The organism is Streptomyces violens (assembly GCF_000717745.1).
Taxonomy (GTDB): domain Bacteria; phylum Actinomycetota; class Actinomycetes; order Streptomycetales; family Streptomycetaceae; genus Streptomyces; species Streptomyces violens.
Window position 1 is genome coordinate 342,867 of sequence record NZ_JOBH01000010.1, and the last position, 228,527, is coordinate 571,393.

The 228,527-nt window shown below is 71.0% G+C and carries 203 protein-coding genes, 6 tRNA genes, 1 other RNA gene, 2 pseudogenes and 2 riboswitches (2 of these 214 cut by a window edge); of the genes and pseudogenes, 130 read left to right on the forward strand and 82 right to left on the reverse strand.

Annotated features, from left to right (window positions below):
- On the reverse strand, window positions 1-1,670 hold the 5' portion of the coding sequence (locus IF04_RS0120735) for an ATP-binding protein (RefSeq protein ID WP_063829500.1). It extends 472 nt beyond the left edge of the window; only the first 1,670 of its 2,142 coding nucleotides appear in the window; its start codon is at window positions 1,668-1,670; its stop codon lies off the left edge, out of view.
- 332 nt (window positions 1,671-2,002) lie between these two features.
- Here IF04_RS0120735 and IF04_RS0120740 point away from each other — a divergent pair, with 332 nt between their 5' ends.
- The 6 genes and pseudogenes from IF04_RS0120740 (at window position 2,003) to IF04_RS0120765 (ending at window position 8,809) form a co-directional block, all read left to right on the forward strand.
- Window positions 2,003-2,308 carry a hypothetical protein gene (locus IF04_RS0120740; RefSeq protein ID WP_030259736.1) on the forward strand — a complete coding sequence of 102 codons (306 nt, stop codon included), beginning with the start codon at window positions 2,003-2,005 and terminating at the stop codon, window positions 2,306-2,308.
- 243 nt (window positions 2,309-2,551) lie between these two features.
- A pseudogene (locus IF04_RS35900) lies at window positions 2,552-3,457 on the forward strand (bifunctional MaoC family dehydratase N-terminal/OB-fold nucleic acid binding domain-containing protein); the annotation flags it as partial.
- A 470-nt stretch (window positions 3,458-3,927) separates the two neighbouring features.
- Window positions 3,928-5,097 carry a lipid-transfer protein gene (locus tag IF04_RS0120750; protein WP_030259740.1) on the forward strand — a complete coding sequence of 390 codons (1,170 nt, stop codon included), beginning with the start codon at window positions 3,928-3,930 and terminating at the stop codon, window positions 5,095-5,097.
- Window positions 5,098-5,237: 140 nt separating this feature from the next.
- Window positions 5,238-6,203 carry a DUF1906 domain-containing protein gene (locus tag IF04_RS0120755; RefSeq protein ID WP_051831398.1) on the forward strand — a complete coding sequence of 322 codons (966 nt, stop codon included), beginning with the start codon at window positions 5,238-5,240 and terminating at the stop codon, window positions 6,201-6,203.
- Window positions 6,204-6,385: 182 nt separating this feature from the next.
- Window positions 6,386-6,985 carry a SigE family RNA polymerase sigma factor gene (locus IF04_RS0120760; protein WP_030259743.1) on the forward strand — a complete coding sequence of 200 codons (600 nt, stop codon included), beginning with the start codon at window positions 6,386-6,388 and terminating at the stop codon, window positions 6,983-6,985.
- 171 nt (window positions 6,986-7,156) lie between these two features.
- Window positions 7,157-8,809, forward strand: coding sequence for a long-chain fatty acid--CoA ligase (locus IF04_RS0120765; protein WP_030259746.1), 1,653 nt, complete (start codon window positions 7,157-7,159; stop codon window positions 8,807-8,809).
- A gap of 76 nt (window positions 8,810-8,885) precedes the next feature.
- Here the strand turns inward: IF04_RS0120765 and IF04_RS0120770 are convergent, their stop codons facing one another.
- Window positions 8,886-10,145 (reverse strand): MFS transporter, encoded by a 1,260-nt coding sequence (locus IF04_RS0120770; protein ID WP_051831399.1) that lies wholly within the window; start codon window positions 10,143-10,145, stop codon window positions 8,886-8,888.
- 100 nt (window positions 10,146-10,245) lie between these two features.
- Between IF04_RS0120770 and IF04_RS0120775 the strand changes: the two genes are divergently transcribed.
- Window positions 10,246-10,830, forward strand: a complete 585-nt coding sequence (locus tag IF04_RS0120775) for a TetR/AcrR family transcriptional regulator (RefSeq protein WP_030259752.1) — start codon at window positions 10,246-10,248, stop codon at window positions 10,828-10,830.
- 52 nt (window positions 10,831-10,882) lie between these two features.
- Here the strand turns inward: IF04_RS0120775 and IF04_RS0120780 are convergent, their stop codons facing one another.
- Window positions 10,883-15,106 (reverse strand): hybrid sensor histidine kinase/response regulator, encoded by a 4,224-nt coding sequence (locus IF04_RS0120780; RefSeq protein ID WP_030259756.1) that lies wholly within the window; start codon window positions 15,104-15,106, stop codon window positions 10,883-10,885.
- A gap of 358 nt (window positions 15,107-15,464) precedes the next feature.
- The gene (locus IF04_RS0120785; RefSeq protein WP_245654449.1) at window positions 15,465-15,977 is read right to left on the reverse strand and encodes an SSI family serine proteinase inhibitor; all 513 of its coding nucleotides are present in this window, start codon (window positions 15,975-15,977) and stop codon (window positions 15,465-15,467) included.
- Window positions 15,978-16,202: 225 nt separating this feature from the next.
- On the opposite strand from IF04_RS0120785, the gene IF04_RS0120790 reads away from it, so the two are divergent.
- The 3 genes from IF04_RS0120790 to IF04_RS0120800 all read left to right on the forward strand — a co-directional run bounded on the left by IF04_RS0120790 (window position 16,203) and on the right by IF04_RS0120800 (window position 16,752).
- Window positions 16,203-16,293 (forward strand) — tRNA-Ser (locus IF04_RS0120790).
- 150 nt (window positions 16,294-16,443) lie between these two features.
- Window positions 16,444-16,516, forward strand: a tRNA-Arg gene (locus tag IF04_RS0120795).
- Window positions 16,517-16,679: 163 nt separating this feature from the next.
- Window positions 16,680-16,752: transfer RNA gene (locus IF04_RS0120800), tRNA-Arg, on the forward strand.
- A 59-nt stretch (window positions 16,753-16,811) separates the two neighbouring features.
- On the opposite strand, the gene IF04_RS0120805 is transcribed toward IF04_RS0120800, so the two are convergent.
- Window positions 16,812-17,582 carry an NAD(P)H-dependent oxidoreductase gene (locus tag IF04_RS0120805; RefSeq protein ID WP_030259763.1) on the reverse strand — a complete coding sequence of 257 codons (771 nt, stop codon included), beginning with the start codon at window positions 17,580-17,582 and terminating at the stop codon, window positions 16,812-16,814.
- A gap of 71 nt (window positions 17,583-17,653) precedes the next feature.
- Here IF04_RS0120805 and IF04_RS0120810 point away from each other — a divergent pair, with 71 nt between their 5' ends.
- From IF04_RS0120810 to IF04_RS0120845, 8 genes are all read left to right on the forward strand, one after another.
- Window positions 17,654-18,706, forward strand: coding sequence for a GlxA family transcriptional regulator (locus IF04_RS0120810; protein ID WP_051831401.1), 1,053 nt, complete (start codon window positions 17,654-17,656; stop codon window positions 18,704-18,706).
- 42 nt (window positions 18,707-18,748) lie between these two features.
- Window positions 18,749-19,660 carry a DUF2797 domain-containing protein gene (locus IF04_RS0120815; RefSeq protein WP_030259768.1) on the forward strand — a complete coding sequence of 304 codons (912 nt, stop codon included), beginning with the start codon at window positions 18,749-18,751 and terminating at the stop codon, window positions 19,658-19,660.
- A gap of 219 nt (window positions 19,661-19,879) precedes the next feature.
- Complete coding sequence (locus IF04_RS0120820) at window positions 19,880-20,632, forward strand: response regulator transcription factor (RefSeq protein ID WP_030259772.1); 753 nt, start codon at window positions 19,880-19,882, stop codon at window positions 20,630-20,632.
- A gap of 15 nt (window positions 20,633-20,647) precedes the next feature.
- Window positions 20,648-22,180, forward strand: a complete 1,533-nt coding sequence (locus tag IF04_RS0120825; protein ID WP_051831402.1) for a sensor histidine kinase — start codon at window positions 20,648-20,650, stop codon at window positions 22,178-22,180.
- Window positions 22,181-22,206: 26 nt separating this feature from the next.
- Window positions 22,207-23,493 (forward strand): bifunctional glycosyltransferase family 2/GtrA family protein, encoded by a 1,287-nt coding sequence (locus IF04_RS39865; protein ID WP_051831403.1) that lies wholly within the window; start codon window positions 22,207-22,209, stop codon window positions 23,491-23,493.
- Window positions 23,490-25,541 carry an ArnT family glycosyltransferase gene (locus IF04_RS39870; protein ID WP_425428431.1) on the forward strand — a complete coding sequence of 684 codons (2,052 nt, stop codon included), beginning with the start codon at window positions 23,490-23,492 and terminating at the stop codon, window positions 25,539-25,541. The genes IF04_RS39865 and IF04_RS39870 overlap by 4 nt, the downstream gene beginning before the upstream one ends.
- 92 nt (window positions 25,542-25,633) lie before the next feature.
- Complete coding sequence (locus tag IF04_RS0120840; RefSeq protein WP_030259786.1) at window positions 25,634-27,163, forward strand: MFS transporter; 1,530 nt, start codon at window positions 25,634-25,636, stop codon at window positions 27,161-27,163.
- Window positions 27,164-27,216: 53 nt separating this feature from the next.
- Complete coding sequence (locus IF04_RS0120845; RefSeq protein ID WP_030259789.1) at window positions 27,217-27,990, forward strand: TetR/AcrR family transcriptional regulator; 774 nt, start codon at window positions 27,217-27,219, stop codon at window positions 27,988-27,990.
- A 9-nt stretch (window positions 27,991-27,999) separates the two neighbouring features.
- Here IF04_RS0120845 and IF04_RS0120850 read toward each other — a convergent pair whose 3' ends face one another.
- From IF04_RS0120850 to IF04_RS0120860, 3 genes are all read right to left on the reverse strand, one after another.
- Window positions 28,000-28,836, reverse strand: a complete 837-nt coding sequence (locus tag IF04_RS0120850; RefSeq protein WP_030259794.1) for a YceI family protein — start codon at window positions 28,834-28,836, stop codon at window positions 28,000-28,002.
- Window positions 28,837-29,029: 193 nt separating this feature from the next.
- Window positions 29,030-31,579: an MFS transporter gene (locus IF04_RS0120855; protein ID WP_483855320.1), complete on the reverse strand. Its 2,550-nt coding sequence runs from the start codon at window positions 31,577-31,579 to the stop codon at window positions 29,030-29,032.
- Window positions 31,580-31,668: 89 nt separating this feature from the next.
- Window positions 31,669-32,187, reverse strand: coding sequence for a MarR family winged helix-turn-helix transcriptional regulator (locus IF04_RS0120860; RefSeq protein ID WP_030259799.1), 519 nt, complete (start codon window positions 32,185-32,187; stop codon window positions 31,669-31,671).
- 327 nt (window positions 32,188-32,514) lie between these two features.
- On the opposite strand from IF04_RS0120860, the gene IF04_RS0120865 reads away from it, so the two are divergent.
- Window positions 32,515-32,727: a hypothetical protein gene (locus IF04_RS0120865; RefSeq protein ID WP_030259802.1), complete on the forward strand. Its 213-nt coding sequence runs from the start codon at window positions 32,515-32,517 to the stop codon at window positions 32,725-32,727.
- A 158-nt stretch (window positions 32,728-32,885) separates the two neighbouring features.
- Here IF04_RS0120865 and IF04_RS37630 read toward each other — a convergent pair whose 3' ends face one another.
- From IF04_RS37630 to IF04_RS0120935, 14 genes are all read right to left on the reverse strand, one after another.
- Window positions 32,886-33,098 carry a DUF397 domain-containing protein gene (locus IF04_RS37630; protein ID WP_078600549.1) on the reverse strand — a complete coding sequence of 71 codons (213 nt, stop codon included), beginning with the start codon at window positions 33,096-33,098 and terminating at the stop codon, window positions 32,886-32,888.
- 193 nt (window positions 33,099-33,291) lie between these two features.
- Window positions 33,292-33,582: a hypothetical protein gene (locus IF04_RS38790; protein ID WP_030259805.1), complete on the reverse strand. Its 291-nt coding sequence runs from the start codon at window positions 33,580-33,582 to the stop codon at window positions 33,292-33,294.
- A 79-nt stretch (window positions 33,583-33,661) separates the two neighbouring features.
- On the reverse strand, window positions 33,662-38,341 hold the full coding sequence (locus IF04_RS0120880; RefSeq protein WP_051831404.1) for a putative T7SS-secreted protein: 4,680 nt from the start codon (window positions 38,339-38,341) through the stop codon (window positions 33,662-33,664).
- Window positions 38,341-39,039, reverse strand: a complete 699-nt coding sequence (locus IF04_RS0120885; protein ID WP_051831405.1) for a hypothetical protein — start codon at window positions 39,037-39,039, stop codon at window positions 38,341-38,343. Before IF04_RS0120885 ends, IF04_RS0120880 begins: the two co-directional genes overlap by 1 nt.
- A complete protein-coding gene (locus IF04_RS39875; RefSeq protein WP_245654450.1) occupies window positions 39,036-39,350 on the reverse strand; it encodes an SseB family protein in 315 nt (104 codons plus the stop codon). Before IF04_RS39875 ends, IF04_RS0120885 begins: the two co-directional genes overlap by 4 nt.
- 312 nt (window positions 39,351-39,662) lie before the next feature.
- Window positions 39,663-40,391, reverse strand: coding sequence for a hypothetical protein (locus IF04_RS0120895; RefSeq protein ID WP_030259816.1), 729 nt, complete (start codon window positions 40,389-40,391; stop codon window positions 39,663-39,665).
- A gap of 121 nt (window positions 40,392-40,512) precedes the next feature.
- Window positions 40,513-41,337, reverse strand: a complete 825-nt coding sequence (locus tag IF04_RS0120900; protein ID WP_030259820.1) for an RNA polymerase sigma factor SigF — start codon at window positions 41,335-41,337, stop codon at window positions 40,513-40,515.
- 212 nt (window positions 41,338-41,549) lie between these two features.
- Entirely contained in the window at window positions 41,550-42,353 is an 804-nt protein-coding gene (locus IF04_RS0120905) for an RNA polymerase sigma factor SigF (protein WP_030259822.1), read from the reverse strand.
- 322 nt (window positions 42,354-42,675) lie between these two features.
- Window positions 42,676-42,969 carry a Dabb family protein gene (locus IF04_RS0120910; protein WP_030259825.1) on the reverse strand — a complete coding sequence of 98 codons (294 nt, stop codon included), beginning with the start codon at window positions 42,967-42,969 and terminating at the stop codon, window positions 42,676-42,678.
- A gap of 123 nt (window positions 42,970-43,092) precedes the next feature.
- Window positions 43,093-43,257, reverse strand: a complete 165-nt coding sequence (locus IF04_RS39125) for a hypothetical protein (protein ID WP_169746143.1) — start codon at window positions 43,255-43,257, stop codon at window positions 43,093-43,095.
- 382 nt (window positions 43,258-43,639) lie between these two features.
- Window positions 43,640-43,726, reverse strand: a tRNA-Ser gene (locus tag IF04_RS0120920).
- A 124-nt stretch (window positions 43,727-43,850) separates the two neighbouring features.
- A complete protein-coding gene (locus IF04_RS0120925; RefSeq protein ID WP_078600551.1) occupies window positions 43,851-44,435 on the reverse strand; it encodes a nucleoside deaminase in 585 nt (194 codons plus the stop codon).
- A gap of 81 nt (window positions 44,436-44,516) precedes the next feature.
- Entirely contained in the window at window positions 44,517-45,050 is a 534-nt protein-coding gene (locus tag IF04_RS0120930) for a tRNA adenosine deaminase-associated protein (RefSeq protein ID WP_030259833.1), read from the reverse strand.
- Between the two features lie 286 nt (window positions 45,051-45,336).
- A complete protein-coding gene (locus tag IF04_RS0120935) occupies window positions 45,337-45,717 on the reverse strand; it encodes a hypothetical protein (protein ID WP_157847685.1) in 381 nt (126 codons plus the stop codon).
- A 219-nt stretch (window positions 45,718-45,936) separates the two neighbouring features.
- Between IF04_RS0120935 and upp the strand changes: the two genes are divergently transcribed.
- Complete coding sequence (gene upp, locus IF04_RS0120940) at window positions 45,937-46,572, forward strand: uracil phosphoribosyltransferase (protein ID WP_030259840.1); 636 nt, start codon at window positions 45,937-45,939, stop codon at window positions 46,570-46,572.
- Window positions 46,573-46,682: 110 nt separating this feature from the next.
- Here upp and IF04_RS0120945 read toward each other — a convergent pair whose 3' ends face one another.
- From IF04_RS0120945 to IF04_RS0120965, 4 genes are all read right to left on the reverse strand, one after another.
- Window positions 46,683-47,303 (reverse strand): LytR C-terminal domain-containing protein, encoded by a 621-nt coding sequence (locus IF04_RS0120945; RefSeq protein WP_030259843.1) that lies wholly within the window; start codon window positions 47,301-47,303, stop codon window positions 46,683-46,685.
- A 169-nt stretch (window positions 47,304-47,472) separates the two neighbouring features.
- The gene (locus tag IF04_RS0120955) at window positions 47,473-47,769 is read right to left on the reverse strand and encodes a type II toxin-antitoxin system VapB family antitoxin (RefSeq protein ID WP_004943146.1); all 297 of its coding nucleotides are present in this window, start codon (window positions 47,767-47,769) and stop codon (window positions 47,473-47,475) included.
- 193 nt (window positions 47,770-47,962) lie between these two features.
- Entirely contained in the window at window positions 47,963-48,493 is a 531-nt protein-coding gene (locus IF04_RS0120960; protein ID WP_030259846.1) for a DUF4232 domain-containing protein, read from the reverse strand.
- A gap of 273 nt (window positions 48,494-48,766) precedes the next feature.
- Complete coding sequence (locus IF04_RS0120965; protein WP_030259849.1) at window positions 48,767-49,816, reverse strand: NAD(P)-dependent alcohol dehydrogenase; 1,050 nt, start codon at window positions 49,814-49,816, stop codon at window positions 48,767-48,769.
- A gap of 153 nt (window positions 49,817-49,969) precedes the next feature.
- Here IF04_RS0120965 and IF04_RS0120970 point away from each other — a divergent pair, with 153 nt between their 5' ends.
- Together IF04_RS0120970 and nicT are read left to right on the forward strand one after the other, a co-directional pair.
- Window positions 49,970-50,881: a helix-turn-helix domain-containing protein gene (locus tag IF04_RS0120970; protein WP_037960051.1), complete on the forward strand. Its 912-nt coding sequence runs from the start codon at window positions 49,970-49,972 to the stop codon at window positions 50,879-50,881.
- Window positions 50,882-51,010: 129 nt separating this feature from the next.
- Window positions 51,011-51,229: riboswitch (cobalamin riboswitch) on the forward strand.
- Window positions 51,230-51,261: 32 nt separating this feature from the next.
- Entirely contained in the window at window positions 51,262-52,377 is a 1,116-nt protein-coding gene (gene nicT / locus IF04_RS0120975) for a Nickel transporter NicT (RefSeq protein ID WP_030259855.1), read from the forward strand.
- Between the two features lie 70 nt (window positions 52,378-52,447).
- Here nicT and IF04_RS0120980 read toward each other — a convergent pair whose 3' ends face one another.
- On the reverse strand, window positions 52,448-53,035 hold the full coding sequence (locus IF04_RS0120980) for an HhH-GPD-type base excision DNA repair protein (protein WP_030259859.1): 588 nt from the start codon (window positions 53,033-53,035) through the stop codon (window positions 52,448-52,450).
- Window positions 53,036-53,105: 70 nt separating this feature from the next.
- Here IF04_RS0120980 and IF04_RS0120985 point away from each other — a divergent pair, with 70 nt between their 5' ends.
- Together IF04_RS0120985 and IF04_RS0120990 are read left to right on the forward strand one after the other, a co-directional pair.
- Complete coding sequence (locus IF04_RS0120985) at window positions 53,106-53,921, forward strand: PTS sugar transporter subunit IIAB (RefSeq protein WP_030259862.1); 816 nt, start codon at window positions 53,106-53,108, stop codon at window positions 53,919-53,921.
- Between the two features lie 18 nt (window positions 53,922-53,939).
- Window positions 53,940-55,517 carry a PTS ascorbate transporter subunit IIC gene (locus IF04_RS0120990; RefSeq protein WP_030259865.1) on the forward strand — a complete coding sequence of 526 codons (1,578 nt, stop codon included), beginning with the start codon at window positions 53,940-53,942 and terminating at the stop codon, window positions 55,515-55,517.
- A 1-nt stretch (window position 55,518) separates the two neighbouring features.
- Here IF04_RS0120990 and IF04_RS35905 read toward each other — a convergent pair whose 3' ends face one another.
- The 4 genes from IF04_RS35905 to IF04_RS0121010 form a co-directional block, all read right to left on the reverse strand.
- A complete protein-coding gene (locus IF04_RS35905) occupies window positions 55,519-56,526 on the reverse strand; it encodes a PP2C family protein-serine/threonine phosphatase (protein WP_051831408.1) in 1,008 nt (335 codons plus the stop codon).
- A gap of 219 nt (window positions 56,527-56,745) precedes the next feature.
- A complete protein-coding gene (locus tag IF04_RS35910) occupies window positions 56,746-57,783 on the reverse strand; it encodes an ATP-binding protein (RefSeq protein WP_030259873.1) in 1,038 nt (345 codons plus the stop codon).
- Between the two features lie 156 nt (window positions 57,784-57,939).
- Window positions 57,940-58,512, reverse strand: a complete 573-nt coding sequence (locus tag IF04_RS0121005; protein WP_037960054.1) for a GNAT family N-acetyltransferase — start codon at window positions 58,510-58,512, stop codon at window positions 57,940-57,942.
- 20 nt (window positions 58,513-58,532) lie between these two features.
- On the reverse strand, window positions 58,533-60,026 hold the full coding sequence (locus IF04_RS0121010; RefSeq protein WP_245654451.1) for an alpha/beta fold hydrolase: 1,494 nt from the start codon (window positions 60,024-60,026) through the stop codon (window positions 58,533-58,535).
- Window positions 60,027-60,183: 157 nt separating this feature from the next.
- Here IF04_RS0121010 and IF04_RS0121015 point away from each other — a divergent pair, with 157 nt between their 5' ends.
- The 10 genes from IF04_RS0121015 (at window position 60,184) to IF04_RS0121060 (ending at window position 71,793) form a co-directional block, all read left to right on the forward strand.
- A complete protein-coding gene (locus tag IF04_RS0121015) occupies window positions 60,184-61,440 on the forward strand; it encodes an ATP-grasp domain-containing protein (RefSeq protein WP_030259882.1) in 1,257 nt (418 codons plus the stop codon).
- On the forward strand, window positions 61,437-62,303 hold the full coding sequence (locus IF04_RS0121020; RefSeq protein ID WP_030259886.1) for a Rossmann-like domain-containing protein: 867 nt from the start codon (window positions 61,437-61,439) through the stop codon (window positions 62,301-62,303). Before IF04_RS0121015 ends, IF04_RS0121020 begins: the two co-directional genes overlap by 4 nt.
- The gene (locus IF04_RS0121025) at window positions 62,300-63,409 is read left to right on the forward strand and encodes a PLP-dependent cysteine synthase family protein (RefSeq protein WP_051831409.1); all 1,110 of its coding nucleotides are present in this window, start codon (window positions 62,300-62,302) and stop codon (window positions 63,407-63,409) included. Before IF04_RS0121020 ends, IF04_RS0121025 begins: the two co-directional genes overlap by 4 nt.
- The gene (locus tag IF04_RS0121030) at window positions 63,406-64,506 is read left to right on the forward strand and encodes a dipeptide epimerase (RefSeq protein WP_030259893.1); all 1,101 of its coding nucleotides are present in this window, start codon (window positions 63,406-63,408) and stop codon (window positions 64,504-64,506) included. Before IF04_RS0121025 ends, IF04_RS0121030 begins: the two co-directional genes overlap by 4 nt.
- Window positions 64,503-65,771, forward strand: coding sequence for an MFS transporter (locus tag IF04_RS0121035; RefSeq protein ID WP_037960058.1), 1,269 nt, complete (start codon window positions 64,503-64,505; stop codon window positions 65,769-65,771). The genes IF04_RS0121030 and IF04_RS0121035 overlap by 4 nt, the downstream gene beginning before the upstream one ends.
- A 20-nt stretch (window positions 65,772-65,791) precedes the next feature.
- Window positions 65,792-66,580 (forward strand): class I SAM-dependent DNA methyltransferase, encoded by a 789-nt coding sequence (locus IF04_RS0121040; RefSeq protein WP_030259898.1) that lies wholly within the window; start codon window positions 65,792-65,794, stop codon window positions 66,578-66,580.
- A gap of 77 nt (window positions 66,581-66,657) precedes the next feature.
- Window positions 66,658-68,247 (forward strand): ABC transporter substrate-binding protein, encoded by a 1,590-nt coding sequence (locus IF04_RS0121045; protein WP_030259900.1) that lies wholly within the window; start codon window positions 66,658-66,660, stop codon window positions 68,245-68,247.
- Window positions 68,248-68,276: 29 nt separating this feature from the next.
- A complete protein-coding gene (locus IF04_RS0121050; RefSeq protein WP_030259903.1) occupies window positions 68,277-69,251 on the forward strand; it encodes an ABC transporter permease in 975 nt (324 codons plus the stop codon).
- 32 nt (window positions 69,252-69,283) lie between these two features.
- Window positions 69,284-70,147 (forward strand): ABC transporter permease subunit, encoded by an 864-nt coding sequence (locus IF04_RS0121055; RefSeq protein ID WP_030259906.1) that lies wholly within the window; start codon window positions 69,284-69,286, stop codon window positions 70,145-70,147.
- A complete protein-coding gene (locus tag IF04_RS0121060) occupies window positions 70,144-71,793 on the forward strand; it encodes an ABC transporter ATP-binding protein (protein ID WP_063829501.1) in 1,650 nt (549 codons plus the stop codon). The genes IF04_RS0121055 and IF04_RS0121060 overlap by 4 nt, the downstream gene beginning before the upstream one ends.
- Here IF04_RS0121060 and IF04_RS0121065 read toward each other — a convergent pair.
- The 3 genes from IF04_RS0121065 to IF04_RS0121075 form a co-directional block, all read right to left on the reverse strand.
- Window positions 71,714-72,598, reverse strand: a complete 885-nt coding sequence (locus tag IF04_RS0121065) for a DUF72 domain-containing protein (RefSeq protein WP_030259914.1) — start codon at window positions 72,596-72,598, stop codon at window positions 71,714-71,716. The genes IF04_RS0121060 and IF04_RS0121065 overlap by 80 nt on opposite strands.
- 215 nt (window positions 72,599-72,813) lie before the next feature.
- Entirely contained in the window at window positions 72,814-72,993 is a 180-nt protein-coding gene (locus IF04_RS38795) for a hypothetical protein (RefSeq protein WP_157847686.1), read from the reverse strand.
- 286 nt (window positions 72,994-73,279) lie between these two features.
- On the reverse strand, window positions 73,280-73,618 hold the full coding sequence (locus IF04_RS0121075) for a MerR family transcriptional regulator (protein ID WP_030259921.1): 339 nt from the start codon (window positions 73,616-73,618) through the stop codon (window positions 73,280-73,282).
- Window positions 73,619-73,846: 228 nt separating this feature from the next.
- Here IF04_RS0121075 and IF04_RS0121080 point away from each other — a divergent pair, with 228 nt between their 5' ends.
- Window positions 73,847-74,221, forward strand: coding sequence for a hypothetical protein (locus IF04_RS0121080; protein WP_030259925.1), 375 nt, complete (start codon window positions 73,847-73,849; stop codon window positions 74,219-74,221).
- A 155-nt stretch (window positions 74,222-74,376) separates the two neighbouring features.
- On the opposite strand, the gene IF04_RS0121085 is transcribed toward IF04_RS0121080, so the two are convergent.
- The 4 genes from IF04_RS0121085 to IF04_RS0121100 all read right to left on the reverse strand — a co-directional run bounded on the left by IF04_RS0121085 (window position 74,377) and on the right by IF04_RS0121100 (window position 77,369).
- On the reverse strand, window positions 74,377-74,688 hold the full coding sequence (locus IF04_RS0121085) for an SCO5918 family protein (RefSeq protein ID WP_030259928.1): 312 nt from the start codon (window positions 74,686-74,688) through the stop codon (window positions 74,377-74,379).
- A 68-nt stretch (window positions 74,689-74,756) separates the two neighbouring features.
- On the reverse strand, window positions 74,757-76,301 hold the full coding sequence (locus IF04_RS0121090; RefSeq protein ID WP_030259932.1) for a DEAD/DEAH box helicase: 1,545 nt from the start codon (window positions 76,299-76,301) through the stop codon (window positions 74,757-74,759).
- A 269-nt stretch (window positions 76,302-76,570) separates the two neighbouring features.
- Window positions 76,571-76,774, reverse strand: a complete 204-nt coding sequence (locus IF04_RS0121095; protein WP_030259935.1) for a cold-shock protein — start codon at window positions 76,772-76,774, stop codon at window positions 76,571-76,573.
- A 507-nt stretch (window positions 76,775-77,281) separates the two neighbouring features.
- Window positions 77,282-77,369: transfer RNA gene (locus tag IF04_RS0121100), tRNA-Ser, on the reverse strand.
- 130 nt (window positions 77,370-77,499) lie between these two features.
- Between IF04_RS0121100 and ffs the strand changes: the two genes are divergently transcribed.
- From ffs to IF04_RS0121145, 10 genes are all read left to right on the forward strand, one after another.
- Window positions 77,500-77,598, forward strand: an RNA gene (gene ffs, locus IF04_RS36975) — signal recognition particle sRNA small type.
- 113 nt (window positions 77,599-77,711) lie between these two features.
- Entirely contained in the window at window positions 77,712-80,414 is a 2,703-nt protein-coding gene (locus IF04_RS0121105; protein ID WP_030259939.1) for a DNA polymerase III subunit gamma and tau, read from the forward strand.
- Window positions 80,415-80,619: 205 nt separating this feature from the next.
- Complete coding sequence (locus tag IF04_RS0121110; RefSeq protein WP_078600555.1) at window positions 80,620-80,979, forward strand: YbaB/EbfC family nucleoid-associated protein; 360 nt, start codon at window positions 80,620-80,622, stop codon at window positions 80,977-80,979.
- 76 nt (window positions 80,980-81,055) lie between these two features.
- Complete coding sequence (recR, locus tag IF04_RS0121115; RefSeq protein ID WP_030259945.1) at window positions 81,056-81,655, forward strand: recombination mediator RecR; 600 nt, start codon at window positions 81,056-81,058, stop codon at window positions 81,653-81,655.
- Window positions 81,648-82,307 carry a DUF5063 domain-containing protein gene (locus tag IF04_RS0121120; protein ID WP_030259947.1) on the forward strand — a complete coding sequence of 220 codons (660 nt, stop codon included), beginning with the start codon at window positions 81,648-81,650 and terminating at the stop codon, window positions 82,305-82,307. The genes recR and IF04_RS0121120 overlap by 8 nt, the downstream gene beginning before the upstream one ends.
- A gap of 425 nt (window positions 82,308-82,732) precedes the next feature.
- Window positions 82,733-84,004 carry an aspartate kinase gene (locus tag IF04_RS0121125; protein ID WP_030259949.1) on the forward strand — a complete coding sequence of 424 codons (1,272 nt, stop codon included), beginning with the start codon at window positions 82,733-82,735 and terminating at the stop codon, window positions 84,002-84,004.
- A 17-nt stretch (window positions 84,005-84,021) separates the two neighbouring features.
- The gene (locus tag IF04_RS0121130) at window positions 84,022-85,122 is read left to right on the forward strand and encodes an aspartate-semialdehyde dehydrogenase (RefSeq protein WP_030259951.1); all 1,101 of its coding nucleotides are present in this window, start codon (window positions 84,022-84,024) and stop codon (window positions 85,120-85,122) included.
- A 561-nt stretch (window positions 85,123-85,683) separates the two neighbouring features.
- Window positions 85,684-86,256 (forward strand): SigE family RNA polymerase sigma factor, encoded by a 573-nt coding sequence (locus IF04_RS0121135; protein ID WP_030259954.1) that lies wholly within the window; start codon window positions 85,684-85,686, stop codon window positions 86,254-86,256.
- Window positions 86,253-87,629 (forward strand): DUF4232 domain-containing protein, encoded by a 1,377-nt coding sequence (locus IF04_RS39880; RefSeq protein ID WP_030259957.1) that lies wholly within the window; start codon window positions 86,253-86,255, stop codon window positions 87,627-87,629. Before IF04_RS0121135 ends, IF04_RS39880 begins: the two co-directional genes overlap by 4 nt.
- Window positions 87,630-87,765: 136 nt before the next feature.
- Complete coding sequence (locus IF04_RS0121145) at window positions 87,766-88,677, forward strand: SURF1 family protein (protein WP_051831410.1); 912 nt, start codon at window positions 87,766-87,768, stop codon at window positions 88,675-88,677.
- Window positions 88,678-88,962: 285 nt separating this feature from the next.
- Here the strand turns inward: IF04_RS0121145 and IF04_RS0121150 are convergent, their stop codons facing one another.
- A complete protein-coding gene (locus tag IF04_RS0121150; RefSeq protein ID WP_078600563.1) occupies window positions 88,963-90,765 on the reverse strand; it encodes a S9 family peptidase in 1,803 nt (600 codons plus the stop codon).
- A 238-nt stretch (window positions 90,766-91,003) separates the two neighbouring features.
- Between IF04_RS0121150 and cbiE the strand changes: the two genes are divergently transcribed.
- The gene (gene cbiE, locus IF04_RS0121155; RefSeq protein WP_078600565.1) at window positions 91,004-92,338 is read left to right on the forward strand and encodes a precorrin-6y C5,15-methyltransferase (decarboxylating) subunit CbiE; all 1,335 of its coding nucleotides are present in this window, start codon (window positions 91,004-91,006) and stop codon (window positions 92,336-92,338) included.
- Entirely contained in the window at window positions 92,335-93,084 is a 750-nt protein-coding gene (gene cobM / locus IF04_RS0121160; RefSeq protein ID WP_030259966.1) for a precorrin-4 C(11)-methyltransferase, read from the forward strand. Before cbiE ends, cobM begins: the two co-directional genes overlap by 4 nt.
- A 33-nt stretch (window positions 93,085-93,117) precedes the next feature.
- On the opposite strand, the gene IF04_RS0121165 is transcribed toward cobM, so the two are convergent.
- Window positions 93,118-94,272 carry a cobalt-precorrin-5B (C(1))-methyltransferase gene (locus tag IF04_RS0121165; protein WP_030259969.1) on the reverse strand — a complete coding sequence of 385 codons (1,155 nt, stop codon included), beginning with the start codon at window positions 94,270-94,272 and terminating at the stop codon, window positions 93,118-93,120.
- A gap of 11 nt (window positions 94,273-94,283) precedes the next feature.
- Between IF04_RS0121165 and IF04_RS0121170 the strand changes: the two genes are divergently transcribed.
- A complete protein-coding gene (locus IF04_RS0121170; RefSeq protein ID WP_030259972.1) occupies window positions 94,284-95,066 on the forward strand; it encodes a cobalt-precorrin-6A reductase in 783 nt (260 codons plus the stop codon).
- A gap of 76 nt (window positions 95,067-95,142) precedes the next feature.
- Here IF04_RS0121170 and IF04_RS0121175 read toward each other — a convergent pair whose 3' ends face one another.
- The 3 genes from IF04_RS0121175 to cobG are packed head-to-tail and all read right to left on the reverse strand — an operon-like array spanning window position 95,143 to window position 98,749.
- Window positions 95,143-96,669 (reverse strand): precorrin-2 C(20)-methyltransferase, encoded by a 1,527-nt coding sequence (locus IF04_RS0121175; protein ID WP_030259975.1) that lies wholly within the window; start codon window positions 96,667-96,669, stop codon window positions 95,143-95,145.
- Entirely contained in the window at window positions 96,666-97,313 is a 648-nt protein-coding gene (locus IF04_RS0121180) for a precorrin-8X methylmutase (protein WP_030259977.1), read from the reverse strand. Before IF04_RS0121180 ends, IF04_RS0121175 begins: the two co-directional genes overlap by 4 nt.
- A complete protein-coding gene (gene cobG / locus IF04_RS35920) occupies window positions 97,310-98,749 on the reverse strand; it encodes a precorrin-3B synthase (protein WP_063829502.1) in 1,440 nt (479 codons plus the stop codon). The genes IF04_RS0121180 and cobG overlap by 4 nt, the downstream gene beginning before the upstream one ends.
- Window positions 98,750-98,852: 103 nt before the next feature.
- A riboswitch (cobalamin riboswitch) is annotated at window positions 98,853-98,928 on the forward strand.
- Between the two features lie 89 nt (window positions 98,929-99,017).
- On the opposite strand from cobG, the gene cobN reads away from it, so the two are divergent.
- On the forward strand, window positions 99,018-102,668 hold the full coding sequence (cobN, locus tag IF04_RS0121195) for a cobaltochelatase subunit CobN (RefSeq protein WP_051831411.1): 3,651 nt from the start codon (window positions 99,018-99,020) through the stop codon (window positions 102,666-102,668).
- A 25-nt stretch (window positions 102,669-102,693) separates the two neighbouring features.
- Here the strand turns inward: cobN and IF04_RS0121200 are convergent, their stop codons facing one another.
- Window positions 102,694-103,998, reverse strand: coding sequence for an MFS transporter (locus IF04_RS0121200; RefSeq protein ID WP_051831412.1), 1,305 nt, complete (start codon window positions 103,996-103,998; stop codon window positions 102,694-102,696).
- 102 nt (window positions 103,999-104,100) lie between these two features.
- Between IF04_RS0121200 and IF04_RS0121205 the strand changes: the two genes are divergently transcribed.
- On the forward strand, window positions 104,101-105,021 hold the full coding sequence (locus IF04_RS0121205; RefSeq protein ID WP_030259986.1) for a LysR family transcriptional regulator: 921 nt from the start codon (window positions 104,101-104,103) through the stop codon (window positions 105,019-105,021).
- 18 nt (window positions 105,022-105,039) lie between these two features.
- Here IF04_RS0121205 and IF04_RS0121210 read toward each other — a convergent pair whose 3' ends face one another.
- On the reverse strand, window positions 105,040-106,056 hold the full coding sequence (locus IF04_RS0121210) for an HNH endonuclease (protein WP_051831413.1): 1,017 nt from the start codon (window positions 106,054-106,056) through the stop codon (window positions 105,040-105,042).
- A gap of 1,143 nt (window positions 106,057-107,199) precedes the next feature.
- Between IF04_RS0121210 and IF04_RS0121215 the strand changes: the two genes are divergently transcribed.
- The 3 genes from IF04_RS0121215 to IF04_RS37635 all read left to right on the forward strand — a co-directional run bounded on the left by IF04_RS0121215 (window position 107,200) and on the right by IF04_RS37635 (window position 110,121).
- Window positions 107,200-107,967 carry a hypothetical protein gene (locus tag IF04_RS0121215; protein WP_030259994.1) on the forward strand — a complete coding sequence of 256 codons (768 nt, stop codon included), beginning with the start codon at window positions 107,200-107,202 and terminating at the stop codon, window positions 107,965-107,967.
- A 448-nt stretch (window positions 107,968-108,415) separates the two neighbouring features.
- Window positions 108,416-109,012: a hypothetical protein gene (locus IF04_RS0121220; protein ID WP_157847687.1), complete on the forward strand. Its 597-nt coding sequence runs from the start codon at window positions 108,416-108,418 to the stop codon at window positions 109,010-109,012.
- 5 nt (window positions 109,013-109,017) lie between these two features.
- Window positions 109,018-110,121, forward strand: a complete 1,104-nt coding sequence (locus tag IF04_RS37635) for an ImmA/IrrE family metallo-endopeptidase (RefSeq protein ID WP_037960062.1) — start codon at window positions 109,018-109,020, stop codon at window positions 110,119-110,121.
- 302 nt (window positions 110,122-110,423) lie between these two features.
- On the opposite strand, the gene IF04_RS38800 is transcribed toward IF04_RS37635, so the two are convergent.
- Together IF04_RS38800 and IF04_RS0121225 are read right to left on the reverse strand one after the other, a co-directional pair.
- On the reverse strand, window positions 110,424-111,764 hold the full coding sequence (locus IF04_RS38800; RefSeq protein ID WP_157847688.1) for a YopA family protein: 1,341 nt from the start codon (window positions 111,762-111,764) through the stop codon (window positions 110,424-110,426).
- 510 nt (window positions 111,765-112,274) lie between these two features.
- Window positions 112,275-112,865, reverse strand: coding sequence for a hypothetical protein (locus IF04_RS0121225; protein WP_051831414.1), 591 nt, complete (start codon window positions 112,863-112,865; stop codon window positions 112,275-112,277).
- Between the two features lie 720 nt (window positions 112,866-113,585).
- On the opposite strand from IF04_RS0121225, the gene IF04_RS0121230 reads away from it, so the two are divergent.
- A complete protein-coding gene (locus IF04_RS0121230) occupies window positions 113,586-114,080 on the forward strand; it encodes a hypothetical protein (protein ID WP_030260006.1) in 495 nt (164 codons plus the stop codon).
- 214 nt (window positions 114,081-114,294) lie between these two features.
- On the forward strand, window positions 114,295-114,627 hold the full coding sequence (locus IF04_RS0121235; protein WP_030260009.1) for a DUF6233 domain-containing protein: 333 nt from the start codon (window positions 114,295-114,297) through the stop codon (window positions 114,625-114,627).
- A gap of 28 nt (window positions 114,628-114,655) precedes the next feature.
- Here IF04_RS0121235 and IF04_RS0121240 read toward each other — a convergent pair whose 3' ends face one another.
- The gene (locus IF04_RS0121240; RefSeq protein ID WP_030260012.1) at window positions 114,656-115,105 is read right to left on the reverse strand and encodes a DoxX family membrane protein; all 450 of its coding nucleotides are present in this window, start codon (window positions 115,103-115,105) and stop codon (window positions 114,656-114,658) included.
- Window positions 115,106-115,539: 434 nt separating this feature from the next.
- The gene (locus IF04_RS35930) at window positions 115,540-115,899 is read right to left on the reverse strand and encodes a hypothetical protein (protein WP_030260015.1); all 360 of its coding nucleotides are present in this window, start codon (window positions 115,897-115,899) and stop codon (window positions 115,540-115,542) included.
- Between the two features lie 705 nt (window positions 115,900-116,604).
- Here IF04_RS35930 and IF04_RS0121250 point away from each other — a divergent pair.
- Window positions 116,605-117,783 carry an amidohydrolase family protein gene (locus tag IF04_RS0121250; RefSeq protein ID WP_051831449.1) on the forward strand — a complete coding sequence of 393 codons (1,179 nt, stop codon included), beginning with the start codon at window positions 116,605-116,607 and terminating at the stop codon, window positions 117,781-117,783.
- A gap of 302 nt (window positions 117,784-118,085) precedes the next feature.
- Window positions 118,086-118,766 (forward strand): PepSY domain-containing protein, encoded by a 681-nt coding sequence (locus IF04_RS0121255; RefSeq protein ID WP_030260022.1) that lies wholly within the window; start codon window positions 118,086-118,088, stop codon window positions 118,764-118,766.
- Between the two features lie 198 nt (window positions 118,767-118,964).
- Here IF04_RS0121255 and IF04_RS0121260 read toward each other — a convergent pair whose 3' ends face one another.
- On the reverse strand, window positions 118,965-119,717 hold the full coding sequence (locus tag IF04_RS0121260; RefSeq protein WP_030260026.1) for a GntR family transcriptional regulator: 753 nt from the start codon (window positions 119,715-119,717) through the stop codon (window positions 118,965-118,967).
- A gap of 571 nt (window positions 119,718-120,288) precedes the next feature.
- Between IF04_RS0121260 and IF04_RS0121265 the strand changes: the two genes are divergently transcribed.
- The 6 genes from IF04_RS0121265 (at window position 120,289) to IF04_RS0121285 (ending at window position 124,977) form a co-directional block, all read left to right on the forward strand.
- Window positions 120,289-121,047: a GntR family transcriptional regulator gene (locus tag IF04_RS0121265; protein WP_030260029.1), complete on the forward strand. Its 759-nt coding sequence runs from the start codon at window positions 120,289-120,291 to the stop codon at window positions 121,045-121,047.
- A gap of 39 nt (window positions 121,048-121,086) precedes the next feature.
- Window positions 121,087-122,010 (forward strand): FkbM family methyltransferase, encoded by a 924-nt coding sequence (locus IF04_RS0121270; protein ID WP_245654452.1) that lies wholly within the window; start codon window positions 121,087-121,089, stop codon window positions 122,008-122,010.
- Between the two features lie 141 nt (window positions 122,011-122,151).
- Window positions 122,152-122,604, forward strand: a complete 453-nt coding sequence (locus tag IF04_RS38805; protein ID WP_157847689.1) for a hypothetical protein — start codon at window positions 122,152-122,154, stop codon at window positions 122,602-122,604.
- A 111-nt stretch (window positions 122,605-122,715) separates the two neighbouring features.
- A complete protein-coding gene (locus IF04_RS38810) occupies window positions 122,716-123,108 on the forward strand; it encodes a hypothetical protein (protein ID WP_157847690.1) in 393 nt (130 codons plus the stop codon).
- Window positions 123,109-124,024: 916 nt separating this feature from the next.
- Entirely contained in the window at window positions 124,025-124,564 is a 540-nt protein-coding gene (locus IF04_RS38815) for a hypothetical protein (protein WP_157847691.1), read from the forward strand.
- A 65-nt stretch (window positions 124,565-124,629) separates the two neighbouring features.
- Window positions 124,630-124,977 (forward strand): hypothetical protein, encoded by a 348-nt coding sequence (locus IF04_RS0121285; RefSeq protein ID WP_030260039.1) that lies wholly within the window; start codon window positions 124,630-124,632, stop codon window positions 124,975-124,977.
- Window positions 124,978-125,534: 557 nt separating this feature from the next.
- Here the strand turns inward: IF04_RS0121285 and IF04_RS0121290 are convergent.
- Both IF04_RS0121290 and IF04_RS0121295 read right to left on the reverse strand, forming a co-directional pair.
- Window positions 125,535-126,293 (reverse strand): glycosyltransferase family 2 protein, encoded by a 759-nt coding sequence (locus IF04_RS0121290; RefSeq protein ID WP_030260043.1) that lies wholly within the window; start codon window positions 126,291-126,293, stop codon window positions 125,535-125,537.
- Between the two features lie 2 nt (window positions 126,294-126,295).
- Entirely contained in the window at window positions 126,296-127,084 is a 789-nt protein-coding gene (locus tag IF04_RS0121295; RefSeq protein ID WP_030260047.1) for a GntR family transcriptional regulator, read from the reverse strand.
- A gap of 515 nt (window positions 127,085-127,599) precedes the next feature.
- Here IF04_RS0121295 and IF04_RS35935 point away from each other — a divergent pair.
- The 10 genes from IF04_RS35935 to IF04_RS0121345 all read left to right on the forward strand — a co-directional run bounded on the left by IF04_RS35935 (window position 127,600) and on the right by IF04_RS0121345 (window position 136,791).
- The gene (locus IF04_RS35935) at window positions 127,600-127,902 is read left to right on the forward strand and encodes a hypothetical protein (protein WP_051831415.1); all 303 of its coding nucleotides are present in this window, start codon (window positions 127,600-127,602) and stop codon (window positions 127,900-127,902) included.
- Entirely contained in the window at window positions 127,902-128,159 is a 258-nt protein-coding gene (locus IF04_RS38370; protein WP_030260053.1) for a hypothetical protein, read from the forward strand. The genes IF04_RS35935 and IF04_RS38370 overlap by 1 nt, the downstream gene beginning before the upstream one ends.
- The gene (locus IF04_RS35940) at window positions 128,140-129,450 is read left to right on the forward strand and encodes a hypothetical protein (protein WP_037960065.1); all 1,311 of its coding nucleotides are present in this window, start codon (window positions 128,140-128,142) and stop codon (window positions 129,448-129,450) included. The genes IF04_RS38370 and IF04_RS35940 overlap by 20 nt, the downstream gene beginning before the upstream one ends.
- Window positions 129,451-129,593: 143 nt before the next feature.
- On the forward strand, window positions 129,594-131,762 hold the full coding sequence (locus IF04_RS0121315) for a cell division protein FtsK (protein WP_030260056.1): 2,169 nt from the start codon (window positions 129,594-129,596) through the stop codon (window positions 131,760-131,762).
- Window positions 131,763-131,902: 140 nt separating this feature from the next.
- Window positions 131,903-132,154 (forward strand): hypothetical protein, encoded by a 252-nt coding sequence (locus tag IF04_RS0121320; RefSeq protein WP_030260059.1) that lies wholly within the window; start codon window positions 131,903-131,905, stop codon window positions 132,152-132,154.
- Window positions 132,155-132,186: 32 nt separating this feature from the next.
- Window positions 132,187-132,375, forward strand: coding sequence for a hypothetical protein (locus tag IF04_RS0121325; RefSeq protein ID WP_030260061.1), 189 nt, complete (start codon window positions 132,187-132,189; stop codon window positions 132,373-132,375).
- 9 nt (window positions 132,376-132,384) lie between these two features.
- A complete protein-coding gene (locus IF04_RS0121330; protein ID WP_051831416.1) occupies window positions 132,385-132,768 on the forward strand; it encodes a hypothetical protein in 384 nt (127 codons plus the stop codon).
- A 102-nt stretch (window positions 132,769-132,870) separates the two neighbouring features.
- Window positions 132,871-134,670: a DnaB-like helicase N-terminal domain-containing protein gene (locus IF04_RS0121335; RefSeq protein ID WP_051831417.1), complete on the forward strand. Its 1,800-nt coding sequence runs from the start codon at window positions 132,871-132,873 to the stop codon at window positions 134,668-134,670.
- Window positions 134,671-134,887: 217 nt separating this feature from the next.
- Entirely contained in the window at window positions 134,888-135,208 is a 321-nt protein-coding gene (locus IF04_RS0121340) for a helix-turn-helix domain-containing protein (RefSeq protein WP_030260070.1), read from the forward strand.
- A gap of 68 nt (window positions 135,209-135,276) precedes the next feature.
- Window positions 135,277-136,791 carry a LacI family DNA-binding transcriptional regulator gene (locus tag IF04_RS0121345; protein ID WP_030260073.1) on the forward strand — a complete coding sequence of 505 codons (1,515 nt, stop codon included), beginning with the start codon at window positions 135,277-135,279 and terminating at the stop codon, window positions 136,789-136,791.
- A gap of 67 nt (window positions 136,792-136,858) precedes the next feature.
- Here the strand turns inward: IF04_RS0121345 and IF04_RS0121350 are convergent, their stop codons facing one another.
- Both IF04_RS0121350 and IF04_RS0121355 read right to left on the reverse strand, forming a co-directional pair.
- A complete protein-coding gene (locus IF04_RS0121350) occupies window positions 136,859-137,692 on the reverse strand; it encodes a Pr6Pr family membrane protein (RefSeq protein WP_063829504.1) in 834 nt (277 codons plus the stop codon).
- Between the two features lie 130 nt (window positions 137,693-137,822).
- Window positions 137,823-138,749, reverse strand: a complete 927-nt coding sequence (locus IF04_RS0121355; protein ID WP_030260081.1) for a metallophosphoesterase — start codon at window positions 138,747-138,749, stop codon at window positions 137,823-137,825.
- Window positions 138,750-138,892: 143 nt separating this feature from the next.
- On the opposite strand from IF04_RS0121355, the gene IF04_RS0121360 reads away from it, so the two are divergent.
- A complete protein-coding gene (locus IF04_RS0121360; protein WP_030260085.1) occupies window positions 138,893-139,357 on the forward strand; it encodes a GatB/YqeY domain-containing protein in 465 nt (154 codons plus the stop codon).
- 86 nt (window positions 139,358-139,443) lie between these two features.
- On the opposite strand, the gene IF04_RS0121365 is transcribed toward IF04_RS0121360, so the two are convergent.
- Window positions 139,444-141,666, reverse strand: a complete 2,223-nt coding sequence (locus tag IF04_RS0121365) for a transglycosylase domain-containing protein (protein ID WP_030260088.1) — start codon at window positions 141,664-141,666, stop codon at window positions 139,444-139,446.
- A gap of 392 nt (window positions 141,667-142,058) precedes the next feature.
- On the opposite strand from IF04_RS0121365, the gene IF04_RS0121370 reads away from it, so the two are divergent.
- The gene (locus IF04_RS0121370) at window positions 142,059-142,400 is read left to right on the forward strand and encodes a WhiB family transcriptional regulator (protein WP_030260093.1); all 342 of its coding nucleotides are present in this window, start codon (window positions 142,059-142,061) and stop codon (window positions 142,398-142,400) included.
- A 364-nt stretch (window positions 142,401-142,764) separates the two neighbouring features.
- On the opposite strand, the gene bagB is transcribed toward IF04_RS0121370, so the two are convergent.
- Together bagB and bagA are read right to left on the reverse strand one after the other, a co-directional pair.
- Window positions 142,765-144,150 (reverse strand): ATPase BagB, encoded by a 1,386-nt coding sequence (gene bagB, locus IF04_RS0121375; protein WP_030260097.1) that lies wholly within the window; start codon window positions 144,148-144,150, stop codon window positions 142,765-142,767.
- Complete coding sequence (bagA, locus tag IF04_RS0121380; RefSeq protein WP_030260100.1) at window positions 144,147-145,124, reverse strand: ATPase BagA; 978 nt, start codon at window positions 145,122-145,124, stop codon at window positions 144,147-144,149. Before bagA ends, bagB begins: the two co-directional genes overlap by 4 nt.
- Window positions 145,125-145,285: 161 nt before the next feature.
- Between bagA and sp36 the strand changes: the two genes are divergently transcribed.
- From sp36 to IF04_RS0121400, 4 genes are all read left to right on the forward strand, one after another.
- Window positions 145,286-145,447, forward strand: a complete 162-nt coding sequence (gene sp36 / locus IF04_RS38375) for a Sp36 family protein (RefSeq protein ID WP_003975360.1) — start codon at window positions 145,286-145,288, stop codon at window positions 145,445-145,447.
- Window positions 145,444-145,908: a RidA family protein gene (locus tag IF04_RS0121390; protein ID WP_030260103.1), complete on the forward strand. Its 465-nt coding sequence runs from the start codon at window positions 145,444-145,446 to the stop codon at window positions 145,906-145,908. The genes sp36 and IF04_RS0121390 overlap by 4 nt, the downstream gene beginning before the upstream one ends.
- A 346-nt stretch (window positions 145,909-146,254) precedes the next feature.
- On the forward strand, window positions 146,255-147,172 hold the full coding sequence (locus IF04_RS0121395) for an NUDIX hydrolase (protein ID WP_030260108.1): 918 nt from the start codon (window positions 146,255-146,257) through the stop codon (window positions 147,170-147,172).
- The gene (locus IF04_RS0121400; RefSeq protein ID WP_030260112.1) at window positions 147,169-147,999 is read left to right on the forward strand and encodes an MBL fold metallo-hydrolase; all 831 of its coding nucleotides are present in this window, start codon (window positions 147,169-147,171) and stop codon (window positions 147,997-147,999) included. The genes IF04_RS0121395 and IF04_RS0121400 overlap by 4 nt, the downstream gene beginning before the upstream one ends.
- Window positions 148,000-148,075: 76 nt before the next feature.
- Here the strand turns inward: IF04_RS0121400 and IF04_RS0121405 are convergent, their stop codons facing one another.
- On the reverse strand, window positions 148,076-148,750 hold the full coding sequence (locus IF04_RS0121405; protein WP_030260115.1) for a Crp/Fnr family transcriptional regulator: 675 nt from the start codon (window positions 148,748-148,750) through the stop codon (window positions 148,076-148,078).
- A 356-nt stretch (window positions 148,751-149,106) separates the two neighbouring features.
- Here IF04_RS0121405 and nth point away from each other — a divergent pair, with 356 nt between their 5' ends.
- The 3 genes from nth (at window position 149,107) to IF04_RS0121420 (ending at window position 152,287) form a co-directional block, all read left to right on the forward strand.
- Window positions 149,107-150,198: an endonuclease III gene (nth, locus tag IF04_RS0121410; RefSeq protein WP_078600567.1), complete on the forward strand. Its 1,092-nt coding sequence runs from the start codon at window positions 149,107-149,109 to the stop codon at window positions 150,196-150,198.
- Between the two features lie 126 nt (window positions 150,199-150,324).
- On the forward strand, window positions 150,325-151,074 hold the full coding sequence (locus tag IF04_RS0121415) for an NUDIX hydrolase (RefSeq protein ID WP_051831418.1): 750 nt from the start codon (window positions 150,325-150,327) through the stop codon (window positions 151,072-151,074).
- A gap of 13 nt (window positions 151,075-151,087) precedes the next feature.
- Window positions 151,088-152,287 (forward strand): MarP family serine protease, encoded by a 1,200-nt coding sequence (locus IF04_RS0121420; RefSeq protein ID WP_030260120.1) that lies wholly within the window; start codon window positions 151,088-151,090, stop codon window positions 152,285-152,287.
- A gap of 153 nt (window positions 152,288-152,440) precedes the next feature.
- Here the strand turns inward: IF04_RS0121420 and IF04_RS0121425 are convergent, their stop codons facing one another.
- The 7 genes from IF04_RS0121425 to IF04_RS0121455 all read right to left on the reverse strand — a co-directional run bounded on the left by IF04_RS0121425 (window position 152,441) and on the right by IF04_RS0121455 (window position 161,789).
- A complete protein-coding gene (locus tag IF04_RS0121425; protein ID WP_030260123.1) occupies window positions 152,441-152,638 on the reverse strand; it encodes a hypothetical protein in 198 nt (65 codons plus the stop codon).
- Between the two features lie 160 nt (window positions 152,639-152,798).
- Window positions 152,799-153,752 (reverse strand): alpha/beta fold hydrolase, encoded by a 954-nt coding sequence (locus IF04_RS0121430; protein WP_030260125.1) that lies wholly within the window; start codon window positions 153,750-153,752, stop codon window positions 152,799-152,801.
- Complete coding sequence (locus IF04_RS0121435; protein WP_030260129.1) at window positions 153,749-154,231, reverse strand: phage holin family protein; 483 nt, start codon at window positions 154,229-154,231, stop codon at window positions 153,749-153,751. The genes IF04_RS0121430 and IF04_RS0121435 overlap by 4 nt, the downstream gene beginning before the upstream one ends.
- A gap of 42 nt (window positions 154,232-154,273) precedes the next feature.
- The gene (gene nhaA, locus IF04_RS0121440; RefSeq protein WP_051831419.1) at window positions 154,274-155,704 is read right to left on the reverse strand and encodes a Na+/H+ antiporter NhaA; all 1,431 of its coding nucleotides are present in this window, start codon (window positions 155,702-155,704) and stop codon (window positions 154,274-154,276) included.
- Window positions 155,705-155,965: 261 nt separating this feature from the next.
- A complete protein-coding gene (acs, locus tag IF04_RS0121445; RefSeq protein ID WP_030260135.1) occupies window positions 155,966-157,927 on the reverse strand; it encodes an acetate--CoA ligase in 1,962 nt (653 codons plus the stop codon).
- Between the two features lie 199 nt (window positions 157,928-158,126).
- Window positions 158,127-160,469, reverse strand: a complete 2,343-nt coding sequence (locus tag IF04_RS0121450; protein WP_245654454.1) for a SulP family inorganic anion transporter — start codon at window positions 160,467-160,469, stop codon at window positions 158,127-158,129.
- Window positions 160,470-160,796: 327 nt separating this feature from the next.
- Window positions 160,797-161,789, reverse strand: coding sequence for an ATP-binding protein (locus IF04_RS0121455; protein ID WP_030260141.1), 993 nt, complete (start codon window positions 161,787-161,789; stop codon window positions 160,797-160,799).
- A gap of 101 nt (window positions 161,790-161,890) precedes the next feature.
- Here IF04_RS0121455 and IF04_RS0121460 point away from each other — a divergent pair, with 101 nt between their 5' ends.
- Window positions 161,891-162,712, forward strand: coding sequence for a Fic family protein (locus tag IF04_RS0121460; protein WP_030260145.1), 822 nt, complete (start codon window positions 161,891-161,893; stop codon window positions 162,710-162,712).
- Window positions 162,713-163,120: 408 nt separating this feature from the next.
- Here the strand turns inward: IF04_RS0121460 and IF04_RS0121465 are convergent, their stop codons facing one another.
- Window positions 163,121-164,002 (reverse strand): HAD-IB family hydrolase, encoded by an 882-nt coding sequence (locus tag IF04_RS0121465; protein WP_051831420.1) that lies wholly within the window; start codon window positions 164,000-164,002, stop codon window positions 163,121-163,123.
- A 500-nt stretch (window positions 164,003-164,502) separates the two neighbouring features.
- Between IF04_RS0121465 and ssd the strand changes: the two genes are divergently transcribed.
- From ssd to IF04_RS40275, 7 genes and pseudogenes are all read left to right on the forward strand, one after another.
- Entirely contained in the window at window positions 164,503-165,600 is a 1,098-nt protein-coding gene (gene ssd, locus IF04_RS0121470; protein ID WP_078600616.1) for a septum site-determining protein Ssd, read from the forward strand.
- A gap of 194 nt (window positions 165,601-165,794) precedes the next feature.
- Window positions 165,795-167,006: a TadA family conjugal transfer-associated ATPase gene (locus IF04_RS0121475; RefSeq protein WP_051831450.1), complete on the forward strand. Its 1,212-nt coding sequence runs from the start codon at window positions 165,795-165,797 to the stop codon at window positions 167,004-167,006.
- A complete protein-coding gene (locus IF04_RS0121480; protein ID WP_030260156.1) occupies window positions 167,003-167,947 on the forward strand; it encodes a type II secretion system F family protein in 945 nt (314 codons plus the stop codon). The genes IF04_RS0121475 and IF04_RS0121480 overlap by 4 nt, the downstream gene beginning before the upstream one ends.
- A 245-nt stretch (window positions 167,948-168,192) precedes the next feature.
- The gene (locus IF04_RS35945; RefSeq protein WP_342668214.1) at window positions 168,193-168,777 is read left to right on the forward strand and encodes a type II secretion system F family protein; all 585 of its coding nucleotides are present in this window, start codon (window positions 168,193-168,195) and stop codon (window positions 168,775-168,777) included.
- 357 nt (window positions 168,778-169,134) lie between these two features.
- Window positions 169,135-169,371 (forward strand): DUF4244 domain-containing protein, encoded by a 237-nt coding sequence (locus tag IF04_RS39885; RefSeq protein ID WP_425428435.1) that lies wholly within the window; start codon window positions 169,135-169,137, stop codon window positions 169,369-169,371.
- 82 nt (window positions 169,372-169,453) lie between these two features.
- Entirely contained in the window at window positions 169,454-169,780 is a 327-nt protein-coding gene (locus IF04_RS35955) for a TadE family type IV pilus minor pilin (RefSeq protein WP_037960241.1), read from the forward strand.
- Window positions 169,755-170,147, forward strand: a pseudogene (locus tag IF04_RS40275) (Rv3654c family TadE-like protein); the annotation flags it as partial. The gene IF04_RS35955 and the pseudogene IF04_RS40275, both read left to right, overlap by 26 nt.
- 56 nt (window positions 170,148-170,203) lie before the next feature.
- Here IF04_RS40275 and IF04_RS0121500 read toward each other — a convergent pair.
- Window positions 170,204-172,693 (reverse strand): DEAD/DEAH box helicase, encoded by a 2,490-nt coding sequence (locus IF04_RS0121500; RefSeq protein WP_030260171.1) that lies wholly within the window; start codon window positions 172,691-172,693, stop codon window positions 170,204-170,206.
- Window positions 172,694-172,748: 55 nt separating this feature from the next.
- On the opposite strand from IF04_RS0121500, the gene bldG reads away from it, so the two are divergent.
- From bldG to IF04_RS0121530, 6 genes are all read left to right on the forward strand, one after another.
- Window positions 172,749-173,090 carry an anti-sigma factor antagonist BldG gene (gene bldG, locus IF04_RS0121505; RefSeq protein WP_030260174.1) on the forward strand — a complete coding sequence of 114 codons (342 nt, stop codon included), beginning with the start codon at window positions 172,749-172,751 and terminating at the stop codon, window positions 173,088-173,090.
- 110 nt (window positions 173,091-173,200) lie between these two features.
- Complete coding sequence (locus IF04_RS0121510) at window positions 173,201-173,653, forward strand: ATP-binding protein (protein ID WP_030260176.1); 453 nt, start codon at window positions 173,201-173,203, stop codon at window positions 173,651-173,653.
- 740 nt (window positions 173,654-174,393) lie between these two features.
- Window positions 174,394-176,790, forward strand: coding sequence for a sodium-translocating pyrophosphatase (locus IF04_RS0121515; RefSeq protein ID WP_030260179.1), 2,397 nt, complete (start codon window positions 174,394-174,396; stop codon window positions 176,788-176,790).
- 214 nt (window positions 176,791-177,004) lie between these two features.
- On the forward strand, window positions 177,005-177,577 hold the full coding sequence (locus IF04_RS0121520) for a hypothetical protein (protein ID WP_030260182.1): 573 nt from the start codon (window positions 177,005-177,007) through the stop codon (window positions 177,575-177,577).
- Window positions 177,578-177,721: 144 nt separating this feature from the next.
- Window positions 177,722-179,314, forward strand: a complete 1,593-nt coding sequence (locus IF04_RS0121525) for a DUF7059 domain-containing protein (protein ID WP_037960071.1) — start codon at window positions 177,722-177,724, stop codon at window positions 179,312-179,314.
- A gap of 155 nt (window positions 179,315-179,469) precedes the next feature.
- Window positions 179,470-179,667 carry a hypothetical protein gene (locus IF04_RS0121530; protein WP_030260188.1) on the forward strand — a complete coding sequence of 66 codons (198 nt, stop codon included), beginning with the start codon at window positions 179,470-179,472 and terminating at the stop codon, window positions 179,665-179,667.
- Between the two features lie 55 nt (window positions 179,668-179,722).
- Here IF04_RS0121530 and IF04_RS0121535 read toward each other — a convergent pair whose 3' ends face one another.
- On the reverse strand, window positions 179,723-180,217 hold the full coding sequence (locus tag IF04_RS0121535; protein ID WP_030260194.1) for a DUF2752 domain-containing protein: 495 nt from the start codon (window positions 180,215-180,217) through the stop codon (window positions 179,723-179,725).
- Between the two features lie 492 nt (window positions 180,218-180,709).
- Here IF04_RS0121535 and topA point away from each other — a divergent pair, with 492 nt between their 5' ends.
- The 6 genes from topA (at window position 180,710) to IF04_RS0121565 (ending at window position 191,323) form a co-directional block, all read left to right on the forward strand.
- Complete coding sequence (topA, locus tag IF04_RS0121540; protein WP_030260198.1) at window positions 180,710-183,538, forward strand: type I DNA topoisomerase; 2,829 nt, start codon at window positions 180,710-180,712, stop codon at window positions 183,536-183,538.
- A gap of 70 nt (window positions 183,539-183,608) precedes the next feature.
- Window positions 183,609-186,983: a dTMP kinase gene (gene tmk, locus IF04_RS0121545; protein ID WP_030260201.1), complete on the forward strand. Its 3,375-nt coding sequence runs from the start codon at window positions 183,609-183,611 to the stop codon at window positions 186,981-186,983.
- Between the two features lie 237 nt (window positions 186,984-187,220).
- Entirely contained in the window at window positions 187,221-188,453 is a 1,233-nt protein-coding gene (locus IF04_RS0121550; protein ID WP_030260204.1) for a DNA polymerase III subunit delta', read from the forward strand.
- 228 nt (window positions 188,454-188,681) lie between these two features.
- A complete protein-coding gene (locus IF04_RS0121555; protein WP_030260208.1) occupies window positions 188,682-190,274 on the forward strand; it encodes an alpha/beta hydrolase in 1,593 nt (530 codons plus the stop codon).
- An 81-nt stretch (window positions 190,275-190,355) separates the two neighbouring features.
- A tRNA-Thr gene (locus tag IF04_RS0121560) sits at window positions 190,356-190,429 on the forward strand.
- Window positions 190,430-191,098: 669 nt separating this feature from the next.
- Window positions 191,099-191,323 carry a hypothetical protein gene (locus IF04_RS0121565; protein ID WP_030260210.1) on the forward strand — a complete coding sequence of 75 codons (225 nt, stop codon included), beginning with the start codon at window positions 191,099-191,101 and terminating at the stop codon, window positions 191,321-191,323.
- A gap of 119 nt (window positions 191,324-191,442) precedes the next feature.
- Here IF04_RS0121565 and IF04_RS0121570 read toward each other — a convergent pair whose 3' ends face one another.
- Window positions 191,443-191,682 (reverse strand): chaplin, encoded by a 240-nt coding sequence (locus tag IF04_RS0121570; RefSeq protein WP_030260214.1) that lies wholly within the window; start codon window positions 191,680-191,682, stop codon window positions 191,443-191,445.
- Between the two features lie 369 nt (window positions 191,683-192,051).
- On the opposite strand from IF04_RS0121570, the gene IF04_RS0121575 reads away from it, so the two are divergent.
- From IF04_RS0121575 to IF04_RS0121600, 6 genes are all read left to right on the forward strand, one after another.
- Entirely contained in the window at window positions 192,052-192,297 is a 246-nt protein-coding gene (locus tag IF04_RS0121575; protein ID WP_030260216.1) for a chaplin, read from the forward strand.
- 182 nt (window positions 192,298-192,479) lie between these two features.
- Window positions 192,480-192,890 carry a rodlin gene (locus IF04_RS0121580; protein ID WP_030260220.1) on the forward strand — a complete coding sequence of 137 codons (411 nt, stop codon included), beginning with the start codon at window positions 192,480-192,482 and terminating at the stop codon, window positions 192,888-192,890.
- A 347-nt stretch (window positions 192,891-193,237) separates the two neighbouring features.
- The gene (locus tag IF04_RS0121585) at window positions 193,238-193,471 is read left to right on the forward strand and encodes a chaplin (protein WP_030260223.1); all 234 of its coding nucleotides are present in this window, start codon (window positions 193,238-193,240) and stop codon (window positions 193,469-193,471) included.
- A gap of 135 nt (window positions 193,472-193,606) precedes the next feature.
- The gene (locus IF04_RS0121590; RefSeq protein ID WP_030260226.1) at window positions 193,607-194,350 is read left to right on the forward strand and encodes a chaplin; all 744 of its coding nucleotides are present in this window, start codon (window positions 193,607-193,609) and stop codon (window positions 194,348-194,350) included.
- A 252-nt stretch (window positions 194,351-194,602) separates the two neighbouring features.
- Window positions 194,603-194,890 (forward strand): hypothetical protein, encoded by a 288-nt coding sequence (locus IF04_RS0121595; RefSeq protein ID WP_030260232.1) that lies wholly within the window; start codon window positions 194,603-194,605, stop codon window positions 194,888-194,890.
- A 416-nt stretch (window positions 194,891-195,306) separates the two neighbouring features.
- Entirely contained in the window at window positions 195,307-195,717 is a 411-nt protein-coding gene (locus IF04_RS0121600) for a rodlin (protein WP_030260235.1), read from the forward strand.
- A 182-nt stretch (window positions 195,718-195,899) separates the two neighbouring features.
- Here IF04_RS0121600 and IF04_RS0121605 read toward each other — a convergent pair whose 3' ends face one another.
- Together IF04_RS0121605 and IF04_RS0121610 are read right to left on the reverse strand one after the other, a co-directional pair.
- The gene (locus tag IF04_RS0121605; RefSeq protein ID WP_030260238.1) at window positions 195,900-196,154 is read right to left on the reverse strand and encodes a hypothetical protein; all 255 of its coding nucleotides are present in this window, start codon (window positions 196,152-196,154) and stop codon (window positions 195,900-195,902) included.
- Window positions 196,155-196,250: 96 nt separating this feature from the next.
- Window positions 196,251-196,991 (reverse strand): hypothetical protein, encoded by a 741-nt coding sequence (locus IF04_RS0121610; RefSeq protein ID WP_030260241.1) that lies wholly within the window; start codon window positions 196,989-196,991, stop codon window positions 196,251-196,253.
- A gap of 630 nt (window positions 196,992-197,621) precedes the next feature.
- On the opposite strand from IF04_RS0121610, the gene IF04_RS38825 reads away from it, so the two are divergent.
- Window positions 197,622-197,900: a hypothetical protein gene (locus tag IF04_RS38825; RefSeq protein ID WP_157847692.1), complete on the forward strand. Its 279-nt coding sequence runs from the start codon at window positions 197,622-197,624 to the stop codon at window positions 197,898-197,900.
- A 29-nt stretch (window positions 197,901-197,929) separates the two neighbouring features.
- Here IF04_RS38825 and IF04_RS0121620 read toward each other — a convergent pair whose 3' ends face one another.
- The gene (locus IF04_RS0121620; protein WP_051831424.1) at window positions 197,930-198,202 is read right to left on the reverse strand and encodes a hypothetical protein; all 273 of its coding nucleotides are present in this window, start codon (window positions 198,200-198,202) and stop codon (window positions 197,930-197,932) included.
- 262 nt (window positions 198,203-198,464) lie between these two features.
- Here IF04_RS0121620 and IF04_RS0121625 point away from each other — a divergent pair, with 262 nt between their 5' ends.
- The 3 genes from IF04_RS0121625 (at window position 198,465) to IF04_RS0121635 (ending at window position 203,929) form a co-directional block, all read left to right on the forward strand.
- Complete coding sequence (locus tag IF04_RS0121625) at window positions 198,465-201,446, forward strand: AfsR/SARP family transcriptional regulator (RefSeq protein WP_030260252.1); 2,982 nt, start codon at window positions 198,465-198,467, stop codon at window positions 201,444-201,446.
- A 242-nt stretch (window positions 201,447-201,688) separates the two neighbouring features.
- Window positions 201,689-202,582: a glycerophosphodiester phosphodiesterase gene (locus tag IF04_RS0121630; protein ID WP_030260254.1), complete on the forward strand. Its 894-nt coding sequence runs from the start codon at window positions 201,689-201,691 to the stop codon at window positions 202,580-202,582.
- Between the two features lie 180 nt (window positions 202,583-202,762).
- Entirely contained in the window at window positions 202,763-203,929 is a 1,167-nt protein-coding gene (locus IF04_RS0121635; RefSeq protein ID WP_030260256.1) for an acyltransferase family protein, read from the forward strand.
- A gap of 92 nt (window positions 203,930-204,021) precedes the next feature.
- Here IF04_RS0121635 and IF04_RS0121640 read toward each other — a convergent pair whose 3' ends face one another.
- From IF04_RS0121640 to IF04_RS0121655, 4 genes are all read right to left on the reverse strand, one after another.
- Entirely contained in the window at window positions 204,022-204,423 is a 402-nt protein-coding gene (locus IF04_RS0121640; RefSeq protein WP_030260260.1) for a RidA family protein, read from the reverse strand.
- Between the two features lie 15 nt (window positions 204,424-204,438).
- Entirely contained in the window at window positions 204,439-205,359 is a 921-nt protein-coding gene (locus tag IF04_RS0121645) for a DeoR/GlpR family DNA-binding transcription regulator (protein ID WP_425428433.1), read from the reverse strand.
- A gap of 126 nt (window positions 205,360-205,485) precedes the next feature.
- Complete coding sequence (locus IF04_RS0121650) at window positions 205,486-207,162, reverse strand: bifunctional 3'-5' exonuclease/DNA polymerase (protein WP_030260268.1); 1,677 nt, start codon at window positions 207,160-207,162, stop codon at window positions 205,486-205,488.
- Window positions 207,163-207,238: 76 nt separating this feature from the next.
- Window positions 207,239-208,381, reverse strand: a complete 1,143-nt coding sequence (locus tag IF04_RS0121655) for a winged helix DNA-binding domain-containing protein (protein WP_030260271.1) — start codon at window positions 208,379-208,381, stop codon at window positions 207,239-207,241.
- A gap of 160 nt (window positions 208,382-208,541) precedes the next feature.
- Between IF04_RS0121655 and IF04_RS0121660 the strand changes: the two genes are divergently transcribed.
- Window positions 208,542-209,312 carry an alpha/beta fold hydrolase gene (locus tag IF04_RS0121660; protein WP_030260274.1) on the forward strand — a complete coding sequence of 257 codons (771 nt, stop codon included), beginning with the start codon at window positions 208,542-208,544 and terminating at the stop codon, window positions 209,310-209,312.
- Between the two features lie 23 nt (window positions 209,313-209,335).
- Here the strand turns inward: IF04_RS0121660 and tatA are convergent, their stop codons facing one another.
- The 3 genes from tatA to rpmB all read right to left on the reverse strand — a co-directional run bounded on the left by tatA (window position 209,336) and on the right by rpmB (window position 210,261).
- Window positions 209,336-209,545 (reverse strand): Sec-independent protein translocase subunit TatA, encoded by a 210-nt coding sequence (gene tatA, locus IF04_RS0121665; RefSeq protein ID WP_030260278.1) that lies wholly within the window; start codon window positions 209,543-209,545, stop codon window positions 209,336-209,338.
- 172 nt (window positions 209,546-209,717) lie between these two features.
- The gene (gene rpsN, locus IF04_RS0121670; protein WP_030260281.1) at window positions 209,718-210,023 is read right to left on the reverse strand and encodes a 30S ribosomal protein S14; all 306 of its coding nucleotides are present in this window, start codon (window positions 210,021-210,023) and stop codon (window positions 209,718-209,720) included.
- Between the two features lies 1 nt (window position 210,024).
- The gene (rpmB, locus tag IF04_RS0121675; protein ID WP_030260283.1) at window positions 210,025-210,261 is read right to left on the reverse strand and encodes a 50S ribosomal protein L28; all 237 of its coding nucleotides are present in this window, start codon (window positions 210,259-210,261) and stop codon (window positions 210,025-210,027) included.
- Window positions 210,262-210,321: 60 nt separating this feature from the next.
- On the opposite strand from rpmB, the gene rpmG reads away from it, so the two are divergent.
- The 5 genes from rpmG to IF04_RS0121700 all read left to right on the forward strand — a co-directional run bounded on the left by rpmG (window position 210,322) and on the right by IF04_RS0121700 (window position 212,690).
- Window positions 210,322-210,486 (forward strand): 50S ribosomal protein L33, encoded by a 165-nt coding sequence (gene rpmG / locus IF04_RS0121680; protein WP_030260286.1) that lies wholly within the window; start codon window positions 210,322-210,324, stop codon window positions 210,484-210,486.
- Window positions 210,487-210,494: 8 nt separating this feature from the next.
- Entirely contained in the window at window positions 210,495-210,785 is a 291-nt protein-coding gene (locus IF04_RS0121685) for a type B 50S ribosomal protein L31 (protein ID WP_030260289.1), read from the forward strand.
- Window positions 210,785-211,939: a GTP-binding protein gene (locus IF04_RS0121690; RefSeq protein ID WP_030260292.1), complete on the forward strand. Its 1,155-nt coding sequence runs from the start codon at window positions 210,785-210,787 to the stop codon at window positions 211,937-211,939. Before IF04_RS0121685 ends, IF04_RS0121690 begins: the two co-directional genes overlap by 1 nt.
- Window positions 211,940-212,031: 92 nt before the next feature.
- On the forward strand, window positions 212,032-212,268 hold the full coding sequence (rpsR, locus tag IF04_RS0121695; RefSeq protein ID WP_030260293.1) for a 30S ribosomal protein S18: 237 nt from the start codon (window positions 212,032-212,034) through the stop codon (window positions 212,266-212,268).
- Between the two features lie 182 nt (window positions 212,269-212,450).
- The gene (locus IF04_RS0121700) at window positions 212,451-212,690 is read left to right on the forward strand and encodes a DUF397 domain-containing protein (RefSeq protein WP_030260294.1); all 240 of its coding nucleotides are present in this window, start codon (window positions 212,451-212,453) and stop codon (window positions 212,688-212,690) included.
- 73 nt (window positions 212,691-212,763) lie between these two features.
- Here the strand turns inward: IF04_RS0121700 and IF04_RS0121705 are convergent, their stop codons facing one another.
- Window positions 212,764-213,312, reverse strand: coding sequence for an ATP-binding protein (locus tag IF04_RS0121705; protein WP_051831425.1), 549 nt, complete (start codon window positions 213,310-213,312; stop codon window positions 212,764-212,766).
- Between the two features lie 324 nt (window positions 213,313-213,636).
- Between IF04_RS0121705 and IF04_RS0121710 the strand changes: the two genes are divergently transcribed.
- From IF04_RS0121710 to IF04_RS0121725, 4 genes are all read left to right on the forward strand, one after another.
- The gene (locus IF04_RS0121710; RefSeq protein WP_030260299.1) at window positions 213,637-214,500 is read left to right on the forward strand and encodes a helix-turn-helix domain-containing protein; all 864 of its coding nucleotides are present in this window, start codon (window positions 213,637-213,639) and stop codon (window positions 214,498-214,500) included.
- A gap of 64 nt (window positions 214,501-214,564) precedes the next feature.
- Entirely contained in the window at window positions 214,565-216,022 is a 1,458-nt protein-coding gene (locus tag IF04_RS0121715) for an aldehyde dehydrogenase family protein (protein WP_030260301.1), read from the forward strand.
- A 139-nt stretch (window positions 216,023-216,161) separates the two neighbouring features.
- Complete coding sequence (locus IF04_RS0121720) at window positions 216,162-216,743, forward strand: DinB family protein (protein ID WP_051831426.1); 582 nt, start codon at window positions 216,162-216,164, stop codon at window positions 216,741-216,743.
- Between the two features lie 47 nt (window positions 216,744-216,790).
- Window positions 216,791-217,423 carry a PadR family transcriptional regulator gene (locus tag IF04_RS0121725; RefSeq protein ID WP_030260307.1) on the forward strand — a complete coding sequence of 211 codons (633 nt, stop codon included), beginning with the start codon at window positions 216,791-216,793 and terminating at the stop codon, window positions 217,421-217,423.
- Between the two features lie 10 nt (window positions 217,424-217,433).
- Here IF04_RS0121725 and leuE read toward each other — a convergent pair whose 3' ends face one another.
- On the reverse strand, window positions 217,434-218,096 hold the full coding sequence (leuE, locus tag IF04_RS0121730) for a leucine efflux protein LeuE (protein WP_030260310.1): 663 nt from the start codon (window positions 218,094-218,096) through the stop codon (window positions 217,434-217,436).
- 136 nt (window positions 218,097-218,232) lie between these two features.
- Between leuE and IF04_RS0121735 the strand changes: the two genes are divergently transcribed.
- The 3 genes from IF04_RS0121735 (at window position 218,233) to IF04_RS0121745 (ending at window position 222,317) form a co-directional block, all read left to right on the forward strand.
- Window positions 218,233-218,991 carry a MerR family transcriptional regulator gene (locus tag IF04_RS0121735; RefSeq protein ID WP_030260314.1) on the forward strand — a complete coding sequence of 253 codons (759 nt, stop codon included), beginning with the start codon at window positions 218,233-218,235 and terminating at the stop codon, window positions 218,989-218,991.
- A gap of 142 nt (window positions 218,992-219,133) precedes the next feature.
- Window positions 219,134-220,405: a DedA family protein gene (locus IF04_RS39890; RefSeq protein WP_078600574.1), complete on the forward strand. Its 1,272-nt coding sequence runs from the start codon at window positions 219,134-219,136 to the stop codon at window positions 220,403-220,405.
- Window positions 220,406-220,625: 220 nt separating this feature from the next.
- The gene (locus tag IF04_RS0121745) at window positions 220,626-222,317 is read left to right on the forward strand and encodes a threonine/serine exporter family protein (RefSeq protein WP_030260321.1); all 1,692 of its coding nucleotides are present in this window, start codon (window positions 220,626-220,628) and stop codon (window positions 222,315-222,317) included.
- 117 nt (window positions 222,318-222,434) lie between these two features.
- Here IF04_RS0121745 and IF04_RS0121750 read toward each other — a convergent pair whose 3' ends face one another.
- Complete coding sequence (locus IF04_RS0121750) at window positions 222,435-222,929, reverse strand: inorganic diphosphatase (protein ID WP_030260327.1); 495 nt, start codon at window positions 222,927-222,929, stop codon at window positions 222,435-222,437.
- 87 nt (window positions 222,930-223,016) lie between these two features.
- On the opposite strand from IF04_RS0121750, the gene dacB reads away from it, so the two are divergent.
- The 5 genes from dacB to ftsH form a co-directional block, all read left to right on the forward strand.
- Complete coding sequence (gene dacB, locus IF04_RS0121755; protein WP_030260329.1) at window positions 223,017-224,615, forward strand: D-alanyl-D-alanine carboxypeptidase/D-alanyl-D-alanine endopeptidase; 1,599 nt, start codon at window positions 223,017-223,019, stop codon at window positions 224,613-224,615.
- Between the two features lie 76 nt (window positions 224,616-224,691).
- Entirely contained in the window at window positions 224,692-225,840 is a 1,149-nt protein-coding gene (locus IF04_RS0121760; RefSeq protein WP_030260332.1) for a zinc-dependent metalloprotease, read from the forward strand.
- Window positions 225,841-226,097: 257 nt separating this feature from the next.
- A complete protein-coding gene (gene tilS / locus IF04_RS0121765) occupies window positions 226,098-227,111 on the forward strand; it encodes a tRNA lysidine(34) synthetase TilS (RefSeq protein ID WP_030260336.1) in 1,014 nt (337 codons plus the stop codon).
- Window positions 227,112-227,216: 105 nt separating this feature from the next.
- Window positions 227,217-227,756, forward strand: coding sequence for a hypoxanthine phosphoribosyltransferase (hpt, locus tag IF04_RS0121770; protein WP_030260340.1), 540 nt, complete (start codon window positions 227,217-227,219; stop codon window positions 227,754-227,756).
- A 270-nt stretch (window positions 227,757-228,026) separates the two neighbouring features.
- Window positions 228,027-228,527, forward strand: the 5' end (the start) of a protein-coding gene (gene ftsH / locus IF04_RS0121775) for an ATP-dependent zinc metalloprotease FtsH (protein ID WP_030260343.1). 1,515 nt of this gene lie beyond the right edge of the window; the window shows 501 of its 2,016 coding nt (coding positions 1-501); the start codon lies at window positions 228,027-228,029; its stop codon lies beyond the right edge, outside the window.

The window sequence follows — 228,527 nt, forward strand, 5'->3', positions numbered from 1 at the left end:
GCCTGGTCGAACTGGCCCAGCTGAAGGTGGGCGAACCACATGCTGCAGCGGATCAGGAACCTGGCGGCCAGAGATCCCCCACCGCAGTCGGGCGATCGGTTCGCCTCTTCAAGAAGGGCGATCGCATGGGCCGGCCTGCCGGTCATTGTCGGGTGCGTCCCTTTGAGGTAGAGCGCGGCCGCGGCCGCCGCCGGGTCGCCGAGTTGTTCGGCCATGGACGTGCAGATGCCGTGCAGTGCAGCGACGGCTTCGAAGTCGCCCTGGCCGAGGGCCACCAGCCCGCGGGCCAACAGGGCCCAGAAGCGTGCCGGGCCGGTTCCTGAATCCGGCTTCTTGCCGAGAGCCCGGTCCAGGTAGTGGTTCCCTTCGCGGAGGAAGCCGCAGCCAAACCAGAAGAACCACAGATTGCCCGACATCTCCAGCGCAGTGCGCGGGTCCGGGCGGTCCAGGCAGCGCTCGAGGGCACCGCGCAGGTTGGCGTGTTCGGCAGTCAGACGCTCGGACCAGGCCACCTGGTCGGGACCGAACCACTCCCGCTCGCCGGCGCGGGCCAGGTATCGGTAGTAGTCCCGGTGCCGCTCTTGAAGCCTGGTCTGTTCACCAAGCCTTGCGAGCCACTCCTGGCCGTACTCACGGACGGTGTCCAGCATCGAGTAGCGGGGGCCACGGGTGGTGCCCGCCTGCTGGAGAATCGACTTGTTCACCAGCGCGGACAGCACCCCGGCCACACCCCCGGCGCGCAGTGGCTTGCCGGCGCAGACCCATTCCGCCGCCTCCTGCTCGAAGCCACCGACGAACACCGACAGGCGGGCCCAGGCCAGCCGCTCCGGCGAAGTGCACAGCTCGTGGCTCCAGCCGATCGTGGTCCGCAACGTCCGGTGCCGCGGTGACTTCGGACGCGACAGCGAGGCCGAGTCGTCGGCGAGCACCTCGAAGCGGGATTGCAACCGCCCCAGCAGCTCCGGCACGGGCAGGTCGGTCAGCCGGGCCGCGGCCAGTTCCAAGGCGAGCGGGATGCCGTCCAGCCGGCGGCAGATCTCCTCCACGTCCGCCCGGTTGCGCTCGGTCAGCGCGAAGCCCGGCACAGCGGCAGCGGCCCGCCGGACGAACAGGGCCACCGCCTCGCACGGCTCCTCCGGCCCGCCGACCGCCGCGTCGGTGGGAAGCGGGGGCAGGGGCAGCGGGGGCACCCGCAGCAGCCGCTCGCCGCGGATGGTCAGACGCTGCCGGCTGGTGGCCAGGATGCGCACGCCGGGCGCAGCGGCCAGCAATACCTCCACCGCCTGCGCACACGGCGGGAGGAGTTGTTCACACCCGTCGAAGAGCAGCAGCAGGCGCCGGTCCGCCAGCCACTCGCACAGCACCTCGTGCAGGGGGCGGGTGGTCTGATCGGCCAGCGGCAGCGCCTCGGCCACCACGCCGTACACCAGCTCCGGCTGTTGCAGGTCACCCAGTTCGACCAGCCAGATCCCGTCCGGGTAGTCCGCTCCCGCCGTCTCGCACGCCTGCCGGGCCAGGCGGGTCTTGCCCACTCCGCCGACACCCGTCAGCGTCGTCAGCCGAGAACCGGCCAATAGGCGCTTCAGGACCGCCAGTTCGGTCCGTCGCCCCACGAACTCCGTGGGCTCGGGCGGCACGTTACCCCTCGGTCCTCCCACGATTGCGCCCATGGAAGGCCTCCTCGGCACGTCACCTGGTCTCAGGAACGGCCAGTCTGACCGACACCGCCGCGGCCAGGGGTCTGTGACGGAAGTCGCCGCAACGAGACCAGTAAACGATCGTGCAGGACCGCTCATTGACCGGCTTCGAGATTCGGCTTCTGGGTCACGTGCGGACGTTTGGCGAGCGGGGCTCACGCTTGCGGGGGAATCGGGGGTGGTTGTCGGTTCGGGGGGTGCGGCTTGGGCAGTTCTGGTGGCGCGACGTCGTCACGCAAAAGGCCCGGGGGGGTCGGCCAACCACCCAGGGGTTACCCGTACAAGTGGTTCCGCAGGAGGAAGTCATGGCAAGCATCCGTACCGCTCGCACCATCGCCGCCGTTGCCGCGCTGCCGTTCGCAGCAGCCCTGTTCGCCGGGGTCGCGCATGCGGACAACGGCTCGTTCGCGTCGGCCGGGTCGGGGGCGGTGTCGGCGAGCCAGGAAGGCACCGGCGTCGGTAACGACAACAACGGCAATTCCACCACGACCCAGCAGGTCGCGAACGGGGACGGAGCGTCCAACCAGAACAACACCGCGAGCGTGAACGGCTCGGGGTTCACCCACGTCGACCAGTCGAACGCGACGGTGAACTTCACGAACCTCTGGTGACCTCTCCGGTGACCTGAGGAAGACGGGCGGCCGGCGCTGGGGAGAGCCGGCCGCCCGTACCTTTGTATTTTCCTTCGCGCCTTTCTCTTCGCGCTTTCCTCTGTGCCTTGACAGTGAGCGGTTTCTGACGGACAGTCAGGGACCGCTCGTTCGTGTGTTGGTGGGTGCAGAGGGGGCGCGGCGGTGGGCGGTGCGGATTGCAGCCTCGATGAGCGGCTGAAGGCGTACGCGGGGCGGGCCGCCATGGCCGGCGGGGTCGGCAAGGACCCGGTCAACGCGGCGATGATCCGGCACTGGTGCGAGGCGGTCGGCGACACCAACCCCGCGTACACCGGCGAGGCCCCGATCGCACCGCCCACCATGCTCCAGGCGTGGACCATGGGCGGGCTCTCCGGGCACATGGGCAGGTCGGCGGCGTACGACGAGCTGTTCGTGCTGTTGGACGGTGCCGGGTACACGGCGGTGGTCGCGACCGACTGCGAACAGGAGTACCTGCGGGCGCTGCGCCCGGGGGACGAGGTCCGCTTCGACGCGGTGATCGAGTCGGTGTCGGCGCGGAAGACGACGAAGTTGGGGGTCGGGTACTTCGTCACGACGAAGATGGATGTGTGGGTGGGAGGGGGCGGACGGGACGGCGAGGGGGACGTCGTCGGGACGCATCGGTTTCGGATATTCAAGTACGCGCCGGATGGGGGAAGGTCCGCGGGGAAGGCGGGTGGGGCGCGCAAGGAGGCCGCGCGCCGGCCGCGGCCTGTGGTCAATCGGGACAATGCCGGGTTCTGGGCAGGGGTCGCTGAGAAGCGGCTGTTGATCCAGCGGTGCGGTGACTGCGGGCGGCTGCGTTTTCCCTGGCTGCCGGGGTGCAACGGTTGCGGGAGTGAGAAGTGGGACACTGTTGAGGCGAGGGGCGACGGTGTCGTCTTTTCGTACGTGGTGATGCATCATCCGCCGTTTCCCGCCTTCGATCCGCCGTACGCGGTGGCGGTGATCGAGCTGGCCGAGGGGGTGCGGATGGTCAGCGATGTGGTCGGTGTGGGCCATGACGAGGTGCGGATCGGGATGCCCGTACGGCTGGAGTTCCAGCGGGTGGATGGGGAGGAGGGAGAGGAGGAAGAGGAATTGGTGCTGCCGGTGTTTCGCGCCGCTGAACCTGCCAGGGACGCCGAACCCGCCGAAACCGCCAGTGAACCCGCCGAACCCACCAGTGAAGCCACCGGCCCCGCCAGGCGCGAAGTACCCCCTCTGGTCGTACCGATCACCCGCACCCTGATAGTCGCCGGAGCGCTCGCCTCCCGGGACTACCAGGACGTGCATCACGATGCCGAGGCGGCCAGGGAGAAGGGGGCGCCGGACATCTTCATGAACATCCTCACCACTAATGGGTTGGTGGGGCGGTACATCACCGATCACTTCGGGCCCGGGTGCGTACTCCGCAAGGTGGCCATCCGGCTGGGAGCGCCCAACTACCCGGGGGACACGATGGTGTTGCGCGGCACCGTCACCGAGGCCGCGGAGAGTACCGGGGACGGTACCGCGGTGGTGCGGGTGGTCGGGGAGAACGGTCTGGGGCGCCATGTGACCGGTACGGTCACCGTCGCGGTGGTCGGCGGGGGCGCCGTATGAGCGTGCGGAGCGGGGACGGGCTCGGCGGGCGGGCGGCCATCGCGGGGATCGGGGCGACGGAGTTCTCCAAGGACTCCGGGCGGAGCGAGCTGAAGCTGGCGGTCGAGGCGGTGAGAGCGGCGCTGGCGGATGCCGGGCTGGCGCCGGGGGACGTGGACGGCATGGTCACGTTCACCATGGACACCAGCCCGGAGATCACCGTCGCCCAGGCGGCGGGCATCGGCGAGCTGTCGTTCTTCTCGCGTGTGCATTACGGCGGCGGGGCGGCGTGCGCGACCGTGCAGCAGGCGGCGATGGCGGTGGCGACCGGGGTGGCGGAGGTGGTGGTCTGCTACCGCGCGTTCAATGAACGTTCGGGCCGCCGCTTCGGTTCCGGCGTACAGCGGCGCGAGCCGTCCGCCGAGGGCGCGGCGCTCGGCTGGAACCTCCCGTTCGGGCTGCTGACGCCCGCCTCCTGGGTGGCCATGGCCGCGCAGCGGTACCTGCATGTGTACGGGCTGACGCCGGAGGCGTTCGGGCACGTGGCGGTCGCCGGACGGCGGTACGCGGCCCGTAACCCCGCCGCGTACTTCTACGGGAAGCCGATCACCTTGGAGGAGCACGCCGCCTCCCGCTGGATCGTCGAGCCGCTGCGGCTGCTGGACTGCTGCCAGGAGACGGACGGCGGGCAGGCGATCGTGGTGACGTCGGCCGAGCGGGCGCGTGACCTGCGGCGCCCGCCCGCCCTGATCACCGCGGCGGCGCAGGGCGCGGGCCGCGCGCAGGAGCAGATGACGAGCTACTACCGGGACGGCCTGACCGGGCTGCCCGAGACGGGCGTGGTGGCGGGGCAGTTGTGGCGGAGCAGCGGGCTGACGCCGGGGGAGATCGACGTCGGCATTTTGTACGACCACTTCACTCCCTTCGTGCTGATGCAGCTGGAGGAGTTCGGGTTCTGCGGGGCCGGTGAGGCGGCGGACTTTATAGCGGCGGACGGGCTGCCGCTCAATACGCACGGCGGGCAGCTGGGCGAGGCGTATCTGCACGGCATGAACGGGATCGCGGAGGGCGTGCGGCAGATCCGCGGCACGTCCGTGAACCAGGTGCCGGGCGCCTCCCGGGTGCTGGTCACGGCGGGCACGGGGGTGCCCACCTCGGGGCTGGTACTGGGCACGGACGAGGGCTGAGCACGGCGGTCCGCAGGCCCGCCCCACGACAGCCCCTACGACAGCCCGCACGACCGCCCCCACCCGGCATACGACTGAATGGGCGGTGCCGTTGGCGTGTCCGTTCCCGGGTGGCGGAGTGCGCCCCGTTCACTCGGCGTATGAGATGGACAAAATCCGCAAAAAGTATCGCCTTGCTGGCGCTGCTGCCGACCGTCGGGCTGGTCCTCGCCCTCCTGGCAGCGCTGACCCCGTCCTGGTTCTCCTCCTCCCCGAAGGCAAGTGACGCGCGGCCGGCGGAGGCGCCGGGCGCCGGCAAGGCGGGCCGGGCGGCCGAGGCCGCGGCCGCCGACCCCGCCGCTTCCCCCGGCCCCGCGGCCCGGGCCCCCGCCAAGGCCCCGCCCACCGGCCCGTACCTCTACAAGGGCTTCGGGCTCGACACGTGCGAGGCCCCGGCGGTCAGCTCGCTCCGGGCCTGGAACAGCACCCGGTACCGGGCCATCGGCGTCTACTTCGCGGGGCGCGGCCGCGCCTGTCCCAAGCAGCACAATCTGAGCCCGCAGTGGTTCCAGGGAGCGAAGTGGGCCGGCTGGCGGGTGCTGCCCATCTACCTCGGCTCCCAGGCGCCGTGCGTGAAGAACAAGCACAAGCGGAAGTACGCCATCGGCGCCGACCCCTACGGCCAGGGCGTGACCGAGGCCAGGGTGGCGGTGAACCGGGCCCGCGCGTACGGGATCATGCCGCGCAGCCCGATCTACCTGGACATCGAGGCGTACAGCCTGACGAACCGCCCCTGCGCGGACCGCACGCTGCGCTTCATCCGCTCCTGGAACCGCGAGGTGAAGCGCTTCGGTTACCTGCCGGGCTTCTACAGCAGCGCGAACTCCGGCGTGCGGCACATGGCGCAGGCGCGCGCGCAGGGGATCACCGACCTCCCGGAGATCATGTGGTTCGCGCGCTGGAAGACGCCGCCGTCCGCGTACGGTGAGCGGTGGCTGCCGGCGCTGGCCTGGCACCCGAACCGCCGGATCCACCAGTACGTCGGCCACGTCGTGGAGACCCACGGCGGCCGCGCGCTGAGCATCGACCGCAACTATGTGGACGCCCCGGTAGCGGTGATCAAGTGACCGGCCACCCCCGTCGGGACGGTCCCGGCCAGGAGAGCGCCGGCGGGCGGACCCTGACGGGGGTGGGTCCGCGCTCCGCCCTGAGGAGGTGGGGGGAGCCCCACCCGTACAACCTGAGGCGGATGCGGCTTCGGCACCTCGGGCCGATCCCCGCCGAGCACGGCGCTCCTAGCGTGGAGGGCATGACCACGCCAGTGTGCAAGGGCGCCTCGACCGCCGCGGTGGCACCGTCGTCGACGCCGCTCCCGTCGCCCTCGGCGCTCCCCTCCGTCGCCTCGTTCCCGTCCTTCCCGTCGTTCGCGGCGTACGTACGGGACCGGGGCCCGGCGCTGCTGCGCGCGGCCCGCTCGCTCACCGCCAACCCCAACGACGCGGAGGACCTCCTCCAGACCGCGCTGACCAAGACCTTCGTGGCCTGGGAGCGGATCGAGGACCACCGGGCCCTGGACGGTTACGTACGGCGGGCGCTGGTGAACACCCGTACCTCGCAGTGGCGCAAGCGGAAGATCGAGGAGTACGCCTGCGACGAGCTGCCCGAGCCCGGCCCCATAACGGCGGCTCCCGATCCCGCGGAGCGGCAGGTACTGCGGGACGCGATGTGGCGCGCCGTGCTCAGGCTGCCCGACCGGCAGCGGGCCATGGTCGTGCTGCGCTACTACGAGGACCTGAGCGAGGCGCAGACCGCCGAGGTGATGGACGTGTCGGTGGGCACGGTCAAGAGCGCCGTCTCCCGGGCGCTGGCCAAGCTGCGCGAGGACCCCGACCTGGCGCGGGCTTCCTGAACCGGCCGCAGCGGCCGTGGGCGCTCCCGTACGTCGATTCCGCACGTCAACCGGACAGTGGCGTGACGGGTCACACGCCTGTTTTTCCCGAGCGGTAGTGACATACCGCGAGGTACGGCAGCAGAATCAGCGGAAATCTACTCGCCCGTAACAGGTCTTCGGGAGGCCCCGGTGCTGAGCACGATGCAGGACGTACCGCTGACAGTGACCCGCATCCTTGCCCACGGGTCCACCGTGCACGGCAAGGCCGAGGTGATCACCTGGACCGGGGAGGGCGAGCCGCACCGCCAGACCTTTCGGGAGACCGGCCTGCGCGCCGCGCAGCTTGCCCACGCCCTCCACGACGACCTGGGCGTACGCGACGACGAACGCGTCGCGACCCTCATGTGGAACAACTCCGTCCACCTTGAGGCGTACCTCGCGATCCCCTCCATGGGCGCGGTCCTCCACACCCTCAACCTCCGGCTGCCCGCCGAGCAGCTCGTCTGGATCGTCAACCACGCCGCCGACCGCGTCGTCCTCGTCAACGGCTCGCTGCTGCCGCTGCTCGCCCCGCTGCTCCCGCAGCTCCCCACGCTGGAGCACATCGTCGTCGCGGGCCCCGGCGACCGCTCCGTCCTCGCGGGCACCGCCGCGCAGATCCACGACTACGAGGAGCTGCTGGCCGGGCGCCCCGAGACGTACTCCTGGCCCGAGACCGACGAGAGGCAGGCCGCCGCGCTCTGCTACACCTCCGGCACCACCGGCGAGCCGAAGGGCGTGGTCTACAGCCACCGCTCGCTCTACCTGCACTCGTTGCAGGTCAACAACGCCGAGGCATTCGCCCTGAGCAGCCGCGACACCGCGCTCCCGGTCGTCCCCATGTTCCACGTGAACGCCTGGGGCCTGCCGCACGCCGCCTTCATGGCGGGCTCCTCGCTGCTGATGCCGGACCGCTTCCTCCAGCCGGCCCCGCTCGCCGAGATGATCGAGAACGTACGGCCCACCATCGGCGCCGCGGTGCCCACCATCTGGCAGGGCCTGCTCGCCGAACTGGACGCCACCAAGCGCGACGTCGCCTGCCTGGGCACGGTGATCATCGGCGGCTCGGCCTGCCCGCCCGCCCTCATGAAGGCGTTCGAGGACCGGCACGGCATCCGCGTCGTGCACGCCTGGGGCATGACCGAGACCTCGCCGCTGGGAAGCGTCGCGCACCCGCCGGCCGGCGTGACCGGCGACGAGGAATGGCGCTACCGCTGTACGCAGGGCCGCTTCCCGGCCTCCGTGGAGGCGCGGCTGGCCGGGCCCGGCGGCGAGTACCTGCCCTGGGACGGCGAGTCGGCCGGCGAGCTGGAGGTACGCGGGCCGTGGATCGCGGGCGCGTACTACGGCGGCGCGGACGGCGAGGCGTTCCGCCCCGAGGACAAGTTCAGCCCGGACGGCTGGCTGCGCACGGGCGACGTCGGCACGATCACGCCCGACGGCTACCTCACCCTCACCGACCGCGCAAAGGACGTCATCAAGTCCGGCGGCGAGTGGATCTCCTCGGTCGAGCTGGAGAACCACCTGATGGCCCACCCGGACGTCGCCGAGGCCGCCGTGGTCGCGGTCCCGGACGAGAAGTGGGGCGAACGCCCACTGGCCACGGTCGTCCTGAAGGAAGGCGCCACGACCGGCTACGAGGCCCTGAAGGAGTTCCTCGCCACCCGCATCGCCCGCTGGCAGCTCCCCGAACGCTGGGCGGTCATCCCGGCCGTCCCGAAGACGAGCGTGGGGAAGTTCGACAAGAAGGTGCTGCGCAAGCAATACGCGGACGGCGGGCTGGACGTGACGCGGCTCGGCTGACGCTTCGGCTGACCGCTCGGCCGACCGGGGGAGCGGTACGTCCGGGGAGCACGCTGCCCGGACGTACCGTGTCGCCTCAGCGGCGGCCGGGCCTGTGGTGGGGGAGGAAGCGGCCCGCGGTGAGCCAGAGGAGGGCGAGGGTGCAGACGCCGGGCCAGTGCCAGTGGGTGAAGACCGGGCCGGTGAGGGCGGAGGCCAGGGCGCCGGCGAAGAAGGCCGTGACCATGTAGGCGGTGTTGGCCGCGGCGGGGGAGCCGGTGGAGGTCAGGGCGCGGGTCTGGTTGGCGACCTGGCCGCAGACCAGGCCGGCGTGCAGCAGGACGGCTGCCACGCACAGGGCCCAGAGTTGATGACCGCCGAGCCAGAAGAGCGGTACGGAGACCAGCGAGAGCGTGTAGGCGGCGGCCACCACCCGGTTCGTACCGAAGCGGTCGATCAGGCCGCCGGCCAGCGGCGCCACCATCGCGGAGACCAGCCCGAAGAGGCCGAAGAGCCCGGCGGTCGCGGTGGAGAAGTGGTACGGCGCGCCGGTCAGCAGCAGGACCACCGCCGTCCACAGCGCGCTCCACACGCCGAACAGCCCGCCCTGGCGCAGGCACGCGCGCCGCAGGTCGGCGGAGGCGGTCAGGGTCCCCGGGACCTGGGCGATGCCCTTGCCGATGCGGGTCAGCAGCGCGCCGGAGACCTCGCGGCGCTCGGGCGGCAGCAGCGCGGCGGTCACGCAGCCGATCAGTACGGTGAGCGCGGCCGAGCCGAGGAGGACGGCGCGCCAGCCGTACGCCTGGCCGGCCAGCCCGCCCAGTACGCGGGCCGCGACGATGCCGGTGAACAGGCCCGCGACCACGGCCGCGACGTGCAGGCCGCGGCGCGCGGCGGGCGCCCGCTCGGCGACCAGCGGCACGAGGAGCTGCGGGATGACGGTCGTGGCGCCGGCGACCAGGAGCGCGGCGCCCAGGGCGGGCAGGCCGGGGGCGAGCCCCGCGACGGTCATCGCGGCGGCGGTGACGACGGAGAGCACGGCGATCAGGCGGCGCCGGTTGGCGGTGTCACCCAGCGGTACGAAGGACAACAGGCCGATGGCGTACCCGAGTTGGGAGACAGCGGTGATCCAGCTGACGCCGGCGGCGGGCAGTCCGAAGCTGCGGGCGATGAGGCCGAGGAGCGGTGCGGCGAGGTAGATGTTGGCGACCGTCGCGGCGGTGCAGAGGGAGATGACGGCGAGGAGGAGGCCGGGTGGGGGGCCGGTGCGGCTCTGCGGCGCGGGGGCCAGGGCTTCCTCGCCGGCCGATTCGCGGGCGGGGGCGGTGGACGGCTTGGCCGACGGCGTGGTGGGCATGGTGGCGGTGGCTTCCTCCCCGGTAGCAACCAACTGGTTGGTTATAAGTCTCGGCGCGTGCGTCGGTCGTGTCAACCAAACGGTTGGTTACGCTGATTCCATGACAGGGACCAGGGACCCCGCGGCCACCAAGGCACGCATCTTCGAAGCGGCGGCCGCGGAGTTCGCCGCGTACGGCATCGCGGGTGCCCGCATCGACCGGATCGCCCGCGAGGCCAAGGCCAACAAGCAGCTCATCTATGCCTACTTCGGCAACAAGAGCGAGCTGTTCGCGCAGGTCCTCGAGAAGCGGCTGGTCGACCACGCCCGCGACATGCCGATCGACGCCGACGACCCGGACGCCTGGGTCGACCGGCTCCTGGAGTACCACGACACCCACCCGCAGCTGCTGCGGCTGCTGTTGTGGGAGGGACTGGAGTACGGCACGGGTCCCCTGCCGCGCGAGGACGAGCGCAGCTCGCACTACGACCGCAAGGCCGAGGCGTTCGCCGACGCGCAGCGCCGCGGCGCCATCGACACCACCCTGCCGCCGCGCGACCTGGCGTTCATTCTGCTCGGCGTGGCGGCCTGGTACGCGGCCATGCCGCAGATGCGGAAGATCCTGGTCGGTGACACGGACGAGGCGCGGGCCCGGCTGCGCGAGTCGATCGGCACGGCGGTGCGCCGGATCATCACCAAGCCGTAGAGCGCGCCCCCGTAGGGCGTGCCCCGTCTCGGGCACGCCCCGCAGGACGCGCCTAGTTGGTGCCGATCTTGGTGAGCAGGTCGACGATGCGGCCCTGGACGTCCGCGCTGGTGGACCGCTCGGCGAGGAACAGTACGGTCTCGCCGGACACCAGCCGCGGCAGCTGCGCCGGGTCCATGTCGGCCGAGGTGTAGACGACCAGCGGGGTGCGGGTGAGCAGCCCGTTCGCGCGCAGCCAGTCCACGATCCCGGCCCGCCGGCGGCGCACCTGCATCAGGTCCATCACCACGAGGTTGGGCCGGATCTGGGTGGCGAGGCTGACCGCGTCCGCGTCCGTCGCGGCCCGCGCGACCTGCATGCCGCGCCGCTCCAGCGACGTGGTGAGCGCGCCCGCGACGGCGTCGTTCTCCTCGATCAGCAGGACGCGCGACGGGTGCTGCTCGCTGTCGCGCGGCGCGAGCGCCTTGAGCAGTACGGCCGGGTCGGCGCCGTACGCCGCCTCCCGGGTCGCCTGGGCCAGGCCGGCCGTCACCAGGACGGGCACCTCGGCGGCGCCCGCCGCCTGGCGCAGCGACTGCAGCGCCTTGCGGGTGATCGGCCCGGTCAGCGGGTCGACGAAGAGCGCGGCCGGGTACGCCGCGATCTGCGCGTCCACCTCCTCGCGGGAGTTGACGATCACCGGGCGGTAGCCGCGCTCGCTGAGCGCCTGCTCGGTCGAGGCGTCCGGCGCCGGCCACACCAGCAGCCGGCGCGGGTTGTCCAGCGGCTCGGGCGGCAGCTCGTCGTCCATGGGCGGCGGCTGCCGGTCCACGACCTCTATGGCGCCGTTCGGGCCGTCCAGCGGCTCGGGGCCCTCCTGGCCCTCGCCCGGCGCGGAGATCGCGAACGCGCGGCCCTCCGTGGACTCCATCAGCGACGGCTGCGGCTGCGGCTGCCCGCCCTGCGGGGCGCGGGCGGCGGGCACCATCTCGGAGCCGGTGCCGCGCGCGTCGTCCTGCGGGGGCGCGGCGAGCTTCCGGCGCCGCCCGGAACCGGCGCTGCCGGCGCCCCCGAGGGTGCCGTTGGCGCCGCCGGCGCCAACGGTCGACTGGCTGTCCTGGGTCTGGCCCTCCTGGGCGGGCTGGCCGTGGCGGCCCGGCCGGCCCGGTCGGCCGTTGGCCGGCTGGTGCTGGTCGGCGATCTGCTGGGCGAAGGGGACACCCTGCCCCAGCGTGCGCACGCTGAACGCCCGGCCGTCCGACTGCCCCGCTTCCTCCTCCGGTACGGGCAGGGGCCGGCCCGCGGCGCCCTGCTGACCGGGTGCGGACTGGCGCGGTACGGAGGGGCTGCGCCGGCCGTTCTCCTGAGGCGAGGCCGGGGGCTGGGGCTGAGCCTGGGACTGCGCCTGAGGCTGGGGCTGTGGCTGTGCCTGGCGTCCGTCCTCGGGCTGCTGTGCGGCCTGCGTTGCTTGTGCGGCCTGGGTGGCCTGCGCGGCCTGTGCCTCCTGGCCGTGCGGCCCGGCGGCCTCGGCCGGGCTGGGCCGGCCGCGGCGGCGGCCCGTCGGCGCGGGGGCCGCGGTGTCGTCCTCGGGGTGCGTGACCTGGCCTCCGGCGCCCACCACGAACGTACCGGTGGACTCCGAGTCGGCCATCGAAGCGGCGGCCCGCTCCTCGGCGGCGGCGCGGCGCGCGCGACGCCGGCCGGTCGGCGTGTCCCACTCACCGCCGGCGGCCGGACCGGCCTGCCCGGTTCCGGCACCGGCACCGGCGCCGTGCAGCGCGGGCAGCGCGCCACCGGACGCGTTGGCCCCGTCGGGCGCTCCCGCAGCGGTACCCGATGCCTCCTCGGGAGCCCGGCGGGCACGGCGGCGGCCAGTACCCGTGGGTACCGGCTCACCCTGGCCGACGGGACCCTGCGGGCCTGTGGCCTGGGCGGGGAGCTGCGGCGCGGGTGCCTGGGCGGCGGCCGCCCGCGGGTCGGGAGCCTGCGCCCCGGCGGCAGGCAGCGCGGGCCGCGACTGCTGAGCGCCGGGCTGCGGCTGCCGCGCACCGGGCTGCGGCTGGGCCGAGGCCTGGGACTGAGCGGCCGGGGCCTGTGCGGCGGCCTGGGCCGGATGCTGGTCGGCTGCGGCGGGCGGCAGCGCGAACGGCGTACGCGGGCTCTGCTGCCCGGCGGGCGCCGATGCGGGCGCACCACCGGAGCGCGCGGGGCTGAGCCCAGCGGGCCCCTGCCCGCCCTGACCGCTCTGCCCGCCCTGACCGGCCTGATCGCCCTGACCGGACGCCTGATCACCGCGGCGGCCCTGACCAGGCTGCTGCCCCGGACCCGGACGGCCCGGACCCGCGGCCGGGGTCAGCGCGCTGGCGGCGGACCGTGACGGCTGCTCAGGGCCGCCCTGCGGCGCCTGCTGCGGCGCGTTCGTACCCTGGTTCGCTCCTTGGTTCGCCCCCTGCCCCGCAGGTACATGGGCCGGAAGCTGGTTCGGAATGGAGCGTCCGGCCGTGTCGGAGAGCGCACGGCGGGCCCGTCGGCCGCTCGGCTGCGGTCCCTGCTGGGCGTCCGCGGTCCCCTGAGCGGGCGCGGCCGGCAGCGCGGGCAGCCCGCCGCCCGCGGACTCCTGCTCCGGCTTGCCCCGCCGCCGGCCGCCTGTGCCACGGCCGTCCGTACCGCCTTCGCCGGGTGCCCCGGAACGGGAACCGGCATCGGTACCAGCACCGGAACCGGCGTCGGCACCAGCGCCGGTACCGGACGCCGGCATCTCCACCGTCCCGTCCGTACCGCCCACCTGCTGTCCGGCCGGTGCCGCCGAGCCGTCCGCCTTGACCGGTACCTCCAGGACGTACGCGCTGCCGCCCGCGCCGCCCGGTACCTCATGGGTCTGGAGCACGCCGCCGTGCAGCCGGACGATGCCGCGCACGATCGGGCCGTGCACCGGGTCGCCGCCGCTGTACGGGCCGCGTACCTCGATGCGGACGACCGCGCCGCGCTTGGCGGCCGCGACCACGATCGTGGAGTCACCGGCGGGCGCGGCGCCCGCGGGCGTGTTGCCCGTCGAGTCGACGCCCGCGACATCGGCGATCAGGTGCGAGAGCGCCTGTGCCAGCCGCGCCGCGTCCACCTCGGCCTTCAGGGGCGGCGCGTGCACCGCGAACTGCGCGCGGCCCGGGCCGATCAGCTCGACCGCGCCCTCCACGCCCGCGGCGACCACCGCGTCCAGCGAGACCTCGGTCCGCTGCAGCTTGTCCGTGCCCGCGTCGAGCTGCTGGTAGCTGAGGACGTTGTCCACCAGCGTCGTCATACGGCTGTACCCGGCCGTGAGGTGGTGCAGTACCTGGTTGGCCTCCGGCCAGAGCTGGCCCGCGGGGTCGGACGCCAGGGTGCCCAGCTCGGTGCGGAGCTGCTCCAGCGGGCCGCGCAGCGACTGGTCCAGTACGGCGAGCAGCTGGGCCTGCCGTGCCACCAGCGCGTCCATCGGGCGCCGGTCGGTGAAGGTCATGACGGCGCCGACGAGCTGGTCGCCGTCCCGTACCGGAGCGGTCGTGAGGTCGACGGAGACCGCGCGGCCGTCCTTGGCCCACAGGACCTGGGCGCGCACCCGGTGTTTGCGGCCGGACTTGAGCGTGTCGGCGAGCGGGGTGTCCGCCCAGGGGAGGGGGGTGCCGTCGGCGCGCGAGTGGTGGATGAGCGGGTGCAGTTCCTTGCCGCCCAGCTCGCTCGCGCGGTAGCCGAGGATCTGCGCGGCGGACGGGTTGACGAGGACGACCTTGCCGTCCGCGTCCACGCCCACGACGCCCTCGGCGGCGGCGCGCAGGATCATCTCGGTCTGGCGCTGCTGGCGGGCCAGTTCGCTCTCGATGTCGAGCTGGCCGGAGAGGTCGCGGACGACGAGCATCAGCAACTCGTCGCCGGTGTACGAGGAGCGGTGGTCCGCGTACGCGGCCTCGAAGGCCGACTCGTACGGGGTGCGGCCGTCCTCAAGATTGGCGCTGGTCACCTCGACCAGCATCTCCGTACCGTCCGTGCGCCGCGCGACCATCCGCGTCGGCTTCTGCCGCCCGCCCTCGTGCGTGGCGTCGGGGCGCCGCATGGACCCGGGGATGCGCTTGGAGTCGAACGTCGGGAGCAGGTCCAGCAGGCCGCGGCCCACCAGAGCAGTGCCCGGTGCCTCGAACGTCTCCAGAGCGATGGTGTTGGCGTTGACGACCGTGCCGTTGCAGTTGACCAGCAACAATGCGTCGGGCAAGGCGTCGAGTATGGCTGCGAGGCGAGCAGCGCCTCGGGATGGCCTGCTGCTCACGACGACGCTTCCTCCCTGATGACCGCATCTTGCCGACACCCACCGTGGTGTGTGACTGAAACCCACCGTGACGTGTCACTGGAAGGGAGTCTACGGGCACCGGGCGGGGACGCGGAGGCGGATGACGAGGAGGTAATGCCACGGCCTTGTGCGACTCGGCGCACGCCCGACATGTGCCCCGCGTCCTGATCTGGGGCCCTACTTGGGCACGAAACCCGGCCGGTTTCCGCGCGCGTCCGACCGGTTTTCACGGGAAGCGGAACCTCATCTTCCGTCCGGCCCGCCCTGCGTCCTTGTCTCCCGGCACCGCCCTGACGTCGACTTTTGAGTCGACTTGGGCTCCGTCGGCGGGCTCTCGTCAGGAAGCGGTGGAGGGCAGCAGCGGTACGAGCTTGTCCCAGCGGCCGATCTCACAGCCGTTGTCGCGCTTGAAGGTGGCATCCACCGGGCGCCCGGCCCAGCGGCCCGTGACGTGCGCGGTGGCCGGCCCGCCGTGCTGCATCGTGCACACCGCGTCGGGCGCCACCGGAGCGAAGGGGTCCTTGCCCCAGCGCGTCGCCTTGTCCAGCGCCCGGCACGCGTCCTGCGCCTTGGGGTGGTCGCCGCCGGTGGGGTGGCACTTCAGTTCGTGCGTTCCGTCCATCGCGGTACTGCCCGAGTCCCTGACGGTCACCGTCAGGCGGTCCCCGCCGTGCGACAGCGGTACCGGCATCAGCCGGTGCTGCTCCGACGGGGTGACGGCACCGGCCGTCGGCGCGCCGATGGCGGGCGTGATGGCACAGGTGGCGGCGGTCAGGACGAGGGCGGCAATGCGGCGCAGCGCCATCGGGCTCTCCAGGGTGTGGGAACGGGGACGGGAGGGGGTGGGCACCCCTGTCCCTGTTAACGCTCCACCGCGCCGTACGTTGCGCAACCGCGCGATCGCGCACCGCGACCAGGTGCCGCACCGCGCGCCGCGACGCCGGTCCGTACCGGCGGGAAGTGCTTTGCCCAGCCGCCCGTGCGCCTAGTACCGTGGACCTCGATTGGTGACAGCACGCTGAGCTGTGCCATCATCTGCACACACCACATCGCGTTCGCGCGGGTGGCGTTGCGTGGAGGCGTCGCCTAGTCCGGTCTATGGCGCCGCACTGCTAATGCGGTTTGGGTCTTAAAGCCCATCGAGGGTTCAAATCCCTCCGCCTCCGCACTGTGGGTGAAGCCCCGGCCAACTGGTCGGGGCTTCGCTGTTTTTGCAGGTCAGGCATGGTCCGGCTAATGGATTTCGCGCTACGGCCCGGCTCATGTAATGTTGTTCCCGCAACGCCGACCGGCCGAAAAGACGGCCGGGAAGTCAAGCGCTCGTAGCTTAACGGATAGAGCATCTGACTACGGATCAGAAGGTTGCAGGTTCGAATCCTGCCGAGCGCACAGTGCGCGAAACCCCCTCCGGGTGACCCGGAGGGGGTTTTGTCGTGTGGCGTCGTGCGCGGGCGGCGGTGGGTGCGGGGGAAGCCGGATTTCGTGCTGCGCCGCAGGTCATGTACCGTTGTCCCGCAGTGCCGACCGGGTCGAAAGACCGCCGGGAAGCCGAGCGCTCGTAGCTTAACGGATAGAGCATCTGACTACGGATCAGAAGGTTGCAGGTTCGAATCCTGCCGAGCGCACAGTGCACGAAGCCCCCTCCGGGTGACCCGGAGGGGGCTTCGTCGTTCCCGGCGCGCGGTCAGCCGTCCTCGTGGATGCGCAGGTCCTCCCGGCCCGGGGCGAGGTGAGGGTGGAGCGTCAGGTTCGCGTCGTAGTCGCCGCCGTTCTGGGAGCGGTACGGGATCGGGGGCGTGGTGGCGAGGGTGCTCAGGCGCTCGCGCAGCCGGGCGGCGGCCTCGGCGTACCGCTCGGGCGAGAAGCGGTTGGCCCCGGCGACGAGGAGCGGGGGCAGGACGGACATGCCCGCGTACCAGAGCGTGCCGTGCTGGAGGGGGAAGAGGACGGCGTCCAGGCCGCCGTTGATGCCGCGCGGGCCCATCTCGTGCTCGCGGGCGCCGACGGTGAGCACGACCATCGCGCGCTTTCCGGCCAGCCTGCCCTCCCCGTAGCGCAGGGTGCGCCCGGTGGCCTCGTCGAAGACGCCGTATCCGAAGCCCTTCACGAAGACGCGGTCGAACCAGCCCTTGAGGATCGCGGGCATTCCGTACCACCACAGCGGGAACTGGATGATCACCGTGTCCGCCCAGTCGAGCTTCTCGTGCTCGGCCGCGATGTCGGGGGCGAGGCGCCCGCTCTCGTACGCCTCGCGCGAGTGGTTGGCGACGTCCAGGCGGTCGGCCGGGTCGTGGCCGTAGTCGTCGGCGTCCACGACCGGGTTCCACTTCATCGCGTACAGGTCGGAGACCCGGACCTCGTGGCCTTCGGTGCGCAGGGCGGCGATGCCGTCGTCCTTCAGTGCGCCGTTCAGGGAGCGCTGCTCGGGGTGGGCGAAAAGCCAGAGAATCTTCATGTCCTCGATCGTCGGTGGCGCGGTGACCCGAAACGAGTGGCCTGATGGCCATGGTGTGAAAGAATCGGGCCATGGGTGCTTTCACGGAGAGCGGGCGGCACCGGGTCGCGGTCCTGGTGCGGCACGGTCTGCTGCCGATGGAGCTGGGCATCGTCCACCGGATCTTCGGGCAGGCCAGGTCGGCCGCGGGGGAGCGGCTGTACGAGGTGGTGACCTGCGCCGTCGAGCCCGGTGAGGTGCGGACGGACGTCGACTTCACGATCAATGTGGCGCACGGGCCCGAGGCGCTGGCCGAGGCGGACACGGTCGTCGTGCCGGCCTCGCACGAGGACTACGACCCGGAGGACGGGCGGCTGTCCGCGCCGCTCGCCGCGGCGCTGGACCGGATCAGGCCGGGGACCCGGGTCGCGTCGATCTGTACGGGCGCCTTCGTGCTGGCCGTCGCGGGCCTGCTGGACGGCCGGCGGGCCACCACGCACTGGCGGTCCACGGAGGACTTCCGGCGGCTGTTCCCCGCGGTGCGGGTGGACCCCGATGTGCTCTACACCGAGGACGGCAACGTCCTGACCTCGGCCGGAGTCGCCTCCGGCATCGACCTCTGCCTGCACATGGTGCGCAGCGACCACGGCGCCGCGGTGGCCAACGAGGTCGCGCGGAGCACGGTCGTCCCGCCGCACCGCGAGGGCGGCCAGGCGCAGTTCATCCGGCGCCCGGTGCCCGAGCGTCAGTTCGCCACGACCGCCAGGGCCCGGGCCTGGGCCCTGGAGCAGCTGCACCGGCCGCTGAGTCTGCGCGAACTGGCCGCGCGCGAGTCGATGAGCGTACGGACCTTCACCCGGCGGTTCCGGGAGGAGGCCGGGGTCTCGCCGCTGCAGTGGCTCACGCAGCAGCGCATCGAGCGGGCGCGGCAGCTGCTGGAGGAGACGGACCTGTCGGTGGACCGGGTGGCGGCGGACGCCGGTTTCGGCACGGCGGCCTCGTTGCGGCAGCATCTGCAGGTGGCGCTGGGGGTGTCGCCGAGCCAGTACCGGAGCACGTTCCGGGGGCCGGAGACGGGGCCGCAGGCGGGGCTCGAAGCGGAGTACGGAGCGGGGACGAAGGCGGGGGCGACGGCCGCGGTGTGAGGGCGGCCGGGTGAGACCGGCGGGGCGAAGGGCGGCGGGTGCGTGGGGACGAGCTGGCGGTGCACGGGGCCGCGCTGGTCGGGCGAGGCGTTCGGGCTGGGCTGGTGCCGCCCGGAGCGGGCCGAGGAGCGACGCAGCGAGCTGCCCGCCGGGAAGCCGCTGGCGTTCGCCGTCGAGGGTGAGCGGCGCTGTCTGGGCGTGCGGCGGGCCGGGCGGTGGATCCTCTGTCCGCACGCCGCGGTGCTGGACGGGGCGGGCGCGCGCGACCAGTGCGCGGACTGCGCGCGGCTGGACCGTTCGCGGTCGGTGGCGGCGGACACCATGGCGGATGATCCGCGTCCGTACGGCGTCTACCTCGCGTACTTCGGGCCCGGCCTGCTGAAGGTGGGGATCACCGCGGCCGAGCGGGGCGCGGCGCGCCTTCTGGAGCAGGGCGCGGTCGGGTACTCCTGGCTGGGGCGCGGGCCGCTGATGGCCGCGCGGCGCGCCGAGGCGCTGCTGGGGAGCGCGCTGGCGGTACGGGACCGGTTCGGCAAGGCGGAGAAGCGGGCGGCGCGGCGGGCGCTGCCGCCGGCCGCCGAGCGGGCCGCCGCGGTGGCCGCGCTGCACCGCGAGGCGCAGTCGCTGCCGGGCTGGCCGGAGGCGCTCCGGGCGGCGCCGTACGCGTACGTCGATCATTCCGAGGTGTTCGGGCTCGGCCGCATTCCGGCGGAGCCGGGGGCCCTGGCGGGGATCGCGGCGCTGCGGGCGGGGGACGAGATCGCCGGGGCCGTGCTGGCGGCGGCCGGATCGGACCTGTACCTGGAACAGGCCGGTAGGGGGCCCGTGCTCGTCCTGGACACCCGGCTGCTGGCCGGATGGGTGCTGCGCGCCGCGGCCGGGCGGGTGACCACGGCGGCGGTGGTGCCGGAGGAGCGCCAGGAGGACACGGGGCGGCAGGAGGGGCTGTTCTGAGCACGGCGGACCGGACGAGCGGGCCGTAACGTACGGACGGCCACCGCCCCCGCGCTCAGGGCCGATTGTCAGTGGTGCCTGCCATGCTTTTACCAGTGAGACCGGCTGGACCGCGCGGGGGGCGGCCCAGCCGGTCATGCACTCCGCTGCCTGCGTTTCTCAGCTGATTCACAGAAACCCGAAAGGGGGTTCTCAGAGGCCGCGGCCAGGCTGGTCGGCATGACTGCCACTGCCGGCTCGCCGCCCTCCGTGAAGAAGCACCCGGAACTGCTGCGCCCCGACGGGAGCCCGGTGCGCGTGCTCGTCGTCGACGACGAGGCGTCGCTCACCGACCTGCTGTCGATGGCGCTGCGGTACGAAGGCTGGGACATCCGCTCCGCCGGGGACGGCGCGAGCGCGCTGCGGGCCGCGCGCGAGTGGCGGCCGGACGCGGTGCTCCTGGACGTCATGCTGCCCGACCTGGACGGCCTGACCGTACTGGGCCGGCTCCGCCGCGACCTGCCCGATGTGCCGGTCCTCTTCCTCACGGCCAAGGACGCCGTGGAGGACCGTATCGCCGGGCTGACCGCGGGCGGCGACGACTACGTCACCAAGCCGTTCAGCCTGGAGGAGGTGGTTGCCCGGCTGCGCGGGCTGCTGCGCCGGGCCGGTGCCGCCGCCGTACGGCCCTCGTCCGTGCTCGCGGTGGGCGACCTCCTGCTGGACGAGGACAGTCACGAGGTGTCGCGCGGTGGGGTGGACATCCACCTCACGGCCACGGAGTTCGAGCTGCTGCGGTACTTGATGCGCAATCCGCGCCGGGTGCTCAGCAAGACCCAGATCCTGGACCGGGTCTGGTCCTACGACTTCGGCGGCCAGGCCAACGTCGTGGAGCTGTACATCTCCTATCTGCGGCGGAAGATCGACGCGGGCCGCAGCCCGATGATCCACACCCGGCGCGGCGCGGGGTACCTGATCAAGCCCGGTGAGTAGACGGGGAAAGCAGTCATGTCCCGTACTCCCGGCGGTCGTTCGGGGCGCCGCCGCCCGTGGTCGCTGCGCACCCGGCTGGTGGTGGCCGCCGTCGCGCTGATCGCCGTCGTCGGCACCGTCATCGGTACGGTCACCGCCATCGCGCTGCACGACTACCTCCAGAATCAGCTCGACCACCAGCTCGGCGATTCCGTGCGGCGCACGCAGGGCGGCCCGGTCGCGCACGATCCGCTGAAGCGGCAGAGCCTGGACTTCATCGCCATGCCGGGCCAGCCGATCGGCACCGTCGGCGCCCGGGTCGCGCCCGACGGCGATCTCGCGCGGGGCGCGAAGAGCAACGACTCGGGCAGCCACGAGCCCGCCGACCACCTCGATGCCCTGAACGACGGGCAGCTCCGGGCGCTGGCGGCGGTCCCCCGGGACGGCGAGCCGCACACCGCCACGCTGCCCGGGCTCGGTGACTACCGGGTCGAGTCCACGGGCGACGGCTCGGTCGTCGTGGGCTTCCCGCTGGACCAGGTGCAGGAGACGGTCGGCACGCTCATCGTGGTCGAGGTCTGTGTGACGGCCGCCGGGCTGATCGCGGCGGGCATCGCGGGCGCCTCCATGGTCGGCCTCGCGCTGCGGCCGCTGCGCCGGGTCGCGGCCACCGCCACCCGGGTCTCCGAACTCCCGCTGCACCAGGGCGAGGTGGCGCTGCACGAGCGGGTACCGGCGGCCGAGGCGGATCCGCGTACGGAGGTCGGCCAGGTGGGCGCGGCTCTCAACCGCATGCTGGGCCACGTCGGTTCAGCCCTGACGGCACGTCAGGAGAGCGAGACGCGGGTGCGGCAGTTCGTCGCCGACGCCAGCCACGAGCTGCGTACGCCGCTCGCCTCGATCCGCGGCTACGCCGAGCTGACCCGGCGCGGCCGCGAGGACCCAGGGCCCGACACCCGGCACGCGCTGGGCCGCATCGAGTCCGAGGCGACCCGGATGACCGGGCTGGTGGAGGACCTGCTGCTGCTCGCCCGGCTGGACGCGGGACGCCCGCTCTCGTATGCGAGCACCGATCTCTCACCGCTGGTCGTGGACGCGGTCAGCGACGCGCGCGCGGCCGGCCCCGGCCATCACTGGCGGCTCGAACTCCCCGAAGCCCCCGCGCTCGTACGGGCCGACGCGGCACGCCTGCACCAGGTACTGGTCAACCTCCTCGGCAACGCGCGGACGCACACGCCGGAGGGCACGACGGTCACCGCGCGGGTGGCCCGGCACGGCCCGGCCGTGCTGCTGGAGGTTGCGGACGACGGCCCGGGCATCCCGGCGGCGACGCTGCCGCACGTCTTCGAGCGGTTCGCGCGCGGCGACGCCTCGCGGTCACGGGCCGCCGGGAGCACAGGGCTGGGCCTGGCGATCGTCCGCGCGGTGGTGGCCGCGCACGGCGGCGAGGTGGGCGTGGACAGCGTCCCGGGACGGACGGTCTTCACGGTGCGGCTGCCCGCGGAGGGGGATGGCCCGGGCGCCGCTGAGTACTCACAGGCAGGCCACAGCCTCACCACACGGTCGTGACAGCGGGGCCGACGAACGTCGGTCCCATGACGACGACACAGCCGGCCCCGGGATCCACCGTCCCGCTGGGCTCCCTGCCGCCGCGCGAACACCTCCGCCCCGACCGCACCACGACCGTCCTGGACGTCGTGATCCCGGTCTACAACGAGGAGCGCGACCTCGAACCGTGCGTACGGCGGCTCCACGACCACCTGGCCCGCACCTTCCCGTACGGCTTCCGGATCACCATCGCCGACAACGCGAGCACAGACCTGACCCCCGAGGTCTCGGCCCGGCTCGACGACGAGATTCCCGAGGTCACCGCGGTACGGCTGGAGCAGAAGGGCCGCGGCCGGGCGCTGCGCACCGTCTGGACGATGTCCGGCGCGCCCGTCCTCGCGTACATGGACGTGGATCTCTCCACCGACCTGAACGCGCTGCTGCCGCTGGTCGCGCCGCTGATATCCGGCCACTCCGACCTCGCCATCGGCTCCCGCCTCGCCCGCAGTTCGCGCGTCGTGCGCGGCCCCAAGCGGGAGTTCATCTCGCGCGGCTACAACCTGATCCTGCGCGGTTCGCTGGCCGCCCGGTTCAGCGACGCGCAGTGCGGGTTCAAGGCGATCCGCGGCGACGTGGCCGAGCGGCTGCTGCCGATGGTCGAGGACACCGGCTGGTTCTTCGACACCGAGATGCTGGTCCTCGCCGAGCGGGCCGGGCTGCGCATCCACGAAGTACCGGTGGACTGGGTGGACGACCCGGACAGCACCGTGCACATCGTGAAGACCGCGACCGACGACCTCAAGGGCGTGTGGCGGGTGGGGCGCGCGCTGGCCACCGGCGCGCTGCCGCTGGACCGGCTGGCCCGGCCCTTCGGCGACGACCCGCGGGACCGGCAGCTCACCGGCGTACCGGGCGGACTGGCCCGTCAGTTGGTCGGCTTCTGCGTGGTCGGCGCGCTCAGCACGGTCGCGTACCTCCTGCTGTACTCGCTCTTCCGGCTCGGCCTCGGGCCGCAGCTCGCCAACGCGCTGGCGCTGCTGGTCTCCGCGTTCGGCAACACCGCGGCCAACCGGCGGCTCACCTTCGGCGTACGGGGCCGCGACCGCGCGGTCCGCCACCAGGCCCAGGGCCTGGTCGTCTTCGCCATCGGACTGGCCCTGACCAGCGGCTCGCTGGCGGCCCTGAACGCGGCGGCCGGCGACCCCTCGCACGGTACGGAGCTGGCGGTACTGGTCGCCGCGAACCTCGCCGCGACCGTGCTGCGCTTCCTCCTCTTCCGCGCCTGGGTCTTCCCGGAGCGGCTGCACCACCACGAGTCCGGGAGTACGCAGTGACCACCTTTCTTACGAACCGGCACCGCCTCGCCCTGACCGGGCTGCTCGCCGTCACCGCCGTGCTCTACCTCTGGGACCTGGGCGCCTCCGGGTACGCGAACCAGTTCTACTCGGCGGCCGTGCAGGCCGGCAGCGAGAGCTGGAAGGCGTTCTTCTTCGGCTCCTCGGACGCCGCGAACTCCATCACCGTCGACAAGCCGCCGGCCGCGCTCTGGCCGATGGCCCTGTCGGTACGGCTCTTCGGGCTCGGCGCCTGGCAGATCCTGGTACCCGAGGCGCTGATGGGCGTGGCGACGGTCGGCGTGCTGTATGCCACCGTGCGCCGGCGCTTCGGCGCGGGCGCCGGACTCCTCGCGGGCGGCGCGCTGGCGATCACTCCGGTTGCCGCGCTGATGTTCCGCTTCAACAACCCCGACGCGCTGCTCTGCCTGCTGATGGTCTGCGCGATCGCCTGCGTGCTGCGCGCCCTTGAGGACGCGCGGACGAAGTGGCTGGTGCTGGCCGGACTCTGCTTCGGTCTCGCCTTCCTCACCAAGACGCTGCAGGCGTGGCTGATCCTGCCGCCGCTGGCCGTGGTCTACGCGGTCTGCGCGCCCACGACCGTTCGGAAGCGGATCGGGCAACTGCTGCTCGCCGGGCTCGCGCTCCTCGTCTCCGGCGGCTGGTGGGTGGCGCTCGTCGAGCTGTGGCCCGCGGCCTCGCGTCCGTACATCGGCGGCTCGCAGAACAACAGCTTCCTGGAGCTGACCTTCGGCTACAACGGCCTCGGCCGGATCAACGGCAATGAGACCGGCAGCGTCGGCGGTGGCGGCGGTGGCCGGGGCGGCGGCGGTGGCGGCTGGGGCGAGACCGGCATCGACCGGCTGTTCTCCTCCGACATGGGCGGCCAGATCTCCTGGCTGCTGCCCGCGGCCTTCGTACTGCTGATCGCGGGGCTGTGCGTACTGTGGCGGGCCCGGCGTGCGACCGACGCGCTCGGCGCGCAGCAGCGGGACGCGTTCTGGGTCTGGGGCGGCGCGCTGCTGATGACCTTCGCGACCTTCAGCTTCATGTCCGGGATCTTCCACCAGTACTACAACATCGCCCTGGCGCCCTACATCGCGGCGCTGGTGGGCATGGGCGCCGCACTGCTGTGGCAGCGGCGGCGGCACCTCGCGGCGACGGCGGTGCTCGCCGGCACGGTCGCGGGCACGGCGGTCTGGTCGTACGTCCTGCTGGACCGGTCTCCGACGTGGCTGCCGTGGCTGCGCTGGGCGGTACTGATCGGCGGGCTGTTCGCGGCGGTCGCGCTGGCGGCCTTCGGGCGGGGCACCTCCGGCGCCGGACGCCGGCTGGCCGTCGGCGCCGCCGGGCTGGGCCTCGCGACCGCGCTGGCCGGTCCCCTCGCGTACACGCTGAACACGGTGACGACCCCGCACACGGGCTCGATCATCACGGCGGGGCCGTCGGTCTCGGGCGGCATGGGTGGTCCGGGCGGTATGGGTCGCCCGGGGGGTATGGCCCGTCCGGACGGCAAGCTCGGCGGCGGCAACGGCGGCCCGCCGGGAATGCCGCCCGGCCAGGGAGGGGGAACGCCGGGCAAGACGGGCACGCCGCCCCGCACGGGCACCGGCAAGGCGGGCATGCCGCCCGGCCTGCGTACCGGCGAGCGCGGCGCCATGCGCGGAGCCGGCGGCATGGGCGGCCTGCTCAACGGCTCGCAGGTCAGCACGGCCGTGAAGCAGAAGCTGCTGGCGGACGCCGACGAGTACACCTGGGTCGCCGCCTCCATCGGCTCGCAGAACGCCGCCAGTTACCAGCTCGCGACCGGCAAGCCGGTCATGGCCGTCGGCGGCTTCAACGGCAGCGACCCGTCCCCGACGCTCGCGCAGTTCAAGGAGTACGTGCAGGACGGGAAGATCCACTACTTCCTCGGCGGCGGCATGGGCGGCGGCCCGGGCGGCGGCCAGGGCAGCTCCTCGAAGATCACCTCCTGGGTGGCCGAGAACTACAAGAAGGTCACCGTCGGCAGCACCACGCTCTACGACCTGACCAGCCCCAGGAACTAATCCCGGAGCCGGGCCCAAAAACTAAATGTACGGCGTATAAGGGCTCCCTGTACGGTGTAAGCGTCCCGCTCGCATCCGTACAGGGAGCCTCCATGTCGTCCCCCGTGGCCTCCGCTGCCGCACCCGCCGAGAGCCCGCCGCGCCATCCCACGCGCTGGATCATCCTCGGCGTGATCTGCCTCGCGCAGCTCACCGTCCTCCTGGACAACACCGTCCTCAATGTCGCCGTCCCCTCCCTCAACAAGGAGCTGGGCGCGACCACCGCCGACATCCAGTGGATGATCAACGCCTATTCGCTGGTCCAGTCCGGCCTGCTGCTCACGGCCGGCAACGCCGCCGACCGCTACGGCCGCAAGAAGATGCTGGCCACCGGCCTGGTGTTGTTCGGCGTCGGCTCGGTGTGCGCCGGCTACGCGCAGTCCGCGGGCCAGCTCATCGCCGCCCGGGCCGGCATGGGCATCGGCGGCGCGCTGCTGATGACCACCACCCTCGCCGTCGTCGTCCAGATCTTCGACAACGAGGAGCGCCCCAAGGCGATCGGCATATGGGGAGCGGTCAACTCCCTCGGCTTCGCCGCCGGGCCGCTGATCGGCGGCACCCTGCTCAACCACTTCTGGTGGGGCTCGATCTTCCTGATCAACATTCCGGTCGCGGTGCTCGGCCTGATCGCCGTGCTGAAGCTGGTACCGGAGTCCAAGAACCCCTCCGGCGACCGTCCCGACCTGCCCGGCGCTCTACTGTCCATGATCGGCATGGTCTCCGTGGTCTTCGCGATCATCTCGGGCCCCGACCACGGCTGGTTCTCCGCCCGCGTGCTCGGCTCCGCCCTCGTCGGCCTCCTCGCCCTCGCCGTCTTCGCCCGCTGGGAGCTGCACACCCCGCATCCGATGCTGGACATGCACTTCTTCCGCGACCGGAAGTTCGTCGGCGCCGTCGCGGGCGGCATCCTCGTCGCGTTCGGCATGGGCGGCTCGATGTTCCTGCTCACCCAGCATCTCCAAATGGTGCTCGGTTACGAGCCGCTGGAGGCGGGGCTGCGCATCGCGCCGCTCGCCCTGACCGCCGTGGTGCTGAACTTCTCCGGCCTCGCGGGCCGCTGGATGGTCAAGCTCGGCACGCCGCGGACCATAGCCGTCGGCATGACCCTGCTCGCGGGCGGCCTCGCGGCCATCTCGCTCTCGGGCGCGGGCTCCTACAGCGGCATGCTCACCGGACTGATCGTCATGGGCATCGGCGTCGCGCTGTCGATGCCGGCCATGGCCAACGCCATCATGTCCTCGATACCGCCCGCCAAGGCCGGCGTCGGCGCCGGCGTCAACGGCACGCTCATGGAGTGCGGCCAGGGTCTGGGCGTCGCCGTACTCGGCGCGGTGCTCAACTCCCGCTTCGCCGCGCTGCTCCCGGCGGTCGCGGCCGGTGCCGGTTCGCTGCCCGCCGCGCTGGCGGCAGCCCGTACGGACGCGGACCGCGCCGCCGTACGGGACGCCTTCGCGACCGGCATCCAGACCAGCCAACTGGTCGGCGCCGCGGCGGTGTTCGCGGGTGGTGTGCTCGCCGGCATCCTGCTCGGCCGTGCCGAACGCGCCGAACGGGCGGGGCACTCCCGTGCCGAAGCGGAATAGCATCGAGGCGGCAGACCGCGTACGACCAGTTCAGCGATGAGGGAGGGCCGGCCATGGAAGCGACGGGCAGCCGCGCCGGGAAACCGCGGAAGAGTGTCTGGCTGACCGAACGTCCTCCACTGAAGCGGAAGGCGGACCAGCCGGCCGGTCTGGATCTGGACAAGATCGTCGAAACCACGGTCCGGCTGCTGGACGCGGAGGGGCTCGCGAAGTTCTCGATGCGCCGGCTGGCCGCCGCGCTCGGCGTCACGGCGATGTCCGTGTACTGGTACGTCGACACCAAGGACGACCTGCTGGAGCTGGCCATCGACGCGGTGGCCGGCGAGATCGAGCTGCCGGACGAGAGCGACCCGGAGGCGGACTGGCGCGACCATCTGCGGCACCTGGCCGCCGAGTACCGCAAGGTACTGGTCACCCACCGCTGGGCGCCTCGGCTGCTGGGGGAGTACCTCAACGTGGGCCCGCACGCGATCGCGTTCTCCAACGCGACGCTGCGCGTCATGCAGGCCAGCGGGCTCTCCCCGGAGGAGATCTCCGGGGCGCTCGGCGCGGTCTTCCAGTTCGTCTACGGCTTCAGCACGATCGAGGGACTGCACGAGGAGCGCTGCCGGGAGACCGGCAAGACGCTGGACGAGTACTTCCAGGAGGTGGTCGGGGCGGTCCAGGGCCGCCCGGAGTTCGCCGAGACGATGGAGATGTCGGCGAAGGCGCTGGAGATCCAGCAGGGCGTCGGCGTCCGCGAGATGCGCGAGCGCGACTTCGCGTACGCGCTGGACGTGCAGATCGCGGGCATCGAGGCGCTCCGCGACCGGGGCCGCGGAGCGTAGGGGGGATGCTCAGCCGGCCATCGGCAGCGAGTCCCCCTGGACCGCCTGGATGTCCAGCTCCACCTTCAGGGTGGTGCCGATGGCGGCGATACCGGCCGCCACGACCTGGTTGTAGTTCATCTTGAAGTCCTCGCGGTGCAGCTCGGCGGTGGCGCTGAACGCCGCCCGCGTACCGCCCCACGGGTCCGGGCCCGTGCCCAGGTACGACAGGTTCAGGTCCACCGGCCGCTCGACGCCGTGCAGCGCGAGGTCGCCGTGGACGATCCAGCGGTCCGGACCGGCCGCTTCCAGACCCGTGGAGCGGTAGGTCAGCTCCGGGTAGGTCTCCACGTCCAGGAAGTCGGAGTTGCGCAGGTGGCCGTCGCGCATCCCGTTGCCGGTGTCGATCGACGCGGCCTTGATGACCGCCTCGACGCGCGACTTCTCCACGTCCTCCGAGATGTCGATCCGGCCGGAGAACTCCGTGAACCGGCCGCGCACGCTGGAGATCCCCAGGTGCTGCGCGGCGGCGGCCACCGACGAGTGCATCGGGTCGATGGTCCAGGGGCCGGGCGGCGGCAGCTCCGCGCCGCCCTGCCGGGCCAGCGTCACATTGCCGACGTCCATCCGGCCACTCGCCGTCACGATCGAGGTCGAGGCGACCGGCGCGTAGCCCACGGCCGTCACGATCACCGTGTACGGGCCGGGCTGCAGCGGGGCCGCGTCGCGCACGACGCCGTCCTCGTCGGCCGTGGCCCGCAGGACCTGCGTGCCCGTCATGTCCGTGACGGTCAGCACCGCGTGCTTGACCGCCCAGCCGTCGCGTGTCCGGACCTGTGCCCGAACGCCCGCGCCAGTCGAACTCATACCCACTCCCGATTCGTGCTTGGTACATATGGGCCCCGGCCGGCGGCGTGCAGGCCGTCCCCTGCCTGTGCGCCCGCCGCCGCCGGGGCCCTTGGTCCGGCCCGGGGCGCGTCTCCGCTCAACGCGCGCCCCGGACCGGGGCTGTGCTCTCAGGGCTTTCCGCCCTGGCCCCCGTTCGATCACCCGACCAGGGTCAGTCGCCCGGGTGGGCGAGCTCGACGTCGTAACCGTCGACCCCCGCCGCGTCGACCGACAGCGCGTTGGCCACCGGCGGGTACCCGCTGGCGATCACCGTGTAGTCGCCGGTGTCCAGGTCGGTGAAGGCGTACGCGCCGTCCGCACCGGTCGTGGAGGTCGCGACGACGTTGCCCGCCGCGTCGACCAGCGTGACGCGCGCGTCCGGCAGGGGACGGCGGTCCGCACCGGCCCGGACGATGCCCTGGACGCGGGCGCCGGACTGCAGTGCGATCTCGATGCGGGTGGTGCCCTGGCCGCTGACCTCGACCGGCTGTGCGGTCGGCCGGTAGTCGGTGGCGTTCACCGCGACGGTGTACGTACCGGCGGCCAGCTCGTCGAAGGCGAAGTTGCCCTCGACGCCGGTCTTGCCGGTCGCCAGCACCTCACCGCGGACGTCCGTGACCACGACCATCGCGCTGTCCACCGGCGCGCCGGTGACCACGCTGCGGACCTGGCCGCGCAGGCCGCTGGTGCCGCTGAGCAGGATGTCGTAGCCGATCGGCTGGTCGCCGACGACGACCGTGGACGCCTGCGGCTGGTGGCCGTCGGCGGCCGCGATCAGGACGTACGAGCCGGCGCCGGGGGCGTTCAGTACGTACGAGCCGTTGGCCTGGGCCACCGAGCGGCCCAGCTGGCGGCCGCTGAGGGAGATCAGCGTGACCGCGGAGCGCGGGACCGGGCTGCCGTCACCGTTCCGGACGAAGCCGGTGATGGCCGGGCCCTCCGGGGTGCCGGGGTCGCCGGCGGAGGCGTACGCCGCCAGCGGCTGGGCCTGAGTGGCCTTGGCCGGCTGGGCCTGCGCCCAGGACGGCGTCCGGTCGTCGGCCACGGAGGGGGCGCCGACCAGGGCCGGTTCCCGCTCCTCGGACGAGGCGGCCGAAGCGGCGGCGGCCGAGGCGGTGGCCGGGGCGGCCGCGGCGTCGGCCGGAACCGCCGTCGCGTCCGTGGTGGCACCGGACGCCGTGGCGTCCGAGCCGTCGTCGGAGGACTGAGCCAGTCCACCCTTGGTCTTCAAGGCGACCTCCTTGATGAAAAGCGTCAGAAGGAAGGCGAGCAGCGCGCACGGGGCGGCGATCAGGAAGATGTCCGCGACAGCGTGCCCGTAGGCGCTCTCCATGACCGTCCGGAGGGGCGCCGGGAGGGCGTCCAGGTCCGGGATGCCACCGCCGCCGGCCCCACTGGACTGAGCGGCCTTGGCGGCAGCCGGTCCGAGGTCGGTCAGGCCGTCCTTGACGTAGTGCGTGACTCGGGTTGCCAGCACCGCGCCGAGCGCCGAGACACCCACCGCACCACCGAGGGAGCGGAAGAAGGTGACGACGGACGAGGCGGAGCCGAGGTCCTGGGGGGCGACCTGGTTCTGCGTGCACAGCACCAGGTTCTGCATCATCATGCCGATGCCGAGACCCATCAGGGCCATGAAGATCGCGATGTGCCAGTACTCGGTGTCGTACCGGATCGTGCCCAGCAGGCCGAGGCCCGCGGTCAGCAGCACGCCACCGGAGACCAGCCACGCCTTCCACTTGCCGGTCTTGGTGATGATCTGGCCCGACACGGTCGAGGAGATGAACAGCCCCGCGATCATCGGGATGGTCATCACGCCGGACATCGTCGGCGACTTGCCGCGCGCCAGCTGGAAGTACTGGCTGAAGAAGACGGTGCCGGAGAACATCGCGATACCGACGAACAGCGACGCCGCGGAGGCCAGCGAGATCGTCTTGTTGCGGAACAGCCGCAGCGGGATGATCGGCTCGGCCGCCTTGGTCTCGACCAGGATGAAGATCAGCGCGAGCACGACGGCGCCGCCGACCATGGCACCGGTCTGCCAGGACATCCAGTCGTACTTGTCACCGGCCAGGGTGACCCACACCAGCAGCAGGCAGACCGCCGCGCTGATGAAGAAGGCACCCAGCCAGTCGACCTTGACGCCCTCGCGCTTGATGACGGGGAGCTTCAGGGTCTTCTGCAGCACGATCAGCGCGATCACCGCGAAGGGCACGCCGACGTAGAAGCACCAGCGCCACCCGAGCCACGAGGTGTCGGTGATGACGCCACCGAGCAGCGGCCCACCAACGGTCGCAACGGCGAACACGGCGCCCAGGTAACCGCTGTACCGTCCCCGCTCACGCGGCGAGATCATCGCGGCCATAACAATCTGTGCGAGGGCGGAGAGACCGCCCACGCCTATGCCCTGCACGACACGGCAGGCGATCAGCATCCCGCTGTTCTGCGACAGACCGGCAACGACCGAGCCCGCGACATAGATGACCAGCGAGAGCTGCACCAGCAGCTTCTTGCTGAACAGGTCGGAGAGCTTGCCCCACAGCGGGGTGGTCGCCGTCATCGCCAGCAGCGAGGCCGTCACCACCCACGTGTAGGCGCTCTGCCCACCGTTCAGGTCATGAATGATCTCCGGCAGCGCGTTCGACACAATCGTCGAAGAAAGAATGGCGACGAACATACCGAGCAGCAGCCCGGACAGCGCCTCCATGATCTGGCGGTGCGTCATGGGCGCTCCGGCGGAGGCGTCTCCGCCGCCTCCGTGCTTGGCGTGGCCGCCCCGCACACCGGCTGGTGTGGTTGTAGCCATGTAATTCCTTATCGTCCTGCTGATGTACGGGTGTTTGGGCTCCGCGTGCCGTCCGTATGTGTGACGTCGGTACGCGTGGGTTCCTGGTGCGCCCGGGTGCGGCAGTCGCCGAAGCTCTCGTGCAACTTCGCGAGCAGCTCGTTCAGCCGGCCGACGTCGTCGTCGGACCAGTCGTCGAGGTACCGGGCGAGGGAGTCTGTGTAACGGACGGACAGCTCGGCGAGCAGTTCGCGTCCGCGGGTTGTCAGTCGCAGCAGCCTGGACCGCTTGTCCAGAGGGTCGGGCTCCCGCTCGATCCAGCCGCGCTCCGCGATGTGGGCGACGTGCCGGCTGGTCACCGACATGTCGATCATCAGCAGCTCGGCCAGCTTGCTCATCCGCATCTCGCCGTACCGGTCGAGGATGGTGAGCACGCCTACCGAGGCGGGCGGGCAGTCGTGGGGGAGGATGCGCCCGAGCTCGCGTTTCACGGCACCGATGGCGCTGAGTTGCCTGGCCAGCTCCTGGTACTGACCCTGCGCGGCCAATGGGCACCTCCACACATCTTTTGTTGCTTGAGGCAACCATAGAAGCACTTGGTTGCCGAAGGCAAACGAATCCGGGGTTCACGGGGTAAAGGAAACCAAAAAGATGTATCGCACACGAGTCAAGGGCTGGACTATGGCTCACAAAGCCGCAGGTCAGCGGGCATGCGACGGTGACTGTCGGGGCATACGAGCCTCGTCGTGGCGCCCCGCCGTCGCTTTGCGGCTCTCTGGCCGACTCCGCCCCCATGTCGACAGGGTCGCCGAGGGGCCGCCTACCGGCCGACCAGGACTGTCCCCCTACCCGCCGGTTCGCTAATGTCTCGGCCTATGGCGAACAACCCGCAGACGCCCGACGGCAACCACGACCCGGCCGGCAGCACGCAGATGTTCCGCGCCTTCGTCGACGAAGGCGCCCCCCAGACCCCCCGCACCGCCGCGGCCACCCCCCAGTCCTCCTCGGGCCCCCGCGCGGGCGTCATCATCGGCGTAGTCGTCGCCATCGCGATCGTCGCGGCGGCGGCTTGGCTGGCCCTGGCCTGAGCCCCCCTTTTCGGGCTCGCACGCGCGACGCGCGCGAGCCCGGCACGTCCCCCGTCCCCTTCTCCGCTCCGTACGATTACGGGGCTTCTCCCTGGCCGGGCGCCCGCCATCGGCGCCGGCCCGGGAGAAGTCTTCGCGCATGTGTGGCCCGCGTCCCCTCAGTCGAACTCGCCGTCCCGCATCCCGGCACAGAACGCGGTCCACTCCTGCGGCGTGAACCGAAGATCACCGCGCTCCGGATGACGCGAGTCCCGCAGCGCCACCGCTTTGCGGCCTGTACGCAGTCTCCGGCGGCCAGACTCCTGCTGCACTTCCGCCACCACACGTCCGTCACGTCCAGGGGCGTACAGCCCATCCTTCGCGGTACTCATCGGTGCCCCCTTCTTCCTCCGTTCTCCTTCACCCGCCTAAAGGGCGCACGCATCGCGCCGTGGTCCGACCGGCACGCCTTCTTCGGCTGTTGCGGCTGCGGGCCCCGCGGGGGAGCATTACGCGCAAGGCCTATGCTCGCCAAAAGTCGGTGCAAGACAAGTGGTATTAGGTGCGCTGTCGCTCTCCCTAGCTTTACGGCAATCCGAACTTCTCGTTTATGAGCTGCTTCCACTGTGCGTCGGCCAGCCCTGCCGCCACAAGCACATCCCGCCAGTCGGCGCGAACTTCCTCCAAGACCGCGAAGAATTCATCCAAGTCGCCCTGGCTGCAGATGACCGCTGCGGCAGCCACTCTTTCCTGGAACATCACGTTGCCCTCAGTGATTGGCTCTATTACTTCTTCGAGTAGTTGAGCGACGGTCTCTGATTGATCTTCAGGAAATTCTTTCCGGATGTGCCGTACAATCCGTGCGGACAGAGGCATGTGGGACTCCCAGATGTTTCAATTTTGAGAAAGCGCAGTTGGTGAGTTATTAGCTGTTCCCGGTGAGAACATGCTAGTGCTACTTCGGTGGGATCATATAGTCCCCCACTCGAACGTAGCCTGCCTCCCGGAGTTGTCTGAGCTCACGCGCAAAGACGGTCTCGCCTCCTCTCCGTGCGACTAGATTGTCCAACGTTTCGGGGGATGCCACGTATACCTCCCGGCCATCTCGAATGATTCCTGCTATCCAGTGATCATTTACGTCCATCCTCCATGCGTCCTCGAGGTAAAGGACTTCATGACCTGGCCAGTTTCGAGCGACCGCGGTATCCGGATTTCGCCCGATCACGGGAGTGCCGCGATCTGGGACCTTTGGGAGACCCTCTTTTGTGGGGCAGGAGAAAAGGCCTAGGGGGTCGGCTGAGGTCAGGGGAGAGTGGACATAGGTGACGGCGTTGGGAGCGGGGACGAGGCCGAGGGGATCCAGCGACGTGTATCGGGCCGATTCCGGGTCGTAGTAGCGGAAGTAGTTGTAGTGCAGGCCCGTTTCAGGGTCAAAGTATTGGCCGGGAAAGCGGAGGGGCGTATAAGCAGTGGCGTCTGCGTTCCAGGTGGTGGTGCCCCAGAGGGTGGTTCGGGTGCGCCAGGCTATTTCGCCTTCGGGGGAGACCAGTTCGGTGGGGGTGCCGACCAGGTCGGTGATGATGGCGAAGAAGCGGGAGTCGATTTCGGATTGAGGGGCATCGGCTGCTGTGAGGCGTTCGGTCTGGGCGATGGGGGACAGGCCGTTGTGGTCCCAGGTGAGGGTGATGGACGGGGCGGGCCCGTCGCCTGAGGTGGTTTGTTCGGTGAGGGTGGTGCCGTCCCAGGTGAAGTCGACCTGTTCCAGGACAGCGGTACCGTCCGAGGAAAGGCGCTGTTTGGACGTGCGCCGGCCCAAGGGGTCGTAGCGGTACTGCCATGTCGTGCCGTCCGGGGTCACCACAGCGACCAGGCGGTCTTCCGTGTCCCAGGTGTAGTGCCAGGATTCGCGTTTGCCGGAGAGGTTACGTTTCTGGCGTAGGGTCAGGCGGCCGGCGGCGTCGTGTTCGTAGCGGATGCGGCCGGCCTGGGTGAGGCGGGTTCCGGTGTAGGTGCGGGCGCCGGTGGCCTCCGGGCCGGCGTGCGCACCAGGCCAGTCGGCGTGAGTCTGGTTGCCGGCCTCGTCGTAGGCGTAGGTCTCGGTCCAGTTGTGTGCGGATACCGCGGTGACGCGGCCGACGGGGTCGAGGGCGAAGCGGCGGGGGCCGTTCAGGAGGTCGTCGATGCCGGTGAGGTAGCCGTCGGGGCGGTAGGTGTACTGACGGTGTTGGACGGGGGCCACTTCGTGATGCGTGGCGTCCGCTGAGCCCGTACCCGTGGCGTGAAGCGACTGGGTAGTGAGGCGGCCCACCGGGTCGTACGACTGGTGGAGCGTGAGCAGCCCACCGGTGAGGCTTCGGGTGATCTCCTGCCCCGCAGCGTCATGCGCGAAGTCCAGCGTGCGGCCGGAGGTCGTGAGGGAGATGCGGCGACCGGCCGCGTCGTAGGTGTACGTCGCCTCTGCGCCGGTCGGGGTACGCCGGTGAATGCGGCGGCCCAGCACGTCGTACGCGTAGGACATGGTGCGGCCGTTGACCGTTTCGGCGGTGATGCGGCCGAGTGCGTCACGAGTCCAGGAGACCTCGCTCTCCGGGGTGGCCGCGCTCAGCGGTCGGCCGTTCGCGTCGTACCGGTAACGGGTCAGCGTCCCGTCCGCCGTGCGCTTGGCCGTCGTGCGGCCGAGCTTGTCGTACTGGTAGACGGTCGTGTCGCCGAGCGGGCTGGTGCGGGCGGCGAGGCGGCCGGCGAGGTCGCGTTCGTACGACACCCGGCGGCCGTCGAAGTCCGTCTCGGAGACGAGGAGGCCCGCCGGGTCGTAGGCGTACGACCACTCCAGACCCTGCGGATTCGTGACCTTGGAGAGCTGGAGCTTGGTGTCGTACGTGAAGGTGTAGCGGACGCCGTTGGGGTCGGTGCGGGCGGCGAGCTGGTCGAAGTGGGTGTATTCGAAGCGGGTCACACCGCCTGCGGCGTCCGTGTGGGTGAGGCAGTTTCCCTCGCCGTCGTACGTCCAGGATTCCGTGGCGCCGTCGGGCGCGGTGCGTCTGGCGAGGTGACCCTCGACCGTCCAGGCGTAGTGGGTGGTGGCCCCGAGAGGGTCAGTGTGCGTGAGGACGCGGCCGAAGGCGTCGCGTACGTACGTAGTCACCCCGCCCAGGGGGTCGGTGATGCGCTCCGGCAGTCCGGCGGCGTCGCAGCGTACGTGGGTGGTGTGTCCCTCGGCGTCGGTGATCGCGGCGAGGTGACCGCGGTCGTCGTACGTGAAGGTGGTCACCGCGCCCGCCGGGTCGGTGGCCGAGGTGCGACGGCCGGCCGAGTCGTACGCCTGCTGCCAGACCGCGCCGTCGGGTTCCGTGATCGCGACCGGTAGTCCGAGTTCGTTGTGCTCGGCCCTCACTCGGGTGTCATCGGGGCGGGTGACGGCGGCCACTTCGCCGGTGGCGGTGTACTCGTACGACGTGGTGTGGCCCAGCGGGTCGGTGACGGACAGCACGCGGCCTTGGCTGTCGCGTTGGGTCCGGGTGACCGCCCCCGTCGGGCTGATCTCGGCGACGACCTTGTACCGGTCGTCGACCAGGTAACGGGTGGTGTGGCCGAGGGAATCGGTGAGCGCCGTGATGCGGTGGCCGGTCTCCGGGTCCATCTCGTCGTAGCTGATGCGGACCGCGAGGTGCCCTTCGGTGCCGCCTTCGGCGATGCAGCGGTCCTGGTCGTCGTAGGTGTAGTCGTAGCGGCGGTCGTTGGTGTCGGTCCAGGAGACGACGCGGTGCCGGTCGTCGTACTCGAAGCGGAGCGGCAGGCCGGAGGAGTTGGTGACCGAAGTGAGGTCGCCGTTGGTGTAGTCGTAGCGCAGGAGTTGCTGGTCGGAGCCGCCTTCCGCCGCGCCTGCCAGGTGCAGGGCGGTGATCCGGTCGTCCTCCGTGGTCAGCTTGAGGTGGTAGCCGGCGGAGTGGACGATGCCGGTCGGGGTGCCGTCCTCGTCGCGGTCGAAGGTGATCCAGTGGACGCCTGAACGGTCGGTGATCTGTTCGATGTGCGCGATGCCGTCCTCGCCGCCGTCAGCGGGCGGGGAGAAGTGGCGTATGTGGCCGGTCTCGGGGTCGGTGAGGGTGTAGCCGCCGTCGCGAGTGCGTTCCAGGGGGCGGCGAGGGCCGGAGACCGGGAGCGTCGGGACGCCCGGTACAGGGTGGGGGTAGGAGAGCAGCAGGCCGTCCTCGCTGAGGAAGACGACACCCTCGGCATCGACCTCAAGGCGCTGGTCGGCCGTGCTCATCCAGGAGGGACCGAACCAGCGGCCGCCGGTGAAGCCTGACTCCAGCTGGCGTGAGAAGACCAGCGGGAGCGCACCCGGCAGCACGATGTCCGTCTGTGGCAGGTACATCTTGCCGGTGGCGAGGTCGACAGGGTCGGTGCCGTCGGAGCACCTGTTCTGATTCTCCGTGGAGCGCTGGTGAGGCCCGTCCGTGTCCAGGTGCCCGCGGCCAGGGGCCCGTTCGGGCAGCTTGGAATAGCGCCCGACTCGGCGCATCGCGCCGAGGGCCCCCTTCGCGGTGCCGGCGCCCCGAGTGGCGATGACGTCGGGGAGGAGCTTGCCCGTCCAGTCCTCCGGGTCCTTCATGAAGTCGGCGAGCATGACCTTGCCGGTGCCGACCGGATTATTGGCCATGGTGACGAGGCTTGCGGCGGTGCTGTTGAGGTTCATCGCGTACTCGTCGGGGTGCGCGATGTTGTACGGGTCCACGGGGTTCATGCCGCGTATGGAGCCGATGATGCCGCCCACGCCCTGCACGGCACCGGCGCCGAGGTGAGCCAGGGAGAGCTCCATCCCCAGCACGCCGTCGAAGAGCTGTCTGCCGACGGACGGTGTGCGCGGGGCGGCGTCGCGTGCCGACCGGACCGCGTCGCGCGCCGTCTCCGCGGCCTCGTCGCGCCGTCGGCGGGCATGGACCAGCGTTTCCTGGGCGTTCTTGCGGCCCGTCTCGCCGGGATCGGAGAATGCCGCGGGTTTTGTGGGTTTCGGGCCGGGGTCACTGCCGCTCGCGGCCGCCGCGTTGTACGTCTGGGCGGCGGAGTTGTACTCGGCGACCGCGGAGTCGTGCGCGGAGCGGGCCTTCTCGGTGGCCTTCTCGGCCCGCTGGTACTCCTCGATGGCTTCTTGTGCCTGACCCTGGGCCCATTCGACGGTGTCCGCGAAGCGGTCCAGTGCACGGGCGGCTTTCTCGAAGGCGTCCTGGGCCGTGAACCACCGCTTCGGTTCCCCGGCGAGCTTTTCGCGAAAGGCGTCGGCCGCCTCGCCCTGCCAGTGGCTGGAGTCCAGCCCCTTGAGCCCCCGGGCGACCTTGCCGAATGCCTTCTGGAAGTCGCTCAGATGGGAGACCGTGGACCTGAGCTTGCCGGCGCTGCCGTAGATCAGTTTGTGCGCGTCGTCCGTCTGCCCGAGCTCCAGCTCGGCGACCTCGGCGCCCAGTCGGTTGGCAACGGAACCGGAAGCCTCCCGGGCCCAATCGGCACCGCTCTCCAGCCCGACGCCGTCCATCACGTCGGCGGCCTTGTCACCGGCCCAATTGATGCCTTCGCCGACCTTTTCGACACCCTTCTCAAGGGTGTTCATGATGTCGGGAGTGAAGTCGAAGCCCATCAGTGCTCACGCTCCGGCCGCGACTGGCTGTGCGTACCGGACGCGTCGCCCGCCTCGGGGGCCGGGCCGAAGGTCTCGTCCAGTTGCTCGTTCCACGCGTCCCGGTCGAGCCCGCTGTCGTCGAGAACCCGGTCGGTGATCATTCCGCCGTGCCCGGTGGTCACGACCTGCCGGCCGGTGTCCTTCCAGACCTGTTCGGCTTGGTCCATCGACTGGCCGAACTTCTTGTCGCTGTAGTCCGGGGTGTACATCTCCTTGGTGGCGATCTCACCCCAGCCCTTCTTCCGGACGTCCTCATCGCTCGCGTAGGGGTTACCGACCACTTGGTTCGCCGCGACCTTGAAGGAGCCCTGGAGGTATTCGTCCTCTGCTGTGAGGAGTCCGGTGGCCATACCCATCGAGGCAGCCAGCATCGTGACGTCCTGCAGCAGGCCGCGCACCCCCCACTCCCAGCGGCCGCAGAAATCCTCGAAGTCGTCGGCGAGGCCGGGGTGGCCTGCCTCCATGCCGGTCAGTGTCATCCGGTCCACGCCCGCGCCCATCGCGGCCTGTGAAGCGAACCCGACTTCCTTGAGTTCGTCGATCGCGCTGCGCAGCCCCTCGGAGATGAGCTTCCGCGACTTCTCGCTGACCGCGATGTCTTTGTGGCTTCCGCCGCCATGCCCGTGGGCCCCGGATTCGCCGTTCGCACCTGTCATGCTGTGGTCTCCCCCGTACTCTCATCCACTGCCGCCACCTCGGGCACGATGCCGCTGACCGGCGGGAACAGTAGGCATCCGCCGGCCTCCGCGTCGGCGACATCCAGGGCGACGCCGGTCGGCTCTCCTGTCGCGGGAATGACGACATCCAGCAGGCGGGCCCCGTACATCGCCCGGTATTCCACGCCGTCCGCGGGCCGGAGCTCCCAGCCGGCTGCGAAGCGGGCGAGCGTCTCTTCATCACTGAAGGCGTAGATCCAGCGCACGCCACTGCTCACGGCCGACAGCAGTCCGCCGTCGTGCAAGGGCACGAGGACCTGCGTACGGCGGAACTCGCCCAGCTGCGCGGCGAATGCGCGCCGTCCGCGGGCGAGCGGGTCGGTCTTGGGAGCTGAGGCCGGTGACGGTGCGTCGGAGTGAGGTACGTCCGCCACGGGGGCCGCGCGTTGCTCTCGCTCTGCGGCGTCCCTGTCGGCCTGGCGTACCAAGTCCTCGAGCCGCCATCGGTCTCCCGTGCTGGGAGTACCGTCAGTTCCTCCCACCCCACTGACGTTCATGCATCACATGTTCGCATTCGCGTCTGACAGCGGACAGGGCCGAGGGTGATCACCGTGCCGCGTGCGTCAGTCCCAACTGGCGTCGATATCCCGCGTGTCGATGTGCATGCCGAGCGGCACCCGCCAAGCGTCCACGCACACCTTCCACGTCTCCTTCTTCGTCTCGCCGCCGGCGATCGGCACGGGGAGCTCGCGGGTTGATTCACGCGTGCCCCAGTCGATGCCCAGGCCGCCGATGATGTGGGTCTTGAAGGTGATGGTGCCGGCCGTCACCGGGCGGCTGCCGGTGTTGTGGAGCTGCACGGTCACTCGCTCGCACCAGCGCACGTCGGCGTTGGCGAGGGTGGGGGTGCCGACTTCCAGGAGGGCGGGGCGCTCGTCGGGGGGAGTGGGGGTGGGGGAGGGCGCCTCGGTGTTCGGACCGGCCGGGTCGGCCGGGGCGTCGCTGTCGGCCGGTGCGTCCGGGGTGTTGCCGGAGGGCGGCTGAGGGCGGCCCGAGGGGGCCGGTGTGCCGGCAGGGGGAGTGGTCCCGTCCGCCGTGCCGTCGGGACGTTCACCGGGGCTTCCGACAGGGGCGCCGGTGCCGGCGTCGGTGTCCGGGCCGGTGTCGGTGTCCGGGCCGTCCAGCGGGGCCAAGGTGACGTCGTCCGTGGGGGCGACGAGCTTGTGGGGGGATCGGTCGTCCGCCGTGCCCGTCGCGATGTAGCCCGGGCCCTCGCTGCTGCCGCAGAAGGCGAGCAGTGCGCCCAGTAAGAGCAGTGCACCCGCTGACGCGCCAACTGTCGTCCGTCGCATGGAGGGCAGTGTGGCTGACGGGGTGTCAGGTGTACAGGCTTACGACAGGGGACGGGGGAGGGGGCGTGGCAATGCCCCGGGCCGGGAGGGGACCCCTGTTGCCCGGGGGTGCGTCGCGTCGTCAGTCCGTGGTCAGGCCGTCGCGGAGTTGGGCGAGGGTGCGGGTGAGGAGGCGGGAGACGTGCATCTGGGAGATGCCGACCTCCTCGCCGATCTGGGACTGGGTCATGTTCGCGAAGAAGCGGAGCATGATGATCTGGCGTTCGCGCGGCGGGAGTTTGGCGAGCAGGGGCTTGAGGGACTCGCGGTACTCCACGCCCTCCAGGGCGGTGTCCTCGTAGCCGAGGCGGTCTGCGAGGGAGCCCTCGCCGCCGTCGTCCTCGGGGGAGGGGGAGTCGAGGGAGGAGGCGGTGTACGCGTTGCCGACGGCGAGGCCGTCGACGACGTCCTCCTCCGATACGCCGAGGCACGTGGCGAGTTCGGCGACGGTGGGGGAGCGGTCGAGCTTCTGGGACAGGTCGTCGCTGGCCTTCGTGAGGGCCAGCCGCAGCTCCTGGAGGCGGCGCGGGACCCGTACGGACCAGGACGTGTCACGGAAGAAGCGCTTGATCTCGCCGACGACCGTGGGCATGGCGAACGTCGGGAATTCGACGCCCCGTTCGCAGTCGAACCGGTCGATCGCCTTGATCAGGCCGATCGTGCCGACCTGGACGATGTCCTCCATCGGTTCGTTGCGGCTGCGGAAGCGGGCAGCGGCGTAACGCACCAGCGGGAGGTTCAGCTCGATGAGCGTGTCGCGGACGTATGTCCGCTCCACGCTGTCCTTGTCGAGCGTGGCCAGCCGCAGGAACAGGGAGCGGGAGAGCGTACGGGTGTTGAGGGCGTCGTCGTGCACGTGCGGTGCTGGTGCGGGAAGCACCTTCGAGCTGCCCAGTTCTACGGACATGCCACCCCCTTGAGGTCGCGGTCGGGTCGCCGCTGCGTCCCTTCGGCCCCATACGGAGCGAAGAGTTCAGCCTCCACCTGAATACCGGAGGCGGCGCCACGGCAAACGCGGTTCCTGCAGAATGTCACATGTCGGCAACACGCTGTAGCGCCATGTCGACATATCCCTGCAGGAAGGAGTGGTGCGCCCTTGGTGGCCGTACCTCGTCCTGGTTAGGCGTCGATCCTGTTTGCGGATCTGAGCCGGGCGAAACTCCGCGAGAGCAGCCGCGAGACGTGCATCTGGGACACGCCCAGCTCCGCACTGATCTGGGACTGCGTCAGGTTGCTGTAGTAGCGGAGGAGGAGGATGCGCTGCTCGCGTTCGGGCAGCTGTACGAGGAGGTGGCGGACCAGGTCGCGGTGTTCGACGCCGGCCAGCTCCGGGTCCTCGTAACCCAGGCGGTCCAGCAGGCCGGGCAGGCCGTCGCCCTCCTGGGCGGCTTCGAGGGACGTCGCGTGGTACGAGCGCCCGGCCTCCAGGCAGGCGAGCACCTCCTCCTCGCCGATCTTCAGACGCTCGGCGATCTCCGCGGTGGTGGGGGACCGGCCGTGCAGCACGGTCAGGTCCTCGGTCGCGCCGTTGACCTGTACCCAGAGCTCGTGGAGGCGGCGGGGGACGTGGACCGTCCGCACGTTGTCGCGGAAGTACCGCTTGATCTCGCCGACGACGGTCGGCATCGCGAAGGTGGGGAACTGGACGCCGCGGTCCGGGTCGAACCGGTCGATCGCGTTGATCAGCCCGATCGTGCCGACCTGGATGACGTCCTCCATGGGCTCGTTACGGCTGCGGAAACGTGCCGCCGCGTACCGGACCAGGGGGAGGTTCGCCTCGATCAGCGCGTCCCGCACGCGGCCGTGCTGGGGGGTGCCCGGCTCCAGGCCGGCCAGCTCGGCGAAGAGGACTTGCGTGAGCGCCCGGGTGTCCGCACTCCTGCTCTGGCGGGATGGCGCCTTCGGCGCAGTACGGGCCGTCACGGTTCACGCCTCCCCTTCACAGCGCTCGGCGGTGTGCGGTAACGGATGTATCGGGCAAAAGCGGTCATAGCATCACAAGACATGTGCACTGTGTGCAAGCACCGCATATTGCCGTGTTGAAGGGCAGTTGACGGCGGCGAGGGGACGGTACGGAGGGGGCGGGAGGGCCTTCGTCGGGCCGCCGGCGGGTGGGCGGCCATGAGGAAACCCCCCGCCCGCAGGGGCGAGGGGCTGTTCGGCCCGGAGCGGGCCGGGGGTGGTGCCGCCGGGCGCTCGCGCGCGCCAACCGTCGCATCGCGGTCCGGCCGGGGCCGGATCGCGCTCAGATCTCGTAGTCGGCGATCACCCAGGTGGCGAACTCCGCCCACTGCTTGACGCCCGCCTGGTGGGCCGGGTGCTCCAGGTAGCGCGTGAGCGCGTCCTTGTCGGCGACGGCCGAGTTGATCGCGAAGTCGTAGGCGATCGGGCGGTCGGTGACGTTCCAGCCGCACTCCCAGAACTGCAGCTCGGGGATGAGGTCGCCGAGCTCCTGGAACGCCTTCACGCCGGCCGCGACCCGCGGCTCGTCGCGCTCGACACCGTCGTTGAGCTTGAAAAGGACCAGGTGGCGGATCACGGGGCGGCCTCCAGGGTGCGGGATATGGGTAATCGTTTCTGCTGGCGGGGCCACGCGCGAGCCTCGGAGGGCCGAGGGGGCGACTGTGGGAGCTGAGCCGAGTCGGTGAAGCGGTGGTGCCGGCTACTTGATCAGTGAGGTCATGAACTGGCCCACGCCCTGCGCGGCGTCCGAAATGCCCTCGAACCCTATTTGCACGAGGTCGGCGGCCCGCGTCGGGGACGTGACGATCGTGTACAGGACGAAGACGATGACCACGTACATCGCGATCTTCTTCGTTTCCACCATGCGTCCCCGTCTCCCCTACGGCCCAACCGGCAGCTCCTGCCCGGTGCAGTCGGGCGAGTTTAACCACACCGGTCCCACGGCAGCAGCCGCGCCCGTTCGGCACCGCTCGGTTCCGGCGACTGTGCCGTCTTCCGCTCTCCCGGGCCGTACGCCGCCCTTATGGACGAAAGTCCCGCCAATCCGGGTCGTTCGGCGCCCCGTTGAGCGGAGGGTACGGCCGCACGCTGGAAGGCGAGCCCGGCGGATCTGGCAGGAGTCCGCGGGCTTGGGGACCGGGACCTCGCTGCGGGGTCCGTACCGCGTTCCTCCCGGCCGCGGTGCGGGCCATGAGGCCCGGAACGGACGAAGGGCCCGACTCTGAGAGTCGGGCCCTTCGTGCGAGCGGTAGCGGTGGGATTTGAACCCACGGAGGAGTTGCCCCCTCACGCGCTTTCGAGGCGCGCTCCTTCGGCCGCTCGGACACGCTACCGAGATAGAGCTTAGCCCAAGGGGGGCCGTGCGCCGAAATCGGTTCCGCGGGAGCGGGGGATCGAGCCGTACGAAAGGGGGCCCGAACCGTACGAGAGGGGCTCGGCGCGGGCGCGTACGCCCGCTCAGCGGGCGCGGAAGAAGTCCGTGAGGAGCGCCGCGCAGTCGTCGGCGAGGACGTCGGTGATGACCTCGGGGCGGTGATTGAGGCGTCGGTCACGTACGACGTCCCAGAGGGAGCCGGCCGCGCCCGCCTTCTCGTCCCGGGCGCCGTACACCACCCGGTCCACCCGGGAGAGCACGATCGCGCCCGCGCACATCGTGCAGGGCTCGAGCGTGACGACGAGCGTGCAGCCGGTGAGCCGCCATTCGCCCGCCCGTCGCCCGCCACCGCCCCGGCCGGAATCTCCCCCAGACTCCGTCCGGGGGGACCCCCACCGCGATGCTTCCTTTTGGATTGCCTCGGCAGCCGCCCGGATGGCGAGCACCTCGGCGTGTGCCGTCGGGTCGCCGGTCGCCTCGCGTGCGTTGTGGCCGGTACCGATCACCCGGCCGTCCGCGGACAGCACGACGGCGCCCACCGGGACGTCACCGGTCCCGGGGGCGAGCGCGGCCTCGGCCAGGGCATGCCGCATGGGCGCGGCCCACGGGTCGCGCAGTGGATCGGGGGCGGGGTCCGCCGGGGCCGCGGCGGGCTGTGCGTCGGTCATGGGAACAGTGTCCGGGACCGGTGGCCGCCGGTCCGCGGCGGGCGGACGGGGGAGCGGCCGCGGTGCGCCGCTCCCCGTCCGTCACCGCACCGCCTCCAGGACCTCCGTGCAGCCGAGCGCGTCGGCGATCTCGGTCAGCGCGTCGCCGTGGTTGTCGAAGGACAGCAGCTCCTTGGCGCTGACACCGAGGTCGTCGAGGAGTTCGACGTCGCCGAGCGGGCCGGCCGGCGCCGGGTTGTCAGCGGCGGCCTCCGGCTCGTCCTCGGCCTCCTCGGGCTCACCGTCCTCCGTACCGTCCAGGTTGGTCAGACCGTCGAGATCCTCCTGCTTCTCGTCGTCGCGGCCGAGCAGCTCGTCGGTCAGCATGGCGCCGTACGAGCTACGGGATGCGGCGGCGGCGTGCGAGATGAAGACGCGCGGGTCTTCCTCGCCGTCCACCCGGACGACGCCGAACCACGCGTCCTCCTGCTCGATGAGCGCCACCACCGTGTCGTCGTCGACCGCGGCCTGCCGGGCCAGGTCGGCCAGGTCGGCAAGCGTCTCCACATCGTCGAGCTCTGTATCGCTCGCTTCCCACCCGTCTGAGGTGCGCGCGAGCAGTGCGGCGAAGTACACCGTGACTCTCCCACTGGTCAGAGGCGTATCCGGGCCGGGCGAGGCGGACGCGCGTGCGCCCGGAGTCCCCGCCCCATCGGAATCGTGGCAGAAACAACGCGTTCGCGCGGGGTCTTCGGCGCTGCGTCGTGCGCGGGTTCTGCGAGATCCGGTCCGTGTGGGGGCCGGACGAGGACGGGACGGGGGCCGGACGAGGCCCGGACGGAGGCCGGACGGGCGTCGGATTCCTCCGCTTCGTCGGCGGGAGAGCCCCTTTACCTGGGCGAGTGCCGCGAGGACGGCCGCGTCACCAGCGGAACGTCCGCATGCGCATCGCCTGCCGCATCCGGGCGGCACGGGCGCGGCGTGGCTGTACGCGGTCGCGCAGTTCCTTGGCCTCGTTCAGCTCACGGAGGAACTGCGCCCGCCGCCGTCGGCGCGCCGCGTCGGACTCGCCGGCCACGAGGGCCGCCGGCTCCTGCCCTTCCCGTTCCGTTTCCCGGTCCGCCGGGCGGTCGGGTCTGGGGCCGCCGCCGTCGCCTCTCGCCGCGCCGTGCGCGGCGCCGGGCCTGCGGGCGTCCGGACGGTTCTGGCGTGCGTCCGGCCTGTTCTGCCGGGCGTCCTGCCTGGTGTCCTGCCGGTTCTGACGGTTCTGTCGTGCGTCCTGACGGTTCTTCTGGTCGGGCATGAGCGACACCGCCTCGGGCCGAGGTCCTCGCCCGGAGGCCGGCCGGCGGTCCGGGCGTCTGTGCCCACTTTCCCCCGAAGTGTTGGGTTGATGCGAGTTGGTTGACGTTGGCCGAGGGGTCGTCCGTGGATGGCCGATCTCCGTACGGGGGTGTGGCGGGCCGGGGCGCCGGGCCACCGGCGGGCGCTCGGGGTCCCGGCCTCGGTTAGTGTCGATGTCATGCGGATCCACGTCGTCGACCACCCGCTGGTGGCGCACAAACTCACCACGCTGCGCGACAAGCGCACCGATTCCCCCACTTTCCGGCGTCTCGCCGACGAGCTGGTCACCCTGCTCGCGTACGAGGCGACCCGCGATGTGCGCACCGAGCAGGTCGACATCGAGACCCCGGTGACGGCGACCACCGGCGTCCGGCTCTCTCACCCCCGCCCGATGGTCGTGCCGATCCTGCGGGCCGGTCTGGGCATGCTGGACGGCATGGTGCGGCTGCTGCCGACGGCCGAGGTCGGCTTCATGGGCATGGTCCGCAACGAGGAGACGTACGAGGCGCAGACGTACGCCACTCGTATGCCGGAGGACCTCTCCGGGCGCCAGGTCTACGTCGTGGACCCGATGCTCGCCACGGGCGGCACGCTGGTCGCGGCGATCAAGGAACTGATCAAGCGCGGGGCCGACGACGTGACCGCGCTGTGCCTGCTGGCCGCGCCCGAGGGCGTGGAGGTCATGGAGCGGGAGCTGGCCGGGACGCCGGTGACGCTGGTCACCGCGGCGGTCGACGAGCGGCTGAACGCGGATCGCTACATCGTGCCCGGGCTGGGCGACGCGGGCGACCGCATGTACGGGACTGCGGGCTGAGCGTACGAACCGGCTGAGCGTACGAATGGCCGGGGCGGCCCAGCGTACGAATGGGCTGAGGGTACGAACCGGCTGAGCCTACGAAGGGGCCGGGCGCGTGCGGGTGGTGCTCAGCACCCCGGCGTGTCCGGCTTCTCCTTCGGCGGGGCGGTCAGCGCGGCGAGCGCGGCCTTGGCGTCCTTCTCCTTGGCCAGGTCCTTGAACTTGTCGCCGATGATCAGGTCGACGTCGCCGCCCTTGCGGGTGTCGGTCTTCTGCTGAGCCCCGGCCACCTGCGTGCCGAGCACCTTGAAGGAGCCGTCCGCCGCGGCCGGCGCGCCGAGCAGTACGCCGGTGCCCTTGACCTTCTTGTCGTAGGCGGCGGGCGCGTTGCCCACCTCGCCGATCGTGAAGCCGCGCTTCTTGAGCGCGTCGGCGGTGTCCTTGGCGAGCCCGCTGCGGGTGGTCGCGTTGAACACGTTGATCTTGATCGTCTTCGGCTTGGGCAGTGGCTTCGCCGTGTGCTGCGGCTTGCCGCCGTCCTCCCGGGACGGGCACTTCGGCTTCCCCTGCGCGGCCTGCGCGGTGTCGCCGTTCCCGGTGAAGACGTCGATGAGCTGTACGGCGCCCCAGGCGCCCACTCCCAGTACGCAGGCCGAGGCCACGACAGCCACAACGATCCTGCGCTCACGACGGGGACGGCGCATCCGCGGATACCTGTCGCCCGTGATGCGGTACTTCTTACCGCCCATGCCGGGGGGCGTCAGCATGCTCATGTCCGCAGCGTAGTGCGGCTGCGGCGCTCTGCCTATTAAATGATCTGTTCGTGGCGCGAGACCTGACCCGAAAGGGCCAATACCGGGCGTCGCCGCCACGCTCCGTGAGGCTCAGGGCCGAGATCGGCGCCTGCCTCGGCGGGCCTCAGTCCAGTTCGAGGACGCGGGCGTGCAGTACCTGCCGCTGCTGGAGCGCGGCCCGCACCGCGCGGTGCAGTCCGTCCTCCAGGTACAGGTCGCCCTGCCACTTCACGACGTGCGCGAACAGGTCGCCGTAGAAGGTCGAGTCCTCCGCGAGCAGCGTCTCCAGATCGAGCTGCTGCTTGGTGGTCACCAACTGGTCAAGGCGTACCGGGCGCGGGGCCACATCCGCCCACTGGCGGGTGCTCTCCCGGCCGTGATCGGGGTACGGCCGCCCATTTCCGATGCGCTTGAAGATCACACGGAAAGCCTACCGGTCACCCGGCCTCGGGCGCAGCCATGTCGCACGGGTACGAACGGTGTGTATACGGCGTACAGGGAGTAATGCCCCGCCACCGCCCGAGTACGGCGGGCCGGTCTCCGAAGAGACCGGCCCGCGCGTGCGGGGAACGGGGCCCGGCCGGGGATCGGGGGACGCCCCCGGCCGGAGCGCATCACCAGACGAGGGCGTCGGCGGGGTTGTCCTGCCAGTACGTCACCTGGGCGACGCTGGGCTGGACGTACACCGGGCCACCCTTGACGGTGACGTTCTTCAGGGCAGTGTCCCTGGCCACGGCCACGCCGAACTTGCTGGTCCTGAAGCCCTTCTCCGACGAGTCGGCGGCGGAGAGCAGGACGCCCGCGTAGGCCGTCTCGCCGGGGGCGAGGGTGACCACGGCCTGCGGCTTGGAGTCCTCGATGACCGGCGTGACCGCCTGCTGGTCCTGGTGGAGCCGCAGGAGGGGGTAGGTCTCGGCCGAGAAGTCGCAGGTCTTCTTCGAGGTGTTGGTGGCCTTGAGCAGGACGTGGTTGATCGGCCGGCTGACGGTGCCGGCCTCGAACGTCAGCGCCGACGCCGTGCAGGGCGCCACCTTGGCGGCGGCCGCCGGGCGGGCGGTCTGGGCCAGGGCCGGGCCGGCGGCCGCTGCCAGGGCGCCGACGGCGATGAGCGAGGCGACGGCGGCCTTGACGGTCTTCTTCGACATGGTGGGTCCCCCGTGACTGGTGAGTCCGATGGTGGTGGCTCGTGCGGCCGGTGGTCCGTCCGGCACGACATCCACTCTGTCCGGGGGCGCTACTGGTCCGCTAACGTCCGGCTAACGCCGTCTTTCCACCCCCAAATGCGACGAAGCCGGGCGGCCGTCGAGCGGCCACCCGGCTCCGTAAGGGGCGGACGGGCCCGCGGAGCACGCGCGGTCCACGGGCCCGTCCCCGGGAACCCCCGGAAATCCCCGGGAAACCCTGGGAATCCCTGGAGATCAGATCGTCGAGGCGTCGATCACGAAGCGGTAGCGGACGTCGCTCGCCTGCACCCGGCGGTACGCGTCGTTGATCTGCTCGGCCGGGATCACCTCGATCTCCGCGCCGAGGCCGTGCGTCGCGCAGAAGTCGAGCATCTCCTGGGTCTCCGGGATGCCGCCGATCATCGAGCCGGCCATCGCCCGGCTGCCGCCGAGCACCGAGAACGGCGAGAAGCCGAGCCGGTCCTCCGGCGCGCCGACCTGCACCAGCGTGCCGTGCACGCGCAGCAGCGACAGGTAGGCGTCCATGTCCAGGTTGGCGGAGACGGTGTTGATGATCAGATCGAAGCGGCCCGCCAGCTCCTCGAAGGTGGCCGGGTCGGAGGTGGCGCGGTAGTCGGAGGCGCCCAGCTTCAGGCCGTCCTCCTTCTTGCGCAGCGACTGGCTGAGGACGGTGACCTCGGCGCCCATCGCGTGCGCGATCTTCACGGCCATGTGGCCGAGGCCGCCCAGGCCGACGACCGCGACCTTCTTGCCGGGGCCCGCGCCCCAGCGCGAGAGCGGCGAGTAGACGGTGATACCGGCGCAGAGCAGCGGCGCGGCGACGTCCAGGGAGATGCCCTCGGGGATGCGGAGGGCGAAGTCTTCGGAGACCACGACGTGGGTGGAGTAACCGCCGTAGGTCGGCTCGCCGTCCCGGCCGATGGCGTTGTACGTCTGTACGTTGCCGGTGCCGGTGCAGTGCTGCTCCAGCCCGGCCTTGCAGTTGTCGCACTCCCGGCAGGAGTCGACCATGCAGCCGACGCCGACCCGGTCGCCGACCTTGTGGCGGGTGACCTCGGGGCCCACCGCGGAGACCACGCCGGCGATCTCGTGGCCCGGGACCATCGGGAAGATGCCCTCGCCCCAGCCGTTGTCGACCTGGTGGATGTCGGAGTGGCAGATCCCCGCGTACTTGATCTCGATCTCGATGTCGTGCGCGCCGAGCTCGCGGCGCGGAATGGTGGTGCGCTCCAGGGGTGCCTTGGGCGCGGGTGCTGCATACGCGGCGACAGAGGTGTGTGTCATGCCATCGACCCTGCCTCGCGCGCGGAAGTGGAGCCAGACCCCCCGTTTACGTACGAACGGCGTTCCTACCACTGGCAATGACACCCTCAAGGCCGCCGGCGGAGTTATCCACAGGCCCCCGCGGAGTTTCGCCGGGTCCCGGATACTTGCCATATGGACCAGCGCACAGAGTTGAGCGAGTTTCTGCGCACCCGCCGCGCGCGTCTGCAGCCCGAGGACGTCGGACTGCCGCGGCACAGCGGGCGGCGCAGGGTGCCGGGCCTGCGGCGCGAAGAGCTCGCGCAGCTGGCCGGGGTGAGTGTGGCGTACTACGTAAGGCTGGAGCAGGGCCACGGGCAGAACGTCTCCACGGCGGTCCTCGACGCGATATCCGGCGCGCTGCGGCTCAATGCGGCCGAGCGGGCGCATCTGAGCCATCTGGTGAAGCCGAAGGCCAAGCGCTCGCGCGGCGCGGGGCGGCCGCAGCGGGTGCGGCCCGCGCTGCAGCAGCTGCTCGACGCGATGGAGGGGATACCGGCGTATGTGGCGGGCCGCCGCCTGGACGTCATCGGCTGGAACCGCATGGCGTGCGCGCTGCTCGGCGACTATGCCGCGCTTCCGCTCGAGCAGCGGAACATCGCCTGGCAGGTCTTCCTGGACCCGGCCTCGCGCGAGCTGTATGTCGACTGGGAGAGCAAGGCGGCCGACATCGTCGCCTACCTGCGCCTGGACGCGGGCTGCCATCCCGACGACCCGCTGCTCGCCTCGCTGATCGGGGAGCTGTCGGTCAAGAGCGAGGAGTTCCGGCAGCTGTGGGCCACGCACGACGTGCAGGACAAGGGCTTCGGGGTGAAGCGGCTGCACCACCCCGTCGTCGGGCCGCTGACCCTGTCGTACGAGACGCTGCGGCTGCCCGCCGACCCGGACCAGCAGCTGATCGTCTACCACGCGGAGCCGGGCTCGGCCTCGGCGGAATCACTGCGGCTGCTGGGGAGCTGGGCGGCGGAGGGGCCGGTGTCTCGGGAGCCGGCGTCCCGCGAGCCGGTGAGCAAGGATGCCGTCGAGCGGTATGACGCGGGGGGATGACGCGGGGATGACCGAGGGCTGAGCGAAGCATGACCGAGGGGGCGGGGGAGCGGGGAGGGGCGGGGGGGAGGCCCCCCCGGGGGGAGTCGGGGTGAGAGGCGGCACACGCCCCCTCTGGGCCAGTCGGGGTTAGAGTGGCCGGGCCGTGGTGCTCGGGAAGACCGGTGGAGACCTTCGGGTCCGATTCCGGAGCGGCCCTCGCCACTGTGATCGGGGAGCTACCGACCCTTTCCTCGTACGTGCACCGCATACGTACGGGGGGCCACTGTCCGCAGAGTGCGGGCGGGAAGGCCGGGACGGGCGCGCGTACCCGTAAGCCAGGAGACCGGCCACGGCATCTCACGAATTGATTCCACGAGGTGCTGGAGCGTGATCGCCGGATGGCCCTGCCCACCGATGCCCCGACTTCTTCCGTGCTGCCGGATTTTCGCTGGCAGCGCCGTGACACCGTACGGACCGCCGGTCTGCTGGCGGTCATAGCCGCGCTGCACATCGTCGCGTTCGGTGTGCTGTTCCTGCTCGTCGTGCCCGGCCACTACACCGTCGGCACCCAGGTGTTCGGCGTGGGCCTGGGTATCACCGCGTACACCCTCGGCATGCGGCACGCGTTCGACGCGGACCACATCGCCGTCATCGACAACACCACCCGCAAGCTCATGGCGGACGGGAAGCGGCCGGTCTCGGTGGGCTTCTGGTTCGCGCTCGGCCACTCCAGCATGGTCGTGCTCATGGCCGCGCTGGTCTCGGGCGGCGCGGCGCTCGCCGGGACCCTGATGGACGAGGACTCCCGCACGCACCAGGTGCTCGGCACGGTCGGCACCACCGTCTCCGGGGCCTTCCTCTACCTCATCGCCGCTCTCAACCTGGTCGCGCTGGCCGGCATCTGGCGCGTCTTCCGTGCCATGCGGGCCGGGCAGTACGACGAGTCGGAGCTGGAACGGCAGCTGGACTCGCGCGGTTTCATGAACCGGGTGCTGGGCCGGTTCACCAAGGCCATCACGCGGCCGGGCCAGATGTACCCGATCGGACTGCTCCTCGGCCTCGGCTTCGACACCGCGACCGAGGTGACGCTGATGGTGATGGCGGGCAGCGGCGCCGCGTCCGGGCTGCCCTGGTACGCGATCCTGTGCCTGCCGCTGCTGTTCGCGGCCGGGATGAGCCTCTTCGACACGCTCGACGGCACGTTCATGAACTTCGCGTACCAGTGGGCGTTCTCGAATCCGGTGCGCAAGGTGTACTACAACCTCACGATCACCGGCCTGTCCATCGCCGTGGCGCTCGTCATCGGCACGATCGAGCTGGTCAGCGTCCTGCACGAGAAGCTCGGCCTGACGGACTCGGTCACCGGCTGGATCTCCGGCCTGGAGCTGGACAACGTCGGCTACGCCATCGTCGGCCTCTTCGTCGTCGTCTGGGCGGCGGCGATCGCCTACTGGCGGCTGTCGGGCGTCGAAAAGCGCTGGGCGGCACGGGTGGCCGCCTCTCCGGAGGGCTGAGCGCGCGGTACAAAACGCTGAGCACGTAGTACGAGGAGAGGGGCGGCGGGCCGGGTGCCCGCCGCCCTTGCTACTTGCCCGCCGCCTTCTTCGCCGCTCGCTTCATCTGCTGCTTGTACGCGCGGACCTCGGCCAGGGACTCGGGGCCCGTGATGTCGGCGACCGAGCGGTGGGAGTTCTCCTCGCCGTACGGGCCGGCGGCCTCGCGCCAGCCCTCGGGACGCACGCCGAACTGCTTGCCGAGGAGGGCCAGGAAGATCTGGGCCTTCTGCTTGCCGAAGCCGGGCAGGTCGTTGAGGCGTTTCAGCAGCTCGGCGCCGGTCGGTGCGTCCCGCCACACGGCTTCGGCGTCCCCGTCGTAGTGCTCGACGAGGTACTGGCACAGCTGCTGCACCCGCTTGGCCATCGAGCGCGGATAGCGGTGCACGGCCGGCTTGCGGGCCAGCAGCTCCTCGAACGCCTCCGGGTCCTGCGCGGCGATGGCCTGCGCGTCCAGGTCGTCGCCGTCCATCCGCCGGGCGATGGTGTACGGGCCGGTGAACGCCCACTCCATCGGCACCTGCTGGTCCAGCAGCATGCCCACCAGCGCGGCGAGCGGACTGCGTCCGAGCAGTTCGTCGGCTTCCTCCTGCTGCGCGACCCGCATCCTCACGTTCATGTTCCGATGATCCCTTCCGGCGCCGCACACCGCATATCCGGGCAAGCGTTTTCGTGCGACGATCCCGTCCATGCCGACACTGAGCGAACTGATTCCCGCCGAGGCCGTGCGGCTGGACGTGGCGGCGGCGGACTGGCGGGAGGCGGTACGGGCCGCCGGCGACCTCATGGTCGCGACCGGTACCAGTACCGGCGAGTACACCACGGAAATGATCGAGAACGTCGAGGAGAACGGGCCGTACATCGTCATCGCGCCCGGCTTCGCCTTCGCGCACGCCCGCCCCTCGCCCGCGGTCCTCAAGACCGGCATGTCGTGGGTGCGGCTGGCCGAGCCGGTGGAGTTCGGGCACGAGGCGAACGACCCGGTGAGCCTGGTCGTCGGACTCGCGGCCCAGGACTCCGGGGCGCACACGGAGGCGATGGCGGCGCTCGCGAGATTGCTCGGTGACCCGGAGACCGAGCGGGCGCTGCGCGAGGCCCGGACGCCGGAGGCGGTGCACGCGGTACTGGCGGGCCGGGAGGCGCCCCAGGAGCCGGAAGAACGGTACGAGCCGGAAGAGCCGCGGGAGCCGGAAGAACGGCAGGCCGGCGGCGGGTCCGTGCACAAGATCCTCACCGTCTGCGGCAACGGCCTGGGCACCAGCCTCTTCCTGAAGAACACCCTGGAGCAGGTGCTCGACCGCTGGGGCTGGACGAAGTACGTCACCGTCGAGGCGACCGACACCATCTCCGCCAAGGGCAAGGCCGGCGAGGCCGTCGCCATCCTCACCTCGGGCGAGATCGCCAGGACGCTCGGCGACGTCGGCGTCCCGGTGAAGGTCGTCGAGAACTTCACCAGTACGGGTGAGGTCGACCGCATCCTCCGCGACACCTACGACGTCCAGTAACGAAGGGCGCATTTTTTCATGCACTGGCTCGTATCGATCGCCGAATTCCTGGTCAACGAGGTCCTCAGCCAGCCGGCGTACCTGGTCGGCCTGATCACGGCCACCGGCCTGATCGCCCTGAAGAAGACCGCCGGGCAGATCATCGGCGGCGCCATCAAGGCGACGCTGGGCTTCCTGCTGATCGGCGCGGGCGCCGGGCTGGTCGTCGCGGCACTCGCCCCGCTGGGCGAGATGATCCAGGGCGCGACCGGCGCGCACGGCGTCATCCCGACCAACGAGGCGATCGTCGGCATCGCGCAGGCGCAGTTCGGCGCCCGGGTCGCCTGGCTGATGATCGTCGGCTTCGGGGTCAGCCTGCTGCTGGCCCGCTTCACGCCGCTGCGGTACGTCTTCCTGACCGGCCACCACATGCTGTTCATGGCGACGCTGCTGACGATGGTGCTGGCCACCGCCGGGCAGTCCTCGGCCGTCGTGGTGCTGGTCGGCGGTGTGCTGCTGGGCATCCTGCTGGTCTCCATGCCGGCCTTCGCGCACCCGTGGACCAAGCGGATCACCGGTGACAACACCATCGCCATCGGCCACTTCGGCACCGCCGGATACGTCGCGGCGGGCGCGACCGGTCAGCTCGTCGGCAAGCGCAGCCGCAGTACGGAGGACATGAAGCTGCCCGAGGGGCTGCGCTTCCTGCGGGACTCGATGGTGGCCACCGCGCTGTCCATGGTGCTGATCTACGTGATCATGGCGGTTCTCTTCCTGGCCAAGGCCGGGCGCGGTACCGCGTTCAAGGCGTTCGGGTCCGACGGCGGGGCCGCCGCCACCGGCCTCGGCAATTACCTGATGCAGGCCGTCATGCAGGGTCTGCAGTTCGGCATCGCCGTCGCGATCATCCTGTTCGGTGTGCGGACGATCCTGGGTGAGCTGGTGCCGGCCTTCCAGGGGATCGCCAAGAAGGTGGTGCCCGGTGCGGTGCCGTCGCTGGACGCGCCGATCGTCTTCCCGTACGCGCAGAACGCCGTCCTCATCGGCTTCCTCTGCAGCTTCCTCGGCGGCCTGGTCAGCCTCGGGCTGCTCTCCGCGCTCTTCCACCCGTGGTTCGGCCTCGCGCTGGTCCTGCCGGGCCTGGTGCCGCACTTCTTCACCGGTGGCGCGGCCGGCGTGTACGGGAACGCGACGGGCGGCCGGCGCGGCGCGGCCCTCGGCGCCTTCGTCAACGGTGTCCTCATCACTTTCCTGCCCGCGCTGCTCCTGAAGGTGCTCGGCGCGTTCGGCGAGGAGAACACCACCTTCGGGGACGCGGACTTCGGCTGGTTCGGCGCGCTGATCGGCAACGCGGCGAAGCTGGGCGGCGCGGGTGCCGTCGTGCTGATGCTGGCCATCGGCCTGGTGGTGCTGGGCGCCGCCGTGCTCGTGCAGAAGCGGGTGGTGGAGACCGGCTGGGACCCGGGTGCGCGCCGGGATGCCGTACTGCCTCGTACGGAGGCCCCGGTGGCCGCGGCTCCGACGACCACCACGACCGCCACGACCGCTCACGCGAAGATCGCCCCGCCGGCCGGTGCGCCCACGCCGCCCCCGCCCCCGCCGCCGGAGTCCCGCTGAGTCAGCCGGAGTGCTGCCGGGACGGCGGTCGGATGAGGAGCATCATCGCGTCGTCCCGGCAGCCGCCGTCGCGGTAACGGGCCAGATCGACTTCGAGGTCGTCCAGGACGACGGTCGGCTCGCGGCCGCAGAAGGCCGTGAGGCGCTCGGCGAGGGGGTAGAACTCGCCCGCGCCGTTACGGCATTCGGCCACCCCGTCCGTGCACAGCAGCAGCCAGTCGTCCGGCGCCGGCCGCACGACCGCGGTCGGGCACCGGTCCTGCACCATCTCCATCAGTCCGAGCGGGGCCGTCGCGTCCAGCCCGGCGAGCCAGGAGGCCCGGCCGCCGCGCACCAGCAGCGGCGGCGGATGTCCGCAGCTCAGCAGCTCCACCCGGCCGTCGTCGTACACATTGATCAGCAGTGCGGTGACGAAGCCGTCGTGGTGGTGGATGCGGGTGACGGCGGTGTCCATGCGCAGCGCGATGCCCGCCAGGCTGCTCTCGTGGTGCGCGAGCTCACGCCAGATGTGCAGCGTCTCGGCGGCCGTCGCGACCACGTCCAGGCCCTTGCCCGACACGTCGCCGATGAGCAGCCGCACGCCGAAGGGGGTGCGCTCGGCGCCGCAGATGTCGCCGCCGACCGTGGCACCGGGCGTGGCCGCGAGGTACCGCGCGTCCAGCCGCACCCCGCCCACCGACTCGGGCGGCCGGGGCAGTACCGCCGCCTGGGTCACCTGGGCCAGTCGGCCGAGGCGGGCCAGCTTGGTCTCCTGGCGGCGGCTGCGGCGGGCGGCGGCGCGGATCAGCGCGGTCACCGTCAGCACGCCCGCCAGCGCCGCGATCACGTTCACCGGGCGGGCGCCCCAGCCCAGTAACGCGACGCCGCCGAGCGCCGCGGCGCCCGCACCCAGCACGTCGCGCCCGCCCGACCGCCCCATCGCGGGCAGCGCCGCGACGGCGGGCATCAGGGGCAGGAAGAGCTGCGGGAGTTCGAGGGCCCGTCCGAGGAGAGCACAGACCCCGGCCATCGCCAGAGGAAACGTTCCTCGGATCAGCCTGGCGGGATTGCCGGACGGCGGTGCGGCCGGGACGGTACTGACGCGTCCGGCCGGAGGGAGCTTCGGCATGACGGAACCTGCCCGCTGAGCGGCGGCTGGAACGGAACAGCGTAGTGAGCGTTCGATGCACGAGGTGTGCATATGGCGAATTCCCTAGGAATCAACCTGGTCAAACACGCGCGCTGGTTGTCACGACGCGCGCAGCGTCCAGGCGAGGAAGCGGTTCAACAGCTCTCGCTCCTCTCCCGACAGGCTCAGCCGTTGCCGCCCGTAGGCCCGGGTGGTGCGCGGCATCCGGAAGGCCGTGCCCTCGTTGTCGTCCGGCTGCGGCTCGATCAGTGACTGCCAGGCCAGCCCCGTGAAGGCCGCGACGAGCGGGCCGGGCGGCAGCGCCGCGTCGCCGCAGATCTCCAGTACCTGTGCCAGCTCGAAGCTGCCGGGGAAGACGCTGAGCCGAGCCCAGAGCAGCCGTTCCTCGGCCGTGCACAGCCGCAGGCTCCAGTCGAGGGAGTCGCGCAGCGAACGCTGACGGGTGGGCAGGCCGGGCGCGGTGGCCGGCAGGTCGAGCGCGGCCTCGGCCCGGGTGAGGGAGGAGAGCACGTCGGCGGCGGAGCGGTGCGCGAGCCGGTCCGCCGCGATCCGCACAGCGAGCGGCAGGCCGTCCAGCAGCGCGCAGATCCGCCGGACCGTGTCGGGCGGAGGCTCCTCGGCATCGAGCTGCCGGGCGTACTCGGTGAACAGCTCGGCCGCGACGTCGAGCGGTACGGGGGAGAGCGGATACAGGCCCGGGGTGCGCAGCGGGGTGCGGCTGGTGGCCAGTACGTGCAGGCGGGGGCAGGCGTCGACCAGTGCGGTGAGGACCTCGGTGCAGCGCGTGGCCAGGTGTTCGCAGGTGTCCACGACCAGCAGCGCGGGGGTGTCGCCCAATGCCTCGGTGAGCGCGGCGAGCTGGGGTTTGCCCGCGGGCCCGTCCATGCCGAGCGCGCGGGCCAGCCAGTGCGGTACGAGCCCGGGGTCGATGAGCGGCGCTAGGTCGGTGCGGGCCACGACCGCATCAGGGCCGAGCCCCGGCCGGCGCGCCAGCGCCCCGGCGAGTGCGCTCTTGCCGATGCCGCCGGGGCCCGTCACCGTCACCAGTCGCCGGTGCCGCAGCAGGTCCTCGACCTCCGTCAGTGCTTCGTCCCGCCCGGCCAGGACGACCCGGTCGCAACTTTCCGAACCCAGCATGTTCCCCGCCTCCGAAGTGCACCTCCGGACCGGCCATCTCCGGAAGAGGTGGCCAGCCTGCCGGGTGGGACGGGGCGCCGGCATCGGTGATCGGCCGTGATAGGTATACCTAACTCTCGACGTACACCAGATCGTTGACCGGTACCGAATGCGCTGTCAGGCCGGGGGCGGCATCGGGATCTCGAAGTGCACGGTCTCGACGCCCGGCCCGTGCTCGCCCGTGGCGCGGGCGTCGAAGACCTCGTCGGCGAGGCTGCGCCAGAAGGCGCCGCTGCCCTCGACCTTGACGTTGGTGTGCAGATAGATCCGCTCGTAGCCGGGGGTGGCGGCCGCGAAGTCACAGGCCCGGCGGACCATCGTGCGGGCCAGGCCGTGCCGCCGGTGGGCCGGGTCCACGTAGACGCGTACGAGCTGGGCGGTGGAGCCGGACGGGTAGCGCTCGGCGAGCCAGCGGGGGTGCGGCGGATGGGCGGGACCCGCGGAGCGTACGCCGGTCGTGCCCACCACCTCGTCGCCGTGCACGGCCACCAGCAGCAGGTGGCGGGGGTCGTCGAGATAGGTGCCGGGAAGGTCGATCACGTCGCGGTGCCACCGCGGCACATAGCCGTAGCGGAATTCCCGGTAGAGGGTGTCGAGCATGACGCGGCGGGCGCCGTCGATGTCGGCGGGGGTGGCGGCCCGCACGGTGTAGGCGGGCGCGGTGGGCCGCGCGGTGTCGGTGACAGTCATGGGGTTCCGTGCTTTCCGGGTCAGGGTGTCGGCAGGCCGGGGCCGGCGCAGTGCACGTCGGCCGTCGGCACGGCCCCGTTCACCAGGTAGGCCGCCGCCGTGCCGTCGACGCAGCCGTTGCGGCGGCTGGCGAACACGCCGTGGGAGTAGTCGTGGTGGAGGGTGACGAGGCGGGAGCCCGGCAGCCGTCGTTGCAGGCCGCGGGCGCCGGCTATCGGCGTGACCGGGTCGTGCTCGGAGGCGATCAGCAGGACCGGGGGCGCGGCGGCGCTGCCGAGCGCGGTGCGGTGCGCGGGCCGGTGGTGCCAGTACGCGCAGACCGAAGCCTCCATCCCGGTGAGCACCGGCTGCGGGTCGAGCCGTCGCATTCGACGGATGTCGGCGGTCACCCGCGCGGGCGTGGGGCCGGGCCCGTCCGCGCACTTGACGGTGCGGTTGGCGGCTTCGTACGTACGGGACGCGGCGCCGTCGAAGGGGTCGGCAGGGCGCAGCTGCGCGACGGTCCCGTGCTGTAGGTATGTACGGATGCCGTCGGCCAGGCCGGCCCAGCGCTCGGTGCGGCCGAGCGCCCGGTAGACGGTGCGGTCGAACTCCGCGGCGCCGAAGCCGTCGACGGGACGGTCCGCGAGGCCGTCGCGGGTGCGCTGGTAGGCGGCGCGGACGTCAGCGGCGCTGCCGCCCAGCCCGAAGCGCTTGTCGTGCGTGGCGGCCCAGCCGAAGAAGGTGTCGCGCTGGCGCAGCAGCGCCCGGCTCTGCCGGAGGTCGAAGTCGTACCAGTCCTCGGGGCCGACGACGCTGTCGAGGACCATCCGGCCGACACGGTGCGGGAATTGGGCGGCGTAGGCGGCACCGAGGTACGTCCCGTAGGACACGCCCAGATAGCCGATCTTCCGCTCGCCGAGGGCCGCGCGGATCGCGTCCATGTCGCGGGCCGTCTCGGTGGTCGAGAGGTGCGGCAGGGCGTCGCCGACGCCGGTGGCGCAGTCGTCGGCCGTGCGGCGCAGGGAGTCCAGGTAGCCGCGCTCGGCGGCGGGGTCCTTCGGTACCGGGTCCTGGCCGGGCGCGTCGAAGAGCCCGCCCATGGGACCGCAGTCCGCGGGCGCGCTGCGTCCCGTGCCGCGCGGGTCGAAGCCGATCACGTCGTACGAACGCCGCACGCTCTCCGGGAGTTTGGCGCGCTTGGTAACGGCATACGGGAGTCCGGAGCCGCCGGGACCGCCCGGATTCACCAGCAGGACGCCGCGCCGCTCGTCGGGTGTGCCGGAGGCCGGTACGCGGGAGACGGCGATGTCGATGCGCCGGCCCTCCGGGTGGCTCCGGTCCAGCGGGACGCTCAGCTCGCCGCACTCGACGCGGTCGGGCGCGGGCGGGTCCGGTACGGAGTCGGGGCAGGCGCCGAAGCGCAGCGCGGGGGCCGGGGGAGCGGCGGCGTGCGCGGGCGCCGCGGGGAGCAGCGCGGCGGCGGTGGCCGCGAGGGCGCAGAGCAGGGCGGGGCGACGGGCGGCGGTGATCACAGGGCTCGCATTCGGGGCAGTGGCGGGAACACCGTGCAAAGAGGTGACTTGAAAATGATTATCGTTTACAGTGTGGCTCGGTCAAGCCGGACGACTCTCCGAAGACGCATTTCCGGCCGGGCCGACGACCGCAACTCACTGCTGGCGAAGGGGAATCGTGGCTCATCTGCTGATGGTCGAGAGCTGGGTCGGGGCAATGAGCAGGCTGCTGCCACGCGCGATCCGCGAGGGCGGGCACGAGTTCACGTTCCTCACCCGCGACCTGCACCACTACCTGCGCAGCGCGCCCGAGGGCACGACCCACCCGCTGCTCGGCGCCCGCAATGTGCTGACCGCCGACACCAACGACCTGGACACGCTGCTGCCGTACGCCGAGCGGCTGCACGCCGCGCTGGGCTTCGACGGCGTGATCACGTCCTGCGACTACTACCTGCCGACCGTCGCCCGGATCGCCGGCCACCTCGGCCTGCCGGGTCCGGCCCCGGAAGCGGTCGAGAACGCCTGCCGCAAGGACGCCACCCGCCGCGTGCTCGCGGACGCCGGGCTGCCGCAGCCGCGGTTCGCGGTCTGCGCCGACCGGTCCGAAGCGGCCGCGGCCGCCGCGGAGATCGGCTACCCGCTGGTGCTCAAGCCGGTGGACCTCTGCGCCGGGATGTTCGTACGCAAGGTCGCGGACGAGGCGGAGCTGCAGCGCGCCTACCGGGCCATCGAGGGCTTCCCCGTCAACGCGCGCGGCCAGCGCCGGGCCCCCGTCGTCCTGCTCGAAGAGCTGCTGCACGGGCCCGAGGTCAGTGTGGAGACCGTGACGCACGACGGCGCCACGCACGTCGTCGGGGTGACGGACAAGAGCGTGGGCGGGGCGCCGGCCTTCATCGAGACCGGGCACATGTTCCCCGCCGCGCTCTCCGCCGCCGACACGGCGGCCGCTGCCGACACCGCCGTACAGGCCCTCAAGGCGCTCGGTCTGGACGGCGTCGTCGGGCACACCGAGATCAAGCTGACGCCCGACGGGCCGCGCGTCGTCGAGGTCAACCCGCGGCCCGCAGGCAACCGCATCACCGAGCTGATCCGCCATGTCACCGGCATCGACGTGGCCGCCGCCTGCGTGGACGTCGCGCTCGGCCACCGGCCCGACCTGACCGTCCGGGACACCGGACTGGCCAGCGCCGCGATCGGCTTCCTCGTACCGGAGGAGGCGGGCGTGCTCGCGGACATCGACGGCGGGGACGCCGTGCGCGAGGCGGACGGTGTGCTGGAACTCCAGCTCGCCGAGCCGGGGAAGACCGTGAAGGCCGCGGGCAGCAACAACGAGTACCTCGGGCACGTCATGGCAGGGGACGCGGACGGGCCGGGCGCCCGTGCCCGCGTCGAGGAGCTGCTGTCCGGACTGCGCCCGCGGGTGGTGGGCCGATGAGCGCGGCCGCCGACGGCCCCTGTACCGCCGTCACCTCCTACGACGACCTGGTGGCCGGCGTGCTGGCCGGCGCCTACGGGCCCGATCCCGCCGAGCGGCGGATCTCCACGGCCTTCAGCACCCGGCAGGCCGTCCGCCACGCCGGGCGCGCCGGCGGCTACCGCAACGAAGTGCTCAGCCTGCGGCTGGGCGCGGCGGTCGGCTCCTGCGCGGTCGAGCCCGGCGCGCTGACCGATGAGGCCGTCGAGGCGTGCGTCGGCGCCGATGTCGCCGAGCTGCTGGCGCACGAGCTGCTGCCGGTGCGGGTGGCGGCGCTGGACGCGTACCTGATGGACGCCCTGCCGCACGGGACGGCGAGCGGCGCCCGGCCGTTCCCGCTGCCCGCCGGCAGCTCGCTGGAGAAGTCCCGCGCCCGGGCGCGCGCCGTCGTGGAGCTGATCGACGCGCCTCCCGGGGCGCGAGTGCTCGTCGTCGGCGTCGTCAACTCCCTGCTGGAGGCGCTGCGCGAGCGCGGCCTGACGTATGTGCCGTGCGACCTCAAGGGCGGTACGACGGAGTGGGGCGAGCCGGTCGTCACCGACGCGCTCGCCGAGCTGGACCGCTGCGACGCGGTGCTCGCCTCCGGCATGACACTGGGCAACGGCAGCTTCGAGGCGCTGCGGGCGCACGCCGCCGCGCACGGCACGCCGCTGGTGATGTTCGCGCAGACCGGCAGCGCGGTGCTGCCGCGGTTCCTCGGGGCCGGGGTGAGTGCGGTGTGTGCCGAGCCGTACCCGTTCTTCTGGCTGGACGGCGGGCCGGGGATCATCCACCGGTACCGTGCCGTCGGCGCCGCGACCGCCGTCTCCGGAGCCGCCGCATGACCACGGCCGTCCTGCCCACCACCGCCAATCCGCAGCTGCTCGGCCTGCTCGGCCGCACCCCGCTCGCCCGGATCACCACCGCACTGCCCTGCCCGCACCCCGGCTTCTGGGCCAAGCTCGAAGGGCTCGGCGCGGGCGGCATGAAGGCGCGGGCCGCGGTGTCGATGCTGCTGGGCGCGAAGGAGCGCGGCGAACTCCGGCCCGGTGCACCGGTCGTGGAGTCCACCTCCGGCACCCTCGGCGTCGGCCTGGCCTTCGCGGGACAGGCCCTCGGTCACCCCGTCGTGCTGGTCGGCGACACCGAACTGGAGCCGTCCATACGGCAGTTGCTGCGGACGTACGGCGTCCGGCTGGAGCTGGTGGACCGGCCGGCGGCCGAGGGCGGCTGGCAGGCCGCGCGGCTGGCCCGGCTGCGCGCCCTGCGCGCCGAACTCCCCGACGCCTACTGGCCCGACCAGTACAACAACCCCGACAACATCGCCGGTTACGCCTCGCTCGCCGCCGAGATCGCCGCCGACCTGGACCACCTCGACGTACTCGTGTGCAGCGTCGGCACCGGAGGGCACAGCGCGGGCATCGTCGGGCCGCTGCGCCGGCACTGGCCGGGCCTGCGGCTGATCGGCGTGGACGCCACCGGCTCCACGATCTTCGGGCAGCCCGCCCGGCCCCGCCTCATGCGCGGCCTCGGCAGCAGCATCCACCCGCGCAACGTCGCCTACGAGGCGTTCGACGAGGTGCACTGGGTCGGCCCGGCCGAGTCCGCCGACGCCTGCCGCCGGCTGGCCGCCGGCAACTTCGTCAGCGGCGGCTGGAGCACGGGCGCGGTCGCGCTGGTCGCCGCCTGGGCGGCCCGTATCCACCCGGGCGCGGTCGTCGCCACCGTCTTCCCCGACGGGCCGCAGCGCTACCTCGGCACCGTCTACGACGACGACTTCGCCGCCGCGCACGGGCTGGACCTGGCCACCGCGGCCACCCGGCCCGTCGAGATCCCGCACCCCCGGGCAGCGGAGGCCACCGGCTGGACGCGCTGCCGGACGGTCGCCGACCCGCTCGCCGCCCCCGCCCCGATTCCCCCACGCCCCACTCCCTGGGAAGGGACCCCGTGAAGCTCAGCCAGCGCACCGTACGGCTCCGGCTCACCGAGCCGCTGCGCATCTCCCGCTCGACCATGGCGGCCCGCGACGCCGTCTGGCTCGCCATCGAACACCAAGGACAGCGCGGCTACGGCGAGGCCGTGGCCAGTACGTACTACAACCTCGACGCCGAGACCATCGGACGGCTGCTCAGCGAGACCGCCCTCGAACTCGCCCGTTTCGACGGGCCGGAGTCGGCGCTCGACGCGCTGCGCGAGGGCGCCCTGCCCGCGCCGAACACTCCGCCCGCCGTGACCGCCGCCGTCGAGTCGGCCCTGCTGGACCTCGTCGGCAAGCGCGCCGACATACCCGTGCACCGGCTCCTCGGAGCGCAGGAAGCACCCTGGGCCGCTACCGCGCGCACCATCGGCATCGGCTCCCGCCGCGCCGCCGGGGAGGAGGCCGGGCGGCTGGCCCGGCACGGCTTCTCCGTCATCAAGGTCAAGGCCGGCTCGCCCGACCCCGAGGACGACCTGGAACGCGTACTCGCGGTGCGCGAGGCGGCGCCGTACGCCCGGCTGCTGCTGGATCCCAACGGTGCCTGGACCACCGCACAGGCCGCGGCCCTGCTGCCCCGGTACGCCGACCTCGGCGTCGAGTCCGTCGAACAGCCCATCGCGCCCGGCCGCCCCGAAGCGCTGGCCCGACTCGCCGAACGCTCGCCGATACCCGTCATCGCCGACGAGGACGCGGTCGGCTTCGAGGACGCCCGGCGGCTCGTCGGCCGGGTGCACGGCATCAACGTCAAGCTCGCCAAGTGCGGTGGCGTGCACGCGGCACTGCGCATCGCCGAACTGATCGCGGGCAGCGGCACCGAGCTGATGCTCGGCTGCCTGACCGCCAGCTCGCTCGGCCTCGCCCCCGCCGTCCACCTCGCCGACCGCGCCCGCTGGGCCGACCTCGACGGCCATCTGCTGCTCGCCCACGACCCGTGGACCGGCATCGGCGGCACCGACGGCACCGTCCGGGCCGGGCGGCAGCCGGGCCTCGGCGTGCGGCCGGTCCGCCACACCGACCTGCCCGACGGGACGGCCGCACCGGCCGGCCTCGTCCAGGAGGTGCCGCGATGAAGAGAACCTGGCGCGAGATGCGCGGCTTCCCGCTCGCCATCCGCCTGCTGCTGGTCAACCAGCTCGGCGTCAACACCGGCTTCTACCTGCTCATCCCGTACCTCGCGGTGCACCTGGGCGAGGACCTGGGCTTGTCGGCCGCGGTCGTCGGCATCGTGCTCGGCGTCCGCAACCTCAGCCAGCAGGGCCTGTTCCTCATCGGCGGCTCGGCCGCCGACCGGCTCGGCGCGCGCGGCGTCATCATCGCGGGCTGCGCCCTGCGCACCGTCGGCTTCGCGCTCTTCGCGCTCGGCGACGGGCTGGCCGTGCTGCTCGCCGCCTCCGTGCTCAGCGGACTGGCCGGCGCGCTGTTCAATCCGGCCGTGCGCGCCTACCTGGCGCAGGAGGCGGGCGACCGCAAGGCCGAGGCGTTCGCCCTGTTCAACGTCTTCGCGACCACCGGCGCGCTGGTCGGCCCGCTGCTCGGTTCAGCGCTGCTGCTGGTCGACTTCCGGGCCTCCGCGCTCACCGCCGCCGCGATCTTCGCCGTACTGACCGCGGCCCAGGCCGCCGTGCTGCCCGCCCGTACCGCCGTCCCCACCAAGAACTCCGTCCTCGGCGACTGGCGCGAGGTCGTCGGCAACCGGGTCTTCCTGGCCTTCTCGCTCGCCATGGTCGGCATGTTCACCATGGAGAACCAGCTCTACCTGCTGCTCCCGGACGGCGCCCGGCGGGCCACCGGCTGGGACGGCGCGGCCGGCATCGTCTTCCTGGTCGGTACCGTCGCCAACCTCACCCTCCAGCTCCGCGTGACGCGCGCCCTGAAGGACCGCGGCAGCCGGTCCCGCTGGATCACCGCCGGACTCGGCCTGATGGGCCTCGCGTTCGTGCCCCCGATGGCCGTCGCGGGGCTGACCGGGCCGCCCGGCAGCCTGGGCACCGCGGCGCTGCGCGCGCTGCCCGTACTGGCCGGGGCCCTGTTGCTCTACCTGGGCGTGATGATCGCCCAGCCGTTCGTGATGGAGCTGATCCCCGACTTCGGCCGCGCCGAGCTGACCGGTACCTACTTCGGCCTGTTCTACGTCGTCTCCGGCATCGCGGCGGCCGTCGGCAACACCGTCGTCGGCTGGGCCATGGACGCGGGCGGGCAGGCCGGCGCGGGCTGGCTGCCGTGGGCTTGCTGCCTGGCCTTCGGGCTGGTCTCCGCCGCGGGCGTGGGCTGGCTGCACCGGCTGCGTGCGCTGCCGGAGCGGACGCCCGCCGGACCGGTGGCGGTGGCCGCGTGAAGACATCGAAGGGACCCGCCGTGAGCAGCGGAAACCTGCTGACCGACAACCCGGAGCTGTACGAGGCCCGGTTCCCCGACACCGACCGGCTGGCCGGGCGCTGGGCCGCGGACTGCCTGCGCCGGTACGGCTCCGGGCCGCGCGTCCTGGACATCGGCTGCGGCACCGGGCGCGACGCCGCGTATCTGCACGGCACCGGCCGCTCCGTCGTCGGAGCCGACCTGTCCGAGGCGATGCTGACGTATGCCCGTACGCACCACCCCGGGCCTGCGTACGTACCTGCCGACCTGCGCGGCTTCCGCTTCCCCGAGCGGTCCTTCGACGCCGTCGTCTGCCTGGACAGCGCGCTGCTGTACTGCCACACCAACGACGACCTCGACGGCTTCCTCGCCTCCTGCCGGCGGAGCCTGGCACCCGGCGGGCTGCTCGTCGCCGAGATGCGCAACGGCGCCTTCTTCCTGGGCCGTACCGAACTCCTCGACGCCCCCGCCGTCTCCGGCTTCACCTGGCAGGGGACCACGTACACCGCCACCACCACCCTCACCGTCGACCGCGCCGCGCAGCTGCTGCGCCGCACCCGCGTGTGGACCGCCGAGGGCATGGCGCCGCACGAGCAGCGCTCCGCGTGGCGGCTGCTCCTCCCGCAGGAGCTGCGGTACGTGCTCGCCGCGCACGGCTTCGAGGTGCTGGCGCTGTACGACGGGCCGGGGCCGCGCACCGAGCCCGCCTGGCAGGAGGGCGACGCGCCGGGCGCGCGCCTGGACGCCGACCGGCTGCACCTCATCGCCCGCCTGACGCCGACTGCCTGAAGCCGACTTCCCGACGCTGCCCGCTGCTTGACGCCGCCCACCGCTTGACGAACCGCTCGTATCCGGAGGACACCGCCATGCCCCACGCTCCCCTCGACGACTCCCGCTTCCCCGGCCTGCGCCGCCGGGGATTCCTCGCAGCCGCCGGCGGCGTGGCCGGGCTCGGCGCCCTCGCCCTCGCCGGGTGCGGTGGCCCCGGCTCCGGTGCCGCAGCGGGCGGCGACGGCAAGCCCCGGCGCGGCGGCACGCTGCGCGCCGCGTTCGCCGGCGGCGGCGCGAGCGAGACCCTCGACCCGCACCGCACCAACCTCTTCGCCGACGCGGCCAGAGCCAAGGCCCTCTTCGACAAGCTCGCCGACCAGGGCGCCGACCTCTCCGCGCAGCCGCGCCTCGCCGCCTCCTGGGAACCCAACGACGGCCTGGACCGCTGGCGGGTGAAGCTGCGCAAGGCCACCTTCCACGACGGGAAGCCGGTGACCGCCGCCGACGTCCTCTACAGCTACCGCCGCATCGCCGACCCGAAGGAGGCGTTCCGCGCCAAGGCGTCCCTGGAGCCCATCGACCTCAAGGCGAGCCGGGCCGTCGACGACCGCACGGTCGAATTCGTCCTGAAGCGCCCCACCGCCGAATTCCCCAATGTGCTCGCCGCGTTCGGCGCGTACATCGTTCCCGAGGGCGCGCGGGACTTCGACAAGAAGCCCATCGGCAGCGGCCCGTTCCGCTTCGTCTCCTTCGCTCCCGGCCGGTCCGCCGTCGTCGAGCGGTACGACGAGTACTGGGACGGCGCCCCGCACCTGGAGCGGCTGGAGTTCGTGATCGCCAACGAGGAGTCGGCGCGCGTCAACGCCCTCCTGGGCGGCCAGGTCGAGTACGCCCACGAGCTCAACCCGACCACCGCCCGCGCGCACGAGGGCAAGGGCCAGGTGGAGATCGTCCGGCTGCGCAACAGCGCCATGCAGGCGTTCGCGATGAAGACCGACCGGGCGCCGTTCGACGACAAGCGGGTGCGCGAGGCGTTCTTCCTGATCGCCGACCGCGAGGAGCTGGTCAAGGGCGCGCTGTCCGGCGCCGGCGAGATCGGCAACGACCTCTTCGGCAAGGGGTACGAGTACTACGCCGACGGCCTGCCGCAGCGCGCCCAGGACCTGGACAAGGCCCGCCACCTGCTGAAGAAGGCCGGCGTCGAGGGCCTGAAGGTCACCCTGGACACCTCACCCGTCGCCGCCGGCTTCACCGAGGCCGCGTCCATCTTCCGCGACCAGGCCGCCAAGGCCGGCGTGCACGTGAAGGTCGAGGTGGGCAGCAAGGACACCTTCTGGACCGACACCCTCGACTCCGGGACGCTCGCCAGCTACCGCTCCGGCGCCATGCCCATCGAGTCCCACATCTCCCAGCGCCTGCTCACCGACTCCACCACCAACGCCACCCAGTGGCACCACAAGGACTTCGACGCGCTCTACCAGCAGGCCCAGTCCACCAAGGACAAGAAGGACCGGGCGGCGGTCTACGAGCGGATGCAGCGCCGGCTGTACGCCGAGGGCGGCTTCCTGGTCTGGGGCTTCGCCGACTGGATCCTCGGCATGGCCAAGAACGTCCGCGGCGTCGCGCACGACGCGCCCGCCAACACCCTGGACTGGGCCCGCTTCGACAAGGTGTGGCTGGCGTGAGCGGCACCGAAGCGCTGCGCGGTACCGGTATGGGTACCGGTACCGCGCACGGCACCGGCCTGCGTGCCTGGGTGGTCCGCAGGCTGCTGCTCGGCGCCGGCCAGACCGTGGCCGTCGTCCTGCTGGTCTTCGCTCTCACCGAGGCGCTGCCCGGGGACGCGGCCGTGGCCCTCGCGGGCGACCAGCCCGACCCGGCCCGCGTCGCGGCCATCCGCGAGGCCCTGCACCTGGACCGGCCGGCCCACGAACGCCTCGTCGCGTGGGCGGGCGGCCTCCTCCACGGCGACCTCGGCACCTCCCTGGCCTCCGGCCGCCCGGTCGCCACGTACCTCGCGAACGGCTTCGGCCCGACCCTGCTGCTCGCGGCCCTGACGGTCGCGCTGCTGATACCGGTCTCCGTCGGCCTCGGCGTGCTCGCCGCGCGCCGCGAGGGCAGGTTCGCCGACCGCCTCATCAGCTCCGCGACCCTGGGCGTCTACGCCGTACCGGAATTCGCCCTCGGCGTCCTCCTCGTCACGGTCTTCGCGCTCAACCTGGGCTGGCTGCCGCCGACCGCCGTCGGCTACGGCACCGACCTGCTCGCCCACCCCGCCGCGCTCGTCCTCCCGGTCCTCGTCCTGCTCGCCCGGCCGGTGTGCTCGCTGGCCCGGCTGGTCCGGGCCGGGATGATCGACGCGCTGGCGTCGCCGTACGCCGCACAGGCCCGCCGGTACGGCATCGCGGGCGCGCGCGTGCGGTACCTGCACGCCCTGCCCAACGCCCTCGCGCCCGCGGCACAACAGCTCGCGCGCACGATCGACTGGCTGCTGTGCGGCGTCATCGTCGTCGAGGCGCTGTTCGTGATCCCCGGCCTCGGCACGGTCCTGATGAACGCCGTCGCCGAGCGCGACGTCCCCGTCATCCAGGGCCTGGCGGTGGTCTTCGGGCTCACCGCCGTCGTCCTGAACCTCGGCGCGGACCTGGTGGCGCGCCGGTTCACGCCACGAGCGGCGGTGGCCGCATGAAGCTCCGTACGACTACGAGCGGCGGTGGCCGCATGAAGCCCCGCACGATCACGGCCCGCCGCGGGTGGGGCCGCTTCGCGCTCGCCCTCCTGATCACCGGCGTACCGCTGCTGATCGCCCTTCTCGGCCCGCTGTTCGCGGGTGAACCCGGCCCCCGCGGCGCCTCCTTCACCCTCGGCGGCGGGCACTGGGCCGGCACCGACTTCGTCGGCCGGGACGTTTGGCGGCAGGTGCTGCTCGGCGGCCGTACGGTGGTGCTCACCGCGCTGTCCGCGACCGCGCTGGCCTACGTGGTGGCCCTGCCGCTCGGCCTCATGAGCGCGCTGACCCACCGCGGCTGGCTCGAAGAGCTCCTGATGCGCCCGCTGGACGTCCTCCTCGCGGTCCCGTCCCTGCTCCTGATCCTGCTCGCCGCGGCGGTCTTCTCGCCCGGCGCCGCGGGGCTCGCGCTGCTCGTGGCGCTGGTCAACATCCCGGACGCGGCCCGCATCATCCGCGCCACCGCGGCCGAGGCGGCCGCACGCCCCGCCGTCGAGGCGCTGCGGATGCAGGGCGAGTCATGGTGGCGGATGGCCGTGGGCTACGTCGGCCGCTCGGCCCTGCGCACCCTCGCCGCGGACGCCGGGACCCGGCTGACCGGCGTCCTGTACCTCGTGGCCACCGCCGCCTTCCTGGGCGTCGGCGTGGCCCCGGACGCCGCCGACTGGGCGGTGATGGTCGACCGCAACCGCACGGGCCTGTTCGTCCAGCCCTGGGCCGTCGTCCTGCCCGCCGTACTGATCGTCGCCCTGACCATGGGCGGCAACCTGCTCTTCGACGCGGCACTGACGGGGCGGGGGCAGCGTCGGACACCGCGCCGCGAGCCGCTGCCGGCACGAAAGGAAATCCGCACGTGAACGGGGCCACAGACACTTCCCTGCTGCCCACCGGAGACGACAAGGGGTACGCCGCGGAGATCGAGAACCTGCGGGTCGTGCTCGACTCAGAGACGGGACCCGACCGCGCGATCGTCGACGGGATATCCCTCCGACTGCACCCCGGGCGGATCACCGCGCTCGTCGGCGCGTCCGGCAGCGGCAAGACGACCACGGGGCTGGCGCTGCTGGGCGAGTACCCGCCCGGCGCCCGCGTCACCGGCGACGTGCGCGTACCGGACGGCCTCATGGGATACGTACCGCAGCACCCGGCCGCCGCCCTCAACCCCGCCCGCCGGGTCGACGCCCTCCTGCGCGACATCGCCCGCGCCCAGGTACGCGACCTGCCCCGCCGCGAGCGTCGCACGGCCGTCACCGAACGCGTCCTGCGCGCCTGCGCACAGGCCCAACTGCCGGACGCGGAAGCCCTGTTGCGCCGCTACCCGCACCAGCTCTCCGGCGGCCAGCAGCAGCGCTTCGTCCTCGCCCAGGCCCTGCTGACCGGCGCCCGCGCGGTGATCGCCGACGAGCCGACCACCGGCCAGGACGACCGGACCAAGCGCCGCATCGTCGACCAACTCGCGGCCCTGGCCCGCCAGGGCATCGCCGTCCTCCTCCTAAGCCACGACCTGGATGTCGTCCGCGCCCTCGCCGACGACATGTACGTCATGCGCGCGGGCCGCGTAGTGGAATCAGGACCGGCGCACGAACTGTGGCAGTCGCCGCAACACGAATGGACACGCGAGCTGCTGGCGAGCGAGGTGCCACCTCCTGCCGTACGGTCACCCTCCGATACGGCCGCCCACTCCGGCCGTGCGGCCGAGGCCCCCTCCACCCCCTCTACCCCCGAGGCCCCCGTCACCCCCCTCCTCCAGATCCGCGACCTGACCGCCCGCCACCACCGCACCCCCGTCCTGCACGTCCCCGCCCTCACCCTCCGCCCGGGCGAGTGCCTGGCTGTCGTCGGCCGGTCGGGCAGCGGCAAGACGACCCTCGGCCGCTGCCTGGCCGGCCTGCACCGCACCCACGACGGCGAGATCCTGCTCGACGGCACGCCGCTCCCGCGCAGCCTGCGTTCCCGCACTCGCGCGGAGCTCGCGGCGGTCCAGTACGTCTTCCAGGACGCCCGCGCCGCCTTCGACGAACACCGCCCGGTCCTGGACCAGGTGGCCCGCACGGCCGTCCGGCTGCGTCAGATCCCCGCCGCCGCGGCCCTGACCGAGGCCGAGGACACCCTGGCCGACCTCGGCCTCCCCGCCGACCTCGTACGCCACCGCCCTCACCAGCTCTCCGGCGGCGAACTCCAACGCGCGGCCCTGGCCCGCGCCCTCCTGGCCCACCCCCGCGTCCTGATCTGCGACGAAATCACCTCGGGCCTGGACACCGTGACCCGCCGCGCCCTCCTCACCCTCCTCACCGACCTCCTCCACACCCGCCCCGACCTGGCCCTCGTCCTGATCACCCACGACCGCGAAACCACAGCCGCGGCCACCCACACCGCCGTCATCGCATCCGGTCACCTCACGGACCACGCCCCCACCCGCCAGATCATCGGCGCACCGCCTCGGCCAGCAGCTCCTGCATCGTCTCCGCCGCCCGTACCGCCGCATCCCCGCAGCAGTTGTTGAACAGGACGTGGACGGTGGCGGACCGTTCGGCCATGGCGCGTATGCGGGGTATCCACTCGGCCAGTTCGGCCGTCGTGTAGGTGTGCCGGTAGCGGTCTTCCTTGCTGCCCGTGCCCCATGCGTCGCTCCGGCCGTGGAAGCGGACCACTGCCGTGGCAGGCGAGGTCACGGGGGTGACGGGTGGTACGGACGTCGGCAGCGTCTGCGTCATGTCAACGGCCACTGCCGCCATGCCCAGGCCCGAGAGCAGCGCCGCGGTGCGGTCGGCTGTGTCCGGCCGCCACCAGTCGGGGTGCCGGAACTCGACGGCGACAGGCCAGCCGTTCGTACGTTCCGCGCACTGTGCGAGGTACTTCTCGGCCCGTGCGCCCGGCGCGAGCCACGGCGGGAACTGGAACAGCAGCGTGCCGAGACGGTCGGCGCTCCGCAGGGGGTCGAGCGCTCCGGTGAACCGCGCCCATACCTCGTCCAGCAGTGCCGGATCGGCGTCGCGCGGATTTCGTGGGCCGCGTGCGAATGCCGGGCGCAGATCGGCGGGGAGCGCCGCCGCACGGGTGGGGTGTCCGGTGAGGAGTGAGAACGCCTTGACGTCGAAGCGGAAGCCGGGCGGCGTGCGTGCGGCCCACAGTGCGCTGTTCCGTGCGCTGGGCAGCGCGTAGTACGTCGCGTCCGCCTCCACCACGGGAAACCGCTCGGCGTAGTACCGCAGCCTCCCCTCCGCGTCCCGGCTGCCCGCCGGGTACCAGCCACTGCGTACCAGCGCCGGGTCCGTCCATCCGCACACTCCGACAGCAATTCCACTCATGGCGCCCGGCTACCCGCGCTCCGGGGCGCTCACCGCCCAGCCCGGGCGGTGGCCGCATGCGCCGGAATTCCCGGATCAAGAATGCGCACCGAGTGTCATGTCCTCCGAATGGGGAGGTGATTACCCCGCCCCGCAATGCATTTGGCCGGGACCCTCGGGACGCAGCGCTGCCTCGCCCCGAGCGTGCGCGGGACGAGGCAGCGGTGGTTCCGTTCCTATGTGCGTTGGCCGGATTCCTCGGGCTGCTCCTGGGAGCGCAGCATCTGGGCCACGGTCTCCAGGCTCTTGGCTGCGGCCGCGGTGCCGCCGCAGGTCAGGGACGCGATGAGGTTGCCGAGCAGACCTGCCCGGTCAGCGACTATCCGTACCTGGCCGACTTCTACGACGAGACCCAAGAGGTTCAGCCGTAAGCCCTCTGGAATATCGAGTACGACACACGCTTGAGGCGGTGTGGTCATTCTGAATCCCCCCTTGAAGGGCGCTGACCGTGCTCTGATACCCCCTCGATGAGCAGCCCATACTCGACCGCCGGATTGCCGCTCATGCTCGGCCGGAGTGGCGCGATCGGACGCAACTGGCGCATTTCCAGCACCATTTACCGAGCCCGGCAACGGGTGTCACGGTGAAATCGCCGAACACCCCACAGGAATACGTCAACGAGAGGGCCCGGGAGCGGCCCGCTCAGTGCGCGTCGTCGTCCGGCTTGTCTTCTCCGCGGCGGTACTCGGCGTTGATCCGCTGGGCCTCTTCGAGCTGGTCCTCGAGGATGACGATGCGGCACGCGGCCTCCACCGGGGTGCCCTGGTCCACGATCTCGCGGGCGCGGGCGGCGATCCGCAGCTGGTAGCGCGAGTACCGGCGGTGCCCGCCCTCCGAGCGGAGCGGCGTGATCAGCCCGGCCTCGCCGATGGCGCGGAGGAACCCGGGAGTGGTGCCGAGCATCTCGGCGGCCCGTCCCATGGTGTACGCGGGGTAGTCGTCGTCGTCCAGCCGACCACTGAGCGGGTTATCTGCTGTCATTTCACCTCGTTGAGCCGACCGTCGCGGGGCGCTGGTGCCGTGCGGCAGCAGGGCCCCGCGGGAAATTCAACACCATCTGTCCGACAGCCGGGGCTCGCGGGGCCGCCGGCCGCGCGAGCAGCCTTCACCGTGCGACTGCTCAATGTCTACTCCGGCGAGGAGAGGTTTCAGCGCATTCGGCGGGCGGGCCGAGCCGCTGGATCGCGCCACTGAATAGAATCGGCTCTCATGTCGAACCCTGACGCGCTGCTCGTCGACATCGCCGCCATGGTGGAGTCCGAGCAAAGCAATCAGATGCCCCTGACCGTCGTCACCAGCAGTGCGGTCATCACCGGCCGACTGGCCCCCGAAGCCGTGTGGCGGCAGCGGGTGTCGGAGGTCCTGTCGGACTCGGCGCGCCTCGGCCCGTTCTCCGGCATCTTCACCACCGACAGGACACAGAACCGGCCCGACGGCACCGCAGTCCCCACCCACCTGCACTTCCATGTCGCCCGCATCCTGCAGGGCAGCATCGGGATCCCCGAGACGGGCGGGATGTACCGCGTCGCGATCCAGGATGTGAGCGCGTGGACCGTCGGCGACTTCAGCTACTCCGACCACTGAGAGGTACACGTCCCGGGGAGGTACGCGTCCCTCGGGCGCACTCGCCACTGAGACGCACGCGTCTCTGAGACGCACGCGTCCCTGAGCCATACACGAGGAGGGCCCTGCCGGTGCGCACCGGCAGGGCCCTCCTCGTTGTCCTGATGCCGTCCCCGCTACTCGGGGGTGGGGGCCCCGAGCATCGCCGACGCGGCCTCCAGCGGGGTGAGAGCCTCCGCGGGCGCGGAATCGGCGGCTGTGTGGCACGTGAAGCCGAGCCGCGTCATGGCCCGGGTGACCTCCCCGGCGGTGAAGTCGCGGCGGTCCTGCCGGGTGACGATCGCGCCCACCTGCTTGACCGGGTACTGGCGGCGGCCGATCACCACCGAGTCACCACCCGTGAGGGGCTCCGGCTTGACGCCCTTCATGGCGGCCAGCACCCCATCCTTGGACAGGTCGAACGGGAAACGAGCGATGATGCAGCGCATGATGCCTCACAGACAGGGGGAGAGGGGCCGGCTGACAGGGACAGGGACAGGGACAGGGACAGGGACGATCAGCGGGTGCCGGCCCCCGAGGCGGGGGCGGACTGCCGCTGACCGGGGCCGCGCCGCGTGCGGTCGGTGCGGCGGTTCTGGGCGCCGCGGCTGCGACGGCCCCGGGCCGAGGACGGGCTGCCGCTGCGGGGGCGTTCCGCGGCGGGCTTGGGGATGGTGACCGGGACACCCGAAGGGGCCTGCGCGCCCGTGATGCGGCTCAGCTCCTCGTCACCGGAGCGGACCTGGGTGATCTGCGGGGTGATGCCCGCCGTGGCCATCAGACGGCTCATGTCGCGGCGCTGGTTGGACGTCACCAGGGTGACGACGCTGCCGGACTCACCGGCGCGGGCCGTGCGGCCGCCTCGGTGGAGGTAGTCCTTGTGGTCCTGGGGCGGGTCGACGTTCACGACCAGGTCGAGGTTGTCGACGTGGATTCCGCGCGCCGCGACGTTGGTCGCCACCAGCGCCGTCACGTCACCGGTCTTGAACTGGGCGAGCGTACGGGTGCGCTGCGGCTGGGACTTGCCACCGTGCAGCGCGGCGGCGCGTACGCCGCTGTTCAGCAGGTGCTGGGTCAGCTTGTCGACGGCGTGCTTGGTGTCCAGGAACATGATCACCCGGCCGTCGCGGGCCGCGATCTCGGTGGTCAGCTGGTGCTTGTCCGTGCCGTGCACGTGGAGCACGTGGTGATCCATCGTGGTCACAGCGCCCGCGGACGGGTCGACGGAGTGGACCACCGGGTCGGTCAGGTAGTTGCGGACCAGCCGGTCGACGTTGCGGTCCAGCGTGGCCGAGAACAGCATCCGCTGGCCCTCGGGGCGCACCTGGTCGAGCAGCGCGGTGACCTGCGGCATGAAGCCCATGTCGGCCATCTGGTCGGCCTCGTCGAGGACGGTGATGCCGACCTGGTTGAGCTGGCAGTCGCCGCGGTCGATGAGGTCCTTGAGACGGCCCGGCGTCGCGACGACGACCTCGGCACCGCCGCGGAGCGCACCGGCCTGCCGGCCGATCGACATCCCGCCGACCACCGTGGTCAGCCGCAGCTTCAGGGCGCGGGCGTACGGAGTGAGCGCGTCGGTGACCTGCTGGGCCAGCTCGCGCGTCGGTACGAGGACCAGGGCCAGCGGGCGGCGCGGCTCGGCGCGCTGACCGGCCGTACGGGCCAGCATCGCGAGGCCGAAGGCGAGGGTCTTGCCCGAACCGGTGCGGCCACGGCCGAGCACGTCACGCCCCGCGAGGGAGTTCGGCAGGGTCGCCGCCTGGATCGGGAACGGCGTGGTCACGCCCTGCGAGCCGAGCTCGGCCAGCAGCTGCGCCGGCATCTCGAGATCGGCGAACGCCTCGACGGCGGGCAGCGCGGGGGTGACGGTCACCGGCAGCGCGAACTCGCCCTGGGGAGCGGCCTGCCGACGACCGTTACCGCCGGAACGGCGCGGGCCGCCGGAGCGGCCGGCGGACGGGGAGCCGAAGCGGCCGCCGCCCCTGCCTGCGCCGGAACCACCGGAGCCGGAGCCACCGGCACGCGTACGGCTGTAGCGATCATTTCCGCGTGTGCGCTTCATTCTTTGGGTAAACCTTCCTCGATGCGGCGCGTATCAAGGAAAACCCGCAGCGAGTACACAGCGCGGAGAATTGCGAGAACGAGCCGGATGAAATGAACGGGCGAACCGGAGAAACGCAAGCCGGGAGAGCGGAGCGGTCGGATTGCATCCGATTCCTGTTTCCTGGCTCCCGATTCCTGATCGGGGTGTGCGTCCGGTGCGCCGGGAAAAGCAACGAGCTGGGGCCCGCACCCCAAGGTGCGGGCCCCAGCTGCGATGATGCGTCAGCCTTAGGCGGGAACGATGTTCTCGGCCGTCGGGCCCTTCTGGCCCTGCGCGATGTCGAAGGTCACCTTCTGGCCTTCGAGGAGCTCACGGAAGCCCTGGGTGGCGATGTTCGAGTAGTGGGCGAAGACGTCGGGGCCGCCGCCGTCCTGCTCGATGAAGCCGAAGCCCTTTTCCGAGTTGAACCACTTCACGGTGCCAGCAGCCATGTCAATTTCTCCTTCGGGGCAGTTCCTGAAGCCCACACCTTGCGGACTCCATGTCGCCGCGATGATCACCCCGCCGGAAAAAGACCGGAAACACAAAAAGCGCTCCCACCGGTAACGAAAGCACGGTGGGGGCACTTGAAGTTTTGGGAACCACAACTGCAACTGGTAACGACACTAGCACGGTACGGTCCGCACTGGGTGGTGAGTAATTCCACTCCGTCTCCCGCACAAGAAACCCTCAGCGCGCCTCACGCTGATTTCTCTCGCCGCGGCAATAGATATTGGCGCGTACAGGCGCAACGTTTCTGCCGCAGGGGTGCGGGTGGGGTGCGGGGGAGCGGAGCGCGGGGCGCGCGGCCAGTGGGGCGCGATGATCCGTCCGCGCTCGGCAGCCGACCGTCCGCGCTCGGACGCAGCCCGCCGGCAGCCGGCCGTCGGTCGGCGCGGAACGTCGAAGGGCCCCACCGCAAGCGGTGGGGCCCTTCGACGTAGTGCCCGGTGAGGCACTGGCGGAGGATACGAGATTCGAACTCGTGAGGGGTTGCCCCCAACACGCTTTCCAAGCGTGCGCCCTAGGCCACTAGGCGAATCCTCCGAGGAAGACATTACATGACGTGGAGGAGTGCTCGCGAACTCGATCCCCGGCCGACTGATGTGACGTGAACAACCCTGCCCGGCGAGGGGGGTGAGGGTCGTTTCGGGGGCGCTGGATCAGGTACTGTGGGCGCAGCCCCTCACGTGGCGCTATCTGACTGAACTCCCCCAGGGCCGGAAGGCAGCAAGGGTAGGTCGGCTCTGGCGGGTGCGTGGGGGGCGTTTGCGTTCCCGGGCCGGGCGGCCGTGCAGTCCGCGCCGACCAGTACCCGCGTCCCGTCCGGTGGCTGCGGGGAGCCGCGGGCGGGGCCGGTTGTCAGTGCGGGCCGATATCGTCGTATGCGTGTCATCCCTTGCGCTGTACCGCCGCTACCGCCCCGAGACCTTCGCCGAGGTCATCGGGCAAGAGCACGTGACCGACCCGCTGCAGCAGGCCCTGCGGAACAACCGCGTCAACCACGCGTATCTCTTCAGCGGACCGCGCGGCTGCGGCAAGACGACCAGCGCGCGGATCCTGGCGCGCTGCCTCAACTGTGAGCAAGGTCCCACTCCGACGCCGTGCGGGGAGTGCCAGAGCTGTATCGATCTCGCCCGTAACGGTCGGGGATCGATCGATGTCATCGAGATCGACGCCGCTTCGCACGGTGGTGTGGACGACGCGCGTGAGCTGCGCGAGAAGGCGTTCTTCGGCCCGGCGAGCAGCCGGTACAAGATCTACATCATCGACGAGGCCCACATGGTCACCTCGGCGGGCTTCAACGCCCTGCTGAAGGTGGTCGAGGAGCCGCCGGAGCACCTCAAGTTCATCTTCGCGACGACCGAGCCCGAGAAGGTCATCGGGACGATCCGGTCGCGTACGCATCATTACCCGTTCCGGCTCGTGCCGCCGGGGACGCTGCGCGAGTACCTCGGTGAGGTGTGCGGCCGGGAGGACATCCCGGTCGAGGACGGGGTGCTGCCGCTCGTCGTGCGGGCGGGTGCCGGGTCCGTGCGTGACTCGATGTCGGTGATGGACCAGCTGCTGGCCGGAGCCGGTGCCGACGGTGTGACATACGCCATGGCGACGGCGCTGCTCGGTTATACGGACGGGTCGCTGCTGGACTCGATCGTGGAGGCGTTCGCCTCGGGGGACGGGGCGGCGGCCTTCGAGGTCGTGGACCGGGTGATCGAGGGCGGGAACGACCCGCGGCGGTTCGTCGCCGACCTGCTGGAGCGGCTGCGGGACCTGGTGATCCTGGCGGCCGTCCCGGACGCGGCGGAGAAGGGGCTGATCGACGCCCCGGCCGATGTCGTGGAGCGGATGCAGGCCCAGGCGTCCGTCTTCGGGGCCGCCGAGCTCAGCCGGGCGGCCGATCTCGTCAATTCCGGGCTGACGGAGATGCGCGGGGCGACCTCCCCGCGACTGCAGCTGGAGCTGATCTGTGCGCGGGTGCTGCTGCCCGCGGCGTACGACGACGAGCGCTCGGTGCAGGCGCGGCTGGACCGCCTGGAGCGCGGGGCCGGCGCGGCCGCGCTCGGCGGCGGGCTGCCCGCGGGACCGGGCGGCGCGCCCGGCCCCGGCGGGATGCCGGTGATGCAGCCCGGCGGCGAGGTCGCGGCGGGGTACGTGCCGGGGCCGGGGGCGCACGCGGCGCCGGCTGCTCCGGCGGGTCCCGCCGGTCCTGCGGCGGCGCGGGCGGCGGTCCGCGGGGCGGCGGCCCCCGCGCCCACCGGCGGTGCTCCAGCGGCCGGGGTGGATGCGCCGTCGGCCGGTGGCCCGGCGGGCGCCGGTAATGGTCCGGGTGATGCCTCCGGTACGGCGGCGGGCCCCGCGCCCGCCGGCAGCGGCGGCGCTCCGGCAGGCGCGTGGCCCTCGGGTGCGCAGCAGCCGGGCGGTGCGCCGGGTGACAGCGGCCAGGCGGGCGATGCGGGAGCGCGCCGTCCGGGCGCCTGGCCCGGCGCCGCGAGCGGCCCGGGCGGATCCGGCGGGTCCGGCGAGGAGGCCGGTCAGCGGCCCGGTGCCTGGCCGACGAGCGGTGGTACGGGCTCTCAGGCCGGCCCCGCGGCCGGTGCGGCCGACGGCGGTGCGGCCGGTGCGACCGGTGCGCGACAGCCGGGCGGCTGGCCGACCGCGGCCGCGCCCGGAAGCCAGGGCGGCCAGGGCGCCGCGCCAGTACAGCAGTCGCCCGGGCAGCAACCGTCCACCCAGCAGGCACCCGCCCCGCAGCCCTCCGCACCCCAGTCACCGGCGCCGCAGCAGCCCGCGGCACAGAGCCAGCAGTACGGCGCGGGCCGGCCCGCCGCTGCGCAGGGGCCGGGGGCCGGCGCGCAGGGCGCTGTGCAGACACAGCAAGTACGGCAGATGTGGCCGGACATTCTGGAGGCGGTGAAGGGGAAGCGCCGCTTCACCTGGATCCTGCTCAGCCAGAACGCCCAGGTCGCCGGGTTCGACGGCACGACCCTCCAGGTCGGCTTCCCGAATGCCGGTGCGCGCGACAGCTTCGCGAACGGCGGCAGTGAGGACGTGCTGCGCGAGGCCCTGGCCGAGCGCTTCGGCGTGCAGTGGCGGGTCGAGGCGATCATCGACCCGTCGGGCGGCGCCAACCCGCCGGGCGGCGCCAATCCGCCGGGCGGCGGCGCGGCCCCGCGCGGCGGCGGTGCGCCCGGCGGCGGAGGCTTCGGCGGCAGCGGCGCCGGTGCGCCCGGTGGCGGCTTCGGCGGCGGTGGTTACGGCGGTGGCGGTGCCCCGGCCGCGCCCCCGCAGCAGGCCGCGGCGCCTGCCCCGCCCCCGCAGAGCACGCCCGGCACGCCCGACCAGTCCGGCAGCGCGGGCGGCGGCCAGGGCGCGCAGCGCGCCCGGCAGGCCGTGGCCTCGGCCGGAGCGCAGCAGGCCCAGCCGCCGGCCGCCGAGCCCGCGTACCGCGAGCCGGAGCCCCCGTCGTACTCGATCGAGGAGGACATGCCGGCCGAGGACGACCCCGACCTCGTCGACACCGCCCTCAGCGGCTACGACCTCATCGTCCGCGAGCTCGGCGCGACGGTCATAGAGGAGTACAACAACGAGTGAGCGCGCGGCGGCAGAAGGAGGGACGGAAAGTACGGAAAGTAAAGATCAAGCTTCCATATGTCGCTTTCCGTAATCGCCGCAGGCTCGGGGCGGCCCGGGGGAGACGTACATCCGTACTCCTTCCTGCGGCGTAGGGCGCGGCGGCCATGGAGCACGTAGGCTCGGGCTACCGCAAACATGTGTAGTCGTACGGCAGGAGTCCGCAGTGATCCCCGGTGGTCAGCCCGATATGCAGCAGCTGCTTCAGCAGGCCCAGAAGATGCAGCAGGACCTCGCGGCGGCCCAGCAGGAGCTGGCGCAGACGCCCGTTTCGGGGTCGGCGGGCGGTGGGCTCGTCAAGGCGACCGTGACCGGCGCCGGCGAGCTGAAGGGCCTGGAGATCGACCCCAAGGCGGTGGACCCGGAGGCGGCGACGCCCGAGGAGACGGCCGAGACCCTCGCGGATCTCGTCATCGCCGCTGTTCAGGACGCCAACGCCGCGGCCGCGAAGCTCCAGCAGGACAAGCTGGGCCCGCTCGCGCAGGGCCTCGGCGGCGGCAGCGGCATCCCCGGCCTCCCCTTCTGACGGACGACCGGGGCCTCCCCTTCGGGCAGGAGGCCAACTAGCGTACGAGCAGGGCGGACAAGGGAGAGAGCGTTCCGTGTACGAAGGCGTGGTTCAGGATCTGATCGACGAGCTGGGTCGGCTGCCCGGCGTCGGTCCCAAGAGCGCGCAGCGGATCGCCTTCCACATCCTCCAGGCCGAGCCGACCGACGTCCGCCGGCTGGCGAACGCGCTGATGGAGGTCAAGGCGAAGGTCCGGTTCTGCAGCGTGTGCGGCAATGTCGCGCAGGACGAGCAGTGCCAGGTCTGCCGTGACCCGCGCCGCGACCCCGCGGTCATCTGCGTGGTCGAGGAGCCCAAGGACGTCGTCGCGATCGAGCGGACCCGGGAGTTCCGCGGCCGGTACCACGTACTGGGCGGAGCGATCAGCCCCATCGAGGGCGTGGGCCCGGACGACCTGCGGATACGAGAGCTGCTGGCCCGGCTCGCCGACGGCACGGTCGGCGAGCTGATCCTGGCCACTGATCCGAACCTCGAGGGCGAGGCGACCGCCACGTACCTCGCGCGCATGATCAAGCCCATGGGGCTGAAGGTGACGCGTCTGGCCAGCGGACTGCCGGTCGGGGGCGATCTGGAGTATGCCGACGAGGTCACGCTCGGGCGGGCCTTCGAAGGACGGAGACTTCTCGATGTCTGATCCCACGTTGCACAACGCCACGCAGAATCCGGACGACTTCGCCGTACAGATCTCCGACTCGGTCGAAAGCTTCATCGTGGCGGTCACGGAAGTGGCGCGCGGTGACGAGCCGGACAGCGCCGTGCCCTTCCTGCTGCTGGAGATCTCGCAGCTGCTGCTCACCGGCGGCCGGCTGGGCGCGCACGAGGACATCGTCCCGCAGGACCGGTACGAACCGGACATCGGCCCGGAGCCGGACGTGGACGAGCTGCGCGAGCGGTTCGCGACGCTGCTGGACCCGGTGGACGTGTACAACGAGCTGTTCGACCCGTACGTACCGCGCAGTGCGCCAGTGGCCTGCCGGATCTCCGACGACCTCGCCGACATCGTGACCGACCTGCGGCACGGCCTCGCGCACTACCGGGCCGGGCGGATCAGCGAGGCCCTGTGGTGGTGGCAGTTCTCGTACCTGTCGAACTGGGGCCCGACCGCCAGCGCCGCGCTGCGCGCCCTGCAGTCGCTCGTCGCCCACGTACGCCTCGACCAGCCCCTGGACGAGCTCGACGGTCTGGACACCGACAGCGGTGCCGACGGCGAGGAGAACCTGGAGGAAGAGGCCGGGAAGGTCATGGCGGCCGAGATCGCCGGACCGCTGGGCCTGCGCCAGGGCTGAGGCATCGGGCGGCGCTTCCGCGCCCCCCGTACGGACTGTGAGCTGGCTTACGTTTCCGCATGGTTTCCGTGTGCTCTCCTCCGAAGCGGGCAGGTGGCCTGCCGAGCGGGCGCGACGATGCGCCACGCCGACCGTTTCGGGAGATACTCGTAAGCAGGACGCGAGTCGGCTCGCGCCGGTCACGGCGGAGGGCGCTTCGGTCGCGTACGGCCTCGCAGGAGGCCGGGTACGACCGGCACGCCGACTGTTTTGATCGCGTAGCGAGCAATGTGTCTCACGATGTGGTATTGGCGAGGCGGATTCCGCCTGCTCGATAGACTGAGCCGACCGCATGACCCCTGCACAGGGGTCCGGAAACGCCCGCAGGCCTGCGGAACCCGCAGGTACCCGGGGATCCGACAGACAGTTGCGAGGAGCGAGCACACGTGGGCCTTGTCGTGCAGAAGTACGGCGGCTCATCCGTTGCGGATGCCGAGGGCATCAAGCGCGTTGCCAAGCGAGTCGTCGAAGCCAAGAAGAACGGCAACCAGGTTGTCGTAGTGGTTTCGGCGATGGGCGACACGACGGACGAGCTGATCGATCTCGCGGGGGAGGTCTCCCCCATGCCTTCGGGCCGCGAGTTCGACATGCTGCTGACCGCCGGAGAGCGGATCTCCATGGCCCTGCTGGCGATGGCGATCAAAAACCTCGGACACGAGGCGCAGTCCTTCACGGGCAGCCAGGCCGGTGTCATAACGGACTCCGTGCACAACAAGGCACGGATCATCGACGTCACGCCGGGCCGGATCAAGACGTCCGTCGACGAGGGCAACATCGCGATCGTCGCCGGCTTCCAGGGTGTGTCCCAGGACAAGAAGGACATCACCACGCTGGGCCGCGGCGGCTCGGACACGACCGCCGTCGCGCTGGCCGCAGCGCTGGATGCGGACGTCTGCGAGATCTACACCGACGTCGACGGTGTCTTCACCGCCGACCCGCGGGTCGTGAAGAAGGCCCGCAAGATCGACTGGATCTCGTTCGAGGACATGCTGGAGCTGGCCAGCTCCGGTTCCAAGGTGCTGCTGCACCGCTGCGTCGAGTACGCACGCCGTTACAACATCCCGATCCACGTCCGGTCCTCGTTCTCGGGGCTGCGGGGTACGTGGGTCAGCAACGAACCGCAAGGGGACCAGCCGATGGAGCAGGCGATCATCTCGGGCGTCGCGCACGACACCTCCGAGGCGAAGGTCACGGTCGTCGGCGTACCGGACAAGCCGGGCGAGGCCGCGACGATCTTCCGGGCGATCGCGGACGCCGAGATCAACATCGACATGGTCGTGCAGAACGTCTCGGCCGCGTCCACGGGCCTGACCGACATCTCCTTCACGCTGCCGAAGACCGAGGGCCGCAAGGCCATCGCGGCGCTGGAGAAGACCAAGCCGTCGGTCGGCTTCGACTCGCTGCGCTACGACGACCAGATCGCGAAGATCTCGCTGGTCGGCGCCGGTATGAAGACCAACCCGGGCGTCACGGCGGGCTTCTTCGAGGCGCTGTCGAACGCGGGCGTGAACATCGAGCTCATCTCGACCTCCGAGATCCGCATCTCGGTCGTCACGCGCGCCGATGACGTCAACGAGGCCGTGCAGGCCGTCCACAGCGCGTTCGGTCTCGACACCGATTCCGACGAGGCCGTGGTCTATGGCGGCACCGGCCGATGACAACGGCTGATGGGCCGGTGTTTTCGGCCCAGGCGGGGCGCGCGGACGACCGCGCGCCCCGTAAGCCGAACCTCGCCGTCGTCGGTGCCACCGGCGCCGTCGGCGGCGTACTGCTCGGCATCCTGTCCGAGCGCGCCGACATCTGGGGCGAGGTACGGCTGATCGCCTCCCCGCGCTCGGCGGGGCGCAAGCTGACCGTACGGGGCGCGGAGACCGAGGTCCTCGCGCTCGCCGAAGAGGTCTTCGACGACATCGACATCGCGCTCTTCGACGTGCCGGACGAGGTCTCGGCGAAGTGGGCGCCGATCGCCGCCGCCAAGGGCGCGGTGGTCGTCGACAACTCCGCCGCCTTCCGGATGGACCCGGACGTCCCGCTGGTCGTACCGGAGGTCAACGCGCGCGCCACCCGTGTACGGCCGCGCGGCATCATCGCCAACCCGAACTGCACGACGCTCTCGATGATCGTCGCGCTGGGCGCGCTGCACGCCGAGTACGGCCTGAGCGAGCTGATCGTTTCCTCGTACCAAGCCGTTTCCGGCGCCGGGAAGGCCGGCGTCGACGCGCTGCGCGGCCAGCTGTCCGCGGTGTCCGGTACGGAACTGGGGACGACCCCCGGTGACGTGCGGCGGGCCGTGGGCGACGACCTCGGGCCGTTCCCCGCGCCGATGGCGCTCAACGTGGTGCCGTGGGCCGGGTCCCTGCAGGAGGACGGCTGGTCCTCCGAGGAGCTGAAGGTCCGCAACGAGTCCCGCAAGATCCTCGGACTGCCGGAGCTGCGGGTCACCGCGACCTGCGTCCGCGTACCGGTGATCACCACACACTCGCTGACCGTGCACGCGCGCTTCGAGCGCGAGGTCACGGTGGCCGGGGCGCACGAGATCCTGGCCGCGGCGCCCGCCGTCGTCCTGTGCGACGACCCGGGGGAGGGCGAGTTCCCCACGCCCGCCGATGTGGTCGGCACGGACCCGACCTGGGTCGGGCGGGTGCGCAGGTCCCTGGACGACCCGCACGCGCTCGAACTCTTCGTGTGCGGCGACAACCTCCGCAAGGGCGCGGCGCTGAACACGGCGCAGATCGCCGAGGTGGTCGCGGCGGAGCTGACGGGCGACGGAAGCTGACCGGTCGTCGGCCGCAGTCGGCCCGCAGCTGGTCCGCTAGCCGGTCCGCGGCCGGTCCGCAGAATTACTTGAAGTTCGAAGAACCCACTCCCCAAGAGCTTCTCCGGTGGGTAATAATTCGCTGACTACTTGTGAAGGTCCTGTGAGCGGATCATCCGTCCTGGTCCCTTGATCAGGGCCGATGACGCGCTCGGCCATTCGCTCCCCGTCGTCTGCAACCGCAGCCGCGCGGGGAGCGTCTTTGTCGCCGCCCCTCCTGGGCGTTCGGCACAGCACGGTTCGGCGACGCGCAATGCGCGGCGTACGACGAAGGTCCCGCGAGGGCCGCGGCAAGTACGTACAACCGCCCTTATGGGCACGGGCAATATGGCGCATCGGGGAAGAGCTGGTACGCATGAGGGCATTCAACGCATCGCCAAAAACGGTGCCTTGCGCGTACAACCCTGACGGGGGGAAGCGTGTCCAACAGGCGTGGCAGAGGTACTCGGCATTGCAATCGGCCCCGGGAGCGCGGGCAGCGCGGCTGTGGCGCGGCCATCGCGTACTCGCATCCCCGGTGGCATGCCGGTGATCGCCCCCTGGCCCGCCGCGCGTCCCACGCAGGCACCGTCCCAGCACGGGGCTGACGAGGCGATGGCAGCCGGCACGACAGTCGACCACCTCACCGAGACCTACAGAGCGCACTACCGCTCCCTGCTCGGTCTCGCCGCGCTGCTCCTGGACGACACCGCGTCCTGCGAGGACGTCGTCCAGGAAGCGTTCATCCGCGTGCACTCCGCGCGCGGACGCGTACGCGACCCCGAGAAGACCCTCGCCTATCTGCGGCAGACGGTCGTCAACCTCTCCCGCTCCGCGCTGCGCCGCCGCATCCTCGGTCTGAAGCTGCTCTCCAAGCCGATGCCCGACATGGCGAGCGCCGAAGAGGGCGCGTACGAACAGCTGGAGCGGGACCAATTGATCAAGGCGATGCGCGGTCTGCAGCGGCGCCAGCGCGAAGTCCTCGTGCTGCGCTACTTCGCCGACATGACCGAAGCGCAGGTCGCCGAGACGCTGGGCATATCGCTCGGCTCGGTGAAGGCGTACGGCTCACGGGGTATCGCGGCGCTGCGCGTCGCCATGGAGGCTCCGGCATGACCAGCAAGCAGCACGGCCCGCACGAGCCCGCGTCCGAGCGGGCGCCGGGGGCGGAGGGAACGGCGCGCTCGGAGGACGGGCGGTCGGAGGACGGACGATCGGAGAGCGGGCGGTCGGAGAGCGGGCGGTCGGCGCGGGGGACGCGGGGTGAGGACGAGCGGGCGCACGGTACGGAGCGTGGGGCCTCGGGGGCGGCCTCGGCATCGGCGTCGGCCTCGGCGTCGGATGACAACGGTGCCATGGGGGACGGCGGGGGCGACGCCGACGGCGGCCTTGGTGAGGCGGGGCTCGGCGGGGCCGGATTCGGCGGGGCCGGGTTCGGCGGCGGTAGTTCCGTGGGCGGTGACTCCGGTGCCGGTGGCGAGGAGGAGCTGCGGAATCTCCTGCAGTCCGCCGTCCAGGACCTGGAACCGTCCCCCGACTCTCTCGAAACGCTCCGCCGTGCGGTACCGGCCCGGCGCAGGCGCCGCCGGCACGCAGTGGTCGGCGCGGCAGCAGTACTGCTCCTCGGCGGTACGACCATGCCCGCCATGCTGCACGTAGCGAACGGCGGGGACGACGCCGCCGACCGCCGCGCCAACGCCGCCAGCAGCTCCGAGGCGCACGTCACCACCGGCGGCACCAAGGGCGGTACGAGCAGTCGGCACAGCGACCGCCCGGCCGGTAAGGACGGCAAGAAGTCCGACAAGGACGGCAAGAAGACCGGCAACGACAAGGGCAAGGCCAAGGACGGCAGGACCGAGGAGCCCGGCGGCTCCGTCGTCGACCCGGCCGCGACGATGGACGTCACCTCGCCCACCTGCCTGCGTGCCCAGCTCGGCAGCGGCAGCGCCGCCCTCGGCACGCCCGACGCCGAAGGCCGTGTCTACGGCTCCCTGCGCGTCGTCAACACCTCCGCCGCGACCTGCTCGGTCGACGGCGGCGGCAGCGTGATCGCCGTCGCCCAGGGCAGCGCGGACCCGACCCGCGTCCAGGTCGTCGACCACACGGCGGGCGACGCCGCGCCGGGCCTGCCGGACCCGTCCGTCGCACCCGACCAGATCGTGCTGAGGCCCGGCCAGGCGTACGAAGTGAAGTTCGCCTGGGTCCCGGCGGAGGGCGGCGGGCCTTCGGGCTGCGCGGCGCCCGGTACGCCGACGCCCGGCAGCTCCGAGGGGGCGGGCTCCGGCGAACCGGCGAACTCCTCCTCGGCCGACGGCAGTGGCGACCAGACGGGCAGCGGCAGCGACGGTCCGGCGGAGGACGGTACGCAGGCGGCCAGCGTGGCGGTCAGCCACACTCCGGAGGCCGGCGAGCCGTCGGCCGCGACCACCACGATCAACGACGCGTGCGCGGGAACGGTGTACCGCACGGGCCCGCTGCCGGGGCAGTAGTCCCGGGGCTTGTCTCTGAGGGCCGTGGCCCGGAGGACGGTTGCCCGGAGGACTATTGCCCGGAGGGTGGGGCGGGGCCGGGGCAGATACGGGCCCGCCGTCCGGGTACGAGGCACGTGCCCGTACCTTTGATGGTGTGTACCGGTTCCTGCTCACCCCGCGATGGTGGGGAATCAACGTCTTCGTCCTGCTGGCGATCCCCGTGTGCGTCTTCATGGGCAGCTGGCAGCTGAGCCGCTTCGAGGACCGCGTCGACACACACCAGCAGCAGGAACACCAGGCGGCCGACGCCAAGACCGCGGCCGCCCGCCCGCTGACCCAGCTGCTGCCCGTCGACAAGAACACCTCGGGCCGGCGCGCCACCGTGACCGGGCACTACGACACCGGCCACCAGCTGCTCGTCCCCGGCCGGCAGCTCGGCGAGCGCACCGGCTTCTACGTGCTGACCATGCTGCGTACGGACGGCGGCAAGGCGCTGCCCGTCGTACGCGGCTGGCTGCCGGGTGACGCGGACGCGAAGGCCGACACGGCGAAGGTACCGGCGCCGCCGCGCGGCGAGGTGACCGTCACCGGCGCGCTGCAGGCGTCGGAGAACCAGGGCACGAACGGCGTCCAGGCGGGTGGCGGCCTGCCGAAGGGCCAGCTCGGCATGATCAGCGCGGCGTCGCTGGTCAACATCGTGCCGTACGACGTGTACGACGCCTGGATCACCGTCTCGCACGCCCAGGCCCCGCTGAAGGCCGTACCACCGGCCGCGGCCGAGGGCAGCGGCCTCGACCTCAAGGCGTTCCAGAACCTCGGCTACACCGGCGAGTGGTTCGTCTTCGCGGGCTTCGTGCTCTTCATGTGGTTCCGCCTCTTCCGCCGCGAGTCCGAAGCGGCCCGCGACGCGGCCCTGGGAATTCCGGCGGAGGGGCTGGGGATGGAGCGGGGGGCGTCTGCCGAGCCCGAGCCCGAGCCGGGGTCGGGGGCGGAGCCCGAGGCGGGGTCGGGGACGGAGTCCGAGGCGGGGTCGGAGTCCGAGCAGAAGGTCTCTTCCGGCTCTTGAGGGGGGCGCCTGGCCGGATCGGTTAGGGGCTTTCCCGATGAGCTTCTCGGGGGGCCTCCCCCCTCCCCCCGCCCCACCCCCTCCCCACCTCCACTCAGTTGTAAGTACGCAGGCCAGGCGCAGGCGCAGGCGTAGGCACATGCCCGCCCACTCAGGCCCGCCCCACCTAGGCCCCACCGAGGCCTGGCCCCCCACCCAGGCCCAGCCCCGCCGCCCGGGCCCGGCACCCCGCGCCGTAATCGGCCAGGCCCGGGGGTGGTGCGTCTACCTCGTCTCACACGTTGGTCATACGTCCCCCAGGTACCGGCGGGCGAAGTCCAGTTCCAGGCGGAGCTGCTTGATGCGTTCCTCGACGACCAGGGAGCCGTGGCCCGCGTCGTAGCGGTAGACCTCGTGCGGGTGGTCGCGGTCCTTGAGGCGGTCGACGTAGTTCTCCACCTGGCGGATGGGGCAGCGCGGGTCGTTCACCCCGGCGGAGATGTACACCGGCGCGCGGACCGCGTCGACGTACGTCAGCGGGGACGACGCCTCGAAGCGCTCCGGCACCTCCTCCGGCGTGCCGCCGAGGAGCGTGCGGTCCATCGCCTTCAGCGCCTCCATCTCGTCGTGGTACGCCGTGACGTAGTCCGCGACCGGGACCGCGGCCAGGCCCAGCGCCCAGGACTCCGGCTGGGTGCCCAGGCCGAGCAGGGTCAAGTACCCGCCCCAGGAGCCGCCGGAGAGGACGAGCTTGCGGGGGTCGGCGAGGCCGGACTCCACCGCCCAGTCGCGGACCGCGGCGATGTCCTCCAGCTCGATCAGGCCGACGCGGTGCTTGAGCGCGTCCGTCCACTCCCGGCCGTAACCCGTCGAACCGCGGTAGTTGACCCGGACGACCGCGAAGCCGTGGTCCACCCAGGCGGCCGGCGCCGAGGCGAAGGCGTCGCTGTCGTGCCAGGTCGGGCCGCCGTGGATGTCGAACACGGTGGGGAACGGGCCATCGCCGGCCGGCTTCTGGATCAGGGCGTGGATGCGGCCGCCGGGGCCCTCGACCCAGGTGTCGGTCACCGGGACGGAGCCCGGCGCCTTCATCCCGGGCGGGTCGAGCACGACCGCGCCGCTCGTGGAGCGCACCTCCGGGGGCTGCGCCGCGGAGGACCACAGGAACTCCACCGTGCCGTCGGGGCGGGCCGTGGCACCGGAGACCGTGCCGGTCGGGGTCTCGACGCGGGTCAGCTCGCCGTCCTCGGGCACGTACTTCCACAGCTCGCCGCGGGCCTGGAACTCGTGCTCCACCAGCAGGGCCGAGCCGTCCGGATACCAGTCGGCGCCGACGTCGCCGGGCAGCTCTATGGCGAGCGCGGTCTCCTCGCCGGTCAGCGGGTTCCAGATCATCGGCTCCCAGCGGCCGCGGCGCTGGTGTCCGACCAGCAGCCGGGCGTCGCCGTCGACCGGGGCGAAGCCCATCACCGACAGGCCCAGCTCCTCGGTGCCGCCCTTGGTGTCGTCCAGCTCGGCGACGGTGGAGCCGTCGGGGCGCACGACGCGGATCGCGGAGTGCATCGCGTCACCGTGCTCGGTGTGCTCGACGGCGATCAGCGAGCCGTCGTGGGAGAGAGCGCCGACGCCGGCCGACTCGCGGTGGCGGTAGATCTCCACCGGGTCCTGGCCGGGGCGGACGATATGGATCGTCGAGCCCTCCTCGTCGGTGGAGCAGCCGATGACGGCCGTGCCGTCGCGGCCGAGGGCGAGTCCGCCGGGGTAGGAGGGGGCGAGGCCGGGCGCGGCCGGCTCGTCCTCGCCGCCGCCGAACGGCTGGCGCATCCAGACGCCGAACTCGTCGCCGTCGGTGTCCGAGAACCACCAGATCCACTCGCCGTCGGGGGTGAGCGTCCCGTCCGTCGTGCCGTTCGGCCGGTCCGTGACCTGGCGCTGCTCACCGCTGGCCCGGTCCCACGCGTACAGCTCGAAGGTGCCGGTGGCGTTGGACACGAACAGGGAGCGCGCGGGGGCGTCCTCGGCCCACTCGGGGAGGCCGACGCGCGGGGCCCGGAAGCGCTTTTCCCAGTCCGGCATGGACTCGGTGATGGCAGTGGTCTCGTCAGTCATGCGACCCATTCTGCGCCCGGCGAGGCACATCGCGTCGGGCCGACCGTTCGCCTGTGGAAAACTTTCGCCACGGGCATGACAGCGGCGCGGTCGGCAGTACCGCCCGGGCGCCGTCGGCGATCCTCCGCCGTGCCGTCGGCGGTCCGCCCCAGGTGCCGTCAGGAGGCGGCCGCCGGGCCGTCGCGTGCTGCCAGTAGAGTGCGGCTCCGAACCCGCTCGACCTCCGAGGTAGCCGGCTGTGACCCCCGCCACGTCCCCACCCCCCACGCCACCGGCCGTGACCGTCGTCGGGATCGGAGCGGACGGGTGGGGCGGTATCCCGTCCGCCTCGCAGACCGTGCTGCGGGACGCGGACGTCGTCATCGGCGGGCCGCGCCAACTCGCCCTGCTGCCCGCGGAGTGCGCGGGGCGTCGGGTGGCCTGGCCGTCGCCGCTGCGGCCCGCCGTGCCCGGGCTGCTCGCGGCGCACGCCGGGCAGAAGGTCGCGGTGCTGGCCAGCGGCGACCCCATGTTCTACGGCATCGGACGGACGCTCACCGAAGTGCTCGGCGACGGGGCCGTCGGCACCGACGCGCTGCGCATCATGCCGCACCCCTCCTCCGTCTCCTACGCCTGCGCCCGGCTGGGCTGGCCGGTGGAGGAGACCGAGGTGGTCACGCTCGTCGGGCGCCCCGCCGCACAGCTCACCGCCGCGCTGCACGACGGCCGGCGGCTGCTCGTCCTCAGCGCGGGCCCCGGTACTCCCGCCGAGGTCGCCCGGCTGCTGGAAGAACAGGGCTTCGGGCCGAGCGGGATGCGGGTGCTCGAACAGCTCGGCGGCGAGCGGGAGCGCGTCCTGGCCGGCACGGCCGAGGAGTGGCCGCACCCGCCCGGGGACGCGCTGAACATCATCGCCCTGGAGTGCCGCCGCGCCCCGGATGCGCTGCGCCTCGGCGCGGTACCCGGGCTGCCCGACGACGCGTACGAGCACGACGGGCAGCTGACCAAGCGTCATGTCCGTGCCGCCACCCTCGGGGCGCTCGCGCCGGCCCCGGGCGAGCTGATGTGGGACATCGGGGGCGGCTCCGGTTCGATCGCCATCGAGTGGATGCGGACCCACCGCTCCTGCCGCGCCGTCTGCGTCGAGCGCGACCCCGTACGGGCCGAGCGCATCGGACGCAATGCCGACCGGCTCGGCGTACCGGCCCTACAGGTCGTCACCGGCCCGGCCCCGGACGCCCTGTCCGGCCTGCCGGTACCGGACGCGGTCTTCATCGGCGGCGGGCTGACCAGCCCCGGGCTGCTCGCGGCCTGCTGGGACGCGCTGCCGCCCGGCGGCCGGCTGGTGGCCAACACCGTGACGCTGGAGTCCGAGGCGCTGCTCGCGGACTGGTACCGGGAGCACGGCGGCGAGCTGGTACGGCTGGCCGTGGCGCACGCCGTACCGGTGGGCGGCTTCACCGGGTGGCGGCAGGCCATGCCGGTCACCCAGTGGGCCGTGCGCAAGGCCCCCGTGAGCGACGGCCGTTATCAGGACGACGACCGCCGCGCAGGCATCGACGACTACGACGCACCCTCAGGAGACGACAGATGACCGTGTACTTCATCGGCGCGGGCCCCGGTGCCGCCGACCTGATCACGGTGCGCGGTGCCCGGACGCTCGCCGCCTGCCAGGTCTGCCTGTACGCGGGCAGTCTCGTCCCCCGTGAACTGCTCGCCGAATGCCCGCCGGACGCCCGGCTGGTGGACACCGCGCAGCTGAACCTCGACGAGATCACCGCCGAGGTGCTCCGCGCGCACGAGGCCGGGCACGACGTGGCCCGGCTGCACTCCGGCGACCCGTCGGTCTTCTCCGCGGTCGCCGAGCAGATGCGGCGGCTGGACGCCGCCGGTGTGCCCTATGAGGTGGTGCCCGGTGTACCGGCATTCGCGGCGGCCGCCGCGGCGCTCAAGCGGGAGCTGACCGTGCCCACGGTCGGCCAGACGGTCATCCTCACCCGTATCGCGCAGCAGGCGACCGCGATGCCCGAGGGCGAGGACCTCGCCACCCTGGGGCGCAGCGGTGCCCTTCTGGTGCTGCACCTCGCCGCCCGGTACGCGGACCGGGTCGTCGAAGAGCTGCTGCCGCACTACGGCGCTGACTGCCCGGCCGCGGTCGTCGCGATGGCCAGCCGGCCCGACGAGCTCGTGCTGCGCGGCACCCTGGCGGACATCGCGGACCAGGTGAAGGCGGCGGGGATCGTCCGTACGGCCGTCATCATCGTCGGCCGCACGCTGGGCGCCGAGCAGTTCCGGGACAGCCACCTGTACTCGGCGGAGCGCGACCGCCACGTGTGCTGATCCCGCCGGGCCGGGGACGGCCCCGGGGCGAGCTCAGCGCACCGTACTGCGCCCGACCACGTTGCCCGCGCGGTCGATGCAGATGACGTCGACCGCCACGGGGGCGCCGCGCAGCACTTCGAGGGCCTGATCGCGGGCGGTCGCGGCCACCAGGTCGCCCAGCGGGACCCCGGCCGCCGCGCACAGCTGGAGCGCGGCGAGACCGGTGTTGGCGGCCGCGACCTCCGTGGCCAGCGCCTCGTCGGCGCCGCCCTGCCGGGCCAGCCCGGCGAGGAAGCCCTTGTCGACCTGGGAGCGCGCGGAGTGCAGGTCCAGGTGGCCCGCGGCCAGCTTGGAGAGCTTGGCGAAGCCGCCGCAGATCGTGAGCCGCTCGACCGGGTGCCGACGGATGTACTTCAGTACCGCGCCCGCGAAGTCGCCCATGTCCAGGAGGGCGTCCTCGTGCAGGCCGTACTCGGCCACCACCGTCTTCTCGGACGTCGAGCCGGTGCAGCCGGCCACGTGCGTACGGCCGGCCGCCCTGGCCACGTCCACGCCGCGCCGGATCGAGTCGATCCAGGCCGAGCACGAGTACGGCACGACGATGCCGGTCGTCCCGAGGATGGACAGGCCGCCCAGGATGCCGAGCCGTGGGTTCCAGGTGGAGCGGGCGATTTCCTCGCCGTGGTCCACCGAGACGGTGAGCTCGACGTCCGCCTCGCCGCCCCCGTGGCGCGCGGCGACCTGCGCCAGGTGGTCGCGCATCATCTGACGCGGCACCGGGTTGATGGCCGGCTCGCCGACGTCGAGGGGGAGGCCGGGGCGGGTCACCGTGCCCACGCCCGGTCCGGCCTTGAAGACCACACCGGAGCCGGGCGGCAGGGCGCGTGCGGTGACGCGGACCAGCGCGCCGTGCGTGACGTCGGGGTCGTCGCCCGCGTCCTTGACCACACCGGCCGTCGCGCGCCTGCCTGACGGCTCTCCAGGCGCCTCCCCGGGCCCGTCCTCGGTCAGCTCCTCCACCGCGAGCGCGAAGGCCGGGGTCTGGCCCTTGGGCAGCGTGATCGTCACCGGGTCGGGGAAGTCGCCGGTCAGCAGCGCGGTGTACGCGGCGGTGGCCGCCGCGGTCGCGCAGGCGCCGGTCGTCCAGCCGGGCCGCAGACCGGTGTGCTTGAGTTGGGCGCTGCGCCCGCCACTCGCCTCAGCCATGGAAGGTCCCGATGCACGCCGCGACGCACGTACTGATACTCGGCGGGACGACGGAGGCCCGCAGGCTCGCCGCAGCGCTGGCCGAGGGCCGGCTCGCCGGCGGTGTACGCGTGACGACCTCCCTCGCGGGCCGTGTCGCCCGCCCCGTGCTGCCGCCGGGCGAGGTCCGCATCGGCGGCTTCGGGGGTGCGCAGGGGCTGGCCCAGTGGCTGGGCGCGCACCAGGTGGACGTGCTCATCGACGCCACCCATCCTTTCGCCGGAACGATCAGTTTCAACGCGGCGACGGCCGCAGGCATGGCCCATGTTCCCCTGCTGGCGCTGCGCCGTCCCGGCTGGGTCCCCGGGGACGGCGACGACTGGCACTCGGCCGGGTCGCTCCAGGAGGCCGCCGCGCTCCTCCCGGACCTGGGCCGGCGGGTCTTCCTCACCACGGGCCGGATGGGCCTGGCCGCCTTCGCGGACCTCGCGGACCTGTGGTTCCTCATGCGGTCCGTGGACGCGCCCGAGGGGCCGTGTCCGCCGCGCATGGAGGTGCTGCTCGACCGCGGCCCGTTCACCCTGGAGGGCGAGCGGGCGCTGCTGAGCGAGCACCGGATCGACGTCGTGGTCACGAAGGACAGCGGGGGAGCGGCCACCGCGCCCAAGCTCACGGCCGCCCGTGAGGCCGGCGTCCCGGTGGTCGTCGTCCGCCGCCCGGCGGCCCCGGCCGGCGTCCCCGTGGCGGACAGCCCGGAACAGGCCGTCCGCTGGCTGGCGGAGCACGTGGGCGGCGCGTTCCTCACGGAGGCGTGACCCCGGGGGCGGCGGGCACCGCCCCACGAAGGGAGCTGCCGCCCCCGAAGGACAGCCGCTGCCCCCGAAGCGCGCCTCAGTCCTCCGGGTACCGCCGCGGCGTCCAGACGATCTGCTCGCCGTTCTCGCGCCGTACGGTCTGCGTCTGCGAGGAGCCGACGATCAGGAGGGTCCGCATGTCGACCTCGGCCGGCTCCAGGTCCGCCAGCCGTACGACGCGGACGCTCTCCTCCGGGCCGCCGATGTCGCGGCCCAGGATGACCGGGGTGTCCGGCGCGCGGTGTTCGAGAAGCAGCTCGCGGGCCTTGCCGACCTGCCACGTACGGCTGCGCGAACCGGGGTTGTACAGGGCGAGCACCAGGTCGGCGGCGGCCGCCGCGCGCAGCCGCTCGGCGATCACCTCCCACGGCTTGAGCCGGTCCGAGAGGGAGATCGTGGCGTAGTCGTGGCCGAGCGGTGCGCCCGCGCGGGCGGCGGCCGCGTTGGCCGCGGTCACCCCCGGCAGCACCCGTACGGGGACGTCCGCGTACGCCTCCTGCGCCGCCACCTCCAGGACGGCGGTGGCCATCGCGAAGACGCCGGGGTCGCCGCCGGAGACCACGGCGACGCGCCGTCCCCGCCGCGCCAGGTCCAGCGCGAACTCGGCGCGCTCGGACTCGACCTTGTTGTCCGATCCGTGCCGCTCCTGGCCCGCCCGTACCGGTACCCGGTCCAGGTAGGTCGTGTAGCCGACCAGGTCGGTGGCGTTGTCGAGGGCACCGCGCGACTCGGGCGTCAGCCAGGGAGCGCCGGCAGGCCCGGTGCCGACGACCGTCACGTCGCCGGTCTCCGGGACCGCGGGCCCGGTGTCCACGCGCGACGGCAGCACGGCCACCGAGAAGTACGGCACCGAGTCCGGGTCCACGTCCGCCAGCGCCGCCGTGCGCTCGCCGTCCATGTACGCCCGCTCCACGTACCGCGCGTCCGCCAGCCGGCCCGTACGCTCCAGGGCGCGGCGCACGGTCGGGAACGTACGGCCGAGCTTCATCACGACCGCCGAGTCGGCGGCGGCCAGCCGGGCCGTCAGCTCGTCCTCGGGCAGCGTGCCCGGCACGATCGTCAGCGTCTCCTCGGCCTCGACGAGCGGTTCGCCGAGCCGGGCCGCGGCCGCGCTGACCGAGGTGATCCCGGGGACCACCTCGGTGGGGTAGCGGTGCGCGAGCCGCTTGTGCATGTGCTGGTACGAGCCGTAGAAGAGCGGGTCGCCCTCGGCGAGGACGGCGACCGTGCGGCCCGCGTCGAGGTGCGCGGCCAGCCGGGCCGCGGCCTCCTCGTAGAAGTCGTTCAGCGCGCCCCGGTAGCCGCCGGGGTGGTCCGTCGTCTCGACCGTCACCGGGTAGCGCAGCAGCTCCTCGATGTGGTCGGGGCGCAGGTGCGGCTCGGCGATCGCGCGGGCGCGGGACCGGCCGTGCCGGGCGCTGTGGTACGCCACCACGTCCGCCTCCGCGATGGCCTCGACGGCCCGCAGGGTCATCAGGGACGGGTCGCCGGGGCCCAGCCCGACTCCGTACAGCTTGCCGCTGCGCCCGGTGTGCTCGGCGGCGCCGCTCTCCGTGGTGCTCATTCCGCGGTGCTCGCAATCGCGTTGACGGCGGACGCGGCCATCGCGCTGCCGCCGCGACGGCCCCGCACCACCAGGTAGTCCAGGCCCAGCGTGTTCGCCGCGAGGGCGTCCTTCGACTCGGCCGCGCCGATGAAGCCCACCGGTATGCCGAGGACGGCCGCCGGGCGCGGCGCGCCCTCCGCGACCATCTCCAGCAGGCGGAACAGGGCGGTCGGCGCGTTGCCCACGGCCACCACCGAGCCCTCCAGCAGGCCCCGGTCGCGCCAGAGCTCCAGCGCGGCGGCGCTGCGCGTGGTGCCCAGCTTCTCGGCCAGCTCGGGCACGCCCGGCTCCGAAAGGGTGCACACCACGGCGTTGTCGGCGGGCAGCCGCTTGCGGGTGACTCCGCTGGCGACCATCTGCGCGTCGCACAGCACCGGCGCGCCGGCCTCCAGCGCGGCCCGGGCGCGGCCGATCACCTCCGGGCTGAAGGCGAGGTCGCGGACGAGATCGGTCATGCCGCAGGCGTGGATCATCCGGACCGCGACCTGGGAGACGTCCGCGGGCAGCCCCGCGAGGTCCGCCTCCGCGCGGATGGTGGCAAAGGACTGGCGGTAGATCTCCGCCCCGTCCTTCTCGTAGTCGAACACGGTGCTCTCGCTCATCTCGTCGCCGTCACGTCTGGTGATCCGTTCACGTGTGAAGACCCGTTCATATCCCGGGTGTCGTTCACGACAGTACGCAGGGCTTCACCGCGCGGCGGTACCCGGTACCCGTCGACCTCGTAGCCCTCGGGGGTGGCGACCACGTCCACCCAGTCGCCCTGCGGATGACCGCAGCGGCGCTCGCAGCCGGACCAGTACACGGGCAGCCCGCCGCCCGCCCCCAGGGCCGTCGCGGCGTCGGCCCGCACGTCCGCCAGGGACTTGGCGCAGCCGGGGCGGCCGATGCAGGCGCCGACGCCGTGCCAGGGGGAGGCGGGGTCGGTGATCAGGCCGGCCGCCGCCAGGTCGCGCAGCCGTGCCTCGGCGGCCGCGCGGTCCAGCCCGGGGACGACCACGCCGCGCCACGGGGTGAGCCGTATCTCATCGGCACCGTCCGTGCGGGCCACGTCGGTCAGCAGCCCCCACTGTGCGGCGGTCAGCGTCCCCAGGGGGGCGAGGACGGACAGCGCCCGATGGCCGTCGGGGCCGTCGACAATCCCGGGGGCGGGCGCCGCCCCCGTAGGCAGCGAGGCCCCCGCCGCATACGTGCAAGCAATGCCCGCCGCGTCCAGCCGTCGCGCCGTCTCGCGTACCAACTCCTCGGTACCGCCCGGCAGATCGCTCACCCGCCAGGCGCGGGACCGGCTCTCCGCCGCCGCATCCAGGAAGACTTCGGCCGCCATCAGCGCGGCCCGAGGGGCGTCGGCGCCGCGCACTCGAAGTGCGCCGACCGCGCCCCCGATGTACAGCAGCGCACCACCAGAAGCAGCGCCCGCCGCACCAGGGGCAGGGCCCGCCGCACCAGAGGCAGCGCCCACCGCACCAGAGGCAGCGCTCTCCGCAGCACCACCGGGAGCAGCCCCCGCAGCCCCAGAGGCGATCAATGTCACATCCGCGCCGAGCGCCGCCACGTCCCCGCGCCCGTCGTCCAGCGCGAACAGGAAGCGTCCCGAGAGTGCGGTCGCGGCCTCGCTCGCGCACAACAGGCCGTCCAGGGCGCCCAACCAGGGGCGTACGTCCGCGTGTCCGGTGCCGTCGAGGCCGGACAGTGGGGAGGCGACGATGTTGCGTACCCGCTCGTGGCGGTACGAAGGCAGCAGTCCGGCCGCGTCGAGCAGGCCCGCCAGGGCCGCGCCGCAGTCGCCGTCCAGGCCACGCAATTGCACATTCCCGCGCGAGGTGAGGTGCAGCGCACCATCCCCGAGGCGGACCGCCGCGTCGGCCAGCGCGGCCGCCTGAGCGGCGGTCAGTACGCCGCCGGGCACTCGAACGCGGGCCAGCGCACCGTCGTCCGCCATGTGCAGCCGCAAAGTGCCCGGGCAGGCGTCGAGACGAACCGGTATGGGGGGTTCGTCCCGAGGTGGAGGGTTGGTCGCCGTGGGCATGGCGGCGAGCATACCGATCCCGTCCCGGGCGTCCGCCCCACGCTCGGGGAGCGGCCCTTACTATGCTCACGGCGGGCCATCCGGTCCGTCACCATCGCCGGCGACGGCGACAGGGGAGGAAGCCCGGTGCGAATCCGGCGCGGTCCCGCCACTGTGAGCCCGGCCCCAGCGGCCGGGTGAGCCAGGAACTCCCTTTCCTCCGCTCTCGGTCCCGTCCGAGCAGGGGAAATCCATTCCGACACCGCCCGGGGCGCGGACCCCGAGGAAGGCCCGACGCCGCATGCTGCATTCCTCCGGGGAGCCCAACCCCGAGACCCGCCGGATCCTGCTCCTGTCGACCTCCGACACGGACCTGCTGAGCGCCCGCGCGGCGAGCGGCCCCGTCGGCTACCGCTTCGCAAACCCCTCCCGGCTGGACCTCGAAGAGCTGCCCGGCCTGCTCGACGGCTGCGACCTGGTCGTCGTACGCCTCCTCGGCGGCATCCGCGCCTGGCAGGAGGGCCTGGACCAGCTGCTCGCCGACGGCCGCCCGGTCGTCGTGCTCACCGGTGAACAGGCCCCTGACGCCCAGCTCATGGCCGCCTCGACCGTCCCGGTCGGCATCGCCGCCGAGGCACACGCGTACCTCGCGCACGGCGGCCCCGCCAACCTGGAGCAGCTCGCCCGTTTCCTCTCCGACACCGTGCTGCTCACCGGCCACGGCTTCGAGCCGCCGGCCGCCGCGCCGTCCTGGGGCGAGCTGGAGGACCATCTGCCGCTGCCCGGCACGCAGCCGGACTTCCCGCTCGTCGCGGTGCTCTACTACCGCGCCCACCACATGAGCGGAAACACCGCCTTCGTGCGGGCACTGTGCGAGGAGATCAACCGAGCCGGCGGCCGTGCCCTGCCGCTGTACGTCGCCTCGCTGCGCTCCCCCGAGCCCGAGCTCATCGAGCGGCTGCGGGACGCCGACGCCATCGTCACGACCGTACTGGCCGCCGGCGGCACCAAGCCCGCCGCCGCCTCCGCGGGCGGCGACGACGAGTCCTGGGACGCGGGCGCGCTCGCATCCCTGGACGTACCGATCCTCCAGGCGCTCTGCCTGACCTCCTCGCGCGCCGACTGGGAGGAGAACGACGAGGGCGTCTCGCCCCTGGACGCGGCCAGCCAGATCGCCGTGCCCGAGTTCGACGGCCGCCTGATCACCGTCCCGTTCTCCTTCAAGGAGATCGACGAGGACGGCCTCCCGGCGTACGTCGCCGACCCCGAGCGTGCGGCGCGCGTCGCCGGCATCGCCGTACGTCACGCCCGGCTGCGCCACATCGCGCCCGCCGACAAGCGTGTGGCGCTCGTACTCTCCGCATACCCGACCAAGCACTCCCGCATCGGCAACGCGGTCGGCCTGGACACCCCGGCCTCCGCCGTCGAACTGCTGCGCCGCCTCCGCGCGGAGGGCTACGACTTCGGGCCCGAGGAGGAGATCCCCGGCCTGGTCTCCGGCGACGGCGACGAGCTGATCCGCGCCCTCATCGAGGCCGGCGGCCACGACCAGGACTGGCTCACCGAGGAGCAGCTGGCCCGCAACCCCGTCCGCATCCCGGCCGCCGACTACAAGCGCTGGTACGCGACCCTCCCCGCCGAGCTGCGCAAGTCCGTCGAGGAGCACTGGGGCCCCGCGCCCGGCGAGATGTTCCTCGACCGCAGCCGCAACCCCGAGGGCGACATCGTGCTCGCGGCCCTGCGCCGCGGCAATCTGCTCATCCTCATCCAGCCGCCGCGCGGCTTCGGCGAGAACCCGATCGCGATCTATCACGACCCCGATCTGCCGCCCTCGCACCACTACTTGGCGGCCTACCGCTGGATCGCCGCCGCTGCCGAGGACGGCGGCTTCGGCGCCGACGCCATGATCCACCTGGGCAAGCACGGCAACCTGGAGTGGCTGCCCGGCAAGAACGCGGGCCTCTCCGCCGCCTGCGGCCCGGACGCCGCGCTCGGCGACCTGCCCCTCATCTACCCGTTCCTGGTCAACGACCCGGGCGAGGGCACGCAGGCCAAGCGCCGCGTCCACGCCACCCTCGTCGACCACCTCGTCCCGCCGATGGCCCGCGCCGACTCGTACGGTGACATCGCGCGCCTGGAGCAGCTGCTCGACGAGTACGCGCAGATCTCCTCCATGGACCCGGCCAAGCTGCCCGCCATCCGCGCGCAGATCTGGACCCTCATCCAGGCCGCCAGGCTCGACCACGACCTGGGCCTGGAGGACCGTCCGGACGACGACGGCTTCGACGACTTCCTGCTGCACGTCGACGGCTGGCTGTGCGAGGTCAAGGACGCCCAGATCCGCGACGGCCTGCACGTACTCGGCGGCGCGCCGACCGGCGCACCCCGCGTCGACCTGGTCCTCGCGATCCTCCGCGCCCGCCAGATTTGGGGCGGCACGTCCGCCCTCCCCGGCCTGCGCGAGGCGCTCGGCCTGGACGAGTCGGCGGCGACCCGGACGACCGCGGACGCGGCCGAGGAGCAGGCACGCGCCCTCGTACAGGCGATGGAGGACGCGGGCTGGGACCCGGCGGCGGTGGCGGACATCGCGGCGAACCACGGTCAGCAGGTCGCGGACATCCTCGACTTCGCCGCCCGCGAGGTCGTCCCGCGCCTCGCCGGCACCACCGCCGAACTCGACCACGTCGTCCACGCCCTCAAGGGCGGCTTCGTACCGGCCGGCCCCTCCGGCTCGCCGCTGCGCGGTCTGGTCAACGTCCTGCCGACCGGCCGCAACTTCTACTCCGTCGACCCGAAGGCCGTCCCGTCGCGCCTCGCCTGGGAGACCGGCCAGGCCCTCGCCGACTCCCTCCTGGAGCGGTACAAGACGGACAACGGCGACTGGCCCACCTCCGTCGGCCTGTCCCTCTGGGGCACGAGCGCGATGCGCACGGCCGGTGACGACGTCGCCGAGGCCCTCGCGCTGCTCGGCGTCCGCCCCGTCTGGGACGACGCCTCGCGCCGCGTGACGGGCCTGGAGCCGATCCCGCTCGACGAGCTGGGCCGCCCCCGCATCGACGTCACCCTGCGCATCTCCGGCTTCTTCCGGGACGCGTTCCCGCACACCATCGGCCTGCTGGACGACGCGGTCCGCCTGGTCGCCGGCCTCGACGAGCCCGCCGACCAGAACTTCGTACGCGCCCACGCCCAGGCCGACCTCGCCGAGCACGGCGACGAACGCCGCGCCACCACGCGTATCTTCGGGTCCCGCCCGGGAACGTACGGCGCGGGCCTGCTCCAGCTCATCGACTCCCGCGACTGGCGCACCGACGCCGACCTCGCGGAGGTCTACACAGTGTGGGGCGGCTACGCGTACGGCCGCGGCCTGGACGGCTGTTCGGCCCGCGAGGAGATGGAGACGGCCTACAAGCGCATCGCCGTCGCTGCGAAGAACACCGACACCCGCGAGCACGACATCGCGGACTCGGACGACTACTTCCAGTACCACGGCGGCATGGTGGCCACCGTACGGGCGCTGCGGGGCACCGCCCCCGAGGCGTACATCGGCGACTCCACCCGCCCTGAGACGGTGCGCACGCGCACCCTCGTGGAGGAGACCTCGCGCGTCTTCAGGGCGCGCGTCGTGAACCCCAAGTGGATCGAGGCGATGCGCCGCCACGGCTACAAGGGCGCGTTCGAGCTCGCCGCGACGGTCGACTACCTCTTCGGGTACGACGCCACGACCGGCGTCGTCGCCGACTGGATGTACGACAAGCTCACCCAGGCGTACGTGCTGGACCCGGAGAACCGCGCGTTCCTCCAGGAAGCCAACCCCTGGGCCCTGCACGGCATCGCCGAACGCCTCCTGGAGGCGGAGTCGCGCGGCATGTGGGCCGAGCCCGACCCGGCCGCGATCGAGGCCCTCCGCGAGATCTTCCTGGAGACGGAGGGCGAGCTGGAGGGCGAGGGCTGAGACGGCGCCGAGTGGGAACCCGGGTTCACCGGGTTCCCACTCGGCAGGGCCGGTTCAGAAGGACGAGCAGGGCACAGCACACCACCGCCAGCACCCCGGCGCCGGCCAGGAGGCCAGGCACCGCGAAGGTATTGCCCAGCATGCTGAGCAGCAGCGGGGCGAACATCCCGAGGTAGGCGAGACTCCAGAAGTACGAGGTGAGGCGGGCCAGCCCGCCCGGCGCCGCGAGGGCGGCGGTGGTACCCAGCCCGTACGTGAGAACCAGCCCGTACCCCGCGCCCAGCACCGCCCCGGCGACCAGGCCGAGCACCGGCTGCTGGTACGCGGCGGCCGCCCCGGCGAGGCCGAAGCCCCCGGCCATCACCAGCATCCCGGCGACCGCGCTGAGCAGCCGACTGCGCAGGCTCAGCCGTCGGGCCAGCGGCTGGACCGCCACCCCGGCACCGGGAACGACGGCGGTAGCCACCCCGGCGTACACCACCTCCCACCCACGCAGACCCCCGTCCACCAGCCCGGGAAGCGTGGCGAACCCGACCATCGGCCCGGCGAACACCCAGGGGGCCATGGGCAGCAGGGCGCGCCAGAAGCCGGGGCGTGCGGCGGGGGTACGGGCGCCGGTACGCGCAGCAGTACGCCCGGAGGCCGTGTCCTGGGCGGTACGTCCAAACTCCGTACCCCCAGCAGTACGTCCGCGGCCCACCGGACAGGTCTCCGGACTCCCCTGCGCCAGCCCCCACGCAAGTACCGCCAGCACCAGATGCGGCAGATAGGCGAGCACCATCGGGTGGGGCGCCCACTGGGCGATCAGCGCGGCGGCGAGCCCGCCCGAGGCGAAGCCCAGCGAGACGAAGACGCCCGAGCGCCGGGCGGCCACCGTCTCCGTGCCCGCCGGCGCGTAGGGCGGCGAGGAGAGCTCCTTCACCCACGCCCCGCCGGCCGCCAGCAGCGCCCCGGCGCTGATCCCGGTGAGCAGCCGGCCGGGGCCCAGCCAGAACACCGAGCCGGCGCCGAGCATCAGGAGCAGCGTGGCCACCGCATTGAGGGCGAGCGCGCCGAGCGCCACCGGACGCCGCCCGTACCGGTCGGAGAGCGGGGCGGCGGCGAGCAGCCCCGGTATCAGCCCCACCGCGTACACCGCGAGCAGCGCGTTGACCGCGGCGTCCGACAGCCCCGCGCCGGCACGGTACGCGCCGAGCAGCGCGGCGAACTGGTTGGCGCTCCACCCCGAGGCGGTCATCATCAACGCCGTCCGCAGCCCGTACCGGCGAGGGGCAGGCGGCGCGGGGGCGGTCGGGGTCCGGGCAAGTACGGCGTCGGCGGTATCGGTCACGGAACCCTTTGTACGAGCCACCGACCGCCTGTCGCCGCCCGCCTTCACGAATCGTGAACGGTCCTCCGCGCCGGCCGCGCCCCCGCCGTACCCTGGGAACTCATGGACCTCCGGCTGCTCCCCTCCTTCCTGGCCGTAGTCGAGGAACAGCACTTCGGCCGGGCGGCGGCCCGCCTCTTCCTCTCACCGCCCGCCGTCACCCAGCACATCCGCCGCCTGGAGAACGAGCTGGGCACCCCACTCCTGCACCGCAACCCGGTACGGCCGACCGCCGCCGGCGTACGCCTCGCCGAGCACGCCCGCACGCTGCTGGCCGCGGCGGACGCGGCGGTCGAGGACGTCCACGAGGCGGTGCGCCGGGAGCGCGAGACGACCGCGCGCCCGCTGCGCGTCGGCATCATGGGGCACGGCTCGGCGGAGATCACCCCGGCCGCGGTGAACGCCTACCGCAGGGCGCGCCCCGAGGTCCCCGTGGAAGTGATCCAGCTCAACTTCACCGAACACGTCACGGCACTCGTGGAAGACCGTGTGGACCTGGCCTTCATCCGCCCCATGCCCGACGACGACCGGCTGGTCGGCGACGTGCTCCTCACCGAGCAGCGCATCGTGGTCGTCCCCGCCTCGGCACCGCTCGCCGACGCCCGCACGGAGGGCGTACGCGTCGCCGACCTGGCCGACCTGCCGATCTTCCGGGTCCCCGACCACACGCCGGCGGTCTTCAAGGAGTACCTCTACTTCCGCAACGATGCCGCGCGCCGCGGCCGCAGCATCGCCCTCTTCCCCCAGGAAGTCCTCACCGGCGTCCTCACAGGCCACGGCGCCGGCTCCGGCCTCCGCTCCTTCGCCCGCTACTACAACTGGCCCGGTGCCGTCTTCGTCCCCGTACTGGACGCCCCACCGGAATCCAGCCACCTCGCAGCCCGCGCCCACGACCCCAACCCCGAAGTAGCCATCTTCCGAGCCCTGACCACCACCCTCGCCCGCGAACTGGCCCCCCGCATCAACGCGATGCCGCTCCCCTGACGCGCACCCGCCAGGCAATCAGCCGCTCACCTGTTGGGGTGTGAGAGCTCCTCGCTGGAAGATGTGCGAGCGGTGCCACGAGTAGTACTGCTCACGCTCTGCCGACCACCAGGGTGTGGTGCAGTTGGCCAAGTGCTCCTTGACGTACTTGGCCACGGCTGGGGCGCTCTGTATGACAGGGCTGATCCTGAGGACGCCCCCGCTTTCCACGGTGATGAAGCCATGCTCGAACAGGCTGTCACAGCCCAGGAGGCACGCGAGCATAGCGACGTTGCGGATGTCCCAGCGCTCCGCATCGTCACAGGCCGAGCGCTTCTTGATGTGTGCCGCGACAAGAAATTCTCGGGGCAGCGTACGGCCGCACAGGGCACACTCACCCTCTGCTCCCGGTAGCAATGCCTTCTTTATTCGTCCCTGTTCGGCCCGGCGTTGAGCTTCTGCACGTATATCTGTAGGGCCCTCTGTCGTCCCGTCAGTTGACTTGGCACGCTCGCCCTGCCCCGGAACCGAAAGGGCCGGTGGACTTGCTTCAAAGCCCACGAGGTCCGTGAGCATCTCACCGTCAGACCCCCGCAGGGCAACAAATCCCTGAATGTTCCGGTTGGGCTTCCACCCCAGCAGAGAGCGAATCTCCTCCATGGGAAAGTCGATACCTCGAACGCCATCCAGGGCGTACATGTACTCCCACGTCTGCTCAGTCCGATCGTCGACGCCCCACAGACGGTGGGCCAGCTGAGGGTTGTGCCATGTCAAGGCCACAGTGCCGACGAGGTACAGGCGCTTGTTACCGGAGAAGAAGACGGTGTCCCCAGGCTGCATCTTCCTGATCTGAGGCAGGTTGGCATCACCAATACCTGGCGTGACACCCCACAACTGCGCCCGCCCGCCGGGAAACAGTCTGTCCAAGTCCTGCAGCACTTGGGCATCGAGCAAGTCTGTGTGCTGGTCGAAGGCAACGGGCTGCAGGATCGTTTCCTCGTAGTGTTCGCGCACAGCCGCCCGCTTCAAGCTCGCCGGTTGAGCGAAGACGGTCATCGTCCATCCCCCTACAGGTCAGGCGTCGTCCCCCAGCCCGTGACGACGCGGTCTGTAAGATCTACCACTTGGTATTGACGGTCCCTCAAGGAGCCCTTGCCTTTGGCACAGTGGCCGCGCGACGTGCGGGATGCGACGTGACCCGATAGGGCAGTCAGCAACCGTTGCGCCATTGACGGACACTCGGCCGAGACGCCAATAGTGCCCACGGCTGCGGGGCTGGCGCATCCGTGCCCCAAAACGCCACGTGCTGATCACCGGCGAAACGGTGAAGGTAACCGTGAGGTCTCCATGCCGCCTTCTGCGCCTTGCGGTTCACAATGTGCGTGACATCCTCGACAAGGCGTCGGCCGACGCGCAGCATTGAAGTCGCAAACCGCTGCCGTACGCGACGAGTATGCCCAGAGTGACGGATGTCATAGCGTGCGTGGGCCGCTGGTCTCCCGTGGATTGGTTGGCGCGAGGCGGAATGCGGCTTCTGCCGCCCGCTGTGAACGTGCTGGAGGCGGGACGTAGGGCGGGGCGGATGTGAATGCCCGGCCGACGTTGTGTCCTACCTCATTCGTGGCCGTGTTCAACGATCCCCTGCGGGAGACCCTGACTGGCTGTCGGTAGCGGGCCGAGCGGAGGCGCACTCCAAGATCTCTTCCCGAGTCTCTCCCAACAGGGCCCTGGAAACCACTCAGCCCTGGTCTTCCTTACCGGAAGACCAGGGCTGACCTGGTGTTTCTTCAGTCGGGGTGGCGGGATTTGAATGCAGGTCAGACCGTCGGTATGAGTTGGTCTGACAGCGCGTATGCAGGTCTACAGGAGAAGATCTTCTCCCAAATTTCTCCCAGAGCCGGGGCCGGCAGATCGGGCCAGGGGTGTCGTCGGCTAAGGGTGCGGACACCGAGGGTTTATACCATCGAACCGAAAGCGACGGTCGCTTGCGGCCGCACCAGAGAGGGGTCGGCCGACACGGCAAAGGGTCAGGAGGGCGGCGCCAACCGACTGGTACTCAGTGCAGCGGCCGCTGTTGGGGCGCCGGGAGGCGCACATAGATGCCGCGGACCGACCCGTCACCTGCTGGATGTGCAGCGGCACCGCCCCTGAGCAGCAGCGAGCCCCCGCAGAGCCCTGCCCGCGTGGCGAGGTTTCGTCATGCCCCTCCTTGGCGGCATGTTCCCCGCCCCCGCGCCAACGGGCATCATGCTGACCATGCAGGCCGAGACGATCGCTGCCCTTGTCGCCTCAGGCGCTGCGGTCCTCGGCGTACTCGCCGCGCTCGTCGTCGGCCTGCGTCAAGCCCGTGCCGCACGGCAGGCCGCCGAACTGGCCGCCGAATCGGTTCGCGACCACTGGCGTAACAGCAACCGCCGCGAGGCAGCCGTCACTTTCGTCGTCGAAACCGAACGCGCCTTGGGAGAGGCCCGGAAGCTCTCGACCTCTTATGAGGTACTCGACCTCGACGAGTCCGCGCAGATTCGCCAGGCAATGTGGCGCGCCATGGCCGTCGTGCGAATCGAGGGGCCGAAGTCACTGTCGGATGTCGCGGCTGTTGCCTACGAGACGGTGAACGACGTCTTCGGCCACGTCCTATACGTCCACCGGCAGAGCCGTCCCCAGTTCCTGTTACTGGCCGCAGCCCACGAAGGGAACCAGACAGCGAAAGCGGTCTATGCGAAGCTCTTGCGGCCGGAGCTCCGCGGAAACCTCATGCAGCAATCGGTATGGGCGAACATGGTGAGTAGTGGCCTCCTGCCCACCAGGGATCTGCGTCGCCTCGAAATGCAACTCACATGGCCCGCGCTCTGGCCGGAACGGGACGGGCCGGAACCCTTCCACGTCATTTCAGAGCGAGCACGCCAGCAGATCGACACCTTCATCGAGGCCGTGAACGCGTACCTCGACGGGCCGCCCGCGGAGTGACCGGCGCGGCCTGGCCCGAGGCCGGTGTGTACCGCCGTCGGCAGCGGACCGCTACGTGCTTACACGGAAGTACCTCACCGGACCGCCCGGGCGAGATACACGACTCGCTTGCCTGGGCGATGACGAGCAGCTCGTCGGGCGCGACCGACGCCCTCGCGCTGTTCTTAAGCCCTGCTGGCCTGCCCGACGGCGCGCGTGCCACAGCTACACGCCATCCCATCCACCCGTCGCTTTTACTCCCATCGTGATGGTCTGGGCCTTAACTAAGTGCTGCTCCGGCACGAACGCGCGTCCTGGATATACGGCGCGGGAGGCAACCCCGCCGTCGACCGACCCCGAGTGACGGGAGCCCGTAGAGCACAGAGAGCGCGTTGCAACGCTCCGAGTTGTGATCAAGCGCCTGGAAACGGGGCAGACAGGGTGTGAACTTGCGTGGCATATTATGCGCATGGCAACCTACGTAGAGTCGGTGAGGCAGCTGCAGCCTGTCATCCCGCCGATCTTCAGTGCTTTGAAGGCAGGGCTCGACGCGGCCAATGAGCACCACACTGACAATGGCCTGGTCAGGTCGGACGACCCGTGGCACTACGCTCACACCGCTCGCCGCATTGCGATCGATCAGTTGCGATCTGCTGGCCTGCAGGCCGAGACCGAACAGGGGCGTCCTCTGTACGCCATGTCAGGCTTGCTGCTCTTCTACCGGAGCATGGCAGTGCGCATCCTGCGGCCGAGTGAGAACGTCAGGACCGGCGGGGTGACTATCCCGCTGCCTGGGCGCTCAAAGAGGAGGCAGGCGTTTTGGGGCCAGGCTGCGGGGTCCGCCATCCCCGGCTTGGAGACAGATAACCTGCTGCTCTTGTGGAGGGATGACGCGGGTAGCTTGGTTGATCCGATGACGCTCGTGCGGCCTACTGGGGGCGGTCACAAGCGGAACAGTCTGAGGGTTGACTGGGTTGGCAAGCTCTCTGAGGGCATGGCGACTCTTCGGGCCGCGGACCTCGACGAACTCGAACCGGACCAGCAGTACAGGCAGCTAGGAGACTAACCGACATGATCCACGGCGAGCGCGTCAAGCAGGTGCGAGAGATGCACCAGATGACGCAGAGCGAGCTCGCCCGTGTCGTCCCCGGGATGTCGCAGTACCAGCTCTCGCGGATCGAGAAGGGGAGTGCGCAGCCAGATGAGGAGACAGAGGCTCTTCTGGCTGCGACATTTGGAGTTTCTGTTGATTTTTTCCGGCGTCAGCCGACAGTAAATCTTGAGGCTCTATCGCCCCAACTTCGAGCCCGCAGCCGACTCACCCAGCGGGCAAAAACAGCGGCAATTCAATGGGCGAAGCTAGTTTACGAAGAATACAGCAACTTGAGTGCCAGCGCGCGGTCGATCCCTTGTCGGATCCCCATAATGCATGGCATGGACCCTGCTCGGGCCGCTACGGAGACTAGGTCGGTTTTGGGTTTTACGCCCAACGAGCCGCTCCCTTACCTCATTCTTGCAGTTGAGCGGGCCGGCGTTACCGTTCTAGGTTTGCCTTTTCAGACAGAGAATCTAGATGGATTTTGTGCATGGCGAGATTCCGAGCCCATCATCGCCGTTCTTTCCGGCACTCCTGGAGACAGGGCACGTTTCACGGTCGCTCATGAATTGGGTCACCTTGTTCTGCATAAACCAGGGCAGACGGGAAGCTCTGTTGAAGCGGAGGCGGATGCCTTCGCTGCGGAACTCCTGACACCGCGCTCTGCACTCGCTCAGGTGATGCCGGCACGTCCTACGCTGAGCGCACTCGCCATGCTGAAGACGCAGTGGGGGGTGTCCATCAAAAGCCTCATTCGCGGCGCCAGGGAGATTGGCGTGATTGACCAAGAGCGCGCAATTAGTTTGTACAAGCAGATCAGCGCCCGCGGGTGGAATCGTCAAGAACCTGGACACGTCCCACAGGAGAAGCCCCGAGCCTTTCGTAAGTTGCTGGAGATTCACTACGGTGCTGGTCTGAGCACTGCGGCTGCCGCGCGCGGTGCTGCATGGTCAGAAGAGCTCACAATGAGGGTGCTTGAGCAGCATGCCACGGTGGACGAATTGCCTCACGCCCCGGTTCGTTCCGTTTCGAATAGCAACAGTAACGTGATCCAACTGCGTAGCCGCACAGCACTCTAGTGAAGCGACGCCAATGGCCTCAGTAGGGTTTGACCTTGGGCGGCTGTGAACGGGGTTGAACGGAAGCGGATAAGGCAACTTGCCAGTGTTGGATGCGCCGCCCTCTTGCGTGGGCGAGAGCAGGGGCACACTTTTTCCAACTGTGTTAGCTAGGAGCTGCTGCAGCCGACTGACGCGTCAGTCAGGGAGAGCCGCTTGTTGATGTCAGCTGTAGGTGTCAGAAGCGCCCTGATCCGATAGCTCTACATAGATCGGTCACCGAGAGACGTACCTACTGCGCTACGGCGGGCCACGTCAAAAGTTCAATTGCCGCCAGGTTGGCCGTTGACCCATGGAACAGTGGACACCACGCCAGCATACTTGTTTGGGTCCACCGGATCCCTGTACGAGCCATTGAATCCAATTCTGCCAAGGATGGCAAGGGAAACGTATTGGCAGGTCAATTCCCACGCTTCAACCCATGCGTCAGTGCTAAACTTTTGCTTATGTCGGGATGGGTGGATTACGCCGTTGCGCATTCGGGTTAGAACTTCTGGCCCTGTGAGACATGGAGGATTAGCGCCTGACGCGGCAGATTTCAGCCTCGAAAGGATTGCAGGAATTTGACCGTCGATGCTGTAGGTTCTCAGCAAAGCTGAAATATTTTCGTGGGCGGCCGCAGATTTGTATTGACTAGAGGTTAGAGTCCTGTTTTCCTCGACCAGCTTCTCGTATGCCATTAGTTCTAGCGCTGCCTGGCCAGCTGAAACCGCGATGTTGACTGGCATCGGATCGTTTGCTTCCAGGTAGTAATGTACTGCGTTAGACAGCAGGTCGCGACTGAATTCGTCACTCCATAGGTCACCCACGAGCGAGAAGATATCGGCGAGATCGGAATAGCGAGTCTCGTCAACCAGTCGATGTGCCCCAGACCAGGGCCTGATGTGGAAGACTCTCCAGTCTCGCCAGGCCACTTCGCCGCCAGAGTTGAATCCTAGTCCGAGGCACGGGGTAATTTGGCGGCCAAAGGAGAAGCTCAGCACGCACCTCAATAGGTGAAATGCGCTGGAAATCTCTTCCTGTGACATAGGGGTACTGTCGTGGCGAGTTAGCTCGCCAGTATGCGTTGTGGCGTACCCCCCACGATCACGGAGTTGGTCACGGATGGCTCGCCGATCCGGGCGAGAATCCAGAATGAACATCCAATCTGCGGCACGGAATGCGAGACGACCATTCCAGCTCCTGCCTCCTGGTTCACTTAGCCAGTGGCCGTTCACATCGGGCATATTCGGAACGTGAAAAGTCACCCTGCGAATATCCTCTCCAGTGCCGACAGTCGTGTTCTTCATGCGTCCACTGGCGCGCAAAAGAGGTTTTGAATCTTCATTGTCGGACAGGATTTCTGAGCCGATCGTTACTGTGTCAGGAATCTCAACAGTAAATTCTTCAGTGATGTCCCACGTGTTGAGTTCAGGGCTGTCAGTTGAGAACTCATACGTAATTTGCGGCGTAGGTAGCCATTCCCATCGAATAACCCCTTCGACGGGGAATCGTTGGCCGTCTTGAGTTACTACGAGCTCACCCGCATGTAGAAGAAGCGGCTCATTGGCGGCGCCTAGTGGAGGATCTGCTTGGATAGCGTTGGCTGCTTCGTTCGGAGTCATAGAATCAGGGTGGCACGCAGCACGTTCCGCGGCGAGCGGAATCCGTACGTTGTCCTCGATGCGCAAGCTTCCCTGCGAGGTCGGCGGAACAGCTTTGGGCTGGAGCTGCTGTGGGGCGAGTGATCATGGCCCCGTAAGCTTGCGGCGCGTCGGGTAGTCCGTGGGTCTGCCCGCTGAAGCATGACGTTGGGGCCGTGATCGTAGAGGCCTGACCTAACGCGGCTGCCTAAAGCCGTGGAGCCGACCGCCCCAGCCCCGTGTGCCCCTCTCTGACATCAGGTGGCTGCATGCCGTGTGCGCGGTACGGGCGCCGACCGGGCTGGAGCGGGGCGGAGACAGGAGCGGCCGTGGGCCGGGCCGCGCGCGGTGAGCGGAGCGGGTCGCCTTGAAACCGTAAAGAAGGTGGTTTCTCAGCCTGGCTGTTGTGTTGGTGGCCGCTGTGGGGGGCGTCGAGATGAGTCGGCCGCTTTGCTGCGGACTGTCTCTGGTGGGCTGGCGAGCTGGGAAGGCTCATGCCCTGTTGCCGTCTTCGGAGCGCGCCGGCGGCAGCAGTAGGTCCCGCTCAGGATGCTTCTCGCCGGTGGCGTTGCCCTGGACGCCGAGGTCTGTGCGGGCTGCTTCGTGGAAGTTGTTGATCGCGCGGAACACGGAGCGGTGGCGGCTGCGCCACTCCTCCAAGGTGCCCTCGATCTTGCCCGTCGCCTGCCAGTCGATCTCCCCGGCGATGGCGTTGAGCTCGTGGGCCGCCTCTATGACGTCGTCGCCTCCGAGGAGCATGATCCGCTCGAAGGAGCGTCCCCTCAGGCGGCTCGCCTCCAGATGCTCCACGAGCATCTCTTCCTGCGTCTTGTCCGCTGCGCGGATTCCCGCGCGGTCTTCGTAGAGCTGGACGGCCAGGAAGATGACCGCCCTCATCCGGTCGATGTAGCCCTCGTAGGCGCTGAGCTTCCTGTCGTCCCAGCGCGTCAGCAGCTCGTACCTGGTCCGGTTCCGCTCGGACAGGTAGCTCCCGACGTACGACGTCAGCGCGCCGAGCAGTACAGCGGCGATCGTGACTAGCTGCTCGCCGGCTCCCACGGCGCCCCCCGACCCAGCACTCATGCTTCAGACCCAACACTCATCTTGATGTGTTGAGGATCTTAGGCATGATCGCGACAACGCGGTTCGATGATGGCTGGAAAGGGATGTCGAGTGGCTTGGGGGAGGCGTACCCGGCCAGAGAGGTGTCTCGTATTGCGGATCAGGGGACAGTGGCACGGCGGGCGTGCAGGGGGGCCGCTGTCCTGTGTCATCGAACCTTGATCTTTGCCAGCGAACCTTGGTGATCATTAGGTTGTCTCACCGAAGTCACCGAAGTTTGAGTGGCACGCCGTGCTGGGGCGTCAGGGGTGGGAGTGGGGGAGCTTGCGGGAGCGTACGCAGGTCCGGACCTTGTGGCGTTCGACCTGGAGCTCTTCGAAGACGACGTACGGGTCTGGCGGCCTCTCGGCTGTTGTTGGGGTGTCCGTTTCGAGCTGGTGGCGCCCGTGCGGCCGTTCCGATGGCCCAAGGGTGGGAAGAGCCTCGCGGGCCAGTACTTCTGCGCCACGACCGCTGTGCACATCGGGTACGAGTTGTGGCTGGGGCAGGACCGGATGATCCTCCTCGACGCTGATCCGCAGGTGCAGGCGTCTTATGGCAGCCGTTCTGGCTGCCCTGGCACGACAGCTACCGCAGGCGCCGTGATGCGCCCGCCTACTCCGTACGCCTCGTGGACGGGCGGGCTTGCGACCGCGGCCATGTACCGGCCGCACACACAAGACCACCGAGAGGATCCGACTGATGAACCGTCCCAAGGCGAGCGGGAAGACGATAGCCAAGCAGGTCGCCGCGCTCGTAGCCATCCTTGGATTCTTCGCACTGTCGCTGTGGCTCGGTGACGACCTGTGGGACCTGGCCGCACACTCGACGGCGACCGACATCGGATTCGGCGTCACCGTCGGCGTGCTGCTCCCGATCACGTTCACGGCCGCCAAGCGCTCCTTCCGCCGTTTCAACTCCGCCGGGAGTGAGCGCTCGTCTCGATGGGCCGTGGCCGGCATCGCGTACGCGGCCGTGGCCGTGGTGAGCGCGCTGGCCGTTGCCCGCTCGATCCCCGGACGAAAGAGCTCCTCGAAGCCCTGCCTCAACGAGTGGGAACCCTGCTGGGTGAACCACCACCATCCGGGGGCCTTCATCGTGACACTCGGCAGCTTGGCCGCGACGGCGGCCCTCATGAGCTGGGGGCCGAGCTGGATGTCCAAGCTGCGCGCCCAGTCCCGCCGGTTCCGCCGGTAGCCGCCGAGGTCGGCGGAGTGGGGAGGGGATGTGTTCGGAACCGCCAGGAGATCGCACGGTCTTCTCTGCGAATCTCAAGATCCCCGACAGCGTCGACTCTGAGAGCGCCAACGAGCTACCGCTCAAGCTTCAGGGGCACACGCTCAGGGCTCGAAGGCACAGGACAGCCGCCCCTCGCCATGATCGCCGCGCCCAGCCCACTAAAATCGAACCTATGAACGATCGGCTGCCGTCTCGCCTGGAGATGCTGCGCTTCCTGCAGCGGGTTCAGCTGCAGCAGCTCGATCAGACGCGGCGGTGGATCGAGCAGGAAGAGGTACCGCAGACGACACAGCCGCAGCGCGCGGTGCCGCCACCGCCCGAGTGGAAGCTTGAGCGTGAGCGTCTTGGCGGCCGCGACGCTGCGCCCGTGTACGTACACCTCGGTGACTGCGGGCTGGGGAAGGGTGGTGGCCTCACCAGGGAGCAGGCCTTGCACGCCCTCGCGCAGGGAGTCGGCGCTTGCCCGTACTGCCGGCCGGACACCGCGCTCGGGATCATCGACTGACCGGAGCGGCTGCGCCGAGCCCTTCGCGCTACAGGAAGAGGCTGAATGCCTTATCCACTGACCAGACCTGCCAGCTCATGGCGAACAGGGCGACCAGCGAAATCAGCGCCATCATCAAGTTCTGTCCCTGCTCGGCCCAGTCGTGGATCATGAGCACGAGGTAGATGAGGTTCAGGACGAAGCCGGCGACGAGCGCGATGGGTGTGAGGAAGCCGAGGATGAGGCCGAGCCCGAGAGCGAGCTCGGCGTAGGCGACGACGTAGGCCATGACCCGCGGATGCGGCTTGACCAGGCGATCGAAGCTGCTCCGTACGAAGGGCCAGCGGTGCTTCGCGGCGATGCCCGCCGCCCACGTCACACCGCCACCCTTGAACCACTCCTTCTTGTCCTTGTGGCGCCAGCTCTCCAGCCACCACAAGCCAAGCCCGATGCGTAGCACGGCAAGCCACTCGGCGCTGCTGAGCCAGATCGTCTGCACTGTGCGCACCTCCCGCGTCGTCCGTCAGGTGTCAGGTGCGCGACCTGACGGGGCGTCAGTTCAGCGCATCGGTGTTGAGGGTGCAAGGGGTTGGTTGTCGGCGCATGTGGGGGCTGCGGTACGCGAAAGCCCGTCTCGTCCGAGGTGCGTTCATTGCGAGCCGGGCTTTGGCGTGGAGCTCAGGTTCGGGTTGCGCCGTCCCCGATCCGGCGCGGCGGATGGCCCACTGTCAGCCGCGCACGACCCCTGTGAGCCTGCCGCGCAGTGCAACATGATCGGCCTCAAGTAGGCCGCGGGCCCAACTTGCTCGGACTCCCGTCGGAAGTCTCAGGGCAGGGTGCGGTGAGGCGTACGGCCGCCCGCTCTCGCGTACGCGCGAGAACTCGCCCACCGCAAGGCAGATCCTCACCCAGGTCGGCACTCGGCAGCTCGGATCATCCGAATGCATCCGCCGGCAGCAACGGACCATCGTCGTCCCCTCCCTCCCCACCACTCTTGCCGTCCGGTGCCGACGCTTGGAGGCGCTCACCACGGCTTTCCGCGATCCGCAGCACGTCGGAAAGGGACTCGACCAGGCGGTTGGCGAGGTAGCGGACTTCTTCGAGGGATGCCTTGGGGGCGCTGAGGACCTCCTCGGCGTGCTCGATGAGCGCGGTGCCCATGCCGAGCTGTATGGCCTCCATGTTGTCGGCCAGCTGCCACATGTACCCGTTGCTCTGGTCCGTGCTGAGGTAACAGGGCTTGCCGTCCGGTCGGGACCAAGGCAGCAGCCGGACCACGTGCGTCTGACTCATGCGATCACCTCCGCGACGTGCTGGCCTTTCCACCATGCGTCGAGTGGGCCCCCGGCGAACCGACGCCGCTCTTCCTGCTGCCGTTCGTGAGCGAGTACGTAAGGACGAACGAGGGGGAGGTCCCAGGTCAGCTCTGCTTGCTGGTGCACCTCGCCGCTGATGTGGCGGGGCCGGGAGTGATGCGTGCGGTAGGGACCTGCCCCCGGGCATGTGGCCGCGGTTCGGTGTCGCCCAGGCGCCGGCAGTAACCAGCGCAGGACCGCAACGAAGAATCCAGCGATACGGTGTGGCATGACGACCTGCTCTCAGGTTGGCCATGCCCCCGGACCGGTCACGCGGTCGCGGGGGCTGTGTGTTTTCGGCATGCGGAGTGGCCCGTTCGGATCAGCGCAGAGCCTGGAACGCAGGCTCGGTTGCGCTTCGACACAGAAGGGCACAGCGGTGCCGTCACCAGGTGTGATCACCTGGCGTAAATCTAGTTAACTAGCTTAGGGGGCGGGGGGGCGGCGCGCTACACAATCGGTCGACGGCTTGGTGCCCGCGCCGGGGCGTCGCCTCGCTTACCCGTGAAGGAGGGCCCGCTCTTCTCTTGTTGCTTGCAGGGGTCGTCTATACCCTCCACCTGACGGGCCGTCAGATCGGTGACCGATTGACCCTCGGGAGGGCTCTGTGACTGGCCAGGCGAACGACACCGCCGATGTACCGATGATCATCAGCGTGGACGACCACGTGATTGAGCCCGCCCACCTCTTCCAGACCTGGTTGCCGGCGAAGTACCGGGACCGCGGACCGAAGCCAATGACCGCCGGAATCGGGGGGTTGGAGCGGGTCGCGAGCAAGTACCGGTTCACGACGGACCCGGACGGCCCGCTGACGGACTGGTGGGAGTACGAGGGGAACCTGTTCCCGTACAAGCGGATCATTGCCGCTGTGGGCTTCTCGCGGGACGAGATGACCTTGGAAGGCATCACCCGCGAACAGATGCGCAAGGGCTGCTGGGACCCGAAGGCCCGGATCGAGGACATGGAGATGAACCATGTCGAGGCGTCCCTGTGTTTCCCGACCTTTCCGCGCTTCTGCGGCCAGACCTTCGCCGAGGCCCGCGACCTGGAGGTGGGTCTCGCCTGCGTCAGGGCGTACAACGACTGGATGGTGGAGGAGTGGTGCGGTGACAGCGGTGGCCGGCTGATTCCTCTCTGCCTCATCCCGCTCTGGGACGTGGACCTCGCGGTGCAGGAGATCCGCAGGAACGCCGCGCGGGGAGTGCGGGCCGTGACCTTCAGCGAGATTCCTACGTACCTCGGGCTTCCGAGCATCCACTCCGGTTACTGGGATCCGTTCTTCGCCGCTTGCGAGGAGACGGGCACGGTGGTGTGCATGCACATCGGCTCGTCGTCGCAGATGCCTGCCGCATCGCCGGACGCGCCGCCGGCGGTCGAGGCATCGCTCAGCTTCAACAACGCGATGGCCTCGATGATGGACTTCCTGTTCAGCGGGGTTCTGGTGAAATTCCCCAGGCTGAAGCTCGCGTACGCCGAGGGGCAGATGGGCTGGGTGCCGTACGCCCTGGAGCGCGCGAACGACGTGTGGCAGGAGCACCGGGCCTGGGGCGGTGTACGGGACCTGATCCCCGAGCCTCCGTCGACGTACTACTACCGGCAGATCTTCTGCTGCTTCTTCCGCGACAAGCACGGCGTCGCCTCGCTGGAGTCCGTCGGCGTGGACAACGCGACGTTCGAGACCGACTACCCGCACGTGGACTCGACCTGGCCGCACACCAAGCAGGTCGCCGCCGACCACGTCGCCGGCCTCCCGCCGGACGTGACGTACAAGCTGCTGCGCGGCAATGCGATCAGGATGCTGGATCTCGACTTCGACAAGTAGCAACCCGGGAGACAGTGGAAGGCGGTCGTACCGGCCTCTTGGGCCGGTACGACCGCCTGCAGGTACTGGCCGCCCCGTTCAGTTTGTTCTTCATCTTCGGGTGTGACGTAGAAGGACTGGCGCGATACCGACACTGTCCGGTGGGGCGGCTCTTTCACGCGTCCTGGGGTCGGAACCTGAAGAGCTCTTCAGCGCCCTTCAGGCTGTGTTCAGGTTCCCTTCGGCACTGTGATCAATGTCGGAAGGGCGCGACAAGGCCCGCCGACGGAACCGACCGCACCACGCTCCGGAGGAACGTCCCCATGCAGGCCAATGCCAAGCGCACGCTCGCCCCCCGCGCCATCGTCCTCGCCACGGCCGCCGCCGTCGCACTGATCGGCGGCACGGGTGCCGCGACCGCCTTCGCGAACGACGATGCCCCGGCCCCGCACTCCTCGGTCAAGCTCTCCCAGAGCGAGCGCCACTTGGACGACACCGCCGAGGACCGCGCCCAGGTCAAGGCCGACAAGATCAGCCAGTCCGAGGCCACCGCCAAGGCTCTCAAGGCCGTCCCCGGCACCGTGACCTCCGCCGAACTCGACAACGCGGACAGCAATGGCTCCCTCATCTGGGAGGTCGACGTCCTCGGCAAGGACCACAAGAACCACGACGTCACCATCGACGCCGGCAACGGCAAGGTCCTGAACAAGCACACCGACCGCGACGACGACGCCGCCCAGGACGCCGCCGAGACCCAGGCCCAGATCAAGGCCGACAAGATCGGCCACGACAAGGCCATCGCCAAGGCCCTGAAGGCCGTCCCCGGCACCGTCGTCTCCTACGGCCTCGACGACAACGACCGCAACGGTTCCACCGTCTGGGAGGTCGACGTCCTCGGCAAGGACCACAAGAGCCACGACGTCACCATTGACGCTGCCAGCGGCAAGGTCCTCAACCAGCACGTCGACCAGGACGACCACGACAACGACAGCGACGACGACTGATCAGGCTCCAGGCTGCCTGGGCGCTTGCCTGAAACCTCCCCCGGAGCTCGAAGGGGCCGCCACCGCCACTGTCCGGCGGACGCGGCCCCTTCATCCATTCCGGACCGTAATTCGCCTCTACACACTCTTGTTGGACACGTGGAGGTGCTGCCCAGTCGCCAGGAAGCGCTGAGTGAACGGCTGGACAGCAGCTCAAGCTCAGCCAGGCACGCGGGCCGCGGCCGTCACCGGTGTCTTGTAGACTGCTGCCATGCGGTCCCCGGACAACAGCAGGTCCGCGACCTCAACGACTCGCCCCGCGGTATCGACGGATGTCCGCTGGATGGCCAGGACTGAGACTCCGGGGAAGATTCCCAGCACCCTGGCTTCGTCTGCCGTCGGCGGCCGGGCTCCGACTCGTTCGGTGACGTGGTCCAGTTCAATGCCCGCGTTGATGAGCCATCCCTCGTACGCGTCGCCCCATGGTGAGCCGTCGCCGACGGAACCGACCGGCGCCATCGGTATCGCGGCCACCATGTCGTACACCAGGTACGAACGCACGAGACTGCATGGGCTCTCGTCCTCCTGGAGCCGGCCACGGTAGCTGAACTCCAGCAGGCGCGTCCGCGGCTGCACGTTCAAGCGAGCGGCAAGCTCTTCCGTGGCTTTCATTTCGCAGCAGGTGACGACCACGTCGATATCCGGAGCGGGGCCGGCGAGCCGCCTGCTCCGCCTGTCATTGGCGTACTCGATCTGATTCCCCGACGCCCGGACGAAGCTTCCGCGTCCGTGCTGCTTCTCGATCAGCCCTTCGGCTTGCAGCGCGCTGAGCGCCTGACGCACCGTGGGTAGGCCCACCCTGTACGCCCTGGTGAGGGCAGTCTCCGCGGGCAGGCGCGAGCCGGCGGGAAGCGAGCCGTCCTGGATCTGCTGGCGGAGGTCCGCAGCAATCACCTCGTACCGCTTAGCCATCCACAATCACCATCTCCTCGCTCGGGTTCAATGGGCGGCACCACTCCGGTACTTCTGATCGGTGGCGGGGTCCGGTCAACGCGCTCGTTCTCCTCTCGGGAGGTGCGGTGGCTCGGCGGCCGGGACGGTTCTGCCGGTCATGTGTGCGGCTCCCTACGGCCTGCTCTCGTCGACTTGGCCGGGCCGGTCTTCGCGGGGTTCCTGCGGTCCGTACGTCTTTCGGCTGGGCGCTCCATCAGGACCCGCGCGACCATGCGGATGCGGAACGATCCAGATGACCGCCCAGGCGCTGAGCCCGTCGGCTCCCCCTTCGAGGCCGAACCGGTCGGCGCGTTCTAAGGCGGTCAGCAAGAATCGCCAGCTCGCCTCGGAGGGAGCTTCCGGCACGCTGACCTCGATCCGGATGCGGCCGGGGCGGCGGGACAGACGCGGCTCGTAGCCGGCGGCTGCAAGGCGTGCCGCGATGTCCTGCGCTCGGGATGCAGGTGCAGGCACGTCTCCTCCGTCGCAACGAAATTACCCACCGTAAAGCTAGTTAACCAGCCTAGAGCTAGTGGACTAGATTTGCCATATGCCTGAGCAGCCGCCTTACCTCGCCGTCGCCGACCGTCTCCGGCAACGCATCACGAGTGGCGAGTGGTCGCCTGGCGATCGGCTGCCCTCCCGCGCGCAGATCGGCAGTGAGTACGAGGTGGGCGAGAATGTCGTCCGCCGCGCGCAGGAACTGCTCATCGCTCAGGGCCTGCTCGAAGGCCGCGCGGGATCGGGGACGTACGTGGCGGAGCCGCGTGACCGCCTCCGCATGGTCCGGTCCTGGTGCCGCGAGCAGCGAGACGGTTCGCCGTTCCGGGCGGACATGGCCGGGCTCGGCAAGCGAGGAACTTGGGAACACCGCACAGAGGCGAAGGTGCCGGCCCCGGCGGCCATTGCCGCTCGTCTTGGCATCGCCGAGGGCGACCTGTGCGTCCGTACTGAGTACGAGTTCCTGGCGGACGGTAAGCCGGTGCAGCTCTCGACCAGTTGGGAGCCGTACGACATCACGGGCGGCACCATCATCGTTCTCCCCGAGGGCGGCCCGCATGCCGGCCGCGGAGTCGTGCAGCGGATGGCGGAGATCGGCGTCGTGATCACGCACGCCGTCGAGCAGCCGGAGCCGCGGAAGGCCACCGACGCGGAAGCGACGCTGCTGGGGGTGCCGAGAAACTCCTTGGTCACCCACATTCAGCGCACGTACATGGCGGAGGACGGCCGGCCGGTGGAAACCGCGGACATCGTCCTTCCCGCCGCACACTGCGAGATCGTGTACGAGGTCCCGATCGACCGCGCGTGAGCCCGGTGTCCGCAGATATCCACAAACTCGGGAGTCGGCTTGACTGCTGCCCTTCATCGGATCAAGCGGGACCTGGCGCGCTGGTACGTGCGTTACGCGCCGGGCACCGTCGGCAAGGCCGCCGTGCTCGACAACTACCTGAATGCTGAGCTGCGGGACCACCCCGTGGTCCGCCAGGCCCGAACGCGCTTCGGCGCCACCTTCACGACAGACACACAGGACCTCATCCAGCGGTACATCTACCTCTTCGGGGTGTGGGAGCCGCACCTAACGCAGTGGCTTGAGAGTCGACTCAAGCCCGGGGACACCTTCGTGGATGTCGGGGCGAACATCGGCTACTACAGCCTGCTCGCCTCACACCTGGTGGGTGAGAGCGGCAAGGTGGTGTCCATCGAGGCATCCCCGAGGTTCCACAGCGTTCTCGTCGACCAGGCCGCGGCCAACAACTGCACCAACCTGCGCGCCATCAACGCCGCAATCTCCGATCGGGACGAGGTACTGACCTTCGTCCTCGCGAGCTCGCGCAACATGGGGGCGAACAGCATCGTCCCGTACGCCGGCGAAGCGGAGTCCACGTTCGAGGCGCAAGCCCGGCCGCTGCCCGACGTGTTGACGGCGGAGGAGATCGCCAAGGCCCGCGTGATCAAAATCGACGTCGAGGGCGCCGAGGGGGCCGCCGTACGGGGCCTGGAACCCGTCCTGGACCAGCTTCGCCCTGACGTCGAGCTGGCCATAGAGGTCACCCCGCAGCGGATGGCGGAGCTGGGCCAGTCCGCCGATGAGCTGTTGGAGACGTTCACGAAGCGCGGCTTCAATGTGTACCGGTTGGCCAATGACTACGCGGCCGAGAGCTATCCCGCCGCCCTGCACCGCGGCACCCAGGCGCCGATCCGCTGGCGCGGCCCGGTCACTGACGAGAGCGAGCTGATCTTCTCTCGGGTGGACGCCGAAGAACTGCGGTGAGACCGAGGCGCCATCGCCTCGGCGAGTAATTACTTCACTTATCAATCAACCATCCAGTTGGGCCATGGTCCGATTACGGTTGCCCTTCAAGATCAAGATCACGTACGCTCCTCGGGACTAGTTTCAATCGGGGAGATAGCAATGAAGCGCGCCGTAAGGAGCTTCGCTCTTGGTGCCGCCGTTGTGGCGACCACCCTCGCAGGAATGCCCGCAGCAGAGGCTCAGACCACCTCGGCTGCCGCAATGGGGCAAATCACTTGCAAGGTAAACCCAAACCGGCCTCACGAATCCCATGGCAAGCCTGGGTGGATTGTGGGGAAGTCTCAGTACTGGTGCACTGCGGGTATTGACTCACTCGTGAACACCGTGAAGCTGCAGAAGAAGGTCAAGGGTAAATGGGTTACTGCCGCGAAGAGCAAGTCTGAAAGCGTAAAGAAGCCCAAGGGGAACAAGAAGTACCGCAACCAGACCAGGAACTACAAGTGCCGCAAGGGCACGTTCCGGACGGCCAGCCGCGGTCACGGCGTGTACAAGGGAGTTCCCTCCAAGTCGATGCACTGGCAGTACAGCAAGGCTGTCAAGAACCCTTGCTGAGAACTCGGTGATCGAACGAGACGGCCCTCGCCCGAGCTTCTTGGGTGAGGGCCGTCGCGTTCCTCGAACCGCTAAAATGCGGCTCAGGATACGCATCTTGAAAGGAAGCGCATGCGTGACGATGTTGTAGCGATCATCCGTTCTTTCGAGCAGAGTGGGAAGGTAATTTTCCGTCAGCTCGATGAGCACACCTGGATTCTGGTGCCGACGGAAACCGGATGCCCTATCGTGTTTGATGATCTCGGGGATTCCTTGGTCATGAGGACTGGAATCGATGTCCGTGTCACTATGGATTATGAGCTTGAGACATCGCGTGATGCCCTACCTGAGGTTATCGAAGCATTGACCAATGGGCAGACGGCAGAACGATTTGAGACGGCATACCGGAACCGTCTGTCCCCTTCTGGGTACAAGATTGAGTACCCCAGCGGAAGCCAGATGGAGTCAGGCGAGCGTCAGGGGCGCGAGTACTCTGTTCGTTTGCCTGCATGGAACGCCGAATAAGGTCTTTCCTGGAGAAAGCGCAGTGCTGCCGCTCAGCTCGCGCAAGCTGAGCGGCAAGGGGGATAAGTTTGGTAAGCGGGCTGACCTGCGGAAATGACGGTGCGATAAGGGGACCGTTTGGTGGGCGGTAACCTCTGGCTGTCGTCAAGTCCGGTTTTGCGGCTCTTCGTAGATGAGCCGGGGCGCGTCGCGTTTCAGGCGGCCGAACCGTCGCAGGTAGGCCACCTTCAGAGGGCGGGTTCAGTCAGTTGAGCGGACCAGTTGCTTCGGGCTCGCACGACCCGTTCCGTATGGGCCCAAGCCCTGACCTGGCGGCGCTCGCAGCGATGAACGTCACTTCACCACGCCGCAGTGGCGCTCCCCCACGAGCTGGACAGTGACCTGGCGACGCCGGCATGACCGCACGCCGAGATGGCCCGAAAGCGTCAACCTCGCCGAGCGCGACAAAGGCAGGTGTCCTAGAGGCGTGGTGTCTCCAGTGGGCGACGCCCGCGGCGGGTGACGAGGGGCTTGATGCCGCGCCTCCATAGCAGACGGCGGCACTTGTCGTAGCCGTAACGACGTGGCAACGAGCATGAGCGGCAGAACCGAAGCCTCGGCGGACGATGGCGCCTGAGAAGCTCACGGGACTGGCACCGGTTCAGCAGCGCAAACGGGATGACGAAACCAACGTGACGAGGCTCCACTAACTCTTACGCAGGTAGCCACACGAATACTCCATCCCGTCCGGGCGCCTTGGCTTGTCCGGAACAGTTGCTCGCTCAACCGAATGCATTGCCGATAGGGAAGTGCCTGCATGCACATCTGAAAGCCAAGAGCAAATGAGACTTCCGCATCGCTCATAAGTATGATCTTGGCGACGACGGCTGCTGACCACAGCCGCCAGCCATGTAGGGGGATACTTATGTCTCGTAGAATGACCATGCGAGCAGTCGGGGTTGCGATGACCCTTCTGCCCACCGCTTTGGGAACGACCGCAGCTCACGCCAGCACCGGCGAGCCTTCGCCCGTTCCGGAAGTTCAGAAGCAAAGCGGTGAAATTTCGCCTCGAGCAGCTGTCGGACACTACAGCAAGCTCATCAACAAGACGGCGAAGAAGAACTACACGAACACCAAGAACGAAATTGCCCGCTGCACGGCGCAGACCAAGGGCATGACTTGCATGATCAACAAGACGTCGTCGGCGACGCGCACGATTGACGCGGGATTCGGCCTGAGCCGTAACGGTGTTGCGGCGAGCCTGAACATCAGCAAGGCCAAGACGCAGTCCGTGTCGGTGACATGCAGTGCAAAGGTCAGTAAGGGCCACTCGCTCGTCGCCTATCCGATCGGCACACGGTACAAGTACAAGATTGAGAAGCACATCACCACACCCCTTGACTACAAGGCCGGTACGAGTGGGTGGAAGTACGCTTTCGATCCCGCCCCCGCGAAGGTAAGTTGCAAGGTCATATGAGTTGCCGCCGTAGTCATTTTGCGTTCACGCTCCCCCGGGTCGGCGCTGTGGCGGGTGCCGCGGCAGTGGCGATGGTCCTGGCAGGGTGTGGCACGCACGACGAGCCGCAGGTGCCTGTGGACTCGCTCGTCGGCCAGTCCGTCGCTCAGGTGGAGGGAAATCTGCCGCAGAGCTCTTCGATGGTGTCGTATGACCTGTCAAAGCCCGTCACCGGTGCAGAGCCCAAGTACGGCATCTCGGATGACGCAAACCACAGCGATTGGTTCGTTGTGGCGGCGTGCGCAAATACGAAGAACGTTGAGGACGACACTCGGCTCGCCGTCGGCGTGCTGCACGCTGATGCGTACTCCAAGAATGTTGCGCGCAAGGCAAAGACCCATGCCTTTGACCGCTACCTGTCGGAGTGCAAGTAACCAAGCCTGATGCTGTTGGCATCCGGCGCTCTGCAGGCAAAGAGGTGCAATCCAACTCGGATGCGCCGTAAGAGCACGGCGCCAAGCCTTCCGGTGACTGACGCAGCGCCCCGCCGCACCTGTTGCGGCGGGGCGCTGCGTCTTTGCCAGTCGTGGTGCGGAGCCGGCGATTTCTCTCCTGCGTCGATCGCATAGCCGCCCCGACCAGCGCACGGACATGAGTTGCCTACTCGGGGCCGCCCGTCGCCCAGTCGCGCGCGACCAGTCGGTGCGGAACGAGTCGGCCTACGCCAACAGCGTGAAGTTGTCGGCCTTGACGCCTGTATCTCTTCCGCCGACGGATTCTCGACCCAGGGCATGGGTAGCGCATGAACATCTATCCGTCCCCCACGGATACGCCCGGAGGGGCGGGAGTTGCTTCGGCCCCTCCGGCTTTCTGCTGCTACGCCAGCCTGTGCGTGTTCGCGAGAAGTGCTGCGCGGGTGCGCTCAGAAGAGGCGCTAACGACCCGTCGTGCCAGTGGGGCGACTCTCACCGGCACGGCCATTCAATCGGGATCAGCCTGCGTCGTGACGCCAGTTCTTCATCGCGGCCAAAGCCCGAGCCCGAGCCTGCACCACCGCGAACCGTGCCTCCCGCTCCTCCTCGTCGGAGTGCGCCGCCTGGCTGGTGACCTGACCCGGCCACTTCCGGTACAGCAGCCCCGTCTCCGCCGAGAACCAACCACGACTCACCGCGCTCAGCGCCAGCAACAACCCCGTGTCCTCGGAGGCCGGCAGGGCCATCCACCCGCCCAGGGCCAGGAGGAGGTCGTGGCGGATGCATAGCGTGGCTGGGTGGACCTGGGCGCGGAAATTGTGTGCCGCCCAGTGCTCCAGGACGGCGCCGCGCTCGATCGGGCCCTCGGGCGGGTCCTGGTCGAAGCCGACGGTCGAGCCGTCGGGCATCAGGTCGAGGACGCGGGCCGTTGCCCAGCCGAGCGACGGGTCGCTGGTCAGGGCGCGCAGGTCGCGGGCGAGGGCGCCGGGGGCGAGCATGTCGTCCGCGTCGAGGACCTTGATGTACTCGCCCTTCGCGCGCGAGAGCGCGAGAGTACGGGCCATCGCGGCGCGACCGTGGCGGCCCTGGCCGAAGCTGATGCGCGGGTCATCGGGGACGTGCGGGCGGACCTCGTCGGTCTCTCCGTCCTCCTGGATCACCCACTGCCAGTCCCAGCCGTCGGGCAGCTCCTGCTCCAGCAGCGACTTGTAGGCGTCGGCGAGGTACTTGGCGGCCGGCGGGTGGACGGCCGTCATGACCGTGATGATGTTCGGCATCGTCACCACCGGTCCAGGGGTGTCGTGAAGACCAGCTCAGTGACGTCGCCGGGCAGGATCACGTCCGAGACCTCCACCACTCGGTCGTCGGTATCGATGCAGATCTTTCGGAGAACGAACACTGAGACGCCCTTCTGGAGGCCGAGCTCCTCGGCCTCCTCTGCTGTCGGAGGCCGGGCGGTGATCCGCTCCACTATGCGGTCCAGCTCGATGCCGACCGTGAGCAGCTGGTTCTGCGTTCCCCCGGGCCACGGCTCATTGGAGTCGTCGAGGAGGTCGGGGTTCGATGAGACCGCGTCGTAGAGAAGGTGCGAGCAGACGAGGCTGAACGGCGCGTCCCCCTCGCGGGGGAAGGTCCGGTACTCCCGTTCCAGCAGGCGCGTGCCGAGCGGCACGGAGAAGACCGCCGCCAGGTCCTCGTCGGCCTTCACTTCCCGGTAGCTGGCCTTGAAGGCGAGGTCGGAGACGGTCAGGCCGGTGTCGTGCTCAGTGGAGCCGGTCTTCAGACGCTCGGACTCCAAGAGCCGCGCGCGGTTCTTCTCCCACTGATGACGCTGGTTGCTCCGCTCCACCCGTGGCCGCGGCTCGCGGATGAAGTTGCCCACGCCGTGCCGCTTGTCGATCAGCCCTTCGGCGAGCAGTTCGCCCAGCGCGTCGCGCATCGTCGGAACGCTGGTTTTGTACTGCTCCGCGAGCGTGGTCTCGGCCGGCAGGCGGTCGCCCGGCTTCAGCTGGCCTGCACGGATGCTCTGGCGCAGTGCGTCAGCGATCCGCTCGTACTTCTTGGCCATGCGGTGCTCACCGTCCCTCTCCGTCGGACGGATTCAGCATAAGTCCTCAAGAGGAGTTGACGACAACCGGAACGGGCCCTATGTTCATGGCAACTCCTAAAGAGGAGTTGAGGACAAGAGGTCTTCATGACCGTCTTGTCTGCTCGCCCATGCCTGCCTGTACCGGCAGCGCCGCGCGGAACCGCAGTACCCGAACCAGCCGGAAGCCCGGGAAGGCGACTTCGTCGCACGCCAAGGGGCCGCTGGAAGAGGACGTTCCTTGAGAACTGAATGGCACGGCGCCTGGCAAGCAAGACCGTGCCCTGACCAGTGGTTTTAGCCCTGGTGGCTCCTCGCGAGGAGCCACCAGCGGCCATGACCACTCGTCTTCGACGAGCGGTTGCCGCGGCTCTTCTGCCTCGCGCAGATCCGCGGCTTGCTCAGCACAGATCTGCCGGGCCGGCGGTACTCCCGTGCAAAGGACACCGCTGCCGTCCCGGGTCTCCCTGCTTACTCATTCAGATCAGGAGAGCCTCATGGCCTATGTGATCGCTGGCTTCCAGGACGTCCAGGACGTCGACGACGACCCGATGGACCTGGTCATCGGTACACCTACCGCGCTGTGGCTCGGCGTGCCGGGCGAATCCGACGAGGAGCGTCTCGCCCGCCTGGACGCGGCGCGCGACATCCTCGCCGACGAGCCGGAGCTGATGGACCTGGTCACCCGCATCACCGTGGAGGCGATCGAGGCGGAGACGCCCGATCTGCTGGCCGCCCACCAGAGCTGCGTGGCCTTCGCGGGCCACTACGACCACACCCCGACGGAAGGACTCGGCTGATGAACGGCTACTTCGACTACGAGGACTACGACTTCACCCAGGACTACCGCTCCACCGCCCTCGACGTCGCCGTCACCGTCGACGAGTCGGAGACCACCGGCTCGTGCGACCGGTGCCGGCTGCTGCCGGGCGATGCGGTGACCGTCGGAGGGCTGACCGTGGTGTGCGCCTGCTGGATGGGGCAGGGCGCCGCCGAGGAGGTGTGCCAGTGCGGGCCCGAGGAGGGAGACGCGGCCGGTGACGGAACCCCTGACTGACTGCTCCACCAACCCGTCACCGGTACCGTCACCGGATCCCGGACGGGCCGCGACGGAACAGGAAGCCACCGCCGCCAGGAAGGCGATCGAGCAGCTGGAGAGAATCGGTCAGCTCGTGACCCGCTCCCTGCTGGTCCTTGGCTTCGGGGCGCTAGTGTTCACCTGCATCAACGTCACGAGGTTCGCCACCGAGCATGACGTGCCGGGCTGGGTCGCGTGGATGCTCGATCCACTGGCGTCGCTGGCTCTCCTGACCGTCTTGTACGTCGACGGGGTGCTGGCCGAGCAAGGTGGCTATCGGCCGAGCGGCTGGCCGTTCATGCTCCGCTGGTTCGCCGGCTTGTCCACCTGGATCATGAACTGCTGGCAGAGCCTGTACCCGGACGACGACTTCCGTCTCATCCCGGTACACGCGGACGCCGGCGGGCTGCTGCTCCACTCGGTCGCACCGTTTCTCCTCATCACCTTGGCCGAGGCATCGGCCGGGTACCGCACCTACCTCGCGCGGAAGACCGCAGAGCATCGCCTCACGATCAAGGCGCATCAGGATGCGGCAGCTGCCGAGCGCGAGGCCCGCGCCCGAAAGGTCCGAGAGGAGCGTGAGCGGGCGGAGGAAGCAGAGCGCGAAGAGGCTCGCGAACAGGCCCGGTTGGCACGAGAACAAGCACAGCGTGAGGCCGAGCGCGAGGAGCGCGAACATGCCGCGCGCCTCGCCCGCGAGGTCAAGCAGGCAGAAATCGAGAAGGCTCGCGAACTGGACCGCATCGCACGCGATAAGGAGGAACGAGCGGCCCGGCGTGAGGCCGAGCGCTGCCGGGTCCAGGCCGAGATCGAGGCCGCTGAGCGGGATCGGGAGGCCGAACGCGAAAGGCTGCGCATCAAGGCGGAAGCCGAGGCCAGAGCCCATGAGGAGAACGAGCGGGCCAAGCGTGAGGCCGCACCCGCACGGCGTTCCCGCTCTGAGCGCGACCGGATGAGACACACGCGGACCGCCTCGGAAAGCGCCTCGAAAGCCGGCCACGGCCGCGCCTCGAATTCTGACGAGCGCACCTCGCAGAACGAGGTGCGCATCCCTCGCGAAGTGCGCGCGGCGCAAAGGGAGAAGGCCGAACGCGAGGCTGCCGCAGCCCTGTTGGACAACCGCACGCCGGACCCGGTCGAGCTCGCGAAGTCGTACGGGCTCGGCGAAACGTGGGGTGGCGACCGCATCCGTGCGGCACGCCGGCGGCTGGCCGAGGAGAACGGTTTCGAGGACGCCGTCATCGCCGCGGTGCTCGAACTCAGCGCCTGATTGGTCCACTGCACGACTGCCGAGCGCTCGCGCACTTGCACGCGAGTTCTTGGCTGACCTGACGTCCTGATGTGGGGCGGCCGTCCACGGCCAAGCGACCGGCCGCCCCACTCGTCCCTCACGGCATCGGAAGGACATCCGCATTGAAGCACGAGGACGAAAACGAACTGTTCCGCCGCTTGGAGGCGGACTTGGAAGCTGATTCCGACGAGCCCGATTCCGGCGCGGACATCGTCGACCTGAACAAGGCCCGCCATGCCCGTGCCGCGTCCGGGGCTTCGAGTGACCCGGAGGCGGTGGTGCCGGTCGACGGTCCTGACCTGGCCGGCCCCGGCTTCTTGGCCCGACTGTCCGGCGCCAAGCGTCGGCCAGTGCTGCCCGGCTGGCTGCGCTCCCGGCAGGAGCTGACCACCGCGATGCGGTGGGTGGCCGGGTACTACGGCCATATGGCCGCCTACCACGGCGTCCGCACCCCCATCTATGGCGTCCGGCTGGCTTTCCAGGCGCCCCGCGGCACGGCCCGCTTCTTGGGCGGGACGATGCGGTGGGTGGCCGACAAGGAGGGCGAGCCGGTCCGGCTGGCCGCGGTCCGTCGGGAGGACGTGGCCGAGTACCTCAAGCTCTCCCGGCAGCGCGACGGCCGCGTGCGGCTGCGCACCCTCGTCGCCCTCCTCGGCTCGCTGGTCGGCCTCGGTACGGCTCTCGCCTTGTACGTGCTGGCGCCCGGGTGGCTGCAGACCGTCTCCCTCGGTGCCCTGGTCCTCGCATTGGGGGCGGCCGGCACCGAGGCGGACGCCCCGGTCATCACCCGCGCCGTCGAGACGTCCAAGGCACCCAAGCTCACCAGCAACATCGTGCTGCGCGCGCTGGGGGCGCTGGGCATACCGGCCATCAACCAGGCTCAGTCCAAAGGGCATGACGGCTTCGCCTTCACTGCACCCATCACCCGGGACGGCCCCGGCTGGCGGGCGGAGGGCGATCTGCCGTACGGCGTGACCGTCACCGATGTCATCGACCGACGCGACAAGCTCGCCTCCGGCCTGCGCCGCCCGCTGGGCTGTGTCTGGCCCGAGGCGGTGCCCGAGGAGCACACCGGGCGCCTGGTGCTGTGGGTCGGCGATCAGGACATGTCCAAGGCCAAGAAGCCCAAGTGGCCGCTGCTGACCAGCGGCAGCGTGGACCTGTTCAAGCCCGTGCCGTTCGGCACCGACCCGCGCGGCCGCTGGGTCGAGGTCACGCTGATGTACATCGCGGGAATCATCGGCGCCATCCCGCGAATGGGCAAGACGTTCCTGCTCCGCCTGCTTCTGCTGATCGCGGCGCTGGATCCGCGGGCGGAGCTGCACACCTACGACATGAAGGGCACCGGCGACCTGGACCCGGTCGGCGACCGTGTCTCCCACCGCCACGGCGCCGGCGACGATGACGAGGTCATCGAGTACGCGATCCGCGACTTCCGGGAGCTGCGTCAGGAGCTGCGGCGCCGCACGAAGATGATCCGTTCCCTGCCGCGGGACATCTGCCCGGAGTCGAAGGTCATCAGCGAGCTGGCCGACAAGAAGGAACTCGGTCTGCACCCCATCGTGGTCGGGGTGGACGAGTGCCAGGTCCTCTTCGAACATCCCAAGTACAAGGACGAGTTCGAGGAGATCGCCACCGACCTGGTCAAGCGCGGCCCCGCCACCGGCATCGTGCTGCTGCTCGCCACCCAGCGCCCGGACGCCAAGGCCCTGCCCACCGGCATCTCCGCCAACGCCTCCGCCCGCTGGTGCCTGAAGGTCATGGGCCAGCTGGAGAACGACATGGTCCTCGGCACGTCCGCCTACAAGCGCGGCGTACGGGCCACGATGTTCTCCTGGGCCGACAAGGGCGTCCACTACTTCGTCGGCGAAGGCGCGGACGCCCGCATCGTCGCCTCCACCTACGTCGACAGCGTCGGCGCGGACAACATCGCACTGCGCGCCCGCAAGGCCCGCGAGGACGCCGGCACCCTCTCCGGCCACGCGCTCGGCGAAGAGCCGGAAACCCCCGTGGCCTCCTACGATCTGCTGCGCGACCTGCTCGGCGTCATTCCGGTCGAGGAAGCCAAGGTCTGGAGCGAGACGGTCGTGGCCCGCCTCGCGGAGCTGCGCCCCGACGTCTACGGCGAGTGGGCCGCCGAACAGATCACCGCGGCGCTCAAGCCGTACGGCATCGACACCGTCCAGATCGGACGCCGCATCAACGGCAAGGTCGTCAACCGGCGCGGCCTCGAACGCGCCCACATCACCGCCGCAGTCGCGGAGCGTGACGGAAACCGCGACGCCGGATGACGCTCCGGGGCCGCTATCGCTAGCAACAACCCTCGCTAACGTTAGCGGCCCCGCTAGCGCCCCATTCCCACCCTGACCAGGCTGCTAGCGGATAGCGGCCTCCTTCGAGCGTGCCCTGAAAACGCCAGAGAGGACCTGCAATGACCCTCACGTCTGCTGCTATCACGCTCTTCACCGGCTACACGCTGTGTTACGCCGCGCTCTGCGCGGTCAGCCCGTTCGGCAACTGCCGCAAGTGCCGCGGCTTCGGCTTCCAGCTCATCAAGGACCGGAAGGGCCGCCTGCGGCCGGGCAAGCTCTGCCGCCGCTGCCACGGCGACCGCAAGCGCATACGGGTCGGCCGCCACCTCTTCAACATCGCGGCCCGTATCCACCGCACCGGCACCCGCTGACCTTCACCTCTCATCCCACAGAGGAGGCCCTCGTGGCTGTCACCGTCTCCCTCGTCGCCCTGTTCGGTCTCGTCCTGATCTTCCTGCTCCGCTCCAAGACCCTCGGCTACGGCTCCGCCTTCATCGCCGTGATGTTCGGCTTCTACCTCGCCTCCACCGGCATCGCCCACCAGGTCAACCAGCTCACCGCCGCAGTCGTCGACGCCGTCCACAACCTGTAGGGACCGCCTGTGCACGAAGCCACCACGTCCATCGATGCGTACACCGACGCCCCGCATCTCCTCGCCGAAATGACCTGGGTCACCGACCAGGTGGCCACTCACGCTTCCGGTACGCGGCTGAGCCGGGAGTTCTGGCTCCGTAAGGCCGCGCTGCTGGACCGGCTCGCCATTCGCGAGGCCGAGGAGGAGGGCATCCCCGAAGCCATGGCGGAGGCCGACACCCTCGCCGCCAGGGCGGCTCACCGGCTCGCTCAGTACGACCGGGAACGCGGCGGCGGACCGTTCGCCACGAGCAACGGCCCGATCCCGCCCGACTCCCCGCTGTGGGACCCGAGCTACCGGCCGTACGTACGCCAGGAGTACGCGGCCTGGCGGCGGATGACCGCGGCCTAGCTCTTCCTCTTCATGCGCCGAGGCGGCGGCACTCCCGTGCAAGGACACGCCGCCGCCCCGGCTCTCCCTGCCCGTCCGAAGACAGAACAGGAGACACCCATCATGTCACCTGAGGCCGCACCGGCACCGTACGACAATGTGCGGTCTCTCCACGGCGACCTCGCCCCCCTGGTCGGCTCCAAGCCGCCCCAGGACCTCGAAGCCGAACAGTCCGCGCTGGGCGCCATGCTGCTTTCCGCCCAGGCCATCGCCGACGTCATCGAAACGATGGACCCCGGCGACTACTACCGGCCCGCGCACGAGACGATCCACCGCGCGATCTGTGACCTGTACGACCGTGGGCAGTCAGCCGACCCGATCACCGTTGCCGACCACCTCGGCAAGCGCGGAGACCTGGTCAAGGTCGGCGGAGCGTCCTACCTCCACACCCTCGTCCAGGCCGTGCCGACCGCGGCCAACGCCGAGTACTACGCGGAGATCGTGCGGGAGAAGGCCGAACGCCGTCGCCTGATCGAAGCCGGTACGCGTCTCGTCCAGGCGGCTTCCGCCCCGGACACCGACGCCGCGGAGCTCCGCGCCACGGTGCTGCGGCAGATCACCGAGCTGACCGCCCGCCCCACCGAACCGTCCGACGACGATGCGGCATCGAGCGGCCCGCCCAATCCGCTGTACGACCGACGGCCGGGCCTCCACCGCCCCCACCGGCCGGGCCCCACCCCACACCCGGACGTCTTCTGCGGCTGGGTGGGCGATACGGTCCGCGAGCTGGACCCCACCACCGAGGCGGACCCCATCGCGGTACTGGCCAACCTCCTCTCCGCAGCCGGCGCGGTCATCGGCCGCCGCCCGCACCTGATGATCGGCAACGACCGCCACCCCACCCTGATCTGGGCCCTGACCATTGGCCCCACGTCCTCGGGCCGCAAGGGCTCAGCGACCTCCACCGCCCGGCGGGTGCTCGCCGAGGCACTGCCGGACTTCTTCGGCCCCGAACACACCCCACGCGGCCTGAACTCCGGAGAAGGACTGATCGAGTACGTCAAGGACGACGACAGCGAAGACGCCTCGCACGCCAGCATCGACAAGCGGTTGTGGGTGTTGGAGTCGGAGTACGCCGTCACCATGAGCCGCGGCCGCCGAGAGGGCAGCTCTCTTCCCGGCGTGCTGCGCCAAGCTTGGGACGGTGACTCGCTCGGCTCGATGGTCCGCGACTCGCTCAAGGCCACGGACCCGCATATCGCGATCCTGGGGCACATCACGCCGGAGGAGTTCCGGGCCAAGATGCAGGACTCGGAAATGGCCGGCGGCACGTACAACCGATTCCTGCCGATGTTCTGCCACCGGAATCTCATCCTGCCGGGTTCCCGCGGCGCCAGTCCGGAACTGGTAGCCAACCTCGCGTCCGGATGGCGCACAGTCCTGGCCGACGCCGCCCGCGTCGACGAGGTCAAGTTCGGCCCGGAGGCATGGGAGTTGTACTGCGAACAGGTCTACCCGGCCCTCAGCGATGACTCCGCCGGCGGCGTCATCGCCCAGTTCACCGCCCGCGCTGCCCCATACGTCCAGCGGGTCGCCATGGTCTACGCCCTGTGCGACCACACCGACACCATCTCCGAAGCCCACATGCGAGCCGCCTGGCAACTGCTCAACTACGCCCGCGCCTCGGCCGTTCACCTCCTCGGCGACACCACCGGCGACCCGAAGGTGAACAAGCTCGCCGAGGCGGTCCGCGCTGCTGGCCCCGACGGCCTCACCGCTGACCGCATCCGCCGCCTGTTCAAGAACACCACGCGAGCCGAGCGGGACCGCCTCGCCGCCGAGCTGCTCGACCTGCCCGGCTACAGCCGCCACCAGAAGCCCACAGGCGGCCGCCCCACCACGGTCCTGACCTACGCGGGCTGAGCGCGGAAAGGCCGAGAAGGCCGGTAAGCCTGCTGACCTGCAGGGACGGCGGATCGGTAAGGGAGGCGCTTACCGGGCGACAAGCCGGCCGCTCTGAGGGCCCGGACTTATCGCACCGCTTCCCGCCCTCCTTACTGCCCGAGCGAAAGGCCAGGTCAAGGGGCTTACAGCCCTTACCGCCCTTATCGCTCCGTCTAGGAACTCACGAAGAGGTGACATGGCAGAGCACCAGAAGAATCACGACCTTCCCCGCCTCTACCCGGCCGCCGATGTGGCCGAAGCCCTCGACTGCTCGGAGTGGTGGGTGAAGGAGCAGGCGCGGCGACGTCGCATCCCGTTCATCAAGAGCGGTAGCGGCTATCGCTTCACGAAAGACCACGTGCAGGAGATCCTCCACATTCTTGAGGAACGTCCGGAGCAGACGAGCGAGCCGGACAGGCATCACTCTGCCAAGCGTCGGCAGGCAGGGACCGCGTCCACAGCACCGGTTGTCCAGCTCCGTGCGCGCCGCCCACGAAGAGCGCAGAACGCGGCCTGACGGACGAGAACACCGCGGCGGGTGAAGCCCTCCTGGCTTCACCCGCCGCCTTTTTGACGAGGGGGAGTATGGGATTCGCGGAGAACCGCGGTACGTACTGGCGCGGCCGGTACAAGGTCTCCACCGGCAAGTACGGCACGGTGGCCGACGGCAGCGGAGAGGTAATCCGCTTCCGCACCAAGCGCGAAGCGAAACGCGCGGCTGATTCAGAAGAGGCGAAGGTCCGAACCGGCAGTTGGAGAGACCCTGCAGCCGGTTTGATCACCTTCGGGGACTACGCGTCGCGGTGGTACGCGGCCCAGGACCTCGCTGCTTCAACCATGCAGAACTACCGCCGACACCTTGAGGAACATCTGCTTCCCGAGTTCGAGGAACGCCCGCTCGCCTCGATCCAGCGCACCGACGTCGAGGCCTGGGAGAAGCGGGAGAAAGCCCTCTACGCACCGTCCAGCGTGAAGACGTGGCGCGGCACGCTGCACCTGGTGCTGGAAGACGCCGTCGACGAGGGGCTCATCAGCGCCAACCCGGCCACTAAGCGCAGGGGCCGAGGCAAGCGTGCCGGCCGCTCACGCGACCGAGGCCCGGAGAAGGTGATTACCGACCCGCTCGGCATCCTGCTCGTTGCCGAGCGAGCCTCGCTCCTCTCCGGCCGCGACGACGAGTTCGTGGCCTGCGTCACGAAGGGGTACACCGGTGTGCGCTGGGGCGAACTCGTAGGGTTGGAGACACAGTTCCTGCGACCGCGGGCCCTGCGGGTCGAGTGGCAGCTCTACGAGCTGGATACGGGGGAGTTCGAGCACTGCCCTCCGAAGGACGACAGCTACCGCACAATCGACGCACCACCCTGGCTCGTCAGCCTGCTGTCCAGGCATGTGACGCGTACGAAGCCCACGCCTTGCCCCTGCCACAGAAGGACTTACGTCTTCCGCGGGCAAGGCATCTCTCGGACCGGGGAGTCCGGCGCGAAGGTCGCTGATGTGGCAAGGCGTGCCGGGGTCTCCACCGGCACTGCGTCCAATGTCCTCAACCGGCCCGACGTCGTAGCGGAAGCGACGAGGGAGCGCGTGCAGGAAGCCATCACCGCACTCGGCTTCAGGCGGGGTGGAGGAGCCATGGACCAGGCGGCCCACTGGCGCAGAAACGGCTTCGCCACATGGTTGTTCACGCCGGCCGCCTCCGGCTGGTACCCGAAGAAGGCGCCGCAGGAGGCGCGTCCTGTGCCGCTGCTCGGCGATCCGTGGCCGGGGGTGCCAGCGCGGGGGAGAGGCGCCCAAGGGCGTGCTGATGCGTGCTGGCTGCCGATCGCCAAGGGGCTGACTCCTCATGGGCTTCGGCACACCCACAAGACGCTCATGGAGGAGCTGCGTACACCCACGAAGCTCATGGACGAGCGCATGGGGCACATAGACGGGTCGGTTCAGGCTCGGTACAGCCACATCACGCGGCAGATGCGGGAGGAGCTGACGGCCGGGCTCACCGCGATGTGGGAGGCGGCGCTCGATGCGCGGCTGGCGATGTGTCCTACGTCACCCGTGGCCGTGCTGAACGATCTGCTGCGGCAGCGCCTGACGGGGCGTCGGTAGCGGGCCGCTGGGAGACGGATTCCAAGATCTTCTCCCAGATTTCTCCCAACAGGGCCCTGGAAACCACTCAGCCCTGGTCTTCCTTACCGGAAGACCAGGGCTGACCTGGTGTTTCTTCAGTCGGGGTGGCGGGATTTGAATACTTTAGCGGACCGATCCCCGTACGCGAAATCCGGTATCCAGGGCGCGGGGGAGCGGGCCTGACCTGGTCGATTGCGAGGAGGGGCGCGGCGAGGAGGGAGAGGGCCAGGAGGGCGAGGAGGGCGTGGAACAGGGCGGCCGGGTAGCCGTGGGTGGCGGTGTTCAGGAGGGGCCAGGGGTAGCGGCCGGGGGTGCCCGGGGCGAGCAGGGCGCCGCGGAGGAGGGCGACGAGGAGGTAGAGGACCGGGTAGGCGAGCCACTGCCAGGTGTGGCGGAGGCGGTACTGGCGCGGGACGGTCAGGAGGAGCCAGTCCAGTACGGCGCCGAGCGGGGTGACCGTGTGCAGGAGCTGGTCGGCGACCTTGCCGGTCACGGGGGAGCTGCCGGTGCCGGGTGCGAGGTGCGTGTGGTGGAGCGCGGCGGCCGCGAGTACGTAGAGGAGGAGGGCGCCGGTGATCCGGGGGGAGACGGGGCGGCGGCCGCTTCCGATGCGGTACGCCGACCACAGGGTGCAGAGCGCGAAGGCGGCGCCGGCCTGGACGGAGAAGTCGCTGAGTGCGCGCGGCAGGTCGGCGGAGAGGCTGATTTTCAGAGCGACGCCGGTGGCCGCGGCCGCGGCGAGCAGGACGCGGAGGACGGCGGCGAGCGGGCGGCGGGCGTGCGGCGCGACCGCGGAGGACGGGGTGAGCGCCGAGGCGCCGGCCGGGCCGGTCGCGTAATGCGAGGAACGGGTGGGGTCGGACCGGGTCGGGTCGATCATCCCTCCACGCTAGACGGGTTATGGGGGGATTGGGGACGGTACGGGGAGCCTGGAGTGGGACGAAGAGGCTTCCCGCACCGGGGGCCGGGGCCCGGGCCCAACCCGGGGCCCGGGTCCCTGCCCCAGTCCCTCAGCCCCGTTCCACCAGCGTCAGCAGCGTCGCCTCCGGCGGGCAGGCGAAGCGCACAGGGGTGTAGCGGTTGGTGCCGCAGCCCGCGGAGACGTGCAGGTAGGAGGTGTGCTCGCCCGCGGAGTGGGTGGAGAGACCCTTGACGCGGCCCGTGTCCAGGTCGCAGTTGGTGACCAGGGCGCCGTAGAAGGGGATGCACAGCTGGCCGCCGTGGGTGTGCCCGGCGAGGATCAGCGGGTAGCCGTCCGCGGTGAAGGAGTCCAGGGAGCGGAGGTACGGAGCGTGCACGACGGCGAGGGAGAGGTCGGCGCCCTCCTCGGGGCCGCCGGCCACCTCGGCGTACCGGTCGCGCTTGATGTGCGGGTCGTCCAGGCCGGTCAGCGCGATCTCGATGCCCTCGAGCTTGAGGCGGCCGCGGGTGTTGGACAGGCCGACCCAGCCCGCCGCGTCGAACGCGTCCCGCAGCTCTTCCCACGGGTTGTGGACGACGCCGACGGCGGGCGGATTGCCGTTCAGTCCGTGTCGGCCCTGGACCTTTTCGATCAGGTAGCGGGCGGGGTTGCGCAGCTTCGGTCCGTAGTAGTCGTTCGAGCCGAAGACGTACGTACCGGGAAACTCCATCAGCGGGCCCAGCGCGTCCAGTACCTCCGGTACCCCTTCGGGGTCGGAGAGGTTGTCGCCGGTGTTGACGACGAAGTCGGGGCGGAGGCCGGCCAGGGACTGCAGCCAGCGCTGCTTCTTGCGCTGACCGCTGACCATGTGGATGTCGGACACCTGCAGGACCCGCAACGGCCGCATACCGCGCGGGAGTACGGGGATCGTCACCCGCCGCAGCCGGAAGGAGCGGGCCTCGATGCCGGCGGCGTAGGCGAGGCCGGCCGCGCCGACCGCCGTGAGGGACAGGGGTACTCCGTATCGCGCGCGCATGGCCCCATCGTGGCAGAGAGCGGGCTACGGGAGCACCACCGGGCGGGATGATCTTGCTTTCGTACGGGTTACGAGCGCTCCCCGATGGGCGCTCCGCCCGATAACTCCGCGCGGTACCCCTCGCGCCCTGGCAAACTTGGGTCATGACCACGCTCAAGACGAAGCTGCAGGACGACCTCACCGCAGCGATCAGGGCGCGCGACGAACTGCGCTCCGCCACCCTCCGCCTCACGCTGACCGCGATCCAGAAGGAGGAGGTCGCGGGGACCGAAGCCCGCGAGCTGTCGGACGGCGAGGTCGAGAAGATCATCGCGCGCGAGGCGAAGAAGCGCCGCGAGGCCGCCGAGGCGTTCGAGAAGGGCGGCCGCGCCGAGCAGGCCGCGCGCGAGCAGGCCGAGGGCGAGGTGCTCGCCGACTACCTCCCCAAGCAGCTCACGAACGACGAGCTGGAGCAGCTGGTCGCCGAGGCGGTGGCGGAGGCCAAGGGCAGCGGCGCCGAGGGGCCGAAGGCCATGGGTGCCGTCATGAAGATCGTGAACCCGAAGGTCGCGGGCCGCGCCGAGGGCGGCCGGGTGGCCGCAACGGTGAAGAAGCTGCTCGCGGGCTGAGCGCCGCGTGGCGGGCCGACCGCGCACTGACGTGAAAAGGGGCGCCCCCCGAGGGGGCGCCCCTTTCTTCGCGCCTCACGCGCATCTCACCTGTCGTGCCCGCGCCCGTGCCCGCCGCCCGGCCAGGACCAGCCGCCGTCACCGCCGCCGTTGCCCCCGCCCCCGATGACATCGGGCAGGTCGGGGAGGTCGATGCCGCCCCCGCCGGGCTTGTCGTCCGTACGGGCCGGCGGCTTGGCCCGGTCCTTCTTCTTGCTCTTGGGGTCGCGGATCGGCACCGTGTGGAAGCCCGGCGCGGGCTTGCCGGCGAGCGCCCCGGCCATCGCGTCGCGCCAGATCGGCCCCGGCACCTGGCCGCCGAAGACCTTGTCGTACGGACGGCCGCCGATGTTGATGTCCACCATCCGCCGCTTGTGCTCGGGGTCGCCGACCCAGACCGCGCCCGCCATGTTCGGGGTGTAGCCCACGAACCAGGCGGCGTAACGGCCGTCCGTCGTACCGGTCTTGCCCGCGCTGGGCCGGCTGCTGAGGCCGGCCTCCTTGCCGGTGCCGTCCTCGACGACGCCCTGCAGAAGCGTGTTTATGGTGTCGGCCGTCTTCTCCGACATGGCCCGGTGGCAGCTGGTCTGCGGCACCTTCATCGCCTTGCCGTCGGGGCCGGTGATCGACTCGATGGCGACCGGCGTGCAGTACTCGCCGCGGTTGGCGAACGCCGCGTACCCCGCCGCCATGGTCAGCGGCGACATCTCCTGCGTGCCCAGGGTGATCGACGGGACCTGGTCGATGTCCTTGCCGTCGGCCCGCTTGATGCCCATCTTGTCGGCCATCTTCGTGACCGGGCAGATGCCGACGTCGCTGATCAGCGACACGAAGTAGGTGTTGACCGACTTCGCGGTCGCCTCCTTCATGCCGTACGGGCCCTTCTCGCTGCGGTTCTCGTTCTCCACCGGCGCGCTGCCGTTCCACATGCCCTTGCAGGTGGAGACCGGGCTCGGGTACTGCATGCGGTACGGGGAGGGGTACACCTTGTTCGGGCTGACGCCCTGTTCCAGTGCGGCCGCCGCGATCACGGGCTTGAAGGTCGAGCCCGGCTGGTAGCCGGCGCCGCCGCCCATGTCGCCGTCCACGGACAGGTTCATCTGGGTCTGGTTGCCCTTGAAGCCGTACGGCCGCGACTGACCCATGCCGCGGATCTTGCCGGTGCCCGGCTCGACCAGCGTTGCCGCGGTGGCGACCGGGTCGGAGTCGTACACGTGATTGCTGACCGACTTCTGTACGGCCTTTTGGGCCTGCGGGTCCAGCGTCGTACGGATCGTCATGCCGCCGCGCTGCCAGCGGGCCAGTCGCGCCTTGGGAGTCTTGCCGAAGACCGGGTCGTTCAGGAACGCCTCGCGGACGTAGTCGCAGAAGAAGCCGGCGCCGTCGACGGCGGTGATGCAGCCGTTGCGCGGGGTGCTGACGTGCAGCTCGATCGGCTTCTTCGCGGCGGCGTCGGCCTGTGCCTGGGTGATGTCGTGGACGTCGGCCATCCGCTGCAGCACGGTGTTGCGCCGCTTGGTCGCCTCCTCCGGGTCGTTGACCGGGTCGTACCGGCTCGGCGACTGGACGATGCCGGCCAGCAGTGCCGACTCCTGGAGGTTCAGGTCCTTGGCGGGCTTGCTGAAGTACCGCTGGGCCGCGGCCTCCACGCCGTACGCCTGCTGCCCGAAGAAGGTGATGTTCAGGTAGTTCTGCAGGATCTTCTTCTTGCCCAGCTCCTTCTCGACCTGAATCGCGTACTTCAGCTCCCTGACCTTGCGGCCGATGGTCTGCTGAGTGGCCTCCGCGACCTTGTCCCGGTCGTTGCCCGCCTCCTCGACGAAGACGTTCTTCACGTACTGCTGCGTCAGCGTCGAGGCGCCCTGGGAAACCCCGCCGGACTGCGCGTTCTTGTTGACCGCGCGCAGGATGCCCTTCATGTCGACCGCGCCGTGCTGATAGAAGCGCGAGTCCTCGATGGCGACGATCGCCTTCCGCATGTACGGGGAGATGTCCTTGAGGTCCACCACCGTGCGGTTGCGGAAGTAGACTTTGGCGATCTCGCCGCCGTTCGCGTCCAGGATCTTCGTCTGCTGGCTGAGCGGCGGTGTCTTCATATTGGACGGGATGTCGTCGAACCCCTCGACCGTCCCCTTGGCGGCGAGACCCAGCGCGCCGGCGGCGGGAAGGGCCAGGCCGGCCAGCACGGCACCGGCCAGGACACTCACGCCGAGGAACTTCGCGGCCTGCTGGGTCGCGGTGAGTCCGCCACCGTCGCGCTTCTTACCCATGAGGGCACCCTACGTTCTCAATCACCGGACAGGGGCGCATCTGTTCGCTTACTCTGTTCACGCCTGTCACTCGAACGTGGTTCCGCACCAGCACATCCCCTTTTTCTGCCGCGGGACCGGTGACCGGATTGCCCGCTTGTGTCGCCCGCGCTCGTCCGTGACCTGTGGGAAACACCCTGAACTGTCCTGGCCTGCCAGAAAAGCGACGTATGCCCTGCGCTCACTCCGTTGGGTGATCTGCCGCATACGCATAGTCCGTTCGGACCATTCAAGATTGGGCCCGAAGGGGGTGTTGCGCCCTGCCTGCCTTCCGTAACGTCCTCAACTGGCAACGGTGAATATGCCGCTTGCCGCCGTGGGGGAGCCTCGATTCGGGAGAGGACGGCGCCAGCATGAGCTGGGTAACCGACTGGAGTGCACAGGCAGCCTGCCGCACGACCGATCCGGATGAGCTGTTCGTTCAAGGGGCAGCGCAGAACCGCGCCAAGGCGGTCTGCACCGGATGCCCCGTGCGGACCGAATGCCTCGCCGACGCGCTGGACAACCGCGTCGAATTCGGCGTGTGGGGCGGGATGACGGAGCGCGAGCGGAGGGCCTTGTTGCGCCGCCGCCCGACCGTCACCTCGTGGCGCCGGCTGCTGGAGACGGCACGTACGGAATACGAGCGCAGCGCGGGGATTCTCGTGGACTGCGAAGACGAGGAGTACGACAACAACTTCGCCGCGGTCGGCTGAGCCGGCCCGTGGTCCCCGGCCCGTCGGCCGGGACATGAACACCCGGCGCAGATCCGGTCGGGTCAGGTGGGCGCCGACTGCGGCATGGCCGTCGGCGCTTGAGTCGGCCTGTTGAGCCGACGCGCGCGGTTGCCGTGATCACCAACGCGGTGAGCCCACCAGTGGGGTGGGTGAGTCCACCAACGCGGTGAGGAGTGTCGCCGCGGCGGCGGAATCGGCCGCCGGTGTGCACCGGCGCACGGAGGTCGGCGCGTGATGCGCGGACCCGATGAGTGCGCTGACTGCGCGGTCTTGCTGCGTCTGCGTGTCTGCTGGCCCGTGCTGCAGGCCGCTTTGGCCTTTCTGCAGGCCGTCTTGGCCTGTGTCAGCCTGCTTCGTTCGTGGTGCCCGCGTCGTTGGTGTCGGTGCCGGACGCGAGGCGGTTGCCGATCTCGCGCAGTCCCGCGACGTCATGGACGTCACCGGGCAGAGCGGTGATCTCGGCCACCGGTACTTCAGGGTGCAGCGCGGTGAAGCGGTCGCGGGTGCGCCGCTCGCGCGCGAGCACCTGCATGCGTTCGGCATGCAGGGTCAGCAGACCGGCGGCGAGTCGCGCCGACCGGTCCTCGGGGGACTGCTTCGATTCGGGAGTTGCGGGAGAATCTTGCTCGTGCAGCGCCGGCGCAGCGGGGGAGGGAGCGTCGGCGGTACGTGATCCAGCCTTCCCGCCCTCGAGATCCACAATTCCGCCCTCGCCAAGATTTTCGGGGCCGCCTCCGTCCGCCGGTGCGGAGTTCCCCGCTCCGGTCATGTCGGTCAGCGCCTCGACGGCCGCCAGCGCCCGTTCCGCGCTCAACTGGTCGGCTCCGCTGCCGTGTACGCGGTTCAGTACGAGGCCGGCCAGCGGCATCTGCTCGGCGGCCAGCCGCTCCACGAAGTACGCCGCCTCGCGCAGCGCGTCCCGCTCCGGTGCGGCCACGACCAGGAAGGCGGTCCCGGGGGCCTGCAGCAGCCGGTACGTGGCGTCCGCGCGGGTACGGAAGCCGCCGAACATGGTGTCCATCGCGGCCACGAACGTCTGGACGTCCTTGAGCAGCTGGCCGCCCATCAGCTTGCTGAGCGTGCCGGTCATCATCGACATGCCGACATTCAGGAACTTCATCCCGGCTCGGCCGCCGACCTTCGCGGGCGCCATCAGGACCCGGATGAACTTGCCGTCCAGGAAGGACCCCAGCCGCTTGGGCGCGTCCAGGAAGTCCAGCGCGGACCGGCTCGGCGGGGTGTCGACGATGATCAGGTCCCACTCGTCGCGGGAGCGCAGCTGGCCCAGCTTCTCCATGGCCATGTACTCCTGCGTACCGGCGAACCCGGCCGACAGGGACTGGTAGAAGGGGTTCTCCAGGATCGCCCTGGCCCGCTCCTTGTCTGCGTGCGTCTCGACGATCTCGTCGAACGTACGCTTCATGTCCAGCATCATCGCGTACAGCTCGCCCCGGCCTCCGGGGCCGCTCACGCCCTTGACCTGACGCGGGACGTTGTCCAGCTCGGAGATGCCCATCGACTGCGCGAGCCGGCGGGCCGGGTCGATGGTGAGGACGACGGCCCGTCGGCCGCGCTCCGCCGCGCGGACGCCCAGGGCGGCCGCCGTGGTGGTCTTCCCGACACCGCCCGAACCGCAGCAGACGACGATGCGGGTCTGCGGGTCGTCGAGCAGCGCGTCCACGTCCAGATGCGGAGCCGAAGCGTCCAAGGTCGTGTACTCCGATGTCATATCGGTCCCTGTTTCCGCAGTTCGCGGGCCAGCCGGTAGAGCCCGGCCAGGTCCACGCCCTCGGCCAGCAGCTCCAGTTCGTACGTCGGCAGCCCGAGCCCGGTGATCTCGGTGTGTTCCGCACGCTCCAGAGCGACCCGCTCGGCGTGCTCGCGGGCCTGCTCCAGCAGCGGATCGATGAGCCGCTCGGCGCGGCCGCCACGGCGTGCGCCGCCCAGTCCGGCGCTGGAGAGGGCCGCCGCGATGCCCGCACGGGCGCCGTTCGCGGCCAGGTCCACCTCGTCGGGGGCGAGCACCGTGGGCCGGACCATGTTGATGACCACGCCGCCCACCGGCAGCCCGGCGGCGCGCAGTTCGGCGACGCCGTCCACGGTCTCCTGGACCGGCATCTCCTCCAGCAGCGTCACCAGATGGACGGCCGTCTCGGGTGACTTCAGTACGCGCATGACGGCCTGCGCCTGGTTGTGGATCGGGCCGATCTTCGCTAGCCCGGCCACCTCGTCGTTGACGTTCAGGAAGCGCGTGATGCGGCCCGTGGGCGGCGCGTCCATGACGACCGCGTCGTACACGAAGCGCCCGCTCTTGTCCTTGCGGCGGACCGCCTCGCACGCCTTGCCGGTCAGCAGGACGTCCCGCAGCCCCGGGGCGATGGTCGTGGCGAAGTCGATCGCGCCGAGCTTCTTCAGGGCGCGCCCGGCTCCGCCGAGTTTGTAGAACATCTGGAGGTAGTCCAGCAGCGCGCGCTCGGCATCGATGGCCAGCGCGTGCACCTCCCCGCCTCCAGGAGATACAGCGATCTTGCGCTCCTCATAAGGCAGCGCCTCGGTCTCGAATACTTGGGCAATGCCCTGCCGGCCCTCGACCTCGACCAGGAGGGTGCGTTGCCCCTCGGTGGCCAGGGCGAGCGCGAGGGCAGCGGCGACCGTGGTCTTGCCGGTACCGCCCTTGCCGCTGACGACATGGAGCCTGCTCACGCCAAGGAGCCTAACCAGTCCGCCCGGCTGCTACGCACGAGACGCCGGGCCTGTCGCGTATGCCACGGTCCGGCGCGCGCCTTCGGGTGCGCGGCAGACGCGTACCGGGGCGCCGCGGACGCGCGTCTTCGGGCGCCGTGTACAGGCATTACGCTCGCCCCATGACGAAGTGGGAATACGCGACCGTGCCGCTGCTGGTGCACGCGACGAAGCAGATTCTGGACACCTGGGGCGAGGACGGCTGGGAGCTGGTCCAGGTCGTGCCGGGCCCGAACAACCCCGAGCAGCTGGTGGCCTACCTGAAGCGGGAGAAGCAGGCGTGAGCGCGGTCGAGGAGAAGATCGCTGCCCTCGGGCTGAAGCTCCCCGAGGTCGTGCCTCCGCTGGCCGCGTACCAGCCGGCCGTGCGCTCCGGCGCGTACGTCTTCACCGCGGGCCAGCTGCCGATGGTGGACGGCGCGCTGCCGGCCACCGGCAAGGTCGGCGCCGAGGTCAGCCCCGAGCAGGCCAAGGAGCTGGCCGGCGTCTGCGCGCTGAACGCGCTGGCGGCCGTGAAGTCCGTGACCGGCGACCTGGACAAGATCGTCCGGGTCGTGAAGGTCGTCGGCTTCGTGGCGTCCGCGCCGGACTTCACGGGCCAGCCCGGCGTCCTCAACGGCGCGAGCGAGCTGCTCGGCGAGATCCTCGGCGACAAGGGCGTCCACGCCCGCTCCGCGGTGGGCGTGGCCGTGCTGCCGGTCGACGCACCGGTCGAGGTCGAGATCCAGGTCGAGATCGCGGACTGAGCGGTTTCCCGGCCGAGATCGCGAACTGGCCGGTTCCCCGGCTGAGACGTTTCCTCCGCCCCGCCGTCGCGCCGTACGTTACGTACGGCGCGACGGCGGGGCGGACGCGTCAGGGCAGCCTGAGTCGGCCCCGGTGTGAACGGCCCACCACGAACGGGCCCCGGCCTGCACGGCCCCATCCGCTTCACCCCCTACCCCGCCGGGTATGGGATGAGTGGGGACCCACGCCCGCGCCTCGTATGCGCGCCGCCCGCTCCCCAAACCCCACGCGAAGCCCCCACCCGCGCGAACCCCAGCCCCGCGGTGCCCTCTCGAACATCCGCGCGTGAACGCATAGCATCCGGCCATGTCGACGACGACCAATGGCCAGTGGTATCCGCCCGAATGGCCGGACCGGATCAGGGCGCTCGCCAGTGGTGAGCTGACGCCGGTCACGCCCCGCCGTGCGGCGACCGTCATGCTCCTGCGCGATTCCGGCCACGGGCCGACCGTCCACATGCTGCGCTGGCGCGCCTCCATGGCCTTCGCGGGCGGCGCGTACGCGTATCCGGGCGGCGCCGTCGACCCCCGTGACGAGCGGCCGGTCGCCTGGGCCGGGCCCTCGCGTGCCGAGTGGGCGGCCCGGCTGGGCGTCGAGGAAGCCGTGGCACAGGCGGTGGTCTGCGCGGCTGTCCGCGAGACCTTCGAAGAGGCCGGGGTACTGCTCGCAGGGCCGTCCGCCGGCACCGTCGTCGCCGACACCACGGGGGACGACTGGGAGGCCGACCGGGCCGCGCTGGTCGACCGTGAGCTGTCCTTCGCCGACTTCCTGGACCGCCGCGGCCTGGTGCTGCGCAGCGACCTGCTGGGGGCCTGGGCGCGGTGGATCACCCCGGAGTTCGAGCCGCGGCGCTACGACACGTGGTTCTTCGTCGCCGCACTCCCGGAAGGGCAGCGCACCCGTAACGCGTCCACGGAGGCGGACCGTACGGTGTGGACCCGGCCCGCCGAGGCGGCGGCCGGCTACGACCGCGGCGAGCTGCTGATGATGCCGCCGACGATCGCCACGCTGCGCACCCTGGAGCCGTACGACAGCGCCTCCGAGGCGCTCGCCGCCTCCGTACGGCAGGACCTCGCTCCCGTACTGGCGCGCGCGGAGCTCACGGAGGGGCGGATCGTGCTGAGCTGGCCGGGCCACGAAGAATTCACCAAACACATCCCCCCGGGAGCGGCGCCCGGCAATAGTGGCGCCGCGCCCGGCTCCTCCGAAGGGCCCGCCGCATGAGCGACGCAGCAGCACTCCCCGGCCAGCCGCGCGGCGGCGTGCTCTCGGGGGCCGCGACCGCCCGCGCGTACTGCGTACTGGCGCCGAACCCGTCCGCGATGACCCTGGACGGCACCAACACCTGGATCGTCGCCGAGCCGGACTCCGACCTCGCCGTGGTCATCGACCCCGGGCCGCTGGACGACAGCCACCTGAAGGCGGTCGTGGAGACCGCCGAACGGGCCGGCAAGCGCGTCGCGCTCACCCTGCTCACCCACGGGCACCCCGACCACGCCGAGGGCGCCGCCCGCTTCGCCGAGCTGACCCGTACGCCGGTACGGGCCCTGGACCCCGCGCTGCGCCTCGGGGACGAGGGCCTGGCCGCCGGGGACGTGATCACGACCGGCGGCCTGGAGCTGCGCGTCGTGCCCACCCCGGGGCACACGGCCGACTCCCTCTCGTTCCACCTGCCGGCCGACGCCGCCGTGCTGACCGGGGACACGATCCTGGGGCGCGGTACGACGGTGGTGGCGCACCCGGACGGCCGCCTCGGCGACTACCTGGACTCGCTGCGGCTGCTGCGCTCGCTGACGGTCGACGACGGGGTGACCACGGTCCTGCCGGGCCACGGGCCGGTGCTGAACGACGCGCAGGGCGCCGTGGAGTACTACCTCGCGCACCGGGCCAAGCGGCTGGCCCAGGTGGAGACGGCGGTCGAGGCGGGCCACCGTACGGCCGCGGACGTCGTCGCCCACGTGTACGCGGACGTCGACCGCTCCCTGTGGCCCGCGGCCGAGCTGTCCGTACGGGCGCAGCTGGACTACCTGGGGGAGCACGGGCTGGTCTGAGGGCGGAGCGCCGCCCATGCGAAAGGGCCCCGCACGGATGCGGGGCCCTTCACGTGTGCGCGCTGACGCGCAGCGGTCAGCGCGACCGCTTGGCGAGGCGTTCGACGTCCAGGAGGATCACCGCGCGGGCCTCCAGGCGCAGCCAGCCGCGGCCGGCGAAGTCCGCGAGCGCCTTGTTGACCGTCTCGCGGGAGGCGCCGACCAGCTGGGCCAGCTCCTCCTGGGTCAGGTCGTGCACGACGTGGATGCCTTCCTCGGACTGCACACCAAAGCGGCGCGACAGGTCCAGGAGGGCCCGCGCCACACGGCCCGGAACGTCGGAGAAGACCAGGTCGGACATCTGGTCGTTGGTCTTGCGCAGCCGGCGGGCGACGGCGCGCAGCAGGGCCGTGGCCACCTCGGGGCGCGCGTTCAGCCAGGGCTGAAGGTCGCCGTGGCCCAGGCCGAGCAGCTTCACCTCGGTGAGCGCGGTACCCGTGGCCGTGCGCGGGCCCGGGTCGAAAAGGGACAGCTCACCGATGAGCTCACCGGGGCCGAGGACGGCGAGCATGTTCTCGCGGCCGTCGGGGGAAGTGCGGTGCAGCTTCACCTTGCCGTCGGTGACCACGTACAGGCGGTCGCCCGGGTCCCCTTCGTGGAACAGGGCGTCACCACGGGCAAGCGTGACCTCGGTCATCGAGGCACGCAGCTCGGCAGCCTGCTCGTCATCGAGCGCCGCGAAGAGCGGTGCGCGCCGCAGAACGTCGTCCACGAGTTCTCTCCTTGTCGACATGCTCCGGGTGACGTAGGTCCCCATCATGCCGGAATGCAAAACAGTGCGATCAATCACAAGGATGCCGGACAGGTGTCCGCCGTCATAAGGCAGGGGGCCGATTGGGGACGCGATTCCTGGTGATCGGGCCGGATGTCAGTGGGTGGCCTTAGTCTGGCCGAGTGTCCAATACGCCGGTGAGAGCACAGGACAAGGGGGCCGGACGAGTGACCGCAGACCGCGATTCTGCTGTGGGCGAACAGGCGAGCGCGAATGCCGCGAAGCCCCCGAAACGGGACTCCGAGTTGTCCGGGCCCGCTACCGCCAAAAGGGCGCCGACGGGGAAAAACGCCGGGGTGAGGGAGCCGGCCGAGGCCGCCGCGCAGGCTTCGGCGGACCCTGCCCCGGGCGACGGTCCGTCCCGCACGAAACCGGCCACCACGAGCGCGCGGACAGCGGCCGCGAAGAAGGCCACCGCGGCCCGGAAGAAGACCACCGCGAAGAAGGCCACCGAGGCCGCGAAGAAGACGGCAGCGAAGAAGGCCACCGAGGCCCCGAAGAAGACGGCAGCGAAGAAGACCGCCACGGCAGCCAAGAAGACGCCCGCCAAGAAGACAGCAGCGAAGAAGGCCCCCGCGAAGACCGCGGCCAAGGCCCCCGCCAAGGCTCCTGCCGCCCGTAAGTCCGAGTCCCGCGTAGCCATGGTCCGCCGCGCCCGCCGGATGAACCGGGAGCTCGCCGAGGTGTATCCGTACGCCCACCCCGAGCTGGACTTCCGTAACTCCTTCGAGCTGCTGGTCGCCACGGTCCTGTCGGCCCAGACCACCGACCTGCGGGTCAACCAGACCACTCCGGCCCTCTTCGCCGCGTATCCGACGCCCGAGGACATGGCCGCTGCCGACCCCGAGGCGCTGGAGGAGCTGATCCGTCCGACCGGCTTCTTCCGGGCGAAGGCGAGGTCGCTGCTCGGCCTGTCGGTCGCGCTGCGCGACCGGTTCGACGGCGAGGTGCCGGGCCGGCTGGAGGACCTGGTGACCCTGCCCGGCGTCGGCCGCAAGACCGCCAACGTCGTGCTCGGCAACGCCTTCGGCGTCCCGGGGCTCACGGTCGACACGCACTTCGGGCGGCTGGTCCGCCGCTTCGGCTGGACCGCCCAGGAGGACCCGGAGAAGGTCGAGGCGGAGATCGCCGAGATCTTCCCCAAGAGCGAGTGGACGATGCTCTCGCACCGCCTGATCTTCCACGGCCGCCGCGTCTGCCACTCCCGCAAGCCCGCCTGCGGCGCCTGCCCCATCGCGCCGCTGTGCCCGTCGTACGGCGAGGGTGAGACGGACCCGGAGAAGGCGAAGAAGCTGCTCAAGTACGAGATGGGCGGCAAGCCGGGGCAGCGGCTGCGGCCCCCGGCCGGCTATCCGGGCGAGCCCGCGCCTCCCCTGGGGGCCGGATGACGCACGGGTGACGCCAGGACGGCCCCGGGGCCGGTATGTCGTGACCACCGCCCGGTACGTCGGTGACCATCGCAATGAGGGCCTGAGGGGGCGCGTATGACGAGAGCACAGGAGACGGCGCAGGGGATGTGCGGCCAGGACACGTACGGGCGGCAGACGGACGGACAGGGGGCGTACGGAGCGCAGGCGGCCGGCACGGGGGCGGCCGCCTGGGACGTCCGCGTCACCACCGACGGCCTGCCGGAGTGGCTGCGCCCGGTGGCCGACGCGGCGGCGACGGTCCGGCCGCAGCAGCTGAGCCGCTTTCTGCCGCCCGAGACCGGCGGCCGGCAGTCCGCGGTGCTGATCCTCTTCGGGGAGGGCGTCCGCGGCCCGGAGCTGCTCCTCATGGAGCGTGCCGGGACGCTGCGCTCGCACGCGGGCCAGCCGTCCTTCCCCGGCGGCTCGCTGGACCCGGAGGACGGCGATCCGGAGGGTGACGGTCCGCTGCGGGCCGCGCTGCGCGAGGCGTGGGAGGAGACCGGCCTGGACCCGTCCGGTGTGCAGCTCTTCGGAGTGCTGCCCCGGCTCTACATCCCGGTCAGCGGCTTCGTGGTGACGCCGGTGCTCGGCTGGTGGCGCGAGCCCAGCCCGGTCGGCGTGGTCGACCAGGCGGAGACGGCCCGGGTGTTCACGGTGCCCGTGGCCGATCTCACGGACCCCGCGCACCGCGTGACGACCCGCCATCCGAGTGGCCACGTCGGCCCGGCTTTCACCGTCGAAGGGGCTCTGGTCTGGGGTTTCACCGCCGGTCTCATCGACCGCATCCTGCATTACGCGGGGTGGGAAGTGCCCTGGGACCGGGACAAGCAGGTCCCGCTCGACTGGCGCTCGTGAGACGGTGGCGGGCGTGAACGTCCTGGACATCCTGCTGTTGGTCGCCGCCGTGTGGTTCGCGGTCGTCGGTTATCGCCAAGGTTTCGTCGTCGGCATCCTGTCCGTGATCGGCTTCCTCGGCGGCGGCCTGATCGCGGTCCTCCTGCTGCCCGTGATCTGGAACGAAGTGACCGAGGACGCCACACCGGGCTCCTTCGCCGCCATCGCGGCGGTCGCCATCGTGATCGTGTGCGCCTCCGTGGGACAGGCGCTCACCACCCACCTGGGCAACAAGCTCCGGCGGTACATCACCTGGTCACCGGCGCGCGCCCTGGACGCGACGGGCGGCGCGCTGGTGAACGTCGTGGCGATGCTGCTGGTGGCCTGGCTCATCGGGTCGGCCCTGGCGGGCACGTCCCTGCCGACGCTGGGCAAGGAGGTACGGAACTCCAAGGTGCTGCTCGGTGTGTCCCGGGTGATCCCGGCGCAGGCCGACACCTGGTTCGCCGACTTCTCCTCGGTACTGGCGCAGAACGGCTTCCCGCAGGTCTTCACGCCGTTCTCGAACGAGCCGATCCAGGAGGTGCGGCCGCCCGATCCGGCGCTGGCGGGCAGCCCGGTGGCGGCCCGCGCGAAGCAGTCCATCGTGAAGGTCGTCGGCACGGCCACCAGCTGCGCCAAGGTCCTCGAAGGCAGCGGCTTCGTCTTCGCGCCGCACCGCGTCATGACCAACGCGCACGTCGTCGGCGGCGTGTCCGACCCGACCGTACAGATCGGCGGCCGGGGCCGGGTCTACGACGCGAAGGTCGTGCTGTACGACTGGCGGCGGGACATCGCCGTACTGGACGTACCCGACCTGCAGGCGCGCCCGCTCCGCTTCACCGACCAGGACGCGCGCAGCGGCAACAGCGCCATCGTCGCCGGCTTCCCGGAGAACGGCGGCTACGACGTCCGCTCGGCCCGCGTCCGCGGCCGTATCCAGGCCAACGGCCCGGACATCTACCACCACGGCACGGTCGCGCGCGATGTGTACTCCCTCTACGCCACGGTCCGGCAGGGCAACTCCGGCGGCCCGCTGCTCACCCCTGAAGGCGAGGTCTACGGCGTGGTGTTCGCCAAGTCCCTCGACGACGACAGCACGGGTTACGCCCTGACGGCCGACGAGGTCCGCACCGATATCGAGCGGGGCCGTACGGCCCAGCGACCTGTCGACAGCCAGGGCTGCGCGATGTGAGAGATGTGGGAAGGGGCCCCGGGGCGGCTGCGAAGGCTCCCCGGGGTCTCCGGGTGCCCAGGCATGGCGCGGAGCGTCCGCCGCTCTGTGAGCCCGTCCTGCGGGCTTCCGGCGGCGCGGCCGCTTCAGGCGGCGAGGCCCGGGAAGCGGGGGTCAGCTCCGCGGATGGCGGAGCCGCGCGGTCATCCAGCGCGCACGGCGGCGCAGGATGCGCGGAATGCCGAGTGGGTCGGCGAGCGCATGGGGTCCGCCCGCCCGGAGGTCCGGGGCGCTCCTCTCCTTGGTGCCCAGCGCAGCGGCATTGCTGCGGCGGTTGCGTGCCACGTCACGGTAGTCGTGCGTCCAGCCCATACCCTCGACTCTGCCCGTGCCCCGCGGTCCGTAACCGCACCGGTGTCGGTCAATTGGCCTATGCGCGAGGCAAGTGGCTGTTCGACAAACGCACGTTCCCCACCGTTCTGCGGAGCGTCACGGCGGCTTTCGCCGCACCGGTGACGGGCAAGCCGCGAGGTCACCGGTCCGGCTCGGGATCCTTCAGCCAGTTGATGAGCTCGGTGGTGAAGGCGACCGGATCCTCCTCATGGGGGAAGTGCCCCAGACCGTCGAAGAGACGCCAGCGGTAGGGCGCTTCGACGTACTCTCCGGAGCCGGCCGCGCTGCGCGTACGCATCACCGGGTCGAGCGACCCGTGCAGGTGCAGCGTCGGCACTCGTACGGGCCACTTCATCCGGCGGTTGAACTGGATCCCGTCCGGCCGCGCCATCGACCGCACCATCCAGCGGTACGGCTCGATCGAGCAGTGCGCCGTGGACGGGATCGTCATGGCCTTCCGGTACGCCTCGACCGCTTCGTCCTCGGGCAGCCGGGGCCCGGACCAGTCCCGGATCAGCCGCCCCACCAGCGCCGCGTCGTCCGCGACCAGCGCCCGCTCGGGCAGCCAGGGCCGCTGGAAGCTCCAGATGTGCGAGGACCGGCGGCTCTGCTTGGCGTCCGAGAGCATGGCCGAGCGCCAGCGGCGGGGGTGCGGCATCGAGGCCACCGCGAGCCGCCGCACGAGCTTGGGCCGCATCACCGCGGCCGTCCAGGCCAGATAGCCGCCCAGATCGTGCCCGACCAGCGCGGCGTCCGGCTCGCCGAGGGAGCGCACCACGCCGGTGATGTCCAGCGCGAGGTTGGCCGGGTCGTAGCCGCGGGGCGTGCGGTCGCTGCCGCCCACGCCCCGCAGGTCCATCGCCACCGCCCGGAAGCCCGCCTCGGCGAGCGCGGGCAGCTGGTACCGCCAGGTCCACCAGAACTGCGGGAAGCCGTGCAGCAGCAGTACCAGCGGCCCGTCGCCCATCTCGGCGATGTGGAAGCGCGCACCGTTGGCCGCGACGTCCCGGTGCGTCACCTCATGGCCGCCGGGGACGCCGAGTCGCAGGACCGATGCGGGCGAGGGTGCCGGCGAGGATTCGGAAGCCGTCATACGGCCGAGCGTGTCACACTCTCGACCGCCGGGTGCTCCTCCACAGTCTGGCGCGGGTGCGGCTTGACGTTCCCCAGGACGGCCGCCGTCTGCTTGGCCGAGGCGACGGTCTTCTGCGGGCCCTTGCCCGCCTTGGCCTTCTTGAAGAACACCAGCGCGATCAGGCCGAGCAGCCCGGCGACCAGGACGTTGGCCGCGAAGGACAGCAGGAAGCAGACCGAGAGGTGCCAGCCGCTCCATGCCTGGATGCCGTAGGCCAGCGCGAAGCTGAGCATCGGCAGGGAGAAGAGCAGCACGATGGCTGCCGCCCCGCCGGCCAGCCCGCCGACACCGGCCCGCTTCACGTCGTTCCGCAGCTCGGCCTTGGCCAGCGCGATTTCGTCGTGCACCAGTGCGGACACTTCGGTGGTGGCGTGGGCCACCAGCTGTCCGAGGCTGCGGTCCGAGCCGCGGTCCGCGCCGTCGTCTGCTGTGCTCATCGACTGCTCCCGTTCTCTGTCTCCTGGTGATTACCCCTCAGATCATGCCGGACCATCCTGCCCGGAGTCGGGGGCGGCGGCCACCTCGGCCCGTCGTCGGTGTTCGGCCGCCTTCGCTTCGAGGAGGGCGGCCATCCGGAGGTGGTACGCCGGGGTGCCCTCTTCGTAGATGTCCGGGATGCCGTCGAGGTCCTCGTCCCGGTTCTCCTCCTCGTACAGCCGCCGGTACTTGGCGTTACGGATCTTCAGCAGCACCGTGGCCAGTACGGCCGCTATCAGCGAGCCGGTCAGCACGGCGGCCTTGATCTCGTCGGTGAGCACCGGGTCCGAGGAGAACGCCAGCTCGCCGATGAGCAGCGAGACCGTGAAGCCGATGCCGGCCAGCGCCGACACCGCGAACACGTCCGGCCACTTGAGCTCCGGGTTGAGGGAAGCCCTGGTCAGGCGGGTGGTCAGCCAGGTACCGCCGAAGATCCCGACCGCTTTGCCGAGGACCAGGCCGAGGACCACGCCGAGCGTCTCCGGCTTGGTGAAGACGTCGTGCAGCGCGCCGCCCGAGACGGACACACCGGCCGAGAAGAGGGCGAAAAGCGGTACGGCGAGACCGGCCGACAGGGGGCGCACGAGGTGCTCGATGTGCTCGCCGGGGGAGTGCGGCTCTCCCTCGCGCCGGTGGCAGCGGAGCATGAGCCCCATCGCGACGCCCGCGATGGTCGCGTGCACGCCGCTGTTGTACATCAGGCCCCAGATGACCAGCGCGAGCGGTACGTACACGTACCAGCCCCGGACGCCCTTGCGCAGCAGTACGTAGAAGACCGCCAGCCCGAGTGCCGCGCCGCCGAGCGCCCAGAAGTTGATCGACGAGGTGAAGAAGATGGCGATGATCAGGATCGCGAACAGGTCGTCGACGACGGCCAGGGTCAGCAGAAAGGCGCGCAGCGAGGACGGCAGGGACGTACCGATGACGGCCAGGACGGCCAGCGCGAAGGCGATGTCCGTCGCGGTCGGAACGGCCCAGCCGGCCAGTGAGCCGCCGCCCGTGGTGTTGACGACGGTGTAGACGACCGCGGGCATCACCATGCCGCACAGCGCGGCGACGACCGGCAGCGCCGCGGCCTTGGGGTCGCGCAGCTCGCCCGCGACCAGCTCGCGCTTGAGCTCGATACCGGCCACGAAGAAGAAGACCGCCAGCAGGCCGTCGGCCGCCCAGTGCTGTATCGAGAGGTCCAGGCCGAGGGAGGCCGGGCCGAGGTGGAAGCCGCGTACCGCCTCGTAGCTGTCGCCGAGCGGGGTGTTGGCCCAGAGGAGCGCGACCACCGCGGCCACCAGCAGCAGGACACCGCCCACGGTCTCCGTACGGAGCAGGTCCGCGAGGTAGTTCCGCTCGGGCAGGGACATCCGCGCGAGGAAGACGGAACGGCGGGGAGCGGGCGAGTTCACGCGGGGACCTCCGGGGCGGCGGCAGCTGAGCATGGCTGTTGCAGTTGCCGACCAGACTTCCCGGCGCACCCTCGGTATTTCGCGTGTTTCTTGACGCGTTCTTCACTCTACCCGGACGGCGCAGGAACGATCCAGCGATCTTCACGTTACGGGCATATGGGGCGGATGGCGGCGTGCCGGCGCGGCCCTCGGCGCGCGGCGGCTCGGCTCGCGCCCGGCTTCGGCCCGGCCCGCGCACGGCAGAGGGGCGCCCCGCCGGTGCACGGCGGGGCGCCCCTCAGTGATGCGTACCGCTCAGTCCTCGCTCGGCGCGCTCGGCAGCTGGGTCTGGATCAGCTCCATGACCGAGGAGTCGGTCAGGGTCGAGACGTCGCCCAGGTCACGGTTCTCCGCGACGTCGCGCAGCAGCCGGCGCATGATCTTGCCGGAGCGGGTCTTGGGCAGCTCCGCGACCGGCAGGATGCGCTTGGGCTTGGCGATCGGGCCCAGGCTCTGGGCGACATGCGCCCGCAGTTCGTTCACCAGCGCCTCGTCCTGCTCGACGCCGCCGCGCAGGATCACGAAGGCGCAGATGGCCTGGGTGGTCTGCGGGTCGGTGGCGCCCACGACGGCCGCCTCGGCCACCTTCGGGTGCGAGACCAGCGCGGACTCGACCTCGGTGGTGGAGATGTTGTGGCCGGAGACGAGCATGACGTCGTCCACCCGGCCCAGCAGCCAGATGTCGCCGTCGTCGTCCTTCTTCGCGCCGTCGCCCGCGAAGTACTTGCCCTCGAAGCGGGACCAGTACGTGTCGAGGTAGCGCTGGTCATCGCCCCAGATGGTGCGCAGCATGGACGGCCAGGGCTCGGTCAGGACGAGATAGCCGCCGGCGCCGTCCGGCACCTCGTTCGCGTCGTCGTCGACGACGGTCGCCGCGATGCCCGGCAGCGGGACCTGCGCGGAGCCCGGCTTGGCTGTCGTGACGCCCGGCAGCGGGCTGAGCATGATGCCGCCGGTCTCGGTCTGCCACCAGGTGTCCACGACGGGCGTCCGGTCGCCGCCGATGTGCTTGCGGTACCAGATCCACGCCTCGGGGTTGATCGGCTCGCCGACCGAGCCCAGCACGCGCAGGCTCGACAGGTCGAACTTGGCGGGGATGTCGTCGCCCCACTTCATGCTGGCGCGGATCGCGGTCGGCGCCGTGTAGAGGATCGTCACGCCGTACTTCTGGACGATCTCCCACCAACGGCCCTGGTGCGGGGTGTCGGGCGTGCCCTCGTAGAGCACCTCGGTCGCGCCGTTCGAAAGCGGGCCGTAGGTGATGTACGAGTGGCCGGTCACCCAGCCGACGTCGGCGGTGCACCAGTAGACGTCGGTCTCCGGCTTGAGGTCGAAGACCGCGTGGTGGGTGTAGGAGACCTGGGTGAGGTAGCCGCCCGTGGTGTGCAGGATGCCCTTGGGCTTACCGGTCGTGCCCGAGGTGTACAGGATGAACAGCGGGTGCTCGGCGTCGAACGCCTGCGGGGTGTGCTGGTCGCTCTGCTGGTCGACGAGCTCGTGCCACCAGACGTCGCGGCCCTCCATCCAGGCGGTGTCCTGGCCGGTGCGGCGGACCACGAGGACGCTGCGGACGTTCTCCGTGCCGGGCTTGGTGAGCGCCTCGTCGACGGCGGGCTTGAGCGCGGAGGGCTTGCCGCGGCGGTAACCGCCGTCGGCGGTGATCACGACGCGGGCGTCCGCGTCCTTGATGCGCGTGGCCAGCGCGTCTGCGGAGAAGCCGCCGAAGACCACCGAATGCGGCGCGCCCAGCCGGGCGCACGCCAGCATGGCGATGACCGTCTCCGGGATCATCGGCAGGTAGATCGCGACGCGGTCGCCGGCCTCGACGCCCAGCGCGGTCAGTGCGTTGGCCGCCTTGGAGACCTCGCGCTGCAGCTCGGCGTAGGTGATGGCCCGGGTGTCGCCGGGCTCGCCCTCGAAGTGGATGGCCACCCGGTCGCCCAGGCCGTTCTCCACATGCCGGTCGACGCAGTTGTACGCGACGTTGAGCTTGCCGTCGGCGAACCACTTCGCGAACGGCGCGTTGGACCAGTCCAGCGTCTGGGTGGGCTCGGTGTCCCAGGTCAGACGCTTCGCCTGCTCGGCCCAGAAGCCCAGCCGGTCCGCCCCGGCCTGCTCGTACGCCACCGCCTTGACATTGGCGTCGGCGGCCAGATCGGCGGGCGGTGCGAACCGCCGCTCCTCCTTCATCAGGTTGGCCAGGCTTTCGTTGCTCACGGCATCTCCCAGTCTCAGGGCGTCCGGTTGTCCCGGCCATAGCTCATCAGCCGATGGCCCGCCTGACAAGGGCTGTTGATAAAAATTGGTGTAGACCTTTACATGATCATCAACCTTCCGGGCGACTTCGGTACGGGAGTTGACCGACGGGGGCGTCGCCGCAGGTCACAGACGCGTCCGCGAGTCGCTCCGTGCCGCACTACGCCGTGACCGGGGCGGCCGGCGTGGCTTCGGGCCGTACGGCCGAGAAGCGGCCCGACCCCTGCTCCAGTACGTACGCCTGCGCCTCGCCGACGTGGAAGTACATGCCGTGCAGCGACAGCGAGCCCTCGGCCACCCGGCGGGCCACGCATTGATGCGTCATCAGGTGATCGAGTTGCTGCATGACGTTGACGAGCGCCAGGCGCTCCAGGTCGTCGGCGACCGGCCGGTCGGCCAGGCTGACGTCCGCGCCTTCGGGCCGTGCCATCCGGTCCAGGCTGGGGCGGCCGTGGCGCAGCCAGCGTGCGAGCGGGGTCCGCGCGCCGGGCTCGTGGCGGTCCGAGCCGAGGAGGGCCTGCATCGCGCCACAGCCCGAATGCCCGCACACGGTGATCGAGCCGACCTTCAGTACCTCGACGGCGTACTCGATGGCGGCGCCCACGGAGTCGCAGGCGGCCTCCGTGCCCGGCGGCGGCATCAGATTGCCGATGTTGCGCACCGTGAAGAGGTCGCCCGGGCCGCTCGACGTGATCATGCTCGTGACGAGGCGGGAATCGGCGCAGGTCAGGAAGAGGTTGGTGGGGCGCTGGCCCTCCCGGGCGAGCCGCGCCAGCTCCTCGCGGACCAGTGGTGCGGTATGCCGCTGGAACGCGCTGATCCCGCCGAGCAGCTGGCCGCCACCCAGGAGCTGCCCCTCGGCTGGACCAGTGGGCCGCGCGGTCTTCGTGCAGTGGTGGTTGCGCCACGGGGTCCAGGGGCGGCAGGCGTGCGTGCCGGCCGGCTCCCCGATCGGCCTGCCGCCGCGCCCGCCCAGGGTGACCTCGCCGCCGCGCGCCCGGTGCGCGCTCGTCCAGGACTGCAGCGCTTCGAAGGCAGCGTGATCCATGAACGAGCCGTACAGCTCGATCACCGCAGGGGCCGTCGGGGGCACCTGGGCGAGCGCACGGGTCAGCCGCGGCACGGCCAGGAACGTCAACTGGCCGCTGACGCGCACCCGGTGCCGGCCGTCGTCCTCGATGACGGAGACGCGGGTGTGGGTGAGCCGGCGCAGCGCCAGGAAGACGGCGACGGCGATGCCCAGTCCCACCCCCTGCAGCACTCCGAAGACCACCACACCGCCCAGCGTGATGGCGTAGACCGGGAATTCGCGGTGCCGCTGGACGTGCCGGATGTGCGCGAAGCTCACCATCCGTACGCCGACGAGCATCACCAGGGCGGCGAGCGCGGCCAACGGGATCAGCTCCAGCGCGCCGGCGAACAGCCCGGAGCACAGCACCACCCAGACGCCGTGCAGCACCGTCGACGCGCGCCCCGTCGCGCCGGCCTTCACGTTCGCCGAGCCGCGCATCGCGCCGCCGGCGATCGGCAGGCCGCCCAGCAGCCCGGAGACGACGTTCGACGCCCCCTGGCCGGTCAGCTCGCGGTCCAGGTGGGTGGGGGCGGGGCCGGGGCCGGGCTGTTCGGTGGCCAGCTTGTCCACCGCCACGGCCGACAGCAACGACTCCATGCTCGCCACGAGCGTGACCGTCAGGACGGCGGCGATCAGGCCCAGCAGGGGCGTGTCCGGGAGCGTGGGCAGCGTCGGCACGTGCCACGAGGGCAGCTCGACCCGGGGCACCGTGAAGCCCGCGCTCAGGGCGGTGGCCACGGCGACCGCGGGCAGCGGCGAGGGGATCCTGCGCAGCGCGTGACCCACGCGCCCGGGCAGCCGCGGCCAGCCGGCCAGTACGGCGACGGTGACCGCGGCGATCAGTACCGAAGCGCCGTGCAGGCCCGCCAACTGGCCCGGCAGCTCAGCGATGTTGGTGAGCGACGAACTGTGTGCGCCGCCGCCGAGCACCACGTGCAGCTGACCGAGCGCGATGGTCACGCCGATGCCGGCGAGCATGCCGTGGACGATCGCCGGGCTGATGGCGAGGGCCGCGCGGGCCACCCGGAGCGCGCCCAGGGCGAGCTGGGCCAGTCCGGCCAGCACCGTGATGGCGCAGGTCGCCGGCCAGCCGTACCGCTGCACGAGGTCGGCGGTGACGATGAGCAGTCCGGTCGCGGCGCCGCTGACCTGGAGCGGGGCGCCGCCGAGCAGACCGGCGACGAGGCCGCCGACGGCCGCGGCGATGAGCCCGGCCTGCGGCGGCGCACCCGTGGCCAGCGCGATGCCGAGCGAGAGGGGGATGGCGATCAGGAAGATGACGAAGGAGGCGCCCAGGTCGCGGCGCCAGGCTCCCGGGGAGAGGTGGCGGAAGGGCCCGGACGGTTTTCCGGCGGGCTGCTGTCGGTCGTGGTTCTGCTGGGGGTCCTGGGACCCCGGCATGGCCGGCTCGGGTGCGTAAGGCTGCGGCATTCCCGTCTCCTCCGGGGCGACGCGGCCGCGCTACGGGGCGCGGTCGTGGGCGGCGGTGTACTGCGGGGGCTGAGCCGGCCGGGGTTCGTCGCGGTGGGTGACGGTCCGGTGACTCTTCAGATTCGGTAAAGGAATCGTAATGTCGCACTCGGTCGCAAAGAAGCCAGAACGGGCAAATGGGCTGGTGGTTCCGCCCAAAAGGTGAATGAGGAAGCGGTCGTTCCACGTGCGTTTACCGCAGGGCCGGGCGCGGTATCGGACCGCGGGCCCGGCCCCTGTGAGGGCGCACCGGCCGACAGGGGCCTGGTGCGGGCCGCCGCACGGCCGTCAGGCGGGCTGCGGTGCGGTCGTTGCCAGGCCCTCGGAGAGTACGAATCCGGGGTCCACCTGGGACGTGAGGTCGGCCCCGGTCTTGCCGTTGCCCCAGCTCTCGGCGTTCTTCAGGTGGAAGTGCACCATCTGCCGGGTGTAGCGCTCCCAGTCGCGCCCTTCGTACGCGGCGTCGGCAGTGGTGTGCAGCGTGCGCAGCGCCTCGTGGTTGGCGCTCTCCAGCTCCACGAAGGGCGCGGGCCTGCCCTTCTCCATGGCGCGCACCCAGTCCGAGTGGCCGACCGTCACCAGGAGGTCGTCACCCACCTGCTCCCGAAGGAAGGCGAGGTCGTCCGGCCCCTGCACCTTGTTCCCGACGACCTTCAGCTCGACTCCGAAGTCGCGCGCGTACTCCTTGTACTGGCGGTACACGGCGACGCCCTTACGGGTCGGCTCGGCCACCAGGAAGGTCAGGTCGAAGCGGGTGAACATCCCGGAGGCGAACGAGTCCGAGCCGGCCGTCATGTCGACGACCACGTACTCCTGGCGGCCGTCCACGAGGTGGTTCAGGCACAGCTCCACGGCGCCCACCTTGGAGTGGTAGCAGGCCACGCCGAGGTCGGACTCGGTGAACGGCCCGGTGGCCATCAGCCGGACCGTGCTGTCGTCGAGGCGCACGTCCCGTGCACAGGCGGCGTACACCGGGTTGTCCTCGACGACCCGCAGCAGCCGCGAGCCCGCGCCCGGAGGTGTCGTCTTGATCATCGTGTCGGCGGACGTGATGCGCGGGTTGTCGCCGCGCAAGTAGTCCTTGATGAGCGGGAGATGGGCGCCCATCGCGGGGAGCGCGGCGGCCTGGGCCTCGTCCAGGCCGAGCGCGGCCCCCAGATGCTGGTTGATGTCGGCGTCCACCGCGATCACGGGCGTGGCAGTGGCGGCGAGGTGACGGATGAACAGCGAGGACAGAGTGGTCTTGCCACTGCCGCCCTTGCCCACGAAAGCGATCTTCATGTTCACGAAGCGTAATTGCTGAATCGCCTTACGTGAGGGGTTTACGTGAAGAAGACCACTCCAACGAGGGGTGTGCCCTTGTGGTGCGTAGGGTCGTCCCCATGAGTACGACAGCCGACCCGCTCGCGACCCTCGCCTCGCTCCCCGGAGTCGCCGACAGCGTGGACTCCGTACGCAAGAGCATCGACCGGGTCTACGGGCACCGGATCATGCGGCGCCGCAGCAACGAGGTCACCGCGGAGGCGGCGCTGCGCAGCGCGCGCGGCTCGGCGGCGCTGTCCGGCGCCGACTGGGCGCTGGAAGAGGTGCGCAGGCGCACGGACTTCAGTGGCGACGGCGAGGAGCGCACCGTGGGCGCGGCCCTGCGGCTGTCGGCCGAGGCGGGTCAGCTCCTCAGTGTGTGGCGGCAGTCGCCGCTTCGGGTGCTGGCCCGGCTGCACCTGGTTGCGGCGGGCGGCGACGCACCCGATGAGAGCGTGGGCCGGCCCCGGCTGGCGGGCGAGCCGGTGGACGAGCCGCTGATCGAACTGCCGCTCCCGGACGCCGAGGAGGTGGCCGGCCGGCTGGACGGGCTGACCCGCCTGCTGCTGTCCGGCACCAAGGCGCCGGCGCTGGTCACGGCCGCGGTGGTGCACGGTGAACTGCTCGCGCTGCGGCCCTTCGGGTCCTGCAACGGTCTGGTGGCGCGCACGGCGGAACGTATCGTCCTGGTCGGCAGCGGTCTCGACCCGAAGTCGATCTCCCCGTCGGAGGTCGGCCACGCGGAGCTGGGCCGGGCGGCGTACGTCGCGGCCCTGGGGAACTACGTCTCCGGCACCCCGGAGGGCATGGCGGCCTGGATCGCCCACTGCGGGCGCGCGGTCGAGCTGGGCGCACGCGAGAGCATGGCGGTCTGCGAGGCGCTCCAGCGGGGCGCCGCGTAGTACGCCTTCGGGCGGCTCGCGGGCCCTCAGGGGCCCGGACAAGGGTTGCGGCGGTACCTGGTCCTGCTCGGTACCGCCGCATTGCACTCCCGCCGGGTTACCAATGCGTGCACGATAGTTGCCGACAGGTCGGAGACTTTGTCCTTACCTGATGCGGCTGGCCCGTAATCGACGGGTCGGCGTCGCGTGGGTGCCCGACGTTCATGCTTCGGTCCGTGGGGCCTACCTGCGTTGAAGGTGCTCCTCTCGGAGAATCCTTGGTCTCGCGGGCCGTTAATTCCTTTGTACTCCTGCTGTCCGGTAAGCGGAACCCCTCGCCGCACATCTTTACTTTTGCCTTCAAACGGGGGTGATTCGGGCGCCTGAAGGGGCCCGGCTCCGGCTGAGGGGCGCGCGTGGGGACTCGCCTCAGGCGGAGAGGGCGCGCGCCGGCGTGCCGCGCCGCCGACTGGCGTACCAGACCAGGCCCGCGGTGGCGGCGGCCGCGCCCACCGCGACGGCGACCAGCGCAGGCCGTGGCGGCATGGCGAGCGACGGGATCCGCTGCTTCAGGCGCACCGGTCGGTTGAAGGTCAGCGTCGGCCAGCCGCGGGCCGCGGCCTCCCGGCGCAGCGCCCGGTCGGGGTTGACCGCGTGCGGATGGCCGACGGTCTCCAGCATCGGGACATCGGTCGCCGAGTCGCTGTACGCGTAGCAGCGCGCGAGGTCGTACCCCTCGGAAGCGGCGAGTTCCCGGATCGCCTCGGCCTTGGTGGGGCCGTAGGCGTAGTACTCGATCTCTCCCGTGAAGCGGCCGTCCTCGCCGACGACCATGCGCGTGGCCACCACCCGGTCTGCGCCGAGCAGCTCACCGATGGGCTCGACCACCTCGGCTCCCGAGGTGGAGACGATGACGACGTCGCGGCCCGCGGTGTGGTGCTCCTCGATGAGGGACGCCGCCTCGTCGTAAATGAGCGGGTCGATCAGGTCGTGGAGGGTCTCGGCGACGATCTCCCGCACCTGCGCCACGTCCCACCCGCGGCAGAGCGCGGAGAGGTACTCCCGCATCCGCTCCATCTGGTCGTGGTCCGCGCCACCCGCCAAGAAGACGAACTGGGTGTACGCGGTGCGCAGTGCGGCCCGTCGATTGATCAGGCCACCTCGGTAGAACGACTTGCTGAAGGTCAGCGTGCTCGACTTAGCAATGACTGTCTTGTCCAGGTCGAAGAACGCGGCCGCCCGAGGCGCTGAGTGCGGTGCTGAAGGAAGCGAGCTTCGGTTTTCCACAAGGCGAGCATAGGGGGGCACCATTCGGCGTAAGGTGTGGCGCGTGGGTTTGCCTGAGAAGGCTCTCGGGTACACCATGGAAGTCACGGATCGTTCGCGACCGTGCTAACCCGGCCCGGCTCCTCCCCCCCCGAGTCGGCCGTGGAGACGACCCCCGCTCTCCCCCCCGGCGGGGGTCGTCGCATGTCCGGACCCGTTTTTGGTCCCCGGGGACTGCTTCCTGATCTTCCTTCGGCGATCGGTCGCCGCGCGCCGTCGCGCCCATCCTTCGTAACTTACCGTAATCAGAAGACTGCTCTCAGGAAGTTTTCCATAGTCGCTGGTATAGGTGACGGGGATATTCACAGCCTCAGTAGTTGTCCACAGTTTTCGACCAAGATCCACGAGATTTTCCGGATCGCTGCACCGTGAAAGTCCGCGAAGTTCGCGGATGTGCGAGTTGCGTAGCGACAGGGGGACGGAACGTGGTCGGAAGCAACGATTTGGATCGTTTGGACCGGGGCCCGCAAGAGCCCGGACCGTTGATCGTCACGGAGGACGAAAGCCTCCTCGACGATCTCCTCAGACTCTGCGCGGCGGCGGGCACGGTGCCGGCCGTGGCGCACGGCGGCAGCGCCCGGGCCGCGGGCTGGGAGACGGCGCCCTTGGTGATCGTCGGGGAGGACTGCGTCCACCGGCTGTGGGGCACCGGACGCCGGGCGGGCGTGGTCCTCATCGGACGGGACACGCAGGACGCCCGCGTATTGCAGCAGGCCGTCGAGATCGGCGCCGAGCGCGTTCTGGGACTGCCGGACGGTGAGAGCTGGCTGGTCGACCGGATCGCGGACGCGGTGGAGGGCGACCGGCGGCCGGCGCTCACGGTGGGCGTGCTCGGCGGCCGGGGCGGCGCCGGCGCGAGCACCCTCGCCTGCGCCCTGGCGGTGACCGCCGCGCGACAGGGCTACCGGACGATACTGATCGACGCCGACCCGCTGGGTGGCGGCCTCGACGTGCTGCTCGGCGGCGAGCGGGAGAAGGGGCTGCGCTGGCCCGCCTTCGCCGAGTCCCGCGGCCGGGTCGGCGGCGGCGCTTTGGCCGAGTCCCTGCCGCAGCTCCACTCGCTGCGTGTCCTGAGCTGGGACCGCGGGGACTCGGTCACGATCCCGCCGCCGGCCATGCGTGCGGTGATGTCGGCGGCCCGCAGACGCGGCGGTGTCGTGGTGGTCGACCTGCCGCGCCATCTCGACGAAGCCGTGTCCGAAGCGCTCTCCCAGATCGACGTCGGACTGCTGCTGGTCCCGGCCGAACTGCGCGCGACGGTGGCGGCCCGGCGCATCGCGGTTCCTGCCCGGGCGGCCCTGCGCGATCTGCGCGTGGTGGTACGTGAAACGCCGGGCCCCGGCCTGCCGGAGACCGAGCCGGCCCGGCTGCTCTCCCTGCCCCTGGTCGGCACCGTGCCCTGGGACCCCCACCTCGTGGACTCCCTCGCCCGCGGCGCCCCACCGGGCGCGCACGCGAGGGAACCACTGGCCCGGTTCTGTACGGAGTTCTGGGGGCGGGTGCTGGTCGGAGCGGAGGGCGCCGCGGGTGCGGCGGGGGCTGCACAGTCCCGGTCGGAGGACGGCGAGGGGGTCGTCTCGTGAACGGGTTCGGTGGAGTGCGGAAGGAGGTCCGGCGGGACGCGGGTGGCGGGAGCGGGGGGTCGGTCCGGCCCACGGCCCTCATCGAAGCGCGTGGCCTACATGGCCTTCCGGGAGTGAAGGGCGGGTCCGGGCCGGCGAATCCGGTCGGCGGGGCGGAGTCGTCCCGCGCTGAACACGGGGCGCGCGCTCCCGGCCTGGGGACCGGGACAAGCGGTGGCTCGGGGGACAGGCTTCTGGAGGCCGTACGCCAGAGACTCGCCCGGGACGGTGCCGAGCCGACGCCCGCCCGAGTGGCCGTGGCGCTGCGCGAGGAGGGGCGGCTGCTCGGCGATGCCGAGGTGCTGGGCGTGGTGACCGCGCTGCGTTCGGAAATGGTCGGCAGCGGCCCCTTGGAACCGCTGCTCGCCGCGCCCGAGGTGACGGACGTACTGGTCACCGCGCCCGATGAGGTCTGGGTCGACCGCGGTGGCGGCCTGCGGCGCACGGATGTGAGCTTCCCCGATGCCGCGGCTGTCCGCAGACTCGCTCAGCGCCTGGCAGCGGTGGCCGGGCGGCGCCTGGACGACGCGCACCCGTGGGTGGACGCGCGGCTGCCCGACGGGACCCGCCTGCACGCCGTACTCCCACCCGTGGCGGTCGGCTCGACCTGCCTCTCGCTGCGGGTGCTGCGCCCGAAGGCGTTCACGCTGGAAGAACTCGTCGCGGCGGGCACGGTGCCACCGGGCGGCGACCGGCTGCTGCGGTCGGTCCTGGCCGCTCGGCTGTCCTTCCTGGTCAGCGGCGGCACGGGCAGCGGTAAGACCACGCTGCTGAGTGCTCTGCTGGGCCTGGTGGGGCGGGACGAGCGGATGGTCCTGGCCGAGGACTCCGCGGAGCTGCGGCCCGACCACCCGCACGTCGTACGACTGGAGACCCGCCCGGCGAACCAGGAGGGCGTCGGCCTGGTCACGCTGCGGGACCTGGTGCGCCAGGCGCTGCGCATGCGCCCGGACCGGCTGGTGGTGGGTGAGGTGCGCGGCCCCGAGGTGACGGAGCTGCTGGCCGCGCTCAATACGGGCCACGAAGGAGGCTGCGGCACCGTGCACGCGAACGCCGCTGCCGACGTCCCGGCCCGGCTGGAAGCGCTCGGCTCGACCGCCGGGCTGGACCGCGCTGCCCTGCACAGCCAGTTGGCCGCCGCGCTCTCGGTCGTACTGCACCTCGTACGGGATCGCTCGGGCCACCGGCGCATCGCCGAGATCCACGTCCTCGACCGCGCCCCCTCGGGCCTGGTCACCACCACACCGGCCGCGGTCTGGCATCCGACCGGCTTCCGACGGGCCGAGGGCTGGGCCCGCCTGGCCGCCCTCTGCGACCGGGGGAGCGCCATGAACGGGGGAGACGACGTGAACGGGGACATGCCATGAGCGGGGAGGTGGCGGCGGACGCGATGACGCCGGTGTGCGCGGCGTTGCTGTGCGCGGGGGCCGGACTGTGGACGGCCGGCGGCCGGGACAACTCCTTGCGGCGCGCGCGGCTGCTGCTGGCAGGCGGTGAGACCGCCGGCCCTGGACATGCCGTACGGCGACAGGGTGCCGGGCGGCGTTGGGCGGACGGCGAGCGAGCGGTCCGCAGGTGCCGGACGTGGGCGGCCGCTCGGTCGGCGCGGTTGGGACATGCCCTGTGGTGCCTGCCCATTGGGGCCGTCCTGGGGCTCCTGGGCCAGTCGTGGCTGCCGGTGGCCCTCGGGGCGCTGGCCGTGCCGGTCGCGCACCGTCGGCTGACCGGCCGCGCCGCGCAACGGGAACGGGACCGTCGGCGCGACGACGTGATCGCGTTCTGCGCGGCGGTCGCCGCCGAGCTGCGTGCGGGCTGCCAACCGGGGCAGGCCCTGGTGCTGGCCGGCGCGGAGGGCCGGGCGGGGCCGGCCGGATGGGGCAGTGCGGGGGACGCGGTGCTGGCTGCGGCGCGGTTCGGCGGGGACGTGCCGGGTGCGCTGCGTGAGGCGGCGCGGCTGCCGGGTGCGGAGGGGCTGACGGGCGTGGCCGCGTGCTGGCAGGTCGCCGTGGAGGGCGGTGTCGGCCTCGCTGTGGGCATCGAGCGCGTCACAGCGGGCCTCCGGGCGCAGCGACACCAACAGGCGGACCTGCAAGCGCAGTTGGCGGGCTCCCGCACGACGGCCCTGATGCTTGCCCTCCTTCCGGTATTCGGACTGCTGATGGGCAGCGCGCTGGGAGCGGACCCGCTCCACGTGCTCCTGCACACGCCGGTCGGCTGGGCCTGCCTGGCGGTCGGCGGGCTGCTGGAGTGGGCCGGGGTGCTCTGGACGGGCCGCATCGTCCGTACGGCGGAGGGGCGGGCGGAGTGATGGCCGCTGAAGTTATCCACAGGCTGGGGATTGTTTTCGCGCTCGCGACTACCTTGGTCTGTACGGCATTGGTCATCCGCCGGGTCGCTCTCACGGCAGCCGTACGACGCCGCGCGACCCGTATTTTCTCAGCTGCTGGGGACCGTCCTTCAGCAGTGCGCGGCGCGGCCCGCCGCGGGCCGGGGAATGGCTCGAAGGGGCGCGTCCACCAGGAGCGGCGGAACGACGCCGTTCGGGAGTGGGTCGTGGTGGCCGCCGCGGCGGGTGTCGGCCTTGCGCTGGTCGGCGGGGTCCCCGGTGCCGTACTGGGAGCCGTGGGCGCGTACGCCACGCGAGGTCATCGGCGCCGGGCCCGGGTCCGCTCCGCCGCCCGAGCGGCGGAGGCCGCCGTACGGGAGCAACTGGCCACCGCCGCCGATCTGCTGGCCGGCTGTCTCGCGGCGGGGGCGAGCCCCGGAGAAGCGGCGGCCGCGGTGGGCGAGTCCCTGCGCGGCCCGGTCGGTGAACGGCTGCGCCATACCGCGGCGGAGCTGCGCCTCGGGGGTGAAGCGGCTGCGAGCTGGGGGCGGTTCGCGGAGCTGCCGGGAGCACGGGAGTTGGGGCGCTGCCTGGCGCGCGCCGGGATATCCGGCGTGCCGGCCGTCGAGTCGGTCGCGCGGATCGCGGCGGACCTGCGGTCCGAGTGGGGCCGCGCGGCAACGGAGGCGGCGCGCAAGGCGGGTGTGCTCGTGACCCTGCCGCTGGCGGCGTGTTTCCTGCCGGCCTTCCTGACGATCGGGGTGGCCCCGGTCCTCGTCGGTTTGGCCCAGGGCCTGCTCCCTCACGTGTGACGACCAACAACCAACAACCAGTGGCCAATGGCCAACGAATCCACCGAACCAACGACCAGCAACAACAGAACTGAGCAACTGCCAGTCCATCAGGGGGATCTCATGACGACCGCAGCACGTAAGCCGTCCGGACAGCCGACGACGCCGTCCGAGAAGGCGCTGGACATCGCGACGACGGGCGGACAGGGGGCCGCCGCGCCACCGGAAGAGCGAACTGCCGTGCCCGCGTGGGCTGCCGCGGCAGGCAGCGCCGTACGCGAGGCGAGGGCAGGGACAACAACAGCAGCCGGAGTGACGGTGGCCGGCGGGCCCGCGGGGTGGGCCGCTTGGGCCGCCTCGTGTCTCGACTACAGGAAGGTGAAGGGGCGGCTGGCGGCGAGGCGCCGGGCCGGGTGCTTCGGGGGCGAGTGGGGGCGGCGTCGGCGTGCCGCGCTGCGGCAGAAGCTGGACCGCGGGATGACGACGGCCGAGTACGCCATGGGGACGCTGGCGGCCTGTGCGTTCGCCGCGGTGCTCTTCAAGGTCGTGACGAGCGGGGCGGTGAGCTCGGCCCTGAGCTCGGTGATCGGCAAGGCACTCCATGTCCAGGTCTGACCCGGTCGGCGGGGCCGCCGAGCCGAGAGCCGTGCCGCCGAAGCCGACAGCCGTGTCGCTGAAGGCGGCTGCCGACCGGGGGATGGTGACGGCCGAGGCGGCGGTGGTGATTCCGACGCTGGTGCTGTTCGTGGCCATGCTCCTGTGGGGCCTGATGGCGGTGTGCGCGCAGATCCAGTGCGTGGACGCGGCCCGTGCCGGGGCCAGAGCCGCGGCGCGGGCGGAGCCCGAGGGCGCCACGCTGGCAACGGCCCGGGCGGCCGCCCCGCGTGGGGCGCGGGTGGCGCTGGGGCGAGAAGGCGACCTGGTGCGCGTACGGGTCGAGGCTGCGGCTCCGGCGCTGGGGCCGCTGGCCATGACTCTCAGAGGGGAGGCGGTCGCTCTTGCTGAGGAGACGGTGGGGTGGTGAGCCGCGGCGGGGAAGCCGCGGTGAGCTGCCGATACGGCGCAGTCGTGAGCTGTGGAAACGGCAGGGAGACAAGGGCTCCGCGACGGTCTGGGTGGCTGTGAGCAGCATGGCGCTGTGCGCAGTGTTCGCCGTGGTGATCGTGCTGGGGCAGGCCGTGATGGCCCGTCACAGGGCAGGAGCGGCAGCGGACCTGGCGGCTCTGGCCGCCTCGGCGCGGAGCGTGTACGGAGAGGGGGAGGCGTGCGGCGCGGCCCGTAAGGTCGCGGTGGCGCAGGGGGCCCGGCTGGTGCGGTGCGCGGTACGGGCGGCGGTCGCGGACGTGTCGGCCGAGGCCCGCGCGGGACCGTTCGCCCCGCGCATCCGCTCCCGGGCGGGCCCGGCGGACGCGCCCCTGAACCCGACCGGGGTGCCCCCGCCCCGAAATCAGCCGCTGCCGTCCCCACCGGCCCCCGCCCCCGAGTCCGCTCCTGCCCCAGCTCCCGTCGCCCCCCGCAGCAGCTCCGTAAGCAAGCGGACCGCGCCTCGTTTGTGGAGTGGTTCGTTGCCGTTGCCGCATTTGGGGGACTGGATGCAGGAGGGGCAGCCGGCGTCGCACTCGCAGGAGGCGATGGCCTGGCGGGTGGCGGTGAGCCATTCGGCCGCGGTGTGGAAGGCGCGTTCCGCGAAGCCCGCGCCGCCGGGGTGGCCGTCGTAGACGAAGACCGTCGGGAGGAGCGTGTCCGGGTGCAGGGGCACGGAGACGCCGCCGATGTCCCAGCGGTCGCAGGTGGCGAAGAGCGGAAGGATGCCGATGGAGGCGTGTTCGGCGGCGTGCAGGGCGCCGCCCAGCTGTTCCGGATTGACCCGGGCCGCGTCGAGCTGGTCCTCGGTCATGGTCCACCACACGGCGCGGGTGCGCAGCGTACGCGGCGGGAGGTCGAGTTTGGTCTCGCCGAGTACCTCACCCGTGATCAGTTTTCGGCGCAGATAGGAGACGACCTGGTTGGTGACCTCGACGGAGCCGAAGCACAGGCGCGCGTCGCCCCACGGCACCTCGGTGTCGGTCTCCAGGATGGAGATGGCGGTGGTGTCGCGGGCGGTCGTGGACCAGGGCGGTGTGGACTCCTCGACCAGGGCGACGCTGTCCTCGAGGTCCAAGTGCTGCACGACGTACGTACGGCCCTGGTGCAGGTGGACCGCGCCTTCGTGGACGGTGGAGTGCGCGGCGGCCTCGTCCACCGTGCCCAGCAGCCGGCCGGTGGCGGCCTCCACGACCTGGACGGGGGAGCCGCCCTGGCCGCGGATGTCGGTGAGGTCGGCGGCGCGTTCGCGGCGGGTCCAGTACCAGGACTTCCCGCGGCGGCGCAGCAGCCGGCGGCGTTCCAGGCCCGCGAGCACGTCGGGAGCTTCCGGACCGAAGAGGGCCAAGTCCTCCTCCCCGAGCGGGATCTCCGCCGCGGCGGCGCACAGGTGGGGCCAGAGGACGTACGGATTGTCGGGGTCGAGGACGGTCGACTCGACCGGCTGGGAGAAGAGGGCTTCGGGATGGTGGACGAGGTAGGTGTCCAGGGGATCGTCGCGGGCGACGAGCACGGCGAGCGCGCCCTGACCGGCCCGGCCCGCGCGGCCCGCCTGCTGCCACAGGGACGCGCGGGTGCCGGGATAGCCCGCGATGAGGACGGCGTCCAGGCCGGAGACGTCGATACCCAGTTCGAGTGCCGTGGTGGCGGCGAGCCCGAGGAGGTCGCCGGTGTGCAGGGCGCGCTCCAGGGCGCGGCGCTCCTCGGGGAGATAGCCGCCCCGGTAGGCGGCCACGCGGCCGGGCAGCGATCCGTCGACCTCCGCGAGGCGTTCCTGCGCGATCAGGGCGATCAGCTCGGCGCCGCGCCGGGAGCGTACGAAGGCGACGCTGCGGACGCCCTGCACGGCGAGGTCGGTGAGCAGGTCGGCGGTCTCGGCGGTGGCGGTGCGGCGTACGGGAGCGCCCTGCTCGCCGTGCAGGTCCGTCAGCGGCGGCTCCCACAGGGCGAAGACGACCTCCCCGCGCGGCGAGGTGTCCTCGGTGATCTGCACGACAGGGCGGCCGATGAGCCGGGCGGCGGAGTCGGCGGGCTCGGCGGAGGTGGCGGAGGCCAGCAGGAAGACCGGTTCCGAGCCGTAGCGCGCGCAGATCCGGCGCAGCCGGCGTATCACCTGCGCGACGTGGGACCCGAAGACGCCACGGTAGGTGTGGCACTCGTCGATGACCACGTAGCGCAGCGCGCGCAGGAAGGAGGACCAGCGGGGGTGGGCCGGGAGGATGCCGCGGTGCAGCATATCGGGGTTGGTGAGGACGTAATTGCCGTACTGACGCACCCATTCGCGTTCTTCGACCGGCGTGTCGCCGTCGTACACGGCCGGGCGGATCGCCGTGCCCAGCGGGGCGGCCAGATCGCGTACGGCGCGCCGCTGGTCGGCGGCGAGCGCCTTGGTGGGAGCGAGGTACAGCGCGGTCGTCCCCCGCCCGTTGGGCGCCTCGGAGCCGTCCAGCAGCCCCGACAGCACGGGGGCGAGGTACGCCAGCGATTTTCCGGAGGCGGTGCCGGTGGCCACGATGACCGACTCGCCGCGCAACGCGTGTTCTGCCGTGCGGGCTTGGTGACTCCAGGGACGCTCGATGCCGGCGGTACGGATGGCGTCGATCACTTCCGTACGGATAGATGCGGGCCAGTCGGCATGGCTGCCGATCCGCGGGGGCAAGTGCTCCGTATGGGTGATGCGCGTAGCGCGGATCTCTCCCCTGGCGAGACGGTCGAGGACCATGCCCGGGGAGGGGCGCGCACCCGCATCCGGCGGCGGTTGATTGGAGGCCATCGGCACCGAGTGTGTCACCGGAGTGACGGACAATGCTCTTAAGGCGTCGTGCGCGCCTGCTGGTAAGTGATTGAATGCCATCGCGGCTGCCGATCCATGGGGGGCGACCGCTCGATAGCAAGGTGCTGGAGGATCCGTGGACCTGTCCCTGTCGACCCGTACCGTTGGCGACCGTACGGTCGTCGACGTCGGTGGCGAGATTGATGTATACACCGCGCCCAAGCTGCGTGAGCAGCTGGTCGAGCTCGTGAACGACGGCAGCTACCACCTCGTGGTGGACATGGAGCGCGTCGACTTCCTCGACTCCACCGGGCTCGGTGTGCTGGTGGGTGGCCTGAAGCGGGTGCGTGCCCATGAGGGCTCGCTGCGCCTGGTCTGCAACCAGGAGCGCATTCTTAAGATCTTCCGTATTACCGGACTGACGAAGGTGTTCCCGATTCACACCTCGGTCGACGAGGCCGTGGCGGCAACCGACTGACGGCTGTCCGGTGCCCCGTGCCCTGTGCACGGGGGCAGGAAGCAGTGGGGGGTACCGGACGACGCGTCCGGCCCCCTGCGTAGCACGCCCGCATATCGAGGGGGATGGCAATGGCCACCGTCGAACTTCGTTTCAGCGCCCTGCCCGAACACGTACGGACCGCGCGTCTGGTCGCGGCCGCCGTGGCGCGACGGGCCGGGGTGGACGAGGCGGTGCTCGACGAGGTCCGCCTCGCCGTCGGTGAGGCATGCAGCCGTGCGGTGGGTCTGCACCGCAGTAACGACGTCGCCGCGCCCATCACGGTCATGCTGATCGAGGACGAGAAGAAGTTCTCCATCGAGGTCGGTGATGAGGTGCCGGGGACGCCCGTCGGATCCGTGCCGGGCGTCCAGGGCGCTGACGGCGAGCCGGACGGCGCGGAATCCGCGGCCGACGAGGCCGAGGACGAGATGGGCCTCGCGGTGATCAGCGGTCTGGTCGACGACGTCGAGGTGTCCTCCACCGAGACCGGTGGTGTGATCCGCATGAGCTGGCCGACGGTCCCGGACCCGGTACTGCCGTAAGCGTCTCCGTCTTCACCCGGGAGCCGGCGAGCCCGCCCTGGCATCGGCCGAGGCGCCCGCCCTGGCGTCGGACGCGCCGTAGCCCCGACGGCTGCAGGCCGCCAAGCGCCTGACAGCGCCCCCTGAGAGCCGCGCACTGCCCGGCTGCCCCGGACCGCACGCCGCGCCGCCCCGAGCCGCCAAGCAGCCGCGAGAGGCCGTCAGCAGCCAGGACAAGCCGCCAGCAGCCACGACAAGCGGCCGTCCGCCGGGGCCGGCCGGAAGCCGTCCCGCGTCCACTGACCCGCCCCGCTCCTACTTGTGCCGTACGGCGGTCCATCCCCTTCCCGTGCGTGGCAGCCCCGCGCGCAGCTGTACCGGCGGGCCTACGCCTGCGCCTACACGTTCGTACGCGTCCGCACACGTGAGCCGTCCCGTCGGCGCCGGGCGCCGGAGCGGAGGCCGCGGCTCCGCGGTGCGCCCCGTACGGCCTGCGCGAAAAGGATCTCGCGCGGCTGCTCTGAGCAGCGGTGTTCAATAGGACAGCGAGATCATCCGGATGTGGTCAGCGAATTTGCTGCATTCCGTCTTTCGGGCGAATTCTCGCAGCGATCACCTATTGATCTTCGCGGCTGCAGGCGAATTCCCTTTGAGGCGTACTGTTTTGATCTAGTGCGGCTCCCTACAATCCGTCCACATCTTTGCTCAGGACGCCTGAGCGTGCATTCGCGCGCCCATGTGCCAAACGTCAAGGAGGACGAATGGCGGGGCCTTACACCCCTCAGATGCTCGACACCCCCACATACCTGGCCGAGCCATCGCTGACGAGCGGCAACCGCGGCATGGTGCTGGTGATCGCCCTCGTGGCGCTGGCGGCGCTCGCCGTCGCGGCCGTACTGGTACGGCAAGTGCTCGCGGCCGGCGAGGGCACCGACAGTATGAAGAAGATCGCCGCTGCCGTGCAGGAAGGCGCCAATGCCTATCTCCAGCGGCAGTTGCGCACCCTCGGCGTATTCGCCGTCGTGGTGTTCTTCCTGCTCATGCTGCTGCCCGCCGACAACTGGACGCAGCGCATCGGACGCAGCGCCTTCTTCTTGATCGGCGCGGGATTCTCCGCGGCCACCGGCTATATCGGCATGTGGCTCGCGGTACGCAGCAATGTGCGCGTCGCCGCGGCCGCCCGCGAAGCCACTCCGGCCGAAGGGGATACGTCGCCGCGCGATCTGACGGCCGTTTCGCACAAGGCGATGAAGATCGCGTTCCGTACGGGCGGGGTCGTCGGCATGTTCACGGTGGGCCTCGGCCTGCTGGGCGCCTCCTGCGTCGTCCTCGTGTACGCGGTGGACGCCCCGAAGGTGCTGGAAGGCTTCGGTCTGGGCGCCGCGCTGATCGCCATGTTCATGCGAGTCGGTGGCGGCATCTTCACCAAGGCCGCCGACGTCGGCGCCGACCTGGTCGGCAAGGTCGAGCAGGGCATCCCCGAGGACGACCCGCGCAACGCCGCGACCATCGCGGACAACGTGGGCGACAACGTCGGCGACTGCGCCGGTATGGCCGCCGACCTGTTCGAGTCGTACGCGGTCACCCTGGTCGCCGCGCTGATCCTCGGCATGGCCGCCTTCGGCGACGCCGGTCTCGCCTTCCCGCTGCTCGTTCCGGCCATCGGCGTCGTCACGGCGATGATCGGCATCTTCGTCGTCGCGCCCCGGCGCTCCGACCGCAGCGGCATGACCGCCATCAACCGCGGCTTCTTCATCTCCGCCGCGATCTCGCTGGTACTGGTGGCCATCGCCGCCTTCACGTACCTGCCGTCCACCTACGCGGGCCTGACCGGCGTCACCGACGAAGCGATCACCGGACGCTCCGGCGACCCGCGGATCATGGCACTGGTCGCGGTCGCCATCGGCATCGTGCTCGCCGCGCTCATCCAGCAGCTGACCGGCTACTTCACCGAGACCAACCGGCGCCCCGTACGGGACATCGGCAAGACCTCGCTGACCGGTCCCGCGACCGTCGTGCTGTCGGGCATCTCCATCGGTCTGGAGTCGGCGGTCTACTCGGCCGTGCTGATCGGTCTCGCCGTGTACGGCGCGTTCCTGCTGGGCGGTACGTCCATCATGCTGGCGCTGTTCGCGGTCGCGCTGGCCGGTACGGGCCTGCTGACCACGGTCGGCGTCATCGTCGCCATGGACACCTTCGGGCCGGTCTCCGACAACGCGCAGGGCATCGCCGAGATGTCCGGTGACGTCACGGGCGACGGCGCGCAGGTGCTCACCGACCTGGACGCGGTGGGCAACACCACCAAGGCCATCACCAAGGGCATCGCGATCGCCACGGCGGTGCTCGCGGCGGCCGCGCTGTTCGGTTCGTACCGGGAGGCGATCGCCAAGGCCGTGGGGGAGGTGGGTGACGCCGCCAAGGGCATGGGGCTGAGCCTGGACATCTCGCAGCCCAACAACCTCGTCGGGCTGATCCTGGGTGCCGCGGTCGTCTTCCTCTTCTCGGGGCTGGCGATCAACGCGGTGTCCCGGTCGGCCGGTTCGGTGGTCTTCGAGGTGCGCCGGCAGTTCCGCGAGCACCCCGGGATCATGGACTACACCGAGAAGCCCGAATACGGGCGCGTCGTCGACATCTGCACCAAGGACGCGCTCCGCGAGCTGACGACCCCCGGCCTGCTGGCGGTGCTCACCCCCATCGCGGTCGGCTTCTCGCTCGGCGTCGGCGCGCTCGGCTCGTTCCTGGCGGGTGCGATCGGTACCGGCACCCTGATGGCGGTGTTCCTCGCCAACTCCGGCGGCGCCTGGGACAACGCCAAGAAGCTGGTCGAGGACGGCCACCACGGCGGCAAGGGCAGTGAGGCGCACGCGGCGACCGTCATCGGTGACACCGTGGGCGACCCGTTCAAGGACACCGCGGGCCCCGCGATCAACCCGCTGCTGAAGGTGATGAACCTCGTGGCGCTGCTGATCGCGCCGGCCGTGGTGAAGTTCAGCTACGGCAACGACGCGAACGCCGGTGTACGGATCGGGGTCGCGGTACTCGCGATGCTCATCATCGTGGGCGCCGTGTACGTCTCCAAGCGCCGCGGCATCGCCGTGGGTGACGAAGACAACTCGGGGAAGGTCGCTCAGACGGCCGACCCGGCGGTCGCCTCCTAGCGGGCGACCGGCACAGCCGCTCAACGGGCGGGTGCGCGAGGTGTTTTGTACGCCTCGCGCACCCGCCCGTCGGCGTGCCGGGAACGAGAGGTATCGGTCACCGTCCCTTGGTGCAAATGGCTTCAATGCGGGTCGTACCGGATGCTCGTCTCATGGTCAAAGCACTCTGGGCGTGTATGTTCCGGGGCCGAGAGCCATGGAAGGGACCAATCCGGTGAACAAGAAGCTTGTGGCTGCACTGTCCGGCGGTGCGGCACTGGTACTCGCGCTGAGCGGCTGCAGCGACGACAGCAACAAGAAGCTCGACGACTGGGCCAAGCGTTTCTGCGACCCGGCGCAGGCCCAGTTCAAGCAGATCCAGGACGCCAACGCGTCGATGCAGACTGCTGACGACGGCAGCACCGACTCCAAGAAGGTCCAGCAGACCGACTCCCAGGCGTTCCAGAAGATCTCGGACGCGTACGGCTCGCTGGCGCAGTCCCTGAAGAAGGCCGGCGCCCCGCCGGTCGACGGCGGCGCGGCGGACCAGAAGAACGCCGTCAAGGAGCTGAACGGGCTCTCCTCGGGCTACGCGGACCTCAAGAAGCAGGTCGACGGGCTGGACACGAAGGACAAGCAGAAGTTCGCCGACGGGCTGCGCTCGCTCTCGGACGGCATCAACAAGCTCAACAAGAAGAGCGAGGCCGCCTTCAAGAAGCTGGAGTCCGGCGACGTCGGCAAGGCGATGGCGGGTCAGAAGGGCTGCCAGACGCAGAAGGCGACGGGCTCGCCCAAGAAGAGCTCCTGACCGACGCCGCGCCTACGGAGGCTGCGCCGGTCCTACGGACGCCCCGGCCGGTCCGATACGGAGAGGCACATCCGTACCGGACCGGCCGGGGCGCCGCCGTCGTGGCGGTGGTTCGCTGTCAGTGGTTGCCCTGACAATGGGAGCGTGAGTACGCACCTCCCCGTCGCAGACGACCGAGACCCCGAGTCCGCCGCCCGCACCTCCCGGCTGCGGGAGGCGCTGCTGGCCGCCGGCTTCACCGCCGACGGCCTGCTGGAGCTGCTCGGCGCCACCGCCTACGCCGCGCTGGCCCGCAGCGAGACCGTGCCGGCCCTGCGCGCCACGAGAGGCGAGAGTCCGCAGGCGACGCTGGCGCGGCTCTTCCTGCTCCAGCAGCCGGTGCCGGCAGCGCGCGCGGGTGCCGCGCTGCCCCTGGACGACTGCCTCGCCGACGGCTGGCTCGTCCGGGACGGCGACGAGGTGCGCGCCACCGTGGACGTACGGCCGTACGGCGGCCCCGAGGGCCAGGACTGGTGGATCGTCTCCGACCTGGGCTGCGCGGTCGGCGGCGCGGGCGGCATCGGCCGCGGCCCGTCCGGCGTGGACCGCTCCGAGCTGGTGCTCGGCGTGGGCGGCGCGTCCACGACCCTCGCCGGGCTCACGCTGCGCCCCGAGGGCGGCGACCCCGCCGCGGGCCCGTCGTTCGACTCCGTGCTCGACATCGGTACGGGCTCCGGCATCCAGGCGCTGCACGCCGCGCAGTACGCCACCCAGGTCACCGCCACGGACCTGAACCCGAGGGCGCTGCGCATCGCGGCCCTCACCCTCGCGCTCTCCGGTGCGCAGCCCGCCGACCTCCGGGAGGGCTCGCTGTTCGAGCCGGTCGGCGAGGAGACGTACGACCTGATCGTCTCGAATCCCCCCTTCGTGATCTCTCCCGGTGCGCGGCTGACCTACCGGGACGGCGGCATGGGCGGTGACGACCTGTGCCGCACGCTGGTGCAGCAGGCCGCCGGCCATCTGAACGACGGCGGGTACTGCCAGCTGCTGGCCAACTGGCAGCACGTCGAGGGCGAGGACTGGCGCGACCGGCTGCGCGAGTGGGTGCCGCGCGGCTGTGACGCCTGGATCGTGCAGCGCGAGGTGCAGGACGTCACGCAGTACGCCGAGCTGTGGCTGCGGGACGCCGGCGACCACCGGACGGGCCCGGAGGAGTACGCGGCGCGGTACGAGGCGTGGCTGGACGAGTTCGAGGCGCGCAAGACGAAGGCGGTCGGCTTCGGGTGGATCACGCTGCGCAAGTCCGGCGCCGAGGACCCCTCGATCACGATCGAGGAGTGGCCGCATCCGGTCGAGCAGCCGCTCGGCCCCGCGGTGCTGCGCCACTTCGAGCGCCAGGACTATCTGCGGGCCACGGACGACGCGGCGCTGCTGGCCGGACGGTTCAAGCTGGCCCCCGAGGTCGTGCAGGAGCAGGTCGGGCTGCCGGGCGCGGAGGACCCGGAGCATGTGGTGCTCCGTCAGAACCGCGGTATGCGGCGGGCCACGAAGGTCGACACGGTGGGCGCGGGCTTTGCCGGGGTCTGTGACGGCTCGCTGCCGGCCGGCCGCATCCTGGACGCGATCGCCCAACTGGTCGGCGAGGACCCGGTGATGCTGCGGGACCGCACGCCGGAGGCGATCCGGATGCTGGTCGAACAGGGCTTCCTGGAGCCGGTCAGCGGTCCGGTGGCGGCCGCGGCCCCCGGGGAGGGCTGACGCCGGAGGCGGGCTTACGGGGGACGGCGGGCTCACGGCGGCGCGTACCGGAGAAGCCGTACACACCGAGGATTGTGAAGCCCGTACGGGGGACTTGCCGCGCGCGTTCACCCGCTGTTCGCCCGCGGGCCGTACGGGAGTGCCAGGGTGCCCGCATGGAAAGTGGACCCGCGGTGTTCTCCGGTGCCGCCTTCGCGCTCTTCGGCAGCGGGCTGCTGCTGTGGCTGGTGGCGCGCGTCAGCTTCCGCGCGCCGGTCGCCCACGGCGTGAGCCGCCCACTCGCGGTGACCATGACCGCGCTCTTCGGCTCGCTGTTCCTGGCGGTCGGCTGCTGGCTGCTGTCCACCGCGTGAGCGCCGGTACCCGGCCCCGGCCGGGCGTACGTACCGGGCCCCGCCCGTGCGGCGGTCAGCCCACCACGTTCCGTACGACGCCCCAGACGATCGCGGTCGTCAGGACCGCGGCCAGGGCGCGCGGCGTCGGCCGGGGGCGGTAGCGGCGGCCCCGCAGCCCTTCGTAGAGCAGCCGCCCGCCCACGTACGCCGCGAGCGGCACTCCCAGGAGGAGCAGCGCCGCGTTGTCGTGGAAGGCCGCGAGCAGATCGCCGTGCAGCAGGTCGTAGACCATGCGGGTTCCGCCGCACACCGGACAGAGCAGACCGGTCATGGCGTTGAAGGGACAGCGCGGCAGCAGCTGACCCGGCTGGTGCGGGTCGGTGTGCCACAGATAGACGCAGGCCGCCGCCGTGAGACCGGTCACCGCCGCGGCGCCCAGCAGCGTCGCCCGCCGCACCCGTGGCCCGTCCTCCGACGCGCCCGGTGCGGCGTCCCCCGACGCGCCCGGGATCGGCGGCGCCGACGGCGCCGGTACCGCACCGGCGGGGACGTCCCGCTCGCTCGTCATGCCCTGTGCCCCCCGAAGCCGTCCGTGTGTGACCCGCCACCCATCCTGTCAGCCGTCCGCGTGCCGGTACCGGGCCCCCGGACGGCGCCGCCCGGCAGCCGTGCGCAGCCCCGGAAAGGCCCGGGAGAAAAGCGGACGGGACACGGAAACGGAATATCTTCCGTACCCCTTCCGTTCCAGCTCCGGAGCGTCTGCCGGAGCCGGATCCGGAGTATCCCCTTCCGTGGCACGCGGCGCCGTCGGCCGCCCCGTCGCGGTACCTTCCGCCGCCCCTCTGCGGCGCATGATCACGCCGAGTGGCGGGGGCCGTGGCGCGCGGTCCGGGCGGCATGAAGGCCCGGACTCGGGTTACCGTTCGAGTGGCGTTGTGGGCTTTTTCCGTTTGACACGGGGGCGGGATGTACCGTCACACTCCGCAGCGTCACCGCAGAGTCGCCCTCGGGAATCCCATTCCGAGGTACCCCCCAGCGCCGACCGGAGAGAAGAGCGAAGTTGTCCCCGACCAGCGACACCGCACAAGGCGGCGGCCGCCGACTCGTCATCGTCGAGTCGCCTGCCAAGGCGAAGACGATCAAGGGCTACCTCGGCCCTGGATACGTCGTCGAAGCGAGCGTCGGGCACATCCGTGACCTTCCGAACGGCGCCGCCGAGGTTCCGGCGAAGTACAAGGGCGAGCCCTGGGCCCGCCTCGGTGTGAACGTCGACGCCGATTTCCAGCCGATCTATGTCGTGAACAGCGACAAGAAGGACCAGGTCAAAAAGCTCAAGGAGCTGCTGGCCGAGTCCGACGAACTCTTCCTCGCCACCGATGAGGACCGCGAGGGCGAGGCCATCGCCTGGCATCTCCAGGAGATCCTCAAGCCCAAGGTCCCCGTCCACCGGATGGTCTTCCACGAGATCACCAAGGACGCCATCCGGGACGCCGTGGCGAACCCGCGCGAGCTGAACAAGAAGCTGGTCGACGCCCAGGAAACCCGCCGCATTCTCGACCGCCTCTACGGCTACGAGGTCTCGCCGGTCCTGTGGAAGAAGGTCATGCCGCGGCTGTCGGCCGGCCGCGTCCAGTCGGTGGCCACCCGTCTCGTCGTCGAGCGGGAGCGCGAGCGCATCGCCTTCCGCTCCGCCGAGTACTGGGACCTGACCGGCACTTTTGCCACCGGCCGCGAGGGCGACGCGAGTGACCCGGGCACCTTCGGGGCCCGCCTGACGACCGTCGACGGCCGCCGCGTGGCCCAGGGCCGCGACTTCGGCTCCGACGGCCGGCTCAAGTCCGACCAGGTCCTGCACCTGGACGAGGCGAACGCGCGGGCGCTGGCCGCGGCGCTGGAGGACACGCAGTTCTCCGTCCGCTCGGTCGAGTCCAAGCCGTACCGCCGCTCCCCGTACGCCCCCTTCCGTACGACGACGCTGCAGCAGGAGGCCAGCCGCAAGCTGGGCTTCGGTGCGAAGTCGACCATGCAGGTGGCCCAGAAGCTGTACGAGAACGGCTTCATCACCTACATGCGTACGGACTCCACGACGCTCTCCGACACCGCCATCGCGGCGGCCCGGGCGCAGGTCACGCAGCTCTACGGCGCCGACTACCTCCCGGAGAAGCCGCGCAGCTACGCCGGCAAGGTCAAGAACGCGCAGGAGGCGCACGAGGCGATCCGCCCCTCCGGCGACCGCTTCCGCACCCCTGCCGAGACCGGTCTGACCGGCGACCAGTTCCGGCTGTACGAGCTGATCTGGAAGCGGACCGTCGCGTCGCAGATGAAGGACGCCACCGGGAACAGCGTCACCGTCAAGCTCGGCGGCACGGCGAGCGACGGCCGCGACGCCGAGTTCAGCGCGTCCGGCAAGACCATCACCTTCCACGGCTTCCTGAAGGCGTACGTCGAGGGCGCGGACGACCCGAACGCCGAGCTGGACGACCGCGAGCGCCGGCTGCCGCAGGTCGCCGAGGGCGACGGGCTGACCGCCCGCGAGATGTCCGTCGACGGCCACGCCACCAAGCCGCCGGCCCGCTACACCGAAGCGACGCTGGTCAAGGAGCTGGAGGAGCGGGAGATCGGCCGCCCGTCGACGTACGCGTCGATCATCGGCACGATCCTGGACCGCGGCTACGTCTTCAAGAAGGGCACGGCCCTGGTGCCGTCCTTCCTGTCCTTCGCCGTGGTCAACCTCCTGGAGAAGCACTTCGGGCGGCTCGTCGACTACGACTTCACCGCCAAGATGGAGGACGACCTCGACCGCATCGCACGCGGCGAGGCCCAGTCCGTGCCGTGGCTGCGCCGCTTCTACTTCGGCGAGGGCGACGCCGCGGGCGCCGCCTCCGAGGCGGGCAACGGCGACGGCGACCACCTCGGCGGCCTGAAGGAGCTGGTCACGGACCTGGGCGCGATCGACGCCCGGGAGATCTCCTCCTTCCCGGTCGGCGACGGCATCATGCTGCGCGTGGGCCGCTACGGCCCGTACGTGGAGCGCGGCGAGAAGGACTCCGAGAACCACCAGCGTGCGGACGTCCCGGACGACCTCGCGCCCGACGAGCTGACGGTCGCGTACGCCGAGGAGCTGCTGGCCAAGCCCAGCGGCGACTTCGAGCTGGGCACGGACCCGGAGACCGGCCACCAGATCGTCGCCAAGGACGGCCGGTACGGCCCGTACGTCACCGAGATCCTGCCCGAGGGCACCCCGAAGACCGGCAAGAACGCGGTCAAGCCGCGCACCGCCTCGCTCTTCAAGTCGATGTCCCTGGACACCGTCACGCTGCAGGACGCGCTCAAGCTGATGTCGCTGCCGCGGGTCGTCGGCCAGGACGCCGAGGGCGTGGACATCACCGCGCAGAACGGCCGCTACGGCCCGTACCTGAAGAAGGGCACGGACTCGCGCTCCCTGGAGAGCGAGGAGCAGCTCTTCACCATCACGGTCGACGAGGCGCTGGAGATCTACTCCAAGCCCAAGCAGCGCGGCCGCGCCGCCGCCAAGCCGCCGCTGAAGGAGCTGGGCACGGACCCGGTCAGCGAGAAGCCGGTCGTGGTCAAGGACGGCCGCTTCGGCCCGTACGTGACGGACGGCGAGACGAACGCGACCCTGCGCCGTGACGACGACGTCGAAACGATCACGCCGGAGCGCGGCTACGAGCTCCTGGCGGAGAAGCGCGCCAAGGGCCCGGCCAAGAAGAAGACCGCCGCCAAGAAGACGACGGCGAAGAAGGCCCCGGCAAAGAAGACGGCGGCCAAGAAGACCGCCGCGAAGAAGACGACGGCGAAGAAGACGACCGCCAAGAAGACGACGGCGGCGAAGAAGACGGCCGCGAAGTCGGCGTCCGCCGACGACTGACCCACCCGGAAGTCGATCTCCTGTTCGGGGAGGGGCCCGGTGTGTCACCGGGTCCCGCTAGGCTGGCGGAATGACGCGTACCGAGCAGCCAACGGACGTGACCCCCACATCAGGCGCACTCGCCGCGGATTCCCGCGAGCGCGCCGTGCGAGCCCTGTTGCGCTTCCCTCCCCTCAAACGGCTGTGGAGCGCCCAGTTCGTCGGTGGCATCGGTGATGCCCTCGGTGTCCTGGTACTGGTCCTGCTCGCGCTCCAAGCGGCGGTCTTCACCCCCCACGGAGGCGTCGCGGCCTTCGGCGGCGGATACCGGGGCGCGGCCTTCGCGATCGCCGCCGTCTTCGGTGCCCGGCTGCTGTCGACGCTGCTCTTCGGTGCCGTGCTGCTCGGCCCGCTCTCCGCGCTGACCGCTCCCGAGGGGCCGCTGGACCGCCGCTGGACGATGATCGCCGCGGACGGCCTGCGTGCCGCGCTGCTCATCGTCGCCCCCCTGTGGATCGACTGGGTACGGGGCGACGCGCTGGCCTACGTACTGATCACGGCCTTCGTGGTCGGCGTCGCCGAGCGCTTCTGGACGGTGTGCAGGGAGAGCGCGGCCCCCGCGCTGCTGCCCGCGCCGCCCGCCGAGGGCGACGCCGTCAGACCGCTGCCGGACAATCACGACGCGCTGCGCCGCCTCTCGCTGCGTACGGGCTTCGTGTCGCTCCCCATCGCCGCCGCCGGCCTCCTGGTCGTCACGCTGGTCGGGAACGCGCTGGGTGCGGGCATCGACTGGTTCCACACCCACCAGGCGGCGCTCGGCTCGTACGTCGCGGCCGGCCTGTTCGCCGCGTCCGTCTCGATCCTGTACTTCCTCGAATTCCCCGGCGTCCGGACCCCGCGTCCGCGCTCGCCCCTTGAGGGCCTGCGCCGCCCGAAGACCGGCACCGGCCTCGACAAGGGGCGTACGGGCGCGATCCCGCTGCTCGTACTGGCCTGCGCCGCGGTCGCCGCAGCGATCGCCGCGGCCGTTGCCCTGTCCGTGCTGCACGGCCGCGACCTCGGCGGCGGCCCGGTCGGCTTCGCCCTCTTCGTACTGGCCCTGACCGGCGGCCCCGTGCTCGGCATCCGCAGCGCCCGCAAGGTGCTGCCCGGCTTCTCCCGGCGTCGGCTGCTCGCCCTCTCCGTGGCCGTCACCGGCCTCGCGCTGCTCGCCATGGGCCTGGTCCCCGACCCGACCACGGTCCTGCTGCTGGCGCTGCTGGCCGGCGTGAGCGCCGGCATCGCGGCCCACACCGGACACGCCCTCCTGGACCAGGAGACCGAGGAGTTCCGCAGCTCCCGTACGACCGAGCACCTGCACGCCGTCGTACGGCTCGCGATCGCGCCCGCCGCGATCGTCGCCCCCCTGCTGGCCGCGGCCATCGGCCCGCACCACCTGGGGAGCGGCTCCTTCGTGTTCGCGCACGGCGGCGCGGCCTTCACGCTGATGCTGGTCGGCGCGCTGCTGCTGCCGGTCGCCGCGTGGGTACTGGGCAAGACCGACGACCGGCAGGGCGTCTCGCTCCGCCGTGACCTGCGCGAGGCGCTGCGCGGCGGCGAGCCGGCCCAGGCCCCGGCCGCGACCGGCTTCTTCATCGCCCTGGAGGGCGGCGACGGGGCCGGCAAGTCCACCCAGGTCGAGGCGCTCGCCGACTGGATGCGGGCCAAGGGCCACGAGGTCGTGGTGACCCGCGAGCCGGGCGCCACCGCCATCGGCAAGCGGCTGCGCTCGATCATCCTGGACGTCTCGACCTCCGGGCTGTCGGACCGCGCCGAGGCCCTGATGTTCGCCGCGGACCGCGCCGAGCACGTGGACAGCGTGATCCGGCCCGCCCTGGAGCGCGGCGCCGTCGTCATCACCGACCGGTACATCGACTCCTCGGTGGCGTACCAGGGCGCGGGCCGCAACCTCGCGCCCACCGAGATCGCCCGCATCTCCCGCTGGGCCACCGACGGCCTCGTACCGCACCTCACGGTCCTGCTGGACGTCGCCCCCGAGACGGCGCGCGAGCGCTTCACCGAGGCGCCGGACCGGCTGGAGTCCGAGCCCGCCGAGTTCCACGAGCGGGTGCGCAACGGCTTCCTGACGCTGGCCGCCGCCGACCCGGCCCGTTACCTGGTCGTCGACGCGGGACTGGAGCCGGAGGCCGTCACCACCGTCGTACGGCACCGCCTGGACCAGGTGCTGCCCCTCTCCGAGGCCGAGGTCGAGGCGCAGGCCGAGGCCCGCAAGGCCGCCGAGGAGGAGGCCCGCAGGAAGGCCGAGGAAGAGGCGGCGCGCAAGGCCGAGGAGGAGCGGCAGGAGCGCGAGCGCCAGGAGCAGCTCGCCCGGCTGCGTGCCGAGGAGGAGGAGCGCAAGCGCCGCGAGATCGAGGCGGCCAAGGCGCGCGAGGAGGCCCGGCAGGCGGAGGAGGCCCGGCAGCGCGCCGAGGAGGCCCGCCGCCAGGCCGAGGAGGAGCGCAAGCGCCGGGAGGCCGAGGAGGCGGCCCGGCAGGCCGAGCGCGAGCGGCTGCGCCGCCAGCACGAGGAGGAGAAGCGGCTGCGCCAGGAGGCCGAGGAGCGCCGCCTGGAGAAGCAGCGCAAGGCCGAGGAGGCGCTGCTCCGGGCCGAGCAGGCCCGGCTCGCCGCGGCCTCGGCGGCCGAGGGGCTGCACGACTCCGATGCGCCGACCACGGAGACGCCGGTCGTCAGCATGCGCAAGGAGTATGCCCAGCGGGACGCCGCGGAGACCGTGCCCGAGGGGACGCCGCGGGTGGAGATGCGCAAGGAGGCGCGGCCGGACTCCGGGGGCGCGTCCGACAGCCGTAACGGCTCCGGCTCGCGCTCCGGGTCGGATCCCGAGGAGACCGCGGTACTGCCGCAGCCCGAGCCGGTCGCGGACGGCGAGGGCGACCGGCCGGACGACCGGTCCGGGAACGCGCGGCGGGCGCCGGGCTCCGGTGCCGCGGACGAGACGGCGGTACTGCCCTCCGTACGCCCCGAGGACGCGGCACGCCCCGAGGACGCGGCACGCCCCGAGGACGCGGCGCACAGCGGCGCGGCCGACGAGACCGCCGTACTGCCGCCGGTGCGCCCCGAGGGCCCGGAGGACCGGGTGCCGGCGTGGATGTTCCGCCCGGAACAGGGCGGCACGCGCCGTCCCGCCGCCGAGTCGAGCACCGAGCGCACGGCCGAGCTGCCGCAGATCGACCCGGTGACGGGCCTGCCGTCCCCGGGCCGGACCGGGCAGTCGCCGTACGAGTCGTACGCGCCGCAGCAGCCGCACTCCCAGTACGAGCAGCAGCCGCGGCCGGCCGGTGGCCGGCGGCGCCCGGAGTGGGCCGAGGAGACCCCGCTCGACGACCTCCCGACCCTCGCGGACGAGCTGCTCGGGCCGCGCGACACGGAGGAAGAGCAGGAGCGCCGCGGCCGCTGGGGCCGCCGCTGATCCCCGCCTCTCCGGCCCTCTCCGGCCCTCGGTACGTACGCGTCGTACCGAGGGCCGGAGGCGTTTCCGGGCCGGGCGGCGGCGTGCTTCCGGGCTCGGGCGGCCCCGGTAGCGCGCTTTCCGCCCCACGTGGACGGGATTGTCAGTGCCGTCCACCACAATGGGTTGCGACGGGGCAGACACGGCGGCGGGGCAGCCCGGCGCGTGGCAGGACACGGACAGGACGGCGGAGCGGCAATGGCGGTGTGGGACGACCTGGTGGGCCAGGAGCGGGTGAAGGAGCAGCTCGCCGCCGCTGCGCAGGACGCGGACGCCCTGGTCACGGCCGAGGAGCCGGGCTCTGTCGTGCCCGAGTCCGCGCCGGAGTCCATGAGCGCGTCCCGGATGACGCACGCCTGGCTGTTCACGGGGCCGCCCGGTTCCGGCCGGGCCACCGCCGCGCGCGCCTTCGCCGCCGCCCTGCAGTGCGTGAGCCCCGACCGCGCGCTGGGCGGCGCCCCCGGCTGCGGCTTCTGCGACGGCTGTCACACGGCGCTGGTCGGCACGCACGCCGACGTCGAGGTGGTCCGTACGGACGTGCTGTCCATCGGCGTGAAGGAGACCCGTGACCTGGTCCGCCGGGCCTCGATGTCACCGGCCGGCGGGCGCTGGCAGGTGATCGTCCTGGAGGACGCCGACCGGCTCACCGAGGGCGCGGGCAATGTCCTCCTGAAGGCCGTGGAGGAGCCCGCGCCGCGCACGGTCTGGCTGCTGTGCGCCCCCTCCATCGAGGACGTGCTCCCCACCATCCGCTCCCGCTGCCGCCTGCTGACGCTGTCCACGCCGGCCACGTCCGCGGTCGCCGACATGCTGATGCGCCGTGACGGCATCGAGCCGGCCGCCGCCACGGCCGCGGCGCGCGCCACCCAGGGGCACATCGGCCGGGCCCGCCGGCTCGCGACGGACGAGCGGGCCCGTGCCCGCCGCGCCGCCGTCCTCAAGCTCCCGCTCCGCGTCGACGACATCGGCGGCTGCCTCAAGGCCGCGCAGGAGCTGATCGACGCGGCGGGCGAGGACGCCAAGCAGGTCGCCGAGGAGGTCGACACCAAGGAGACCGAGGAGCTGCGGGCCGCGCTGGGCGCCGCGGCGGGCACCGGCGGGCGGCTGCCGCGCGGCACGGCGGGCGTGATGAAGGAGCTGCAGGACCGGCAGAAGCGCCGCTCCACCCGTACGCAGCGGGACAGCCTGGACCTCGCCCTCACCGACCTGACCGGCTTCTACCGCGACGTCCTGGCGCTTCAGCTCGGCACGGCCGCCGAGCTGGCCAACGAGGACGTACGGGACAGCGTCGAGCGCATCGCCGCCGGCTCCACCCCCGAGCGCACGCTGCGCCGGATAGAGGCGGTCATCGCCTGCCGCCAGGCCCTGGACCGGAACGTCGCCCCGCTGCTGGCCGTCGAGGCCATGACGGCGGCCCTCCGCGCGGGCTGAGGGCGGCGGGACGCCCACGGCGCCGCGGGCCGGGGGCTGGGCGCTGCGGGCTGGAGTACGCCCCTGTACCTCGGCGGACGGCCGAACTCACCCTTACGAGGGCAAAAGGCCACGCATGACCCCATCAGGACCGATACGCTCCCCAGAGCTGTCGCCAATTGTCACCACTGGTCACCAATCGTCACCGAGCCGAGTGCCGCCACCGCCGCCGAACGAGGGACCGTACCCATGGACACCAGCCGTCTGCTCCGCACCTCCGGCGCCGTGCTCGCGGCCGCCGCGCTGCTCGTCTCCTGCAGTCAACCGGGCAGCCCGGACGGCGACGCCGTCGCCTCACCGGCCCAGCACGGGCCCGACGCCCGCCCGGAGAGCGACAAGGCGACCAAGCCCCTGGACCCACTGCCCACGGCCGTACCGGCGGCCCTACGCCCGTACTACGACCAGAAGCTCAGTTGGCGCTCCTGCGGCCCCAAGGGCTTCGAGTGCGCGACCCTCCGGGCCCCGCTGGACTACGCGAAGCCCAGCCGCGCCACGGACCTGAAGCTCGCGGTCTCCCGCAAGAAGGCCCCCGGGCCCGGCAAGCGGATCGGCTCCCTGATGGTCGACCCGGGCGGCCCCGGCGCGTCGGCGATCAATTACCTCCAGCAGTACGCGCCGGAGCCGGCCGCCGTGAAGGCCCGGTACGACATGGTCGCGATGGATCCGCGCGGCGTGGCCCGCAGCGAGCCGGTCCGCTGCCTCACGAACAAGCAGATGGACGGGTACACGCAGGTCGACCAGACCCCCGACGACAAGGCGGAGCAGACCAAGCTCACCACCGCCTACAAGAAGTTCGCCGACGGCTGCCGAGCCCGCTCCGGCAAGGTGCTCGGCCATGTCTCGACGGTCGAGGCGGCCCGTGACATGGACATCTTCCGCGCCGTCCTGGGCGACCGGAAGCTGACCTACGTGGGCGCCTCGTACGGCACCTTCCTCGGCGCGACGTACGCCGGCCTGTACCCCTCCCGCGTCGGCCGGCTCGTGCTGGACGGCGCGATGGACCCCTCCCTGACCTCCCGGCAGCTCAACGAGGACCAGACCGCCGGCTTCAACACCGCCTTCAACGCCTTCGCCGCCGACTGCATCAAGAAGCGCGACTGCCCCCTGGGCACCAAGAGCACCGCCGACGCCGGCAAGCAGCTCTCCGCCTTCTTCCGCCGCCTGGACACGCGCCCGATCGCCACCAGCGACTCCCGCAAGCTCACGGAGTCCCTCGCGACCAGCGGCGTGATCGCCGCCATGTACGACGAGTCGGCCTGGCCGCTGCTCCGCGAGTACCTCACCAAAGCGCAGAAGGGCGACGGCAGCGGTCTGCTCGCCCTCTCCGACACCTACTACGAGCGCGAGCCGGACGGCAGCTACGCCAACCAGATGTTCGCCAACCCCGCGGTGAACTGCCTCGACCTCCCGCCCGCCTTCTCCTCGCCCGCCCAGGTCGAGTCCGCGCTCCCCGCCTTCCGCAAGGCGTCCCCGGTCTTCGGCGAGAACTTCGCGTGGGCGCCGCTGAACTGCGCGTACTGGCCCGTCAAGGCCACCGGCGAGGCGCACCGCATCGAGGCGAAGGGCGCGGCCCCGATCCTCGTCGTCGGCACCACCCGCGACCCGGCGACCCCGTACCCGTGGGCCCGCGGCCTCGCCTCCCAGCTCTCCTCCGGCCGCCTCCTCACGTACGAGGGCGACGGCCACACCGCGTACGGCCGCGGCAGCGACTGCATCGACACCGCCGTGAACACCTACCTGCTCGAGGGCACATCCCCCGCCAAGAACAAGCGCTGCTCCTGACCGCCCCACCCGCCCCCGGACCCCCTCCGAATCCGATTACGAACCACCCCTCCGCCATGTGTAGACTGGGCCGCGCACCACGCCGCCTTAGCTCAGTCGGCCAGAGCGACGCACTCGTAATGCGTAGGTCAAGGGTTCGATTCCCTTAGGCGGCTCGGCGAGGGGAAGCCCCAGGTCACACCGTGACCTGGGGCTTCTTCCGTTGTCGGGCGCGGAGCGCCGCTGGAGCCCGGGGCGCGGCCGTGGCCCGGGGGCCGGTCGGGGGTGGGGGATGTGTCGTGAAATGAGGGTGTGCGGGCGGGGGCGGGGGTCGTAGGGTCGCGGGCAGGACCACCCGTGCATGCGGGTGCAGGGATCTCCGAGCCCCCGAGATCGTCGTCCGGGCCCACAGACGGCCGGAGATCCGCCGAGTCTGCGGCGACATGCGGTTCTTCCGGCCCCGCCCTCCCGGACTTGTCCCGCCGGGAACATCCCGCGCTTCCGGCGGCCGGTGACGGGCGAAACAAGCGCCAGGAGACGGGGACGGGGAGCCACGCCTTCTCGCGCAAGGTCGCCGCCGGAGCCGACTCACGTACCCGGCGGCGACCCCTCGCCGTCTTCTTCGCCGGGCTGTGCCCGGGATTCGTTATTCGGTGCGCTGAGCCATTCGATTGAATGGTCAAGCGTCGTGGCGTTATGGGGCACCGTAAGGGCGTCGGGGAATTGCCGCGACAGATGGTTCCGTGGATTGCGCCAGTGGAGTTATTCGCAAGTCTGAGCGAGCGCCCAATGGGGTGTGACTGTAATCATTCTTGTGTCCCATTTCTGCGCAGAAGGAGAGAACCATGCGCAAGTTCATCGGACGCTTCGCCGCCACCGCCGCGCTCACCGCAGCAGCGGTCGTCCCGCTCTCCGGAGTGGCCTCGGCGGCCCAGACGCCGACCGCCGCACCGACGACCGCCTCGGCGGCCGGTCCCTGTGGGTGGGGTTGGGGATACGACTGCTGGGGCTGGCACCACCACCACGACCACAACCTGATCAACATCGACCTCGGCCTCGGGATCCTCTGACGGGCTCGTGAGCGGACGGGAAGGGGTTGCCGGCCCCACGGGACCGGCAGCGCACAAAGGAGGAAGGGCCCCGCTTCTGCGGGGCCCTTCCTGCCTTACTGCCTGCTGCTGCGCGAACGTCAGTCGTTGACGCAGGTGTTGCCGAAGGCGGGGTTCAGCAGACCGATGATGTTGATGGAGTTGCCGCAGACGTTCACGGGCACGTGGACCGGAACCTGAATGGCGTTGCCGGAGATCACGCCGGGCGAATTGGTCGCAGCGCCGCTGGCACCGCTGTCGGCCATCGCGGAACCGGAAGCGGCACCCGCAGCGAGGCCGGCAGCGGCCAGAACCATAGCGGCCTTGTGGGCAGTCTTCATGGGGAGTCCCTCCAGGGATGGTTACCGCGGCTCCGGGCGGGCGCCGCATCGTGCTGAACGCAGATCCGGTCCATCGGCTACGGGCAGCCGCCGATAAACCTTCGATCGGCTCAATGCGCTGAATGTGCAGGAGCGACCGGCTGCGTTTTGAATTCTGGCGGGTATTGAACGCCGGACTGCGTACCGGCCGCACAAGCCGGTTTCGGCGTGTTGCGATCCGTACACCAAATCCGCACACCTGACCAGTGGTTCACCCGGGCGGGGCCGCACCCGTCGGGCTGTTGATGCGTTGATCGGTCTGTTAGCCCAACTGGGCGACGGAAACCGAAGCCGACGTTACTGTCCGCTGTTCAGTGAAGAGGTACTGCTATGTCGCGCGTTGCCAAGACCGCCCTGCTCTCCGCCGTGGCCGGGGCCGCGGTCCTCGGTGCTTCCGGTATGGCGTCCGCCACCTCCGGCGCGGGCGCGTTCGGCGCCGCCGAGAACTCCCCGGGTGTCGGGTCCGGAAATCTCGTCCAGGCTCCGGTGCACGTCCCCGTGAACGCCTGCGGCAACACCGTCACGGTGATCGGCGCGCTCAACCCGGTCTTCGGCAACGACTGCGTCAACCACTGACGGAAGTGCCCGGCATGGTCCGGTGATTGCTTTCGCACGGCGCGGCAGCCTGATGCCCTTCGGGGCGTCAGGCTGCCGCGCCGTTCCGCGTTCATTCGAGTGACAGGACGCAACCAAACTCCCCGGATTACGTTGACCAGTTCGCTCCGACTACGGGCATTCCGTATTGAGAAGGGTGAATCGTGTTCAAGAAGGTTCTTGCCACGGGTGCCGTGGCGGCGTCCATTGTGGGCATGTCGGCGGCAGCGGCCCCCCAGGCGCTGGCGCTCGGTGACGACGGCGGTGCCACTTCCCTGAGCGGCAACGGTTCTTCGTCGTCGTTCGGTAACCAGACGACGGCCGGCAACATGAGCACGCAGCTCGGCCTGGTCCAGGGCACGCTGAACAAGCCCTGCGTCGGTCTGCCGCTCAAGGCCAACATCGGTTCGCTCATCGGTCTCATCCCGATCACGGTCCAGGACATCAACGTGCTGGCGAACCCGCAGAACCAGCAGTGCACCGACAACTCCAGCCAGAACAAGGGCGACGAGCCCCTGTCGCACATCGTGGACGGGGTTCCGATCCTGTCGGCGAACGGCACCGGCAACGGCTGATCCTCACCGGCCGCGAAGGCCCGGACCGCCCCCCTCTCCTCCTGGGCGGTCCGGGCCTTTTCGCGTGCCTGAAAAGGCTGCCGCGTTCCCTAAAGGCTGCTGCCGGAGAGAAAGTCAGGTCCCATTACGTACCGGCGAGGCGACGAGCGGAAATTCCTACAAGCATTACGTCGGGCCGAGTCGTTGGGTCATTAGAGGGTGTTCTGAGGAAAGTTCCAGTAGTGGGGTTTCGATTCCCCCGGGTGCTCGTTACCAGACACGGCAGCGTTGTTACGGGCGATCGGGATAGCGCTCGTGCGGCACGAAGGTCGTGACCGTTACGAACTCCGCTGCAGAAAGGGCTGAAAGTGAAGTACACGAAGGTCGCCGCGGTCGCCGCTGGAACGCTGATGGCAGCGGGGTCCGCCGCGCCGGCGTTCGCCGACTCGGGTGCCAGCGGTGCCGCCAACAACTCTCCGGGTGTGATCTCCGGCAATGTTCTGCAGGTTCCGGTTCACGTTCCGGTGAACGTCTGCGGCAACACGATCGACATCATCGGCCTGCTGAACCCCGCCTTCGGCAACACCTGCGTCAACGACTGACGTCCGCGACGTACGCAGTTGCGAGTTCGACCCGGACGGCCTCGGGACGCATGCCATGCGCCCCGGGGCCGCCTTGTAGTTACGGGCGTACGGGCAGCAGCCCTTACGCGACGGCAAGCGAAGACAGGAAGACCAATGCGACAGGTCCTGGCAAAGGGTCTCCTCGCCGCCGCGGCCACCACGGGTGTGCTCGGGGTGACCGGAGGCACCGCGTTCGCGGACGCGGGAGCGAGCGGTGAGAGCGCGAACTCCCCGGGAGTGCTCTCCGGGAACAACGTCCAAGCACCCGTGGAGATCCCCGCGAACATCTGCGGGAACAGCGCGGACGTCGTCGGGGCGCTCAACCCGTCCTTCGGCAACGGCTGTGCCAGTGACGGGGGCGGCGCCGGCCACCAGCAGCAGGGCGGGCAGCAGGAGCGCTCCGCCGAGGGCAGCGGGCAGGACGACGGGCAGGAGGCCGGGGAGGGCGCAGGAGAGGGCGCGGGCGCGGCCGGCTCGGCACAGAACTCGCCGGGCGTGGGTTCCGGCAACGACGCCAAGGCCCCCGTCGACGTCCCGGTGAACGCCTGTGGCAACTCCGCGGACATCGTCGGCCTGCTGAACCCCGTCTTCGGCAACAACTGCGCCGGGTCGTCGAACGAGGAGGAGCACGAGCAGGAGCACGCCGATGACTCCGTACCGCAGCACGTGGCGCCCGACGCCCCGCGGCCGGCAGGACCGGCGGACCCGCGCGCCGGCGAGGCGAGCGATCCGGGGTCCCCTGTGACGCAGTTGGCCCACACCGGTACCCAGCAGCTCGGCATCGCGGCCGGAACCGGCGCCGCGCTGGTGCTCGGCGGGGCGATCCTGTACCGCCGGGCGCGCCCGTCCAGGCGCTGACGGGAGAAATTCAGATTTCCTTATGGATGGATGTGCGGGAATCCGGGAAGCGGGCGAACGGGAACGCTGTGAGAGCCGCCGGAATTCCCGTCGTTCGGGTGGCAGCGGAAAAAGGAGCGGGCCCGCAGTTTCCGTGTGCGGACCGGGTCGTTACGCATGACGACAGCGGCGGAACGTACGGCACGCCACACTGCCTGCGCGACGCGCAGGGCGTCCTCGTCGCCCTCGCCGCTGCGGAAAGGAACGCTGAAGATGAAGCTCGCGAAGACCGCGGCGATCCTCGCCGGCTCGGTGGTGGCGCTGGGGGCCGCGTCCCCCGCGCTCGCCGCTCCCGCCCCCTCGACCTCCCCGAGCATGAGCCTGAACGCCGGGCTGAACGACGCGCTCGCCAACGCGGGCCGGGCCGAGGTCGACCCGCTGGTGGACAACGCGCACCGCACGACGCACGCGCTGGGCGACGGCGACGTCGAGGGTCTGGTGGACGGCGTTACCGGCATCGCGGGGCACCTTCCGCTGGCCGGTCTGCCACTCGGGAAGTAACGCCGCTGGGCGGCCGATCCGGCGCAAGGATCAGCCGCCGTGCAGCGGGACGGCGTACGGCCCGTCCGGGCCCGCGACCGCGAGGACGGTTCCAGGTGAAGGGGATCGGAATCGCCCCCGCTGATCGGCCGCTCGATCAACATACCTTGCTCCGGCCCGTTATTCGGCGCACCGCCGAATTTACCGTCGAACGGCCGAAGCCGGCGGTCGGTCCGCTTTCGCGGGATTACCTGCGGGATTCCGTGGGTCGAATACGCGCCCGGTGCGCCGCGTATTCCACCGTACGGCTGTGCCGTCGCGGTGAATTGAACGCCCGGGCGAAGAACCATATGGGTGAAAGTGCAAAACCAAACCCGCTGAAAAGAGTTGGGCAGAGCGCTCCGGATGCGGGCATTCAGTAACAAGAAGGGTGAATCGTGATCAAGAAGTTCATGGCCTCGGCCGCAGTCGCAGCGTCCATCGTCGGTGCCTCGGCCGCCGCCGCTCCGCAGGCGATGGCTGTGGGTGACGACGAAGGTGCCACCGCCATCAGCGGCAACGGTGCGTCGCAGTCGTTCGGCAACTCCACCACCCACGGCAACATGAGCCCGCAGATCGGTCTGATCCAGGGCTCGCTCAACAAGCCCTGCATCGGCCTGCCGGCCAAGGCGAACATCGGTTCGCTCATCGGCCTCATCCCGATCACGGTCCAGGACATCAACGTCCTCTCCTCGCCGCAGAACCAGCAGTGCACCGAGAACTCCACCCAGAACAAGGGTGACGAGGCGCTGTCGCACCTGCTCGACGACATCCCGATCCTGTCCGCGAACGGCGCCGGCAACAGCTGAGCGTGACGAGAGCCCGGGCCGTACCCTCCGCGGGGGCGGCCCGGGCTTCTTGCTGCCCCGAGGCCTCTCAGGCCCGAGTCCCCAGGTCCCAGGCGGGAGGGCCGAGGTCCCGAGCTGCGGGCACGGCTGTGGCCCCGGTCGCCGCGGGTGGGCGGCGGGCCGGGGCGGGCCTCGCGTACGGCTCAGAGTTCGTACGGCCGCTGGCGGGGTGGGCGGCGCGGCGGGTCGGGTGCGCGCGGCGGCCGAAGTGGCGGGACGCGCGGGCCGGCCTGCGGCTCGGCATCGTCGGGGAGTTCGCGGCGGGGCGGGAACGGGCCACGCGCGTGCCACTCGGCCAGCAGCCGGTCGTAGATCGGCGTCGGCTCCTCCCGTACCCAGCGGCCGGGCCGTGGCACGCGCGGAGGCTGCGGGTCCGCGTGCTCGTCGTCGTCCTTCATGTCCACGTCCACGTACAACCGCCCGCCCCGGCCGCGGGTTATGCCGGGTGTGGGCCGAAGGAGTTATACCGGCGGAGCCGGACGGGGAGGCGGCCGTCAGTAATCCACGTCCGGGGTCTGCTCGGCCGGAGTCTGCGCGGACGGCTGCTGCTGCGGGCTCTTGGCGATGGTCTTGGCCAGGTCGCCGGCGGCGATGAGGGTCTGCTGGGCGGCGGTCACCACATCGGCCCGGTCGCGGGCGCCGAGGGCCTGGACCAGCGCCTCGATCTTCGCGTGGAGGTCGCCGATGGCGCGGTCCCGTGGCCCGGCGGCCGCCGCCCGGGTGCCGGTCTGCTCCGGGCTCCCGGCGGCATCCGCGTCGGTCGGGTTGGCGGGCGCGTACGGGGCGGGCCCCGCATACGGGTTGGCACCGGCGTACGGATCGGCCTGGGCGTACACGTCGGAGGACGCGTCCGTACCGGTGAGCCCGTACTGGTCGTACTGCCCGTACTGTCCGTACTGGTCGTAGCCCGGAGCCGGCCGCGCGTCGCGGCCCTGCAGCTTGGCGAGTTCCGCGGCGATGGCCTGGGCCTCGGTCTTGGTGTTCGCCGTGGAGGGGGTGTCGTCCTTCTTCAGCGCGTCGCCGACCACGTGGAGCACGTCGCTGAGGGCGCCCAGCAGGCCGCCGTTCTCGTTGCCGTTCTGGGGGGCGTCGGGGGCGGGCGCCAGGACGGCCGCGTCGGGAGGAGCGGCGTTCCGCTCGGCGGTGGACGAGGCGGCCGGGCCGGCCGTGCCGAGGACGAGGGCGCCGCAGGCGGCGGAGGTGACGATGAGTCCGGGCTTCCGGAGCATGCGCATGGTGGTCCTTTCGGGTGACCGGTAGGAGTGGCAGTGGTCGGCGCGGCAGTGCCGTCGAGCGGTACCGCCGAGCGGTGCGTCGGGGAAACGCCGAGATACCGTCACGGTGCAAAGGCCGGTCGCCGCGCGCAATTCATCGGCAACGCGCCGTCAGGAGCAGCCGGTTGCGGTCGCATTGTCTGACCTGCCGTTTCGGCCTGAGCAGCGAAGACGGCGGGGCTGCGGCCATTCGTGGCGGCGCGGACGGGCATACGAGTGGCCCGTGCGGGCGCGGTCGGAGGCGGCCGGCCGCCCCGGAGTGCGCGGCCGGGTGGCACCGCGCGCACGGCCGGGTGGCGCCGGGCCCGGAGTCATTACCTCCCGGCCCGTGACGGCGTTGCACTGGGTGTGGCGGAACGTGTCACTGACCGTGATGCGTGGGCCTTCGCGGGGCGGTGCCGTCCTCACCCTCCGGCACCGTCCCGCCTCCCGGCAGAGGCGCGTTCGTACGGCTGAGGGAACGTATCTTCATGCCGTCCCCGGTGCAGGCGTATTCCGTACCCGGTACGAGTGCGGGCCGCAACCCGGGGCCATCGGTCCGAGTTGAACCCCGGCGTGGAGCTCTTTCTCGACAGACAGCGCCCGGGAGTCGTGCCGCGCCCCGCGATGGAGCCGACCCCGATCTACGACCGGCTGCTGGCCGAATGGCGGGCGGGCACCGTCCGGCGGCCCGCCGCCCTGTGGCCGCACGACGACACGGTGCGCGGCACCGGCCAGGGGCCCGGCGGTCCGGGCCCCGGTCCGGTGGGCCCGGGCCGCGCCGGTGGCCCGTCCGGCGGGCGGCTGCCCGCCGTCGTGCCGCCCTCGATGGTGCGCCGGGGCAGGGTGCCCGTCGCGCCCCGGCCGGTGGCCGCCTCGCACCCGCTGTGAGGGCGGTCCACCCGTCGTGAGGGCGGCCCTCAGCGAGCGGCGTTCGTACGGTCCGGCGGGCAGTCGCGGGGCCGTGGGATGGCCGGGCCGAAGGCGAGCGCCTGCCGCACGACCTCCTGGGCGGTGGGCGGTACGTCGGGCCAGAAGATCAAGTCGCTGACGTAACGGCACTGCAGGGCCTGCTCCAGCCAGTCCAGGTGGGCATAGAGCCCGGCCTCGCCGTCGTACGCGCCGTCCAGGATGCGCTGCACGAGGGCGACGGCCTGCTGCCGTACGGCCTCGTCGGTCTGGTCGCTCTCCAAGCGTGGCTCCCTGTCGTCCCTGACCGGTCCCCCAGAGACTGTCACTCTTCGGCGGCCACCCAAACCTCCGGGCCCCTGGCCGGCCGACGGCGGTGTGTGACTGCGGATCCGGCTCGGCGGTTGCGCTCCCCCGACGGACGGTGTGCGCGCCGGCGCACCGACGGGCCGGATCCGATGTGACGATCTCATCGGACGGGTCCAACGGCTGACTAACATGTGGCCAACCATGTGGCCAACGGGTCGGCCGGTACGGAGGAGCAACATGCGGTTCGGCCTGTTGGGCCCGCTGACGGTGCACGACGGGGCGGGCGGGGCCCGGCCCCTCAAGAGCGCGAAGGGTCAGGCGCTGCTGGCCGCCCTGCTGTTGCGGGCGAACCGCGTCGTACCGGTCGACGTCCTCAAGGAAGCGCTCTGGGGCGAGCACGCGCCTGCCTCGGCCAACGCCTCGCTCTACAACCACGTCACACGGCTGCGCCGGACCCTCGGGGCGGACGGCGACGGCCGGCTCAGCTCGGTGGCCCCGGGCTATCTGCTGCGGGTCGGCGCGGGGGAGCTGGACAGTACCGAATTCACCGCTGCCGTACGGCGTGCCAGGGAGGCGTACGTACGCGCTGACTGGGCCGCGGTGCTCGGGGAGGCCGCGACGGCGTCCGCACTGTGGCGCGGCCGTCCGCTGGACGGACTGCCGGCCGAGGTGTCCGAGGCGCTGGCCGTCCAGCCGTTCGTACAGCAACTCGAAGAGGAACGTCTTCAGTTGCTGGAGTGGCGGTACGACGCCGAGCTGCGGCTGGGGCGGCACGGCGGGCTGGCCCCCGAGTTGTGCCGGCTGGCCACCGAACATCCGCTTCGGGAGGGTTTCCACCGGCAGTTGATGCTGGTGCTGCGCAGGACGGGCCGGCAGGCGGAGGCGCTCGCCGTCTTCCAGGCGCTGCGCCGGCGGCTGGTGGACGAGCTGGGCGTCGAGCCGGGCGCGGCGGTCCAGGAAGCGCTCCAGGAGGTGCTGCGGGAGGACGAGGCGCTCCCGGAGGTGCTGCGGGTGGACCCGGACCCCACCGAGGGGGACGCGGACGGGGACGCCGTCGAGGAAGGGGATCCCGTCAGCCCCGTGGAATCGAAACCCGCCCATCGCCCCGCCCAACTCCCGCCCCCGCCCGCCCCCTTTCTGGGCCGCGACGAGCAGGTGGCCGCGCTGTACGAGGCGTTGGCGCCGCATGGCGGCCGGGCCGCGATCGCCGTGCTCAGCGGCATGGCGGGCGTCGGGAAGAGCGCGCTGGCCGTGCACGTCGCCCACGGGCTGCGCGAGCAGTACCCGGACGGACAGCTCTTCCTCAATCTGCACGGCGCCAACCCCGGCGTCGCGCCCATGAGCGCGCTCCAGGCGCTGGAGGTGCTGCTCCGCGACCTCGGCGTGCCGAGCGGGCGGGTGCCCGACGAGGTGCACGCCGCCTCGGCGCTGCTCCGCTCGACGCTCGCCGGGGCCCGTACCCTCCTCGTCCTCGACGACGCCGCCGGCGCGGCCCAGGTGCGGCCGCTGCTCCCGGCGGGCCCCGGCTGCGCGGTGCTGGTCACGAGCCGGTCGCCGCTGGCCGCGCTGGACGGCGCGCTGCACCTGCCGCTGGCCCGGCTCGCCGAGCGGGACAGCGTGGACCTGATCAGCCGGGTGTCGGGGCACGGCCGGGTGCCGGCGGGCAGCCCGGCGGCCCGGCGGCTGGCGGAGCTGTGCGGGCAGCTCCCGCTGGCGCTGCGGGTGGTCGCGGCGCGGCTCGCGGCCCGCCGCGCGCTGACCGTGGAGGCGCTGGTGGAGCTGCTGGACGGACAGGACGGGCGGCTGGACCACCTGGAGTACGACGACCTGAGCGTGCGGCGCTCGCTGGCCGTCGCGTACGACGCGCTGGTGGCGTCCGAGCGCCCGGCCGACCGGGACGCGGCGCTGGCGCTGCGCCGGATGGGCGCGCTGGACCTGCCCGAGTACGAGACCGCGCTGACGGCCCGGCTGATGGACGCCGATGCCCGGCGGACCTGTGCCGCGCTGGACCGGCTGGTGGACGTGGCGCTGCTGGAGGAGGTGGCGTTCGGCCGGTACGCGCCGCACGACCTGGTAAGGGACTTCGCGCGGGAGCTGGCGGCGCAGCACGAGGACGCGGCGGAGCGGGAGGCGGCGGAGCGGCGCGGCGTGGAGTGGTTCGCCGCCCGGGCCGCGCAGTCCGTCCGGGTCCTGCTGCCGTCGTCGCCCTTCCAGGCGCTGCGGCTGGCGGGCGAGCCGAAGGAGGCGGCGGCGCCGTTCGCGGACGCGGAGGAGGCGTTCCGCTGGGGCGACCGGGAACTCGCCGTCATGAGCGGCCTGGTGGCGCGGCACGTCCGTACCGAGTACGGCAGGGACGCGGCGGTGACGCTCGTACGGATGCTCGCGCCCTATCTTCAACGCCGCGGCCGCACACAGGAATTGGCCAATCTGAGCGACCTGGCGCGCTCCGGGGCCCGCGAGTCGGGGGACGCGAACGCCGAGATGGTGGCGATGAGCGACCTGGCCAGCGCGTATTACATGTCGGGGCGCTACGAGAAGGCGCTCGTACTGATCGACGATGCGATCGCCCGGTGGCGGAAGCTGGGTGACGACGAGTGGCTGCAGCGCGTGCTCAGCAACCGGGGGCTGCTCCTGTACGTACTGGGGCGGCCCGAGGAGTCGGCGGCGGCGCAGGAGGAGGCGCTCGCGTACGCGCACCGGCTGGGCGACGACCACGCGGTGGCGGTCTGCCTGAGCCACCTGGGCAATCTGTACGAGCTGACCGACGCGCGCAAGGCCATCGAGTATCACCGGCGCAGCCTGGAGGCGGGCGTCCGGCTGGACAGCGCACGGTTGCAGCAGACGGCGCGCTGCAACATCGGCTGCGCCTATCTCACGCTCGGTGAACCGGAGGCCGCGGTCGGTCAGTTCGAGGACGCGCTGCGCTCGCTGGAGGACTCCACCGACTGGCACACGGTCTCCGAGACGCGCCTCGGGCTGATCCGCGCGCTGCGCACGCTGGCGCGGGCGGAGCGGGCCGCGCGGGAGTGCGAGACGCTGCTGGACCTGGCCGAGCTGCGCGGCGACGCGTACACCGCCGGCAAGGCGCGGTACGAGTACGGGCACGTGCTGCGCGCCCTCGGGCGCGGAGCGGAGTCGGACGAGCAGTGGCGGCTGTCGCTGGCGGCGCTGGACGGCACGGACGCCGATGTGCTCGCGGAGTTGCGCACTCTCGTGTGACGTGGTGGGGGCCGGCACGACAAATCCATGGCCAGTTAATTACCCCTCGTATTCCTCCCTCGTCGGTGCCGTCCGTGTCCTGATTGCACCGGGTCGGCTTAGCCCGCCTGGCGCACACGAATAGGAAAACGGATAAACTGGTGCAATTGTGGTGGGAGTTGTCATGGGCTCCGGTACCTGGCAGGGGTGGGTGGTCACTCCGGTCGGCACGCGAGGCCCGCCGCCAGCGTCCAGGAGGTCCCATGCTCCGAAGCGCCGTCCGCAGCGCCGCAGCCGGTCTCGTCCTTCTTTTCGCGGCGGTGCTCGCCGCTGACACGGGCGCCCCGGGCGGTGGTGGGGTCGCCGCCCCGCCGGCCCCGGTCCGCCTGGCCTCCGCCCAGAAGGGCCTGCCGCTCGACGGCCCCACGGTCATCGCCCACCGGGGCGCCGCCAAGTACGCCCCCGAGAACACCCTGGCCGCGGTCGACGAGGCCGACCGGCGCGGCGTCGAGTGGGTCGAGAACGACGTGCAGCGCACCAAGGACGGCAGGCTGGTCGTCATCCACGATGCCACGCTCAAGCGCACCACCAATGTGGAGAAGGTCTACCCCGACCGGTCGCCGTGGCGGGTGGGCGACTTCACCGCGGCCGAGATCGCCAGGCTGGACGCCGGGAGCTGGTTCGGCAGGAAGTTCAGGGGGGAGCGGGTGCCGACCCTCGCCTCGTACCTGAACCGGGTGGACCGCAATGACCAGCGCCTTCTGCTGGAGATCAAGAATCCGGAGAAGTACCCGGGCATCGAGAAGCAGATCCTCGCCCAGCTGCGGTCGTCCGGGTGGCTGGACGCGGCACATGTGATGGACGGGCTCGTCATCCAGAGCTTCGGCGTCGCCGCCGTCCGCAGCGTGCACTCGCTGCAGCCGGACGTCCGTACGGCGGTGCTCGGCAAGCCGAGCCGCGCGCAGCTCCCGGAGTACGCCCGGTTCGCCGACTGGATCAACCCGCCGTACAAGGGCCTGAGTTCGTCCTATGTGTCCGCTGTGCAGAGCCTGTGGGGACCGCACGCCGACCGCATGGAGGTGCACACTTGGGGCGTGTCGGTCGGTCAGGCCAAACGGGCGTTCTCGGCCTACAGCGTCGATGGCGTAATCCTCTGACCTGCGGCTTCCTGCTCGCCGGTCACCGTGTGACGTACATGGCATGTGAAGCATGTGAGGAGACGATTTACGGGATTCGGCGTGCCGGGCTAGGGTGCCTCTGATGTTCTCAGCTGCCTCGCTCCCCGCAATTCCGGTAAGACGGAGAATTCTCTCCCTGGGTTGCCCGGGGGAGGGGACGTGAACAATCTCGCGCAGCCGCACAGTGAGCGGCGCACCCCTCTTCCGCCCACGCGGACGGAACCACAGCCGGCGGACGCCGCGGCAACGGGCGGCGCGCAGCAGGCCGCCCGGAAGCGCACCGAGCCGTCGAAGAACGGCAAGCAGCGGGACGCCTTCTTCGACAACGCCAAGTACCTGGCGATCGTGCTGGTGGCCATGGGCCACTCGTGGGAACCGCTGCGGGACGGCAGCCGGTCGGCGGCAGCGCTGTACATCATGGTGTACGCCTTCCACATGCCGGCGTTCATCATCATCTCCGGCTACTTCTCGCGCAGTTTCGACATGCGCAAGGACCGGCTGCAGCGGCTGATCACCGGCGTCGCGGTGCCGTACATCCTCTTCGAGGTCGCGTACACGCTGTTCAAGCGGTACGCGGACAACGACCCGGGCTACGACTTCAGCCTGCTGGACCCCTGGTATCTGACCTGGTTCTTGATCGCGCTGTTCATCTGGCGGCTCACCACCCCGATCTGGAAGGTCGTGCGCTGGCCGGTCCCGCTGGCCCTGGCCATCGCCGTCCTCGCGTCCGTCTCGCCGGACATCGGCAACGACCTCGACCTCCAGCGGGTGCTGCAGTTCCTGCCGTTCTTCGTCATCGGCCTGAACCTCAAGCCCGAGCACTTCCTGATGGTGCGCAACAAGCGGGCCCGCATCCTCGCGGTGCCGGTCTTCGCGGCCGCGTTGGTGTTCGCCTACTGGGCAGCGCCCCGGATGAACGCCGCGTGGTTCTACCACCGCGACGCCGCCCAGGAGCTCGCCGCCCCGTGGTGGAGCGGCGCGGTCATGACCCTCGCGATGTTCGGCTGCTCGCTCGTCCTGGTCGCGTGCTTCTTCGCCTGGATCCCGGGCCGCACGATGTGGTGCACCGCCCTCGGCGCCGGCACGCTGTACGGCTACCTGCTGCACGGCTTCCTCGCCAAGGGCTCCCGCTTCTGGGGCTGGTACGACGACTGGGACTGGATCCACACTCCGTGGGGCGCCATCCTGCTCACCCTCTTCGCGGGCACGCTCATCACCGTGCTGTGCACCCCACCCGTGCAACGGATGTTCCGCTGGGCGATGGAACCGAAGATGGCCTGGGCCTTCAAGAAGGACCCGGCCGAGGCGGCCCGCCACCGCCGCTGACTCCGTGCCTCCCGGGGCCCGGTCCGTACTACGGACCGGGCCCCGGCTTCGTACGCAGGACGTGCCCCGGCTGCTGAGCGGCGCGTGGCCGGTCAGCCGACGACCGCGATGCCCTCGATCTCGACCAGCGCGGCCTCGTCCCACAGCCGTGTCGCGCCGATCACGGCCATCGCCGGATAGTCGCTGCCCACCAGGCGCTTCCAGACCTGCCCGATGGCGGCGGCGTTGCGCCGGTAGTCGGCGACGTCCACCGCGTACACCGTGAGCTTGCCGAGGTCGGCGGGGCCCGCGCCGGCCGCCTCCGCGGCGGCCAGCAGATTCGTCAGCGCCTGCTCGAACTGCTCGACGACGTCCGTGCCGACGATCCGGCCGGCGCCGTCCAGCGCGGTCTGCCCGGCGAGCAGCACGAGCGTGCCGGAGGGCGCCCGCACGGCGTGGCTGAAGCCGGTCGGCGGGGACAGCCGCGGTGGGTTGATCCGCTCCAGCTCGCTCATGCCTGTGCCTCCGCCTCAGTCGCCGGCCGTCGCCACCAATTCGTAGCGCACACCCAGCGATTGAAGCGCTTCCTGCTCCTCCTGTGGAAGATCCTGGTCGGAGATGACGAGATCGAAGTCGGCCAGCGGAGCCAGCTCGTACAGCGCCTGGCGGCTGAACTTGGAGTGGTCCACGAGCAGCACCTTGCGCCGGGCCGCCGCCATCAGGGCCCGCTTGACCAGGACGTTCTCCTGGGCCTGGTGGTAGCAGTGGCCGTTGTCGACGGCGGAGGTGGACAGGAAGGCGACATCGGCGCGGAAGCTGCGCGCGATGTCGGCGGTGGACATGCCGAGGAAGGCGTTGAACGCGGCGTGGTACTCGCCGCCCAGCGCGATCACCCGGATGTCGGGCTCGTCGGCCAGCTCGTTGATCACCTGCAGTGAGTTGGTGATCACGGTGTACGCGCCGCGTCCGGAGAGCGAGCGGGCCAGCGGCAGGGCCGTACTGGAGTCGTCGATGATCACTGCCTGGCCGGGCTCCGCTATGGCCAGCGCGGCCGCGCAGATCGCCTCCTTCGCGGCGACGTGCTCGCTGCCGCGCCAGCGCGCGTTGGACTCGAACAGGGCGTTGGGCGCGGCCGTGGCGCCGCCGCGCACCTTCCGCAGCCAGCCCTGGTGCTCCAGGGTGTCCAGGTCGCGGTGGACGGTCATCTGGCTGACGCCCAGCTCCTTGACCAGGTCCTCGATGCTGACCTGGCCCTCGGCCAGCACCCGGTCCGCGATCCGCTTCCGGCGGTCCTTGGGGCCGAGCTTGGCCGGGGGAGCGGCGTCGCCGGGCGCTGACGCGGCGTCGGCCGGGGGCACGGCGTCGCCGGGCGCTGACGCGGCGTCGGCCGGGGGCACGGCGTCGGGCGTCCCCTCGGCAGTGCCGTCGGCTGTCCCTTCGGTACCGGTCAACGCTCGTCCTCTCCCGGCTGGCGGTCAGCCACGTCCTCACACGTCCTCACGGCCCGGCCGGCCGCAGCGGGGCCTCCTCGGAGTTTAGAGCCTGCGGGGCAGCCTTCCCCTGGCCCGGGCGCGGCCTCACTTCGCGTCCGCGTAGCACTCCACCACCGCCGTGGTGAACGGGAAGCGGACCGGGGTGGGGCCGAAGGCCAGGCGGCCCGCCAGGTCGGCGGCCGTGGTGATGGCCTGCGCGACGGCGGGCGCCTCCTCCTCGGGGCAGTGCACGATCACCTCGTCGTGCTGGAAGAAGACCAGCTCGGCCTGCATGCCGGCGTCGTGCAGCGACCGGCGGAGCCCGGCCAGTACGAGCAGCGCCCAGTCGGCGGCGCTGCCCTGCACGACGAAGTTGCGCGTGAAGCGGCCGCGGGCCCGGGTGCCCGCCGTGCTGCCGTACGAGGGCGGGGCCTCCTCCTGGGGCAGGCCAGCCTCGTCGGGCGGGACCACCGAGGCGGGCGGGCTCGTGCGTCCCAGCCAGGTGCGCACGAGGCGGCCCTCCTCGCCGGCCCGCGCCGCGTCGTCCACGTACGCCACCGCTGCCGGATACCGGCGCCGCAGGTCCGCCATGTGCTTGAGCGCGTCGCCCGAGGTCTGGCCGTAGATCGCGCCGAGCAGCGCGAGCTTGGCCTGCGCGCGGTCGCCGCCGAAGGCGCGGGCCGCCAGGTCGGCGTACAGGTCCCGGCCGCTGCCCGCGACGTCCATCAGGCCGCGGTCCCGGGAGACGGCCGCCAGCACCCGCGGCTCCATCTGGTCGGCGTCCGCGACCACCAGCCGCCAGCCGGGGTCGGCGACCACCGCCCGCCGGATCACCTTGGGGACCTGCAGCGCGCCGCCGCCGTTGGTGGTCCAGCGCCCGGAGACCGTGCCGCCGGGCAGGTACTCCGGGCGGAACCGGCCCTCGTGCACCCACTGCTGGAGCCAGGACCAGCCGTGCGCGGTGTGCAGGCGGTAGAGCTTCTTGTACTCCAGGAGCGGGGCGACGGCCGGGTGGTCGATGCCGAGCAGCTCCCATTTGCGGGTGGAGGTCAGCTTGATGCCGGCCTGCGCGAAGGCCCGGATGATGTCGGCCGGCAGGTCGGGGCGGACCCGCGCGCCCGCCCCGAAGGCGCGCGACACCTCGTCCGCCAGCTCGGCCAGCCGCTGCGGCTCCAGGCCACGCGGATAGCGCTCGCCGAGCAGCTCGTCCAGCAGCGCGCGGTGTACGTCCGCGCGCCAGGGCACCCCGGCCCGGTGCATCTCGGCGGCGACCAGCATCCCGGCCGACTCCGACGCGAGCAGCAGCCGCATCCGCTCCGGCCGCTCGGTCTTCTCCGTACGCGCGAGCTGGCCCGCGTACACCTCCCGCAGCGCCGTGAACTCGTCCGTGCCCGGCGGCAGCGGGACCGGGCCCGGCTCGAAGAGCGAGGGCTGCGTCTCCGCGGTCCGCACGGGCGGGTCGTCCGGCACCGGCAGGCCGCGCAGCCGCGCCCAGGCCGCCGCGAGCGACCGCGGCTGGCCGGACTGGCCCTCCTCGTGCCCGATCAGCAGCGCCTCGGCGGCCTCGACGTCGTAACACCGCTCGACCCGCACCCCGGCCGCGAGCAGCTTGCGGTACGACTCCGCCGTGGACCGCCACACCCAGCGCTCCACGTCCGGCCGTGCCCGCACCGCCGTGACCAGGTCCGGCTCCTCGGCGACCGCACCGACCGGCTCTCCCGCCCCGTCCACCGCACACAGCCGCACACCCCCGTTCGCCGATTCACCCACCACCCACCGCATATTCCGAGTTTCGCACCGGGGTACGACAATCCAGCTGTGGCCGCGCCTCTGTCCGGCCCCGTCGGGCCCCTCCCGGTCAGATCTCCTGTACCGCTATCGGGCGGTCGCGGCCCGTGCAGCGGGCCAGGTGGGCCGCCTCGGCCGCCAGGCCCTCGTCCGGCACCGGGCCGTGCTCCGCCACGTGGTCCTTGAAGAGGCTGACCTCCACCGCCGTGTCGGTGAAGGCCCAGACGCCCGCGACCCGGCCGCCGTGCACGACGACGGGGGCGATCCACCCGGCCGCACGGCTCACGTCCTTCCTGTGGTGCGCCGGGATCAGACGGCTGTCGGCGGTGCCCGGCCCGAGGACGTACTGGTCGAAGCCGGCCAGCAGCCGCACCTCGCGGGAGGGCCGCACGGCCGCCAGCGCGTCGGCGTCCTCGCTGCGGACGTACGCACCGGGCTCGCCGTCCACCTCGACCGGCGTGAGCGCGTCCCCGAGCGCCGCGAACCAGCCGCGCAGCGTCGCCCTGCGGGTCGCGCCGCGCAGCAGCCACGCGTCGAAGGCGGTGGGCGTCGCGGGGCCGTGCGCCCCCAGATACGCGGAGATCACCGTCCCGGACGCCTCCTCCGGGTCCGGTATGCCGAACCGGCCCGGTACCCAGGAGTGCGGCGCGGTGAACGTCACGTTCCGTCCCCGGGGCAGGCCCTGGCAGAGCCGGCCCGTCCACGCCAGCGGCTTGAGCACCGCGCTCCAGCCCGAGGACAGCTGCTCGCCGAGCCCGGTCAGGCCCTTGCGGGAGCACACGGCCGCGACCAGCTCCTCGCGCGTGAGCTGCCGCCCGTCCAGCTCCTCGTCGACCGCCTCGCCCAGCGCCGCGAGCTGCCGCGGGCTCACCCCGAACGCCTTCTGCCAGGACGGCTTCTCCCACGTCCGCGCCGCGCCGAGCAGGGAGAGATACGCACCGGCCGCCGGTGCGGGCAGCAGGTGGAGCGTGCCGCGCATGGCCCAGGTCTTGATCACCGAGCGGTCCGCGAGCGCGGCGTCGACGCAGCCCGCCACCGGGTCACTCCGGCGGGTGGCGACCGCCAGCTCGGCGGACGAGGCGACCTGGGCCTGCACCCCGGCCAGCCGCCCGGCGAGCTCCGCAAGGGACGCGGCACCGCGCGGCGCAAGGCTCTGCTGCCGCAGTCGCCAGGCCAGCACCTGGTCGTGCCGGACCTTGAGGGTTCGGTTCATGGACCCATTGCACCGCACGCCACTGACAATCGCCCGGCAGCGCAAGTCACGGCGGTGGCAGAGGTGTTCGCCGTGTCCCGCCTCTGTTCCCGCACGGCCGGGCGGCGGGACCATACGCTCGCGAGTGCTGGGCACCGGACACCGAAGAGGGAGCCGCCGTATGACCAGAACCGAGCAGACCGTCGCCCATCGCCTCATCGGGACGGGCCCACGCCATGTCATCGTGCTGCACGACTGGTTCGCCACCTGCGCGGGCTGGGGCGCGATCCTGGACTACCTGGACACCGAGGACTTCACGTACGCGTTCCTGGACTACCGCGGCTACGGCGACCGCAAGGACGTCCCCGGCCGCTACGACCTCCCCGAGATCGCCGACGACGTGCTGGCCCTCGCCGACCAGCTCGGCTGGGACCGCTTCGCGCTGGTCGGGCACTCGATGGGCGGCAAGGCGATCCAGCAGGTGCTGGTCCGCGCGCCGGAGCGGGTCAGTCGGCTGCTCGGCCTCGCACCCGTACCGGCGGCGCCGTACCCGATGGACGAGCCGACGCGGGCCCTCTTCTACGGGGCGTCCGAGGACCCTGAGAAGCGCCGGGCCATCCTCGATCTGGTGACCGGGCACCGCACGGGGCGGGTCTGGCAGCAGCGGATGATCAGCCACTCGATGGCGGCCTCCCGCAAGGAGGCGCACGCCGGCTACCTCGCCAGCTGGCACACGCTGGACCTCTCGGACGCGGTGCGCGGCAACCCCGTCCCCGTACGCGTCGTCGTCGGCGAGCACGACCTCGCCCTCACCGCCGACGTCATGCACGCGACATGGGAGAGCTGGTATCCGAACGCCGACGTCGTCACCCTCACGGGCGCGGGCCACTACCCGATGCACGAGACCCCGGTGGCCCTGGCCGCCGTGATGGAGGACTTCCTCCGGGAGTGAGGCCCGAGTGAGGCCCCGGGGCGCTACTCCTGGCCGACGGTCCGCTGCTGCTCCGATGCCGCCCGGTCGCTGTCGCGGTCCTCGGACTTCATGGCCTTGGTCTCCGACTTCAGGATGCGCATCGACTTGCCGAGGCCGCGGGCCATGTCGGGGAGCTTCTTCGAGCCGAAGAGCAGGACGAGGACCGCGAGGATCAGCACCAGGTGCCAGGGCTCGAGGGCATTGCGGAACATGGGGGGCTCGCTCTCGTTGGGGTGCGTTCCCGTGGGTGCGCAGCCGCGCGCCCGTATACGCGGTACGGATCGGGACGTTCCGCTCAGTATGACCCGTACAGGAGTACGGAAGGGAAACCGGGGCCGGGGCGCGCGTGAACGGCGGCCCCCGGCCCCGGTGTCACCGCGCTGCCTACCAGCTCGACTTCGTCACGCCCGGCAGGTAGCCCGCGTGCGCCTGCTCGCGCAGGTTGACGCGGGACAGGCCGAACGTACGGAAGTAACCGCGCGGGCGGCCGTCCACGCTGTCGCGGTTGCGAACGCGGGTGGCGCTGGCGTCGCGCGGCTGGCGGGCCAGCTCGCTCTGGGCGGCGAGCCGCTCCTCGTCCGGCGTCTTCGGGTCGCGGATGATCGCCTTCAGGGCGGCGCGACGGGCCGCGTAACGGGCGACGACGACGCGGCGCTTCTCGTTCTTCGCGATCTTGCTCTTCTTCGCCATGTCAGACCTTCTCCCCACGGGCGCGGATACGGGCGACGGCGGCTTCGATGCCGATGGTGTCGACGGTCTTGATCGCCTTGGTGCTGAGCCGCAGGCGTACGAAGCGGTTCTCGCTGGGCAGCCAGTACCGCTTGCGCTGGATGTTCGGGTCGAAGCGGCGCGGCGTGCGCCGGTGCGAGTGGGAGATCGTGTTGCCGAAGGCCGGCGTGCGGCCGGTCAGCTGGCAGTGGGCGGACAAGTGAGCTACCTCCTACTGAGCCTTAATGAAAATGACTGTCGTTTCTGTATAGTAGCTCGTATGGCCCGCAACGAACTACGTCCCGTGATCAAGCTCCGGTCCACCGCCGGCACGGGCTACACGTACGTCACCCGCAAGAACCGCCGTAACAACCCCGACCGGCTGGTGCTGAAGAAGTACGACCCGGTCGCCGGCCGGCACGTCGACTTCCGAGAGGAGCGCTGAGCAGCGCCATGAAGCCTGGAATCCACCCCGCGTACGGGCCCGTCGTCTTCCGCGACCGGGCCGCCGACTTCGCCTTCCTCACCCGGTCGACCGCCACCAGCGAGAAGACGGTCGAGTGGGAGGACGGCAACACCTACCCGGTGATCGACGTGGAGATCTCGTCGGCGAGCCACCCCTTCTACACGGGCACGGCGCGCGTACTGGACACCGCGGGGCGCGTGGAGCGCTTCGAGCGCCGGTTCGGCAAGCGGACGCCCGGCGGGCGGCGCGCGGCCGACGGTGAGCGCGGGGACCGCTGATGGACCGCGACCGGCTCTCCGTGGTGATCGTCGGCGGGCTGCACGCGGAGGCCCGCCGGGCCGCCGTCGAGCAGCTGCTGCGGACCGTCCCGGGCAGCGTCGCCCTCCACCACGACCTCGCCACCGCCGCCGACGGCGTCGTGCAGCGCACCGTGCGCGACGGCACGGGCCTGCTGGACAGCGGCGAGGCGCCGCTGGTCAACGACTGCGCGTGCTGCGCGCTGCGCGAGGACCTGGTGCCCGAGCTGGAGCGGCTGGCGGACGGCCGGACCTGCCGCCTGGCCGTCGTGGAGCTGTGGGACTCGGTCGAGCCCAAGGCGATGGCCGAGGTGATCGACTCCTGCGGCGGCGAGTCGCTCGCGCTGACCGGCGTCATGACTGCCGTCGACCCGGCCCTGCTGCTGCCCTACCTGGGCTGCGGCGACGACCTCGCCGAGGCGGGCCTCGCGGCCGCCGCCTCCGACCAGCGGACCGTCGCGGACACCTGGGCGCGCCAGTTGGAGTACCCGCCGGTGCTGGTCGTCGCGCCCGGTGAGGAGCCGGGTGACGAGTCGGACCTCGCGCTGCTGAACCAGCTGCACCCCACGGCGCAGCGCATCCCGGTGGAGTCGCCGGAGCTGGCGGCCGCCGCGATGGCGGGGTTCGACGTCGCGGCCGCCGCCGCGCGTCAGCACCCGGCCTGCGCGCTGCTGCCGCAGGAGGCCGACGAGGCGGACGTCGCGACCCTGGTGTGGCACCGCACGCGGCCGTTCCACCCCGGCCGGCTGCATGCCGCGCTGGAGGACCTGTGCTGTGCTGCCGCGCGCAGCCGGGGCCGGTTCTGGCTGGCCGACCGGCCGGACACGCTGCTGTCCTGGGACGCGGCGGGCGGCGCGCTCTGCGTGGAGAACACCGGGCCGTGGCTGGCCTCGCTGCCGGACGCCGCCTGGGAGATGGTGCCGCCGATGCGCCGGGCCGCCGCCGCGCTGGACTGGGACCCCGAGCACGGTGACCGGGCGCAGCACCTGGTGTTCACCTCGCCCGGCCTGGACCGGGAGGGGCTGATCTCGCTGCTGGAGTCCTGCCTGCTCACCGACGCGGAGTACGCGCGCGGCCGGGAGTACTGGCGGCAGCTGTCCACCGCGTTCGACGAACTGCTCGACCCGGTGCCGTAGTCGGCGTCCGCCAACCGCGATACGCGTGTGTCGTGCATCTACATCAATTCTCGGCCGTCTTCGATGGCCCGATTTCGTGAGGAACCCCTGTCATGCCCCGTCGTCCCGACCCGCGCAAGAAGAGCGCGCCGCGCCCCAACCCGCTCGATGCGGCGGGGATCACCTACATCGACTACAAGGACACCGACCTGCTGCGGAAGTTCATCTCCGACCGCGGGAAGATCCGCAGCCGCCGCATCACCAGGGTTTCTGCCCAGCAGCAGCGGCAGATCGCCGCGGCGATCAAGAATGCACGGGAGATGGCGCTGCTGCCGTACGCCGCCCGCTGACCGTACGCTGCCGGGCATGGGGAGCGGGGCGGAGGGGAAGGCGCTCGACGGACGGGGCGCGGCCCGACGAGCTGTGACGGGCTGGCCACAGGCTGTCGTGCACGTGCATCTGCCCGAGCATTGGCATATGAACAGAGTTATGATCCCGGGCAGTTGATGCCATTCCTCACCGGGAGAGACCAGTGCCCCACGCGTACAACGGCATGGCCGCATCGGATCTCGATGGAGTGGTGTGGCAGAAGAGCCGGCACAGCAACTCCAACGGTACGTGTGTGGAGTTCGCCAAGCTGCCCGGCGGCGATGTGGCGGTGCGCAACTCCCGCTTCCCCGACGGGCCGGCGCTCGTCTATACGCCGGCGGAGATCGAATCGATGCTGCTCGGCATCAAGGACGGCGAGTTCGACCACCTGATACGGGACTGAAGTCGCAACGGGGCCCGGTCTCTGCACGTGCATGCGACACATGCACGTGCATGTGTCGCATGTGTCTGCGTGGTCAGCTCGCCTGGGCCCGGGAAGCGGCCGTGGCCTGGGCCGGTACCTGCGGGAGCTGGAAGAGCGCCCAGACGACCTTGCCGTGCGGGACGTCCTCCAGGCGGTGCCAGCCCCAGCTGTCGCTGAAGGAGTCCACCAGGTAGAGCCCGCGCCCGGACTCCGCGGAGAAGTCCGCCTCGCCCTCGACCGGCGAGGCGTCGCTGCCGTCCCGTACCGCGCAGACCAGCCGGCCCGCCCAGCGGATCAGGTGGAGTCTCGGCGAGGCGTCGTCGGCGGCCCCGTAGGCGCGCCCGTCCGCCGCGTCGGCCCGCTCCGGTGCCGCGTGCCGCAGCGCGTTGGTGACCAGCTCGGACACGACCAGCGCGACGCTGTCGAAGAGCTCGTCCATGTTCCAGCGCTGCAGCGTCTCACGGGTGAACTGCCGGGCGCCGCGCACCGATTCGTACTGCGGCCGCAGGGTCCAGGAGACGGAGCCGGAGATGGCTGCGGGGTCGACTGGCGGAAGCCCCTGCCATAACGGCGCGAGCATGGTCGAAACCTTGGTCCCCATGCGAGGCACTCCTGGCGTTCGCGGACGTCACGATCCAGACGGGTGTGCCCAGATCTCGCGGGTCTTTCACGAGCGTGCATGTGTGCGACCTCCATGGTTCCGAATGCGTACGGCAGATGCAAGGGCAGATGCACGTGCACGCGTCCACTTTGTGTACGGCCGTAGGCATAGCGGCGTAATTCTTCCTACGCACTCTTGTGCCCGGCTTTACCGAAGGTGCGAGAACAGGCCCATATCCGTAACCGGTTGAGCACGCAACGGAGCCCGAACGTGGCAGACTGCCGCTCATTGTTGGACGGGGTGGGTCACGGGAGGGTCGAAGTTGTGACCGCAAGTGAGTCGAGCGGATCTGTGGTGCGGCGCATCCTGCTGGGGTCGCAGCTGCGGAGGCTGCGAGAGTCCCGCGGGATAACACGTGAGGCGGCCGGCTATTCGATCCGTGCGTCGGAATCGAAGATCAGCCGTATGGAGCTGGGGCGGGTGAGCTTCAAGGCGCGGGACGTGGCGGACCTGCTGACCCTCTACGGCGTCGGGGACGAGGCCGAGCGCGACTCCCTCCTCGGGCTGGCCCGTGAGGCCAACGTGGCGGGCTGGTGGCACAGTTACGGCGATGTGCTTCCCGGCTGGTTCCAGACATATGTGGGGCTGGAGGGAGCCGCTTCGCACATCCGCACCTATGAGGTGCAGTTCGTGCACGGGCTCCTGCAGACGGAGGGGTACGCGCACGCCGTCGTGAGCCGCGGCATGCGCGGCGCCCCCGCGGCCGAGATCGACCGCCGCGTCGCGCTGCGCCAGGAACGCCAGAAGCTGCTGATCGCGGAACGGGCGCCGCAGTTCGACTGCGTACTGGACGAGGCCGCGCTGCGCCGCCCGTACGGCGACCGCTCGGTCATGCGCGGTCAGCTCCAGCATCTGATCGACATATCGGAGCGCCCGAACGTGCGGCTGCAGGTCGTGCCCTTCAACTTCGGCGGGCACGCGGGCGAGAGCGGTGCCTTCACGATGCTGCGCTTCCCCGAGTCCGACCTCTCCGACATCGTCTATCTGGAGCAGCTCACCAGCGCGCTGTATCTGGACAAGGCCGAGGAGGTCGGCCAGTACGAGCGGGTGATGAGCAGCCTCCAGGAGGAGAGCCTGGACCCGTCGCGCACCCGGGATCTTCTTCGGGGCCTCCTCCAACTGACGTGACTCGTCAGTAGAATGACGCAGGCTCAGCCAACCCCACAGGCGCCCGCACAGAGTAGGAACAACCATGTCCTTCTTCTCCGACCTGGCCTACCAGTACATCGACGGTGAGTGGCGGGTCGGCAGCGGCTCGTGGGACATCATCGACTTCAACCCGTACGACCAGGAGAAACTTGCGTCCGTCACGGTCGCGGGCGTGGACCAGGTCGACGAGGCGTACCGCGCGGCCGAGCGTGCGCAGCGCGAGTGGGCGCGCACCAATCCGTACAGCCGCCGGCTGATATTCGAGAACGCGCTGCGCATCGTCCAGGAGCGCGAGGACGAGATCATCGAGGCGATCGTCGTCGAGCTCGGCGGTACGCGCGTCAAGGCGGCCTACGAGGTGCGCACGGCACAGGAGTTCCTGCGCGAGGCGGTACAGCTCGCGCTGCGCCCCGAGGGGCGCATCGTGCCGTCCCCCGTGGAGGGCAAGGAGAACCGCGTCTACCGGCTGCCGGTCGGCGTCATCGGCGTGATCAGCCCGTACAACTTCCCGTTCCTGGTCACGCTGAAGTCGGTGGCGCCCGCGCTCGCTCTGGGCAACGCGGTCGTCGTCAAGCCCAACCAGAACACCCCGGTGGTCGGCGGCGGCCTGATCGCCAAGATCTTCGAGGACGCGGGCCTGCCGGCCGGCCTGCTGAACGTCCTGATCACCGACATCGCCGAGATCGGCGACGCGCTGATCGAGCACCCGGTGCCCCGGGTGATCTCCTTCACCGGCTCGGACAAGGTCGGCCGGCACGTCGCCGCGGTCACCGCGGGCCACTTCAAGCGCGCCATCCTCGAACTGAGCGGCAACAGCGCGCTGATCGTCCTGGACGACGCGGACGTCGACTACGCGGTGGACGCCGCGGTCTTCAGCCGCTTCGTGTACCAGGGCCAGGTCTGCATGGCCGCCAACCGCGTCCTCGTGGACCGCAAGGTCGAGGCGGAGTTCACCGAGAAGTTCGTGGCCCGGGTCCGGAAGCTGAAGACCGGCGACCCGCGCGACCCGGACACCCACATCGGGCCGCTCATCAACAGCTTCCAGGCCGAGGCGCTGACCGCACTGGTGGAACGGGCGGTCGCCGAGGGCGCCACGCCCCTGGTGCGCGGCCGTACGCGGGGCAATCTCGTCGAGCCCACGGTGCTGTCCGGGCTGCCCGCCGACTCCGCGCTGTACGGACAGGAGATCTTCGGGCCCGTGGTGCTGCTCGGCGCGTTCGACGGCGAGGCGGAGGCGGTGCGGCTCGCCAACGACTCCCCGTACGGCCTGAGCGGCGCGGTGCACACCGGCAACGTGGAGCGGGGCGCGCGGGTGGCCCGGGAGATCGAGACCGGCATGATCCACATCAACGACAGCACGGTCCAGGACGAGCCGCTGGTGGCCTTCGGCGGCGAGAAGGCGTCCGGGGTCGGGCGGCTGAACGGCGAGTCGACGGTGGAGGCGTTCACGACCCAGAAGTGGGTCTCGATCCAGCATGAGCGGACGACGTTTCCGTTCTGAGTTCCCTTTCTGGGTCCCCTTTCTGGCGGGCTCGGTCCGATGGCGGTGCTTGCGGACAGAACCTGACCGCAAGGGCTCGTAGCTTGGTCGGTGTCGGGGGAGCTCCCCGGCACCCACGAAGCGACGAAAGGCGGCTGCCATGCCCACTCACGTGCCTGCCGAGGCCCACGGCGACGAGCGCGGCGCGCTCCTGGCCTTCCTCGAAGCGCAGCGCGGCGGGGTCCGCCGCGCGCTGCTCGGACTGACCGACGAAGCGGCCGCGCGCCGCCCCAGCGCCAGCGAGCTGTCCCTGTCCGGGCTGCTCAAGCACGTCGCGCAGACCGAGCAGGGCTGGCTGGAGGTCGCGCAGGAGCTGCCGCCCTCCATCAAGCGCGACGAGAGCACCTGGCACCTCAGCTTCCAGCTGGAGGAGGGCGAGACCGTCGCGGGCATGCTCGCCTACTGGGACGGGGTGGCGCAGCGCACCGAGGAGTTCATCCGCTCGGTGCCGAGCCTGGACGACACCTTCCCGCTGCCCGACGCGCCGTGGTACCCGCCGAACGCCCGGCAGTCCATGCGCTGGCTGGTGCTGCACCTGATCGAGGAGATCGCGCGGCACGCGGGCCACGCCGACATCGTCCGCGAGTCCCTGGACGGCGCGACGGCCTTCGCCCTGGTGGACGAGGAGCGGGTGCTGCGCGAGAAGCAGGCGGTGCAGGGGCCGGAGTCCGCCGGGCAGTAGCGTGCTGACCGGCAAGGTCACACCCGGGGACGAGGAGAGCGCGGGCGATGTCGGCGATCCGGCTGCTGGTACTGGGAGCCGTGCGGCAGCACGGCCGGACCCACGGCTACCAGGTACGCAGCGACCTGGAGTACTGGGGCGCCCATGAGTGGTCGAACGCCAAGCCCGGCTCGATCTACCACGCGCTGAAGCAGATGGCGAAGCAGGGGCTGCTGCGCGCGCACGAGACCGCGCCGAGCACGGCCGGCGGGCCGCCGCGCACGGAGTACGAGCTGACGGACGCGGGGGAGGCGGAGTACTTCACGCTGCTGCGTGCCGCGCTCTCCCAGCACGACCAGAAGGTGGACGTGCTGAGCGCGGGCATCGGCTTCATGGTCGACCTGCCGCGCCAGGAGGCGGTGGCCCTGCTGACGGAGCGGGTGCGGGCCCTGGAGGCGTGGCGCGCCGAGGTCACCGGGCACTACGTCCCCGAGGACGGCCCGGAGCAGCTCGGCCACATCGGCGAGATCATGAACATGTGGGTGCACGCCGCGGACACCGGAGCCGAGTGGGCCCGCTCCCTGATCGCGCGCATCGAAGGGGGCGCCTACGTCTTCGCGGGCGAGGGCGCGCCCTTCGTGGGCGTACTGCCGGAGGGCACGCCGAACCCGTTCGCGGACAAGCCGCCGTTCAGGGGCTAGCCGCGGGCGCTCAGCCCGTGCCGGCCATCGACAGCTTCGCCGCGAAGCCCAGGAAGGCGGCGCCGGCGCCCGCGGTCAGGCCCGCGGTGAGGCGGCGCCGCTTGCGGAAGGTCGCGGCCAGATACGTACCGCTGAAGATCAGGATCGACAGGTACGTGAAGCTGAACAGCTGGGCCCACGCGCCGAGCGCCAGGAAGGACAGCGTCTGGTGCGCGTAGTGCGGATCGACGAACTGCACGAAGAAGGAGATGAAGAACAGGATCGCCTTCGGGTTGAGCAGGCTGACCACGAGGGCGCGGCGGTACGGCCGCTCGGTCTCCTCCTTGGGCCGCGCGGGCTCGCCCGCCTTCTCGGCCCTGCGGGCCTCCCGGCCGCGCCACATCGCCACCGCGCCGCGCAGCATCCCGATCGCCAGCCAGGTCAGATAGCCGGCGCCCGCGAACTTCACGACCCCGAAGGCCAGCGGGCTGGCCTGCAGCAGCGACGCCACGCCGCCCGCCGAGAGCGTCATCAGTACCGTGTCGCCGCACAGCACGCCGGCGGCCGCCCGGTAGGCCACCTTCGGCCCGCGCCGCGCGGCGACCGAGACGACGTACAGCGAGTTCGGGCCCGGCAGCAGAATGATCAGCGCGAGGCCCGCGAGATACGTCGAAAGATCCGTTATCCCCAGCATGGCCGCAGGATGCCATCCGGAACCGGAAGGGTCACGCCGTTTCCGGGATGCGGACACGCTCCGCCCCGGGACGGCGGGCTTGCACCTCACGCGACGTGAGGCGGCACCGTGAAGGCGTACCGAGAAGGGAGCGGAGATGACGTACTCCGTGGGACAGGTCGCCGGGTTCGCCGGCGTCACGGTGCGCACCCTGCACCACTACGACGAGATCGGACTGCTCTCGCCGAGCGCGCGCAGCCACGCGGGCCACCGGCGCTACGACGACGCCGACCTCGACCGGCTGCAGCGCGTCCTGTTCTACCGGGAGCTCGGCTTTCCGCTCGACGAGGTCGCGGCACTTCTGGACGACCCGGACGCCGACCCGCAGGAACACCTGCGGAGGCAGCACGAGCTGCTGACCGCCCGGATCGCCCGGCTGAAGGAGATGGCCGCGGCCGTGGAAACCGCGATGGAGGCACGCAGGATGGGCATCAACCTCACGCCCGAGGAGAAGTTCGAGGCGTTCGGCGACTTCGACCCGGACCAGTACGCGGAGGAGGTGCAGCGGCGCTGGGGGAACACCGACGCGTACAAGGAGTCGCAGCGCCGCACGGCCTCGTACACGAAGGAGGACTGGAAGCGGCTCACGCAGGAGTTCGACGCGATCCACCGCCGGATGGGCGTCCTGCTCGCCCAGGGGGTCGCCGCCGACTCCGAAGCGGCGATGGACGTCGCCGAGGAGCACCGGCGATTCATCTCCGGCCACTACTACGAGTGCGCCCACGAGCTGCACACCTGCCTGGGTGAGATGTACGTCTCCGACCCGCGGTTCACCGCGACGTACGAGGCCATCCGGCCGGGGCTGGCGGAGTACATGCGGGACGCGATGCTCGCGAACGCGGTCCGTCGTTCCTGAGGGGCTCCGGGGCGTCGGGCCGGGCAGCTGGAACCAAGGGGCGGTACGAGGCGTTGATAGCTTTGGGCCGCATACTGCGCCTGTACCCCGCTCACCGCCTACCGACCGATCCGGCGCCCTCGACCCAGGAGCCCTGCCCACCGTGAACACTCTCGCGCTCGGCCCCCAGTGGCTGGACCCGGACTATCTGATCAGCACCTTCGGCCTGATCGGCGTTCTGGTCATCGTCTTCGCGGAGTCCGGTCTGCTGATCGGTTTCTTCCTGCCCGGCGACTCCCTGCTCTTCACGACCGGCCTGCTGGTCACGGCCGGGAAGCTGGACAAGCCGCTGTGGCTGGTGTGTCTGCTGATCGTGCTGGCGGCGGTGCTGGGCGACCAGGCGGGCTATCTCTTCGGCCGGAAGGTCGGGCCCTCGCTGTTCAAGCGGCCCGACTCCAAGCTGTTCAAGCAGGAGAACGTCGAGAAGGCCCACGAGTTCTTCGAGAAGCACGGCCCGAAGTCGCTGATCCTGGCCCGCTTCGTGCCGATCGTGCGGACGTTCACGCCGATCATCGCGGGCGTGAGCCGGATGAACTACCGCTCGTTCATCACCTTCAACGTCATCGGCGGCCTGCTGTGGGGCGCGGGCGTGACGCTGCTCGGCGCGGCGCTGGGCGGCATCGAGTTCGTGCACAAGAACATCGAGGCCATCCTCGTCCTGATCGTGCTGATCTCGGTCGTCCCGATCGTCATCGAGTACCTCCGCGGTCGTAAGAAGGGCAAGAAGGCGGCCGCTGAGCGCGCCGAGGGCCCCGAGGGTGCCGAGGGCGCTGCGGGCCAGGACGTGCCGCAGGGCGGCCCCGCCGACGCCACCCAGCCGATGCCGCGCGTCCCGTACGAGGGCGAGGAGCGCGCCCCGTACGGCGCGCAGCAGGACGGGCCCCAGTACGGCCGGCAGCAGCAGCCCCCGTACGGCCACCAGCAGCCCCCGAACGGCCGCGGCCAGGCCCCGTACGGTCAGAGCCAGGCTCCGTACGGCCAGGGACAGGCTCCGTACGGTCAGGCGCAGTCGTCGCCGTACGGGCGGCAGGATCCGGCCTCTTACGGCGGACAGCAGGCCCCCTACGGCGGGCAGCAGGCATCCTCCTACGGTGAGCAGCAGGCGCCTCGGGCGCAGCAGTCCCCGTACGGCCGGCAGGACGCTCCGCAGGCCCCGCAGGCGCCCTACGGACAGCAGCCGCAGCAGCCCCAGCAGCCCCCGTACGGCGGGCAGTCCGGGCCCGCTCCGTACGGCCGTCCCGCGCAGCAGCCGGGCGGGCCGGAGCAGTATTATTCAGAGCCGCAGCACCCTCAGCAGGGGCCGCAGCAGCCGCACCCCCAGGATCACCAGCAGCCTCCGGGCGAGGGGCGCCGCGGCCGCCACGCCAAGCGCTGACCGGCTGCGCAGCACATCCCCCGTACCGCACCGCCCTTGGGCGTCCCTTCCGTTCCGCGTCGCCGCGGAGTGGTTCAGGGGCGCCTTCGCGGCGTCCAGGGCGGGTTCACCCCCCACCCCATTTCCCACCCTGCGAACCCCCGCCCCGCGCGCCAGGGGCGGCGATCAGGCATGGTGGCTTTGACGACGGACGCAGCAGGCGCACGAGGAGCGAGGAGCAGTGGCGTCGGACCCGGAGACCCCCGAGGACCGCAAACCCCAATCGGACGAAGCGCGGAGCGCGTTCACCCCGCCGCTCGGCGTGCCCCAGCCCCCACTGCACGAGGACGAGCACCCCACCTCGGAATTCGCCCTCCCTGAGGGAATGCGGGCCGAGGCGCCCGCCGAGCCGGAGGGGTCCGCCTTCGCGCCCCCGGGCAGCGCGCCGAACGGCGCCACCGGCTCCACCACGGGCACCCACCAGCTGCCCACCACGCCCGCCGGCTGGCCCGCCTTCACCCCGCCGCACGGCATACCGGTCGTCAGCCTGACCAAGGACGTCCCCTGGCAGGACCGGATGCGCACGATGCTGCGGATGCCGGTCACCGAGCGCCCGGCTCCGGAGCGGATCGAACGCGCCGACGAGACGGGGCCCGCCGTGCCGCGCGTGCTCGACCTCACGCTCCGTATCGGCGAGATCCTGCTCGCCGGCGGTGAGGGGGCCGAGGACGTCGAGGCGGCCATGTTCGGCGTCGCCCACGCGTACGGCCTGGAACGGGTCGAGCCCACGGTCACGTTCACGCTGCTGTCGATCTCGCATCAGCCCTCGCTGGTGGACGACCCGGTGACGGCCAGCCGCACGGTCCGCCGGCGCGGCGTGGACTACACCCGGCTCTCCGCGGTCTTCCAGCTCGTCGACGACATCACCTCCGACGGCATCACGCTGGAGGAGGCGTACCGCGGCCTCGCCGAGATCCGGCGCAACCGCCACCCGTACCCGAGCTGGGCGCTCACCGTGGCGTCCGGCCTGCTGTCCGGCGCGGCGAGCATGCTGGTCGGCGGTGGCCTGACGGTCTTCATCGCGGCGGCCATAGGGTCGATGCTCGGCGACCGGCTGGCGTGGCTGGCGTCCGCACGCGGGCTGCCGGAGTTCTACCAGTTCGTGGCGGCGGCGATGCCGCCTGCCGCGATGGGCGTGGCGCTGAGCATGACGCACACGGGTGTGCAGGCGTCGGCGGTCATCACCGGTGGCCTCTTCGCGCTGATCCCGGGGCGGGCGCTGGTGGCGGGCGTACAGGACGGCCTGACGGGTTACTACATCACCGCCGCCGCGCGTCTGCTGGAAGTCGGCTACCTCATCGTCGGCATCGTCATCGGGGTGCTCGGCGTGCTGTACATCGGCGTCCAGCTGAGCGCGCACACGCTGAACCCGGAAGAGGGCTTCGGATCGTTCGACGAGCCGGTGGTCCAGATCATCGCCTCGCTGCTGCTGGCGCTGGCCTTCTGTGTGCTGCTTCAGCAGGAACGTCACACCGTGCTGTTCGCGACCTTCAACGGCGGCGTGGCCTGGGTGATATACGGCGCCCTCACGCAGGCCAGGATCCACCCGGTGGTCGCCACCACGATCGCGGCCGGCCTGGTCGGCCTCTTCGGCCAGTTGCTGTCCCGCTACCGCTACGCGTCCGCGCTGCCGTACGTCACGGCGGCCATCGGCCCGCTGCTCCCCGGTAGCGCGACGTACTTCGCGCTGCTCAACTTCGCCCAGGGCAACCTGGACGCCGGCGTCTCCTCGCTGATCAAGGCCATCTCACTGGCCCTGGCCATCGCGGTGGGCGTGAACCTCGGTGGCGAAGTGGCCCGCCTCTTCATCAAGGCCCCCAGCGGCGAGGAAGCAGCCACCCGCCGCGCGGCGAAGCGCACGCGCGGCTTCTAAATGCAGCCCGTCCGGCGTTTGAGGACATCTTGTACGCCGATGGGCGGACACCCGCAGGTGCCCGCCCATCGGTACCACCGGCTACCGGCCGGGGTCGGAAAACCCGAGCCGCCAGGCTCAGTGCTTGCCGCCCTGCGCCTCCAGGCGCTTGAACGAAGCCTCGATCTCGGCCTCGGCCTCGCTGCGGCCGACCCAGTTCGCGCCCTCGACCGACTTGCCCGGCTCCAGGTCCTTGTAGACCTCGAAGAAGTGCTGGATCTCCAGGCGGTCGAACTCCGACACGTGGTGGATGTCGCGCAGGTGCTCCACGCGGGGGTCCGAGGCCGGGACGCACAGCAGCTTGTCGTCGCCGCCGGCCTCGTCGGTCATGCGGAACATACCGATGGCGCGGCACTTGATGAGGCAACCCGGGAAGGTCGGCTCGTCCAGGATGACCAGCGCGTCCAGCGGGTCGCCGTCCTCGCCGAGGGTGTTCTCGACGAAGCCGTAGTCGGCCGGGTAGCTGGTCGAGGTGAAGAGTCGACGGTCCAGGCGGATCCGACCGGTCTCGTGGTCCACCTCGTACTTGTTCCGCGAACCCTTCGGGATCTCGATGGTGACGTCGAACTCCACGGGTGGCTCCTCCATGATCAACACATACGTCTGGTGATTAAGTGTCCCCCACGCAGGTGTGTGGTGGCGAAAGGGGCTGGGTCCAAGGTGCCGGAGACCAGGTCGTGGCAGGTCAGGTGGGTCGGCTGGGGCCGTACCTGCATACGGGCGACAGCCGGTGCCGGCCGGGGCGCCGCACAGTTCGTGGCCGACGAATGGTTCTTCGCCCGCCAGTGGTGGCGGCGGACACCGGTACAGCGCAAACGGACCTGGCAGCTCACGGCCGGTTCCGCTGTCGCGGGTCTCGCGGTCGCGGCCGGTGCGGTGGCGACGGCCGGTCCGTGGGACTCCGGCCAGCGTACGGCCGAACGGGCCCGCGCGGCCCGCTGGGACGGCCGAGGTGGTGAGCGTCACGACGGCGGATCCCCGGCTCCCGGCGCGGCTCCCGTCCTGGCGGCGCTGGGTGCCCCTGTGAAGGGCGGCGGGGACAGCGCCCCGCCCCCGACCCGCAGCGGCCTCGCGGACGCCCTGGCGCCCCTGCTGAAGGCGCCCGAGCTGGGTCCCGTACGGACCGCTTCGGTCGTGGACGTGGCCACCGGCCGCGAGGTCTTCGCCAGCCACCCGGGCCGGACCGCGACCCCCGCCTCCACGATCAAGCTCGGCACCGCCGTGGCCGCCCTCAGCGCCCTAGGGCCCGACCACCGCTTCACCACGAAGGCCGTGCAGGACGGCCGCACGAAGGACGGCGCCGCACGGGTCGTCCTGGTGGGCGGCGGCGACCCGACCCTCACGGCCCGTACGCCCAAACCCGGTACGCCGGCCGCGCAGCGCCCCGCCGCGCTCGGCGACCTCGCCGCCGACACCGCGCGCGCCCTCAAGAAGCGCGGCACGAAGAAGGTCACCCTCCGTTACGACGACTCGCTGTACAAGGGGTCGCCGCAGCACCCGATCGGCCCCAACGAGAACCTCGCGCCCGTCACCGCCCTCACCGCCGACGAGGCCCGCCTGGACACCAGCAGCCACGGCACCGCACCCCGCGCCTCCGACCCGTCCGCCGAGGCCGCCCGCGCCTTCGCCGACGCCCTGCGCGCCCACGGCATCGCGGTCACCGGGGCGCCCCGGGACGCCGAGGCCCGCCGCACGGCCACCCGGCTCGCCGCGGCCTCCTCCCTCCCGCTCTCGGCCATCGTCGAGCGGATGCTCACGCACAGCGACAACGACATCGCCGAGCAGCTGGCCCGCCAGACGGCCGTGGCCACCGGAGCGCCGACGACCTTCAAGGGCGGGGGCCGCGCAGTACAGCGCACACTCGAACAGCTCCGCCTCCCTGTGGCGCGGACCGTCTTCCACGACGGCAGCGGCCTGGACCGCGACGACCGGGTCTCCGCCGGCCTGCTGTCCCACGTACTGCTGCTCGCCGCGGCCCCCGACCACCCGGAGCTCCGCCCGGTCCTCACCGGCCTCCCCGTGGCCGGCTTCACCGGCACCCTGGAGGCCCGGTACGCCGACGAGCGCGCGGGCGCCGGTGCCGTTCGCGCCAAGACCGGCACGCTCACCGGCGTGAACACCCTCGCCGGCACGGTCGTCGACGCCGACGGCCGGCTGCTGACCTTCGCCTTCATGACCAACGGCACCAGCGACCCGTACGGGGCGCAGCGCTCCCTCGACCGGCTCGCCTCGGCGGTGGCCAACTGCGGCTGCCGGTGACGCGGCGTGCCCCGTATGCGGCGTCGGCGCCGCGAATCGGCTACCCCCCGGCCGGGCGCACCCGTACCGTGAAGTCATGACGAGCATCGGTGGTGCCGAGATGGTCGACTGGAATCTCGCGGTGACGACCGCGTCCCGCTTCGTACGGCCGGGCCCAGAGGTGAGCCGCGAGGAGGCCCGCGCGGTCGTCGCCGAGCTGCGCAGGCACGCGAAGGCCGCCGAGGAGCACGTGCGCGCGTTCACCCGCATGACCCCACCGGGGAGCGAGGGCGCGGCGGCCCATGACACGCCCGTACTGGTCGTGGACCGGCCCGGCTGGATCCGCGCCAACGTCGCCGGCTTCCGCGCCGTACTGAAGCCACTGCTGGAGAAGATGCAGGAGCGCCGCTCCTCGCTCCCCGGTGGCGCGGTGATAGGCGCGGTCGGCGGCAAGGTGACCGGCGTCGAGCTGGGCATGCTGCTGTCCTTCCTGGCCTCCCGTGTGCTCGGCCAGTACGAGACCTTCGCGCCGCCCACCAGGGACCTGCCCGCGGGCGCCCGTGGCGGCCGGCTGCTGCTCGTCGCGCCGAACATCGTCCACGTCGAGCGCGAGCTCGAAGTGGAACCGCACGACTTCCGGCTCTGGGTCTGCCTGCACGAAGAGACGCACCGTACGCAGTTCACCGCGGTGCCCTGGCTGCGCGACCACATCGAGGGCGAGGTGCAGTCGTTCCTCGGCGAGACCGAGATCGACCCCGGCACGCTCCTCGAACGGCTGCGGGAGGCCGCCCAGTCGCTGACCGGGGCCAAGCCCGAGGGCGAGGCCGGCGAGGACGACGGCGGCCGCAGCCTCGTCGACCTCGTGCAGACCAAGACGCAGCGCGAGATCCTCGGCCGGCTGACCGCCGTGATGTCCCTGCTGGAGGGGCACGCCGACTACGTCATGGACGGCGTCGGCCCGCAGGTCGTGCCCTCGGTGACGGAGATCCGGGAGAAGTTCCAGCAGCGCCGGGCGAGCGGCGCCGGCCGCCTGGACCAGGCGCTGCGCAAGCTGCTGGGTCTGGACGCCAAGCTGCGCCAGTACCGTGACGGCGAGCGCTTCGTACGGGCCGTCGTCGACGAGGTCGGCATGGACGGCTTCAACCGCGTATGGACCTCGCCGAACACCCTCCCGACCAAGCAGGAGATCGCCAAACCGGCGGACTGGGTCGCGCGGGTGCACCGCAAGGCGGACGGTGCGCCGTAGGAAGGAAGGGCGCCGTGGACGCGCCGTAGGACAGAAGAACGCCCCCTCAATCACCCTTCTGAGGGACCGTGGCCCGGGGAGAGGCGTGCAATGCTCGGGTAACAGCTCATCTCTGTCACCATCGAGACACTCTGAGTGACCGCCCCGGGGATCGCCCGGCGATCCCCCCGGCGCTCGACCCCGAGATGCTCCCGGTGGGCCGGACGGCAGCCGCCGTCCGGCCCGAGGCTCCCCCAGCTGAACGATTGGAAACGGACATGGGTCCCCATCCAGCGGTCGCCGCAATACGCCTGGCGGTCCGCCGCGTACTCCACGACGTCCTCACCTCCCACACCCGGCGGTCCGGCCCCGACGCCCCGCCGCCCCTGGTGCTCGCCGCCTGCTCCGGCGGCGCCGACTCCATGGCGCTCGCCTCGGCCCTCGCCTTCGAAGCCCCGCGCCTCGGCGTCCGCGCGGGCGGCGTCACGGTCGACCACGGCCTCCAGGACGGCTCCGACACCCGGGCCGCCGAGGTCGTCCTCCGTATGCAGTCGCTCCGCCTGGACCCGGCCGAGGCCGTCGCCGTCGAGGTCGGCAGGGACGGCGGCCCCGAAGCGGCCGCCCGCGACGCCCGGTACGCCGCGCTGGACGACGCGGCGCGACGGCACGGCGCCGACGCGGTGCTCCTCGGCCACACCCGCGACGACCAGGCCGAGACCGTGCTCCTCGGCCTCGCCCGCGGCTCCGGCACCCGCTCGCTGTCCGGCATGGCCGCCGTCTCCGGCGCCGACGGCCGCTACCGCCGCCCCTTCCTCGAGATCGACCGGCAGACCGCCCGCAAGGCATGCCTGATCCAGTCGCTGCCCGTCTGGGACGACCCGCACAACACGGATCCCTCGTACACCCGCTCCCGGCTCCGCCACGAGGGCCTGCCGGCCCTGGAGAAGGCGCTCGGCAAGGGCGTCGTCGAGGCCCTCGCCCGTACGGCGCAGCTCTCCCGCGACGACGCCGACGCGCTGGACTCCTGGGCGGTCGAGGCCGAGCGCGGTGTGGCCGATGCCACCGGTGCGCTGGACGTGGCCGCGCTGTACTCGCTCCCTCCTGCGGTGCGCCGCAGAGTGCTCCGCCGGGCCCTGCTGCGTGCGGGCTCACCTGCGGGTTCGCTCTTCGCACGGCACATCGAGGAGGTCGACCGGCTGATCACCGCCTGGCGCGGCCAGGGAGCCATCGACCTCCCCGGGCTGGTGGGTGTGCGACGGCAGGGTGGCAAACTGGTCATCCGGCAGGGCTGAGCCGCGCGGGACCGCCGGGACGAGCGGGACCGCCGGGACGGCCGAGTCGATGACGGTCTAATGACACCGAACCGAGCGAAAGTGGCACGGGTGGACGACAAGGACATGGGTTCCGACCTTCAGTCGGTGCTCATCACCAAAGAAGAGATCGACGCGAAGCTGGCCGAGCTGGCCGCGAAGATCGACGCGGAGTACGCGGGCAAGGAGCTGCTCATCGTCGGCGTCCTGAAGGGCGCCGTGATGGTGATGGCGGACCTGGCACGTGCGCTGTCCACCCCCGTCACGATGGACTGGATGGCCGTGTCGTCGTACGGCGCGGGCACCCAGTCCTCGGGCGTGGTCCGCATCCTCAAGGACCTGGACAACGACATCAAGGGCAAGCACGTCCTGATCGTCGAGGACATCATCGACTCCGGTCTGACGCTGTCCTGGCTGCTGTCGAACCTCGGCTCGCGCGAGCCGGCCTCGCTGGAGGTCTGCACGCTGCTGCGCAAGCCGGAGGCGTCGAAGGTCGACATCGATGTGAAGTGGATCGGCTTCGACATCCCCAACGAATTCGTCGTGGGATACGGCCTGGACTTCGCCGAGAAGTACCGCAATCTGCCGTTCGTCGGCACGCTCGCGCCGCACGTCTACGGCGGCTGACGCCTGGTCGGCGGTGCCGGACAGGGCCTGGAAAGCACCTCGTGCCGGACGGCGGGAACCCTCAGCGGTCTCCCGCCGTTGGAGCAGGGAGGGCGGAATCCAAGTCGCATTGTTCCCCACGGGCAGCGGCGTCGGGTGACAATGCTGGGGTACCGTCCGAAGGTCAGTCTTTTTCGGGCCAGTAATACACCGTACGCACGACCAGACCTCCCCGAGGGCTGGAGTGCCTCACTGTGGCAGGAGGGACGGGGCCTTTAGGGCTCCGTATGGATGGACGTGAAGCGATACTTCCGTGGGCCGGTCATGTGGATCGTGCTGGCCGTCCTCGCCGTGGTCGTGTTGATGCAGGTCGTCAGTTCGTCCGGCGGCTACAAGACGGTGGACACCGGTCAGGTCGTCAAGGCGATCACGGACAACAAGGTGAAGTCCGCCGAGCTGACGACCGGCGACGAGATGAAGATCAAGGTCGAGCTCTCCGGCGGCAACAAGGTCGAGGGTTCCGACAAGATCCAGTCGAGTTACATCGGCGACCAGGGCGTGGACCTGGCCAAGACCCTGCAGTCCAAGTACCAGACGGGCGACATCAAGGACGGTTACACCGTCTCGCCGCAGAAGCAGAGCCCCTTCGTGGGCATGCTGCTCTCGCTGCTGCCGTTCGTCCTGATCGTCGTCGTGTTCCTGTTTCTGATGAATCAGATGCAGGGCGGCGGCTCCCGGGTCATGAACTTCGGCAAGTCCAAGGCCAAGCTCATCACCAAGGACACCCCCAAG

Bases quoted from the DNA above. Each gene is read 5' to 3' on its own strand.
- IF04_RS35930 (WP_030260015.1), bottom strand. From the start codon at position 115,899: ATGAGTCAGACGCACGTGGTCCGGCTGCTGCCTTGGTCCCGACCGGAC.
- IF04_RS0120980 (WP_030259859.1), bottom strand. From the start codon at position 53,035: ATGAACGTGAGGATGCGGGTCGCGCAGCAGGAGGAAGCCGACGAACTG.
- IF04_RS39880 (WP_030259957.1), top strand. From the start codon at position 86,253: ATGACCAGCAAGCAGCACGGCCCGCACGAGCCCGCGTCCGAGCGGGCG.
- IF04_RS38810 (WP_157847690.1), top strand. From the start codon at position 122,716: ATGCGTGACGATGTTGTAGCGATCATCCGTTCTTTCGAGCAGAGTGGG.
- IF04_RS0120740 (WP_030259736.1), top strand. From the start codon at position 2,003: ATGGCAAGCATCCGTACCGCTCGCACCATCGCCGCCGTTGCCGCGCTG.
- IF04_RS0121370 (WP_030260093.1), top strand. From the start codon at position 142,059: ATGAGCTGGGTAACCGACTGGAGTGCACAGGCAGCCTGCCGCACGACC.
- leuE (WP_030260310.1), bottom strand. From the start codon at position 218,096: ATGCTGGGGATAACGGATCTTTCGACGTATCTCGCGGGCCTCGCGCTG.
- IF04_RS0121430 (WP_030260125.1), bottom strand. From the start codon at position 153,752: ATGACGGCTTCCGAATCCTCGCCGGCACCCTCGCCCGCATCGGTCCTG.
- IF04_RS0121075 (WP_030259921.1), bottom strand. From the start codon at position 73,618: ATGACAGCAGATAACCCGCTCAGTGGTCGGCTGGACGACGACGACTAC.
- IF04_RS0121435 (WP_030260129.1), bottom strand. From the start codon at position 154,231: ATGAGCACAGCAGACGACGGCGCGGACCGCGGCTCGGACCGCAGCCTC.
- IF04_RS0120810 (WP_051831401.1), top strand. From the start codon at position 17,654: ATGGGTGCTTTCACGGAGAGCGGGCGGCACCGGGTCGCGGTCCTGGTG.
- IF04_RS0121360 (WP_030260085.1), top strand. From the start codon at position 138,893: ATGACCACGCTCAAGACGAAGCTGCAGGACGACCTCACCGCAGCGATC.
- nicT (WP_030259855.1), top strand. From the start codon at position 51,262: ATGGCCCTGCCCACCGATGCCCCGACTTCTTCCGTGCTGCCGGATTTT.
- IF04_RS0121355 (WP_030260081.1), bottom strand. From the start codon at position 138,749: ATGCGCGCGCGATACGGAGTACCCCTGTCCCTCACGGCGGTCGGCGCG.
- IF04_RS0120960 (WP_030259846.1), bottom strand. From the start codon at position 48,493: ATGTCGAAGAAGACCGTCAAGGCCGCCGTCGCCTCGCTCATCGCCGTC.
- IF04_RS0120865 (WP_030259802.1), top strand. From the start codon at position 32,515: ATGGCGAACAACCCGCAGACGCCCGACGGCAACCACGACCCGGCCGGC.
- IF04_RS0121135 (WP_030259954.1), top strand. From the start codon at position 85,684: ATGCCGGTGATCGCCCCCTGGCCCGCCGCGCGTCCCACGCAGGCACCG.
- IF04_RS0121395 (WP_030260108.1), top strand. From the start codon at position 146,255: ATGTCGACGACGACCAATGGCCAGTGGTATCCGCCCGAATGGCCGGAC.
- IF04_RS0120750 (WP_030259740.1), top strand. From the start codon at position 3,928: ATGAGCGTGCGGAGCGGGGACGGGCTCGGCGGGCGGGCGGCCATCGCG.
- IF04_RS0121320 (WP_030260059.1), top strand. From the start codon at position 131,903: ATGACCCTCACGTCTGCTGCTATCACGCTCTTCACCGGCTACACGCTG.
- nhaA (WP_051831419.1), bottom strand. From the start codon at position 155,704: ATGCTCAGCTGCCGCCGCCCCGGAGGTCCCCGCGTGAACTCGCCCGCT.
- IF04_RS39125 (WP_169746143.1), bottom strand. From the start codon at position 43,257: ATGGTGGAAACGAAGAAGATCGCGATGTACGTGGTCATCGTCTTCGTC.
- IF04_RS0121460 (WP_030260145.1), top strand. From the start codon at position 161,891: ATGAGTACGACAGCCGACCCGCTCGCGACCCTCGCCTCGCTCCCCGGA.
- IF04_RS0121610 (WP_030260241.1), bottom strand. From the start codon at position 196,991: ATGCGCATGCTCCGGAAGCCCGGACTCATCGTCACCTCCGCCGCCTGC.
- IF04_RS0121735 (WP_030260314.1), top strand. From the start codon at position 218,233: ATGACGTACTCCGTGGGACAGGTCGCCGGGTTCGCCGGCGTCACGGTG.
- IF04_RS38370 (WP_030260053.1), top strand. From the start codon at position 127,902: ATGAACGGCTACTTCGACTACGAGGACTACGACTTCACCCAGGACTAC.
- IF04_RS0121175 (WP_030259975.1), bottom strand. From the start codon at position 96,669: ATGAGCACCACGGAGAGCGGCGCCGCCGAGCACACCGGGCGCAGCGGC.
- IF04_RS0121655 (WP_030260271.1), bottom strand. From the start codon at position 208,381: ATGAACCGAACCCTCAAGGTCCGGCACGACCAGGTGCTGGCCTGGCGA.
- IF04_RS0121415 (WP_051831418.1), top strand. From the start codon at position 150,325: ATGTGCGGCCAGGACACGTACGGGCGGCAGACGGACGGACAGGGGGCG.
- IF04_RS0121055 (WP_030259906.1), top strand. From the start codon at position 69,284: ATGAAGCCCCGCACGATCACGGCCCGCCGCGGGTGGGGCCGCTTCGCG.
- IF04_RS0120755 (WP_051831398.1), top strand. From the start codon at position 5,238: ATGAGATGGACAAAATCCGCAAAAAGTATCGCCTTGCTGGCGCTGCTG.
- IF04_RS0120775 (WP_030259752.1), top strand. From the start codon at position 10,246: ATGACAGGGACCAGGGACCCCGCGGCCACCAAGGCACGCATCTTCGAA.
- hpt (WP_030260340.1), top strand. From the start codon at position 227,217: ATGGGTTCCGACCTTCAGTCGGTGCTCATCACCAAAGAAGAGATCGAC.
- IF04_RS0120850 (WP_030259794.1), bottom strand. From the start codon at position 28,836: ATGAGTTCGACTGGCGCGGGCGTTCGGGCACAGGTCCGGACACGCGAC.
- IF04_RS0121690 (WP_030260292.1), top strand. From the start codon at position 210,785: ATGGACCGCGACCGGCTCTCCGTGGTGATCGTCGGCGGGCTGCACGCG.
- tatA (WP_030260278.1), bottom strand. From the start codon at position 209,545: ATGTTCCGCAATGCCCTCGAGCCCTGGCACCTGGTGCTGATCCTCGCG.
- IF04_RS0121290 (WP_030260043.1), bottom strand. From the start codon at position 126,293: ATGCCGAACATCATCACGGTCATGACGGCCGTCCACCCGCCGGCCGCC.
- IF04_RS0121205 (WP_030259986.1), top strand. From the start codon at position 104,101: ATGGACCTCCGGCTGCTCCCCTCCTTCCTGGCCGTAGTCGAGGAACAG.
- IF04_RS0121500 (WP_030260171.1), bottom strand. From the start codon at position 172,693: ATGGCATTCAATCACTTACCAGCAGGCGCGCACGACGCCTTAAGAGCA.
- IF04_RS38800 (WP_157847688.1), bottom strand. From the start codon at position 111,764: ATGACTCCGAACGAAGCAGCCAACGCTATCCAAGCAGATCCTCCACTA.
- IF04_RS0121625 (WP_030260252.1), top strand. From the start codon at position 198,465: ATGCGGTTCGGCCTGTTGGGCCCGCTGACGGTGCACGACGGGGCGGGC.
- IF04_RS0120965 (WP_030259849.1), bottom strand. From the start codon at position 49,816: ATGACACACACCTCTGTCGCCGCGTATGCAGCACCCGCGCCCAAGGCA.
- cobM (WP_030259966.1), top strand. From the start codon at position 92,335: ATGACCGTGTACTTCATCGGCGCGGGCCCCGGTGCCGCCGACCTGATC.
- IF04_RS0121035 (WP_037960058.1), top strand. From the start codon at position 64,503: ATGAAGAGAACCTGGCGCGAGATGCGCGGCTTCCCGCTCGCCATCCGC.
- IF04_RS0121255 (WP_030260022.1), top strand. From the start codon at position 118,086: ATGCAGGCCAATGCCAAGCGCACGCTCGCCCCCCGCGCCATCGTCCTC.
- IF04_RS0121640 (WP_030260260.1), bottom strand. From the start codon at position 204,423: ATGAGCGAGCTGGAGCGGATCAACCCACCGCGGCTGTCCCCGCCGACC.
- IF04_RS0121685 (WP_030260289.1), top strand. From the start codon at position 210,495: ATGAAGCCTGGAATCCACCCCGCGTACGGGCCCGTCGTCTTCCGCGAC.
- IF04_RS0121080 (WP_030259925.1), top strand. From the start codon at position 73,847: ATGTCGAACCCTGACGCGCTGCTCGTCGACATCGCCGCCATGGTGGAG.
- IF04_RS0121340 (WP_030260070.1), top strand. From the start codon at position 134,888: ATGGCAGAGCACCAGAAGAATCACGACCTTCCCCGCCTCTACCCGGCC.
- IF04_RS0120970 (WP_037960051.1), top strand. From the start codon at position 49,970: ATGGACCAGCGCACAGAGTTGAGCGAGTTTCTGCGCACCCGCCGCGCG.
- IF04_RS0121705 (WP_051831425.1), bottom strand. From the start codon at position 213,312: ATGGGGACCAAGGTTTCGACCATGCTCGCGCCGTTATGGCAGGGGCTT.
- IF04_RS37630 (WP_078600549.1), bottom strand. From the start codon at position 33,098: ATGAGTACCGCGAAGGATGGGCTGTACGCCCCTGGACGTGACGGACGT.
- IF04_RS0121220 (WP_157847687.1), top strand. From the start codon at position 108,416: ATGGCAACCTACGTAGAGTCGGTGAGGCAGCTGCAGCCTGTCATCCCG.
- IF04_RS39865 (WP_051831403.1), top strand. From the start codon at position 22,207: ATGACGACGACACAGCCGGCCCCGGGATCCACCGTCCCGCTGGGCTCC.
- cobG (WP_063829502.1), bottom strand. From the start codon at position 98,749: ATGCTCGCCGCCATGCCCACGGCGACCAACCCTCCACCTCGGGACGAA.
- IF04_RS0121045 (WP_030259900.1), top strand. From the start codon at position 66,658: ATGCCCCACGCTCCCCTCGACGACTCCCGCTTCCCCGGCCTGCGCCGC.
- rpmG (WP_030260286.1), top strand. From the start codon at position 210,322: ATGGCCCGCAACGAACTACGTCCCGTGATCAAGCTCCGGTCCACCGCC.
- bagB (WP_030260097.1), bottom strand. From the start codon at position 144,150: ATGACATCGGAGTACACGACCTTGGACGCTTCGGCTCCGCATCTGGAC.
- IF04_RS0121165 (WP_030259969.1), bottom strand. From the start codon at position 94,272: ATGGCTGAGGCGAGTGGCGGGCGCAGCGCCCAACTCAAGCACACCGGT.
- IF04_RS0120900 (WP_030259820.1), bottom strand. From the start codon at position 41,337: ATGTCCGTAGAACTGGGCAGCTCGAAGGTGCTTCCCGCACCAGCACCG.
- IF04_RS0121570 (WP_030260214.1), bottom strand. From the start codon at position 191,682: ATGAAGACTGCCCACAAGGCCGCTATGGTTCTGGCCGCTGCCGGCCTC.
- IF04_RS0121595 (WP_030260232.1), top strand. From the start codon at position 194,603: ATGAAGCTCGCGAAGACCGCGGCGATCCTCGCCGGCTCGGTGGTGGCG.
- IF04_RS0121230 (WP_030260006.1), top strand. From the start codon at position 113,586: ATGAACCGTCCCAAGGCGAGCGGGAAGACGATAGCCAAGCAGGTCGCC.
- IF04_RS0120945 (WP_030259843.1), bottom strand. From the start codon at position 47,303: ATGGGCGGTAAGAAGTACCGCATCACGGGCGACAGGTATCCGCGGATG.
- IF04_RS0121065 (WP_030259914.1), bottom strand. From the start codon at position 72,598: ATGAGTGGAATTGCTGTCGGAGTGTGCGGATGGACGGACCCGGCGCTG.
- IF04_RS0120985 (WP_030259862.1), top strand. From the start codon at position 53,106: ATGCCGACACTGAGCGAACTGATTCCCGCCGAGGCCGTGCGGCTGGAC.
- IF04_RS0120895 (WP_030259816.1), bottom strand. From the start codon at position 40,391: ATGCGACGGACGACAGTTGGCGCGTCAGCGGGTGCACTGCTCTTACTG.
- IF04_RS0120770 (WP_051831399.1), bottom strand. From the start codon at position 10,145: ATGCCCACCACGCCGTCGGCCAAGCCGTCCACCGCCCCCGCCCGCGAA.
- IF04_RS0121260 (WP_030260026.1), bottom strand. From the start codon at position 119,717: ATGGCTAAGCGGTACGAGGTGATTGCTGCGGACCTCCGCCAGCAGATC.
- IF04_RS35905 (WP_051831408.1), bottom strand. From the start codon at position 56,526: ATGGCCGGGGTCTGTGCTCTCCTCGGACGGGCCCTCGAACTCCCGCAG.
- IF04_RS0121650 (WP_030260268.1), bottom strand. From the start codon at position 207,162: ATGCGGTGGGTGGTGGGTGAATCGGCGAACGGGGGTGTGCGGCTGTGT.
- IF04_RS0121025 (WP_051831409.1), top strand. From the start codon at position 62,300: ATGACCACGGCCGTCCTGCCCACCACCGCCAATCCGCAGCTGCTCGGC.
- IF04_RS0121630 (WP_030260254.1), top strand. From the start codon at position 201,689: ATGCTCCGAAGCGCCGTCCGCAGCGCCGCAGCCGGTCTCGTCCTTCTT.
- IF04_RS0121530 (WP_030260188.1), top strand. From the start codon at position 179,470: ATGGAAAGTGGACCCGCGGTGTTCTCCGGTGCCGCCTTCGCGCTCTTC.
- IF04_RS0121450 (WP_245654454.1), bottom strand. From the start codon at position 160,469: ATGCCGCAGCCTTACGCACCCGAGCCGGCCATGCCGGGGTCCCAGGAC.
- IF04_RS0121565 (WP_030260210.1), top strand. From the start codon at position 191,099: ATGCGCAAGTTCATCGGACGCTTCGCCGCCACCGCCGCGCTCACCGCA.
- IF04_RS0121455 (WP_030260141.1), bottom strand. From the start codon at position 161,789: ATGAAGATCGCTTTCGTGGGCAAGGGCGGCAGTGGCAAGACCACTCTG.
- IF04_RS0121120 (WP_030259947.1), top strand. From the start codon at position 81,648: ATGTCTGATCCCACGTTGCACAACGCCACGCAGAATCCGGACGACTTC.
- IF04_RS0121215 (WP_030259994.1), top strand. From the start codon at position 107,200: ATGCCCCTCCTTGGCGGCATGTTCCCCGCCCCCGCGCCAACGGGCATC.
- IF04_RS0120855 (WP_483855320.1), bottom strand. From the start codon at position 31,579: ATGACGCACCGCCAGATCATGGAGGCGCTGTCCGGGCTGCTGCTCGGT.
- IF04_RS0121210 (WP_051831413.1), bottom strand. From the start codon at position 106,056: ATGACCGTCTTCGCTCAACCGGCGAGCTTGAAGCGGGCGGCTGTGCGC.
- IF04_RS0121235 (WP_030260009.1), top strand. From the start codon at position 114,295: ATGAACGATCGGCTGCCGTCTCGCCTGGAGATGCTGCGCTTCCTGCAG.
- IF04_RS0121760 (WP_030260332.1), top strand. From the start codon at position 224,692: ATGACGAGCATCGGTGGTGCCGAGATGGTCGACTGGAATCTCGCGGTG.
- IF04_RS0121715 (WP_030260301.1), top strand. From the start codon at position 214,565: ATGTCCTTCTTCTCCGACCTGGCCTACCAGTACATCGACGGTGAGTGG.
- IF04_RS0120840 (WP_030259786.1), top strand. From the start codon at position 25,634: ATGTCGTCCCCCGTGGCCTCCGCTGCCGCACCCGCCGAGAGCCCGCCG.
- IF04_RS0121720 (WP_051831426.1), top strand. From the start codon at position 216,162: ATGCCCACTCACGTGCCTGCCGAGGCCCACGGCGACGAGCGCGGCGCG.
- IF04_RS0121350 (WP_063829504.1), bottom strand. From the start codon at position 137,692: ATGATCGACCCGACCCGGTCCGACCCCACCCGTTCCTCGCATTACGCG.
- IF04_RS0121480 (WP_030260156.1), top strand. From the start codon at position 167,003: ATGAGCGGGGAGGTGGCGGCGGACGCGATGACGCCGGTGTGCGCGGCG.
- IF04_RS37635 (WP_037960062.1), top strand. From the start codon at position 109,018: ATGATCCACGGCGAGCGCGTCAAGCAGGTGCGAGAGATGCACCAGATG.
- IF04_RS35910 (WP_030259873.1), bottom strand. From the start codon at position 57,783: ATGCTGGGTTCGGAAAGTTGCGACCGGGTCGTCCTGGCCGGGCGGGAC.
- tilS (WP_030260336.1), top strand. From the start codon at position 226,098: ATGGGTCCCCATCCAGCGGTCGCCGCAATACGCCTGGCGGTCCGCCGC.
- IF04_RS0121085 (WP_030259928.1), bottom strand. From the start codon at position 74,688: ATGCGCTGCATCATCGCTCGTTTCCCGTTCGACCTGTCCAAGGATGGG.
- IF04_RS0121095 (WP_030259935.1), bottom strand. From the start codon at position 76,774: ATGGCTGCTGGCACCGTGAAGTGGTTCAACTCGGAAAAGGGCTTCGGC.
- IF04_RS0121605 (WP_030260238.1), bottom strand. From the start codon at position 196,154: ATGAAGGACGACGACGAGCACGCGGACCCGCAGCCTCCGCGCGTGCCA.
- IF04_RS0121575 (WP_030260216.1), top strand. From the start codon at position 192,052: ATGTCGCGCGTTGCCAAGACCGCCCTGCTCTCCGCCGTGGCCGGGGCC.
- IF04_RS0121725 (WP_030260307.1), top strand. From the start codon at position 216,791: ATGTCGGCGATCCGGCTGCTGGTACTGGGAGCCGTGCGGCAGCACGGC.
- IF04_RS38815 (WP_157847691.1), top strand. From the start codon at position 124,025: ATGACCATGCGAGCAGTCGGGGTTGCGATGACCCTTCTGCCCACCGCT.
- sp36 (WP_003975360.1), top strand. From the start codon at position 145,286: ATGACGAAGTGGGAATACGCGACCGTGCCGCTGCTGGTGCACGCGACG.
- rpsR (WP_030260293.1), top strand. From the start codon at position 212,032: ATGCCCCGTCGTCCCGACCCGCGCAAGAAGAGCGCGCCGCGCCCCAAC.
- IF04_RS0121400 (WP_030260112.1), top strand. From the start codon at position 147,169: ATGAGCGACGCAGCAGCACTCCCCGGCCAGCCGCGCGGCGGCGTGCTC.
- IF04_RS0121250 (WP_051831449.1), top strand. From the start codon at position 116,605: ATGATCATCAGCGTGGACGACCACGTGATTGAGCCCGCCCACCTCTTC.
- IF04_RS0120935 (WP_157847685.1), bottom strand. From the start codon at position 45,717: ATGCCCGACCAGAAGAACCGTCAGGACGCACGACAGAACCGTCAGAAC.
- cobN (WP_051831411.1), top strand. From the start codon at position 99,018: ATGCTGCATTCCTCCGGGGAGCCCAACCCCGAGACCCGCCGGATCCTG.
- IF04_RS38805 (WP_157847689.1), top strand. From the start codon at position 122,152: ATGAAGCGCGCCGTAAGGAGCTTCGCTCTTGGTGCCGCCGTTGTGGCG.
- IF04_RS0121590 (WP_030260226.1), top strand. From the start codon at position 193,607: ATGCGACAGGTCCTGGCAAAGGGTCTCCTCGCCGCCGCGGCCACCACG.
- IF04_RS0121555 (WP_030260208.1), top strand. From the start codon at position 188,682: ATGGACACCAGCCGTCTGCTCCGCACCTCCGGCGCCGTGCTCGCGGCC.
- IF04_RS0121170 (WP_030259972.1), top strand. From the start codon at position 94,284: ATGCACGCCGCGACGCACGTACTGATACTCGGCGGGACGACGGAGGCC.
- IF04_RS0121265 (WP_030260029.1), top strand. From the start codon at position 120,289: ATGCCTGAGCAGCCGCCTTACCTCGCCGTCGCCGACCGTCTCCGGCAA.
- upp (WP_030259840.1), top strand. From the start codon at position 45,937: ATGCGGATCCACGTCGTCGACCACCCGCTGGTGGCGCACAAACTCACC.
- IF04_RS0121550 (WP_030260204.1), top strand. From the start codon at position 187,221: ATGGCGGTGTGGGACGACCTGGTGGGCCAGGAGCGGGTGAAGGAGCAG.
- IF04_RS0121180 (WP_030259977.1), bottom strand. From the start codon at position 97,313: ATGAGCGAGAGCACCGTGTTCGACTACGAGAAGGACGGGGCGGAGATC.
- IF04_RS0121510 (WP_030260176.1), top strand. From the start codon at position 173,201: ATGGCCACCGTCGAACTTCGTTTCAGCGCCCTGCCCGAACACGTACGG.
- IF04_RS0121335 (WP_051831417.1), top strand. From the start codon at position 132,871: ATGTCACCTGAGGCCGCACCGGCACCGTACGACAATGTGCGGTCTCTC.
- IF04_RS0121365 (WP_030260088.1), bottom strand. From the start codon at position 141,666: ATGGGTAAGAAGCGCGACGGTGGCGGACTCACCGCGACCCAGCAGGCC.
- IF04_RS0120990 (WP_030259865.1), top strand. From the start codon at position 53,940: ATGCACTGGCTCGTATCGATCGCCGAATTCCTGGTCAACGAGGTCCTC.
- IF04_RS0121090 (WP_030259932.1), bottom strand. From the start codon at position 76,301: ATGAAGCGCACACGCGGAAATGATCGCTACAGCCGTACGCGTGCCGGT.
- IF04_RS0121345 (WP_030260073.1), top strand. From the start codon at position 135,277: ATGGGATTCGCGGAGAACCGCGGTACGTACTGGCGCGGCCGGTACAAG.
- IF04_RS35935 (WP_051831415.1), top strand. From the start codon at position 127,600: ATGGCCTATGTGATCGCTGGCTTCCAGGACGTCCAGGACGTCGACGAC.
- IF04_RS35955 (WP_037960241.1), top strand. From the start codon at position 169,454: ATGGTGACGGCCGAGGCGGCGGTGGTGATTCCGACGCTGGTGCTGTTC.
- IF04_RS0121225 (WP_051831414.1), bottom strand. From the start codon at position 112,865: ATGAGTGCTGGGTCGGGGGGCGCCGTGGGAGCCGGCGAGCAGCTAGTC.
- tmk (WP_030260201.1), top strand. From the start codon at position 183,609: ATGACGCGTACCGAGCAGCCAACGGACGTGACCCCCACATCAGGCGCA.
- IF04_RS0120820 (WP_030259772.1), top strand. From the start codon at position 19,880: ATGACTGCCACTGCCGGCTCGCCGCCCTCCGTGAAGAAGCACCCGGAA.
- IF04_RS0120845 (WP_030259789.1), top strand. From the start codon at position 27,217: ATGGAAGCGACGGGCAGCCGCGCCGGGAAACCGCGGAAGAGTGTCTGG.
- rpsN (WP_030260281.1), bottom strand. From the start codon at position 210,023: ATGGCGAAGAAGAGCAAGATCGCGAAGAACGAGAAGCGCCGCGTCGTC.
- IF04_RS0121535 (WP_030260194.1), bottom strand. From the start codon at position 180,217: ATGACGAGCGAGCGGGACGTCCCCGCCGGTGCGGTACCGGCGCCGTCG.
- IF04_RS0120825 (WP_051831402.1), top strand. From the start codon at position 20,648: ATGTCCCGTACTCCCGGCGGTCGTTCGGGGCGCCGCCGCCCGTGGTCG.
- IF04_RS0121515 (WP_030260179.1), top strand. From the start codon at position 174,394: ATGGCGGGGCCTTACACCCCTCAGATGCTCGACACCCCCACATACCTG.
- IF04_RS0120760 (WP_030259743.1), top strand. From the start codon at position 6,386: ATGACCACGCCAGTGTGCAAGGGCGCCTCGACCGCCGCGGTGGCACCG.
- IF04_RS0121425 (WP_030260123.1), bottom strand. From the start codon at position 152,638: ATGGGCTGGACGCACGACTACCGTGACGTGGCACGCAACCGCCGCAGC.
- IF04_RS0121295 (WP_030260047.1), bottom strand. From the start codon at position 127,084: ATGGCCAAGAAGTACGAGCGGATCGCTGACGCACTGCGCCAGAGCATC.
- IF04_RS0120885 (WP_051831405.1), bottom strand. From the start codon at position 39,039: ATGACAGGTGCGAACGGCGAATCCGGGGCCCACGGGCATGGCGGCGGA.
- IF04_RS0121005 (WP_037960054.1), bottom strand. From the start codon at position 58,512: ATGACTGTCACCGACACCGCGCGGCCCACCGCGCCCGCCTACACCGTG.
- IF04_RS0120805 (WP_030259763.1), bottom strand. From the start codon at position 17,582: ATGAAGATTCTCTGGCTTTTCGCCCACCCCGAGCAGCGCTCCCTGAAC.
- IF04_RS0121465 (WP_051831420.1), bottom strand. From the start codon at position 164,002: ATGGTGCCCCCCTATGCTCGCCTTGTGGAAAACCGAAGCTCGCTTCCT.
- IF04_RS0121050 (WP_030259903.1), top strand. From the start codon at position 68,277: ATGGGTACCGGTACCGCGCACGGCACCGGCCTGCGTGCCTGGGTGGTC.
- IF04_RS0120880 (WP_051831404.1), bottom strand. From the start codon at position 38,341: ATGGGCTTCGACTTCACTCCCGACATCATGAACACCCTTGAGAAGGGT.
- IF04_RS0121150 (WP_078600563.1), bottom strand. From the start codon at position 90,765: ATGACTGACGAGACCACTGCCATCACCGAGTCCATGCCGGACTGGGAA.
- IF04_RS0120925 (WP_078600551.1), bottom strand. From the start codon at position 44,435: ATGACCGACGCACAGCCCGCCGCGGCCCCGGCGGACCCCGCCCCCGAT.
- IF04_RS38790 (WP_030259805.1), bottom strand. From the start codon at position 33,582: ATGCCTCTGTCCGCACGGATTGTACGGCACATCCGGAAAGAATTTCCT.
- IF04_RS0121020 (WP_030259886.1), top strand. From the start codon at position 61,437: ATGAGCGCGGCCGCCGACGGCCCCTGTACCGCCGTCACCTCCTACGAC.
- IF04_RS0121660 (WP_030260274.1), top strand. From the start codon at position 208,542: ATGACCAGAACCGAGCAGACCGTCGCCCATCGCCTCATCGGGACGGGC.